Source organism: Pseudomonas sp. SP16.1, assembly GCF_052682975.1.
On the sequence record NZ_JBQYFZ010000001.1, the window covers coordinates 2,972,271 to 3,198,251 of the forward strand.

Here is a 225,981-nt window from a genome sequence, read left to right on the forward strand (position 1 = left end):
TGGAAGACAACGGCTACCCCCCTACCCGAGCTGAAATCGCCCAGGAGCTCGGCTTCAAATCGCCCAACGCCGCCGAAGAGCACCTCAAGGCCCTGGCTCGCAAGGGTGCCATCGAGATGACCCCCGGCGCATCGCGCGGCATTCGCATTCCCGGCTTCGAACCGAATAACGAGGACGAGGGCTTGCCCATCATCGGCCGGGTCGCCGCCGGCGCCCCGATTCTCGCCCAGCAGCACGTCGAGGAATCCTGCCAGATCAACCCATCCTTCTTCCAACCCAAGGCCGACTACCTGCTGCGCGTACGCGGCATGAGCATGAAGGACATCGGTATCTTCGACGGCGATCTGCTGGCAGTGCACACCACCCGCGAGGCGCGCAATGGCCAGGTCGTCGTGGCGCGCCTCGACGACGAAGTCACGGTCAAACGCTTCAAGCGCGAGGGCAACAAGGTCTGGCTGATCGCCGAGAATCCCGACTTCGCCCCGATCGAAGTGGACCTGGAGCACCAGGACCTGGTCATCGAAGGTTTGAGCGTCGGCGTGATCCGCCGCTAGAGGAGGCTCCATGCAAGTGCAGCAGTCATTCGAGCGCCCGCAACTTCCCCTGTTCGACGTCTTTCTGGCCGGCGCGTCCGTCGATACGCTGCTGGACACCAAGCCCTCGCCTCCCCCCGAAGACGATCGAGCCTTCAGCGAGCTTGCCCTGAGGGGCGCCGCCGGCCACTGCCTGCATCTGCTCGCGCCCATCCTGCGCGAACTGAGCGAGAGCCTCGATGCCCGCTGGCTGACCCTGGTGGCACCGCCAACCTGCCTGACCCAGACCTGGCTGCGCGAAGCCGGCTTGAACCGCGAGCGCATCCTGCTGCTGCACTCGCGTCGCGGCCAGAGCGCACTGGAACTGGCAGAGGAAGTACTGAAGCTCGGTCGCAGCCATACGGTGATCAGCTGGCTGCACCCCGTCGAGCGCAACACGCGCTGGCGCCTCGCCCATGCCGCCCGCAGCGGCGCGGCACAAAGCCTGAATATCAGCCTGGGCTGAAGGCACCAACGCAAACGGGGCTCCGATGGAGCCCCGTTTGCGTTGATTCATAGCAGAAAACTCAGTGCAGCACGCGCGGCCCTTCGTCCTCGCTGCTGAAATCGCCTTCGGCCATACGCCCGGCCATCTGCACCCCGACATTGAGCATGGCCTTGGCCACCTCGATGTGCTGGCCCTGCAGGAATGCCTTGGCATCGGCGGAGAAGTCCAGGGTCACCAGTGCCTCCTCGTCCTCTGCGCGACGCAGGGCGATACGCCCATCGGGCAGTTCGACGATTTCCAGAAAGGATGTAGGCATGGGTCAGGTTCTCCACGAAAGCTCGGCATTGTACCAGCCGGCCGGCATCATCCCCAGCCCACTTGTCCAGTTAAACGCACTCAGCACTCGCTGAGCGACTCACGAAAACGCAGCACCAACTCCTTGAGCTGCTGACGCCAGCCGTCCAGCTCGTCCGCCGTCAGCTCGGGCAATGCCTCGTCCACACTGACTGCGGTGATCAGCGGCAGGCCGGGATCGACCTTGGCCTTGCGCTTCTCCTGCGGCGGCCGAAACAGCTCGGCATAGGCCGTCAGCAACTGCGCCAGCCAGGTTTCCGGCTGCTGCGCCAGTTCGACCAGCTCGGCCAGTTCGGGACTGGGAGCGCTATCGAGCACGACCTGATCGAGAAAGGCCTCGGCGCGAGACGGTGCGCTGTCGGCCATGCGGTAGTAACCGGCGATCTCGTGGCACAGGCCAAGCAGCCCGCCATAGAGATGAAAGAGTGCGGCTTCGCGCTCGGCCTGCACCAGCGCCTGGGCATTGAAGGCAGCGGAAGCCTCGGCCTTGCGCCAGGCCTCCAGGGCCAGGCCGGCGAAGAAGATCTTCTGGTTGGTGCGGGTATAGAGTTCTTTGGCCATCGGGGCGATCTCCACTGCTGGTCGAGCCATGATACGCGCGCCGGCCGCAGCCGGCGCGCATCTCGTCAGAGCGCTGCGCTCAGCGCTTGTCCTCGACCTTCCACTTGCCACCGTCGAAGAAGGCACGCCAGCCAGTGGGCTTGCCGTCGACCTCGGACTGCACGTATTGCTCCTTGGTCTTGCGGCTGTAGCGAATCACCGCCGGACGGCCGTCCGGGTCCTTGGCCGGAGCGGCCAGCAGGAAGTGGTACTTGGGATCGATCTCGCTCTTGTGCGGGATCAGCTCCAGCACCAGCGGCGCACGGGTCTCGCGATTCTTCGGGAAGCCGCTGGCGGCGAGGAACAGGCCGGAGGCGCCGTCGCGCAGCACGTAGGTGTCATCCACCTTCTCGCACTTGAGTTCGGGCATCTTCACCGGGTCCATCTTCGGCGGCGCCGCCTCGCCGTTCTTCAACAGCTTGCGGGTGTTCTTGCAGCTGGCATTGGTGCAACCGAAGAACTTGCCGAAACGGCCGGTCTTGAGCTGCATCTGGCTGCCACACTTGTCGCACTCCAGGCTCGGTCCTTCGTAGCCCTTGATGCGGTACTGGCCCTGCTCGATCTCGTAGCCGGCACAATCGGGGTTGTTGCCGCAGATGTGCAGCTTGTGCGTCTCGTCCAGCAGATAGGCGTCCATCGCCGTGCTGCAGATCGGGCAGCGATGCTTGCCCAGCAGCACCAGGGATTCGGACTCGCCCTCGTCGTCCGCGGCGATCTCGTCACCCGGCACCAGGTTGATGGTCGCCTTGCAACGCTCCTTCGGCGGCAGGGCGTAGCCGGAGCAACCGAGGAACACGCCCGTGGAGGCGGTGCGGATCATCATCGGCCGGCCACACTCGCGGCATGGAATGTCGGTCAGCGTCGGCTGGTTGGCGCGCATGCCTCCCTCACCCGCCTCGGCCGCCTCGAGCTTCTTCTTGAAGTCGCCGTAGAACTCGTCGAGCAGGTGCTTCCACTCGCGCTCGCCCTGGGCCACGTCGTCCAGATGCTCTTCCATGGCGGCGGTGAAACCGTAATCCATCAGGTTGGCGAAGCTCTCGTCGAGACGCTCGGTGACGATGTCGCCCATCTTCTCGGCATAGAAACGGCGATTATGCACCGTGACGTAGCCACGATCCTGAATGGTGGAGATGATCGCCGCGTAGGTGGACGGCCGGCCGATGCCGCGCTTTTCCAGCTCCTTGACCAGACTGGCCTCGGAGTAGCGCGCCGGCGGCTTGGTGAAGTGCTGACTGGGGTCGAGCTGGATCAGCTTGAGGCCCTCGCCTTCCTTCATTTCCGGCAGGACGTCGTCCTCGCCCGGCTTGCTCTGCTGCGGCAGCACGCGGGTGTAACCGTCGAACTTGAGGATGCGACCCTTGGCACGCAGCTCGAAGGCGCCGGCGGCCACGGTGACGCTGGTGGACAGGTACTCGGCCGGCGGCATCTGGCAGGCGACGAACTGACGCCAGATCAGGTCGTACAGGCGCTCGGCATCACGCTCCATGCCGGACAGCTGGGTCGGGCGCAGATTGACGTCGGACGGACGAATCGCTTCGTGCGCCTCTTGGGCGCCTTCCTTGCTCGAATACAGGTTGGGCTTGCCCGGCAGGTACTTGTCGCCGTACTCGCTGCCGATAAAACCGCGCACCATCTCCACGGCGTCGGCCGAAAGGTTGGTCGAGTCGGTACGCATATAGGTGATGTAGCCGGCCTCGTAGAGACGCTGGGCCATCATCATGGTCTTCTTCACGCCGAAGCCCAGACGGTTGCTCGCCGCCTGCTGCAGGGTGGAGGTGATGAAGGGGGCCGACGGCTTGCTGCTGGTCGGGCGGTCTTCGCGCTTGACCACGCTATAGCTGGAGGCCTTGAGCTTTTCCAGCGCGGCCATGGCCTGTGCTTCGTTGACCGGCTTGAAGGCGGTGCCGTTCTCGCGCACCACCTCGAAACGCACCTGGGCGTTCTTCGCGGTGCCGAGATCGGCATGCACTTCCCAGTATTCTTCCGGGACGAAGGCGCGGATTTCCTTCTCGCGCGCCACCACCAGCTTCACCGCCACCGACTGCACACGGCCAGCGGACAGGCCGCGAGCGATCTTGGCCCACAGCAGCGGCGAGACCATATAGCCCACCACGCGGTCCAGAAAGCGCCGCGCCTGCTGGGCGTTGACGCGGTTGATGTCCAGTTCGCCGGGCTTGGAGAAGGCTTCCTGGATCGCCTTCTTGGTGATCTCGTTGAACACCACACGCTTGTAGCGGGCGTCGTCGCCGCCAATGGATTCGCGCAGGTGCCAGGCGATGGCCTCCCCTTCGCGATCCAAGTCGGTTGCGAGATAGATGGTGTCGGCGTCCTTGGCCAGGCGGCGCAGCTCTTCGATTACCTTTTCCTTGCCGGGCAGTATCTCGTACTTGGCCTTCCAGTCGTGCTCGGGGTCGACCCCCATGCGGGCGAACAACTGGCGCTTGGCCTTTTCCTTGGGCGACAGCGCTGGCGCTTCGCCGGCCGACTTGCCTCGCTTGGCCGGCTCCTTGGTGGCGCTTGCCGAACCGCTGGTAGGCAGGTCACGGATATGGCCGATGCTCGACTTCACCACGTACTGGCTGCCCAGGTACTTGTTGATGGTCTTGGCCTTGGCCGGGGATTCCACGATGACCAGCGATTTGCCCATGGATCAGAAGATTCCTGAATTGCGAAAGAGAATGGCGCCAGGCGCCTGGCCCGACACCCCTTGAAGGGGCGCCCGGCGCGGCACCGCTATATATAGTGGCGAGCGAGTGAAGGTCAAGCCGCGTGCTCAGACCCCATCGCCGCCGATGGAGCTGACTTCGGCCTGAATCAAAGCAAAGCGTGGAACGCTTTCCCCGTCCACCTCGACCTGCTCGCAGAACATGCTCAGCGGCCGCACCCACAGGCCGAACTCGCCGTACAGGGCCTGGTAGACCACCACTTCTTCCTCGGTCTCGGAATGACGCGCCACACCGAACACACGGTACTGCGGCCCCTTGTAATGACGGTAGAGTCCTGGCTGCAATTGCATGGCATGTTCCTGAATTAAAAGCCTTAAAAAGCAAAACCGGGGCACAGGGCCCCGGTTTCGTGTCCGCTGACGCTTAGATGCGCTCGAACACGGTGGTGATGCCTTGGCCAAGGCCCACGCACATGGTGGAGACACCGAAGGTGCCGCCGTTCTGCTTCATGACGTTGAGCAGGGTACCGGAGATACGGGCACCGGAACAACCGAAGGGATGCCCCAGGGCGATGGCGCCGCCGTGCAGGTTGACCTTCTCTTCCATCTTGTCGAGCAGCTTGAGGTCCTTCAGCACCGGCAGGGCCTGGGCGGCGAAGGCTTCGTTGAGTTCGACGAAGTCGATGTCGGCCATGCTCAGACCGGCACGCTTGAGCGCCTTCTGGGTGGACGGCACCGGGCCGTAACCCATGATCGCCGGATCGACGCCGGCCACGGCCATGGCGCGAACCACGGCCATCGGCTGGATACCGAGATCCTGGGCGCGCTGGGCGCTCATGACGATCATGCAGGAAGCGCCGTCGGTGATCTGCGAGGAAGTGCCCGCGGTCACGGTGCCGCCTTTCGGGTTGAACGCCGGCTTCAGCGCGGCCAGGCTTTCCAGGGTGGTTTCCGGGCGAATGGTTTCGTCGAAGTCGTACATCTTCAGGAAACCGTTCTCGTCGTAGCCCTGCATCGGGATGATTTCATCCTTGAACTTGCCTTCGACGGTGGCCTTGTGCGCCAGGCGGTGCGAACGCTCACCGAAGGCGTCCTGCTGCTCGCGGCTGATGCCGTGCATCTTGCCCAGCATCTCGGCGGTCAGGCCCATCATGCCCGAGGCCTTGGCGGCGTACAGCGACAGGTGCGGGTTCGGGTCGACGCCGTGCATCATGCCGACGTGGCCCATATGCTCCACGCCGCCGACGACGAACACGTCGCCGTTGCCGGTCTGGATCGCCTGCACGGCGGTGTGCAGCGCGCTCATGGACGAACCGCACAGACGGCTGACGGTCTGGCCAGCGCTGGTGTGCGGGATCTGGGTCATCAGCGACGCCATGCGCGCGATGTTCCAGCCCTGCTCCAGGGTCTGGTTGACGCAGCCCCAGATCACGTCCTCCACCTCGGCCGGATCGACCTTGGCGTTGCGCTCCAGCAGCTTGCTGATCAGGTGCGCGGACATGGTCTCGGCGCGGGTGTTGCGGTGCATGCCGCCCTTGGAACGACCCATCGGGGTACGACCGAAGTCGACGATCACTGCATCTCTAGGATTCAGGCTCATAAATTCACTCTCGCTCTAGTCGTTGCGCGCTTAACCGAAGAACTTCTGGCCCTTGGCGGCCATTTCGCGAAGCTTGGCGGTCGGGTGGTACAGCGCGCCAAGGTCGGCGTACTTGTCGGCCAGGGCGACGAACTCGGCCACACCGATCGAGTCGATGTAGCGCAGCGCACCGCCGCGGAAGGGAGGGAAGCCGATGCCGTAGATCAGCCCCATGTCGGCCTCGGCTGCGGTGTCGACGATGCCGTCTTCCAGGCAACGAACGGTTTCCAGGCACAGCGGGATCATCATGAAGTTGATGATGTCCTCGTCGGTGACTTCACGCTCTTCGACCACGATGGACTTGAGCAGCTCGTAGGCAGCCGGGTCGGAGACCTTCTTCGGCTTGCCACGCTTGTCGGTCTCGTAGGCATAGAAGCCCTTGCCATTCTTCTGGCCCAGACGATTGGCTTCGTACATCACGTCGACCGCAGTCTTGCCTTCCACAGCCATGCGGTCCGGGAAGCCTTCGGCCATCACGTCACGACCGTGGTGGCCGGTGTCGATGCCGACCACGTCGGAGAGATAAGCCGGGCCCATGGGCCAGCCGAACTTCTCCATGACCTTGTCGATGCGCACGAAGTCGACACCGAAGCCCAGCAGCTTGGAGAAGCCGCCGAAGTACGGGAACAGCACGCGATTGACCAGAAAGCCCGGGCAGTCGTTGACCACGATCGGGTTCTTGCCCATCTTCTTGGCGTAGGCCACGGTGGTGGCCACGGCCACTTCGCTGGACTTCTCGCCACGGATGACTTCGACCAGCGGCATCATGTGCACCGGGTTGAAGAAGTGCATGCCGACGAAGTTTTCCGGACGCTTGAGCGCCTGAGCCAGCAGGCTGATGGAGATGGTCGAGGTGTTGGAGGCGAGGATGGCGTCTTCACGCACCACGCCTTCCACCTCGGCCAGCACGATCTGCTTGACCTTGGGGTTCTCGACCACGGCTTCGACGACGATGTCGACGTTGCCGAAGTCGCCGTAGGACATGGTCGGACGGATGGCGTTGAGGGCCTCGGCCATCTTCGCCGGGGTCATGCGACCCTTCTCGACGCGCTTGCCGAGCAGCTTGGAAGCCTCGCTCAGGCCCATCTGGATACCCTCTTCGCGGATATCCTTCATCAGGATCGGGGTGCCCTTGGAGGCCGACTGGTAGGCGATGCCGCCGCCCATGATGCCGGCGCCGAGTACGGCAGCCAGTTTCACGTCGCGGGCGATTTCGTCGTGGTGCTTGGCCTTCTTCTTCAGCTCCTGATCGTTGAGGAACAGGCCGATCAGGCTCTCGGCGACCGAGGTCTTGGCCAGCTTGACGAAGCCGGCGGCCTCGACTTCCAGCGCCTTGTCACGGCCGAAGTTGGCGGCCTTCTGGATGGTCTTGATCGCCTCGACCGGGGCCGGGTAGTTCGGGCCGGCCTGGCCGGCAACGAAGCCCTTGGCGGTCTCGAAGCACATCATCTGCTCGATGGCGTTGAGTTTGAGCTTTTCCAGCTTGGGCTGACGCTTGGCCTTGTAGTCCAGCTCGCCGGAGATGGCGCGCTTGACCAGGTCCAGCGCGGCTTCCTTGAGCTTGGCGGGAGCGACCACGGCGTCGACGGCGCCTACCTTGAGGGCGTCGGCGGCGCGGTTTTCCTTGCCAGAGGCGATCCACTCGACGGCATTGTCGGTACCGATCACGCGCGGCAGGCGCACGGTGCCGCCGAAGCCCGGGTAGATGCCCAGTTTGACTTCCGGCAGGCCGATCTTGGCGGTCTCGCTCATCACCCGGTAGTCGCCGGCCAGGCACATCTCGAAACCGCCGCCCAGGGCGATGCCATTGATGGCGACCACGGTGGGCACGGCGAGGTCTTCGAAATCGCTGAAGATCTTGTTGGCTTCCAGGTTGCCAGCCACCAGCTCTGCGTCGGGCAGTTTGAAGTTGTCGACGAATTCGGTGATATCCGCACCGACGATGAACACGTCCTTGCCACTGGTGACAATCACGCCCTTGATCGAACCGTCGGCCTTGATCGCGTCGACGGCGGCGCGCAGGTCGTTGAGGGTAAGACGGTTGAATTTGTTGACGGACTCACCCTTGAGGTCGAAGTTCAATTCGACGATGCCGCTCTCAAGAGCCTTAACCGTGATGGCTTTACCTTCGTAAATCATCAACTGATCTCCACGGTATGGAAGCTGAACAGTACACATCGGAGCCGACCGGCGGGCTCTCCCGCGACGATGCCGTCGAGAATAGCCCCAATCAGCCTGGCACACCCGCCGACGCGATAATCGGGCTGCATAAGGAGGCGCCTTTCCAGGCAAACGCTCAATTCATACGCCCGTTTGATTTGGGTGTGCACACCATCGGGGATATGCCTGCGTTTGTCAATTGGCCTTCTCGTTCGGTTTCCCTCGCGACTTCCGCAACCCGGGCTCGACGCAGTGTCACCGCGCAGCGAATAAGCACCGTGGATGCAGCATCATTTCGCCACCTGCCGGGGCGATAGCGTCCAGCCAGCAGTGCCTAGCCAAATCATCATGCGCCGGGTACAGTCGTCCCAGTTTCGGCTGGCATCGCGCCAGCGGGATTAGACAGCACAACAAATCGAGCCCCTCGATGGGCCACACGGAGTCATCCATGTCGAGCCATCGCTCGCTTGCCTCTCCCCTGGGCGTCCTGGTCGCCTTGCTTCTCGGCATTGCCGCCTCCCCCCTGCTTGCCGCCGCGCCGGCCGATGACCTGTTGCGCCTGCATCAACTGCGCCTGGCGACGCAGAGAAGCCTGGGCGATTTCTATATGTACAACGGTATGGAAGGCGACCAGCGCTACGCGCGGACGATCGGCGAGTCGCTGCAGCAGGCGCAGAGCCGCCTGGATGAGCTCGACCAAATGCCGGGCGAAGGCTCCAAGACGCTGTACGCCGGGCTGCAGCGCGAATGGCAGAGCTACCGTGACGGCCTGCAGATGCTGCTGGAAGCCATGCGCAAGCAGGGCTACACCGACCTGCAGCCAGTCGCCGACCTGGCCGACCACAACCAGCGCCTGATGGCCATCAGTGCCGAGCTGTACCGCAAGATGCAGGAGGAAAGCGGCTATAGCGTGCCGCCAATGACTCAGCGCAGCCGCGAACAGAGCCTGCTGATGCAGGGCATCGCCCTGGACTACGCGTCGCGTAGCGCCTCGGTCGGCGGCAGCTTCTTCGGCGGCGGCGGCGAGCGAGCCATCGACGAACTGGCGGGAGAGTTCAACAGCGGACTCGACAAGCTCAACCGTGCACGGCAAAACACCCCAGAGATCACCTCAGATCTTCGCGCAATCACTACAAAATGGCGCTATATCGAGAAGTCGCTGCTCAACTACAACGAAAACACCGTGCCCTTTCTGGTCAACAAGTACGCCGACAGCATCATCGCGAGCCTGGAAGGCGTATCCGCCCAGTACGCCGCCAGCCAGCATTGATGGCGCCATGGTTTCCGGCCTGCCTGGCCCGATTCAGGCCCGGTGCTTGCACCGGGCCTTTCTTTGCCGGTGCCGCGCCGGCTCGACGAGCGCCCGCAGCCGGCGCAAAGGGGCCATACTTGATGCAGAGCCATCCCTACCTTAGCGAGGACTTCACCATGCCCTACCAGCATATTCTGGTCGCCGTCGACCTGACCGAGGAGTGCGACCCCGTCGTCGTTCGTGCACAGAAGCTGGCCAAGGCCAGTGGCGCCAAGATGTCTCTGGTGCATATCGTCGAACCCATGGCCATGGCCTTCGGCGGCGACGTGCCGATGGACCTGTCGATGCTGCAGCAACAGCAGTTCGAACAGGCACGCGAACGTCTGGACAGCTTCACCGGCAAGTACCCGGAGCTCACCGCCGATCAGCGCCACCTGGCCTATGGCCAGCCGCGTCAGGAAATCCATCGCCTGGCCGAAGAGCAGGGTTGCGACCTGATCGTGGTCGGCAGCCACGGCCGTCACGGCCTGGCGCTGCTGCTCGGCTCCACCGCCAACGACGTGCTGCACGGCGCGCCCTGCGACGTACTCGCGGTTCGCCTGAAGAAGGCGGAAAAAGGCGCCTGAGGCCCGGCACACCGCGCGCACCTCCAGCAGGTGCGCACGGCGCCCCCCCGGCAGAGATCGCCGATGCCTCAGTCGAACGATTCGCCCGCGCTCATCACCAGCGGGCGAATCTTCTGCAACTGGGTCTCCAGCGACACCGTCATGCTCGAGGACATCGAGAAGAAGGTGAGAAAGGCCTTGAGGTTGGAGTCGCCCTCGCAGGTGTCGTGGATGCGCTGCCAGAACGCCTGGTTGACCAGTTTGAGCTGCTGGAACAGACGCACCAGGCCCTTGAGTTCCCAGTCGGCCAGGCGCCCCTCGCGCATATTGAAGTACTGCCGCGACAGGTACAGCGATACCGCACGCAGGATGAACTCCTGATTGCTGGCAAACGGCAGGTGGTTGTGCGCCATCGGCCGCAGCCTGCCCAGTACCGGGCAGGCGCTGGTGGCCATGATCACCCCCAGCAGGGCCCGCAACCCCTCTTCCAGGCCGACCTGCTTGGTGTACTCGCGTTCCGGCGTGCGCACCCAGACGCTGACCTTCTTGAATGCCGGCAGGCCGCGGAAATCCTCGATCACCCGGTGCAGATCGACTGCCGCCGGGCAATGGCGGAACTGCTCGCGAGCGAGCGGGCAATTGCTGCACTGTTGATGCCCCAGCCGCGTCCAGGCCGGGGCCTGCTGCGCCTGCTCGGGATCATATTCACGGCTCAGCTCGATCCTGTAGCTGAACTGATGATTGTCGTCGAGCGTAATCCGATACTCGATGGCCATGCGCTTCTCCGCCTTCTCGCTCAGGCTTCCAGTTCTGCCCAACGCTCCAACAGTCCATCCAGCTCCTGCTGGAGACTGTCGAGGCGCGCCAATACCTCCGTGGTGGTCTGTACGGGCTGCTGGTAGAAGCCCGGTTCGGCGATCTGCTCCTGCAGAGCGGCCATCTGCGCCTCCAGGGCATCGATCTGCCCGGGAATCGCCTCCAACTCACGCTGTAACTTGTAGCTCAGTTTCTTTTTCGCCGGTTCGGCGCTCTCCTGCACTGGCGCGACCGGCGCCGGCGCTTCGACCACCGCGCTGGCCAGCTCGGCCTTGCCCGACTTGGTCTCACCGACGCCGAGCAGGCGCGGCGAACCGCCCTGGCGCAGCCAATCCTGGTAACCGCCGACGTACTCGCGCACCTTGCCCTCGCCCTCGAACACCAGGGTGCTGGTGACCACGTTGTCGAGGAAGGCCCGGTCGTGGCTAACCATCAGCACCGTGCCGGGGAAATTCAGCAGCACTTCCTCGAGCAGCTCCAGGGTTTCCACGTCCAGATCGTTGGTCGGTTCGTCGAGCACCAGCAGGTTGGCCGGCTTGCTGAACAGCTTGGCGAGCAACAGTCGTGCCCGTTCGCCGCCGGACAGCGCCTTGACTGGCGTGCGCGCCCGCTGCGGGCTGAACAGGAAATCGCCCAGGTAGCTCAGTACGTGGCGACTCTGGCCGTCGATGCTGATGAAGTCGCGCCCCTCGGCGACGTTGTCGATCACCGTCTTCTCCGGGTCGAGCTGGTGACGCAATTGGTCGAAATACGCCACTTCCAGTTTGGTGCCGATCTCGATGCTACCGCCGGTCGGCTGCAGATCGCCGAGCAGCAGCTTGAGCAGCGTGGTCTTGCCGGTGCCGTTGGCGCCGAGCAGGCCGATGCGGTCGCCGCGTTGCAGGACCATGGAGAAGTCCTTGACCAGCAGCGGCCCGCCGGCATGGGCGAAACTGACGTTCTCCGCCACCATCACCTGCTTGCCGGACTTGTCCGCGGTTTCCAGGGCGATGCTTGCCTTGCCCTGGCGCTCGCGCCGTTCGGCGCGTTCGGCGCGCATCGCCTTGAGCGCCCGCACGCGCCCCTCGTTGCGGGTGCGGCGGGCCTTGATGCCCTGGCGAATCCACACTTCCTCCTGGGCCAGGCGCTTGTCGAACAGCGCGTTGGCGGTCTCTTCTGCCGCCAGCTGCTGCTCCTTGTGTACCAGAAAGCTGGCGTAGTCGCCGTTCCAATCGATCAGCCCGCCACGGTCCAGTTCGAGGATGCGCGTGGCCAGGTTCTGCAGGAAGGAACGGTCGTGGGTGATGAACAGCACCGCGCCGCCGAAATCCTTCAGCGCCTCTTCCAGCCAGGCGATGGCGCCGATGTCCAGGTGGTTGGTCGGCTCGTCGAGCAGCAGCAGATCCGGCTCGGAAACCAGCGCCTGGGCCAGCAGCACGCGGCGGCGCCAGCCACCGGAGAGCTCGGCGAGGGTCTTGTCGGCCGGCAGTTGCAGGCGGCTCAGGGTGCTATCGACCAGTTGCTGCAGGCGCCAGCCATCCTTGGCTTCCAGCTCCTGCTGCACGTGCATCAGTTGCTCGAGATCGTCATCGCCGTGGATGTTCTGCGCCAGATGGTGATAGCGCGCCAGCAGCTCGCCGACGCCGGCCAGGCCCTCGGCCACCACGTCGAATACCGTGCGCTCGTCGGCGCGCGGCAACTCCTGCGGCAACTCGCCGATCTTCAGCCCCGGGGCACGCCAGATCTCGCCGTCGTCGGGCATTTGGTCGCCCTTGACCAGGCGCAGCATGCTCGACTTGCCGGTGCCGTTGCGCCCGATGATGCACACCCGCTCGCCCCGCGCGATCTGCCAGGACACCCCGTCGAGCAGGGGCGTGGCGCCATAGGCGAGGGATACGTCGGCGAACTTGAGCAGGGTCATGGGCATCTCCGGAAACAGGCGGCGCATTCTACCCGAGTTGCCGGGGCGCTGTGGCCGTTTCGACGAGCCGGCGACCTGGCCGAGAGCCGGTTGCTGGCGACGCCCATGAAAGGCTCCGGGCGTTCTTTGCCACATGTGTCCGCCGGGCGCGTCGGCATTCACCGCGCCCCGGCGAACAGCTAAGCTAAACCCATGCAACGGGATGGAAGCCGTTGCCCCTTCACCTGCTCGTTTCTGGAAGTGCCATGCGCAGTCGCCTTGTTTCCGTCGTTTCCTGCCTGATTCTCACCACCCTCTGCCTGGCCGATGCGCAAGCCGCCAATCTGGCGCAACAGCGCCAGTACTACGACGAGGCCAAGCGTGCCCTGGCCAAGGGCGACAGCGGCCCGTACCAGCGCTACGCGGCCGCCCTGCGCGACTATCCACTGACGCCCTACCTGGCCTACGACGAGCTGACCAACCGGTTGAAATCGGCGAGCAACGCCGAGATCGAGAAATTCCTCGCCGAGCATGGCGACCTGCCGCAGGCCAGCTGGATGAAGCTGCGCTGGCTGCGCTGGCTGGCCGAGCGCGGCGACTGGCAGCCGTTCCTCGCCCACTACGATCCGGCGCTCAACTTCACCGAGCTGGACTGCCTCTATGGCCAGTACCAGCTGAGCCACGGCCTGAGCGCCGAAGGCAACGCCACGGCGGAGAAGCTCTGGCTGGTGGGCAAGTCGCAGCCCAATGCCTGCGACCCGCTGTTCGCGCGCTGGGCCGCCGATGGCCAGCTCACCGAACAACGCCGCTGGCAGCGCGCCAAGCTGGCGGTGGAGGCCGGCAGCTACGGCCTGGCCAATCACCTGAGCAAGAGCATGCCTACCCTCGGCGCACGCGCCAGGCTGATGGTCGAGGTGGCGCAGAAACCGCATCTGCTCAAACAGCCCGAGCGTTTCGCCGCGACCGACGCGGCGATGGCCGATGTGGTCGGCCTCGGCCTGCGCCGCCTGGCCCGGCAGAGTCCCGAGGACGCCCTGAGCCTGCTGGACGGCTATGCCCGGCGCATGGAGTTCTCCCGGGACGAACAGGTGGCCATCGCCCGGCAGATCGGCCTGACCCTGGCCAAGCGCTTCGACATGCGCGGCCTGCAGGTGATGGCCAAGTACGACCCCGAACTGCGCGATAACACCGTCAGCGAGTGGCGCGCGCGCCTGCTGCTGCGCCATGGCCGCTGGGACGAGGCCCATCAGTTGACCCAGCGCATGCCGGCCGACCTGGCCAGCAGCAATCGCTGGCGCTACTGGAACGCACGCAGCCTGCAACTGGCGCAGCCCAATAGCCAACAACCGGTGGCCCTCTACCAGGCCCTGGCCAAGGAGCGCGACTTCTACGGCTTCATGGCCGCGGACCAGGTCAAGGCTCCCTATCAGCTCAACAACCAGCCGCTGGCGCTCGATCCCAGGGTGGTGCAGAAGGTGCGCAGCACGGCCGGCATTCGCCGCGCCCTGGAGTTCCACCATCGCGGCCAGATCGTCGATGGCCGTCGCGAGTGGTACCACGTCAGCCGCCTGTTCAGCCGCGACGAGCTGGTCGCCCAGGCGCGCCTGGCCTACGAGATGCAGTGGTACTTCCCGGCCATTCGCACCATCAGCCAGGCGCAGTACTGGGACGATCTGGACGTGCGCTTCCCCATGGCCCACCGCGACCAGCTGGTGCGCGAGGCCAAGCGCCGCGAGCTGCATTCGAGCTGGGTGTTCGCCATCACCCGCCAGGAAAGCGCGTTCATGGCCGATGCCCGCTCGCACGTCGGCGCCATGGGTCTGATGCAGCTGATGCCGGCCACCGCCAAGGAAACCGCGCGCAAGTTCGGCATTCGCCTGGCCTCGCCGCAGCAGGCGCTCAACCCGGACGTCAACATTCAGCTGGGTGCGGCCTACCTGAGCCAGGTCTACGGCCAGTTCAACGGCAACCGCATCCTCGCCTCGGCCGCCTACAACGCCGGTCCCGGCCGCGTGCGCCAGTGGCTGCGCGGCGCCGATCACCTGAGCTACGACGTTTGGGTGGAGAACATCCCGTTCGACGAGACCCGCCAGTACGTGCAGAACGTGCTGTCCTACTCGGTGATCTACGGCCAGAAACTGGGCGCGCCGCACCCGCTGGTGGCCTGGCACGAGCGCTATTTCGACGATCAGTGAAAGGCGGTCCCTCGGCAGGCTGCGCCCTGCGCAGCTGGCCGAGGGCTTGGTGCGACGCTACTCCAGCACCTCGACCGGCATCCCGAGCTGCAGCTCGCCGACGCCGCGCGGCAGCAGGTTCTGGCCGAAATACACCTGCCCCTCGCGCTCGCGGTAGGTCTTGAGCGTGGCCAGGGGTTCGCGGTCGGCGCTGCGCTCGCCGGTCTGCGGGTCCACCGTGGTGAGAATGCAGCGCGAGCAGCCCTTGGCCACCTCGAATTCCAGCTCGCCGATGCGGATGCGTTTCCAGCCGTCCTCGGCGTAGGCCGCGCTGCCGGCGACCACCAGGTTGGGGCGAAAACGCAGCATGGCGAGCGGCCGACCGACCCGCGCCGCCAGGTCGTCCAGCGACGCCTGGCCGATCAACAGCAGCGGAAAACCGTCGGCGAAAGCCACCCGGTCGCCCGGCTGGGCGTAGGCGGTGTCGACCTGCCGCGCCCGCTCCTGCGGCACCTGCACCAGGCGACAGGCACGCCCCAGCAGCTCGCTGAGCCAGGCCGCCGCCTCGTCGCCGGCATCCGGCACGCGCAGGTTGTCGCGCCACACCGTGACCCCACGCAGATTCTCCTCGGGTTCGGGCAGCGCCACACTCAGCTCCGCACGGCCCGGCGCGCTCAGGGTCAGGCCGCCGCGCGCGTCGTACAGGGCGCCGAGCTGGCTCATCTGCGGCAGAAGGCGCTGGGTGATGAAGCGGCCACTCTCGGCTTCGACCACCATCCAGCGGCGGTCGCCATGCAGGCCCAGGCCGTCGACCGCGCTGCGCTGCAGCGCCTCGCCTCGGCCGGACTTGAGCGGATAACGGTACAGCTCCGAGAGACTCAGCATGGGTCGGCTTCCTGTCGGCAAAACGCCCTTATACGAGCTGGCGGCGCGGCTCACAAGCGCCGCTGCCGCACTATTCCAGGAAGCGGGGCAGGATCAGCGCGGCTCGTCCAGCTCCAGACGCTGGCGAATCACGTCGACCAGCTTGTCCGGCTGGAACTTGGAGAGGAAGTTGTCGCAACCGACCTTCTTCACCATGGCCTCGTTGAAACTGCCCGACAGCGAGGTGTGCAGCACCACGTAAAGATCCTTCAGGCGAGGATCGTTGCGGATCTCGCTGGTCAGGCGGTAGCCGTCCATTTCCGGCATTTCCGCGTCGGTGAAGATCATCAGCAGCTTGTCGGTCATCACCTCGCCGCTGTCGGCCCATTTCTTCAATAGATTGAGGGCCTTGAGGCCGTCGCTGGCCATATGCATGCGCACGCCCAGCTGCGACAGGGTATCGCGCAGCTGGCTGAGGGCCACGCTGGAGTCGTCCACCAGCAGCACCTCGCGGCCACGGGCCTTCTCCAGCAGCGGGTCGGCGAGCTTTTCGGCGGAAACCCTGGTGCTCATCGGCACGATCTCGGCCAGCACCTTCTCCACGTCGATCACTTCGACGATCTGCTCCTCGACCTTGGTGATGGCGGTCAGGTAGTGCTGGCGGCCGGCGCCCCCGGGCGGCGGCTGGATCGATTCCCAGTTGAGGTTGAGGATGCGGTCGACGCTACCGACCAGGAAGGCCTGCACCGAGCGGTTGTACTCGGTGACGATGATGGTGCTGCGCTCGTCCGGCACCAGCGGGCGCATGCCGATGGCCTGCGACAGGTCGATCACCGGCAGGGTCTGGCCGCGCAGGGTGACCACGCCGCAGACGAATGGATGGCGCTGCGGCATCAGGGTCAGCCTGGGCAGCTGCAGCACCTCCTGCACCTTGAACACGTTGATCGCGAACAGCTGGCGCCCGGCCAGGCGGAACATGAGGATTTCCAGGCGGTTCTCACCAACCAGTTGGGTGCGCTGATCTACTGAATCGAGGATGCCGGCCATTGCGCGCTCCTGAAGTGTTAAGACGAGTCTGGCGTCAGGTTATCGGCCGCGCGCGCTGCCGCTGGAGCGCTGTTGGCGTGGCGCCATCATGCCTGAGCGTCCCTCAGCCGCCAAGCAAGGGCGAATCGGCCGGCAGGTGCATGCGCAACGCCGCCGCACGGGTCTCGAAGCGCAGCCGACTGCTCTGCGTCGGTTCGCCATCGAGGTTCAAGGCCAGGCCCTCCGGGGCCTCCAGTTCGACCAGCGGCAGCCGGGTGCGGATCGACACCGTCTCCAGGCCGAGCATGCCGCCCGACAGCAGGGTGCCCAGCGTCGCCGGAATGTCCTGCGGCGCCGGCACGATGCACAGATCCAGCATCCCGTCGTCCGCCAGCGCCTCCGGGCACAGCACATGCCCGCCGCCGGCCTGGCGACCGTTGCCGATGCCCATGGCGAGAAAATCCCCCTCCCACTCGAAACCCGGCCCGCGGAAGCGACCGTACGCCGAGCGCAACTCGGCGAAACGGCCGAGGCCGGTGAGCAGGTAGGCGGCGCCGCCGAAGACCTTCTTCAGCTCCTCCGAGGTATGCGCGGTGACGGTGGAGCCGAAGCCGCCGGTAGCCATATTGACGAATACGCGCCCGCCCGCCAGGCCCAGATCCACCGGGCGCGGCGCCTCCTCGAGCAGCGCGAGCGCCTCGGCCGCGACCAGCGGCACGCCGGCGGCGCGGGCGAAATCGTTGGCGGTGCCCAGCGGCAACATGGCCAGACTGGCGTCGGCCCGGGCCTCGAGCATGGCCTCGGCGACATCGCGCAACGTGCCGTCGCCGCCACCGCTGATCAGGATCGGATACGCCGCCGCCAGCCCCTCCTGCACCAGGCGCCGGGCATCGCCCGACTCCCAGGTCAGGCGCACCGCCAGCTGCCAACCGCGCTCGCGCAGTTCGGCCACCGCTGCCCGCACCTCCTCGTTCAGCGCCTGCTTGCCGTGCAGGATCAGCCAGGCCTTGCGCTTACCCATGATCGTCATCCTCCGATGGACGTAGATACCAGCCTGATGGCTCTGCGCCGGACAAGATATCTAAATATTAGATTGTTATGTCGAAATAATTGCGCTTTTAAATCGATAAATATAAACAGACTATAGCGCCATCGACTTGCCCGGGACTGAGCCCGCGGCATGACTGGAGGATTGACCATGATCGAAGTACGTCCGTTCGCCCAACTCGGTGGCGCCCATCACGGCTGGCTCAATGCCCGTCATCACTTCTCCTTCGCCGAGTACCACGACCCCGCGCGGATGAACTGGGGCCGCCTGCGGGTGTGGAACGACGACGAGATCGCCCCGCACTCGGGCTTCCCGCCGCATCCGCACCGCGACATGGAGATCATCACCTACGTGCGCCAGGGCGCGATCACTCATCAGGACAACCTGGGCAACCAGGGCCGTACCGAGGCCGGCGACGTGCAGGTGATGAGCGCCGGCACCGGCATCGCCCACAGCGAGTACAACCTGGAGGACGAGACCACCAGGATCTTCCAGATCTGGATCCAGCCGACCCAGGCCGGCCTGCCGCCGTCCTGGGGTGCCAAACCCTTCCCCAAGGGGGATCGTGCCGGTGCCTTCGTCACCCTGGCCAGCGGCTACGAGGAAGACGCCGACGCCCTGCGCATTCGTACCGATGCGCGTCTGGTGGCGGCCACGGTCAAGGCCGGGCAGAGCGCCGAGTATGTTCTGCAACCCGGGCGCAAGGCCTATCTGGTGGGCGCGACCGGCGCCTTCAGGGTCAACGGCGTGGCCGCCCAGGCGCGCGACGGCGTGGCCATCGCCGACGAGGCGCTGATCCGCATCGAGGCGCAGGAAGACAGCGAGATCGTGCTGGTGGATGTGGCCTGAAGCAGAACCAACCGCCCTCCGCTCCGGAGGGCGATCTTTTTGTAGGAGCCAGCTTGCTGGCGATCATCGATTAACGGCATCGCCAGCAAGCTGGCTCCTACGACATCTCCGACAACCTCAGGCCGGATAGCCGGTGATCTTGCGGATGCGCTGGTACAGCGGTTTGAGCTGGCGGTACATGCGCTGGTAGACCTGCCCGTACAGCTGCTGGTAGATGCGCTGCGCCGCCGGGTCGGGATGAAATACCCGGCCGACGCGGGTCATCGCGGCGATGGCGCTCGGGTAGTCAACATGCAGGCCCAGGCCCACTGCGCAGTTGATCGCCGCGCCCAGGCCGCTGGTTTCGTACAGGTGCGGGCGCTCGGCCGGCAGGCCGAAGATGTCGGCGGTCAGCTGCATCGCCGCATCGCTCTGCGAACCGCCGCCGGACACACGCAGGCGCTCGATACGGGTGCCCGAGCGTTTCTCGATGCGCTCCTTACCCTGGCGCAGGGCGTAGGCCAATCCCTCCAGAATCGCCCGGTACAGGTGGGCGCGGGTATGCACGTCGCCAAAGCCGATGATCGAGCCCTTGGCCTCCAGCCCCGGCTCGCGGATACCCGGCGTCCAGTACGGCTGCAGCATCAGGCCCATGGAGCCCGGCGGCACGGCGTTGACCAGCTCGTCGAACAGCGCCTCGGGTGGCACGCCCAGCGCCTCGGCACGCTGCATCTCGCGCAGGCCGAATTCGCGCTTGAACCAGCTGACCATCCAGAAGCCGCGGTAGATCATCACCTCGGTGTTGAAGTGATCCGGCAGCGCCGCCGGGTACGGCGGGATCAGCGCGATGGTTTCCAGATAGCGACTGCGTATGGTGTTGATGGTCGCCGTGGTGCCGTAGGACAGGCACGCGGTGCCGACCTCCAGCGCGCCGGAACCCAGCACCTCGCAGGCCTTGTCGGCGCCGGCGGCGATCAGCGGCAGGCCCTCGGGAATACCGGTATGGCGGCTGGCGGCGGCCGTGATGCTGCCCAGGCGCTCGCCCGGCTTGACCAGCTCGGGCAACTGCTCGGGGCGCACCTTCAGCGCCTGCCATTTCCAGTCGCCCGGCGCGGCCCAGCGCAGGCGCTTGTAGTCGAACGGCAGGTAGGCCACGCAGCTGCTGGTGGAGTCGACGAAACGGCCGCACAGGCGCTGGGTGAGAAACCCGGATAGCAGCAGCACCTTGTGCGTGCGCGCGGCGACATCCGGCTGATGCTGGGCGACCCAGTTGACCTCGGCCTGGGCGCGGAAGTGATCCACCGCCTCCTCGGCCCGCACCAGCTTGAACAGCCAGCCCCAGGGGCCCTTGATCCGCCCATGGACCTCGGCGCGGCGCTGGTCGAGCCAGAGCATCGCCGGGCGCAACGGCGCGCCCTGTTCATCGACATGGATGATGCTGCCGCGCTGGGTGGTGACGGCGACGCCCTTGATCAGACTGCGGTCGATATCCACCTGCTGCCACAGCAGGCGGCAGGCCTCGCCGAGGCTGGCCCAGTAGTATTCCGGGTTCTGCTCGGCCCAGCCGGGCTGGCTGGAAAAGTAGGGGTCGAGCTCCACCTTGCCCTTGGCCAGCAGGTTGCCCTGGGTATCGAACAGCAGCGCGCGCACGCTCTGGGTGCCGTTGTCGATGCTCAGCAGGTAGCTTGGTTCGCTCAAGGTGCGGTCCTTATCGTGCTCGTTCATTGGTGCGCACGGCGCACCTTACGGCAAGCTATAGCAGCGCCGCCACAGCGCCAGGTAATCCGTCTCTTCCTGCTGCCAGCGCGCATCGCTCCAGCCCAGGCGCGGCTGGCACAGCGCGCGGATGCGCGGCAGCTCGGCGCGACCGCCGCCTGCCAGCAGCAGGCCCAGGCGGGTGCGGCGCAGCAGCAGATCGTCCAGGTGCAGCACCAGCTCGCCCTCGGCGGCCCAGGCCAGCTCGGCCCACAGGGTGTCGGTACCCGCGACGCAATCGCCGCCCACCTCGTCGATCAGGCGCAGTACCTCGCCCAGCTGGCGGCCATGGCGCCCGGCCAGACGGCGCTGCTGCGCCGGAGTCAATGCCGGCATCGGCGTCGGCGTACTCGAAGCGAAGACCGCGCCGCCCTGATCGTCCACCGCTTTGCCGACGAAGCCCGCACAGGCGCGCAGCACCTCCAGCGCCAGCAGGCGAAAGGTGGTCAGCTTGCCGCCGGCCAGGGTCGCGCTGCCCGGCTCGATCCACAGCGCATGCTCGCGCTTCTCGTCCGAGGGCTTGAGCCCGGCGCTGCCATCGCCCACCACCGGGCGCACGCCGGCCCAGGTCGACAGCACATCGCCGCGCGTCACCTGGGCGGTCGGGAACTGCTGGGCGCAGGCGGCCAGCAGGTAGTCGACCTCCTCGGCGCTGATGGCGGCCTCGGTGTCCAGATCGCCGGCATGATCCAGATCGGTGGTGCCGATCACCGTCGCGCCCTCCCAGGGGAAGACGAATACCGGTCTCCCATCCGCGACGTGCATAAAACTGAAGGCATGCGCCACCGGCAGGCGCCAGCCGGGCAGCAGCAGATGGCTGCCGCGCAGCGGACGAATGCGGCCATTGCCCGGCTGGCGCAGGCGATCGGCCCAGGCACCGGTGGCCTGGGCCACGGCGCGGCTGCGCAGGCGGTAGCGGTTGCCCGTCTCGACATCCTCGGCGAGCACACCGACCACCCTGCCCGCCTCGCGCAGCAACTCGACCACGCGCATGCCGTTGAGCGCCTCGCCGCCCTCGCCGCGCGCCTCGCCCAGCACGCGCTGCACCAGGCGCGCATCATCGGTCACCGCATCGAAGAAGCGCGTGCCGCCGAGCAGGCCGTCCTCGCGGATGCCCGGCGCCAGGTAACGCAGTTGCTGCAGCGGGTAGAACAGATGGTTGCGCTTGCCGGCCAGGGCGTCGTACAGACTGAGCAGGCCACCGAAGACCTTCGGCCCGGGGAAGCCGCCGCGGTAGTGCGGCATGACGAAGCTCAGCGGCTCGACCAGCCCCGGCGCCTCGCCGAGCAGGCGCTGGCGTTCGCGCACCGAGTCGCGGGTCAGCCCCAGCTGGCCCTTGGCGACGTAGCGCAGGCCGCCATGGACCATCTTCGACGAGCGGCTGGAGGTGCCCCAGGCGAAATCGCGCTGCTCCAGCAACAGGCAGCGCCAGCCGCGCCGCGCGGCTTCGCGCAGGATGCCGGCGCCGCAGATGCCGCCGCCGATCACCAGCAGATCCCAGTCACGCGCGGCCAGCTCGGGCAGGGCGCGTTCGCGCCAGGTGGCGTTCCAGGGTTCCATCTTCAGTCCTGCAGCAGCACGCCGGGAGCCAGGCGCTGCTCCGGGTCGAAATGCGTGGCCAGGCTGCGCAGCGTGGCCATGCCCAGCTCGCCCTTCTCCGCCGCCAGGTAGGGCGCGTGGTCGCGGCCGACGCCATGCTGATGGCTGATGGTGCCGCGGTTCGCGGCGATGGTGCGGCTGGCCGCCGCCTTGAGGCGCTGCCAGCGCGCCATGGCCTCGGCGTAGTCGGCGCCGGGGCGGAATACGTATGTGGTGTAGATGCTCGATCCCTCGCCGTAGACGTGCGACAGGTGGGTGAATACGTGCACCCGCTCGCCGTCGCCGGCCAGCTCGTCGCGCAGGCTGGCTTCCACCAGGTTCAGCAGCTTGTCGACGTTCGACCAGTCGGTGGCGGTCTCCAGGGTGTCCACCAGGTAGCCGCGCTCCCACAGGCCGTGGCGCAGATAGGGGAAGCGGAAGCGGTTGTGTTCCCATTTCCTGCCCAGCAGGGTGCCGGTGAACACCCCGCCGAAGCCTTTCAGCAGGCGCCGCGCCTGCTTCAGCGAGGCGGCGTTCTGCAGGCGGTTACCGGTGAGGCCGAAGGTCAGCATGCACTTGCCGTCACGCGCGCCACGCAGGGCCAGGTACTTTTCCAGCCAGGCGATCTGCCGCGGGTGGCCGGCCAGGGCCAGCTGGGTGCGGGTTTCGATGGCGTTGGACAGGCGCAGCATGGACAGCGGCACGCGTGCCTGGGCCAGACTGCGGATGGCGCTCAGCGCCTGCTGCCAGCTGGGCAGGAACACCGCGTAGAAGCGCTCCTGTTCGGCCAGGCGGCTGATGCGCACGCGCACCTCGGAGATCACCCCGAAGCGCCCTTCCGAGCCCAGCACCAGCTCGCGCAGGTCGGGGCCGGCCGCCGAGGCCGGGAAGGTGGGAATCTCCAGAGTGCCGGCGAAGGTCTCCAGCTTGCCGCCGGCGAACAGCTGCTCGATACGCCCGTAGCGCAGCGACTGCTGACCGCTGGAGCGGCTGGCCACCCAGCCGCCCAGGGTCGACAGCTCCCAGGACTGCGGGAAGTGGCCCAGGGTGTAGCCGCGCGCGCGCAGCTGGCTCTCGACCTGCGGGCCGTTGGCGCCGGGGCCGAAGGTGGCGATCAGGCTGTCCTCGTCGATCTCCAGCAGGCGCGTCATGCGCTCCAGCGACAGGGTCAGCACCGGCCGCCCACCGGCCTGCGGGTTGATATGCCCGGCCACCGAGGTGCCGCCGCCATAGGGGATCAGGGTGACGTCGTGCTGCTGCGCCCAGGCCAGCAGCTCGCGGATCTGCGCGGCGCTTTCCGGGCAGGCGACGCCGTCGGGAAACTGGCCGAACTCGCCGGAGCGCATCGCCAGCCAGTCCGGCAGGCTCTGGCCGCGGGCATGGCGCACGCGCACCTCGGCATCCTGGCTGACCAGCGGGTGCGGGGCCAGGCGCGAGGCCGGCACGCGGGCCAACACCTCCTGCAGGCTGGCGTCGGCCAGGCGCTGGCCGGGGCCGATCAGCTCGGCGAGAAAGGCCTCGCCATGGGCCGGCAGCTCTACCTCGGTGGCCTCGTCACCCCAACCGTTCCAACGTCGCATCGCATCCCCCATTCCGATCGGCACTTATGGCTGCCTATACTAGCCAGCCGCCGCCGGCCGTCACTGTCGGATCGGGCCAGCGCCTGTCGCCAATCAAGACAGCAGAACAAGAAGAATCCATGGAAAACCTCGGCTACACCTCGGTTCCCGCCCTGCTCAAGTACCTGCGCCAGGCCGAACGGCTCGGCCTGGATATCGACCGTGCACTCGCCGCAGCCGGCATCGCCACGCAGGAGCTGGCCGACAACGGCAAACGCATCCCCAGCGAGGTGCACGAACGCCTGCTGGCGCATCTGCTGGAGGTCTCCGGCGACCCGCTGTTCGGCCTGCACGCGGCGCGTTTCGTCCAGCCCGGTTCCTGGAGCGTGCTCGGCTATATCGCCATGAACTGCGCCACCCTCGGCGAGGCCATGGGCCGTATCGTGCCCTACGAGAAACTGGTCGGCGACATGGGCACCAGCCGCCTGGAAATGGCCGACGACCATGTGCGGCTGATCTGGAGCTGCCGCCACCAGGCGCCGCAGGTGCGCAGGCACATGGTGGAGAACGTGCTCGCCTCCTGGCTGCTGTACGCGCGCTGGATCGCCGACTCCGAGCATTCACCGCGCGAGGTGTGGTTCGAACATTCGCAGCCGGCCGGCACCGACCTCGGCGAGTACCAGAGCCTGTTCGGCTGCCCGGTATTGTTCGAACAACCCTGCAACGCCCTGCTGGTGCCGCTGGACTACCTGGCCGTGCCGCTGCGCCAGGCCGATGCCAACCTGCTGCGCACCCTGGAGGAACACGCCCTGGCGCTGATGGCCGGGCTGGACGAGGACGAGCCGCTGCCGCGACGGGTGAAGAACGCCCTGCGCCTGCTGCTAAAAGACGGCCTGCCGCGCAAGGAACGGGTGGCGGAGAAGTTCGACATGACTGTGCGTACCCTGCAGCGTCACCTGCAGCAGGCCGGCACCAGCTACCAGCAGATCCTCGACGAACTGCGCCAGGAGCTGGCCGAGCACTACCTGCTGCGCAGCGACCTGGCGATCCAGGATATCGCCTGCTACCTCGGCTTTACCGAGGCACGCTCGTTCCACCGCAGCTTCAAGGGCTGGACCGGGCAGACGCCGGGGGAGTTTCGCGAGGCCAGGCGCAAGGACGGCGGTGTGCTCTGAGCGCACATTCCGTGGGAGGGTTTTTAGCCGCGACAGGTAGTCGCCGCTAAAGCGCCTCCCGCAGGTGCCTCAATGATTGACCGTATGCGCCAGCATCACCGACAGCTGACACAGCGGCCGGCCGCTCTCGGCGTGCCACTGGTTGAAGGCGGCCTGCACCGCGGCCAGCTCCTTCTGGCTGGTCGGGGTCTTGTCGACTATGCCCTGAGCCTTGAGCGCGGCGACCATGTCGTTGGTGGGAATGAAGGTGTCCTTGCCGACCATGCGCAGCAGACGCGGCGCCGACATGCCGCCGAGCTGGCTGCCGTGCTTGGCCAGGTACTTCCACAGGCCGACGATATCGCTCACTGGCCAGTCGGCGATCAAGGTACCGAAGCTGCCTTTTTCACGACGCACGTCGAGGATGAACTGGGCATTGCGCGGCACGCTTTTCAGCTTGCCCAGGTGACGGATCAGCCGCGCGTCCTGAATCAGGTTCTCCAGGCGCTCGCCGCCCATCAGCACCACCTTCTCCGGGTCGAAGCCGAAGAACACCTCCTCGAATGCCGGCCACTTGGCGTCCACCAGGCTGTGCTTGAGGCCGGCGCGGAAGATGCGCAGGCTGATCAAGGACAGGTAGCGGTCGTCGCTCAGCGCACGCAGCTCGGCGTCGCCGCGCGGCTGCGGCAGCATGGCCTCCAGCGCTTGCGCCGAGCCGAAGCGGTTGAGGCAGTATTCGTGCAGCCATTGGTAATCGCGCATGGGATCACACCGTCAACAAATCGAACGCCGAAGCCTGCACGCAGAGGCCGCATCCTCGCAAGCCCGTCGAACACCTATTCCGTAGGAGCCCCGCCCCGGGGCGAAGCGTCTGCAGTCATCCAGCCAGACCGACGGGGTAACCACCATTCGCCGCGAGGCGCGGCTCCTACAAGCGCGCGCCGCGCAACCGCTCGGCGGCCTGGCGCAGGGCGCTTTCGGTACCGCCCCAGCCCAGGCAGCCGTCGGTGATCGACACGCCGTAGCGCAGCTCGCCGGTCAGTGCCTGGCAGCCGTCGAACAGATGGCTTTCGAGCATCACCCCGCGCAGGCTGGTATCGCCGGCCAGGCGCTGCTCGATCACACTGGCCAGCACTTCCGGCTGGCGCTGCGGGTCCTTGCCGCTGTTGGCGTGGCTGCAGTCGACCATGATCCGCGCCGCGATGCCCTGGCGCTGCAGCGCCTCGCGCGCCGCCGCGACGCTGGCGGCGTCATGGTTCGGCGCGCCGTGGCCGCCGCGCAGCACCAGGTGGGTGTCCGGGTTGCCGGCGGTGTGCAGCAGCGCCGGATGGCCGAGGTCGTCGATGCCGAAGTGCTGGTGTGGATGCGCCGCTGAACGCATGGCGTCGCAGGCGATGCCGACGCTGCCGTCGGTGCCGTTCTTGAAGCCGACCGGCAGATCCAGGCCGCTGACCATCTCCCGGTGCACCTGCGACTCGCTGGTGCGCGCGCCGATCGCCGCCCAGCCGAGCAGGTCGTCGAAGTAGCCGGCAGCCAGCGGCTGCAGCAGCTCGGTCGCCAGCGGCAGGCCGCGGGCGAGGATGTCCAGCATCAGCTGGCGCGACAGGCGCAGGCCCTCGGCCATGTCGCCGCTGCCGTCCAGCCGCGGGTCGTACAGCAGGCCCTTCCAGCCCACGGTGGTGCGCGGCTTCTCCACATAGGCGCGCATCACCAGCAGCAGTTGGTCCTCGACCTGCGGCGCCAGTGCGGCCAGGCGCTCGGCGTACTCGAGGGCTGATTCGCGGTCGTGCAGGGAACAGGGGCCGACCACCACCAGCAGGCGCGAATCGCGGCCATCGAGTACGGCGCGGATGGCGGCGCGGTCGGCGGCGATACGGTCGGCAAGGGCGTTGGGCAACGGCAGGCGCTGGCGCAATACGGCGGGGCTGGGCAGCGGCTGGGCGCTGCGGCGGGCGATGGAGGTGACGCTGGAGGCGAGTTGAGCGGAGACGGATGCATTCATGATCTGGCGGTTCCTTGGCCGGCGCGGTCGATGCCGCAGCGGCGCTAGCTGAGTGTTCGTTGCAAAGGTGTCAGGGCGGTGGTGACGCTGCTAAATCGCCAGTCGTAGCGGTAGTTACGGTAATAACGGTTCATCTGTGCTTCCTCGATCTGTGGCCGTTTTCGGCCGGAAAAAACAAAACCCCCGGTCGGGTTGCCGACCGGGGGTTTGTGAAAACGTCTCTGGTGGCGACCCTGCTTGCTAGGGCGCCTGTGGGGTATCAGGCGCGCCTGTGGCTAAACCAATACCCAAAGTAATACGCGGCAGCGACCACCACCTGCGCACGCGCCAGCGCGGCGCGAGCGGCACCGGCGTGGAGCGAGGACAGGAGGTTGTGGCTGGACGACATGATGTTCTCCGATACGATGGCCGAACCTTACTCCAGGCCTTTGCGGCCTGGCAAGCGGGCCTTGGAAATGGGCGTCGCGGCTAAAGCGTCTCTGACAGATCGAGTCGCCTGGCGTAGGGTGGATCACGCTTCATCGATCCACCATGCATGGTGCTGGTGGATGTAAACAGCGACATCCACCCTACGTGCTACGGCGCTGCCCCGGATTGCATCCGGGCTGCGGCTGGGAGGGGCTTTAGCCGCGATGCCTTACAGGCTCATCACATCGACGAAGCGCGGCGTGGCGCTGTCGTCGATCTTCAGACTCTGGAAGTCGAACAGGTTGCGGTCGGCCAGTTGCGAGGGGTGCACGTTCTGCAGCGCGCGGAACATGATCTCGACCCGACCCGGGCTCTTGCGCTCCCACTCCTGCAGCATCTCCTTGACCACCTGACGCTGCAGGTTCTCCTGCGAGCCGCACAGGTTGCAGGGAATGATGGGGAACTCCTTGAGCTGGCTGTAGGCCTCGATATCGGCCTCGGCGCAGTAGGCCAGCGGGCGGATCACCACGTTGCGGCCATCGTCGGACAGCAGCTTGGGCGGCATGGCCTTGAGCGTGCCGCCGTAGAACATGTTGAGGAAGAAGGTCTCGAGGATGTCGTCGCGGTGGTGCCCCAGCGCCATCTTGGTCGCGCCGATCTCGTCGGCGTAGGTGTACAGCGTGCCGCGGCGCAGGCGCGAGCACAGCGAGCAGGTGGTCTTGCCCTCGGGAATCTTCTCCTTGACCACCGAGTAGGTGTCCTTCTCGATGATGTGGTACGCAACACCGATGGACTCCAGGTAGGCCGGCAGCACGTGCTCGGGAAAGCCCGGCTGCTTCTGGTCCATGTTCACCGCGACGATCTCGAACCTGATCGGCGCCACCTTCTGCAGGTACAGCAGCACGTCGAGCATGGTGTAGCTGTCCTTGCCGCCGGACAGGCAGACCATCACCTTGTCGCCATCCTCGATCATGTTGAAGTCGGTGATGGCCTCGCCGGCCAGGCGGCGAATGCGCTTCTGCAGTTTGTTCTGGTTGACCGAGAGGGTGCCCATGGTGCGTCGGAATCCGGGGGTAGGAACGAAAGCGCGACATTTTACGCATAATGACCCGCTCGCCCTACCCCAGCGGCGGCGAAATGCTAGGCTCGGCCGATGAATGACGACCTCGACCCCGCCCTGGACCTGGCCGACCAGGTGCTCGAACTGCTGCTCGCCGCACCCGAAGGCCTGGCCGAGTACCAGCTGATCCAGCAGCTCAAGCAGCGCCACAGCGGGCACATCCCCAACCTGCCGCTGACCGACAGGCTGGTGCTGTTTCGCACCCATTTCCTGCTGTTCAACGCCCTCTACCGCCTGCGCGAACGGCTCTGGCAGGAGCGCCGCCACCTGCTGCAGATCAGCCCGCTGTGCATCCGCCTGCAGCCCTACCGGGCCGGCAGCGCGGCACTCAGCGAGCGCGACGGGTTGCGCGACTATTACCTGGATCTGGACAACCTCAAGCACACCGACGAGCGCGATGTGGAGCGCCTGCTGGCCAGCTTCTGGACCCGCATGCAGGGCGGCGAGGAGAAACAGGCGGCGCTGGCGCTGTTCGAACTGGACGACGACAGCCCGCTCGACCTGTCGCGCATCAAGCATCGCTACCGCCAGCTGGTCAGCCAGCACCATCCGGATCGCGGCGGCAACACAGAGCGGCTGCAGTCGATCAACAAGGCCATGGAAATTCTAGAGCGCTATTACAGCTGACCCACAGAGAGCAATTCGCTCTAAAGCCAGACACCACGCGCCCTCCAGCTCCTGCCTATACTGCGACATACGGTCGCATAGGTTCGGCCTGGCACCCGGTGGCGCTGCATACGCGCGCCGGGCGCTCGCTGGGGGGCGACCGACATAAAAAGAGGAGGTGTCTGGCATGATCCACCACGTTTGGGGGCTCTTCACCCATCCCGACCAAGAATGGCAAGAAATCCGTGGCGAGGAAGAAACCATCAGCCACATGTACCTGACCCACGTGCTGATCCTCGCCGCGATTCCGGCGATCTCGGCCTTTATCGGCACCACCCAGGTGGGCTGGTCGATAGGCGACCGAGCACCGGTGATGCTGACCGAGGGCAGCGCATTGAGCATGACCATCATGTCCTACCTGGCGATGCTCGCCGGGGTGGCGGTGATGGGCGCCTTCATCCACTGGATGGCGCGCACCTACGACGCCAACCCGACCCTGACCCAGTGCGTGGTGTTCGCAGCCTACACCGCCACCCCGCTGTTCATCGGCGGCCTGGCGGCGCTCTACCCGCACCTGTGGCTGGCGATGGTGGTCGGCACGGTGGCCATCTGTTACACGGTCTATCTGCTCTACGTCGGCATCCCGACCTTCATGAACATCCCCGAGGACGAGGGTTTCATGTTCTCCAGCTCGGTGCTGGCGGTGGGTCTGGTGGTGCTGGTGGCGATGATCGCCAGTTCGGTGATCCTCTGGGGGCTTGGGGTCGGCCCGGTCTACACCAACTGACAAGCTGGACGACGTGACGCTCAGGCCGCCTTCGGGCGGCCTTTTCGTTGCGGCCCCGGCGGCATTTGGGTTGAACCACTGGAAAAACCGGCGGCTCCAAAAAAGGAGAAGGCGGCGCAACGGCCGCGTCGGTGACAGAGGGGTGCCCCCATGTATGCCAACCTTTATACCCTGCTCACCCGCCCGGACAGAGCCTGGACGGCCATTCGCCGGGACGAGGAGCGCAACAGCTGCAACTACCTGCCCTACCTGCTGCTGTTCAACCTGCTCCCCGCGGTATGCCTGTTCATAGGCACCCACTGGGTCGGCTGGAGCCTGGTGGAACGGGAACGGGTGCGCCTGGACCTGGTCAGCGCGCTGCAACTGAGCGTGCTGCTGTACCTGACGATCCTGATCGGCGTGTTCATCATGGGTTACTTCCTGCGCTACATGTCGCGCACCTTCGAGGCCAGGCCGACCTTCAACCAGTGCATCGGTTTCATCGCCTACACCTGCACCCCGTTCTTCCTGGCGGGCATCGCGGCGCTCTACCCCATGCGCTGGCTGGCCGTCCTGGTGCTGCTGCTCGCCTGCGCGCATTCCAGCTACCTGCTCTATGTCGGCCTGCCACGCTTCATGCGCATCGACCATCAGCAGAGCTTTCTCTATGCCTCCTCCATGGTCGGCGTGGCGCTACTGGTGCTGGTCACCATTCTGGTCAGCATGATCCTGTTCTGGTCCTACAGGCTTGAGCCGGACTACCAGCGCAGCGTGCCGCAGGACCAGAGCTACGGCACCGGGCAGCAACGTGCGCAGGAGCCGAGGCGCGAGTGACGCCTGCACGACGGCGGCGCTTGCGGCATAATCGCTCGTCCGCAACCCGCAGCGCCGTCCCATGCCCGAACAGCTCCACGCCCGCGTCGAGGCCTGCTACCAACTGGCCGAGGCCTTCTTCAAGCAACGCTTCGCCCGTCCGCAGATTAGCTTCAAGCTGCGCGGGCAGAAGGCCGGCGTGGCCCATCTGACGGAAAACAAGCTGCGCTTCAATCCGCAGCTGTACCGCGACAACCGCGAGGATTTCCTGCGCCAGACCGTGGCCCACGAAGTCGCGCACCTGATCGCCCACCAGTTGTTCGGCCCGCGCATCCAGCCGCATGGCGAGGAATGGCAACTGATCATGCGTGGGGTCTACGAACTGCCGGCCGATCGCTGCCACAGCTACGAAGTGCAGCGACGCAAGGTGAGCCGCTTCATCTACCGCTGCAGCTGCCCCGAGGGCGAATTCCCCTTCTCCGCCCAGCGCCACGCCCTGGTCGCCAAAGGCCGGCGCTACTATTGCCGGCGCTGCAAGGTGACGCTGCAGTTCACCGGTCAGCAGCGGGTGGAATAGTCGCGAGCCATCTGCTGTACGCCATACCGCCATTGGCGGGTTGCACCCGCCCTACGCCTGCCAAGCCCGTGCGCACCGCATTTCACCCGATATCCCACGATCGCCACCGAATCGCTGAGAGTTGGTGCGCACGGCGAACCCTACGGCAGCAGGTCCCGATAGCGCGCGAGATCGGCGGGAGAAAAGCAGCAGAACAGCACGCGTTCGATCGATGGAAGGTGCGCGATCTCCTCGCGTACCGTCGCCACCGCGATGTTGGCGGCCTGCTCCGGCGGATAGCCGTAGATGCCGGTGCTGATGGCCGGAAAGGCGATGCTGCGCAAGTCATGCCCGGCGGCCAGGCGCAGCGCATTGCGGTAGCAGCCGGCCAACAGCTGCGCCTCGCCCTGGTCGCCGCCGCGCCAGACCGCCCCCACCACATGGATCACATAACGCGCCGGCAGCGCGAAGCCCGGCGTCAGCCGCGCCTCGCCGGTAGGGCAACCGCCCAGGCGCCGACAGGCCTCCACCAGCCCCGGCCCGGCGGCACGGTGAATGGCGCCGTCGACCCCGCCGCCACCGAGCAGCGAGCTGTTGGCGGCGTTGACGACGGCGTCGACGTCCAGCGTGGTGATATCGGCCTGGATCGCTTCGAGTGTGGCAGTCATGGGTTGGCCCTCCCGCTTCAGCATAGCCACGGGCTCCGTAGGGTGCGCCGTGCGCACCGGGGATCAACCCAATGCCTTGACCGCCCTGAGCGCGGCGATCTGCTCGGCGTCATAACCCAGCTCGGCGAGCACCTGCTCGGTATGCGCGCCGACCGCCGCACCGACGTGCCGCGGCGCCGGCAGGCCGCTCGAGAACTTCAGCGGACAGGCCAGTTGTCGCTGCGCCGGCAGCCCATCGCGCGGCACCTCGGTGACCAGCGCGCGCGCCTTGATCTGCGGGTGCTCCACCGCTTCGGACAGCGGCAGCATCAGCTCGACGCAGGCATCCAGGGCGGCGAAGCGCTCGCGCCAGTCGGCAAAGTCGCGGCGCTCGAACTCGATCTCGATCTCGCGCTTGAGCGCGCGCTGCTCCTCGGGCTTCGGCGACAGGCCGCGCGCGGCCAGTTCGGGCCGGCCAATGGCCTGACAGAACTGCTGCATGAACTGCGGCTCCAGGCTGCCGACCGAGAACCAGCGGCCGTCGCGGGTGCGGTAGTAGTCGTAGAAGCTGCCGCCGTTGAGCGCCTGGTTCTCCATGTCCGGCTCCACTCCGGCGCCGAGGTAGCCGGCGCCGGCCATGCCGTGCAGGCTGAAGGCGCAGTCGGTCATGCTCACATCCACCTGCTGGCCCTGGCCGGTGGCCTGGCGCTGCACCACGGCGGCGAGCAGGCCGATCACCCCGTGCAGCGAGCCGCCGGCGATATCCGCCAGCTGCACCCCCAGCGGCAACGGCCCGCTGTCGCGACGACCGGTGTAGCTGGCGATGCCGGCCAGCGCCAGGTAGTTGATGTCGTGCCCGGCGCGATCCCTATACGGGCCGCTCTGGCCGTAGCCGGTGATCGACACGTAGATCAGCCGCGGGTTGATCGCCTTGAGCGCCTCGTAGCCGAGGCCCAGCTTGTCCATCACCCCGGGGCGGAACTGCTCGAGCAGGATGTCGTACTCGGCCACCAGCTTCTTCACCACCTCCACCGCCTCGGGGCGCTTGAGGTCGAGGGCGATGCTGCGCTTGTTGCGGTTCAGGTAGGCATGGCTGGTCGAGGTGCCGCCGTCATGCGGCGGCAGCACACGCACCAGGTCCATGCGCGATGGCGACTCCACGCGCAGCACCTCGGCGCCCATATCGGCCAGCAGCAGCGAGGCGAAGGGGCCGGGCAGCAGGGTGGAGAAATCGAGGATTTTCAGCGAAGACAGCGGGCCGGACATGGTGACTCCCGATCGGTTGTTGGGCGCAGGACGGATGCGAGCGGCCAGCTCGACGCTGGCGGATTGCGCCCACCCTGCGGAGTAGCGTTCGCGGACGATGCTGGCGTCGCCCGACAGGCGGGCGATCGCAGCCGCTCTCAGAGCTTCATGCCGCGGCTGATGATCTCCTTCATGATCTCCGAGGTGCCGGCGAAGATGCGCTGGATGCGCGCATTCGCATACATCCTGCAGATCGGGTACTCCCACATGTAGCCCCAGCCCCCGTGCAACTGCACGCCCTCGTCGACCACCCTGCCGAGCAGCTCGGTAGTGAACAGTTTGGCCTCTGCGGCGACTTCCGGGGTGAGTTTCTTCTGGTTGTGGTCCAGCACGCAGCGGTCGGTGAACACCTGCGCCACGTCGATCTGCGTGCGCATCTCGGCCAGCTTGAAGCGGGTGTTCTGGAAGTGCGCCACCGGGCGGCCGAAGGCCTGCCGCTCCCTCACGTAGTCGATGGTGGCCTGCAAGGCCGCCTCGGCGCCGGCCACCGCGCCGCAGGCGTTGGTCAGGCGTTCCTGGGCGAGCATGTTCATCAGGTAGAAGAAGCCGCCCTTGGCGTCGCCCAGGAGGTTCTCCTTGGGCACCCGGACCTCGTTGAAGAACAGCTCGGCGGTGTCCTGGCTGTGCATGCCGAGCTTCTTCAGCTTCTTGCCGCGCTCGAAGCCCGGCATCCCCCGCTCGACCAGGAACAGGCCCATGGCGTGCTTGTTGGCCGGGTCGGTCTTGGCCGCGACTATCACCAGGTCGGCCAGGTAGCCATTGGAGATGAACACCTTGGAGCCGTTGAGCAGCCAGTGGTCGCCCTTGTCCAGCGCGGTGGTGCGCATGCCGGCCAGGTCGGAGCCGGCGGACGGCTCGGTCATGGCCACGGCGAGGATGGTCTCGCCGCGGATGATCCCGGGCAGCCAGCGCGCCTTCTGCTGCGCGCTGCCGTACTCGGCGATATAGGGCCCGCACAGCGCCGAGTGCAGCGGGATCATGAAACCCGGCTCGTTGATCCGCGCCAGTTCCTCGCACATGATCTGCTCGTAGCGAAAGTCCTGGAGCCCGGCGCCGCCGTACTCCTCGTCCGCCCAGGGCAGCAGGAAGCCCATCTCGCCCGCCTTGACCCACACGCTGCGATCGACCACGCCGGCGGCTTCCCACTCCTCCTGATGCGGCACCACTTCCTTGTCCAGGAAAGCCGCGAAGGCGTGGCGAAACAGCTGGTGCTCGGTGTCGAAATGGTTGCGCTGCATGGGGCGGTTCCTCCGCAATCGTTGTGCCGCCGAGGGTAGGCGCCGCTCCCCCAGCCCCTCAATGACCCATGCGCTCGTTGCAATTGACCCAATCGACCAGCGCGCCGCGCCGTTGACCCCGAGCAAGCGTATGCTGGCACCGCGCTGTTATGCTGCCCGGCCACAGCCACCCGTCGTCAGGAAACGGAGTCCGCATGCCCGACCGCCCCCAGCCGCCCGCCGCGCCCCTGAACGGTCCCGCCCGTCTGCTCCTGGCGGCGCTGGCCCTGATGCTGCTGGTGGTCTGGCTGCTACCGGAGGGCGGCTGGCTCAAGCAGGGCGAACACTGGTTCCCCACCTGGCTGCACACCACCTGCGAGCTGCTGGCGGTGGTGGTCGCCGGCCTGGTGTTCAGCGTCACCTGGCACAGCTACCGCGACGGGCAGGCCGGCAACCTCACCCTGCTGGCCTGCGGTTTTCTCGCCGTGGGCCTGCTGGATACCGCGCACCTGCTGTCTTACCACGGCATGCCGGATTTCATTACCCCGTCCGGTGCGGAGAAGGCCATCGACTTCTGGCTGGCCGCGCGCCTGCTCGCCGCGCTATGCCTGCTCGGCGTCGCCATGCGGCCCTGGCGCCCGCTGCGCCACGCCGCCAGCCGTTACGGGCTGCTGAGCGCCAGCCTGGCGCTGGTGGCACTGATCGTCTATCTGCGCCTGTGGCAACCGGCGCTGTTCCCGCACACCTTTATCGAGGGCCAGGGCCTGACGCGGGTGAAGATCGCCGCCGAATGGCTGGTGATCGCCCTGCTCGTCGGCGCCGCGCTGGCGTTCTATCTGCGCCAGCGTCGCGGGCCGTTCGACGCCCAGGGCCTGCTGCTGGCAGTGGCCATTTCGATCCTCGCCGAGCTGTGCTTCACCGCCTATCGCAACGTGCACGACATCTATCAACTGCTCGGCCACCTGTACAAGGTGCTGGCCTACCTGATGGTGTATCGGGTGGTGTTCGTCTCCAGCGTGCAGCATCCCTACCAGCGCCTGAGCCAGGAGATCGCCGAGCGCCGTGCGGCCGAACAGCAGGTGCAGACCCTGGCCTTCTACGACAGCCTCACCGGCCTGCCCAACCGCGAACTGCTGCGCGACCGCACCGACCAGGCCCTGGCTGCCGGCCCGCGCAACCACGGCCACGTCGCCCTGCTGCTGCTGGACCTCGACGGCTTCAAGACGCTCAACGACTCGCTGGGCCACTCCCATGGCAACGCCCTGCTCTGCGCCGTGGCCGAACGCCTGCAGGGCCTGCTCGGCCACGGCGACACCCTGGGCCGCGCCGGCGGCGACGAGTTCATCGTACTGCTGCCCGAGGTCGAGAGCGCGGAGAGCGCAGGCCTGCAGGCCGAACGCATCCTGCACGGCCTGCAGCAGCCGTTCATGCTGCCCGGCCACAGCCTGCGCACCTCGGCCTCCCTCGGCGTGGCGCTGGCGCCGCACGATGGCGAGGACTTCGAGCACCTGCTGCGCAACGCGGAAACCGCCATGTACCAGGCCAAGAAGGAGGGCCGGCAGACCTGGCGCTACTTCGACAGCGCCATGAACAGCGAGGCGCTCGAGCACCTGACGCTGATCAACGACCTGCGCCAGGCCCTGGAGCGCCGGCAACTGCTGCTGCACTACCAGCCGCAGATCGACCTCGACAGCGGCCGCCTGCTCGGTGTCGAGGCGCTGCTGCGCTGGCAGCACCCGCAGCGCGGCCTGGTGTCGCCGGCGCAGTTCATCCCCCTCGCCGAGGAAAGCCGGCTGATCGTGCCGATCGGCGAGTGGGTGCTGCAGCAGGCCTGCCGACAGGCCGCGGCCTGGCGTCGCCAGGGCCTGGAGGTGCCGCAGGTGGCGGTGAACATCTCGGCCGTGCAGCTGCAGCAGGGCGACGTCGAAAAGCACGTGCTGCAGGCCCTGGCCGCCTCCGGCCTGCCGGCGCAGATGCTCGAACTGGAGATCACCGAGACCAGCCTGGTGGACCGCACCGACCAGGTACTCGACAGCCTCAGGCGCCTCAAGGCCATGGGCGTGCGCCTGTCGATCGACGACTTCGGCACCGGCTATTCCAGCCTGGCCTACCTGCGCACGCTGGCGGTGGACAAGCTGAAGATCGACCAGTCCTTCGTCCGCGACCTGCCGCACAGCCCCGACAGCCGCGCCATCGTCACCGCCATCGTGCAGATGGCCCGTTCGCTGGGCCTGGCGACCATCGCCGAAGGTGTGGAGGAAACGGCCATCGCCGACACCCTGCGCCGGCTCGACTGCCAGCAGGCGCAGGGTTACCTCTACGCCCGCCCGTTGCCCGCCGAGCAACTGCAGGCACTGATCCGCGACTGGCAACCGCAGCGCTGGGCGGCCAGCGCGCCGGCTTAGCGCGGCCTCGAAAAGCCCGCTGGCGGCGCTCCGAGGCCGCGCCGCGCAGCAGCCGATTGCCGGCGTTGCGCAGCCCCTTACAGCGTCCCCATCGGCAGTTGGCTTGTCCCGTCGACCTGCCCCGCTCTACCATCGCGCCACCCCGCCAGGAGCCAGCGCCCATGCGCGAACGCACCATCGCCAGCCACTTCGTCCGCGCCGCCCTGCGCGGCGCCCAGCGTCGGGGCCTGGCCTGCGAGCCGATCCTGCGCCAGGCCGGCATCCAGCCGGCGGTTCTCGAGGAGCCACGCGCGCGTATCGCCCCGGAACACTTCGCCCGCCTGATACAGCTGCTGTGGGAAGCGCTGGACGACGAGTACCTGGGCTTCGGCCGCCAGCCGAGTAAACGCGGCACCTTCGCCATGATGGGCCACGCCATCATCCACTGCCGCACGCTGGAGAAAGCGCTGAGCCGCGGCGCGCTGTTCTACGGCCTGTTCCCCGATGCGCCGAGCATTCGCCTGCAGCGCGAAGGCGACTGGGCGCGGCTGAGCGTGGACGACAGCAGCCTGTGGGACCCGGATCACTTCCTGGTGGAAAGCCTGCTGGTGATCTGGCACCGCCTCGGCAGCTGGCTGATCGGCCAGCGCATCCGTCTGGAGGAAGCCAGCTTCGCCTACCCCGAGCCGGAACATGCCGCCGAGTACGAACTGCTGTTTCCCTGCACCCGGCGCTTCTGCGCAGGCACCACCAGCCTGCTGTTCCACGCCCGTTACCTGGCCATGCCGCTGCTGCAGGACGAACGCACGCTCAAGCAGTTCCTCGAACACTCCCCCGCCGACCTGCTCGCCCGTCCCGACGGCGGCGACAGCCTGACCAGCCAGATCCGCCGCCTGCTCGGCCGCGACTGCCAGCAGTGGCCGGACCTGGAACGGGTCGCCCAGCAGCTGCATATCAGCCCGCAGACCCTGCGCCGCCACCTGCGCGAGGAAGGCACCAGCTTCCAGGAACTCAAGGACCACCTGCGCCGCGACCTCGCCATCTACCACCTGGGCCGCGACGAGCTGGCCATCCAGGACATCGCCGAACAGCTCGGCTTCTCCGAACCCTCGGCCTTCCATCGGGCGTTCAAGAAATGGACCGGGCTGACGCCGGGGGCCTACCGGGCGCAGGAAGGCTAAGGAAATTCTGAAGAAGCCATTTACCGTCACTCCCGCGAAGGCGGGAGCCCAGGCACTACGCAGGTTCTGGATTATTCCCCTTCGGGCCAGCGCAAGCGCTGTTCAGCGATAAAGCTGCTGTCCCACCTGCGCGGGAATGACGACTATTTCAGAGTTTCCCCAAGACGCACCGGTGGCGTCGCAGCCTCGGGATGCGACGTCGGTGAAAGCCCTTTGGCTTTGCGCATGGACAGAACCGGCAGTCATGCACTAGCTTCTGACCCAAGCCTGCTGGCATTGCGCCAGAGGCGACAAGCTTGCCGTTATCCCTGTCGCGTTTCTCCCCGAGTGCTGTCGCGTTTACCGCGACCACCTTCAAGGCGGACAAGGACTTACAGGACGACAAGGAAGGTTATGCGACAGCTGTCGCGTGGAAACGCGACAGCGATGTCGCCTAATTAATAGTTGGGCAAACGCTCGCAACACTTCAGAGAACGCAACAAGGACCCACCATGAGATTGATACTTAAACTTATTAGAGCCTTAATCCTATTTACATTGATAGCTTTTCCAGCTCTGCTTTTGACCATATCTTACTTCATGTTCAAAGACGGAGCATCAGGCGCAGATATTTTCTGGCTGAGCGGATCAATAGCACTTGTTTGTTTAATATCGTTCTGGGCACTAAAAAGAAGCCGGCTACTCTTAATAAGCAATAAAATCGACAAGAAAGCCATCACCATAACCAAAGAGGCCATCAACAACCAACTTGTCAAGCTGGATAAAAAAATAGAAGAATCTTCAAACAAAAGACAATTTATTGAGAAAATCTCAAAACAGTCAACATCTAAACCACTGACAATGGAAGTTCTTGGCGGGCACGGCTGGGATAAAGAAAAAGGAAACACCTTTCTCCTCTCCCTGAGCGGCATGGATATAATTCTGGCAAACCTTTCCAACATGACCACAAGTAGGCTTGCAATTTGTGATGTCATAGATATTGAAATTTCAGGCCCCGGAAAAGAAACATCAAATGCGGGAATAATTGGAGGAGGCTTTGGCGTAGAAGGAGCTATAAAAGGAATTGCCGCCGCCACAATAGTAAACATACTGACGACACGCAGCAGTGTCAGAACATTTATTCGTATTGCGACACGTGAAAGCGAAATCATCTTATTCACTTCCGAAATAGAACCAAATGACGCACGAATTTATCTATCGCAAGTTTATGCCAGCACCAGAAATCAAAAATCCAGCACAAGCAACACAGGTATCGCTGAGCAGCTGACTGCACTACAGAAGCTTAAAGAAGATGGCGTATTGAGCGATAATGAGTTCAATCAGGCAAAGATGAAAATCCTTTCCTGACCAAGGCGCAAAGTTAGCGTCAGCCCAACAATGCGCTCAAAGCGCTCACTTCGTTCGCTGGGACCGGCGAAGCCGGCCCCTTAGCTTAATCGTTATAAGGCAAGTCAATGAGAACGTGCCCCCGCTGTAGATGTGCAGGGATTTCAGAGGGAAAGTTGTACCTCTATGCGCTGACTAGACTCAACTGCGTTTCATGTGTCGAATGTCATGCAGTCGTCGGGTTCGAGAGACGAGAGAATTTGTTTGGAGGGTTTCCCGCCGCCCCAATATTTTCAGAACTAGTATTCTTCTTAGTGGCATTGGTCTTATTCCTGATCACGGGCAGTGTATTTTTCGTCTTTCTTGTATTCATCAGTCTAGCCCTTCTCAAAGCAATGATCATTTACAGAGAACCGCTAATAGAGACCCCGTAATGCCTTATAACAATACGCTCAACACCGCTCACTTCGTTCGCTGGACTCGCAAAAGCTGCGCTTTTGCTCGCCTGTTAGCTTAATCGTTAGGTGCAAACATGCGCTCACCAAGCCGTGCAACACTTCTCATCTGCACAGTCATTGTAGTTGGCATAATTACATACTTTGGTAATGGGCTTGAGTTAATGCTTGAGCCAGAGCAATATTCAATATCAAAACCGGTGTTCTGGCTTACAGTGGGCATCGTATTAGCCTTACCGCTTTGGGCTCCCGCCGTATTTCCATCCCGCTACCCCACAGGCTTAAAAATCTGCAGCTGGATCAGCATAGTTCTCTTACTCTACCCTTCATGGCACTTTGTGAAGGGCGTGATTGATATAACAAGCAGGAAATTATCCGGAGTAGAAACATTCCCTTTATTTTTAATGCCACTACTTGCAGTTAATTTTTGCTGTTTTATTTCTTTTATTACCCTCTTGGTTCCAAAATTGCGCTCTCGCTTACAAAGCACCTAACAATAGGTTCAAACCGTTCGCTTCGCTCACTGGGACGGGCTAAAGCCCGCCCCTTAACCAAACGTTAGGTGTAAATATGCCCCCAATATCTCGTGCAATTTTACTAATCTGCGCTGTAACTTTTATTGGCATGGTTACATATTTCGGCGGCGGAATATGGGTGACTCTAGGTTCAGAGCCGAACTCAGCACAGTCTTACATTCAGTGGTTTTTAGTTTCACTTCTACTGGCAGCACCACTTTGGGGGCCAGCCATACTTTCTTCTCGCCATCCAAGAGCACTGAAAACCTGCTGTTGGGTTAGCGCAGTATTATTGCTCTTACCTGCTTGGTTATTTCTGAAAGTCGCATTCGACATAACAAAACGGATGATGTCTGGCTTAGAGGCAGTTCCCTCTTTCATCTTTCCGCTACTCATCATAAGTTTATGCTACTTTATTTGTTTCTGTGTAATTTTACTTTCCGGTGTCCGCTCACGTCCGCAGAGCACCTAACAAAAGGTTCAAACCGTTCGCTTCGCTCACTGGGACGGGCTAAAGCCCGCCCCTTAACCAAACGTTATGTGCTTCTAAGGGCCGCATGATCCACGAATCCAGCTATTGGAAAGACGATCTTCTCAAGCTTGCAAGCAGGCTTGAGCGTAGGCTTATCCAAACACGCTGGGGCGAAAAAAATCTTTACACCCTAGAGAAAGAAATATTTATCGGATTCTACTCAATCAGAAAGCTAATAGAATCAAAGAAAGTTTCCGATAATGTATCCCGCAAAAAATACTCAATCCACGAGTATCCTTATCGCGGAAACCCCGTCTCTCTCGCAACGCACTTCAAAGATTCAGAGTACGATCTGAGCAAATCAAAAATCACTGAAATATCAGTATCAACGCTCTGCAATCAATTTATTCACAGCCATCATTTCCTGCCTTTTCTTCCAAATGGCAAAAACCTAATAGGCTTTTTCTTTTGCTCAGACCACAAAAGGACTACAGGGCTTTATCTGATAACCCTCTTTGACGTGGTTGAAATTTATCGCTCTGTGGGCAATAACTACCCGCACACCATACACATAAAGCAATTGCCCAATGGCAAATCCACCACAACCATCGAGTAGGCACATAACAATGCGCTCAACTGCCGCTCACTTCGTTCGCTGGACAGTCAAAAGCTGCGCTTTTGCCTGCCCGTTAGCTTAATCGTTAGGGTAATCATGAACCGAAAATCTGCAGCTACATTTATCTTTGCTGGAGCTTTCGCAGGTATTGCTCATGCAGCCCCAATGAAAGAGAACATATGTAGTTCTGCAACCAATGAAGTAGAGATGTATCAATGCCTCAAGCGTCAACTCAAAAAAGCTGATACCTCCTTAAATCAGTCATACAAGGTACTTGTTGCAAGATACAAAGATAACGGTGCTCCGCAGGCTCAGGGAGCAAAATCTCAAGACGGTTATCTTAAAGAAGCCCAAATTGCATGGATAAAGTTCCGAGATGAAAGCTGCGATTTTGAGACCTATGAGTCAATCACAGGAAGCGGCTTTGGGACAATCTACACTGCTTGCCTTCTAGAAAAGACACAAGAGCGAGTCAAGTATCTGCAATGGTACATCGAGCACCCCTAACAAATGGTTCAAGTCGCTCGCTTCGCTCACTCGGGACCGGCTAAAGCCGGCCCCTTAACCAAACGTTAGGGAGGTCGACATGTCTGACGATCCCAATAAATCTTTCCTAGAAACAATTAGGCTACCTGAGTCAGGGGACAAGTTATTCGCTGAAGGCGAAGACTGGTGGATGAATGCCTGCTTAAACTGGTATCACGACCCATCTGAACTTTACATAGGCGGGTATAAAGAGGCTGCTGACGCATTGATAAAGTGTGTTGCAAACCGCGAAGGAAGCGCAGACTCACTAATATTTCCCATTGTATTTTTGTATCGCCAATATATTGAGCTGAGGCTAAAGTCTCTACTTGAGGATGGACGAAGACTTCTTGATAGAGAGCACGAATCTAAAAATGAGCACAGGCTTTCTGCCCTATGGCCAGAGGTCTTATCCATGCTTATGGAAATATGGCCAGATGGTAACAATAAAGACCTAAGAATAATCGACGGACTTATTAAAGAATTTGAGCAGGTCGACCCTCGTTCGACGGCCTTCCGTTATCCAAAAAATCATTCTGGAAGCAAGTCGGTCAACTTGGAAAGCCCGAGAGTAAATCTAAGAAATCTCTCCGAAGTAATTGGTGCAATGGCAATAATTTTAGATGGCGCGGCGTCTGGAATTTCTGAGTACCAAAGCTATAAAGATGACATGAAGCATGAGTTCCGCCCCTAACAAATGGTTCAAGTCGCTCGCTTCGCTCACTCGGGACCGGCTAAAGCCGGCCCCTTAACCAAACGTTAGGTATTACATGGCCCTCTTTGATTTCCTCAGGAAGAAGCAAACACCACAAGATCGTTACGCGGGAAAGCCATTTCTCAAACTAGTTGATTCGTTTGTGTTGAAATGCATTGGTGAGCTTGATGCATCACAAGAAGATCTACTCCAACAAATGACTCCGAAGCTTCAGAAAACTTTTAGCCACTCAGGTTCGTGGGAGGAAATCGTCATGGATCAGTTGCATTTCGGAGCAGAGGTGCGCTCGGCCATCACAGAACTCTGGGAAAAAAACCAAGGTATTGCCAAACAAAATGGCACCACGCTGACGCCTATGCAGTTTGTGGAAATGTTTGTAGCTAACAATGTCACCAATACCTAACAATTGGTTCAAACCGTTCGCTGCGCTCACTGGGACGGGCTAAAGCCCGCCCCTTAACCAAACGTTATGCACACAAGGAAGAGGCCATGAGCAAACCTGACATCGCACTGATATATGAAGAAAGCCTTCCAGAAGATCTATTCCAAGATTTCAAAGAGGGACTAAGCAATGACAAAATTAAAGTGTCAGTCGAGTCTAGACCCCCAAGTGGGCCTCAAGCATGCCTAGAATGGTTCATCTTTCCACTTGTAGCCGCGTATATTTCAAAGCCATATTTCGAAGCTTTTTTCGGGGAAATGGGGAAAGATCATTACGCCATTCTCAAGAAAAAGCTTTCTGAAACCACGACAAAAGTTATGTCTCAACCAAAAATTGAGCCAGTGCTTTACGGCACAAAAGGGAAAATCAGTAAAAACAACCCTTACACCTTAGCCTTCGCAATATATGCAGAGGCTAACGACAACCACAGGTTCAAACTACTTATTCCAAAGCCAGCAGATGACAATAATTACAATGAAATTATTGAAATATTCCTAGAGTTTCTATCGGAGTACCATTCTGGTCTAAAAGAACTTAGCGCTATCGGTTTCGACGAAAATAGCAGACCTCCTAGTGGCTTGATTTTTGTATATGTAAACCCTGCCACAAAAACAATAGAGTGGCTTGACCACATGAAGAGCGCATAACAAATGGTTCAAACCGCTCGCTTCGCTCGCTGGGACGGGCTAAGTCCGGCCCCTTAGCTTAATAGTTGCGCCCCAAGCAGGAAGCACCGATGAAATCACACATTACTGTAATCACTCTTGGCGTCGATGATTTGGAGAGGGCTGTTCGCTTTTACCGCGACGGGCTTGGCTTCAAAACCGCAGGTATCATCGGAAAAGAGTTTGAACATGGCGCAGTTGCTTTCTTTGATTTACAGGCAGGTTTAAAACTAGCCGTTTGGCCGCGAAAAAGTCTTGCGCATGACTCTGGCATCCCGCTAGGTCATTCAAGCGCTACGGAATTAAGCCTCGGACACAACACCTCTTCAAGATCCGAGGTTGATGAAATCATGAAACAAGCAAGAAATGCAGGCGCCGTTATCGTCAAGCCAGCACAGGATACTTTTTGGGGTGGCTATTCAGGCTACTTCCAGGATCCAGATCAACATTTGTGGGAGGTTGTATGGAACCCACAACTGTTACCGCAGGATTGAGGCATGAAGATACGACGCTCCCAATATGTAGTCACCCCCGCTCTGGGTATAGAACGGTGGCGCGGGGAGAGTTCATTACGGCGTTCAAGCCGTTCGCTTCGCTCACTCGGAACCGGCTAAAGCCGGCCCCTTAACCAACCATTGGTCTCAACAAGGGTGTTCGTGCATTTCAAGGAGACAGATTTATTCTTGATAGTCTCTCCAGGCATTCCCCCTGCATCACGACGCCAGATCCGGAGGACTATCCCAATGTCCCAAACGCAAGAGACGTCCCGGTTCCAGACCACCCTGCTACGCCCTCGCCTGCCGGATGGCGAGTCGTCCTGGGCATTCGTGGTGCTGCCGCGAGAGGCGAGCGAGCAGCTGCCGAGACGCGGCAGGACCAGCGTGGACGGCCGGCTCAACGGGCGCCCCTTCCGGGCCAGGCTCGAGCCGGATGGTCAGTTGAGCCATTGGCTGCGCTTGGATAGCGACCTCCTGCAGGCGGCAGGCGCGGCTATCGGCGACGTGGTGACGCTGGAGATCGCCCCGGTCGCGCAGGAACCCGAGCCGGACGTGCCGGCGGATCTGGCCGCGGCCCTGGCCGCCGCTCCCGCGGCGCGCAGCGTCTGGGACGCTACGACGACTATCGCGCGGCTGGACTGGATTCACTGGATCGAGTCGGCCAAGCAGGCCAAGACCCGCGCCAAACGTGTCGCCGACGCCTGTGCCATGCTTGGCGAGGGGAAGAAGCGGGTCTGCTGTTTCGATCAGTCCGGCTACTACAGCAAGGCCTTTCGCGCCCCCGAAATGGCGGGTTGAGTACGCGCTGCGGCGTCCGCTGCAGCGATCCGGACGCCGTTCGCAGTGGAAGGCTTCGCGGCTCAAGCCCCTCTCAAAGGAGACAGGCCGCCAACCTCAGTCGTACAGGCGCACCCTGAAGCACGCCCCGCCCAGCGGCGAATCCTCCAGGCTCAGTTCGCCGTCGTAGCTGTCGATGATGTCCTGCACCACGGCGAGGCCGATGCCCTGCCCGGGGTTCTGCGCATCCAGCCGTTCGCCACGGCGCAGCACGCGGGCGCGCTGGTCGGCAGGCACCCCGGGGCCGTCGTCTTCGATGGTCAGGCGGCAGCCGTCGGGCAGCTCCTCCAGGCTCACACGCACGCGATGCAGGCACAGGCGGTAGGCATTTTCCAGCAGGTTGCCGAGCAGTTCCATCAGCGCGCCGCGTTCCATGCTGATCTGGCTCTGCTCGGCTACCCGCAACTCGGTCTGCACGCGCTTGTCGCGGTAGACCTTGTCCAGCGACAGGCACAGGCCGTCGAGCAGCGGCCACACGGCCTCGCGGTGGCGCACCAGGCCGCTGCGGCGCAGGCTGGCACGCTGCAGCTGGTAGCCGATCTGCTGGCTCATGCGCTCGATCTGCGCCTGCATCAGCTGCGCCTGGTCGCGGCTGGCCGACTGTTCGGCGAGTGTCTCGCCGAGCCCCTGGAGCACGCTGAGCGGAGTTTTCAGGCTGTGTGCCAGGTCTTCCAGGGAGTCGCGGTAGCGTTCGCGCTGGCGCCGCTCGCTATCGAGCAGGCGGTTGAGCGAGCCGGTCAGGCGCAGCAGCTCGCGCGGGTGCTGGTCGCTCAGTCGCTGGCGGGTGCCGGCCTCGACACCGTCCAGTTCGTCGCTCAGCCCGCGCAGGCTGCGAAAGCCCCAGGTCAGGCCGAACCAGAGCAGGCCCAGCAGCGCCAGCAGGGCGATGCCCAGCCACAGCTTGAGGCGCCAGACGAAGCCGTCGAACAGCTTCTGGTATTCGCGGGTGGGCTGCATGGTGACGATGCTGAAGGCCGCGGCGCTGCCGCGCAGCAGGTCGATCTCGATGTCGTAGAGGAAGAATTCCTCGCCATGCTCGTCGCGCACCCGGGCGAATTCGTGGCCGCGGCCGTCGTAGCGCGGCCGGTAGCTGACCACCTCGTCCTCGGAGGAGCGCGAGCGCCACAGCAGCTGGCCGTTGCGATCGAAGATCAGGCCGAGCAGGTGCGAGTCGAGGTTGTCGAACTCCTCGTCCGGCATCTTCTCCGGCATGCGCAGCTGGCCATCGCGGATACGCGCGGCGGAGATCAGCGCGGCGGCGTCGGAGGCCAGGCGTTTTTCCACCGTCTGCTCCAGGGCCGTGTTGAATACACCCTGCAGCACCGGCAGCAGTACCAGCATGAACAGCACCGCCAGCACGGCGGTGCCCAGCATCAGGCGCAGGCGCAGCGAACCCAGGCGTGCCCGCAGCCGGCGCAGGTAGGCGCGGCTGCGGCTCACTTGCAGCGCTCGTTGAACAGGTAGCCCTGGCCGCGCACGGTCTCGATCGGCCGGCCGCCGAGGGCCCCCTCCAGCTTGCGGCGCAGGCGCCCGACCAGCACTTCGATGACGTTGGGGTCGCGCTCCTCGTCGCCCGGGTAGAGCTGTTCCATCAGCCGCTCCTTGGCCACCACCTGCTGGTGATGGCGCATCAGGTACTCGAGGATGCGGTACTCGTAGGCGGTCAGCTGCAGCGGCCGACCGTCCGCCGCGGCTTGCTTGCGGTTGAGGTCGAGCACCAGCCTGCCGGCCTCGATGGTCGACTTGGTGAAGCCGGAGGAACGCCGCAGCAGGGCGTTCAGGCGCGCCTCCAGCTCCTCGAACTGGAACGGTTTGACCACGTAGTCGTCGGCACCGCAGGACAGCCCCTCGACCTTGTCCTGCCAGTTGCCGCGGGCAGTGAGGATCAGGATCGGAAAGTTCTTGTCCTGGCTGCGCAACTGGCGGATCAGGTCGATGCCGCTCATGCCGGGCAGGCCGAGGTCGATCAGGGCCAGGTCGTGGTTGTAGGACTCGGCCCGGTACAGCGCCTCCTCGGCCGTGCGCACGGCGTCGACGACGTGGCCCTGCTCGCTGAGACGGGTGAACAGATGGTGGCGCAGCAGCGCTTCGTCTTCCACCACCAACAACTTCATGAGACTTCCCCTATGGCTGGTGAGCCGGGCGACGTGCCCGGCGCGAATCGGTGGCGCGCACTCGGAACGCCTGACCGGCGCCGAGACAGACCGGCGAGCCGCCGTGCTGAACCAGCGAGCCGGCTCTGCCTCGTACGGCGCCAGTTCGGTGCTGGCATCGCCGCGCAGATAACGACAGCCGGCTTCGATCGAGGGACTGCGCTCGAGTTCCGGGAGGATACCGGCCTGCGCGCCGGCGGCGTAGCCGAGTCGCCGTCGCGCTGCTCCTTGCCTGCCCTGCTCCGGTTAGCCCCGGCCGCCGCATGCGGGAAGCCGGCAGCCAAGATGCCCAACAGGGATGGCCGGGGCGAGGCGCCGTGCAGTGAGTGCCAGCGGGGCGGCCTCGCGGATCGGTCGTTGAGCGAGTCGACGACGAGTCTAGCCGAGCACCTCTGAACCCCTGCTGAACCCTCGTTGAACCTCGACTGAACGATGGCCGGGCCGCCTACAAGCGCCGCACCAGCGCCGCGGCGAGCACGAACAGGGTCGCCAGCACGGTCAGCAGCGCCAGCCAGCCGGCGTGCTCCCAGACGTAGCCGCCGCCGTAGCCGACCAGGCTCGACCCCAGGTAGTAGGCGCACAGGTACAGCGCCGAGGCCTGCGCCTTGGCGCCCTGGGCATGGGCGCCGACCTGGCCGCTGGCCACCGCATGGGCGGCGAAGAAGCCCAGGGTGAACAGCGCCAGGCCGGCCACCGCGGCGCTCAGCCAGGGCGTCGCGCAGAGTGCCACACCCAGCAGCATCAGCGCGATGCCGCCTAGCAGCACGCGGCGCGCGCCGAAGCGCGGCACCAGCCGGCCAGCCCAGCCGGCGCTGAAGATGCCCAGCAGGTAGACGGTGAACAGCAGGCCGATCAGCGTGGCCGACAGGTTGAACGGCGCGGCGGCCAGGCGGAAGCCGACGTAGTTGAACAGGGCGACGAAACCGCCCATCAGCAGGAAGGCCAGGGCGAACAGCAGGCGCAGGCGCGGATTGCCTAGGTGCAGGGCGAAGTTGCCGAGCAGGCCGCGCAACGACAGCGGCTGGGCGCGAAAATGCCGCGACGGCGGCAGCAGCCAGAGAAACAGCGCCAGCGCCAGCAGGCCGAGGCCGGCGATGCCGCCGAGCGCCCAGGGCCAGCCGCCCAGGTCGCTGAGCAGGCCGGCCAGCAGGCGCCCGAGCAACCCACCCAGGGCGGTGCCGCCGATATACAGGCCCATGGCCGCGGGCAGCGAATCGGGGTCGAACTCCTCGCCGACGTAAGCCATGGCCAGCGCCGGCAGGCCGCTCAGGGCCAGGCCGAGCAAGGCGCGCAGCCACAGCAACTGGCTCCAGTCGTCGACCAGCGCGCAGGCGATGCCGAGCAGCGCGGCCAAACCCAGGGCGCCGGCCATCACCGGCTTGCGCCCCCAGCTCTCGGCCAAGGCGCCGGAGACCAGCAGGCACAGCGCCAGGCTCAGGGTGGTCAACGACAGCGCCAGGCTGCTGCTGGCCGCCGACACGCGAAAATGCGTGGCCAGCAGCGGCAGCAAGGGCTGCACGCAATAGAGCAGGGCGAAGGTGGCAAAACCGGCGCAGAACAGCGCCAGGGTGGCGCGCCGGTAGGCGGCGGTGCCGCGGGTGAGATGGCTAGCGGACATCGGACGGGCTCGGGAGACACGGGGAAAAGATTAGCACGCTACCTATCAAAGCGGCTTTGCCGAATCGGCACAAGCGCTGCGCGCCGACCGGTTAGCCGGGCGTCATCGCTGCCGCTCCGGTGCAACGGGTTTTGCTCCTACGCCCAGTAGGGTCTAGCCTGAACTCGACGCAAGAACGGAGTCGACCGCATGCGCAAGCCGGACGCCGAACCCACACCGAAGAGCAAGGAAACCCGCCTGTTCCTGTTCCTGGTCGTGTGCCTGTTTCCCCTGCTGTCCGTCGCCCTGGTCGGCGGCTACGGCTTCTTCATCTGGTTCATGCAGATGCTGCTGGGGCCGCCCGGCCCGCCGAGCTGAGCCGCCCCTCATACGCCCCGGAGCCACGGAACATGGCCGAAGCCCTGCACATCGCCAGCCTGCTGGTACACGTCCGCCCCGAATTGCTCGGCGCGGTGAAGGCCAACCTGCGCCGCCTGGACGGCCTCGAACTGCATCAGGAAAGCCCGCTGGGCAAGCTGGTGGTGGTGCTGGAGGCCGAGCACGAGCGGCAGATTCTCGAATGCATCGAGCAGATCAGCGCCCTGCCCGGCGTGCTCAACGCTGCCCTGGTCTATCACGAACTCCTCGCCGCCGAAGGAGATACCGAATGAAGCTAACCCGCCGTCAATTCGCCAAGGCCAATGCCGCCGCCATCGCCGCGGCCGCGGCCGGCCTGCCGCTCGCCAGCACGGCAAGCAACCTGGTCACCGAGGCGGACATGACCCGCCTGGACTGGAACAAGGCGCCCTGCCGCTTCTGCGGCACCGGCTGCAGCGTGATGGTGGCGACCAAGGACAACCGCGTGGTGGCCACCCACGGCGACGTCAAGGCCGAGGTCAACCGCGGCCTGAACTGCGTCAAGGGCTACTTCCTGTCGAAGATCATGTACGGCGTCGACCGCCTGACCCAGCCGCTGCTGCGCATGAAGGACGGCGCCTATCACAAGCAGGGCGAGTTCCAGCCGGTGAGCTGGGAGCAGGCCTTCGATATCCTGGCGCAGAAGACCAGGCAGGCGATCGCCGAACACGGCCCCGAGGCGGTCGGCATGTTCGGCTCAGGGCAGTGGACGGTGTGGGAAGGCTACGCCGCCAACAAGCTGATGAAGGCCGGCCTGCGCAGCAACAACATCGACCCCAACGCGCGCCACTGCATGGCCTCGGCGGTGATGGGCTTCATGCGCACCTTCGGCATGGACGAGCCGATGGGCTGCTACGACGACATCGAGGCGGCCGACGCCTTCGTCCTGTGGGGCTCGAACATGGCCGAGATGCACCCGATCCTGTGGAGCCGGGTCACCGACCGCCGCCTGAGCCATCCGCACGTGCAGGTGGCGGTGCTGTCGACCTTCGAGCACCGCAGCTTCGACCTGGCCGACATCCCCATGGTGTTCGCCCCGCAGAGCGACCTGCTGATCCTCAACTACATCGCCAATCACATCATCGAGTCCGGCGCGGTGAACCAGGACTTCGTCGCCAAGCACGCCAGGTTCGCCAAGGGCGCCGACGACATCGGCTACGGCCTGCGCGCCGACCATCCGCTGGAGATGCGGGCCAAGAACGCGGCCAAGGCCAACACCTGGAGCGACATGTCGTTCGAGGCCTTCGCCGCCTTCGTCAAGCCCTACACCTTGGAGCGCACCGCCAAGGAGAGCGGCGTGCCGGCCGAGCGGCTCAAGGCCCTGGCCGAGCTGTACGCCGACCCCAAGCGCAAGGTCATGTCGTTCTGGACCATGGGCTTCAACCAGCACACCCGCGGGGTGTGGGCCAACAACCTGATCTACAACCTCCACCTGCTCACCGGCAAGATCAGCGAGCCGGGCAACAGTCCCTTCTCGCTCACCGGCCAGCCCTCGGCCTGCGGCACCGCGCGCGAGGTAGGCACCTTCGCCCACCGCCTGCCCGCCGACATGCTGGTGGCCAACCCCAAGCACCGCGAAACAGCCGAAAAGATCTGGAAGCTGCCGCCCGGCACCATTCAGGAGAAGGTCGGCTTCCACGCCGTGGAGCAGAGCCGCAAGCTCAAGGACGGCGTGCTCAAGGTCTACTGGACCCAGGCCAGCAACAACATGCAGGCCGGGCCGAACATCATGCAGGAGGTGCTGCCGGGCTGGCGCAACCCGCAGGCCTTCGTCGTCGTCTCCGACGTCTACCCCACGGTTTCGGCCCAGGCCGCCGACCTGATCCTGCCCAGCGCCATGTGGGTGGAGAAGGAAGGCGCCTACGGCAACGCCGAGCGCCGCACGCAGTTCTGGCATCAGTTGGTCAAGGCGCCGGGCGAGGCCAGGTCCGACCTGTGGCAGTTGGTGGAATTCTCCAAGCGCCTGACCACCGACGAGGTCTGGCCCGCCGAGCTGCTGGCCAAGGCGCCGGCCTATAAAGGCAAGACTCTGTACCAGGTGCTGTTCGCCAACGGCCAGGTCGACCAGTTCCCGCGCGAGCAGATCGAGGCCGGCTACGCCAACGACGAGGCCGAGGCCTTCGGCTTCTACCTGCAGAAGGGCCTGTTCGAGGAGTACGCCCAGTTCGGCCGCGGCCACGCCCACGACCTGGCGCCGTTCGATACCTATCACGCCGAGCGCGGCCTGCGCTGGCCGGTGGTGGACGGCAAGGAGACGCGCTGGCGCTATCGCGAGGGCCTCGATCCCTATGTCGAGAAAGGCAGCGGCGTGCAGTTCTACGGTCACCCGGACAACAAGGCGATCATCTTCGCCCTGCCCTACGAGCCGCCAGCCGAGGCGCCGGACAGCGACTACCCGTTCTGGCTCAGCACCGGCCGGGTGCTGGAGCACTGGCACACCGGCAGCATGACCCAGCGCGTCGAGGAACTGCATCGCGCCGTGCCCGATGCCCTGGTCTATATGCACCCGGACGACGCCAAGGCGCTGGGCGCGCGGCGCGGCAGCGAGGTCAAGCTGGTCAGCCGGCGCGGCGAGATGCGTGCCCGGGTGGAAACCCGCGGGCGCAACAAACCGCCCCAGGGCCTGGTGTTCGTGCCCTTCTTCGACGCCAACAAGCTGATCAACAAGGTCACCCTGGACGCCACCGACCCGATCTCCAAGCAGACCGACTACAAGAAGTGCGCGGTGAAGATCGAACTGGTCAGCCTGGCCTGAGGAGCATCGTCATGAGCCTGCGTCATCTACCCCTGCTACTGCTCGCCGCCTTCGGCCTGGCCGTCGCCGCTGAGGTCGACTATCCCCTCGACGCCCCGGCACCGGACGGCCGCCGCCCCGGCGGCACCCTCAGCCAGACGCTACCGGCACCGGTGCTCGGCAACGAGGAGAACAAGGACCTCAAGCGCGAGCGCAACTATCCCGAGCAGCCGCCGACCATCCCCCACAGCATCCGCGGCTACCAGGTCGACGCCAACGGCAACAAGTGCCTGAGCTGCCACAGCCGCGCCAACAGCGCGCGCAGCCAGGCGCCGATGATCAGCATCACCCACTACATGGATCGCGACGGCCAGCCGCTGGCCTCGGTGTCGCCGCGCCGCTACTTCTGCACCCAGTGTCACGTATCGCAGCAGGAGGTGCAGCCGCTGGTGGGCAACAGCTTCGAGAACATCGACCGCCTGCTGCAAGACGAAGCGGCCGGCGCGGCGCAGCCCTGAGGAGGCTCCATGAAGTCATTACTGGCCCTGCTCAAGGACTACTGGGGCATCCTGCGCCGGCCGAGCGTGCATTACAGCCTGGGTTTTCTCAGCCTCGGCGGCTTCATCGCCGGGATCATCTTCTGGGGCGGCTTCAACACCGCGCTGGAGGCCACCAACACCGAGCAGTTCTGCATCTCCTGCCACGAGATGGAGAGCAACGTCTACGTCGAGCTGCAGGACACCATCCACTACAGCAACCGCTCCGGGGTGCGCGCCACCTGCCCGGACTGCCATGTACCGCACCAGTGGACGGACAAGATCGCGCGCAAGATGCAGGCGTCGAAGGAGGTCTGGGGCAAGATCTTCGGCACCATCAACACCCGCGACAAATTCCTCGCCATGCGCCGCGAACTGGCCGAGCACGAGTGGGCGCGACTCAAGGCCAACGACTCGCTGGAGTGCCGCAACTGCCACAACTTCGACTTCATGGACTTCACCAAGCAGAGCCCGCGCGCCCGGCAGATGCACTCCAGCGCCCTGGCCGAAGGAGCGGCCACCTGCATCGACTGCCACAAGGGCATCGCCCACCAGCTGCCGGACATGAGCGGGGTGCCGGGCTGGTGAGCAGTTAGACCGTAGGGTGTCGCGGGGCCGCCTAGGCTGTGTGCACCAGCTCCACACCCGAGCGGCCGCCGAGGCGTGCCCCCATCCGACGGATCATCGGTGCGCACGGCGCACCCTCCGACACTCTCCTCACGCCGCTGCCCCGGCGGCGCACCCTACCGCGCCCAGCCTACTCGCCGCGCAAACGCTCGAGGTGCGCCAGCAGGCCGGCGGCGGTCTGCTCGCCGACCAGGCGCTCGCGCAGCTTGCCGTCGGCGTCGACTATGTAGGTCACCGGCAGCACGTCGTTGCGCGGCAACTGGAAGCGCGGCGCCGGGTCGACCGCGAGCACGGTGAAGGCGATGCCGAAGGCCTCGGCGACCCGCTTCAGGTCCTCACCCGCAAGGCCGTCGAAATTGACCCCCAGCACCCGCGCCGAGCGCCCCTCGAGCTGCTCGGCGAGCGCGTTGAGCTCGGGAATCTCGGTGCGACAGGGCGCGCACCACTCGGCCCAGTAATTGATGAGCAACCACTGGCCATCGAGACTGCCAGCCGTTACCTTTCGTCCATGCTGGTCGGGGCCGAAGTCCTCGGCGCAGCCAGCCAGCAGCAGACCGGCGCAGATACCCATAACAGCCTTGCCGACCATCCGGAGCCGTAAGCCCATGTATTCGATCCTCGTCCACCCGGGGTTGAAATGACGCTGGATGCCCTGCGCCTGGAGGTACCCGACCTTCGCGACGACGGCATAGCACCGGCGCAGATCGCCGAACGGCTCGCCGGCGCCCGCGACCTGGAAGCCGGCGAGGGACTGCAGCAGGTGCTCGGTTTGTTGTTCAGGCTCAATCGCAGCGGCCTGACCTTACTGGAAAGGCAACGTGCGCTGCAAAACTTCGCTGACGAATACCGCCACTACGCGCGCCTCGAGATCACCCCGAACACGTTGTTCGTGCGCCTGTGCGGCGAACTGGCGGTCGGCTTCAAGCGCCTGCTGCTGCAGATTCTCCAGGGTCGCCAGCCGTCGCGCCCGCACCTGGCCTGGTGCCTGTACATGGCTCAGCATTTTCTCGCCCAGCAGTTGCTGCGCCATTACCAGCTGTACCAGGAGCCGCCGGCGGCGCTGTGGCGCGACAGCCATCTGCTGTACTGGATCGGCGAACACCAGCAGTGCCTCGACGAGCCGGTCGCCGCCGCCTTCCTGCCCAGGCCGGCCGCCACCCTGAGCGGCCTCTATCAGCAGATGCTGTTGCTGGCGCTGAGCAACCCCTTCCACCTGGCCGAAGGCGAATGCCTCACCCTGTTCGCCGCCCTCGCCCCGCTGGCGGGACTGGCGCGCCTGCAGCCGTGGGACGCGGAGGACGATATCGAGGGACCGCTGGTCGACCTCAGCGCGGCGCAGGGCTGCCTCGCGTTCGGCCAGCGGATCGAGGGCGAGAGCGTCTATCTGCGACGCTTCGAGCTGGGCGCCCTGCTGATCGCGCTGAACGAGCCGGCGCCGCTGCAGAGCCAGGCGGAACGCCAGTTGCTCGAACGGGTGCATCCGCACTGGCTCGGCCGCCAGCAACGTCGTCACGAGCGCGCCGAACTCGACGGCCAGTGCAACCTGGTGATCGGACTGCCGGCCATCCACGCCCAGTTGCTGGACCAGCTGCCGCCGCGCAGCGAGGCGCAGATCGTCGACGCCAGCGCCGGCGGGGCACGCCTGCTGTGCAATGCCGACGAGGGCGGGCAATTGCAGATCGGCCAGCTGGTGCTGCTGCTGACCCAAGGCACCCCGACCCTGGCCCTGGTCCGCTGGCGCCATCACGGCGGCCAGGGCCTGCACCTGGGCCTGCGCTATCTCAAGGGCCTGCCGCGTCCGACCTGGCTACGCCGCGCGCCCCATGCCCAGACCCATCCGGGCGTGCTGCAGAGCACCCCGACGCCCGGCGAAGGCTGGCATCACGGCCTGTGGTTGCCCCAAGGCCAGTTCGCCGAGGGCGAGCAGCTGTGGCTGCAGCTGGCCAATGCGCACAACCAGACCAGCCTGCCGCTGCCGCCGGGCAACCTGCAGACGCCTTTGGTAAGCCGCCACCTGCTACGGCTGGCCTAGCCCGGCACTGGCGGCCCCCTGGCCGGGGCAACCGGAATATCCACAAAAACTGCGAGGCCAGTCACGCGGCCAGCCTGCCAAGTGCACAGTTTCGCCGACGGCGGCCTGCTTATAATTTGTTTCACCTCATTCGCTCGCAGCCTGGAATCCCACCATGTCCCAAGCGCAAGACAAGCTGATCGGTTCCGTGCCTTCCCGCATCGTCGACGTCGCCCGCCTGTTGGTCACCCCTTACGAGGGACGGGTCGCCGAGTACAACGTCGCGACCTGGCTGCAGCTGCCGGGCCTGGCCAACCTGCCGGTGTCGCTGCTGGTCAGCTACCGCGATGGCGACAAGCGCCGGGAAATCCCGATCGACCATGGCAAGGTCAACGCCCAGGGCAAGATCCTGCTCTCGGGCATCGCCCGCATGCCGGTCAAGCAGAAAATCGAGGACATGCAGGTGCGCCTGCGCTCGGCGGTGCCGACGCAGAGCCTGGTGGTCGACGAGTTCTTCGTTCAGGCCGTCGAGCTGGCCAGCAGCGCGTCTCGCCAGGCCACGGCCTGATCCGCCGAGCCCGTGTCGAACCCCGCGCCCCGTCGCGGGGTTTTCGTTTCAGGCCGAAGACACTTCCGGGCTGAGCGGAGCCGGCTCCGGCGCTTCGTTGTCCTCCTGCACCTGGCTGTCCGGTTCGACATGCGCCAGCAGCGACTCCGGCCAGCGGGCGAAGCGCAACCCGGTGATGCGATTGAGCCGCGTCAGTGCCTCCTGCGGGTCACGCCGGTGGAGATGGATTACCCTGTTCTTGCGACCGCTCATTCCCGCCCAATCCTCAGCCGACCCCTGCCCTGCTGGCAGTTCGATAGCAACCTATCCCGCAACTGCCAGAAGCGTGCCAGTCGCGCCCTTCACGCCATTGCCCGGCGCCCGCCCCTTCAGGCGCCGGACGCCGCGGATGGGTGACGCCGTAATATGACGTTTTTTGTCACCTGCCATCCCTGGCGGTGACCCTTCGGGCCGTCGCTACGCGACGTCAAGCATTTCTCCCGGAGATGCTTTTGTCACCTGCCATCCCTGGCGGTGACCCTTCGGGCCGTCGCTACGCGACGTCAAGCATTTCTCCCGGAGATGCTTTTGTCACCTGCCATCCCTGGCGGTGACCCTTCAGGCCGTCGCTGCGCGACGTCAAGCATTTCTCCCGGAAATGCTTATCTCGCCTGCCATCTCAGCCAAGCACTAGTGAGACTCCGCTCCCGTCAGCCAGTCCGCCAGGCTGACACCGAACAGCTCCACGCGCTGCGCCTGCAGCCGCTCCAGTGCCTTGCGCAGCGCCGGGTACCAGGGCTCGTCGAGTTGCGCGGGCAGTTGCTCCAGGCTCGGCAGGGCCCAGGGGCTGCGCTCCAGCAACTGCTGCAGGCTGAAATGATGCAGATCGCGGCACATCACCCAACCACCACCGCCGGTCCGACAAGCCAGTTGCTCGCGCTCGAGAAACTCCATGACCTCGCTCCATTCATCGAGCGGCAGGCGCCAACCGATACGCTGCATATCTCGATAATGCAGCGCCTCGCCCTGCTGCTGACGCTGCAACAGCAGCCGCAGCACGCCGAGCAGCAGCAGCGTGCGCGGCAGCGGCCTGCGCCGCCAGTGGCGCGGCTGCGACAGGCCGTAGACCAGTTCGGCGCCGAGCAGCACGATCAGCCAGGACAGGTAGATCCACAGCAGGAACAGCGGCACCGTGGCGAAGGCGCCATAGATCAGCTGATAGCCGGGAAACAGGCTGACGTAGACGCCGAACAGCGCCTTGGCCACCTCGAACAGCACCGCGCTGAACAACCCGCCAAGCAGCGCATGACGCAGCGGCACGCGGGTATTGGGCACCGCCGCATAGAGCAGGGTGAAGGCCGCCACGCTGCTCGCCAGCGGCATGAAGCCGAGCAGGGTCTTGGCGCCGAGCAACGCATCCGGCCCGGAGATCAGCGACAGCGAGGCGACATAGGTGCTGACGGCGAAACCGGCACCGAGCAGCAACGGCCCCAGGCTGAGGATCGCCCAGTACAGCAGGAAGCTGGACATGCCGCGTCGCGGCTGGCGCACCCGCCAGATCAGGTTGAAGGTCTTCTCGATGGTCACCAGCATGAGGAAGGCGGTGACCGCCAGCAACCCCACGCCGAACCAGGTCAGCTGCCGCGCCTGGGCGGTGAACTCGCGCAGGTACTGCTGCACCGTCTCGCCGGTGGACGGCACGAAATTGCGGAAGATGAAGCCCTGGATGCCGTCGCCGACACCTTGGAAAGCCGGTATCGCCGAGAGCATGGCGAAGGTCACGGTCATCATCGGCACCACCGCGAACAGGGTGGTGTAGGTCAGGGCCGCGGCGCTGCTGACCCCGCGATCCTGAATGAAACGCCGTGACAGGGACAGCCAGAACTCCAGCCAGTCCCGTAGACGATGCTGCATGCCTTCTCCTTAGCGGCTAAACACTGCGGCTGCCGACCGACCCGGTTAGAATAGCCGCCACTTCAAGCCGGATGCGACCCACCATGACCGACCTGACCCTCTACCACAACCCGCGCTGCTCGAAATCCCGCGGCGCGCTGGAGCTGCTCGAGGCCCGCGGCCTGCAGCCGACCGTCGTGCGCTACCTGGAAACCCCGCCCAGCGCCGACCAGCTCAAGGCCCTGCTCGACAAGCTCGGCATCGCCGCCCGCGACCTGCTGCGCAGCGGCGAGGAGGAGTACAAGAGCCTGGGCCTGGCCGATGCCAGCCTGAGCGAGGCGCAACTGATCGAGGCCATGGTGCGCCATCCGAAACTGATCGAGCGGCCGATCCTGGTGGCCGGCGACAAGGCGGTGATCGGCCGTCCGCCGGAGAAGGTGCTGGAGCTGCTGGCATGAGCGCCCCCTATATCCTGGTGCTTTACTACAGCCGGCACGGCGCCACCGCGCAGATGGCCCGGCAGATCGCCCGCGGCGTGGAGCTGGCCGGCCTGGAGGCGCGCCTGCGCACGGTGCCGGCGGTCTCCAGCGAGTGCGAGGCGGTGGCCCCGGCCATCCCCGACGAGGGCGCACCCTACGCGACCCTGGACGACCTGAAGAACTGCGCCGGCCTGGCCCTGGGCAGCCCGACCCGTTTCGGTAACATGGCCGCGCCGCTGAAGTACTTCCTCGACGGCACCAGCAACCTGTGGCTGACCGGCGAACTGGTCGGCAAACCCGCCGGCGTGTTCACCTCCACCGCCAGCCTGCATGGCGGCCAGGAAACCACCCTGCTGTCGATGCTGCTGCCGCTGCTGCACCACGGCATGCTGCTGTGCGGCCTGCCCTACAGCGAGTCGGCGCTGCTCGACACCCGCGGCGGCGGCACGCCCTATGGCCCCAGCCACCATGCCGGCGGCGACGCCAAGCGACCGCTGGACGAACACGAGATCGCCCTGTGCCGCGCCCTCGGTCAACGCCTGGCGCACATCGCCGGCAAACTGGAGAACTGACGTGGCCCGCGCGAAGAAACCGCTGCCCAGCCTCGACTGGCTGCAACCGCGACTGAAGCTCAGTCGCGCCCTCAGCCTGCTGAGCTTCCTCGCCCTGCTGACCCTGCTGCTGGTCTGGAACCTGGCCTTCGCCGACCTGCATGGTGCGCGCATCGGCGTGGTCCTGGCGATCCAGCTGCTGCCGCTGGCCCTGCTCGCCCCCGGCCTGCTGCTGGGCAACGCCCGCGCTCACGCCTGGGCCTGCTTCGTGGTCAATGTCTACTTCATCCAGGGAGTGCTGGCCGCCATCGATCCGGCCCGCGCGCTGTTCGGCGCCCTGGAAGCGGTGATCAGCCTCGGCCTGTTCTGCAGCGCCCTGCTCTATACCCGCTGGCGCTTCCAGTACGACCGCAAGCTGGCCGGAGAATAGGCGCGGCACAAGGCGTAGCCCGGATGCAATCCGGGAATGACGGAGCCCTGGCCGCGGGTTGCGTCCGGGTCAGGCCGTCTACCAACCCAGGGTTTCCTTGAGGAAGGGAATGGTCAGCTTGCGCTGTGCCTGCAGCGAAGCCTGATCGAGGCGCTCGAGCAGCTCGAACAGTGCGCTCATGCTGCGCTCGCCACGGGTGAGGATGAAGCGTCCGACCTCGTCGCTCAGCTGCAAGCCACGGCGCGAAGCGCGCAACTGCAGGGCGCGCAGCTTGTCCTCGTCGGACAGTTCGTGGAGCTGGAACACCAGCGCCAGGGTCAGGCGCGATTTCAGGTCCGGCAGCTGGATCGGCAGCTCACGCGGCGACACGGTGCCGGCCAGCAACAGCCGTCGGCCGCTGTCGCGCAGGCGATTGAACAGGTGGAACAGGCCTTCCTCCCAGTCGCTGCGCCCGGCCACCGCGTCGAGGTCGTCGAGGCAGACCAGCTCGCACAGCTCCAGGTTGTCGAGCAGCTCCGGGCCGTACTGCACCACCTCGCTCAACGGCAAGTAGACCACCGCCTCGCCGCGCTGCTCGAAGCGCAGGCAGGCGGCCTGCAGCAGGTGGCTGCGGCCCACGCCCTGGGCGCCCCACAGGTAGATCAGGCTTTCCGTCCAGCCGGCATCGGCCTCGCACAGCCGCTCGACATAGCCCAGGGCCGCGGCGTTGGCGCCGGGGTAGTAGTTGGCGAAGGTAGCGTCGTCGCGCAGACGCACCCCCAGAGGCAGCTGGATTGGTTTCATGCAGGGCTCGGCGGCTCCTCGGAACCGCTGTTGGACTCACCGTAAAGGCCGGAAAGTTTATACAAATCATGAGCATGGCGCAGCAGCACCATGATTACTGCCGCCACCGGCAGGGCCAACAGTACGCCGGTGAAGCCGAACAACTGGCCGCCGGCGAGGATGGCGAAGATCACCGCAACCGGGTGCAGGCCGATGCGGTCGCCTACCAGCAACGGGGTCAGCAGCATGCCTTCGAGCATCTGGCCGACCATGAACACGGCGCCGATGCCCAGCAGCGGGTAGGGTTCCAGGCCGAACTGGAACAGCGCCGCGGTGAGTGCCGCGCCGATGCCGACGATAAAGCCCATGTAGGGCACGATGCTGGCCAGCCCGGCCAGCACGCCGATCAGCAGGCCCAGTTCCAGCCCCACCAGCATCAGCCCGGCGGCGTAGATGACGCTCAGCGCCAGCATCACCAGCAACTGACCGCGCAGGAAGGCGCCGAGCACCTCGTGGCACTCGCCCACCAGCTTGACCACCAGCGCCTCGCGCTGACGCGGCAGCAGGCGGCGCAGACGCTCGACCAGCAGGTCCCAGTCGCGCATCAGGTAGAAGCTCACCACCGGGATCAGCAGCAGGTTGCCCAGCCAGGCCAGCAACGCCAGGCCCGAGGAAGTAGCCTGGGCCAGCACGACCTTGAGCACGTCGGTGGTCTTGCCTAGATGCTCGGCGAAGGCCGCCTTGAGCTGGTCGAACTGCCAGAAGTCGTCGCTCAGCCCCAGTTGCGCCTGCGACCAGGGCAAGGCGGTGCCCTGCAGCCAGTCGAGCATCTGCGGCGCCAGTTGGTACAGGCGCGCCAGCTGGCGGCCGAACATCGGCACCACCACCAGCAGCGCCAGCAGCAACGCCAGGCCGAACAGGGCGAAGACCACCAGCACGCCGGCGCCGCGCGACAACCTCAGGCGCTCCAGACGGTCGACCAGCGGGTCGCCCAGGTATGCGAGGAGAATGCCGATCAGAAAGGGCGAAAGAATCGGATGCAGCAGGTACAGCAGCCAGCCGAGCAGGAACAGCCCGGCCATCCATAGCCAGCGGGTAGAGTAGGTCATGCTCGGTTCCTCGATTTGCAACGGCGCCTCGCGCGGCGCTGCCAGCAATGGTCTGGCGACGCGTCAGCGGCGCGCTGCAGTCTACCAGCGAAAGCGCAGCTCATCGGTGCGCGGCTGCACATGCGGCGCCTCGCCGGCGTCGGCAGACGCGCTGTCGATCGGCTCGCTGACTTCCTGCAGCTGCCCCAGAGCCAGCTGCGCGCGCAGCTGTTCGGGGCTGGCATTGACCTGGTAGGTCAGGCGCTGGCCGTCGACGGCCTGCAGGCGCGCGGCGAACGGCTCGAGCAGGCGCTCGAGCGCGGCGAAACGGCTCAGGTCGGCGCCCTCGATCACCAGGGTCAGGCTCTGCGCCGCCCCCGGCTGGACCAGGAAACGCGGCGCCAGGCGCTCGCTGACCGCCAGCAGCACGGCATCGGCCAGCGCCGCCGGATCGGCCGCCTCGGCCTTGCCCTGCTCGCGCTCGTCGCCCAGCCACAGGCGCCACTGCGCCTGCCAGCTGCCGTCCGCCTCGGCGGCCTGCACCGTCAGCAGGGCGTCGGCGGCGTAGCGCTCGGAGGCCTCACGTAGCGCCTGGGGGTCGTTACCGGCCAGCGCCTGCGGGGTGGCCAGCAGTTGTTCCTCGAGATCCGCCAGCGGCAGGCGCAGCGGCAGACCGCGATGCTGCGCGGCGTCACGCAACGGGGCGGCGTCGCCCTGGCTTTCACCGATCAACTGGATGCCATCGGTCGTCTCGCTCAGCCACCAGGTCAGGATCACCGGGCGGTTGGCGCCCCACAGGGCCAGCCCGGCCTGGCGCAACTGGCGCTCGGTGCTGGCCGGATCGAACTCCACCACCAGCACCTCGTCCTCGTAACCGTAGCGGCTGACGATCTGCTGCGGGTCCTGGCGCAGGCTCTCCAGGCTGGCGCCCTGCAGCGCCTTGGCATCGCCGGTCAGGCGCTGCACCAGGGTCTGCAGGGCCCGCTGCATGGCGGCGGCGCGGGTTTCCGGCTGCTGGTCGGCGACGCTCTCGCGCACCTGGTACAGGCCGCTGACCTGGGCGGCCCCGGCGGGCAGGCACAGCAGCGACAGGCAGAGGAACAGCAGGCGGATCGGCAGGCGCATGGCAGGCTCTCGAGAGGGATGGCGGCGCGCAGGAGGTGCGCAAAGGCGTATACCTTAAACAGCCGCTCCCGCCCCGGCAACCTGGCTCGCAGACCACGACGAAGCGCATGCGTGCGAGTGGCCGCTACCGGGCAAGCCTGATAAAATCGCGCGCCTTCGCCAGCCGGCGCATGCGCCGGGGTCCCGCACGGGCCCCACTGCGCCGGCGCCTACACGAACTCCCTCTCAAAGGCCCGGATCTATGAGCAAGCAACCCTCCATCAGCTACAAGGACGCAGGCGTCGACATCGATGCCGGCGAGGCCCTGGTCGAACGCATCAAAGGCGTGGCCAAGCGCACCGCGCGTCCGGAGGTCATGGGTGGCCTGGGTGGTTTCGGCGCCCTGTGCGAGATCCCGGCCGGTTACAAGCAGCCGGTGCTGGTGTCCGGCACCGACGGCGTCGGCACCAAGCTGCGCCTGGCACTGAACCTGAACAAGCACGACAGCATCGGCCAGGACCTGGTCGCCATGTGCGTCAACGACCTGGTGGTCTGCGGCGCCGAGCCGCTGTTCTTCCTCGACTACTACGCCACCGGCAAGCTCAACGTCGACGTCGCTGCCACCGTGGTCACCGGCATCGGCGCCGGCTGCGAACTGGCCGGCTGCTCCCTGGTCGGCGGCGAGACCGCCGAGATGCCCGGCATGTACGAGGGCGAGGACTACGACCTGGCCGGTTTCTGCGTCGGCGTAGTGGAGAAGAGCGAGATCATCGACGGCTCGCAAGTCGCCACCGGCGACGCGCTGATCGCCCTGCCCTCCTCCGGCCCGCACTCCAACGGCTACTCGCTGATCCGCAAGATCATCGAGGTCTCCGGCGCCGACATCGAGCAGGTACAACTCGACGGCAAGCCGCTGGCCGACCTGCTGATGGCGCCGACGCGCATCTACGTCAAGCCGCTGCTCAAGCTGATCAAGGACACCGGCGCGGTCAAGGCCATGGCCCATATCACCGGTGGTGGCCTGCTCGACAATATCCCCCGCGTGCTGCCCAAGGGCGCTCAGGCGGTGGTCGACGTGGCCAGCTGGACCCGTCCGGCGGTGTTCGACTGGCTGCAGCAGCAGGGCAACGTCGACGAGCACGAGATGCACCGCGTGCTCAACTGCGGCGTCGGCATGGTCATCTGCGTCGCCCAGGATCGGGTCGAAGCGGCGCTGGCCAGCCTGCGCGCCTCGGGTGAAGCCCCATGGGTGATCGGCCAGATCGCCGAGGCCGGCGAAGGCGCCGCCCAGGTCCAGCTGAACAACCTGAAAGCCCACTGATGGCGTGCAACGTCGTCGTCCTGATCTCCGGCTCGGGCAGCAATCTGCAGGCGCTGATCGACAGCGCCGCCGATGACGGCAACCCGGCGCGCATCGCCGCGGTCATCTCCAACCGCGCCGATGCCTATGGCCTGCAGCGCGCGCAGAATGCCGGGATCGCCACCGTGGTGCTCGATCACAAGCAGTTCGATAGCCGCGAGGCGTTCGATGCGGCGCTGATCCAGGCCATCGACGCCCACCGGCCGGACCTGGTGGTACTGGCCGGCTTTATGCGCATCCTCACTGGCGACTTCGTGCGTCACTATCAGGGTCGTCTGCTGAATATCCACCCCTCGCTGCTGCCCCGCTACAAGGGTCTGCACACCCATCAGCGGGCGCTGGAGGCGGGCGACGCCGAGCATGGCTGCAGCGTGCACTTCGTCACCGAGGAACTCGATGGTGGCCCTCTGGTCGTACAGGCTGTGCTGCCGGTGGCCGCGGGCGACACGATCGAGACGCTGGCGCAGCGCGTGCACGCCGAGGAACACCGGATCTATCCGCTGGCGGTGCGCTGGTTCGCCGAGGGCCGCTTGCGTCTCGGCGCACAAGGGGCAATGCTGGATGGCCAGCCGCTGCCCGCCAGTGGCCACCTGATTCGAACCTAGGAGACATCATGCGTCGCGCCCTGTTGTTCGCTCTGACTCTGCTGAGCCTACCCGCCCTCGCCACGGACGCCCTTACCCCCTTCTCCGCCAGCTACACCGCGGACTGGAAGCAACTGCCGGTCAGCGGCAGCGCCGAACGCAGCCTCAAGCGCGAAGGCGAGGATCGCTGGACGCTCAGCTTCCAGGCCTCGATGCTGGTCGCCAGCCTCAGCGAGGAGAGCGTCTTTCGCCTCGACAATGGCGCCCTCTTGCCGCTGAGCTACCGCTTCAACCGCAGCGGCCTGGGCAAGGGCAAGACGGTCGAGCAGGATTTCGACTGGGAGCAGAAGCAGGTACTCGGCAACGACCGCGGCGACGCGGTGCGCTTCCCGCTCAACCGCGGCCTGCTGGACAAGTCCACCTACCAGCTGGCGTTGCAGCAGGACGTCGCCACCGGCAAGCAGAGCATGAGCTACCAGGTGGTGGATGGTGACGAGATCGAGACCTACGACTTCCGCGTGCTCGGCGAGGAAGCCGTGCGCACCAAGGCCGGCCTGATCGACGCGATCAAGGTCGAGCGCGTGCGCGATCCGACGCAGAGCGCGCGCAGGACCGTGCTGTGGTTCGCCAAGGACTGGGGCCACCTGCTGGTGCGCCTGCACCAGGTGGAGAAGGACGGCAAGGAGTACCAGATCATGCTCAAGGAGGGCACGGTCGACGGCAAGCCGGTCGAAGGCCGCCGCGACTGACGCACCTCTTTCCATAAAAGCCGCGACACCCATCGGGATCGCGGCTTTTTTGTGCGTCCCTGAACGGTCGCGGAGCCATGTGCGGCAGCTGAGTGCGCACGGCGCACCCAGCTCATCAGGGTCGCGGATCAATCCAGGCTGACTGCACCGATCTTGTGCACCGACAGGTCGGCGCCGTTGAACTCCTCTTCCTGGCTCAGGCGAATGCCCAGCAGCGCCTTGAGCAGGCCATACACCGCAAAACCACCGGCCAGCGCCACCAGCACGCCCAGCGCGCTGCCGATCAGCTGACTGACCAGGCTCACCCCGCCCAGACCGCCGAGGGCCTCCAGGCCGAAGATGCCGCAGGCGATGCCGCCCCACACGCCGCACAGGCCGTGCAGCGGCCAGACGCCGAGCACGTCGTCGATCTTCCATTTCACCTGGGTCGCGGTGAAGGCCCAGACGAACAGGGCGCCGGCGATCGCGCCGGTGACCAGGGCGCCGACCGGATGCATCAGGTCGGAGCCGGCGCAGACCGCCACCAGGCCAGCCAGCGGGCCGTTATGCAGAAAGCCCGGGTCGTTGCGACCGACCAGCAGCGCCGTCACGGTGCCGCCAACCATCGCCATCAGCGAGTTGACCGCCACCAGGCCGCTGACGCCATCGAGGGTCTGCGCGCTCATCACGTTGAAGCCGAACCAGCCGATGATCAGGATCCACGAGCCGAGGGCGAGGAACGGGATGTTCGACGGCGCCATGGCCACCAGCTTGCCGTCGCGGTAGCGGCCGTTGCGGCGACCGAGCAGCAGCACCGCGCCGAACGCCAGCCAGCCACCCATGGCATGCACCACCACCGAGCCGGCGAAATCATGGAAGCCGGCGCCGAAACGCGCCTGGAGCCAGCCCTGCAGGCCATAGTTGCCGTTCCAGATCATGCCCTCGAAGAAGGGATAGACGAAGGCGACGATCAACGCCGTGGCGCACAGCTGCGGGCCGAACTTGGCGCGCTCGGCGATGCCGCCGGAGATGATCGCCGGGATGGCCGCGGCGAAGGTCAGCAGGAAGAAGAACTTCACCAGACCGTAGCCATGGTTCTCGGTCAGCGCCGCCGCCGGCTCGAGGAAGGTCACCCCGTAGGCGACCCAATAGCCGATGAAGAAATAGGCCAGGGCCGAGATGGCGAAGTCCGAGAGGATCTTCGACAGCGCATTGACCTGATTCTTCTGCCGCACGGTGCCCACTTCGAGGAAGGCGAAGCCGGCATGCATGGCCAGCACCATGATCGCGCCGAGCAGGATGAACAGGGTATTGGAGCCGTGGATCAGGGTTTCCACGGCGCTGTTGATGTTTTCCATCTGCGAAGAAAACTCCGGCGTTGGAGAAAAAGCACCAAACCAAGGCGCGAAGCTCGCTGCACGCACCAGAATGCAGCCAACAACCTCGCCATGCCCTCGAAAAGTGCCCGATGGAAGCCCCAAAATGGCGCCACCCGAATCCGGCACTTCGGCACTTATTTCTTATTTATTAGATAGTTAGGGTCGCGACCGGCCGTCCTGACCCAGCCCCGGAAAGCCCCATCAGGGCGCATCGCCGGACCTGCGCGCACCAACTCAATGCAAGCGCTATACCAGCGCCCGCCCCGTCATCTTGCGGTCGTTATTGTTGGAACCCTTTGCGCCGGGGCGCACTCGTAACTCATACACGCCGCAACCTAGAGGAAGCGCTTCATGTCCCGAGATATCCCGAGCAGCCAGGACGCCCTGATGGAAGAGTTCCAGGCCCTGGTCCGCGAAACCGAGAAACTCCTGCATCATTCGGCCAGCCTCGCCGGCGATCAGGCGGAGGCCCTGCGCGACGATATCCGCACCAGCCTCGACCGCGCCCGGGAGACGCTGCGCCACGCCGAAGCCAGCGTGCGCGAACAGGGCAAGATCGCCGTGGACGCCACCGAGGATTACGTGCACAAGCATCCCTGGCAGGCACTCGGGGTGTCCGCCGCGATCGGCGTGCTGTTCGGCCTGCTCATCAGTCGCTCCTGACGGGCCGCCATGACCAGCAATTCCACTCCCCGCAGCCTGGGGGCGGCCCTGCTCGGCCTGCTGCAGGGCCACGTCGCACTGCTCGGCCTGGAGCTGCAGGAGCAGCGCGACCAGGCCCTGCGCGCATTGCTGCTCGGCGGCCTGTGCCTGAGTTTTGCCCTGCTGCTGCTGATCGGCATCTCCGCGCTGCTGCTGATCCTGTACTGGGACAGTCACCGCCTGGCCGTGGTCATCGGTCTGTGCCTGTTCTATGGCTTGGCCCTGCTGGCCAGCGGCGCCAGCCTGGTGCTCGGTCTCAAGCGTGGCGAAGCGCCGTTCGGCGCCAGCGTCGAAGAACTGAAACGCGACCGCGAGCAATTGCTGCCATGAACCGTCCCACCTTCCCCAGCGGCGGAACCCGCCGGCAGATGCATAAGGCGGTGCTGCGCATGCGCCTGGAAATGCACCGCCAGGAGCTGCGCCACGAGATGCTGCAACTCACTCAGCCGCTGCGCCAGGTGCGCCAGTATGGCCAGCGGCTGCGCCAGGGCGCCGCACCGGTTTGGTTCGCCGGCGGGGCGCTGGCCCTGGTCGGCCTGCTCGGCGGCCGACGGCGCTGGCGCCGCTGGTTGCGCCTGGCCCTGATCGCCGTGCCGCTGCTCAGGCGTCGTCCTCCCGTTCCCCGGCGTGGCTGATCGATCGGCCACGCCGGGCTGGCTGCGATACAGCTTCTGGCGGTCGCCGCGCAGTGCCGATGGCAACGCCGATGCCGCGTCACCGGCGTGCAGCCGCGGAAAACCACGATGGAGGCACAGGCAGCCCGCCGCAGACTTGCAGGCAAAGGCGCGAACGCCGAAGCTAGGGCTCTGTTTCCCCTAGGCGAGGATCGGCCTTGGATTGGCATACCCTGCTCACCCGCGAACGTCTCGGCAAACCCGCTCCCGGCTCCGCCGAGCTGGGCCGCAGCCCTTTCCACAAGGACCACGACCGCATCATCTTCTCCGGCGCCTTCCGCCGCCTGGGGCGCAAGACCCAGGTGCATCCGGTCACCAGCAACGACCATATCCACACCCGCCTGACCCACTCGCTGGAGGTCAGCTGCGTCGGCCGCTCGCTGGCCATGCGCGTCGGCGAGATGCTGCGCGACGAGCTGCCGGACTGGTGCGCGCCGAGCGACCTGGGCATGGTCGTGCAGTCGGCCTGCCTGGCCCACGACATCGGCAACCCGCCGTTCGGCCATTCCGGCGAGGATGCCATCCGTCACTGGTTCCAGCAGGCCGCCGCACGCGGCTGGCTGGATGCGATGAGCGACACCGAGCGCGCCGACTTCCTCAGCTTCGAGGGCAACGCCCAGGGCTTTCGCGTGCTCACCCAGCTCGAATACCACCAGTTCGACGGCGGCACCCGGCTGACCTACGCGACCCTCGGCAGCTACCTCAAGTACCCCTGGACCGCGCGCCACGCCGAGGCCCAGGGCTACAAGAAGCACAAGTTCGGCTGCTACCAGAGCGAGCTGGCGCTGCTCGAGCAGATCGCCGCCAAGCTGGAGCTGCCGCAGCTCGAGGCGCAGCGCTGGGCGCGCCATCCGCTGGTGTACCTGATGGAGGCGGCCGACGACATCTGCTACGGCCTGATCGACCTGGAGGACGGCCTGGAAATGGAGCTGCTCGACTACGCCGAGGTCGAGGCGCTGCTGCTCGACCTGGTTGGCGACGATATTCCGGAAACCTACCGTCAACTCGGACCGCAGGACTCGCGCCGGCGCAAGCTGGCGATCCTGCGCGGCAAGGCCATCGAGCACCTGACCAATGCCGCCGCCGGCGCCTTCGTCGAACAGCAGCGCGACCTGCTGGCCGGCAGCCTGCAGGGCGATCTGGTCGAGCACATGCACGGTGCGGCCAAGCGCTGCGTGCAGAGCGCCAAGTCGCTGGCCCGCGAGAAGATCTTCCACGACAAGCGCAAGACCCTGCACGAGATCGGCGCCTACACCACGCTGGAAATACTCCTCAACGCCTTCTGCGGCGCTGCGCTGGAGCAGCACGGCGGGCGGGCGCCGTCGTTCAAGCACCAGCGCATCCTCGATCTGCTCGGCAACAATGCGCCCGAGCCGGACTGGCCGCTGTACCGCTCCTTCATGCGGGTGATCGACTTCATCGCCGGCATGACCGACAGCTACGCTACGGAAATGGCGAGGGAGATGACCGGACGTTCCAGCCCGGTGTAGCAGGCTATGAAGAATCTGATCCGCAGCAGTTTCACCTGGCATGCCGGGCCGCCGGCCTGGGGCCCGGCGCTGGTCGCCGGGTTCGGCTGCGCGCTGCCCCTGCTGCTCGGCCTGTTCACCGCCCACAGCGGCTTCCTCTGGGCCTCGGCCGGCGCCTTCCAGGCCGCCCAGGCCAACCCGCTGCACCGTTTCGGCATGCTGCGCATGCTGCTGCTCACCGGCCTCGGTGCCTGCAGCGCAGGCCTCGGCTTCTGGGCCGCCAGCCATCCGCTGGTCAGCCTCGCCATCTTCGCCGTCTACGGCCTGCTGCTGGCCTGGCTACAACGCTTCGGCAGCGAGGCCGGCAAGCTGGGCATCGGCCTGGCCATCTGCCTGTGCCTGGGCCAGGGCCAGTTCGGCATCGGCAACCTGCACAACCCCTATGCGGTGGCCATGCTGTTCGTCCTCGGCGGCCTCTGGGTGATGCTGCTGGCCTTCGGCCTGCGCGGCCTGCACGGCCTGCGCATGTGGCCGTACATGCCGCGCTTCATCAGCATCCTCAAGGTGCTCAGGCGCCACGCCCAACGCCTGCCGCGCCAGCAGTGGCGCCTCCACGCGCTGGCCTGCATGCTGGCCTTCGCCGCTTCCGGGCTGATCGTCAACCTGGCCGGGCTGTCGCGTGGCTACTGGCTGACCCTGACGGTGATCACCACCCTGCAGCTGGAGTTCCAGGGCAGCCTGGTGCGCGCCCTGCAGGCCAGCCTGGCCAGCCTGGCCGCCGCCGGCCTGCTGATCGTCTTCGGCCACAGCCTGCAGAACCCGCCGCTGATGGTGATGACCCTGCTGCCGCTGGTGGTACTCAGCCGCGCCCTGCAGGCCAACCACTACGGCCTGTTCGTGCTGCAGACCAGCCTGTGCTTCGTGCTGCTGTCCGAAAGCCTGGCGCAGGACTGGCACCTGGCCGAGGTGCGCCTGCTCAACGCGCTGATCGGCGTCGCCCTGGCCCTGACCGTGGCACTGCTGGTGCACGGCCTGCGCCTGCAGCTGGACAAGCCACGCCGTCTGCAGCAGCACCAGGAATCGTAACGACGCCGACTCGTAGGGTGTCACGGCGCACCCTACAGCCGCCGCGTCCTGGCGAGGCGCCTCCCCAAACCGAGGGTCGAGGCACGAGCGAGGACTGTTCACTATGCTTGCCCTGCCCGCAGCGCCACCCAAGGAGAGAAGTGCGATGCCCAAGACCGCCGTTGCCCGCGAGCGTCGCTTCCCGTTACACGTCCATATCAGCGCCCTGTTCACCCTCCTGTTGCTGCTCACCGGCGCAGTGCTGGGGTTGTTCAACTACCAGCAGACCAGCCAGATGATCGTCTCCGGCAGCGCCAAGCTGTTCGAGCGCATCCAGCACGACGTGCAGCAGGACCTGGACAGCACCTACCGGCCGATCCGCCACCTGCTCAGCCTGCTGGCGCTGGACCCGGCCACCCAGGCCGACGACCTGCAGGCCCGTCTGGCCCTGCTGCGCCCCTTCGTCCAGGCCCTGCGCGACAACCCCAAGCTCGGTTCGCTGTACCTGGGCTATGACGACGGCGATTTCTTCATGATCCGCCCGCTACGCAGCGACGCGCTCAAGCAGCGCTTCGACGCTCCACCCGGTGCCGCCTACCAGGTCTGGTCGATCGAGCGCAGCGCTACCGGCACCGAGGCCCACTACCTGTTCTACGACGGCTCGCTGAACCAGCTCGGCCGCCGCCAGCGCCTGAAGGAACGCTACGATCCGCGCGAACGCGACTGGTTCATGCGCGCCCGCGCCGACGGCGGACAGATCACCACCGCGCCCTATGTGTTCTTCTCCACCGAGGAGGTCGGCACCACCCTGGCCCGGCGCAGCGGCCTGACCGCCGTACTGGGTGCCGACCTGACCCTGGCCGATCTCTCCGCCACCCTCGCCGCGCATCGCGTCACGCCCAACAGCGACCTGGTGCTGGCCGATGCCGAGGGCAACGCGGTGGCGTACCCCGACAGCGGCCGGCTGATCCGCATCGACGAAACCGGCAAGCACCTGGTCAAGGTGCGCGAACTCAACCCGGCGCTCGGCGAGTTGCTCGCAGGCGAACTCAGCGAACAGGACCAGGGCACCGTGGAGCTGGCCCAACAGCGCTGGGCCATGGCCCACCGGCACCTCCAGGAAGGCGGTCCGCAGGGCCTGCACCTGGCGTTGCTGGTGCCCGAGCGCGAGCTGCTCGCCGATGCCTACCGCATCCGCTGGCAGGGCGCGCTGATCACCCTCACCACCCTGCTGCTGTGCCTGCCGCTGGGCTGGCTGGCCTCGCGCCTGGTGGTCAAGCCGCTGCGTGCATTGGTGCAGGAGGCGGAGGCAATCCGCCGCTTCGACTTCGACCACCCGGCCAGCGGTCGCTCGCCAATCCTCGAAGTCGATCAGCTGGCGGTGTCGATGGCACGGATGAAGGACACCCTCGCCCGCTTCCTCGACATCGCCGCCAGCCTCTCGGCGGAGACCCGCTTCGACGCCCTGCTGCGGCGGGTAATGGATGCCACGGTGGCGATCAGCGAGGCGCAGGGCGGGCTGATCTACCTGCTCGACGCCGACAGCAACCGCCTGGAACCTGCCAGTCTGCTCGTCGACGGCCAATTGCGGGCACTGGACGAGCTGGGCATCCAGGGTTTCGACCTGCTCGAGCCAGCCCTGCCCGATTGGCTACGCGGGCCGGCCAGCGGCGGCGCCAGCATCGCCCTGTCCATCGGTTTCGACCAGGCCGGCAGCTTTCGCGGCCTGCTCTCGGCGCTGGACAGCCCGCGCCTGCACCTGATCGCCGCCGGCCTGCACAATCGCCAGGGCGATACCATCGGCGTGCTGGTCCTGCTGCAACGCGATGCCGGCGACGGCAACGACAGCATGCTGCGCCCGGAACGGGTGGCCTTCGTCGACGCGGTGTCCGGCAGCGCCGCGCTGTGCATCGAGAGCCAGCGCCTGCTGGAGAAACAGAAAAAGCTGCTCGACGCCTTCATCCAGCTGATCGCCGGCGCCATCGACGCCAAGAGTCCCTATACCGGCGGCCACTGCCAGCGCGTGCCGGAAATCACCCTGATGCTCGCCCATGCCGCCGCGGAGAGCGACGAACCGGCCTTTCGCGCGTACCGGCCCAGCGACGAGGACTGGGAGGCGCTGCATATCGCCGCCTGGCTGCACGACTGCGGCAAGGTCACCACCCCGGAATACGTGGTGGACAAGGCGACCAAGCTGGAGACCCTGTACGACCGCATCCACGAGATCCGCATGCGCTTCGAGGTGCTCAAGCGCGACGCCTGGATCACCTACTGGAAAGGCCGCGCCGAGGGCGGCGACGACGGCACCCTGGCGACGCTGCGCGATGGGTTGCTGGCCGAGCTGGACGAGGAGTTCGCCTTTGTCGCGCGCACCAACCTCGGCGGCGAGGCCATGGCCGAGGCGGACCAGGTGCGCCTGCAGCGGATCGCCGAACGGCGCTGGCTGCGCACCCTCGACGACCGCCTGGGAGTGTCCTGGGAGGAAGCCAAGCGACTGGAACGGCGCCCGCCGGCCTGCCTGCCGGTGGAGGAGGCGCTGCTGGCGGACAGGCCCGAACACCTGATAGAGCGCCCGGCGCAGGAACTGATCGGCCCCGACAACCCCTGGGGCTTCCGGCTGGAAGTGCCGCAGCACAAGTTCAATCGCGGCGAGCTGCACAACCTGAGCATCGCCCGCGGCACCCTGACCGCCGAGGAACGCTACATCATCAATCACCACATCGTGCAGACCATCCTGATGCTCGAGCGGCTGCCCTTCCCCAAGCACCTGCGCAACGTCGCCGAGATCGCCGGCGGGCATCACGAGAAGATGGACGGCACGGGCTATCCCAAGCGTCTGACGCGTGAACAGATGAGCCTGCCGGCGCGAATGATGGCGATCGCCGATATCTTCGAGGCGCTGACCGCGGTGGACCGGCCGTACAAGAAGGGCAAGACCCTGTCGGAGGCGCTGAACATCATGGTCGGCATGTGCCAGGCTGCGCACATCGACCCGCCGCTGTTCGCCCTGTTCGTTCGCTCCGGCGTCTATCGACGCTACGCCGAACGCTTCATGCAGGCCGAGCAGATCGATGCGGTGGACGAGCAGGCGGTGCTGGAGAAGGCAGGACTGGCCTGACGGCCTTGGATCGGGCGAAAGACCGATCCGCGGATACGGCGCCGGAGAACCCGGCGCCGAATGCCGATCAAGCCTGGTTGATCGGGTTTTCCGGGTACCAGACATCCAGCAGCGGGCTGATCTCGAAGCCCTGCAGCTCGTCGCGGCCCTTCAGCCAGGCCTCCACGGCCGCACGCTGCTCTTCGTTGACCGAACCACGCTTGGCCAGGCAGACCAGACCGTAGTCCTCGCCGCCGACGTAATCCAGACCGTTGCCGGCGATGGCCTGGTCGAGGAACTGATCGATGAAGGCATCGACGGTCTTGTCGTTCAGGTCGGCCTTGAAGTTCAGGGTCAGCTCGAAGCCCAGCTCCTGGAATTCATCGACACAGAGCTTCTTGCGCAGACGGCGGGAACGGTTGGTCGCCATGAAACTATCCTCAGAGGTGATAACGCGCGGCACTCTAGCAGATCGGCCGACTTGCCGCTCGCTCGCGCGCTTGCTGCATAATTACGGCAACTTTTTCCGGTGGCGAACTGTCGTTAGGTTCTCGTACGAAACGGCGCCCGTTCGGCGACCCTGCGTACGGCAACCCGCTTCGCCCCTTTTGCTGTCGCCGCGCCAGCGCGCAAGGTTGTTCGTCATGATGCAACGGTTTCGCCAACTGGCACTGAGTGCCCTGCTCCTGCCTCTCGCCCTCTCCTGCCAGGCGGCGGGCAGCCCGCTGCCGGCCAAGGTCGAACAGGCGCTGAAGGCCAACAAGATTGCCGCCCGGTCGTTGTCGGTGGTGACCCTGCCGTTGGGCGGCCAGGGCGGCGGCCTGCAGTTCAACGCCGACGTCTCGGTCAATCCGGCCTCGACCATGAAGCTGGTGACTACCTATGCCGCGCTCGAACTGCTAGGCCCCAGCCACCAGTGGAAGACCGAGTTCTACGCCGACGGGCCGCTGACCAACGGCGTGCTGCAGGGCAACCTCTATCTCAAGGGCGGTGGCGACCCCAAGCTGAACATGGAAAAGCTCTGGCTGCTGCTGCGCGACCTGCGCCTCAATGGCGTGCGCCAGGTGCAGGGCGATCTGGTGCTCGATCGCAGCTTCTTCGTCGCACCGCAGCTGCCGGCCTTCAACGACGACGGCGGCGATGCCAACAAGCCCTTCCTGGTGGCCCCCGACTCGCTGCTGGTCAACCTCAAGGCGCAGCGTTTCATCACCCGTGCCGAGGGCGGCAAGGTACAGGTCGCCATGGACCCGCCGATCGCCGCGGTGCGCATCGACAACCAGGTCAAGCTGCTCAAGGCCGCACCCTGCCCGGCCTGGCCCGACGTGCGCTACAACGCCGTGGAGCAGTACGACGGCACCACCCTGGTCGTCACCGGTCGGCTGGCCGAAGGCTGCACCGCGCAGACCTACCTGTCGCTGCTCGACCACCCCAGCTACGCCGCCGGCGCGGTGCGCGGCATCTGGCAGGAGCTGGGCGGCAAGATACTCGGCAAGGATCGCCTCGCCCCGGTGCCGGACAAGGCCCGCCTGCTGGTGCGCGCCTATTCGCCGGATGTGGTGGAGATCGTCCGCGACATCAACAAGTACAGCAACAACACCATGGCCCAGCAGCTGTTTCTCAGCCTCGGTGCGCAGTTCCGCACCGAGGCCGACAGGGACGACGCCATGGCCGCGCAGCGGGTGATCCGCAGCTGGCTGGCGCGCAAGGGCATCACCGCGCCGCATCTGGTGATGGAGAATGGCTCCGGCCTGTCGCGCGCCGAGCGCATCAGCGCGCGGGAAATGGCGGCGATCCTGCAGGCGGCCTGGCGCAGCCCCTACGCGGCCGAGTTCCGCAGTTCGATGCCGCTGGTGGCGCTGGACGGCACCATGCGCAAGCGCCTGCGGCGCACCCCGCTGGTGGGCGAGGCGCATATCAAGACCGGCACCCTGAACAACGTGCGCGCCATCGCCGGCTACAGCCGCGACAGCAACGGCCAGGACTGGGCGGTGGTAGCGATCCTCAACGACCCCAAGCCCTGGGGCGCCACCTCGATCCTCGACCAGGTGCTGCTGGAGACCTACAAACAGCCGAAGCGCTGAATATCCGTGGAGGGGGCCCGACAACCTCGCGCTACCGCGCGCTGAAACGCCAGGCGCGGTGGATCTTCGGGTTGCGGGCGAAGTCCGGATCGAGGGTCTGCGCGCTGATTTCCTCGACCTGATAACGCGCCGCCAGGCCCTCGTCGAGCTGGAACTTGCGGAAGTTGTTGGAGAAGTACAACACCCCGCCGCGGGCCAGACGCGCCATGGCCAGGTCGAGCAGCTCGACGTGGTCGCGCTGCACATCGAACACCCCTTCCATGCGCTTGGAATTGGAGAAGGTCGGCGGATCGATGAAGATCAGCTCGTACTCGCAGCGATCCTCGGCCAGCCAAGCCATCACGTCGCCCTGTTCCAGGCGGTGCTTGTCGGAGAAGCCGTTGAGCGCCAGGTTGCGCCGCGCCCAGTCCAGGTAGGTCTTCGACAGGTCGACGCTGGTGGTACTGCGCGCGCCGCCCTTGGCCGCATGCACGGTGGCGGTGGCGGTGTAGCAGAACAGGTTGAGAAAGCGCTTGCCGGCGGCCTCGCGCTGGATGCGCAGGCGCAGCGGGCGGTGATCGAGGAACAGCCCGGTATCGAGGTAATCGGTGAGGTTGACCAGCAGCTTGACGCCGCCTTCGTTCACCTCCATGAACTGTCCCTGGGCCGCCTGGCGCTGGTACTGCTTGCTGCCGCTCTGCCGCTCGCGGCGCTTGATCACCACCCGGTTCTGCGCCACGCCGAGGGCCTGGGGAATCGCCGCCAGGGCGTCGAGCAGGCGCGCCTGGGCCTTGTCCGGATCGATCGAGCGCGGCGCCGCGTATTCCTGCACGTGCACCCAGTCGCGATACAGGTCCACCGCCAGGGCGTACTCGGGCATGTCGGCATCGTACAGGCGATAGCACTCCACGCCCTCGCGGCGCGCCCACTTGCCCAACTGCTTGAGGTTCTTCTGCAGGCGGTTGGCGAACATCTGCCCGCCTTCGGACAGACGTGCCTGCGGCGCCGCCTCGGCCGCCGGCTCGGCCTCTTCGCGGCCGCGTCGCTCGCCGGTGACGAACTGCTCGGTCTGAACCTGGATCAGCAGCAGCTTGCACGGCAATGCGCCGTTCCAGAAGGAATACTGCTTGTGGCTGCGCAGGCCCATGCGCTTGCCCAGCTCCGGCGCGCCGGTGAACACCGCAGCCTCCCAGCCCAGGCAGGCCTGGCGCAGTCGCTCGCCGAGATTCTGGTAGAGATACAGCAGGCTGGCTTCGTCGCCAAGGCGCTCGCCATAGGGCGGGTTGCTGATCACCAGGCCCTTCTGGTTCTGGTCCGGGCGCGGCTCGAAGCTGCCCAGCTCACCCTGGTAGATCTTCACCCAATCGGACAGGCCGGCGCGCTCGACGTTGTTGCGCCCGGGCTGGATCAGCCGCGGATCGGCCTCGTAGCCGCGAATCCACAGCGGCGGCTTGGCCAGGCCGGCGGCGGCGCGCTGCTCGGCCTCGGCATGCAGTTTCTTCCACAGCGCCGGCACATGGCCGAGCCAGTTGGAGAAGCCCCAGCGCTCGCGCTTGAGGTTGGGAGCGATATCGGCGGCCATCAACGCGGCCTCGATCAGGAAGGTACCGACGCCGCACATGGGGTCGGCCAGGGCTCCGCCCTCGGCGGCGATACGCGGCCAGCCGGCGCGGATCAGCACCGCGGCGGCGAGGTTTTCCTTGAGCGGCGCGGCGCCCTGCTGCAGGCGATAGCCGCGCTGGTGCAGGCTGTGCCCGGACAGATCCAGCGACAGCACGGCCTCGCCACGATCCAGGCGCAGATGCACGCGCAGGTCCGGATTGAGCTTGTCGATGCTGGGCCGTTCGCCGCTGCTGGTGCGCAGGCGGTCGACGATGGCGTCCTTGACCTTGAGCGCGCCGAAGTGGCTGTTGTCGATACCCGAGCCATGGCCGCTGAACTCCACCGCCAGGCTGCCGGCCGGCTCCAGGTGATCGCGCCAGTCCACTGCCTTGACGCCCTCGTAGAGGTCGTCGGCGTTGCTCATGGAGAAGCGCGCCAGCACCAGCAGTACGCGGTTGGCCAGGCGCGACCACAGGCACAGGCGGTAGGCGGTCTCCAGCTCGGCCTGGCCGCGCACCGCGGCGGTCTGCTCGCGCGCTTCCTCCAGCCCCAGCGCCTTGGCCTCTTCCAGCAACAGGCCTTCGAGCCCCTTGGGGCAGGTGAGAACGATCTCGTAACGATCCGACATGGACTTTCCAGTGCCTATGGCATTCAGGGAGGTGCGTTCTGTGCACCTCGACTCAAAATAAGTGACAAAGCGTCGCACCGCGACCCTTCGTCGGAACAAGCAAGCAGTCTCATTTGCACTAGCACAATGAGCTCACCGGCGGCCACGGCCAGTCCCTGCGGCGTTCGGCTGGGAACCGCTGGCCATCTGCCCAGCTCCCTTATGGCGTGACCCGCACTTAGGTTACGCCCTTATGACAAATCGATCATTCACAGGCCCCGGTGCATTCGTTAGAACACTACCTAAGGCTTTCGCTGCAACGGCGGGGGCACAGGAAGTTCGCCACGCCGGCAGCGAACTTCTGCAGGCAGAGCCTCTCTGCCCGGCCTTGCCACAAGGCCAACGGGACATAACAGTCAACAGTGAGGGCAGCACCCTATGAGAAGACTTAAGCGTGATCCGTTAGAACGAGCTTTTCTGCGCGGCTATCAGTACGGCATCAATGGGAAATCCCGCGAACTTTGCCCCTTTACCCTGCCTTCGGTACGTCAAGCCTGGCTCAATGGCTGGCGCGAGGGCCGTGGCGACAACTGGGACGGACTGACCGGCGCGGCCGGCATCCATCGCCTCAACGAACTTCACGCTGTCGGCTGATCAGGATCACACCCGACTTCACCATGCCGACCCCCTCCGGGCGGCGGGCGCAAGCCCAGGGGCTCCTTCGGGAGCCCTTTTTTATGGCGCCTCTATCGGCGCGTCGCAGCGATGGCGTCAACTGCCTCACGAATCAGCGCCGGCCCCTTGTAGATGAAGCCCGAGTAGATCTGCACCAGGCTCGCTCCGGCGGCGATCTTCTCCGCCGCATGCCGGCCCTCGGTGATACCGCCGACCGCGATGATCGGCAGACGCCCGCCCAGCTCGCCCGCCAGGACTCGTACGATATGGGTGCTCTTGTCGCGCACCGGCGCGCCGGACAGACCGCCGGCCTCGTCGGCGTGGGCAAGGCCTTCGACGCCTTCGCGGCCGAGGGTGGTGTTGGTGGCGATCACCGCATCCATCCCCGCCTCCACCAGCGCCGCCGCCACCAGCGCGGTTTCCTCGTCACTCATGTCCGGGGCGATCTTGATCGCCAGCGGCACGCGCTTGCCGTGCTGCTGGGCCAGATCCTCCTGACGCAGACGCAGCGCCTCGAGCAGCGCCTTGAGCGAATCGCCGAACTGCAGGCTGCGCAGCCCGGGGGTATTCGGCGAACTGACATTGACCGTGACGTAGCTGGCATGGGTATAGACCTTGTCCAGGCAGGCCAGGTAGTCGTCCACCGCATGCTCGACCGGGGTGTCGAAATTCTTGCCGATGTTGATCCCCAGCACGCCCTTGAACTTCGCCGCCTGCACGCGCTGCAGCAGGTGGTCGACACCGAGGTTGTTGAAGCCCATGCGGTTGATCACCGCCTCGGCTTCCGGCAGGCGGAACAGCCGCGGCTTGGGGTTGCCCGGCTGCGGCCTCGGGGTGACGGTGCCGATCTCGACGAAGCCGAAGCCCAGCTGGGCGAAGCCGTCGATGGCGTCGCCATTCTTGTCCAATCCGGCGGCCAGGCCGACCGGATTGGGAAACTGCAGGCCCATGACAGTCGTCGGTAGACTGGCCGGCGCCTTGCTCAGCAGGCCGTTGAGTCCCAGACGACCGCCGGCACCGATCAGATCGATAGATAGCTCGTGAGAGGTTTCCGGGGACAGTTTGAACAGCAGCTCGCGGGCCAGGGAGTACATGGGCAGGCTCAGCTCGATAGATGAAAGATGGCGGGTCGGCGATTATAGCCGTCCGCCGCGGCCCGGTGCGAGGCAAGCGCGCCAGATCAGGCTAAAGGGCGCAGGCTCAGCAGTTCGCCGGAGGCGCTGAAGTCCAGCACGAAGGCACCATAGATTCCTGCATGAGTCAGAAAGGGCCGCAGATGATGGACAGGTAAACTGACGCGGCGGCCGTCGCGGCTTTGCGCCATAATCCGGTTGGCATGGCCGCGATACACGCTCTGCAATCGTTCGGCCGATAACGCGATATCCAGTACCAAGCTGGGCATGGAGGCACCCTTCGCAAATGAATGCAGCTATTTTGCCACAGACCCGCCCGCGCGCCGGCGCCCTGGCTTCGCGCCGCGCCGCATGGGCAAGAGCCGTCGACCTCTGCCACACTGCGATGGACGTACCTGGAGCGACCCGCCGGCCATGAGCCTGTCCGAGCCATCAACCCTCAGTGCCCGTCTGACCGCTCTGGCGCACCGCCTGGGATTGATCGGTCGCGGCTCACGGCAGATCTTCGCCCGCGCCAGTGCGCTGCGCTTGCCATTTCGGCTGCCGCCGCCGGCCGGCACAAGTATCTGCTGGCACGAGGGCCCGCCGCTGCAGCGCCTGGTCGATCTGCCACGCGGCGCGCTTTCTGGTCCGGTGCAGGAAGACAAGGCTCTCGCCCATGCCGCCCTCACCCAGGTGGTGAAGAGCGAAACCCAGCAATTGCCGGCGTTCGACCTGCGCTCAATCGACGGTTTCGCCTGCAACGCACCAACTCAGCAAGGCTACGCCAGCTTCGAGGAGTATGCGGCGAGCGAGCACTGCAAGCAGGTTCGCATCATCAGCTACAAGGATTTCGTCAAGACCATCAGCCAGGCCTTGCCGCACTTTCTCGCCGGCGAGACGCTCGAGCTGCGCCAGGCCAGCTGGCGCGGTGCACGCGTTTTCTGGGCGGGGGAACAACAGGGCGAAGCCTTCGCCGGCGCCATCGTCTATGCTCGCCGGCGCGGCCTGGAGGCGCTACTGCCGGCCAACCTGATCCGCTATCGCCTGAGCGCCAGCGGGCTGGACAACCTGCAACTGCGCTATCACGTGCTGGCCATGCCTGGCGAAGCCTGGAGCGACCCAGGCTTCATGGGCCTGCTGCTGGACAACGGCCTACCCTATGCCCGTCTGTCCCTGCTGAAGGCCGCGGGCGCGCCGGAGTTTCTCCTGCTGCCCAAGGAGCATCCTGAGGCCACTGCCCTGGGCGAGGGCCTGCGCCTGGCCGGCGCTCCCGACGTGCTGGGCTATCTGCGCCAGCTGGCGCAGTAGGAGCCACGTACCGCCACCCTACGTTCTTGTGGCGACAATCGCGATGCGGCCCGATCGCCTAGGGTGCACTACGCGCACCGACCATACCGCCTGCTGGTGCACACACGACACGTCCTACTCGCTGCCGCTCCCGCGCAGGCTTGCCTGGAACACCCAAGCAACATCCGATAAGGCAGGAGTGCAACACACAGGCCCGCACACGCCCGGCGAACCGGGAGCATCTGGAGGCCAAACGAGCCACCGACTACTCGTCACAGCCCCGTAACAGGCGCCCGATCATTTCCAGGGAATAACCGCGATAGCTGAGAAAGCGCCCCTGCTGGGCACGCTCGCGGGCATCGCTCGGCAGCCGGCCGGCGTACTTGCGCCGCCAGGTCTCGTGCAACCGTTCGAACCAGTCGATACCGCTGTCGCGTAGCGCCTGATCGATATCGCCACGAGCCAGGCCACGCTGCGCCAGTTCTTCACGGATTCGTTGCGGGCCATAGCCGCCACGGGCGCGATAGGCGACGAAGCTTTCCAGATAACGCGCCTCCGACAACAACCCCTCTTCTGCCAGACGATCCAGGGCACCGTCGATCAGTTCATCCGGGGCGCCACGCTTGCGCAGCTTGCGGGTCAGCTCCACTCGCCCGTGTTCGCGTCGCGCCAGCAGATCCATGGCCGCCCGCCTCACGGCGAGCGGGTTATCCAGCACGACGGTCATACTCGGAGGGCTTAGAAGTCGACTTCGGCGTCGGCCAGCTCGTCCGCCGACGCTTTAGCCGGCGCACCACCGACCAGCAGCTTGTCACGAATCTGGCCTTCGATCTCGCGGGCCACGGCCGGGTTGTCCTCGAGAAACTTGGCGGCATTGGCCTTGCCCTGGCCGATCTTGTTGCCCTGGTAGCTATACCAGGCGCCGGATTTCTCCACCAGCCCCTGCTGCACGCCGAGGTCGATGATCTCGCCGTTGCGGTAGATGCCCTTGCCGTAGAGGATCTGGAACTCGGCTTGACGGAAAGGCGGAGCAACCTTGTTCTTGACGATCTTCACACGGGTTTCGCTGCCGACCACTTCCTCGCCTTCCTTCACCGCGCCGGTGCGGCGGATGTCCAGACGAACCGACGAGTAGAACTTCAGCGCATTACCGCCGGTGGTGGTTTCCGGGCTGCCGAACATCACGCCGATCTTCATGCGGATCTGGTTGATGAAGATCACCAGGCAGTTGGCATTCTTGATGTTGCCGGTGATCTTGCGCAGAGCCTGGCTCATCAGGCGGGCCTGCAGGCCGACGTGCATGTCGCCCATCTCGCCTTCGATCTCCGCCTTGGGCACCAGTGCGGCCACGGAGTCGACGATGATCACGTCGATGGCGTTGGAGCGCACCAGCATGTCGGTGATTTCCAGGGCCTGCTCGCCGGTGTCCGGCTGCGAAACCAGCAGGTCATCGACGTTGACGCCGAGCTTGCCGGCGTAGTCGGGGTCGAGCGCGTGCTCGGCGTCGACGAAGGCACAGGTGGCGCCGTGCTTCTGCGCCTCGGCGATCACCGACAGGGTCAGGGTGGTCTTGCCGGAGGATTCCGGCCCATAGATCTCGACGATACGGCCCTTCGGCAGGCCGCCGATGCCCAGGGCGATATCAAGGCCCAGCGAGCCGGTGGAGATGGCCGGGATGGCCTGGCGCTCGTGGTCGCCCATGCGCATCACCGCGCCCTTGCCGAACTGCTTCTCGATCTGGCCCAGGGCAGCCGCCAAGGCGCGCTTCTTGTTCTCGTCCATTTCTTTCCTCACGTGCTCAAGAGGGCCTTCGAGGCCGCCAACAACTGTATAAGTAGACAGTATTATTCCACAGGGCAAGTCGCCCGCCTACCCCGTAATCGGATTTTCCTCCGTCAGCAGGCTCAGAAGCCCCGCCAATGCAGCCTCGACCGTTTGTCGGCGCACCTCGTCGCGGCCGCCAGCGAACCGCTTGCGTACGCTGTGCAGTCGCTCGCCATCGCCCCAGGCCAGCCACACGGTGCCCACCGGTTTGTCCGGCGAGCCGCCGTCTGGTCCGGCCACGCCACTGACCGCCACAGCGTAGCGCGCCCCACTATGCGCCTGAGCGCCGCGCACCATGGCCTCGACTACCTCGCGGCTGACTGCGCCGGCCGAGCTGAACAATTCCGTTGGTACGCCGAGCTGCTTGCTCTTCTGTGCATTGGAATAGGTGACGTAGCCGGCCTCGAACCAGGCCGAACTGCCGGGAATACGGGTGATCGCCTCGGCGATGCCGCCGCCGGTACAGGACTCGGCGGTGCTGACTTGGGCGCCGACGGCTTGCAGTTGCCGGCCGAGTTGCGCGGCCAGGTGACTGATCGAATCCATGTGCTCTCCGGGATGAAACGGGCCAGGCCGATACCCTACACTACGCGCTTTTGCGATTTAAGCCGGACAGTCAAGACCATGACGGACCTCTCCCAGCACACCCCGATGATGCAACAGTACTGGAAGCTGAAGAACCAGCACCCGGACCAGCTGATGTTCTACCGCATGGGGGATTTCTACGAGATCTTCTACGAAGATGCGAAGAAAGCCGCGAAACTGCTGGATATCACCCTGACCGCCCGCGGCCAGTCCGCTGGCCAGTCGATCCCCATGTGCGGCATTCCCTTCCATTCGGTCGAAGGCTACCTGGCCAAGCTGGTCAAGCTCGGCGAGTCGGTGGTGATCTGCGAGCAGATCGGCGACCCGGCCACCAGCAAGGGCCCGGTGGAGCGCCAGGTGGTGCGCATCATCACCCCCGGCACCATCAGCGACGAGGCGCTGCTCGACGAACACCGCGACAACCTGCTGGCCGCCGTGCTCGGCGACGAGCGCCTGTTCGGCCTGGCGGTACTGGATATCACCAGCGGCCGCTTCAGCGTGCAGGAGATCAAGGGCTGGGAAAACCTGCTGGCCGAACTGGAGCGCCTGAACCCGGCAGAACTGCTGATCCCCGACGACTGGCCGCAGGGTCTGCCGGCGGAGAAGCGCAGAGGCTCGCGCCGCCGCGCGCCCTGGGACTTCGACCGTGACAGCGCCTTCAAGAGCCTGTGCCAGCAGTTCGGCACTCAGGATCTGAAGGGTTTCGGCTGCGAGAACCTGACCCTGGCCATCGGCGCCGCCGGCTGCCTGCTGGGGTACGCCAAGGAAACCCAGCGCACCGCCCTGCCCCACCTGCGCAGCCTGCGCCACGAACGCCTGGACGACACGGTGATCCTTGATGGCGCCAGCCGGCGCAACCTGGAGCTGGACATCAACCTCTCCGGCGGTCGCGACAACACCCTGCAGTCGGTGATGGACCGCTGCCAGACCGCCATGGCCAGCCGCCTGCTGGGGCGCTGGCTGAACCGTCCGCTGCGCGACCGCGCGGTACTGGAGGCACGCCAGGAGGCCATCGCCTGCCTGCTCGACGGCTACCGTTTCGAGACCCTGCAGCCCCAGCTCAAGGAGATCGGCGACCTGGAGCGCATTCTCGCCCGCATCGGCCTGCGCAACGCGCGCCCGCGCGACCTGGCGCGACTGCGTGACGCCCTGGCCGCCCTGCCCGATCTGCAGCAGGCGATGACCCGCCTGGACACCCCGCACCTGCAGCAACTGGCCAGCACCATCGCCACCTATCCGGAGCTGGCCGACCTGCTGGGGCGCGCCATCATCGACAACCCGCCGGCAGTGATCCGCGACGGCGGCGTGCTGAAGACCGGCTACGATGCCGAGCTGGACGAGTTGCAAGCAATGAGCGAGAACGCCGGCCAGTTCCTCATGGATCTCGAAGCCCGAGAGAAGGCCCGCACCGGCCTGGCCAACCTCAAGGTCGGCTACAACCGCGTGCACGGCTACTTCATCGAGCTGCCGACCAAGCAGGCCGAATCGGCGCCGGCCGACTACATCCGCCGACAGACCCTGAAAGGCGCCGAGCGTTTCATCACGCCGGAGCTGAAGGAGTTCGAGGACAAGGCGCTGTCGGCCAAGAGCCGCGCCCTGGCCCGCGAAAAGATGCTCTATGACGAGCTGCTCGAGCGCCTGATCGGCCACCTGGCGCCGCTGCTCGGCAGCGCCGCGGCCCTGGCCGAACTGGACGTGCTGAGCAATCTGGCCGAACGCGCACTGAACCTCGACCTCAATCGCCCGAGCTTCGTCGAGGAGCCGTGCATGCGCATCGACCAGGGTCGCCACCCCGTGGTCGAGCAGGTACTGACCACGCCGTTCGTGGCCAACGACCTGGACCTGGACGACAACCGCCGCATGCTGATCATCACCGGGCCGAACATGGGCGGTAAATCCACCTATATGCGCCAGACCGCGCTGATCGTGCTGCTGGCGCATATCGGCAGCTTCGTCCCGGCCGCGGCCTGCGAGCTGTCGCTGGTCGACCGCATCTTCACCCGTATCGGCTCCTCGGACGACCTGGCCGGCGGCCGCTCCACCTTCATGGTGGAGATGAGCGAGACCGCCAATATCCTGCACAACGCCAGCGAGCGCAGCCTGGTGTTGATGGACGAGGTGGGCCGCGGCACCAGCACCTTCGACGGCCTGTCCCTGGCCTGGTCGGCCGCCGAGCACCTGGCGCGCCTGCGCGCCTTCACCCTGTTCGCCACCCACTACTTCGAGCTGACGGTGCTGCCGGAAAGCGAGCCGGTGGTGGCCAACGTGCACCTCTCGGCCACCGAGCACAACGAGCGCATCGTCTTCCTCCACCACGTTCAGCCCGGGCCGGCCAGCCAGAGCTACGGCCTGGCGGTGGCGCAACTGGCTGGCGTGCCGGGCACGGTGATCAGCCGCGCGCGCGAGCACCTGGCGCGCCTAGAGGCCACCAGCCTGCCGCACGACCTGCCGCGCCAGGAGCCCGGCCAGCCCCAGGTGCCGATGCAGAGCGACCTGTTCGCCAGCGTGCCGCACCCGCTCTTGGAGGAATTGCAGAAGATCAATCCGGATGATCTGACTCCGCGCAAGGCGCTGGAGCTGTTATATACATGGAAAACGCGCATCTAGAGTCCGCTTCGGCGCGGACCGCGAATGAAGCGGAACAGCCCCTAACGCAGCCGCGCGCAAGCTGCTAGAATCGCGCGCAATTTTACGACTGCCCGGTTTACAGCCTGAGCCGCGACCACTGAACAGAGCGCCTGAGGATTCTTCGCAGAAAGAACCCAGGCCGCCGCCCGAGGAGAGAATCAGACATGACCTTCGTCGTTACCGACAACTGCGTCAAATGCAAATACACCGACTGCGTGGAAGTCTGCCCGGTTGACTGCTTCTACGAAGGCCCGAACTTCCTGGTGATCCACCCGGACGAGTGCATCGACTGCGCCCTGTGCGAGCCGGAGTGCCCCGCTCAGGCGATCTTCTCGGAAGACGAAGTGCCCGAGGACATGCAGGAATACATCGAGCTGAACGCCGACCTGGCGGAAGTCTGGCCGAACATCACCGAGAAGAAGGACGCGCTGCCGGACGCCGAAGAATGGGATGGCGTGAAGGACAAGCTGCAGTACCTGGAGCGCTAAGCGCAACCTGAAAACACCAAGACCCGCCAAGTGCGGGTCTTTTGCTGTTCACACCTAGGAAGAACTTTGGCGGGGCGACACCAACGCGGAGAGCGTTTGGCCCAGCCGTGCTGAACACAAAAAAAGGGGCGGCTTGCGCCGCCCACTCTTTTGTCCCTACTCCCTTTGTTTCCCAACCCATCGTCCTGATGAATCGCGTCTTGCGATGTTCCTGATCCTCGTCCTGAGAACCTGTGCTTGTCCCTGAGCACGTGAGTGATATTAGCCGTTACAGCGGCGCCCACAACCCCGCCCGAAGAAGCTGGAGCAAGCCAGGCCAGCCTCCCGCACTAATAGTAATTTCTTAAAAAATAGATAGTTACAGGGAAACCAGGATGACGACAGCGAGAAACCCGCGGCCTGTACGCCTAACGGCTGACAGCACCTGTAAGCGATGACTTACATCGACGGACAGAAAAAAACCCGGCCGGAGCCGGGTTGGGGATCGGAACGGGTCTTACTGGAACAGGGCGTCGCTGGACAGGCCGTTCTTCTCGAGGATCTCACGCAGGCGCTTGAGCGCCTCGACCTGGATCTGACGAACCCGCTCGCGGGTCAGACCTATCTCCTGGCCCACTTCCTCGAGCGTACAGCTCTCGTGGCCACGCAGGCCGAAACGACGCACCACCACTTCCCGTTGCTTGTCGGTAAGGTCCGACAACCATTGATCGATGCTCTGCGACAGATCGTCGTCCTGCAGCAACTCGCAGGGGTCGGTCGGTCGGTCGTCGGTAAGGGTATCGAGCAGGGTCTTGTCCGAATCCGGACCGAGCGAGACGTCCACCGAGGAGACCCGCTCGTTGAGGCCGAGCATGCGCTTGACCTCGCCCACCGGTTTTTCCAGCAGGTCGGCAATTTCTTCCGCAGACGGCTCATGGTCGAGCTTCTGGGTCAGCTCGCGCGCCGCACGCAAATAGACGTTGAGTTCCTTGACCACATGAATCGGCAGACGGATGGTGCGCGTCTGGTTCATGATGGCCCGCTCGATGGTCTGGCGAATCCACCAGGTCGCATAGGTGGAGAAACGGAACCCCCGCTCCGGATCGAATTTTTCCACCGCGCGGATCAGGCCCAGATTGCCCTCCTCGATCAGATCGAGCAGAGAAAGGCCGCGGTTGACGTAACGCCGGGCGATCTTCACCACCAGGCGCAGGTTGCTCTCGATCATGCGCTTGCGCCCGGCCGGATCGCCCTTCTGCGCCAGGCGCGCGAAGTGCACTTCCTCTTCGGGAGTGAGCAGGGGGGAGAAGCCGATTTCGTTGAGGTAAAGCTGAGTGGCGTCGAGCGCCCGCGTGTAGTCGATGTACTTGTGCTGCTTGGAGGGAGTGGCGTGCTTGGTCTTGGTGCGGGCGGTCGGCGCTTGCGCGTCATCGCTCGACACCTCGCCCAGAACGATCCCCGGCTCCATCAGGAGCAGTTCATCGTCGAGGTCAAACTCCGGCGCTTCTTTGTTGATGAGAGCCATTGTTGTTGTCCCTATCTGAGTTCGACAACAGACCCTGGCGGAACCGTCCTGGCACACCCGAGCCCGTCCCATCTACGTGATGGCACGGGTCGGCGACGGGTCAACGGCGTGGCAGATACTGCAGCGGATCGACTGGCTTACCCTGACGGCGAATCTCGAAGTGCAGCTTCACCCGGTCGGTTCCCGTGGACCCCATCTCGGCAATGTTCTGCCCGGCTTTGACCTGCTGCCCCTCCCGTACCAACAACCTGCGGTTATGACCGTAAGCACTTACGTAGGTATCGCTGTGCTTGATGATGATCAATTCGCCGTAGCCCCGTAAACCACTCCCGGCGTATACCACTGAACCATCAGACGCAGCTAAAACAGGCTGTCCTAATTCCCCGGCGATATCAATGCCTTTATTCAAACTGCCGTTTGAGGAAAAATTGCCGATCACTGGGCCCCGTGCCGGCCATGCCCAGCCCGCGGCAGAGCGTGTCACCGGGGTGACCGAAGTGGTGGCGACAGTCGGCCGAACCGGCGCCGGCTTGCTCGCCTGCGCCACCGGCGCGGTAGTCACCGGTGGGCTACTCGGAGCCGACTGACCGATCACCGGCGAGGTCGTTCGCGGTGGTGTAGCGGCCACCGCCCGGGCCGGCGTGGCACGATTGTCGAAACGGATGATCTGGCCGACCCGGATCAGGTAGGGGTCGCGCAGGCCGTTATGAGCGGCGAGCGCCTTCCAGTCCCAGCCGAAACGAAAGGCTATGGAATACAGGGTGTCGCCGCGCTGTACCACGTAGTGGCCGCTGCGTACCGGCTGGCGCTGGATCACCGCGGCATGGCCCTGGTTGTGGCCACGATCGACCACCTGCACGCCACCGGGCGGCGAGCTGGTGCAGCCGGCCAGAATACCGGTACAGAGCAGAGCGAAGGACAGGCGCAGGCCAGCGATCCTATGAACTTGCGCGTGTGCGGCGGTGCGATTCACCCATCTGCTCCCTGAACGATCTCGAGTACGGCGGCTATTGTGCCGGATTTATTCGGCGCGGCCAGCTTCTCTGGGCTGACGGCCGGCAAGCCATTCCAACCCGAGCACCAGCGCGATGCCGCCGAGCGCCAACAGCAGCGCCAGCAGCAGTTGCGGGTCCTGGCCGCTGAGCTCGGCGAAGTGTCCCGGGAGCAGATTGCTCTGCTGCAGCGGTACCTGCTCGCCCTTGCTGTCGACACGCCAGCTCAGGGTCTCCTTCCAAGGCCAGACCTTGTTCAGCGAGCCGAGCATCAAGCCGGTGAGGAAGGCCAGGCTGAGGTCGCGCCAGCGCGCCAGCAACCAGCTGAGCAGGCGGGCAAAGCTGAGGATGCCGACCAGGCAGCCAGCGGCGAACACTGCCAGCACGCCGATGTCGAAGCTCTTCAGTGCGCCCAGCACCACCGGATAGAGCCCCAGCAGCAGCAGGATGAAGCTGCCGGAGATGCCGGGCAGAATCATCGCGCAGATGGCGATGGCGCCGGCGAAGAACAGGTTCAGCGGGTCGCTGCCCCACTGCACCGGCGCGGCCACCGTGATCCAGTAGGCGAACGCCAGGCCGAGCAGGAAACTCAGCGCGCGGCTCCAGTTCCAGCGCCGGATCTCGCGACCGACCATATAGGCGGAGACCAGGATCAGGCCGAAGAAGAACGACCATATCGGGACCGGATGGTGCGCCAGCAGATAGCTGATCAGTCGCGCCAGGGTCAGCACGCTGGTGAGGATGCCGCCGAGCAGGATCAGCAGAAAGGTCGCGTTGGCCATGCGCCAGGCATCCGCTACTCGCCCGCGCAGAAGCAGCACGGCGGCTTCGGGCAGGCTGGCGATGGAACGCAGCAGCTCGTCGTAGATACCGCTGATAAAGGCGATGGTACCGCCGGACACCCCCGGCACCACATCGGCGGCGCCCATGGCCATGCCCTTGGCGTAGAGCAGAATATGTCTTTTCATGGATCTTTCCGGGATGATGCAGCGCTCAGGCCAGCGGCCCGTTGAGTAGCGGCACGAAACGCACCGCGTCCAGCACATGACGGGAGAAACCCTGCTCCTCGCGCACGATCAGCAGCAGCTGCTGCACGTCACCTGCGCCAACCGGGATCACCAGGCGTCCACCCGGCGCCAGTTGGTCGAGCAGCGCCTGCGGCACTTCGGCGGCGGCGGCGGTGACGATGATGCCGTTGTATGGCCCCAGGGCGTTCCAGCCCTCCCAGCCATCGCCCCAGCGAAAGACCACGTTGCGCAGGCTGAGTTCGGCCAGGCGCTCCTTGGCGCGCTCCTGCAGGACCTGGATGCGCTCGACGGAGAACACCCGCTCCACCAGTTGCGCCAGCACGGCGGTCTGGTAACCGGACCCGGTACCGATCTCCATGACCTTGTCCAGGGGGCCGGCGGCCAGCAGCAACTCGGTCATGCGCCCGACCATGTAGGGCTGGGAGATGGTCTGGTTGTGGCCGATGGGCAGCGCGGTGTCCTCGTAGGCACGGTGCGCCAGCGCCTCGTCGACGAACAGATGACGCGGCGTGCGGCGGATCACCTCGAGCACGCGCGCATTCGACAGGCCCTCTTCGTAGAGGCGCTGGATCAGTCTTTCACGGGTGCGCTGGGAGGTCATGCCGATCCCGCGGCGGTGCATATCGTCCTGTCCGCGCATCAGAAGATGCCCTCCAGCCAGCCATGCATCCTGTCGAACGCCTCGCCAAAGGTGCGGTCGAGTTGCAGCGGAGTGATGGACACGTAGCCCTGCATGACCGCGTGGAAATCGGTACCCGGGCTGCCGTCTTCGACATCGCCAGCCGCAGCGATCCAGTAACCTTCCTTGCCGCGCGGGTTGACCACCTTGACCGGCGCCGCGGCGCGGGCGCGGTGACCCAGACGGGTCAGCTGCACGCCACGAACATGCTCCAGCGGCAGGTTGGGCACGTTGACGTTGAGTACGGTGCGCGGCGGCAGGTCCAGGCTGCCATGGGCCTCGACCAGCTTGCGGGCGAAATAGGCGGCGGTCGGCAGGTTGTCGACCTGGCGCGACAAGAGCGAGAAGGCGAACGCCGGCTTGGCCAGGAAACGCCCCTCCAGCGCAGCCGCGACCGTGCCGGAATAGAGCACGTCATCGCCCAGGTTGGCGCCCAGGTTGATGCCGGAGACGACCATGTCCGGCAACTGCTCGACCAGTCCGTTGAGACCCAGGTGCACGCAATCGGTGGGTGTGCCGTTAAGGCTGATGTAGCCGTTGGGCAGGGCCACCGGGTGCAGCGGACGGTCGAGGGTCAGCGAGCTGCTGGCGCCACTGCGGTCCTCGGCAGGGGCGATCACCAGGCACTCGGCATAATCGGCCAGCGCCTGGTGCAACGCGGCGATCCCGGGCGCGTTCACCCCGTCGTCGTTGGAAATCAGAATTCGCATGGAGTATCCGTCTGCCCTGCTGGCACCAGATCGACGAGTTCGCGCACCACGACGGTGGCGAAACACCCGGCCGGCAGGACGAATGCAAGTTGCAGAATATCGGGTTCCGGATAATGCCACGTCAGGCCGGCGATGGGGAGGCGCAGAATGCGCCGTTCGTGCGCCATGCCCGCCTTTGCCAGCCAGTCCACCAGCGCCTGCTCGCCCGTGCCGACGGCCTGCTCGCAACGCAGCACCTCGGCGCTCGTCGGCAAGGCCCCCTCGCCCCACAACGGGCCGGTGGGATGCAGGTCGAGAATCGCCAGACGCGGATCGTCGCACTCGGCCTCGCCGGCCGCAAAGAAGCTGCGACTGTTGGTGAAGGCCAGCAGATCGCCGACCCTCGCCTGGTCCCAGCTGCCGGCGGCGACCCGCTGGGCCAGCACTCGATTGAACAGATAGCTGCGCGCCGCCGACAGCAGCCGCGAACGCAGGTTGCGCTGCACCGGCAGTTCCTGGCGCGCCGCATACTGCCTGGCCTCCTCGACGTTGCCGCCGGCGAAGCCGAAACGCTGCAGGCCGAAGTAGTTGGGCACGCCCTGCTCGGCGATACGCTGCAGGCGCTGCTCCAGCGCCGCGCGATCGGCGTCCAGGGCGGTCAGGCGCAGGGTGAAGCCGTTGGCGGCATGGGCACCGCGCTGCAGCTTGCGGTTGTGCCGCTGACGCTGGAGGATCGCCAGCGTCGGCCCCTCGGCCGCGGCCAGATCGGGGTCGGCCTTGCCCGGCAGATGCAGGCTGAACCATTGCCGGGTCAGCGCCTGGCGATCCTTGAGACCGGCGTAGCTCACCGCCTTGAGCGGCAGGCCGGCAGCGCGGGCGATGCGCCGGGCGGCGTCCTCGGTGTTCAGGCCGCGCTTTTCCACCCACAGCCACAGATGCTCGCCCTGGCCGGTGAGCGGGATGTCCAACACCTCATCGACCTGGAAGTCTTCGGCGGTGGCCTTGAGCACGGCGCACCCGCAGGCCTCGCCATGGGCGCGCGGCCCGAGCAGTTGCAACTCGTTCATGCCTTGACCAGCAGCGCCACGGCATGCACCGCGATGCCTTCCTCGCGCCCGGTGAAACCGAGCTTCTCGGTGGTGGTGGCCTTGACGTTGACCTGATCCGGCTCCACGCCGAGATCCTCGGCGATGCGCTCGCGCATGGCCAGGATGTGCGGTGCCATCTTCGGCGCCTGGGCGACGATGGTGGCGTCGACGTTGCCGACCACGAAGCCCTTGGCCTGCACCAGCGCGACCACGTGACGCAGCAGCGCGCGGCTGTCGGCGCCCTTGAAGCGCGGGTCGGTGTCGGGGAAGTGCTTGCCGATATCGCCCAGCGCTACCGCCCCGAGCAGGGCGTCGCTCAGGGCATGCAGTAGCACGTCGCCGTCGGAGTGGGCGACGAGGCCGAACTGGTGGGGGATGCGCACGCCGCCCAGGGTGATGAAATCGCCCTCGCCGAAGCGGTGTACGTCGTAGCCATGACCGATACGCATAAAGAACAACGCCCTGAAAAAGTCAGGGCGTGATTCTACATGCAGCGGGCCCACGTCGGGGGGCGCCATGCGCACCGTGAACCCGCTGGTGCGCGCAGCGCACCCTACGCCAGCGCTGCCGCGTGATGACGCAGATGGTCGTCGATAAAGCTGGCGATGAAGTAGTAGCTGTGGTCGTAGCCCGGTTGCATGCGCAGGGTCAGCGGATGCTCGGCGGCCTTGGCCGCGGCCTGCAGCGCCTGGGGCTTGAGCTGGCCTTCGAGGAAATCGTCGCGATCGCCCTGGTCGATAAGGATCGGCAGCTTCTCGCCGGCCTCGGCGAGCAGCACGCTGGCGTCCCATTCGCGCCAGCGCGAACGCTCCTCGCCCAAGTACAGCGAGAACGCCTTCTCGCCCCAGGGACAGTTCATCGGGTTGGCGATCGGCGCGAAGGCCGACACCGACTGATAACGTCCCGGGTTCTTCAGCGCGCAGATCAGCGCGCCATGGCCGCCCATGGAGTGGCCGGCGATGCCGCGCCTGTCCGATACCGGAAAGTTGGCCTCGATCAGCGCAGGCAGTTCCTGCACCACGTAGTCGTACATGCGGTAGTGCCGTGCGAATGGCTCCTGAGTGGCATTGACATAGAAGCCGGCGCCGAGGCCGAAGTCGTAGGCGCCATCGGCATCGTCGGCCACGCCTTCGCCGCGTGGGCTGGTGTCCGGCGCGACGATGATCAGACCGAGCTCGGCCGCCAGGCGCTGGGCACCGGCCTTCTGCATGAAGTTCTCGTCGGTGCAGGTCAATCCGCTCAGCCAGTACAGTACCGGCAGCTTGGCACCCTGCTCGGCCTGCGGCGGCAGGTAGACGGCGAACACCATCTCGCAATTGAGGCTGCTGGAACGATGCTTGTAGCGCTTGTGCCAACCGCCGAAGCTCTTGTTGCTGGAAACGATTTCGAGGGTCATGAGCACTCCGTAGGGTGCGCCGGGCGCACCAATGGTTGCGGTGCGCACGGCGCACCCCATGAGAATCCCGCACGGCCCGAGGGCCGCGCGGTTTTGCCTCAGAAATGGATGACGGTGCGAATGCTCTTGCCTTCGTGCATCAGGTCGAACGCCTCGTTGATCTGCTCCAGCCCCATGTTGTGGGTGATGAAGGTATCCAGCGGGATCTCGCCCTTCTGCGACTTCTCGACATAGCCCGGCAGCTCGCTGCGGCCCTTCACGCCACCGAAGGCGCTGCCGCGCCAGACGCGACCGGTCACCAGCTGGAACGGACGGGTGCTGATCTCGGCGCCGGCCGGCGCCACGCCGATGATGGTCGATTCGCCCCAGCCCTTGTGGCAGCACTCCAGCGCCGCGCGCATCAGCTGCACGTTGCCGACGCACTCGAAGCTGTAGTCGACGCCGCCGTCGGTCATCTCGATGATCACGTCCTGGATCGGCTTGTCGTGCTCCTTCGGGTTGACGAAGTCGGTGGCGCCCAGCTCGCGGGCCACGGCCTCCTTGGCCGGATTGATGTCGATGGCGATGATGCGCGAGGCGTTGGCCATCTTCGCGCCGATGATGGCGGCCAGACCGATGCCACCCAGGCCGAAGATGGCGACGGTGGCGCCCGCTTCCACCTTGGCGGTGTTGAGCACCGCACCGATGCCGGTGGTCACGCCGCAGCCGAGCAGGCAGACCTTGTCCAGTGGCGCCTCCTTGGGGATCACCGCCACCGACACCTCCGGCAGCACCGTGTACTCGGAGAAGGTCGAGCAGCCCATGTAGTGGTAGACCGGCTGCCCCTGGTAGGAGAAGCGGCTGGTGCCATCCGGCATCAGGCCCTTGCCCTGGGTGGCGCGAACCGAGCTGCACAGGTTGGTCTTGTTGGACTTGCAGAACTTGCACTGGCCGCATTCGGCGGTATACAGCGGGATCACGTGATCACCCACCTCCACCGAGGTCACGCCCTCGCCCACCGCCTCGACCACGCCGCCACCTTCGTGACCCAGGATGCACGGGAACACGCCCTCGGAATCCTGGCCGGACAGGGTATAGGCGTCGGTGTGGCAGACGCCGGTGGCGACGATGCGCACCAGCACCTCGCCGGCCTTCGGCGGCGCCACGTCCACCTCGACGATCTTCAGCGGTTCGTTGGGGGCGAAAGCAACGGCGGCGCGGGACTTGATCATGACGGCGGCTCCTGGAGGAAAACCAGAAGTGTAATTCACTCACCCGGAGGGATAATCTGCCAGGCGTAAATTGATTATTGCTGCAGAGGGTTAATCTATGGATGCACGAGGCTGGGACGGGCTGGATGAATTCGTCGCCGTCGCCGAACTGGCCAGCTTCCAGCGCGCCGCCGAACGACTGCGCGTGTCCTCGTCGCATGTCAGCCGGCAGGTCGCCCGCCTGGAGGAGCGCCTGCAGGCGCGGCTGTTCTATCGCACCACTCGGCGGGTCTCGCTGACCGAGGCCGGACAGACCTTCTTCGCCCGCTGCCAGCGCCTGATCGAGGAGCGCGACGAGGCCTTCCTCGCGGTCGGCGATCTGCAACGCGACCCGGTCGGCCTGCTGCGCATGACCGCCGCGGTGGCCTATGGCGAGCGCTTCATCGTGCCGCTGGTCAACCAGTTCATGGCGCAACACCCGCGGTTGCGCGTGGAGATCGAGCTGACCAACCGCACCCTGGACCTGGTTCAGGAGGGTTACGACCTGGCCATCCGTCTCGGCCGCCTGAGCGACTCGAACCTGGTCGCTACCCGCATCGCCCCGCGGGCGATGTACCTCTGCGCCGCGCCCGATTATCTGGAACGCTACGGCCGTCCGCACAGTCTCTCGGAACTGTCGCGCCACAACTGCCTGATCGGCACCGGCGATACCTGGACCTTTCAGCAACAGGGCCGCGAGCACCCGTTCAAGCCCCGCGGCAACTGGCGCTGCAACAGCGGCCAGGCGGTACTGGACGCGGCCCTGCGCGGCTTCGGCCTGTGCCAGCTGCCGGACTACTACGTGCTGGAGCCGCTGCGCCGTGGCCAGCTGATCTCGCTGTTGGAGCAGAACCGCCCACCCAACACCGCGGTCTGGGCCGTCTATCCGCAGCGGCGCTACCTCTCGCCCAAGGTCGGCCGGCTGGTCGAAGCCCTGAAGAAGGGCCTCGCCCAATCTCCGGAATACCGCCAAACCTGATCCGGACGGCCCCTCGTCCAGCCCGCCGGCGAATGCTCCGCTCGATCGAGACAGTCTTCGACGGTTGCTGGCGCACCGCCAAGATCCCGGTTTTTCCCGCCGCGCAGCGGGGCGGCGGCGATCCACCGCCTGCAGCGCGCCAACGCTCAGTCGCTGCGCCAGCGCTGGCGCAGCCACAGCAGGTCTTCCGGGCGGGTGACCTTGAGGTTGTCCGCCCGCCCCTCGACCAGGCGTGGCGCCTGCCCGGCCCATTCCAGCGCCGAGGCTTCGTCGGTGACTTGCGCGCCCGCCGCCAGCGCACCGGCAAGGGCGCGATGCAGCGCCGCAAGACGGAACATCTGCGGCGTATAGGCCTGCCAGATCACCGCGCGGTCGACGGTCTCGGCGACTCGTCCGTCGGCGTCGGCGCGCTTGAGGGTATCGCGCGCCGGCACCGCCAGCAGACCGCCGACCGGATCCTCGGCCAGGATGCTCAGCAGGCGATCGAGGTCTTCGCGCGCCAGGTTGGGCCGCGCCGCATCGTGTACCAGTACCCAGCCGTCCGCAGCGGCGCCGCCGGCCAGCAGCAGATCGAGACCGGCCAGCACCGAGTCGGCGCGCTCGCGCCCGCCCGGTGCGCGACGCACGCGCGGATCGCCGGCCACGGCGAGCTGCGGCCAGTAGGGATCGTCCGCGGCCAGGCAGACCACGGCGCCGAGCAGGCCGGGGTGGTCGAGAAAGCAGTGCAGGCTATGTTCGAGAATGCAGCGCCCGGCAACCTGCAGGTACTGCTTGGGGCGGTCGGCAGCCATCCGCGCACCGACGCCGGCGGCGGGAATCACCAACCAGAATTTCGTGGTCATTCGGTCAACAGGTAGAGGGTCTCGCCCTCTTTGAGCATGCCGAGTTCCTGACGGGCCCGCTCTTCCACGGTTTCCATGCCGCGCTTGAGCTCCATCACCTCGGCCTCGAGGATGCGATTGCGTTCGAGCAGACGCTCGTTCTCGCCCTGCTGCTCGGCGATCTGCTGCTGCAGGCGACTGACCTGAGCCAGGCTGCCCTCGCCGATCCACAGACGATATTGCAGGCCGACCAGGAGCAGGACCAGGACGATGACCAACCAGTAGGGACTACGCATGGAGCGGCTCGCAGATTGAGTCATCGGCATGGTAGGGGCTGCGTTCACGCTTGAAAAGAAGTCGTCTGATGGTTGACATGGGTTTTCAGTACCTGCATCCGTGCAATGGTTCCCAGGGATCGACGAAGCGTCCACGAAAAAGGGCGACTTCCGTCGCCCTTTTCTACCGCGCTGCGGTTAGCCGCGGAACTCGGCACGGCCCTTGTAAGGCGCCTTGCCGGCCAGTTGCTCCTCGATGCGCAGCAGCTGGTTGTACTTCGACACGCGGTCGGAGCGGCACAGCGAACCGGTCTTGATCTGACCGGCGGCGGTGCCCACGGCCAGGTCGGCGATGGTGCTGTCCTCGGTTTCGCCGCTGCGGTGCGAGATCACCGCGGTGAAGCCGGCGGCCTTGGCCATCTGGATGGCTTCCAGGGTCTCGGTCAGCGAGCCGATCTGGTTGAACTTGATCAGGATCGAGTTGCCGATCTGCTCGTCGATACCGCGCTTGAGGATCTTGGTATTGGTGACGAACAGGTCGTCGCCGACCAGCTGTACCTTGGCGCCGATCTTGTCGGTCAGCACCTTCCAGCCGGCCCAGTCGGACTCGTCCATGCCGTCTTCGATGGAGATGATCGGGTAGCGCTGGGTCAGGCCGGCCAGGTAATCGGCGAAACCTTCGGCGCTGAATACCTTGCCTTCGCCGGCCAGGTCGTACTGACCGTCCTTGTAGAATTCGCTGGAGGCGCAGTCCAGGGCCAGGGTGACGTCCTCGCCCAGCTTGTAGCCGGCGTTGGCCACGGCTTCGGCGATGGCGGCCAGGGCGTCTTCGTTGGAGGCCAGGTTCGGCGCGAAGCCACCTTCGTCGCCCACGGCGGTGTTCAGGCCACGGGCCTTCAGCACGGCCTTGAGGTGATGGAAAATCTCGGCGCCCATGCGCAGGGCTTCGGCAAAGCTCGATGCGCCGACCGGCTGCACCATGAACTCCTGGATGTCGACGTTGTTGTCGGCGTGCTCGCCGCCGTTGATGATGTTCATCATCGGCACAGGCATGGAGTAGACGCCCGGAGTGCCGTTCAGGTCGGCAATGTGCGCGTACAGCGGCACGCCCTTGGCCTGGGCAGCAGCCTTGGCCGCGGCCAGGGACACGGCGAGGATGGCGTTGGCGCCCAGCTTGGCCTTGTTCTCGGTACCGTCGAGTTCGATCATGGCGCGGTCCAGCGCCTGCTGATCGATCGCATCCTTGCCCAGCAGCAGGTCGCGGATCGGGCCGTTGATGTTGGCGACGGCCTTGAGTACGCCCTTGCCCAGGTAGCGGCTCTTGTCGCCGTCACGCAGCTCCAGCGCCTCGCGCGAGCCGGTGGAGGCACCGGACGGCGCGCAGGCGCTGCCGACAATGCCGCCTTCCAGAATTACATCGGCTTCCACGGTGGGGTTGCCGCGGGAGTCGAGAACCTCACGACCCTTGATGTCGACGATCTTTGCCATTGTTGTTTGCACTCCAAGGTTTGACGATAAGACTGCAGCAGCGGGCTGCGCGGGGCCGCCGCTGCCCTGTCGGGCAGGCCGGCGGCACAGTCTGACTCACGGGTCAGGGGGATTTTTTCCGGGGCGCAACTTTACCGGATCGCGACGGCTTCAGGCAGTCTCGATCGGCGGAAAACTCTTGATCAGGTCGTCCAGTTGCTTGAGCTGGGCGAGGAAGGGCTCCAGCTTGTCCAGGCGCAGGGCGCAGGGGCCGTCGCACTTGGCGTTCTCCGGATCCGGATGCGCCTCGAGGAACAGGCCGGCCAGGCCCTGGCTCATGCCGGCCTTGGCCAGGTCGGTGACCTGGGCGCGGCGGCCGCCGGCGGAATCGGAGCGCCCGCCCGGCATCTGCAGGGCATGGGTCACGTCGAAGAACACCGGGTACTCGAAGGACTTCATGATGCCGAAGCCGAGCATGTCGACCACCAGGTTGTTGTAACCGAAGCTGGAGCCGCGCTCGCAGAGGATCAGCTGATCGTTGCCGGCCTCCTCGCACTTGCGCAGGATGTGCTTCATCTCCTGCGGGGCGAGGAACTGCGCCTTCTTGATATTGATCACCGCGCCGGTCTTGGCCATCGCCACCACCAGGTCGGTCTGCCGCGAGAGGAAGGCCGGCAACTGGATGATGTCGCAGACCTCGGCCACCGCGGCGGCCTGATGCGGCTCGTGGACGTCGGTGATCACCGGCACGCCGAAGGTCTTCTTCACTTCCTCGAAGATCTTCATGCCCTCTTCCAGGCCCGGGCCGCGGAAGGAGGTGATGGAGGAACGGTTGGCCTTGTCGAAGCTGGCCTTGAACACGTAGGGGATGCCGAGCTTGCCGGTCACCCGCACGTATTCCTCGCAGGCCCGCATGGCCAGGTCGCGCGACTCCAGTACGTTGATGCCACCGAACAATACGAACGGCTTGTCGTTGGCGATCTCGATGTCGCGAACCTTGATGATCTTCTGTGCCATGCCTTAAGCCTTCTTCGCTTTCTGTGCCAACGCGGCGTTGACGAAACCGCTGAACAGCGGGTGGCCGTCGCGCGGCGTGGAGGTGAACTCGGGATGGAACTGGCAGGCGACGAACCAGGGATGATCCGGCGCCTCGACCACTTCGACCAGCGCGCCATCGCCGGAGCGACCGGTGACCTTGAGACCAGCTTCGGTCAGCTTGGGCAGCAGGTTGTTGTTCACCTCGTAACGGTGGCGGTGGCGCTCGACGATCACGTCCTTGCCATAGCAGGCATGTACCAGCGAACCGGCCTGCAGTTGGCAGTCCTGGGCGCCGAGGCGCATGGTGCCGCCAAGGTCGGAGCTTTCGCTACGGGTTTCCACGCTGCCGGCGGCGTCCTGCCATTCGGTGATCAGGCCGACCACCGGGTGCTGGCTGGCGGTGTCGAACTCGGTGGAGTTGGCATCGCTCCAGCCGACCACGTTACGCGCATACTCGATCACCGCGACCTGCATGCCAAGGCAGATGCCGAGGTAGGGAATCTTGTTCTCGCGGGCGTACTGCACGGTCTTGATCTTGCCTTCCACGCCGCGCAAGCCGAAACCGCCCGGCACCAGGATGGCGTCGACGCCTTCGAGCAACGCGGTACCCTGGTTCTCGATGTCTTCGGAGTCGATGTAGCGCAGGTTGACCTTGGTGCGGTTCTGGATGCCGGCGTGGCTCATGGCCTCGATCAGCGACTTGTAGGCGTCGAGCAGCTCCATGTACTTGCCGACCATGGCGATGTTGACTTCCTTTTCCGGATTCAGCTTGGCATCGACCACGCGATCCCATTCGGACAGGTCGGCCGGGCCGCACTGCAGGCCGAAGCGCTCGACGACGAAGTCGTCCAGGCCCTGGGCATGCAGCACGCCGGGAATCTTGTAGATGGTGTCGACGTCTTCCAGGCTGATCACCGCGCGCTCTTCGACGTTGGTGAACAGGGCGATCTTGCGCCGCGAGGAGACGTCGATCGGATGATCGGAGCGGCATACCAGCACGTCCGGCTGCAGGCCGATGGAACGCAGTTCCTTGACCGAATGCTGGGTCGGCTTGGTCTTGGTCTCGCCGGCGGTGGCGATATAGGGCACCAGGGTCAGGTGCATGAGCATGGCGCGCTTGGCGCCGACTTCGACGCGCAGCTGGCGGATCGCTTCGAGGAACGGCTGCGACTCGATGTCGCCGACGGTGCCGCCGATCTCCACCAGGGCCACGTCGGCGTCGCCGGCACCCTTGATGATGCGCCGCTTGATCTCGTCGGTGATGTGCGGGATGACCTGGATGGTCGCCCCCAGGTAGTCACCACGGCGTTCCTTGCGCAGCACGTCCTCGTACACGCGGCCGGTGGTGAAGTTGTTGTTCTGGGTCATGGTGGTGCGGATGAACCGCTCGTAGTGGCCCAGGTCGAGGTCGGTCTCGGCGCCGTCGTGGGTGACGAAGACTTCGCCGTGCTGGAACGGGCTCATGGTGCCCGGATCGACGTTGATGTAAGGGTCCAGCTTGAGCATGGTGACCTTCAGGCCCCGCGCCTCCAGGATGGCCGCCAGTGAAGCCGAGGCGATGCCTTTCCCCAATGAAGAAACAACACCACCCGTGACGAAGATGTAGCGCGTCATGAAAAACCCTAGAAGTCTGCGTTTAAGCGGTCAGTGCCGCCGGGGAAAGCGAAGGAGCGCCATCAGTAGCAACAATGGCAAGCCGGCCAAGCTCCCTGAGGAAGTCGGCAAAAGCTGTAGTAAGACGGGAGCGTAGTCTACCGGAAAGGCCTTACCAGCTCAAACCTCGATCACCGATCGGCGGCGACCAGTACAGGCGCAACTCGTCAGGCCCCAGACGCGGCGATTGCACCAGATTGGCCACCGCCACCAGCTCGTCGCCGTCGAATAGCAAGGGCAGGCGCGGGCGCACGAACGCCGGCACGCGTAGCTCGTTGAGCAGGCGCTTGAGGTCGCGCCGACCGCGACCCGGCAGTTGCAGCGATTCGCCGCCGCGGCGATAGCGCAGGTGCCAGCGCCCCGCCGGCAGCTCGCCGATGACTCGCACAGCGCCGTTGCCGGGCAATTCGAGGCCCTCCTGCGCCGAACCGCAAGCTAGATCGACAGCCGTAAGTGGCTGCAACCAGTCGCCGCTGAGCCACCAAAGCCGCCCATCGGCGCGCTGCAGCTCGCCATCGGCCAGCTTCCAGATCGGCGTCGCATCCAGGCCTGCGTCACGCAGATCGCTCCAGCCGGCCCAGTGATCGCTGTCCGGCAGCCGGGTCAGCGGCGCCAGCCAATGGCGCAGCAGATTGCGCTGGCGCGCCTCGCTCAGCCCGCACACCGCCTGCAAGTCCAGCGACGGCAGCGCCAGCCAGGACAACGGCGCCCTGCCCCGCGCGGCGAGCAGATCCAGCTCGGCCAACTCACCCAGCAGCTGCTGCGCCTCGCCCAGATGGGCGGCGCTGCGCGCCAGGCTGGCGGCCGCCTGCGGCCAGCGCTCGGCGAGCAACGGCAGCACGCGGCGGCGCAGGAAATTGCGGCTGAAGCGCTCGTCGGCATTGCTCGGGTCTTCCACCCAGCTCAGGCCATGGGCCTCGGCATAGGCCAGCAACTCGGCACGAGGAACGTCCAGCAGTGGCCGAACCAGACTGCCGCGCCCCAACGCCCGGCCTGTCGGCATGGCTGCCAGCCCGCGCACGCCGGCGCCGCGCAGCAGGCGAAACAACAGGGTTTCGGCCTGGTCGTCGCGGTGCTGGGCGCTCAGCAGCACCTCGCCTTCGCCCAGTCGCTCGGCGAACGCCGCATAGCGCGCTCGGCGCGCGGCCTGCTCGAGGCTGGCGCCGGGCGAGACCTGCACGGCAACGACCTCCAGGGGAATGCCCTGGTGCGCGCAGAGGCGCGCGCAATGCTCGGGCCAGCCCTCGGCCGCCGGCTGCAGGCCGTGATGGACATGGATGGCGGACAGCGGCGGCAGCACCTCGCGCCGCGCGAGGCTGGCGAGCAGGTGCAGCAGCACGCTGGAGTCCAGGCCACCGGACAGGGCGATGCGCCAGGCCGACGCCTGCCTCCAGGGTTGCAGCATCGCGAGCAGACGATAATCGAGAGCAGTCATCAGCCAAGCCTAAACCGTTACACGACCTGTAGGAACGAACGGTCGGCGTTGCGCTTTATTCGCGAAGCTTATGGAACGATTGCGAACAAGCTCGCACCTGCCACCAGGTCGAAGTACCCAAAGGCGAGCCAAACAACAACGGGCCCGAAGGCCCGTCGTGATCCATGCCGAGCCGACTCAGGCGATGCCGTAGCTCATCAGGCGCTCGTAACGACGCTTGAGCAGCGCAGCGGTATCGTGCTTCTGCAGGCTGGCCAGCTGCTTGCTCAGCTCCTGGCGGATCGACTCGGAAGCGGCGGCCGGATCGCGGTGGGCACCACCCAGCGGCTCGGCGATCACCTGGTCGACGATACCCAGGTCCTTCAGGCGCTCGGCGGTGATGCCCATGGCTTCGGCGGCATCCGGCGCCTTTTCGGCGGTGCGCCAGAGAATTGAGGCGCAACCTTCCGGCGAGATCACCGAGTAGGTGGAGTACTGCAGCATGTTCAGCTGGTCGCAGACGCCGATGGCCAGCGCGCCGCCGGAGCCGCCCTCGCCGATCACGGTGGCGATGATCGGGGTCTTCAGGCGTGCCATGACGCGCAGGTTCCAGGCGATGGCCTCGCTCTGCCCACGCTCCTCGGCATCGATGCCCGGGTAGGCGCCGGGGGTATCGATGAAGGTGAGGATCGGCATCTTGAAGCGCTCGGCCATTTCCATCAGACGGCAGGCCTTGCGGTAGCCCTCGGGGCGCGGCATGCCGAAATTGCGGCGTACCTTCTCGCGCACTTCGCGACCCTTCTGGTGCCCGATGACCATCACCGGCTGCTCGCCGAGACGGGCCACGCCTCCGACGATCGCGGCGTCGTCGGAGAAGTGACGGTCGCCGTGCAATTCGTCGAACTCGGTGAAGATGTGCTGGATGTAGTCCAGGGTGTAGGGGCGGCGCGGATGGCGCGCCAACTGGGCGATCTGCCAGCTGGTCAGGTTGCCGAAGATGCTTTCGGTCAGGGCGCTGCTCTTGTCCTGCAGGCGGGCGATCTCGTCGCCGATGTTCAGCGCGTTGTCATTGCCAACCAGGCGCAGCTCTTCGATCTTGGCTTGCAGGTCGGCGATCGGCTGTTCGAAATCGAGAAAATTCGGGTTCATAGTCATCCGTCTTGCGTCGACGGCCAAGTGGCCGGGGAGCTGTATCCATAAGGCGCCCTACCTTAAGGGATAGGACGCAACGGGTCGACACCCGCAGGTGCCTTTGCCGGCACGGGGGGCTTTCACCCCCTCGCGTCAGCGGTAGTGCAAAAAGACGTTGTCGCGTCCGAACTGGTCACGCAATGCCTGAATCAAAGTGTCGGCCGGGTCGATGCGCCAGGCTTCGCCGAACTGAAGCAAGGCGCGTGCCTCATCGCCCTTGTAGTCCAGGGTGATCGGACAGGCCCCCTTGTGCTTGCTGCACAGCTCGGCCAGCCAGCGCAGGCGATCGCCCTTGAGCGCCTCGCTGGCGACCTTCAGGCGCAGGCTGTCGGCCAGACCGGTGCGCGCCTCCTCCAGGCTCATCACGCGCTTGGCACGCAGGCGCAGGCCGCCGGAGAAATCGTCGTTGCTCACCTCGCCCTCGACCACCACCAGCGCGTCGTTCTGCAGCAGCGCCTGGTTGCTGGCGAAGGCATCGGCGAACAGCGAGGCCTCGATCCGTCCCGAGCGGTCGTCGAGGGTGATGAAACCCATCTTGTCGCCCTTCTTGTTCTTCATCACCCGCAGGTTGACGATCATCCCGGCGATGGTCTGGGTGTCGCGCGCCGGCTTGAGCTCGACGATGCGCTGGCGGGCGAAACGGCGGATCTCGCCTTCGTATTCGTCGATGGGGTGACCGGACAGGTAGATGCCCAGGGTGTCCTTCTCGCCCTTGAGGCGCTCCTTGATCGGCAGCTCGCGGGCCTTGCGGTGGTTGGCGTAGACGTCCGCCTCGGGCTCGGCGAACAGACCGCCGAACAGGTCCATATGGCCGCTTTCTGCGCTGCGCGCGGTCTGCTCGGCCGACTGCACGGCCTCCTCCATCGACGCCAGCAGCACTGCGCGGTTCTTGTCGACGCTGGCCTGGTAGGCCTTGAGTTCGTCCTGGTAGTAGGGGCCGAGACGATCCAGCGCGCCGCTGCGGATCAGCGCCTCCAGGGTGCGCTTGTTGATGCGCTTGAGGTCGACGCGATTGCAGAAGTCGAACAGGTCCTTGAACGGCCCGCCCTCAGCGCGGCATTCGACGATGGCCTCCACCGGCCCCTCGCCCACGCCCTTGACCGCACCGAGGCCGTAGACGATGCGGCCGTCGTCGTTGACGGTGAACTTGAACTCGGAGACGTTCACGTCCGGCGGATCGATGCGCAACTTCATGTTGCGGCACTCTTCGACCAGAATCACCACCTTGTCGGTGTTGTGCATATCCGCCGAGAGCACCGCGGCCATGAACGGCGCCGGGTAATGCGCCTTGAGCCAGGCAGTCTGGTAGGAGACCAGGCCGTAGGCGGCGGAGTGCGACTTGTTGAAGCCGTAACCGGCGAATTTTTCCACCAGGTCGAAGATGTTGCCGGCCAGGTCGGCATCGATGCCGTTGTTGGCACAACCTTCGATAAAGCCGCCACGCTGCTTGGCCATCTCCTCGGGCTTCTTCTTGCCCATGGCGCGGCGCAGCATGTCTGCACCACCGAGGGTATAGCCGGCCATCACCTGAGCGATCTGCATCACCTGTTCCTGGTACAGGATGACGCCATAGGTGGGCTTGAGCACCGGCTCCAGGCCGGCGTACTGGTAGTCCGGGTGCGGGTAGGACAGTTCGGCGCGACCGTGCTTGCGGTTGATGAAGTCGTCCACCATGCCCGACTGCAGCGGGCCGGGGCGGAACAGCGCCACCAGGGCGATCATGTCTTCCAGGCAGTCGGGCTTGAGCTTCTTGATCAGCTCCTTCATGCCGCGCGATTCGAGCTGGAAGACCGCGGTGGTCTCCGCCTTCTGCAGCATGTCGTAAGTCTTCTTGTCATCCAGCGGGATGAAGTCGATGTTGACCAGCTCCTCGTCCGCGGCGCCGTCGCGCTTCTGGATGCGGTGGATGGTCTCCATCGCCCACTTGATGATGGTCAGGGTGCGCAGGCCGAGGAAGTCGAACTTGACCAGCCCGGCCTGCTCGACGTCGTCCTTGTCGAACTGGGTCACCAGGCCGCCGCCCTCCTCGTCGCAGGCGATCGGCGAGAAGTCGGTGAGCTTGGTCGGCGCGATCACCACGCCACCGGCGTGCTTGCCGGTGCCGCGCACCACGCCTTCGAGCTTGAGCGACATGTCCCAGATTTCCCGGGCATCCTCGTCGTTCTTGAGGAAGTCGCGCAGCGGCTCTTCCATCTCGTAGGCCTTCTCCAGGGTCATGCCCACTTCGAAGGGAATCATCTTCGACAGGCGATCGGCCAGGCCGTAGGACTTGCCCTGGGCGCGCGCCACGTCGCGCACCACCGCCTTGGCAGCCATCGAGCCGAAGGTGATGATCTGGCTCACCGCGTTGCGCCCGTACTTGTCGGCCACGTAGTCGATCACCCGGTCGCGGCCGTCCATGCAGAAGTCGACGTCGAAGTCGGGCATGGACACCCGCTCGGGGTTGAGGAAGCGCTCGAACAGCAGGTCGTAGGCCAACGGATCGAGGTCGGTGATCTTCAGCACGTAGGCCACCAGCGAACCGGCACCCGACCCCCGGCCCGGGCCGACCGGCACGCCGTTGCTCTTGGCCCACTGGATGAAATCCATCACGATCAGGAAATAACCGGGGAAGCCCATCTGGATGATGATATCCAGCTCGAAGTTGAGGCGGTCGATATAGACCTGCTTCTTCGCCTGGTAATCCGGCGTGTCCTTGGGCAGCAGCACCTCCAGGCGCTCTTCCAGGCCCTCGAAGGAGGCATGCCGCAGGTAGTCGTCGATGCCCATGCCATTGGGCGTGGGGAAGTCGGGGAGGAAGTACTTGCCCAGCTGCACCTCGATATTGCAGCGCTTGGCGATTTCGACGGTGTTCTCCAGCGCCTCGGGCAGGTCGGAGAACAGCTCGTACATCTCCGCCGGGGTTTTCAGGTACTGCTGGTCGGAGTAGTTCCGCGGCCGCCGCGGGTCGTCCAGCGAACGGCCCTCGCCGATGCACACGCGGGTCTCGTGGGCCTCGAAGTCGTCCTGCTTGATGAAGCGCACGTCGTTGGTCGCCACCAGCGGCGCCTCGACCCGGTCGGCCAGGGCCACGGCGGCGTGCAGGTATTCCTCGTCGCCGACGCGGCTGGTGCGCTGCACCTCGAGATAGAAGCGCTCGGGGAACACCGTCATCCACTCGCGCAGCAGCGCTTCGGCGGCGGCCTCGTCGCCGGCCAGCAAGGCCTGGCCCACCTCGCCCTCGCGCGCGCCGGACAGGGCGATCAGACCCTCGGCGGCGTCCTTGACCCAGTCGCGCTGGATGATCACCAAGTCGTTGCTCTGCCCTTCGCTCCAGCCACGCGAGATCAGCTCGGTGAGGTTGCGATAGCCCCTGGCGTTCATCGCCAGCAGGGTTAGGCGCGACAACGGGCCGTCCTCGGCGACGCTGGCCAGCCAGATGTCGGCCCCGCAGATCGGCTTGATGCCGGCGCCCATCGCGGCCTTGTAGAACTTCACCAGCGAACACATGTTGCTCATGTCGGTGACCGCCACCGCCGGCATGCCGGCCCCGGCCACTGCCTTGATCAGCGGCTTGACCCGTACCAGACCGTCGACCAGGGAGTATTCGGTGTGCAGACGCAGATGGACGAAGGGTTGGGTCATGGGCGGCCTTGCTGGTTAAACGACAAAGCGCGGATTGTAGCCTAAGAGGGTCCGGCATAGGGCGCACCGGATCGCCGGCCGCCCGCCGCGAAGCGAACGGTCCGTGGCCCGATACGCTGCGGCGACCATCGCCCTCAAACGCCCAAGGGCGCTACACCGGAGAGACCTTCCAGCAGCGCCCGGACCGGCGCGAAGGAGCGCCGGTGGATCGGCGTCGGGCCGAGACGCTGCAATGCCTCGAGGTGCGCGGGCGTGGGATAGCCCTTGTGCCCGGCGATGCCGTAGCCGGGGTACAGCAGGTCCAGCTCGGCCATCTCGCGGTCGCGGCTGACCTTGGCCAGGATCGAGGCCGCGGCGATCGCCGGCACCCTGGCGTCGCCGCCGATCACCGGTGCGCTGGGCACCTCCAGCCTGGGGCAGCGGTTGCCGTCGATCAGCGCCAGCTTCGGTGTCACGCCGAGCCCGGCGACCGCGCGCTGCATGGCCAGCATGGTGGCGTGGAGGATGTTCAGGCGGTCGATCTCCTCCACCTCGGCGCGGGCGATGCACCAGGCCAGGGCCTTCTCGCGAATCTCGTCGAACAGCTTGTCGCGGCGCGCCTGGGACAGCTTCTTGGAGTCGTTGAGCCCCTGGATCGGCCGCGCCGGATCGAGAATCACCGCGGCGGTGACCACCGCGCCGCACAGCGGGCCGCGACCGACTTCGTCGACCCCGGCCACCAGCTCCTCGACCAGGGTGAAATCCAGTCCCAGCTGCATCAGCGGCAGGCCAGCCCGAGCACCGCCTCGGCCGCCTGCTGCGAGGCGTCGCGGCGCAATGCGCGATGAATCACGTCGAAGCCTTCGGTCTGTACCTGGCCGCCGTCGATCAGGGGCGCCACCGCCTGGGCCAACGCCTCTGCGGTCGCCGCATCCTGGATCAACTCCGGCACCAGCAGGCGCTCGGCCAGCAGGTTGGGCAGCGAGATGTACGGGCTCTTCACCAGGCGCTTGAGAATGCGATAGGTCAACGGCGCCACGCGGTAGGCCACCACCATCGGCCGCTTGTACAGCAAGGCTTCCAAGGTCGCAGTGCCGGAGGCGATCAGCACCGCGTCGCAGGCCGCCAGCGCCTCGTGCGAGCGGCCGTCGAGCAGGGTCAGCGGCAGATCGCGGCTGGCCAGCATCTGCTCCAGCTGCGCCCGTCGCTCCGGCGTGGCGCAGGGCAGCAGGAAGCGGATGCCGGGGCGCAGGGCGCGCAGGCGAATCGCCGCATCGAGAAACAACTCGCCCAGCCGCGCCACCTCGCCGCCACGACTACCGGGCAGCAGGGCCACCACCGCCCCGTCCTGCGGCAGGTCCAGCGCCTCGCGCGCCGCGCCGCGGTCGGCCTGCGCCGGTATGGCGTCGGCCAGCGGGTGGCCGACGAAGCGCACCGGCACCTGGTGCGCGTCGTAGAACTGCGCCTCGAAGGGGAACAGCGTCAGCATCAGGTCGCAGGCATCGCGAATCTTCAGCACGCGCTTCTGCCGCCAGGCCCACACCGAGGGGCTGACATAGTGCACGGTTCTGATCCCGGCGCGGCGCAGCTTGAGCTCCAGGCCCAGATTGAAGTCCGGTGCATCGATGCCGATGAACACATCCGGCTTGGCGGCGATCAGTTCGCGCGCCAGCTGGCGACGACGGCCGAGCAGCTCGAACAGGCGGCCGAGCACCTCGACCAGGCCCATCACCGCCAGGCGCTCCATGGGAAAGGAGGATTGCAGGCCCTCGGCCTCCATGCGCGCACCGCCGACGCCGATGAACTCGGCGTCCGGGTGTTGGGTCTTGATAGCCTGCATCAGGCCGGCGCCGAGAATGTCGCCGGATGCCTCACCGGCCACCAGCGCAATACGCAACGGCCTGTCCATCAGCGGGTGATGCCGCGGGTGGATGCCTGGATGGAGTCGCGAAACACCGCCACTTCCGGGTACTGCACGGACAGCTCGGCCAGCTCGGCCAGCGCCTGCTCGACGGTCAGTCCCTGACGGTAGACCAGCTTGTAGGCCTTGCGCAGGGCGGCGATGGCCTCGGTGGAGAAACCACGCCGGCGCATGCCCTCGAAGTTCATGCTGCGCGCTTCGGCCGGGTTGCCGAACACGGTGACGTAGGCCGGCACGTCCTTGCCGATGGCGGTGCCCATGCCGGAGAAGCTGTGCGCGCCGATGCGGCAGAACTGATGGACCAGGGTGTAGCCGGAGAGGATCGCCCAGTCGTCGACCCAGACATGCCCGGCCAGCGCGGTGTTGTTGACCAGGATGCAGTGGTTGCCGATCACGCTGTCATGGCCGATATGGGCGTAGGCCATGATCAGGTTGTGGTCGCCGATGGTGGTTTCGCTGCGATCCTGCACGGTGCCGCGATGAATGGTGACGCCTTCGCGGATCACGTTGTGATCGCCGATCACCAGGCGGGTGGGCTCGCCCTTGTACTTCAGGTCGGGCGTGTCCTCGCCCACCGAGGAGAACTGGTAGATGCGGTTGTGCTTGCCGATGACGGTCGGGCCCTTGAGGACCACGTGGGGACCGATCACCGTACCCTCGCCGATCTCCACATCGGGTCCAACGATCGACCAGGGGCCGACCTGGACGCCATCCGCCAGCTTCGCCGACGGATCGATAATGGCGCGAGGGTCAATCAAACTCATAGCTTGCGTTCCGCACAGATGATTTCGGCCGAGCAGACTTCCTTGCCATCGACGCTGGCGCGGCACTCGAATTTCCAGATGCTGCGGCGGTCGCTCAGGTACTTGGCTTCCAGGATCAGCTGGTCGCCCGGCAGTACCGGCGAGCGAAAACGCAGCTTGTCCGAACCGACGAAATAATAGAGGGTGCCGTCGGCCGGCTTCACGCCCATCATCTTGAAGCCGAGGATGCCGGCCGCCTGGGCCATCGCCTCGATGATCAGCACGCCCGGCATGATCGGGTGCTCGGGGAAGTGCCCGTTGAAGAACGGCTCGTTGATGCTCACATTCTTATAGGCGCGAATGCACTTGCCCTCGACGTCCAGGTCAGCCACGCGATCCACCAGCAGGAAGGGATAGCGGTGCGGCAAGTATTCGCGAATTTCGTTGATGTCCATCATGTCCAGATAAGCCTGTAAGAAAAGGAAGGAGCGCGGGCAGAGCCGGCCTAGGCCTCATCAGATGAGTCGTTCGCGCTCGGGGTCACGGCGGCCAGCTGTTTTTCCAGCTCACGCAGACGCCTGGCCATCTCGTCGAGCTGACGAATGCGCGCCGCGCTCTTCTTCCACTCCCCCGCCGGCTGCATGGCAGTACCGGAAGAATAGGCGCCTGGCTCGGTAATCGAGCGGGTGACCATGGTCATACCAGTGACGAACACGTTGTCGCAGACCTCGATGTGCCCGACCATGCCGACGCCACCGGCGATCATGCAGTTGCGGCCGATCTTGGTGCTGCCGGAAATGCCGCAGCAACCGGCCATGGCGGTGTTGTCGCCGATCTGCACGTTGTGCGCGATCATGATCTGGTTATCCAGCTTGACGCCATTACCGATCAGGGTATCGGACAGCGCACCGCGATCGACGGTGGTGTTGGCACCGATCTCGACGTCGTCGCCGATGGTCACCCCGCCGATCTGGGCGATCTTCTGCCAGACGCCCTTTTCGTTGGCGAAGCCGAAGCCCTCGCCGCCGATCACCGCGCCGGACTGGATCACCACCCGCTTGCCGATGTGCACGTCGTGGTAAAGCGTCACCCGCGGCGCCAGCCAGCCGCCTTCGCCGATCACGCTACGCGCACCGACCAGGCAGTGCGCACCGATGCGGACACCTGCGCCGATCCGCGCACCGGCCTCGATCACCGCATAGGCACCGATACTGGCGCTCGGATCGATCTGGGCGTCGGCCGCCACCACGGCGCTCGGGTGTACCCCGGCAGGCGCTAGCGGCTTGGGGTCGAACAGGTGCGAGAGCCGGGCATAGGCGAGATAGGGGTTGGCGACGATCAGCGCGTCGCCGGCATAGCCTTCGGCGTCGGCGGCGGTCAGCAGCAGCGCTCCGGCGCGGGTCTGCGCCAGGTATTTGCGGTACTGGGCGTTGGCAAGAAAGCTCAGCTGCTCGGGCCCGGCCTCCTGCAAGGTGGCCAGGCCGCTGATGCGCTTGCCTTCGGCGCCACGCAGGGTTGCGCCGAGGCGCTCGGCCAGCTGGCCGAGGGTAAAGACTGTTGCCGTCATGATCAGCGCATCTGGTTCATGCGCTCGATGACCTGGCGGGTGATGTCGTACTGGGGTTTGACATCGATCACCGCACCGCGCTCGAGCACCAGGTCGAAGTTACCCTTCTTGATCACCTCTTCCACCGCCTTGTCCAGGTTCGGCTTGAGCTTGGCCAGCATCTCGCGGTCGGCGATGGCCTTGGCCTCGTTCAGCTCCTTGGACTGGAACTGGAAGTCGCGGGCCTTCTGCTTGAACTCCAGCTCGAGGCGCTCGCGCTCGGCCTGCTGCATCTTCTCGCCGTCCTTGACCATGCGGTCCTGGATGCGCTTGGCGTCGCTTTCCAGGGTCTTGAGCTTGTTCAGCTGCGGGCCGAACTTCTTCTCGGCATCGACCGCGTAGCGCTTGGCCGCATCGGACTCGAGCAGGGCCATCTGATAGTTCAGCACGGCCACCTTCATCTCGGCGAACGCCGGAGTGGCGATCAGGGCGGCGGTGAACAGAACCAGTTGAGTCAACTTACGCACAATGCACTCCTGCAACAAAACTGTTGGCTTTCGGTGAATAGGTTTAGAAGGTCTGACCCAGGGAGAACTGGAACACCTGGGTATCGGCATCATCGGGCTTCATTACCGGCATGGCCAGGCTGAAGCTCAGCGGACCGAGCGCGGTGATCCAGGTCAGGCCGACGCCCACGGAACTGGCCATATTGCCGAAATCGATATCGCAGGTATCGCTGAGCTGCTTCTGGCTGGAGGTGCAGTTGGTGTCGAAGACGTTGCCCACATCCCAGAACAGTGCGGTACGCAGCGAGCGCTGGTCCTTGACGAAGGGCATGGGGAACAGCAGTTCGACGCCACCCTGCACCAGCACGTTGCCGCCGAACGGCAAGGGATCCTGATCCGGATCGAGCTCGGTGCCCGGATTGCTGCCGTCGCTCGGCGTGCTGCGCGGGCCCAGGCTGCTGTCTTCGAAGCCGCGCACGGAGTTGAAACCGCCGGCGTAGTAGTGTTCGTAGAATGGCAGTTCGGCGGTGGAGCCGTAGCTGTCGCCGTAACCCAGCTGGGTATGGAAGCGCAGGGTGTAGTTGTTGGTCAGCGGGGTGAAGACCTGGCCACGGTAATCGAGCTTATAGAACGACAGATCGCTGCCCGGAATGGTGGTTTCCAGGACCAGGCTCTGAGAATGGCCTCGATTGGCCAGCACGCCGCGGTTCAGGGTTGAGTCGGACCAGCCGATGGAGCCCTTGAAGTTCAGGTAGCGATCGCCTTCCTGCTCAATGAAGTCGAAGATCTCGTCGACGGTATAGAGGCCGGTGTCGATGCTGTCCTGCTGCACGGTCAGGCCGTAGGTCAGGCGCGAAGTCTCGCTGATCGGGTAGCCGATGCTGAGGCCGGCACCCAGGCTGTCGACCGAGTAGCTGGAGACGTCGACGTCGAGCTCGTCGTAGTCAGTGGTGCGGTAGAAGGCGTTGTAGCCCAGGCTGACGCCATCCACCGTCCAGTAGGGATCGACGAAGCCGAAGCTGTAGCGGGTCTGGTACTCGCTGCGGGTGAGGCCGACGCTGACCTTGTTGCCGGTACCGAGGAAGTTGTTCTGGCTGATCGAACCACCAAGGATCAGACCGGCGTTCTGGGCGAAGCCGACGCTGGCGGTGATCGAACCCGAGGGTTGTTCCTCGACGCTGTAGTTGACGTCGATCTGATCGTCGGTGCCAGGCACCTGCGGGGTCTCGACGTTGACTTCCTTGAAGAAGCCCAGACGCTCGAGGCGGGTCTTGGACTGGTCGATCAGGTAGGTCGAGGCCCAGCCGCCTTCCATCTGACGCATCTCGCGACGCAGCACTTCGTCCTCGGACTTGGTGTTGCCGCGGAAGTTGATGCGGTTGACGTAGGCGCGCTTGCCCGGATCGACGAAGAAAGTGATAGAGACGGTGTTGTCCTCGTCATGCGCTTCCGGCACGCCGTTGACGTTGGCGAAGGTGTAGCCCTCGTTACCCAGGCGACGGGTGATCAATTCGCTGGTGGTGGTCATCACCTTGCGCGAGAAAACCTGCCCTTCCTTGACCAACAGCAGCGTACGCACGTCCTCTTCCGGCACCTTGAGGTCGCCGGACAGCTTGACCTCGCGAACGCTGTACTTCTCGCCCTCATCGACGTTGACGGTGATGTAGACGTGCTTCTTGTCCGGGGTGATCGACACCTGGGTCGAGCTAATGTCCATATTGATGTAGCCGCGATCCAGGTAGTAGGAACGCAGGCGCTCCAGGTCACCGGAGAGTTTCTCGCGGGCGTATTTGTCGTCGTTCTTGAAGAACGACAGCCAGTTCGAGGTCTTCAGCTCGAACAGGTCGATCAGGTCTTCATCGGAGAATACGGTGTTGCCGACCACGTTGATGTGCTGGATCGCGGCGACCGTGCCTTCGTTGATGGTGATCTTCAGCGCCACGCGGTTGCGCGGCTGGGGAATCACCTCGGCCTCGATCTCGGCCGAGTAGCGCCCCTGGGCCACGTACTGGCGCTGCAGCTCGTTGCGCACGCCCTCGAGGGTAGCGCGCTGGAAGATCTCGCCCTCGGCCAGGCCGGACTGGTTCAGACCCTTGAGCAGGTCCTCGGTGCTGATGGCCTTGTTGCCCTCGATCTCGATACCGGAAATCGACGGACGCTCGACCACGGTGATGACCAGCACGTCGCCATCGCGGCCAAGCTGGATGTCCTGGAAGAAACCGGTCTTGAACAGGGCGCGAGTGGCATCGACCAGCTGACGGTCGTCGATCTGTTCGCCGACGTTCAGCGGCAGCGCACCGAACACGCTACCGGCGGAGACCCGTTGCAGGCCATTGACGCGTATATCGGAGATGGTGAAGGACTCGGCGTGAACTTCGGCGATCATCAATGCGGACAGCACCGCAGGTAGCAGCAGACGTTTCATGAAGTCCTTTCTTATTCCAACTGGCGATAAAAAATCTGCCGCACGAGGCGACAGATTTGTAATTCAGCAATGGCTACAGACGGCTGAGGTCGTTGACCAAGGCCAGCAGCATGACGCCGATGACCAGACTGATACCGATCTGCATCCCCCAACCCTGAACCCGCTCCGACAAGGGGCGACCACGCACCCACTCGACCAGATAAAACAGCAGATGCCCACCGTCCAGCACGGGGATGGGCAGCAGATTGAGAACCCCCAGGCTAATGCTCAGATATGCAAGGAATTTCAGGAAATCCCCGAGCCCTGACTCAGCCGAAGCGCCCGCCACTTTAGCAATGGTTATCGGCCCGCTCAAGTTTTTTACCGAGAGCTCCCCGAACAGCATTTTCTTCAACGAATCGAGGGTCAACAGGCTCATCGCCCAGGTCTGACGCACCCCTTCGGCCACCCCTTCGAGCGGTCCGTAACGCACTTCGCGAAGCATTTCCGGCGGCCATTCGACACCCCGTACGCCGGCGCCGAGGTAGCCGCTGCGCGCCTCGCCCTCGCCGCGCGCGGCCAGTGTCAGCGCGATGTCCTGGACCTGCCCGGCGCGCTCGATGCGCAAAGTGATCGCCTTGCCGGGCAGCGCTCGCACGCGATCGACCAGCTCCTGCCAGTCGTCCAGCGGCTCGCCGTCGAGCGCCAGCAGGCGGTCGCCGGCCTGCAGCCCGGCAGCCTGCGCCGGCCCCTTGGGATCGAGCTCGGCCAGCACCGGTTCGAGCGCTGGCCGCCAGGGCCGCACCCCCAGAGAACCGATCGGGTCCGGCTCGTCGACGCCACGCAACCAATTGTCCAGCCGCACCTGCTTGGGCGTCTCGGCGGTGGAACCGGGTTCGATCACCCGAATATCGAGTACGCCGCTCTCACCGAGGCGCCGTACCAACTGCAGATTGACCGCCGCCCAGCCACTGGTGGGCTCGCCGTTCACCGCGACGATCTCCTGGCCCACCTGCAGCCCGGCCACCTCCGCCAGGCTGCCTTCCTGCACCGCGCCGATCACCGGTCGCACCTGCTGACTGCCGAGCATGGCGACGAACCAGAAGAACAGCAGCGCCAGGAGGAAGTTGGCCAGCGGGCCGGCCGCGACTATGGCGATGCGCTGGCGTACGCTCTTGCGGTTGAAGGACTGCTCGAGCAGCGCCGCCGGCACCTCGCCCTCGCGCTCGTCGAGCATCTTGACGTAGCCGCCCAGGGGGATGGCGGCGATGACGAACTCGGTACCCTGGCGGTCATGCCAGCGCAGCAGCGGCGTGCCGAAGCCCACGGAGAAGCGCAGCACCTTGACCCCGCAACGCCGCGCCACCCAGAAGTGCCCGTACTCGTGGAAGGTCACCAGCACACCCAGGGCGATCAGGGTGCCGACCAGCATATACAGCCCGCTCATCTATTCTCTCCGGCCCGTCAACGACGGGCGAGCCACTCGACAGCCAGGGCGCGCGCCTGGCGATCGACCTCGAACACCGCATCGAGCGATTCGACCGCCTGCACCGGCTGCGCGTTCAACACCGTCTCGATCATACGCGCGATATCGCCGAAACGGATGCGCCGCTGCAGGAATGCCTCGACCGCCACCTCATTGAGCGCATTGAGCATGGCCGGCGCACTGCCACCGGCCTGAGCCGCCTCGCGCGCCAGACGCAGGCAGGGGAAGCGCTGCGCATCGGGCCGCTCGAAATCCAGGCGACCGACAGCGAACAGATCCAGCGGCGCAACCCCCGAATCGATGCGTTCCGGCCAGGCCAGCGCATGGGCGATCGGCGTGCGCATATCCGGGTTGCCCAGTTGCGCCAGCACCGAGCCGTCGACGTAGTCAACCAGCGAATGGATCACGCTCTGCCGGTGGATCACCACCTCGATCTGCTCGGGCCGCGCGTCGAACAACCAGCAGGCCTCGATCAGCTCCAGCCCCTTGTTCATCATGCTCGCCGAGTCGACCGAGATCTTGCGCCCCATCGACCAGTTGGGATGGGCGCAAGCCTGTTCGGGCGTGACGTGCTCCAGCTCGGCCAGCGGCGTCTCGCGGAACGGCCCGCCGGAGGCAGTGAGCAGAACCCGGCGCACGCCGACCGCCTGCAGGCCGCGAGCATAGTCGCCGGGCAGGCACTGGAAGATGGCATTGTGCTCGCTATCGATCGGCAGCAGGGTGGCACCGCTATGGCGCACCGCCTGCATGAACAGGGCGCCGGACATCACCAGCGCCTCCTTGTTGGCCAGCAGCACCTTCTTGCCGGCTCGCACCGCGGCCAGCGTCGGCCTGAGCCCGGCGGCACCGACGATGGCGGCCATCACGCAGTCAACCTCGTCGTGGGCCGCCACCACGCACAAGCCCTCCTCGCCTACCAACACCTCGGTCGCCAGGTCGGCGCCGCGCAGGCGCTCCTGCAACTCGAGCGCCGCGTCAGCGTCGGGCACCACTGCATATCGCGGGCGATGCCGCACGCACAGGGCCGCCAGCTCGGCGAGCCGGCTGTGGCCGCTCAAGGCGAAGGTGCTGTAGCGCTCCGGATGGCGCGCGATCACGTCCAGGGTACTCAAGCCGATGGAGCCGGTCGCCCCCAGCACGGTGATCCGCTGCATCGCGCTCACAACGCCCCCCAGCCGGCCAGCCAGAGCAGCACGGCGAACAGCGGAATGGCCGCAGTCAGGCTGTCGATGCGGTCGAGCACGCCGCCATGGCCGGGCAGCAGGTTGCTGCTGTCCTTGATCCCGGACTGGCGCTTGAACATGCTCTCGGTCAGATCGCCGACCACCGAGACCAGCACCACCAGCGCCGCACCGCCGAGCGCCAGCAGCAGACCGCCAGCGCTCCAGCCCTGCTGCAAGCCGACCGCCAGGGTGATCAACAGGCTGGCAGCGAGGCCACCGTAAAGCCCTTCCCAGCTCTTGCCGGGGCTGACCCGCGGTGCCAGCTTGCGCTTGCCGAAGGTCTTGCCGGCGAAGTAGGCGCCGATATCGGCGCCCCACACCAGCACCATCACCGCGACGATCAGCGCATTGGCCTGCGGCCACTGCTTGAGCAGCACCAGCCCCTGCCAGGCCGGCAGCAGAATCAGCAAGCCGATCAGCAGACTGCCGGGCAGGCCGCCCCAGTAGCGGCTGCTGTCGGGATAGTTCAGCACCAGCAGCGTGGCCAGCGCCCACCAGAGCACTGCAGCGAGCAGCAACAGCGGCGCCAGCGCCGGCAGCAGATACAGGGCGAACAGCAGCACCGCCACCGCCGCCGCATAGGCGACACGCTGGGGCTGGGCGGCGAGGCCGGCCAGGCGCGCCCACTCCCAGCCACCGAGAACGACCACCGCGCCGATGAACAGGGCGAACGCCGCCCCGTCGAGCAGGAAGAACCCGACCAGGGCGATGGGCAGCAATACCAGCGCCGTGATGATTCGCTGTTTCAACATTAGGAGCGCGCCTCGGCTTCCACCTGCTCGCTGGTCTTGCCGAAGCGACGCTGACGGGTAGCGAAATCGGCCAGCGCCTTGCGCATGGCGTCGTGCTTGAAATCCGGCCAGTAGAGGTCGGAGAAGTACAGTTCGCTGTACGCCAACTGCCAGAGCAGGAAGTTGCTGATGCGGTGCTCGCCGCCGGTACGGATGCACAAGTCCGGCAGCGGCAGGTCGCCCGTGGCCAGGCAGCCCTGGAGCAGGCCCGGGGTGATGTCCTCGGGCTGCAGATGGCCGGCCTGTACCTCACGTGCCAGGCGCTGGGCGGCCTGGGCGATATCCCACTGACCGCCGTAGTTGGCGGCGATCTGCAGGATGAAGCGGCGATTGCCGGCAGTCAGCGCCTCGGCCTCGCGCATCGCCGCCTGCAACTCTGGATGAAAGCGCGAACGATCACCGATGATGCGCAGGCCGATGTCGTTGTCCTGCAGCTTCTTCGCCTCGCGCCGCAGCGCAGCGAGGAACAGCTCCATCAGCGCGCCGACCTCCTCGGCCGGACGCTGCCAGTTCTCGCTGGAGAAGGCGAACAGCGTCAGCACCTCGACCCCCGCCTCGGCACAGACCTCGATCACCGCGCGCACCGCGTCGACCCCGGCCTTGTGCCCTGCCACTCCCGGCAACAGGCGCTTGCGGGCCCAGCGGTTGTTGCCATCCATGATGATGGCGACGTGCCGTGGCACCGCGCCCTGCTTGCTCTTGTCCATGTCGCTGTCCTGGCCGTCAGACGGCCATCAGATCCGCTTCCTTGGCCTCCAGGGCCTTGTCCACATCGCCGACGAACTTGTCGGTGATCTTCTGCAACTCGTCGGCGGCGCGACGCTCTTCGTCTTCGCTGATTTCCTTGGCCTTGGACAGCTTCTTCAGCTCGGCCAGGGCGTCGCGACGCACGTTGCGCACGGCAACCTTGGCATCTTCGGCCACGCCGCGCGCCTGCTTGGTGTAACCCTTGCGGGTCTCCTCGGTCAGGGCGGGCATCGGCACACGAATGGTGGTGCCGGCGCTGCTCGGGTTCAGGCCCAGGTCCGAGGTCAGGATGGCCTTCTCGATGGCGGCGCTGAGGCTCTTGTCGTGGGCGACGATCTTCAGCGTACGCGCGTCCTCGACGGTGATCGCGGCCACCTGGTTCAGCGGCATGTCGCTGCCCCAGGCCGGCACCTTGATGCTGTCCAGGATGCTCGGGTGGGCGCGGCCGGTACGGATGGAGGCCAGGTTACGGTCCATCGCCTCCAGCGACTTGCTCATGCGCACCTGGGCGTCTTTCTTGATGTCGTCGATCATTGTGCATCCTCCTCGATCAGGGTTCCTTCGGCGCCGCCGACCACTACATTGAGCAGGGCGCCCGGCTTGTTCATGTTGAAGACCCGCAGCGGCATCTTGTGGTCGCGGCACAGGCAGATGGCGGTCAGGTCCATCACGCCCAGCTTGCGATCGAGTACCTCGTCATAGGTCAGGTGCTCGAACTTCTCGGCATGCGGGTCCTTGAACGGGTCGGCAGTGTACACGCCATCGACCTTGGTCGCCTTCAGTACCACGTCGGCATCGATCTCGATGGCGCGCAGGCAGGCAGCGGAATCGGTGGTGAAGAAGGGGTTGCCGGTGCCGGCGGCGAAGATCACTACCTCGCCGCCCTTCAGGTGGCGCATGGCCTTGCGCCGGTCGTAGTGATCGGTGACGCCGACCATGGAGATTGCCGACATGACGATGGCGGGGATGTTCGAGCGCTCCAGCGCGTCGCGCATGGCCAGGGCGTTCATCACTGTAGCCAGCATGCCCATGTGGTCACCGGTGACCCGGTCCATGCCGGCGGCGCTCAGGGCGGCGCCGCGGAACAGGTTGCCGCCGCCGATCACCAGGCCGACCTGCACGCCGATACCCACCAACTGCCCCACTTCCAGGGCCATGCGGTCGAGCACCTTGGGATCGATGCCGAAATCTTCCGAGCCCATCAGGGCCTCGCCGCTGAGTTTGAGCAGAATGCGTTTGTAGCGAGGTTGGCGACCAGTCGTCTGCTGAGCCATTGCAAGTCTCTCCTGCGGCGATATGAATTCTGTGGCGACGCCTGAGCATCGCGATTATCCGGCACTTCGAGCGTGCCGACGACCGTTAGTTGCACGGCCGCCACTGCATTTGTCGCCCCTTATTCGGCAAAGAGGCTGCACGCGCAAGCGGGCAGCCTCTCAGGGACAACTGGCCGAACTGCCGTTTACTGCTTGCTGGCAGCAACCTGGGCAGCGACTTCGGCAGCGAAGTCGGTCTCGGCCTTCTCGATGCCTTCGCCCACTTCGTAACGGACGAAGGAAACGACTTCGGCACCGGCCTTCTTCACCAGGTCACCGACCTTGACTTCCGGGTCCATGATGAAGGCCTGCTCGACCAGGCTGGCTTCGGCGAGGAACTTGGCGATACGGCCCTTGACCATGTTCTCGACGATGTTTTCCGGCTTGCCGGCGATCTTCTCGGCGTTCAGCTGCAGGAAGATTTCCTTTTCCTTGGCAACCAGTTCCTCGGATACCTGGTCAGGGGAAACCACGGCCGGGTTGGAAGCAGCAACGTGCATGGCGACGTGCTTGGCCAGCTCGTCGTTGCCGCCTTTCAGGACGACCAGCACGCCGATGCGGTGGCCGTGCAGGTAGGCACCGACGGTCTCGCCGGAAACGGCGGTCAGACGACGGATATTGACGTTCTCGCCGCACTTGGCGACCAGGGCTTCGCGAGCCGACTCACGGGAGGCGATCAGCGGAGCGGCGTCGGTCAGGTTCTGGGTGAAGGCTTCGTCGATGCTTTCTTTCACGAAAGCCTTGAAGTCGTCCTGCAGAGCCAGGAAGTCGGTCTGCGAGTTGACTTCGATGATCACGCCACGGCCGCCTTCGACGCGAACGGCGATGGAGCCTTCGGCAGCGATGTTGCCGGCCTTCTTGGCGGCCTTGATGGCGCCGGAAGCGCGCATGTCGTCAATCGCCTTCTCGATGTCGCCGCCGGCGGCGACCAGGGCCTTCTTGCACTCCATCATGCCTTGGCCGGTACGCTCGCGCAGTTCTTTGACCAGGGCTGCAGTAATCTCTGCCATTTGAAAATCCTCTCGGTAGGTCTTCAACCAATACGCCCGCTACAGGGGCGAGCAAATCTTTGAGTGGCAAAAAGGGGGCCTAGCCCCCTTCTTGCACAGCGCATAACGCTAGATGCTCGGCGTTACCGCTCAGCCTTCGCTGGCTTCGGCCGCCGGGGCTTCCTCGACGAACTCGTCGGTGCCACCGCCAGCGTTGCTGCGGCCACGGATCACGGCGTCGGCCATGGCACCCATGTACAGCTGAATGGCGCGGATGGCGTCGTCGTTACCCGGGATGATGTAGTCAACGCCTTCCGGGCTGCTGTTGGTATCGACGATGCCGATAACCGGAATGCCCAGCTTGTTGGCTTCGGTGATGGCGATGCGCTCGTGGTCGACGTCGATCACGAACAGCGCGTCCGGCAGACCGCCCATGTCCTTGATACCGCCCAGGCTGCGATCCAGTTTTTCCAGATCGCGGGTGCGCATCAGGGCTTCTTTCTTGGTCAGCTTGGCGAAGGTGCCGTCCTGGGACTGGGTTTCCAGCTCGCGCAGGCGCTTGATCGAAGCACGGATGGTCTTGTAGTTGGTCAGCATGCCGCCCAACCAGCGATGATCGACGAACGGCGAGCCGCAACGAGCGGCTTCTTCGCGAACGATCTTGCCAGCGGAACGCTTGGTGCCGACGAACAGGATCTTGTTCTTGCCAGCGGCCAGCTTCTCAACGAACGACAGGGCGTCGTTGAACATCGGCAGGGTTTTTTCGAGGTTGATGATGTGAATCTTGTTACGCGCGCCGAAAATGTACTTGCCCATTTTCGGGTTCCAGTAACGGGTCTGGTGGCCGAAGTGCACACCGGCCTTCAGCATATCGCGCATGTTGACTTGGGACATGATAGTTCCTTGATAAGTCGGGTTAGGCCTCCACGCATCCCAGCTTCCAACCCTTGCGGGCACCCAGGAAACCGTGTCGATACGTGTGTGGGTTAAAGGCTTTCGGGCATGCTGCCCGTAAAGCGGCGCGTTTTATACCACAAAGGGCGGACGCAAGCTACAAGCTTCGAGCCACAAGCCACAAGCCACAAGCCACGTAACGACTACCGACACCTCTTCGCCCGCAAGGCTTGCGGCCGCCTTTGGGGCTTGCGACTCGTAGCTGCTAAGATACGGCTCTTTTCCGTTCGCGCCCGAGAGCTTCATATGACCGTCACCATCAAATCCCCCGACGAAATCGAGAAAATGCGCGTGGCCGGCCGCCTGGCCGCCGAGGTGCTGGAGATGATCGGCGACCACGTCAAGCCCGGGGTCACCACCGACGAGCTGGATCGCATCTGCCACGACTATATCGTCAACGTGCAGCAGGCCATTCCCGCCCCGCTCAACTACAAGGGCTTCCCCAAGTCGATCTGCACCTCGATCAACCACGTGGTGTGCCATGGCATCCCCAACGACAAGCCGCTCAAGGACGGCGACGTGCTGAACATCGACGTCACCGTGATCAAGGACGGCTACCACGGCGACACCAGCAAGATGTTCATGGTCGGCAAGGTCGCCGAGTGGGCCGAGCGCCTGGCCAAGGTCACCCAGGAATGCATGTATAAAGGCATCGAACTGGTCAAGCCGGGCGCGCGCCTGGGCGATATCGGCGAGGTGATCCAGAAGCATGCCGAGAAGAACGGCTTTTCCGTGGTGCGCGAATACTGCGGCCACGGCATCGGCGCGGTGTTCCACGAGGAGCCGCAGGTGCTGCACTACGGCCGTGCCGGCACCGGCATGGAACTCAAGGAAGGCATGACCTTCACCATCGAGCCGATGATCAACCAGGGACGCCCGGAAACCCGCCTGCTCGGCGACGGCTGGACCGCCATTACCAAGGACCGCAAGCTGTCGGCGCAGTGGGAGCACACCGTGCTGGTCACCGCCAGCGGCTACGAGATCCTGACCCTGCGCAGCGACGACACCCTGCCGCGCACGTCCGCCTGAAGCTGTGCCACGCGCACCACGAACCGTAACGGTGCGCACGGCGCACCCTACAGAGGAAGGCACCTGCATGCCGCAGATGGACCCCGAACTGTTTGACCGCGGTCAGTTCCAGGCCGAGTTGGCGCTCAAGTCCAGCCCCATCGCCGCGTTCAAGAAGGCCATCCGCCATGCCCGCGAGGTGCTCGACGCGCGCTTCGCAGGCGGCCGCGACATTCGCCGCCTGGTCGAGGATCGGGCCTGGTTCGTCGACCAGATATTGCAGGAGGCCTGGAAGCGCTTCGCCTGGAGCGAGGACGCCGACATCGCCCTGCTCGCCGTCGGCGGCTACGGCCGCGGCGAACTGCACCCCTACTCCGATATCGACCTGCTGATCCTGCTCGACAGCAGCGATCACGAGATTTTTCGCGAACCCATCGAGGGCTTTCTGACCCTGCTCTGGGACATCGGCCTGGAGGTGGGGCAGAGCGTGCGCTCGGTCGACGAGTGCGCCGAGGAAGCGCGCGCCGACCTCACGGTGATCACCAACCTGATGGAAAGCCGCACCATCGCCGGCCCCGAGCACCTGCGCCAGCGCATGCAGGCGGTGACCAGCAGCGAGCGGATGTGGCCGAGCCAGCAGTTCTTCCTGGCCAAGCGCGACGAGCGCAGGGCGCGCCACGCCAAGTACAACGACACCGAATACAACCTCGAACCCAACGTCAAGGGCTCGCCCGGCGGCCTGCGCGACATCCAGACCGTGCTCTGGGTCGCCCGCCGGCAGTTCGACACCTTGAATTTGCACGCCATGGTCGGCCAGGGCTTCCTGCTGGAGAGCGAGTACGCCCTGCTCTCCTCCAGCCAGGAATTCCTGTGGAAGGTGCGCTACGCCCTGCACATGCTCGCCGGGCGCGCCGAGGATCGCCTGCTGTTCGACTACCAGGCCAGGATCGCCGCGCTGTTCGGCTACCAGGACGGCGACGGCCGGCGCAGCATCGAGCACTTCATGCAGAAGTACTACCGCGTGGTGATGGGCATCTCCGAGCTGTCGGACCTGATCAACCAGCACTTCGAGGAAGTCATCCTGCGCGCCGGCGAAAGTACCCCGGCCACGCCGCTGAACAGCCGCTTCCAGGTGCGCGACGGCTATATCGAGGTGACCCACCCGAACGTGTTCAAGCGCACCCCCTTCGCCATCCTCGAAGTCTTCGTGCTGATGGCCCAGCACCCGGAGATCAAGGGTGTGCGCGCCGACAGCATCCGCCTGCTGCGCGACAGCCGCCACCTGATCGACGACGAGTTCCGCAAGGACATCCGCAACACCAGCCTGTTCATCGAGCTGTTCAAGTGCCGCGAAGGCATCCACCGCAACCTGCGGCGGATGAACCGCTACGGCATCCTCGGCCGCTACCTGCCGGAGTTCGGTCATATCGTCGGGCAGATGCAGCACGACCTGTTCCACATCTATACGGTCGATGCGCACACCCTCAACCTGATCAAGCACCTGCGCAAGTTCCGCTGGCCGGAGCTGGCGGAGAAGTTTCCGCTGGCCAGCAAGCTGATCGAAAGGCTGCCCAAGCCCGAGCTGATCTACCTCGCCGGGCTCTACCACGACATCGGCAAGGGCCGCGGCGGCGACCACTCGGAGCTCGGCGCGGTGGATGCCGAGGCCTTCGCCCGCCGCCACAACCTGCCGACCTGGGACAGCGCGCTGATCGTCTGGCTGGTGCAGCACCACCTGGTGATGTCCACCACCGCGCAGCGCAAGGATCTGTCCGACCCGCAGGTGATCCACGACTTCGCCCAGTTCGTCGGCGACCAGACCCACCTCGACTACCTCTACGTGCTGACCGTGGCCGATATCAACGCCACCAACCCCAGCCTGTGGAACTCCTGGCGCGCCAGCCTGCTGCGCCAGCTCTACACCGAGACCAAGCGCGCCCTGCGCCGCGGCCTGGAGAACCCGCTGGATCGCGAGGAGCAGATCCGCCAGACGCAGAGCGCGGCGCTGGACACCCTGGTGCGCGGCGGCACCGACCCGGACGACGCCGAGCAGCTGTGGAGCCAGCTCGGCGACGACTACTTCCTGCGCCACACCGCCAGCGACGTGGCCTGGCACACCGAGGCGATCCTCCAGCACCCGGCCGACGCCGGCCCGCTGGTGCTGATCAAGGAAACCACCCAGCGCGAGTTCGAGGGCGGCACGCAGATCTTCATCTACGCGCCGGACCAGCACGACTTCTTCGCCGTGACCGTGGCGGCGATGAGCCAGCTCAACCTGAACATCCACGATGCGCGGATCATCACCTCGACCAGCCAGTTCACCCTCGACACCTACGTGGTGCTCGATGCCGATGGCGGCTCGATCGGCGACAATCCGGCGCGCATCCAACAGATTCGCCAGGGCCTGATCGAGGCGCTGAAGAACCCGGACGAGTACCCGACCATCATCCAGCGCCGCGTGCCGCGCCAGCTCAAGCACTTCGCCTTCGCCCCGCAGGTGACCATCCACAACGACGCGCAGCGCCCGGTGACCGTGCTCGAGCTGACCGCGCCGGATCGCCCCGGCCTGCTGGCGCGTATCGGACGGATCTTCCTCGAGTTCGACCTGTCGCTGCAGAACGCCAAGATCGCCACCCTCGGCGAGCGGGTCGAGGACGTGTTCTTCGTCACCGACGCGAACAACCAGCCGCTGTCCGATCCCGAGCTCTGCGCGCGACTGCAGGAAACCATCGTCCGCCGCCTGTCCGAGCCCAGCGCCCAGCCCACGCAATTTTCCATCTGATTTTCCGGAAGCCCCGATGAACCCAGCCCTCGACCAGCTCCAGCCCTACCCCTTCGAGAAACTGCGCGCCCTGCTCGGCGGCGTGCAGCCGGCCGCCGACAAGCGCGCCATCGCCCTGTCCATCGGCGAGCCCAAGCACAAGTCGCCGGACTTCGTCGCCCAGGCGCTGACCGCGAGCCTCGACAAGCTGGCGGTCTACCCCACCACCCTGGGCCTGCCCGAGTTGCGCCAGAGCATCGCCAGCTGGTGCGAACGGCGCTTCGGCGTACCGGCCGGCTGGCTGGACGCGGCGCGCCACGTGCTGCCGGTCAACGGCACCCGCGAGGCGCTGTTCGCCTTCACCCAGGCGGTGGTCGACCGCAGCCGGAACGGCTTGGTGGTCAGCCCCAACCCCTTCTACCAGATCTACGAAGGCGCGGCCCTGCTCGCCGGCGCCGCGCCGCACTACCTGCCGTGCCTGGAGGCGCAGGGCTTCAACCCGGACTTCGACGCGGTGCCGGCCGAGGTCTGGCAGCGCTGCCAGATCCTCTTCCTGTGCTCGCCGGGCAACCCCACCGGCGCGCTGATCCCGCTGGCAACCCTGAAGAAGCTGATCGCCCTGGCCGACCAGTACGACTTCGTCATCGCCGCCGACGAGTGCTACAGCGAGCTGTACTTCGACGAGGCCAACCCGCCGGCAGGCCTGCTCAGCGCCTGCGCCGAACTGGGCCGCTCGGACTTCAAGCGCTGCGTGGTGTTCCACAGCCTGTCCAAGCGCTCCAACCTGCCGGGCCTGCGCTCGGGCTTCGTCGCCGGCGACGCCGAGATCCTCAAAGCCTTTTTGCTGTACCGCACCTACCACGGCTGTGCCATGCCGGTGCAGACCCAGCTGGCCAGCGTGGCCGCCTGGAACGACGAAGACCACGTGCGCGCCAACCGCGACCTGTACCGCGAGAAGTTCTCCGCCGTGCTGGATATCCTCGCCCCGGTGATGGACGTGCAGCGCCCCGACGGCGGCTTCTACCTGTGGGCGCGCACGCCGGGCGACGACGCGGAGTTCACCCGCGAGCTATTCGCCGCCGAACACGTCACCGTGGTGCCGGGCTCCTACCTGTCGCGCGAGGTGGACGGCGTCAATCCCGGCGCCGGGCGCGTGCGCATGGCGCTGGTCGCGCCGCTGGCCGAATGCATCGAAGCAGCCCAGCGCATCCGCCGCTTTATCGAACGCATCCGATAGCAGTGCAGGCGGGCGCTACGCCCGCCCCCGGCAGGACTCAGGCGAAAAGACCACCGCCCCCCGGTTCCTGACGCTCACGGTCACTGTCGTAATGGCTGCGGCTGGTTCGTGCGTGACGGTTGCGCGTGCCACCGTTGCATTCGGAGCACGACAGCACGAGGTTCCAGGGCGTGCCGTCGTCGTTCTCGAATGCCTGGGCATCGCGAAACAGCCTGCGCACCTCCGACGAACTCGAGGCCTCCATGCGCTGCGCGGCGACATGGTCGCCCTGTACACCCGCCGAGGTGATCAGGCGCTTGCACCAGAAGCACTCGAAGAAGATCACCTGACGCCCCCTGAGGTTCTCCACACAGAACTGGCTATTGGCGTAGGCGTTGTTGATCACGGTTGCCTTGTAGGAGTTGCCGGGCCAATCCTCGATGTTCCATTGCCGGCCGTCTGCATCGGTGTATTGCGGCATATCCATACCTCCATCCCTAGGATTGCGAGAAGCTCCAACGCCGCGCGCCAGAGTCTTCCACTGATAGACGAGCACGCCCGCTGGTGCCATGAAAGAGGTATATCGATCGGCTCTAGTCGCTATCGCCATGCGGCAGATCGAGCAAAGGGTGATCGCCGCCGCGACGCCGGAAGTGTCAAGCGGATCAACGTGGCATAATTGCCGCCGGCATTAATTGGGATGGCTCGCGCCGCCGACAGGATCATTCGGGTAGACCATGAGCAAGACCCTCTACGGCATCAAAGCCTGTGACACCATGAAAAAGGCCCGCACTTGGCTCGACGAGCAGGGGGTGGCCTACGACTTCCACGATTACAAGACGGCCGGCATCGACCGTGCGAGCCTACAGAAGTGGTGCGACGAGCACGGCTGGGAAACCATCCTCAACCGCGCCGGCACCACCTTCCGCAAGCTCGCCGACGAGCAGAAGGCCGACCTCGACCAGGCCAAGGCCATCGAGCTGATGCTGGCCCAGCCCTCGATGATCAAGCGCCCGGTGCTCGATCTCGGTGATCGCACCCTGGTCGGTTTCAAGCCGGACAACTACCAAGCCGCATTGGCCTGACCAGGAACGACTCATGAGCATCGCCTGGACCTTGTTCGTACCTGCCTGTTTCGCCTTGAATCTGGCGCCGGGGCCGAACAACCTTCTGTCATTGAACAATGCCGCGCGGCATGGCTTCGCCATCGCCACGCTGGCTGGTGGCGGACGTCTGTTGGCGTTCGTAGGCATGCTCGCCTTGGCGGCCTCAGGTTTGGCTCTGGTGCTGCATACTTCCGCCTGGTCGTTTCTGGCGATCAAGCTGCTCGGTGCCGGTTACCTGCTGTGGCTGGCCCTCCAGCTATGGCGAGCCGATGCACCGTCACTGCTCACGGATCCAAGACCATCGCGCCCCAGCCTCTGGCGACTGAGTCGTCAGGAGTTTCTGGTAGCGGCGGGTAATCCCAAAGCAATCCTGATTTTTACTGCCTTTCTGCCGCAGTTTGTCGAACCGGGCCAGCCATTGGCCGCCCAGTTCGCCCAACTAGGTGCAGCCTTCCTGCTGCTCGAATGGCTCGCTATCGCTCTTTACTCCTATGCCGGGCTGCGCCTCGGCCGGCTTCTAGCCGGTCAGCGAGCACGGCGTCTGTTCAACCGTGGTTGCGCCGCACTGCTTGGCAGTGCGGGGCTGGGCCTACTGCTCAGCCGTCGCCCAGCCTGACCATTCAACTTTTTCAAGGAAAAGCCCATGTCTCAATCCCTCTTCAGCATCGCCTTCGGCGTCGGCACCCAGAACCGTCAGGGCACCTGGCTGGAAGTCTTCTACGCCCAGCCCCTGCTCAATCCGGCAGTGGAACTGAGCGACAAGGCCGCGGCCATCCTGGGCTACCAGGGCGGCAACCAGGCCATCGCCTTCACCAGCGCCCAGGCCGGCGAACTGGCCGATGCGCTCAAAGGCATCGACGCCGCCCAGGCCGCCCTGCTCACCCGTCTGGCCGAGAGCCACAACCCGCTGGTGGCCAGCTTCCTCGCCGAAGATAGCGCGCCGACCAGCACTCCCGAGGCCTACCTCAAGCTGCACCTGCTGTCGCACCGCCTGGTCAAGCCGCACGGCCTGAACCTCAGCGGCATCTTCCCGCTGCTGCCCAACGTGGCCTGGACCAGCCAGGGCGCGGTCGATCTGGCCGAGCTGGCCGAGCGCCAGCTGGAGGCGCGCCTGAAGGGCGAGCTGCTGGAAGTGTTCTCGGTGGACAAGTTCCCGAAGATGACCGACTACGTGGTGCCGAGTGGCGTGCGTATCGCCGACAGTGCGCGCATCCGCCTGGGCGCCTATATCGGCGAGGGCACCACGGTGATGCACGAAGGCTTCGTCAACTTCAACGCCGGCACCGCAGGCCCGGGCATGATCGAAGGCCGCGTCTCGGCTGGCGTATTCGTCGGCAAGGGCTCGGACCTGGGCGGCGGCTGCTCGACCATGGGCACCCTGTCCGGCGGCGGCAACATCGTCATCTCGGTGGGCGAAGGCTGCCTGATCGGCGCCAACGCCGGCATCGGCATCCCGCTGGGCGACCGCAACACCGTGGAGTCGGGCCTGTACGTCACCGCCGGCACCAAGGTCGCGCTGCTCGACGACAAGGGCGAGCTGGTCAAGCTGGTCAAGGCGCGCGACCTGGCCGGCCAGCCGGACCTGCTGTTCCGCCGCAACTCGCAGACCGGCGCGGTGGAGTGCAAGACCCACAAGTCGGCCATCGAGCTGAACGAAGCCCTGCACGCCCACAACTGAAAAGTTGGTTTAACGCTGCTGCGCTAGCCCATACTGCGTTGCAATAAGGCTCGGATCGGTCATTCAGATCAGTAAAGTCGCCCGCGACTCCGACCGTTCCTCGCCTTATTGCGCCTTGTCTGACCGTCGCTCGCGACACGTTAAACCCAACTTTTAACCGCCAGATGATCTCTGGAAGCATCCATGTCACTGATTTCCCCCTGGCGCGCCGACTTCCCCGGCATCCTCGCCCTCGCAGCCGAGGGCCAGACCTATCTGGACAGCGCCGCCACCGCGCAGAAGCCGCAGGCGGTGCTGGACGCCCTGCTCGGCTACCTCGCCGGCGGCGCCGCCAACGTGCACCGCGCCCAGCATTTGCCAGGCGAGCGCGCCACCCGCGCGTTCGAGGCCACGCGGGACAAGGCGGCGGCCTGGCTGAATGCCGCCAGCCGCGATGAGATCCTCTTCACCCGCGGCAGCACCGAGGCGCTGAACCTGCTGGCCTACGGCCTGGAGCATCTGCTGCAGCCCGGCGACGAGCTGCTCGTCAGCGCCCTGGAGCACCACGCCAACCTGCTGCCTTGGCAGCAGCTGGCCCTGCGCCGCGGCGTGCGGCTGGTGGTGGTGCCGCTGGACACCGCGGGCGCCATCGACCTGACCCGCGCCGCCGAGCTGATCGGTCCGCGCACGCGCCTTGTCGCGGTGTCGCAGCTGTCGAACGTGCTCGGCCGCTGGCTACCGCTCCCCGAGCTGCTGACCCTGGCCCGTGCCCATGGCGCCATCACGGTGGTCGATGGCGCCCAGGGCGCGGTGCATGGCCGCCACGACCTGCAGGCGCTGGGTTGCGACTTCTACGTCTGCTCGGCGCACAAGCTCTACGGCCCGGACGGCGTCGGCCTGCTCTACGGCCGCGGTGCGGCGCTGGCGCAGCTGCGCCACTGGCAGTACGGCGGCGAGATGGTGCTGGAGGCCGATTACCAGAGCGCGCGCTTTCGCCCGGCGCCGCTGGGCTTCGAGGCCGGCACCCCGCCGGTATCGGGCGTGATCGCCCTGGGCGCGGCGCTGGACTGGCTGGCCGGCCTCGATCAGGCCGCGGTGACGCACCACGAGGCGGCGCTGCATGCCGAGCTGCTGGCCGGCCTGACGGCGCGCGACGGCGTGCGCCTGCTCGGCGCGCCGCAGCTGGCACTGGCCAGTTTCTGCGTCGACGGCGTGCACAACGCCGACTTGGCCCATCTGCTCAGCGAACAGGGGATCGCCGTGCGCGCCGGGCATCACTGCGCCATGCCGCTGATGAAGGGGCTGGGGCTGTCCGGCGCGATCCGCGTCTCACTCGGCCTGTACAACGACGGCGACGATCTGCAGCGCTTGTTCGCCGCGCTGGACAACGCGCTGGAGCTGCTGCGATGACCAAGCCCGCTCCTGCGGAACCATTGCATCCATGAACGTGCCGACTGCAGCCCAGGACGCCTTGGAGGCCTTCGCCGCCTGTCCCGGCTGGGAACAGCGCGCGCGCCTGCTGATGCAATGGGGCGAACGCCTGGCGCCGCTGAGCGAGGCCGAGCGCTGCGAGGCCAATCGCGTGCACGGCTGCGAAAGCCTGGTCTGGCTGGTGGCAGAACAACAGGACGGCGCCTGGCAGTTTCGCGCCGGCAGCGACGCCCGCCTGCTGCGCGGTCTGCTGGCCGTGCTGCTGGCCCGCGTCGACGGCCTGAGGGGCGAGGAACTGGCCGCGCTCGACCTGGCCGACTGGTTCGATCAGCTCGGCCTGGCCCGCCAGCTCTCGCCCTCGCGCAGCAACGGCCTGCATGCCGTGCTGCAGCGCATGCGCGAACTGGCTGGCTAGTCGGCACGGCGCCCCCAGGCTTGGCACAATGGCGGTGCGCAGGGCCGATCGCACCATTGACCGGCGCAAACGGACCAAGGTTGAGTATCGACCCCAGCGCAAGGAACCCGCCTAGTCCCGCTCCGGCCAGCATTTCATGGCCTTGCTCGCTGCCCTCGCCTGCGGTTTCACCGCCGCCGCGGCCGCCGATCCGCTGATCGCCGGGCTGGTCAACGGCAACCATGCCTATCTGCTGCAGGGCGCATGCTGATCGCTCTGCTCACGCTGAGCGTGGACAGCCTGTGCGGCGCCCTGGCCGCCCCTGCCGCGGACACCGTGGGATGACCGCCCGAGGGCACCGCGCGCCCCTGCCAGCGCGCACCAGCGGACGGCCGGCGCTGCCCTGCTGCGGTGCAATTGGCTGTCGGATAGCCGCGACGCTTTTTCGTCGATTTTATTTTCTATTTAAAATCAACACGTTACGAACTAAGCGAAGGACATCTGGCCCGTTCTCTGCTTGCACCCCAAGGAATACTGGCCTAGGGTAGCTCGCCATGTGGTCCCTGATTGCCCCCATCGGCTCGTTGCTGAGCGGGGTCGCGTTACTCCTGCTCGGCAATGGCCTGCTCAACACCCTCCTGACCCTGCGTGGCGTCGCCGAAGGCTACTCCACCACGATGCTCGGCCTGATCATGTCCGGGTACTTCGTCGGGTTTCTCCTCGGCACCTGGCTGGCGGCTCCGCTGGTCCGACGCATCGGGCATATCCGCGCGTTCGCCTGTTGCGCCGCGCTCGCCGCCATCGCCGCCCTGCTCCACCTGCTGCTGGTCGACCCCTGGGTCTGGCTCGGTCTGCGCGTGCTCTACGGCCTGGCCCTGGTGACCCTGTACATGGTGGTCGAGAGCTGGCTCAACGCCCAGGCGCCCGGCGAGCAGCGCGGCCGGGTGTTCGCCATCTACATGGCGGTCAACCTCGGCGCCCTGGCCCTGGCCCAGCAGCTGCTACACCTGGCCGCCCCGGTGCAGTTCACCCTGTTCGCCCTCGCCGCCATTCTCATCAGCGCGGCGCTGATGCCCATCACCCTGACCCGCCAGGCCCAGCCGAGCCTGCCGGAAGCGCCGCGCAGCAATCTGCTGCAGCTGTGGCGCATCGCCCCGCTGGCCATAGCCGCCGCCGGCCTGGCGGGCCTGGCGCTCGGCGGCTTCTGGGGCATGGCCCCGGTGTACGCCAGCCTGGCCGGCTTCGATGCCTCCGGCGTGGGCCTGCTGATGACCGCCACCATTCTCGGCGGCGCCCTGCTGCAGTGGCCCATCGGCCTCTATTCCGACAGCCACGACCGGCGCAAGGTACTGCTCTGGGTCGTGGCACTGGCCGCCGGCATGGCCCTGCTGCTCAGCCTGCTGCCGGCCGGCAACGCGCTGCTGGCGGCGATCTTCGTCTGGGGCGGGCTGGCCTTCGCCATCTACCCCATCGCCGTGGCGCAGCTGATCGACCAGCTGCACAAGGACGAGATCCTCGCCGGTTCCAGCGGCCTGCTGATGATCAACGGCATCGGCGCGGTGTGCGGCCCGCTGCTCGCCGGCCTGCTGATGGAGCGCCTGGGCGCGACGGCACTGCCGCTGTACTTCGCCGTCACCCTCGGCCTGCTGGCGGCCTACTGCCTGTACCGCCTGCGCCACGTCAGCGACCTGGTCAGCGGCGACGCCGCGCACTTCGTGCCGATGCTGCGCACCAGCCCCACGGTGCTGGAGCTGATGCCGGACGCGCCGCCACCCGACCACTCCGATACGGAGGAAACCCCGACTCACGCATCCTGAGGATGCACCGCCGGCTGCTTCGGCAAGGCCCCGAGCCTATCCCAAGCAGCCAGAACACCGGCGCCCGCCGCCGCTTCTGGAGAAACCACCATGCTACTGGCCACCGACCTGGATGGAACCTTCCTTGCCGGCGATCCCGAAGATCGCCTGAGCCTCTATCAGACCATCGCCGCCCACCCCGAGATTCAGCTCGCCTACGTCACCGGACGCAGCCTGGAGGCGGTGCTGCCGCTGCTGGCCGACCCGACGCTGCCGCAGCCGGACTTCATCATCGCCGACGTCGGCGCGACCCTGGTCCACGGCGATAGCCTGCAGCCGATCCAGCCGCTGCAGAGCGCGGTGGACGCCCGCTGGCCCGGCGAAAGCCAGGTGGCCGGCGCCATCGAGGCGCTCGGCCTGGAGCGCCAGGACGTACCGCAGGCACGCCGCTGCTCCTATTTCTGCAAGCCCGAGCAGGCGGCCAACCCGGCGCTGCGCGAGATCGCCGACGAGCTGGGCTGCGACCTGCTGTACTCGGCCGAGCTGTACCTCGACTTCCTGCCCAAGGGCGTGAACAAAGGCAGCAGCCTGCGCGCCCTGGCCGACTGGCTGGAGCTGGATCACGACCAGGTGCTGGCGGCCGGCGACACCCTCAACGATCTGTCGATGCTCAGCGCCAGTTTCCATGGCGTCTGCGTCGGCCGCTCCGAGACCGGCCTGCTGGAGGCCACCGCCAACCACTCGCGCACCCTGCATGCCGAGCGCCCCGGTTGCGGCGGCATCCTCGAGGCCTTCGCCCACTTCGGTTTCCTCGGCGAACACGGCATCGCCGCCGAGCGCCGCCAGGCCGCACAGCCGGGCAAGGCCGAGCTGGTGATGGTCTACCACCGCCTGCCCTACGAAGAGCATCGCGGCGCGGACGGCAAGCTGCAGCGGCGCCGGCCCAGCTCGCCCAACGGCATCATCCCCACTCTGCTGAGCTTCTTCGGCGACGGCCGCCCCGGCTCCTGGGTCGCCTGGGCGGTGCACGAGGACGGCGACGAGCCGTTCGACAGCCACACCACGGTGGATGCCGAACGCTACCCCAAACTCACCGCGGCGCGGGTCAGGTTGAGCAAGGCGCAGGTCGACACCTTCTACAAGCGCTTCTCCAAGGAGGCCTTCTGGCCGACCCTGCATACCTTCTGGGAGCGTGCCAGCTTCAACGAGGACGACTGGCAGGTGTTCCTCGAGGTCAACCGCGCCTTCGCCGCCCGCACCGCGCTGGAGGCCGCCGAGGGCGCCATCGTCTGGCTGCACGACTACAACCTGTGGATGGTGCCGGCCTACCTGCGCGAGCTGCGCCCGGACCTGCGCATCGCCTTCTTCCACCACACCTACTTCCCCTCGGCGGACGTGTTCAACGTGCTGCCCTGGCGCCGGCAGATCGTCGGCAGCCTGCTGCAGTGCGACTACATCGGCTTCCATATCCCGCGCCAGGTGGAGAACTTCGTCGATGTCGCCCGCGGCGTGTTCCCGCTCAAGACCCTGAGCTGGCAGAACTGCGCGCCGCGCTTCATCACCTACGGCTGCGCCGTCGGCCTGGAGCGCATGACCACCGCGCTGGACACCGGCAGCCGCCAGGTCAGGCTCGGCGCCCACCCGGTGGGCCTGGATATCGAACGAGTGCGCAGCGCCCTGGAGGCGCCGAAGATTCGCCAGCTGATGGCGCGCCTGCGCGAGGAGATGCAGGGGGTCAAGCTGATCCTCGCGGTGGAGCGGCTCGACTACACCAAGGGCATCCTGGAGAAACTCAACGCCTACGAACGCCTGCTGGCCGACAACCCCGAGCTGCTCGGCAAGGTCACCCTGGTCACCGTCTGCGTGCCGGCGGCCAGCGAGATGACCATCTACGACGAGCTGCAGACGCAGATCGAACAGGCCGTGGGCCGCATCAACGGGCGCTTCGCCCGCATCGGCTGGACGCCCTTGCAGTTCTTCTTCCGCAGCCTGCCGTTCGAGGAGGTCAGCGCCTGGTATGCCATGGCCGACGTGATGTGGATCACCCCGCTGCGCGACGGCCTGAACCTGGTGGCCAAGGAGTTCGTCGCAGCGCAAGGCCTGCTCGGCGGGCGCGGCGTGCTGGTGCTGTCGGAATTCGCCGGCGCCGCCGCCGAGCTCAAGGGCGCGCTGCTGACCAATCCGCACGATCCGGCCGACCTGGCGCAGACCTGCTACCTGGCGCTGAACATGCCCGCAAGCGAAGCCCAGGCGCGCCTGCGCGAGCTGTTCGACATCGTCTGCTACAACGACATCCGCCGCTGGGGCGAGGAGTTTCTCGCCGGCGTCGAACCGGTGCAGCACGACGAGGTGCTGGAACTGGCCGGTTAAGTCCGTTGCTGCGCACGGGGCACCCTATTGGCCTGCCGCGTCCGTAGGGTGCGCCGTGTTGCCTTGTCCGTTGGTGCGCACGGCCTAGGCGGCCCCGCGTCCCCCTACAAAAGCCCGCGCGCGCCGAATCTTGCGCCGGCAAACATTCCTAGCTAGCCGGCTCAATACCCCCCGCCGCCAGGCCCGCGCCCCGGTTTGCCGTACTTCTTGTTCAGGCCGGGCGGCACGCCTTTCGGCCCCTTGGCCCAGGGGCCGTCGTGGCGGTCGGAGGAATACCAGTGGTTGTCGTGCCAGCGGTAATAGATGCGGTCGCGGTAGTACAGATGTGGCCAGCCGAGCACCACGTAGGCGTCGATCCCCGGGTCCCAGCGCCATTCGACCTGGGGTGGCGGTGCGTAGTACGGATGCGGACGCCCGCCGACATGCACGCTGCAGGCCGTCAGCACCACCGCCAGGCCTACCAGCAGCAGATATCGTTTCATCGCGAAGCCCTCTTGCCGGACCTGTGTTCAGGTTAGACCTCGGCCGCTTCGCTCGGTTTTACCACGACCAGCGGGCCGGACCGGCGGAGCGGCCCGCACAGGGGCGAGCCAACACCGCCAGGGCCGTGCGTGCGCCTCAGCCCATCTGGCTGTCGACCATGCAGTTGATCATCCACGGCACGCCGAAACGATCGGTGAGCATGGCGAAGCGGGTCGCCCAGAAGGTGGTCTGCAGCTCCATCTGCACCGAACCGCCCTCCGACAGCGCCTCGTACAGGCGCTCTGCCTCCGGCACGTTGTCCACCTGCAGGGTCACCGAGCAGCCCTTGATGCCCTCATGGGGCGGCCCGCAATCGGGAGCGGTGTCGGACGCCATCAGCAGCTGGTCGCCGACCATCAGGCACACGTGCATGACGCGCTGCTTGTACTCGTCGGCAACCGGCATGTCCTCCGGGCTGTCGGCGTAGCGCATCATCTCCAGCTGGCCGCCGAAAATTTCCGCGTAGCGGTTGAAGGCGGCCTCGCACTGGCCGTCGAACATCAGATAGGCATGGATCTTCATCGCAACTCTCCTTAGTTTTTGCTGCTGATGCGCGCGCGAATGCGTTCTTCCTGCTCGCGCAATTCGGGGGTGAACTCGGCGCCGAAATCCTCGGCCTCGAAGATCTGGCGGATCTCGATCTCGGAGTCGCCGGGCATGGGATTGGGGCAGCGCTTGACCCACTCGATACATTCGGCGAGCGAGGCCACCTGGAAGATCCAGAAGCCGGCGATCAGCTCCTTGGTCTCCGCGAAGGGGCCATCGATCACCGTGCGCTGCTTGCCGGAAAAGCGCACCCGCGCGCCCTTGGCGCTGGGCTGCAGGCCCTCGCCGGCCTGCATCACGCCGGCCTCCACCAACTCCTCGTTGTAGCGGCCCATCGCCGCCAGCAGCTCCTCGCTGGGCATCACGCCGGCTTCGGAATCCGCGGTGGCCTTGACTATCACCATGAAACGCATCGCCTTTCTCCTTGTTCGAGTCGAAGTAGCGCAGGGGTCTCCCTACGGCTGACACTGAACCCATGGCTGGGGTTCTGAAGACTAGTCGAGCAGGCGACGGACGATTCGACAGCGGTCGGAAAAAATACTTCAGGCCAGCTGCAAGGCGCGCCTGACGGCGATGAGAAAGGCCTGCGGGCGCTCCAGCATCGGCAGATGGCCGCTACCTTCGATCAGCGTCTGGCTGGCGGCGGCCTGTTCGGCCCAGCCCGGCACGTGCCAGCCGGCGCGCGAACGGGCGCCGGCCAGCAGATGCACGGGATGAGTCGAGAAGACCCGGCGCAGGCCGGCCCGATAGCTTTCCGTGGCTGTCAGCGCCACCACCGAGCGGGCCATGGCTTGCAGCGTGCCGGCCGGCTGCTGGGCGAGCCAGCGCTCGGCGATGTTCAGGCTGCGGACATCGACCTCCACCCCGGCGCGCGCCAGCCAGGCGGCCGGGTCGGCGCGAAAGTCATCGAGCATGGCGCTGGCTTCGGCCGTCGACATGTGCGCCACCGCTGCCGACCAGAAGGCGTCGTCCAGGCTGAAATTGCCCTCGACGCTGACCAGGCTGCGCACCCGCTCGCCATGGGCCTGGGCGAACAGCATGGCGACCGCCCCGCCGACCGAATGCCCGACCAGATGCACTGCCTCGCCGGGAAACTGCTCCTCGATCACCCGCTGCAGATACTCGACCTGCGCCGGCAGATCGATGGCCTCGGCCGGCACCTGGCGCTGCGCGCCGTAGCCGAGCAGATCGGGCGCCAGGGCCCGCCCCGGGGCGAAGGCCGCGCTCAGCTCAGGAAGCTGCAGGCTGCCGATCAGACCATGGATAAAGACGACGGGGGCATGCATGAGGAAATCCTTTCCGGAACGTGGAACGAAGCGTCGAGCATAGCTTCGTAACGGGCGCAGCGCGCACCGGTGCGTTGCCTAACGAGAGGCTGGCCGAAGGGGCCGAACCGCTACGGAACGACCGCTTGAGAGCGGCGGAAACCGGTAGAAATCGGCCAGGAGCGGCCAAAAGCGTACTGATTGGTACCAAGTTGAGCGAGCCCGCTAGAGATATAGAGGCTCTAAGAAAAGCGTGGCTATTCATTCATCCTGCAAACTTGCAGGATCAAATCTCGAAGCCATCGATGAGCAGGATCTGCGCTGAATCGTGGATGCCAAAGCAATGAAACGGTGAACTCCGACGTACGAAAAGGAAGCGGAAAGCTATACATGCCCTCGCGCAAACTCGCGGTATGGCGCTCGGGAACGGTGGCGATCAAGTCTGAGCCCCGGGCCAGCCCCAGCGCGGTCGAAAAGCCACCAACGATGGTGACTATTTTTCGCTGCAATCCGTGAGGCAGCAGCGCGTCATCTAAGGAGCCTTTTTCTAACCCTTCCCGTGACACGGAGATATGCATGCCCGTCGCATACTTTTCCGGGGTAATTGTGCCGTGGCTCAATGGATGCCTGGCTCGCACCACGCCAATGTAATTATCCCTGAACAACGCCTGACCTCTCAGCTCGGGGGCAGCGGACAGATCGATGACACCGGTTTCCAGATCCACGACTCCATCGCGCAATGGCTTGCTGTCTTTATCCGGCTTCTGCATAAAAAACAGTCGAACCCCAGGGGCCTGCTGCGCAACACGTGTGATAAGCGCCGGGCCAAAATTCTCAGCAAAACCCTCACTGGTCCTGATTGCGAAGGTCCGTTCGAGTTTTTCCAGCTCAAGAAGCTCGACTGGACGCAAAACTGCCTGTGCATCGCGCACAAGCTGAGCCACGCGATCACGAAGTTCGATCGCCCTGGGAGTCGGCACGAGCCCCCGGCCTGCCCTAACTAAAAGCGGATCTCCCGTGACTTCTCTAAGCCGCGCAAGTGCCCGACTCATGGCCGAAGGGCTGAGCCGGAGGCGTTTGGCCGCACGCGCGACACTGCCTTCAGCAAGCACTGCATCGAGGGTAATGAGCAGATTAAGGTCTGGATTCGACATGGCCTGATCTTAGCCCAACCAGACTGTCATATAGCGTCCAGCGCAACTATAAAGTGCAAACGTTGCGTCTTCCGCCATATTTTTACGCTGAATACAGTTCTCTCCATCGGCACAGTCGTACCGAAGTGGATGAGGAGAGGATGTATGAACTCGTTGAACAGATTTGTTGAAAATGTCCAAGCAATCTGGGGGCCGATCAGTTCTGCAGTGGTCGCAGGCTGCAGGCAGCAGCTGGATGAACTCCTGAAGACGCCTGTCACCGAGCCCTGGCTGGCTGATCTGCACCAGCAAGCACTGGCTCAACAAGAGATGCACCGAGACCCGGAAAACGGATTTGTGCTGCTGGCGCACACCGAGCCTGAAGGGCTCTACCGGCCGCCTCATGAACATGGTCGGAGCTGGGTCATTTACGCGGTGCAGACTGGTGAGATCGAGATGGGCACCTATACCAAGATGCAGGATCCGAATGGCCAGGTGAAACTAGTAAAGCGCGGCTCTACTAAGGTGAGCGCCGGTCAAACGCTGGTCTTCCTGCCAGGTGATATCCACGATACGAAGTGCATCAGTGGGCCTGCTTTGCTCTATCGCTTCACTGAGCGGGACTTGAAGAAGGAAGACCAAGAGGCTCGCAAGCTAACACGGTACGTCGAGCAGGATGGTGATTGGGTCCCGGCGAGCCAGTGCACACCTGGGTGGTTGAAGTCATGAGGCGCGACCCTGCTCCCGAAATCGGCCGCCTCAGCACACAACCTGACCCGGCAGCCGCATCGGGGCATACTGTGGACGAGCTATCAGTGCGCGCACAACCGAGGCACCTGGCTGCCGTCAGCTCAGTGCTGGCTGCCATGGTGCTGGTGGTGCTCAACACGGCGATAGCCAACATGGCCCTGCCAACGATTGCCCAGTCGCTGCTAGTGCCTCCCGCGCTGTCCATCTGGATCCTCACGGCCAACCAGGTGGCGCTCCTGATGGCGTTGCTGCCCTGCGCAGCGCTGGGTGAAAGTCTTGGCTACCGTCGGGTATTTCGCTGGGGCGTGGCGCTCTTTCTGGCTGCCACGCTGATGTGCGCACTGGCCCCGACGCTGTATTGGCTGATTGCAGCTCGGTTGCTGCAGGGGCTTGGAGGCGCGGCAGTCATGGCGCTCGCCATAGCACTGCTGCGCCAAGTGGTGCCGAGCCAGCAACTGGGCGCCGCCATAGGCTGGAATGCGCTTGCGGTTGCTCTGTCATCAGCAGCAGGCCCCGCAATGGGGGCAGCGATTCTCAGCGTGGCGGACTGGCCATGGCTGTTTGCAGTGCTGCTCCCCTTCGGGCTCTGGGTGATCCTAGCGGCAAGCGCGCTACCAGCAGTGGACGGTACCGCGCGCAAAGCCGATCTGTTGAGCATGGCATTGAATGCCGGGACCTTTGCATCACTGGTCATAGCCTTTGGCGTCATCACCGACCACCCTGCGCTGACTACAGCATTACTGGCCATTTCTGCCATCCAACTGGCGCTATTGGTTAAGCGGGAAAGGCAGAAGGAAGCGCCACTGATTCCGCTGGATCTGCTGAGATCCACCTCATTCCGTATTTCAGTGATTGCCTCGATGCTCTGCTTTGCTGGACAAACGGCAGGCTTGGTGGCGCTGCCCTTCTACCTTCAGCACAGCCTCGGACAAGAGGTGCTGATGACGGGCCTCTACATGATTCCCTGGCCTTTAACAGTCGCGCTGATCGCTCCTCTGGCTGGGTGTCTATCAAACCGATGGTCGGCTGCCTGGCTTTGCTCGGCGGGTGGCATTTGTCTTGCCGCAGGATTAGCAGGGGCTGCGCTTTGGCCTCTGCGGGAAAATCTCATGACGCTGGTGCCACTGACCATGCTGTGCGGCCTCGGCTTCAGCCTCTTCAACGTGGCCAATAACCGCAACATGTTCCTCGCGGCGCCGCTGAGTCGGAGTGGTGCGGCTGGGGGCATGCAGGGTACCGCTCGCCTGCTCGGTCAAACGGCTGGCGCAGTCATCATGACACTGCTCTTTAACCAGCTCTCCACCGACTCTGCACCTCAGTTTGCTCTTTGCGCGGGAGCCTTATTGAACTTACTCGCGGCCCTTGTAAGCACGCTGCAAAGCATGCCTAAAGCACCAGATTGAAAGCATCGTCATTGGCCGAGAGATGTAGTTGCAGTGCGGATAATTATTCGCCGTGAGTAATATTCTTATCAGAGAGCTTTAGGACCCTGACCCTACAGACCAGCATTACTGGCTTTCACCGCTGATCAGCCCTACGGAACCGCATGGTCATGCGTTAGGGCAGCATGACTTCATCTGGCTACTTCTGGCCGCTTTCTGCCTGTTCGCCCAGCCAACCTCGGGCGAGCACAAGCAGCACCAACCAGCCCCTAAGCCGCCTGCCGGCGCTCCTATCGATCAACGTCCTTGGCGCGCGGCATATCAGACCGAAACGCTGCAGGTCCCCAGCCCATGCGGCGCCGCGCGAAAGGGGGCCAGGCGTTCGGCGCGTTCCGAGAGCTCGGCCAGTGCCGGATAGCGCGCCGGGTCGATCAGCTCGGGCAGCATCTGCACGGCGAACTGCCAGGCCACCGCGGTGCTGACAGCGGCCTGGTTGATGCTCGCCTCGCTCAGCTGCGGCACCCGCCCTGCCCACTCGTCCTGCAGCGCCTGCAGGGCCGCGTGCAGCTGGCCGGTCACCCGCTCCAGCCAGGGCTGGTGCAGCTTCTCGCGCGGCCTGAGGTTGAGCTCGTAGACCACCTGTACGCTCTTCTCGCAGGCGGCCAGGGCCAGGCCGACGCGGCGCAGCGCCTGGGTGCGTTGCGCCAGCGCGCTCGGCATCAGGCTGCGCGGCGCGGCCAGGGTCTCGGCGTAGTCGAGGATCAGCCCGGAGTCGATCAGCACGCTGCCGTCGTCGCAGATCAGGGTCGGCGCCTTGACCAGCGGGTTGATCCGCTGGAATTCCTCGAAGGTGCTGAACACCGACAGGGCGCGGTGCTCGAAGCGCAGCCCGAGCAGCTGCAGGGAGATCGCCACGCGGCGAACGTAGGGTGAGTCGAGCATTCCGATCAGTTGCATGGCGGCTCCTTGCGCGCAGGATGGTGAGTGGTGCAACCAACCCCTAGGGTCGATGACGCTCTTTCATCCAGCAGATAGTGCCACGGTCGATGGGTGAAGCATCATCCCCCGGCAAACCAGCGCAACCTGTAGGAGCCCCGCCCCGGGGGCGAAAACGGGTTTGCGCGTTGCCTGAACCTGCCGCCATTCGCCGCGGGGCGCGGCTCCTACAGAGAAGCTGCGCGGTGAGCCACGCAGATTCAGCCGTAGATCGCCGGCTCGCGGTAATGCCGCGGGCAGGCCTGGCCGTCGGCGCGGAACAGGTGGCACTTGTTGGCCATCAGCCCGGCGGCGAAGGTCTCGCCCACCGCAACGCGGCGGTCGCCGTCGCTGCGCAGGGTGATGATGTCCTCCACCCCCTCCAGGCTCAGGTAGATCAAATTGTGATCGCCCAGCCGCTCGGCCACGCTGATCTGCCCGTAGAAGGCGAAGTCGGCCTGCTCACTGGCAACGAAGTGCTCCGGGCGCACGCCCAGGGTCAGCTGCTCGCCGGGTTCGACGCCCGTGCCGTCGACCAGCACGCGCATGCGGTAGCCGCCGGGCATCTCGATCTCCACCGCCTCGCTGCTGGCGCTGAGCGCGCGCACCTGGAGGAAGTTCATCTGCGGCGAGCCGAGGAAGCCGGCGACGAAGCGGTTGCGCGGGTAGTGGTAGAGCTCCAGCGGTGCGCCGACCTGGGCGATGCGTCCGGCCTCGAGCACGACGATCTTGTCGGCCATGGTCATGGCCTCGACCTGGTCGTGGGTGACGTAGACCATGGTCGACTTGAGACGCTGGTGCAGGCGCGAGATCTCGATGCGCATCTGCACGCGCAGGAAGGCGTCGAGGTTCGACAGCGGCTCGTCGAACAGGAACACCTTGGGCTCGCGCACCAGGGTACGGCCGATGGCCACGCGCTGGCGCTGGCCGCCGGAGAGGTCCTTGGGCTTGCGTTCGAGCAGCGCATCGAGCTGCAGGATGCGCGAGACCTCCTCCACCTTGCGCTGGATCTGCGCCTTGTTGGTCTTGGCCAGCTTGAGGCCGAAGGCCATGTTCTCCGCCACCGTCATGTGCGGGTAGAGGGCGTAGGACTGGAACACCATGCCCACCGAGCGCTCCATCGGCGGCAGGTCGTTGACCCGCTGGCCGTCGATCAGCAGGTCGCCGGAGCTGATCTCCTCCAGCCCGGCGATCAGCCGCAGCAGGGTGGACTTGCCGCAGCCGGACGGGCCGACGAAGACCACGAACTCGCCGTCCTCGATGTCCAGGTCGATGTTGCGGGTGATGGCGGTGCCGTCGTAGTGCTTGCAGATGTTGCGCAGGGTAAGGCTGGCCATGGTGCAGTCTCTGAATCGGGGCCGGTCGCGCCGGCGGTGAACCTTGAGGAAGCCGCAGGGCCGGCGCACCGGCCCCGCATGGGATCGCCCTAGCCCAGCAGGCGGGCGAAGCCGAACCCGTGGGCCGGCAAGTGTACCCAGCTGCCGAGGAACTCGGCTGTGCTGGAGGGCACGCCCTCCAGCGGCTCGACCATCAGCGGCAGGTCGTAGCGCCGCTCGCGAACGCCGAGGTTGAACAGGCACAGCCAGGCCTGCTCGCCCAGGCGACGTTCGAACACCAGCAGGTCGTCGTCGTGGTAGCGCACCTGGATATCGCCGTCGATCAGCAGCGGCTGCTCCTGGCGCCAGGCGAGAAAGCGCCGGTAGCTGTTGAGCATGGACGCGCTGTCGTCCTCCTGCACGTCCACGGCCAGGGCGCGGTGGCGCTCGTCCAGCGGCAGCCAGGGCTGCTGGCTGGAGAAGCCGGCGTGGACGCCGTCGCGGCTCCAGGGCATCGGCGTACGGCAGCCGTCGCGGCCCTTGAACTCGGGCCAGAAGGTGATGCCGTAGGGGTCGACCAGGTCCTCGAAGGCCAGTTCGGCCTCGGGCAGGCCCAGCTCCTCGCCCTGGTACAGGCAGACGCTGCCGCGCAGCGACAGCAGCAGCGACATCAGCAGGCGGCCACGCTCCGGGCTGGCCTCGCCGTCGTGCGCCCAGCGGCTCATCACCCGCACCACGTCGTGGTTGCCCACCGACCAGCAGGGCCAGCCGTCGCCCAGCTCGCCCTCGATGGCTTCGATGGTGCGGCGGATATAGGCCGGGCTGCACTGGGCGGTGAGCAGGTCGAAGGAATAGGCCATGTGCAAGGTGTCGCCACCGCTGGTGTAGGCGGCCATGGTGCGCAGCGAGTCGTCGCAGCCGATCTCTGCCACCGAGGCGGTGCCGGGATAGCGCTCCAGCAGCGCACGCAGGCGACGCAGGAAGTCGAGGTTCTGCGGCTGGGTCTTGTCGTACAGGTGGCGCTGGTAGGCGTAGGGGTTGTCGACCCGCACGCCGATGCCACCCTCGCGGACGTCCGGGTTCGGCGGGTTGTTGCGCAGCGCCTGGTCGTGGAAATAGAAGTTGGCGGCGTCCAGGCGGAAGCCGTCGACACCCAGTTCGAGCCAAAACTCCATGTCCTCGAGCAGCTGCTGCTGCACCGCCTCGCAGTGGAAGTTGAGGTCGGGCTGGCTGGCCAGGAAATTGTGCAGGTAGTACTGCTTGCGCCGGCCCTCCCAGGTCCAGGCCGAGCCGCCGAACACCGACAGCCAGTTGTTCGGCGGCGTGCCGTCCGGGTTGGGGTCGGCCCAGACGAACCAGTCCGCCTTGGCGTTGTTGCGGCTGCTGCGGCTCTCCTCGAACCAGGGATGCTGGTCGGAGCAGTGATTGAGCACCTGGTCGATGACGATGCGCAGGCCGCGCTCGTGGGCGGCCGCGACCAGCGCGCGGAAGTCGTCGAGGGTGCCGAACAGCGGGTCGACGCCGCGGTAGTCGGAGACGTCGTAGCCGAAATCCTTCATCGGCGAGGTGAAGAAGGGCGACAGCCAGATGGCGTCGACGTTGAGGCTGGCGATGTAGTCGAGCCTGGCGAGCACGCCGGGCAGGTCGCCGACGCCGTCGTCGTTGCTGTCGAGGAAACTGCGCGGATAGACCTGGTAGATGACGCCGCCGCGCCACCAGTCCTTACGGATAACAGCCATACAGCAAAGCCTTTTGTTGTTCGTGATGACACCTCCACTCTAGGCAAGGAGGCAAGGCGTCACATCCTCCCCGGCGGGGTTTTCGCCGGCGTAGCCGGCGGCCGGTTAGGGGGAGGAGTTTTGGGGATGGAGACCGTGCACGGTGCACCCTTGGACGAAACCTGTGGGAGCCCCGCCCCGGGGCGAAGCTTCGGGCTTTGCACTGCCGGATCGATCCCATTCGCCGCGGGGCGCGGCTCCCACACGGGCGTAATGAGCGCGCCTGTAGGCTGTGCGCACCAATCCGCGCCTATCGAAACGACAACACATCAGACGGACACCCCGACCCCGCAGCGGTGCGCACGGCGCACCCTGCGGTTGGGTATCCCCCTACTCGCCCTGAATCTTGCTCAGCAGGCTGCGCGCCAGCTGCACCGCCTCGCTGCGCTGGGTGATGGCGAGCTTCTGGTAGAGGCTGCGGATATGGGTCTTGATGGTGGTCGGGGCGACGTTGAGGTGTTCGGAGATCTGCTCGTTGGACAGCCCGGCGTGGATCAGGCTGAGCACCTGCCATTCGCGCCGGGTCAGCGGCGAGTGGCGGATCAGCTCGGGCACGTCGGGGCGGTTGATGATGTCCTGGATCACCGCCTCGTCCAGGGTGATGCGGATCGCCCGGCTGAAGTCGCGCTGCTGCTGGGCCAGCTGGATCAGGCGTTCGGCGCGCTGCTGCTCCAGCTCGTCGAGCCGGCGCTCGAGCTGCAGCGCCTTGAGCATGGCGATCAGCGGCTTGCCCAGGCTGAGAAAGCTGCCGATGGCGCCGGTGCCGCTGGCCAGGGTCAGCGCCTGGTGCAGGTGGTCGAGGCTGCTCTGGCGCTCCTCGCGTTGCCAGTGCGCCAGCGCCTGGAGGATATGGTTGCGGTTCTGGTCCATCACCAGCTGATGGCGCTCGGCGTCTAGCTGCAACTGGCGCAGGATCGGCAGCGCACGCTCGCCCTGATTCAATGCCAGGTAGGCGCGCACGTGGTTGCGCGCGTTGCCCTGGGCGAAGTGGTTGGCCCCGGGCTTGAGCGGCGGCGCGGTGGAAAGCCACTGGCGGATGCTGTCCTTGTCCTGGGTCGAGTCCCAGTAGGCGAGCATCGCCGCGTGGGCGTTGGCCTGCCAGTCGATGTGGTAGTCGTCGCCGGCCAGCAGGCTCTTCAGCCGGCCGATGTAGTCGGCGCACTGGCTCTGCTGGCCCCGCGCGTGGGCGACGCGGGCGAGCAGCACGTAGCACTGCAGGAACCAGTGGTCGCCCACCGTATCGAGTATCTCCAGGCCCTGCAGGGCGCACTGCTCGGCCGCATCCAGGTGGTGCCATTCGAGCAGCACCTGGCCGCGCACGCGGTGGATGAATTCCATGATCGGGGTGATCGGCAACTGCTCCTGCTCGATGTACTGCAGCGCCCGCTCCTGCAGGTTGTAGGCCTTCTGCAGGTGGCCCTGGGCCACGGCGATCTCCGACAGCTGGCCGAGGCTCCACAGCACCGGGTGCGAGGCGTTGATCTGCTGCGCACGGCGCACGGTCTCCTCGTGCTGCTGCTGGGCCTTGGCCAGCTCGCCCTGGACGAAGTGCGCCTCGGCCAGCACCGACATCGCCGCCACCTTGGAGGTGCGCATGGTCAGCGGCTCGAAGGCCAGCGCCTGGCGGGCGAAGGCCATGGCGCGCTGCTGGTCGCCCTGGTTGATCGCCACCTGAGCGCGTACCGCCTGGTAGTCGGCCTCGATGCGCTGCCACTGTTCGGCGCTGAACTGCTCGCGTTGCACCGCCTCGCCGGCCTGCAGCCAGCGCTCGACCTGATCGCTCTGATACTGGTTCTGCGAGGCCCAGGCCTGCAGCAGGGTGAACAGCGGGGATTCGGCCACGCGGCTCTCCGGCAGCACGGCCAGGCAGCGCTGCAGCAGTTCCAGGCGGCCCTGGCGGTAGAAATGCCGGCCATGGGCCTCGAGGATCTGCGCCACCCGCTGCGGGTCGCGCGCCAGCAATGCATGGCGCGCGGCCTCCTCGGCCATCTTCTCCTCCAGCAGCGCCTCGGCGGCGCGCAGGTGCAGTTCGGCGACGCGCTGCGGCTGGTGGGTGGACAGCTCGTTGCGCAGGAAGCTGGCGAACAGCGGGTGGTAGGCGAACCACTGGCGCAGCGGGTCCACCGCCTGGATAAACAGGCCGCTACGTTCGAGGTTTTCGAGCATCTCGTGGCCGTTGCAGCTGTCGGTCAGACGGTCGGCCAGCGCCGCACTGAAGCGCTCCAGCAGGCAGGTGGACTGGAGGAAATCCTGGGTGGCGCCGTCCAGGCCATAGAGCACCTGCTCGCGGAAATAGTCGCGGATATAGGGGTGACCGAGCTGCAGCGCCTCGAGGAACAGGTCCATGCCGCGACCGGTCTGTACCTCCTGCAGGGTCAGCTGCAGCGCGCAGGGCCAACCGCCGATGCGCCGGTTGAGGCGCTCGACCTGCTCGCGGTTAACCTCGATCGGCAGGCCCAGCTCCAGCAGCGCCTGTACCTCGTCCAGCTCGAAGGCCAGCTGGCCGGCATCCAGCGCCAGCAGCTGGCGCTTGACGCGCAACTCGGCGACGCCGAGGTCCGGCAGGCCGCGGCTGCACACCAGCAGGGTCAGCCAGTCGGGGGCGTTGCGCAGGAAGAAGCGCAGCGCGGCGATCACCTCGCGGTTGCGCAGCACCTCGAACTCGTCGAGCACCAGCAGCAGCGGCGCATGCTCGGCCGGCAGCTCGGCGAGCAGGCGAGTGAGCAGGCCGTCGAGGCCGTCGTCGCCCTGCTCGGCGCGGCCGACGCACTGCGGGCAGCCGCCGTCGAGCTGGCGATGCAGGGCGTTGAGCAGATAGCGGCCGAACTGCCGCGGGGTGTTGTCGTTGCCGTCGAGGTTGAGCCAGGCCACGGCGCCGGCAAAGGCCGCCGCCCACTGGCTGGCCAGCACGGTCTTGCCGAAGCCGCTGGGCGCCTGCAGCACGGCCAGGCGCACCTGCGGCAGGCGCTGCAGCCACTCGTCGAAGCGCGGCCGCGGCAGCAGGCCGGGATGCAGCGCCGGCGCAGCGAGCTTGGCCGGTATCAGGGGCAGGGGCGGACGGGCCGCTGTGGTCATGATCCTCTCCCGTTATTTATCGTTGTCCGGGTTTAGGCAAAGCTTACATCGGTATCGGGGCGGCAGGCTTCACCCGCCTTGCCCTCGGTACGCCATGCGCACCAACGACGGTAGATCGGTGCGCACAAACGTAGGGCGGGTGAAACCCGCCAAGTCGGCAGCGGCGGGTTTCACCCGCCCTACCCTTTTACCCCTCCCGCAGTCAGCCCACCGACTATCCACTTCTGGCAATAGAGAAATACCGCGGTAATCGGCAGACCGGAGAGCACGGCGGCGGCGGCGAAGTCGCCCCACAGGTAGTTCTGCTCATACAGGTACTGCTGGGCGCCGACCGACAGGGTCAGCTTGTCCACGTCCAGCAGCAGCACCGAGGCGATGGGGTATTCGGTGATGCTGGTGATAAAGGCGAGGATGAACACCACGGCGAGGATCGGCACGCTCATCGGCAGCAGGATGTGCACGAAGGCCTGCCAGGTGGTGGCGCCGTCGACTATGGCGGCCTCCTCCAGCGAGGCATCGATGCTTTCGAAGTAGCCCTTGATGGTCCAGATATGCAGGGCCATGCCGCCGAGCGAGGCGACTATCACCGCGCCGTGGCTGTTCACCCCGAGCCAGCCGGCGTGCTTGCCGAGCTGGTCGAACAGGGCGTAGATGGCCACCAGCGACAGCACCGGCGGGAACATCTGGAAGATCAGCATGCCCTTGAGGATCGGCCCCTTGCCGGCGAAGCGCAGGCGGGCGAAGGCGTAGGCGCTGGTGGTCGACAGCAGCAGGATCAGCGCCGAGCTGATGAAGGCGATCTTCACCGAGTTCCACAGCCAGGTCAGCACCGGGAACGGCGGCTGGGTCAGCGTGCCGTCGGCATGCTGGTAGGGAATGCCGAGGGCCAGCGACCAGTGCTCCAGGGTCGGGTTGTCCGGCAGCAGGCTGCCGGTGGCGAAGTTGCCGTCGCGGAAGCTGATCGACACCACCATCAGCAGCGGGAAGACGATCAGCGCGATGAAGCCGAGCAGACCGGCATGGGTCAGCCACAGGCGGTATTTCACGGATTTCGGTTGCACCATCGCCATGGCGGGTTCCTCAGACTTTGACTTTCGACAGTTTCAGGTTGAGCCAGGCCAGCGCGCCCACCACCAGGAAGATCAGCGTGGCGATGGCCGCCGCCAGGGCGAAGTTCTGCCCGGAATCCTGGAAGGCGATGCGGTAGGTGTAGCTCACCAGCAGATCGGTGGTACCCGCCGGGGTGGTGGCGCCGATGATGTCCGGGCCACCGCGGGTCAGCAGGGTGATCAGCACGAAGTTGTTGAAGTTGAAGGCGAAGCTGGCGATCAGCAGCGGCGCCAGCGGCTTGATCAACAGCGGCAGGGTGATCTTCAGCAGGTTGTCCAGGGGCGTCGCGCCATCCATCGCGGAGGCCTCGTAGAGGTCGCGCGGGATGGCCTGCAGCAGGCCCATGCACAGCAGCAGCATGTAGGGGTAGCCGAGCCAGGTGTTGACCATCAGGATCATCGAACGGGCCAGGGTCGGGTCGCTGAACCAGTCCGGACGCATGCCGAACAGGCCATTGAGCAACAGGTTGATCTCGCCGAAGTTCTGGTTGAACAGGCCGCGGAATACCAGGATGGAAATGAACGCCGGCACCGCGTAGGGCAGGATCAGCATCAGCCGGTAGAACGCCTTGCCGCGCACCAGGTCCCACTGCAGCAGGCTGGCCAGCACCAGGCCGACGGCCAGGGTGAAGAGCACGGTGAGGCCGGCGAAGGCCAGGGTCCAGACGAAGATCTCCAGGAACGGCCCGCGAATGCTCGGGTCGGTCAGCACCCGGGCGAAGTTGCTCGCCCCGGCGAATACGGTGAAGCCCGGCGCCACCTTGTTGCCGTGGCTGTCGACGTAGAAGCCGGTGGAGTGGTCGGCCTCCAGGCGTTCATTGCTGCGGGTGTTGAGCAGGTCGCCGCCCTCCAGCAGACGGTACAGCGGCTTGACCGCCGCCACCTCGCGCAGGCCGTACAGGCGCAGCAGCTCGCCGTCGGTGCTGCGCAGCACCCACTGCTCCAGCTCGGCGCGGCGCTGGATCACCTCGCGCAGGGCCAGCGCCTCACCCAGCTCGCCGACCTCGCCCTCGGCCTTGAGCGCCAGCGGCTCGCCGGCCGCATCGCCGACCAGGGGCGGCGAGACGAACGCGCCGCGTTCGCCCTTGTCGACGCGCAGGCGCAGCTCGCCGTCCTCGCCCCGATGCAGGCTGAAACCGTAGCGCTCGCCGGCCAGGTAGGTCTGGCGCAGGTGGTAGCGCTGCACCTGCTCGAAGCTGAGCAGGTTGCTGCCGCTGTAGTTGGTGAAGCCGATGCCCACGGTGTACAGCAGCGGGAAGATGACGAACACCAGCATGCCCGCCAGCGCCGGGTAGATGTAGCGATGGGCGTAGGCCCGGCGGCTGATGAACACGTAGCTGGCGATGCCGGTGACCACCAGTCCGAGCAGGGCGAAGGCCAGCTGCTGCTGGGCGTAGAGCGCCAACACCAGGTACAGCGCCAGGGCGTTGAACAGGCCCCACAGGCCCCAGCGCAGGCCGGCATGCAGGGACGGCAGGGAAAACAGCTTCATGGGCATACTGGCAGTGGCAGGTAGGTTCACAACGGACATCTGAGTTATAGCCTCGCAGCGGGGCCGCCGCCGGCGCCAGGCGCCGGCCGGCGGCCGGATTTCACTTGGCGATGCGCTTGGCGGCATCGTCCAGCGCAGCGTCCACGGTCTGGCGACCGGAGGTGATGTTGGTCAGCGCCGGAGCCATGGCCGACCAGAAGGCGCCCATTTCCGGCACGTTGGGCATCGGCCGGCCCAGCTGGGCGTTGTCGAAGGTGGCCTTGATCAGCGGGTCGCTGGCCAGCTCGGCCATGTACGCCTTGTTCGGCACCGCGCCGAGCGGCACGTCGGCGCTCATGGTCTTGAGCCCTTCGACCTGCAGCAGGTAGTTCTCGAGGAACTCCACGGCCAGCGCCTGGTTGGGGCTGGCGGCGTTCAGCGCGGCAGCCATCACCCCGCTGAAGGGCCGGCTGGGCGCGTCGCCGACGGCGGGAATCGGCGCCACGCCGAAGTCGATGCCGCTCTTCTTGGCGTTGGCCCAGGCCCAGGGCCCGCTGATGAACATGGCCGACTCGCCCTTGTTGAAGGCGGCCTCGGCGACGCTGTAGTCGGCGCCCTTGGGCATGACTCCGGCGTCGATCAGCGCCTTGAGGGTCTGCGCGCCCTGTTTGGCGCCGGCATTGTTGACCCCGGTGCGGGCGGTGTCGTAGCCGCCTTCGGTGTCGGCGAACACGTAGCCGCCGTTGGCGGCCAGCAGCGGCCAGCTGAAGTAGGTGTTGTTGTAGTCCCAGAGAATGGCGCGCTTGCCGGACTTGGCCAGCTCGGCGTTGAGCGCCAGCACCTCGTCGAAGCTCGCCGGCGGGGTCGGCACCAGCGCCTTGTTGTAGAGCAGGCCGATGGCCTCGACCGCCATGGGGTAGCCCCACAGCTTGCCACCGTAGGTCACCGCCTCCCAGGCGAAGTCCTCGATCTCGCCCTGGGTCTTGGCGCTGGGGGTGATCGGCGAGATCAGCCCGCTCTGCGCCCATTCGCCGAGGCGGTCGTGGGCCCAGATGAAGATGTCCGGGCCGTTGCCGGTGGCGGCGGCCTGCTGGAACTTGTCGGTGGCACTGTCCGGGTGGGCCACCTCGACGGCGATGCCGGTGTCGGCGGTGAAGCGCTCGCCAACCTTGGCCAGGCCCTTGTAGCCCTTGTCGCCGTTGATCCAGATGACCAGCTTGCCTTCCTCGATGGCGGCCTGGGCCGGCAGGGAATGGCTCAGGGTGGCCGCAAGGCCGATGGCGACTGCGCTGAGCAGCGTCTTGTTCATGTCTTGTTGTCCTCGTGGCTTCTTGTTTTTGATCCACAACCGCGGCGAGCCGGTGAGCGCTCTGCCAGCTCGGTCATCCTCGGCCAGAACGGCAAGCGCCACATCCTCCCCGGCCGCGCCGCCGAGGGCGTAGAAGCGGGGGCGTAGTCTGCCTGCGCCCCGGCAAAAAAAGTATGCGCCCCTGCCCCCTCTGCGCCTGTTGCAGGCGGCGCGGTCCGGGTGTACTGGGGGCTCGCCAGTTCAGGGAGAACCCCATGCGCCGCACCACGTTGTCGACTCCGCTCACCGCCCTGGCCTGCGCGCTGCTGTGCCAGTTTGCCAGCGCCGAACCGCAGCTGCAGGCCTGGCTGGATCAGCGGCCGCTGCCGCTGCAATGGAGCAGCCCGGCGCCGCAGCGCTACAGCGTCGAGCTGGACCTGGCGCCCGGCCAGCTGCGCCTGCAGGCGCCCAATGCGGCCGGCAGCGCCCAACCGCTCGCGCTGTATCAGCGTCAGGACTGGCACCAAGACAGCCAGCTCAACCTGCAGATCAGCGAACCCGGACGTTATCGCCTGCTGTTCCAGGAAGACGGCCAGCCCCACCTGCGCCTGCTGCCGCTGCCCCGGCAAGCCTCGCGCGGCAGTTGCCAGGCCTGGACGGGCGAATCCCTGAGCGTCGATGTCAGCCAGGTGTTCGCCGACGGCGAAGTGCTACGCGACGCCTACAGTGGCCAGCGGGCGACGGTTGCGAACGGCCGGGTGCAGCTGACCCCGGCGGCGCACAGCGACGGCCTGCTGCTGCTCGAGCCGGCCGAGACGAGCGCCACCGCCGCGCACGACTGGCGCAACGCCACGGTGTATTTCGTCCTGACCGACCGCTTCGCCAATGGCGATCCGAGCAACGACCGCAGCTACGGCCGCCAGCCCGATGGCGAGCAGGAGATCGGCACTTTCCACGGCGGCGACCTGCGCGGCCTGACCGGCAAGCTCGACTACCTGCAGCAACTGGGTGTCAACGCGTTGTGGATCAGCGTGCCCTTCGAGCAGATCCACGGCTGGGTCGGCGGCGGCGACAAGGGCGATTTCCGCCACTACGGCTACCACGGCTACTACCCCATGGACTTCACCCGCCTGGACGCCAACATGGGCAGCGACGACGACCTGCGCGAGCTGATCGCCCAGGCCCACGCCCGCGGCATCCGCGTGCTGTTCGACGTGGTGCTCAACCATGCCGGCTATTCGACCCTGGCCGACATGCAGGGGCTCGGCTTCGGCGCGCTGCGCAGCGGCATGGCCCAGTACCTGCCGCCGCGCTGGAGCGACTGGCGGCCGGAGGGCTTCGAGAACCTGCACGCCTACCACAACCTGATCGACTACCAGCACGACGCCTGGCGCAACTGGTGGGGCAAGGACTGGGTGCGCGCCGGCATCGCCGACTACGACGCCCCGCCCAGCGTGCTGGTCGATCCGGTAAAGGGCTCGCTGGCGTTCCTGCCCGACTTCAAGACCGAAAACCCGCAGCCGGTGACGCTGCCGCCCTTCCTGCAGCGCAAGGCCGACACCCGCGCGGTGCCGCGCGAGGGCTACCGGGTGCGCGACTACCTGGTGGAATGGCTGACCTTCTGGGTGCGCGAGTTCGGCGTCGACGGCTTCCGTGGCGATACGGTCAAGCATGTCGAACTGGAAAGCTGGGCGGCGCTGCGCCAGGCGGCCGACAAGGCGCGCGCCGAGTGGTCGGCGGCCAACCCCGATGATCCCATGAGCGGCAGCCCGTTCTGGATGGTCGGCGAGGTGTTCGGCCATGGTCCGCAGGTCAACGTCTATCAGGACAACGGCTTCGACGCGCTGATCAACTTCGCCTTCCAGGGCGAGCTCGCCGCCAAGGGCAGCGAGTGCCTGCGCCAGGCCGAGGACGGCTACCGCGACTATGCCGAGCTGCTGGCCAAGAATGCCGGACACAACTTCATGAGCTACGCCTCGTCCCACGACACCTCGCTGTTCTTCGCCGAACAGGGCGAGCAGCTGGCGCGCCAGCGCGGCCTCGCCGGCGCCCTGCTGCTGGCCCCCGGCGCGGTGCAGATCTACTACGGCGACGAGAGCGCCCGCCCGCTCGGCCCCGGCGGCTCCGACCCGCAACAGGGCACGCGCTCGCCGATGAACTGGGCAGCCCAGCAGCAGGGGCCGATCGCCGAGTTGCTGGCGCACTGGCGCCTGCTCGGCCAGTTCCGCGCGCGCCACCCGGCCATCGGTGCCGGCCGCCACCAGCAGCTATCCACCCTGCCCTACGCCTTCGCCCGCACCCTCGGCGCAGACCGCGTGGTGATCGTCCAGGGTCGTTGAAATCTCCCGGCGCGCGACGTTCGCAGGGTAGGTCGCGCGCACCACCTGCCCTGCCCGGTACCGCCATGACTCCAGAACAGCAACGCCGCCAAAGCCAGCTGGCCTTCGCCTCCAGCCGCGCCGAACTCGAAGTGGGCTCGCTCGCCGACTGCCCGCTGCCCCTCGACCAATTGCTGGCCACCGGCCCGGGCAGCCCCTGGGTACGCCGCCATTTCGCCGGAGGACTGACCGCCGAGGTCTACCAGATCGAGGCGGGGGGCCAGCTATGGACACTCAAGCGCGCACGCAACCCGTGCAAGGTGCAGAACCCCGACGGCCAGACCTCCTTTCTCAACGAAGTGCAGCGCCGCAGCGAACTGCAGGCGCTCAAGCGCCAGGCGGACTGGCACGCCCCCCTGGCCGGCATCGTCGAGACTCGCTACGCCAGCTACCGCCACGGCCTGCTGCTATCGCCCTGGATCGCCGGCAAGGCGATAGACGAATGGGACGAGCGGCGCCTGCTGCAGCTGTTCGACAGCCTGCTGGCGCTGCTCCAGCTGGGCTTCTTCGAGTGGGACCTGTGCCCCGGCAACCTGCTCGACGACGGCCGCATCCGCCTGTTCGACTTCGGCTACATGTACCGCTTCGACCCGCTGCGCGCGTGCAACAGCAACGGCCTGCTGACCCCGCAGCACCACGGCGCCGAGCGCTTCGAGACGCGCTGCTACTACGCCCACCTGCTGCGCCTGGAGCGCGAATGCGGGCAGAGCGCCGCCCTGGCCGCACTGGAGCTGGAAAAGCGCATCGCCCTGGAGTGCTACCAGCGCCTGCGCAGCCAGCTGATCAAGCGCGGCGCCAGCGGCTCGGTGCTGGGCTGGCTGGGCGGCATCATCGGCCAATGGCGCACGGCGCTGGACGGCGGCCTGGAGGGCCTGTACCTGCGCGAGGCCTGGCGCTCGCACCTGAGCGATCTGGAGGACGACCTCGGCGGCCAGACCTGCACGCCGCTGACCCTGCAGCGCATCGACTGGCTGCAGCAATGCCTGCACGAGTGCGGCGCCCAGCTGCAGCGCCTGGAACTGCTCGCCGGGCGCACCCCGGACGCCTGGCGCGCCGAGCTGGAACAGGCGCTGCAGCAGGCGCATGAGTGGCAGGTTGGTGAATAGGCAGAGGGTTGGTGCGCACAACCTAGGCGGCCCCGCGCGCCCCCTACAAAAGCCTGCCGTGCTCTTAGGGTGCGCCGCGGCGCACCGCGGCCTCGGTGGCTCTTTCTGCATACCCCATCCAGCGGCGACAACCCGACCGGATCGGGAATAGGCGCCGGCCTGGCAGATCGGCGTTTATCCCTGGTGCGCACGGCGCACCCTAGGGCTCGCCGCACCATATCCGCAGACCTACATATCGGCGTATCAGCACCATCGGGTGCGCCGTGCGCACCGAGCTTGCGCGGTCACTCGCCGAACGCCCCCTCATCCTCCGCCACCCCTCCCCAATCCGCCGGGTACACGCCTTCGCGCACCAGGCGGTGGAAGCTCGACCAGGGCCAATCCGCCACCTGCCGCACCAGGCCATGGCGCACCGGATTCCAGTGCAGGTAATCCAGGTGCCTACTGAGGTCCTGCTCGTCGCGGATGCGGTGTTCCCAGAAGCGCCTTTGCCACAGCCCCGCCTCGCGGCGCAGACGCCGGCTCAGGCTGACACCATCGGCTTGCGGCAGGGCCTGGCTGGTCAGGCGCTTGATCATCGACCAGCGCAGGGCAAAGTCGGCATCGCCCGGTGGCAGTTGCCACAGGCAGTGCAGGTGATCGGGCAGCAGCACCCAGCCGTGAATGGCAAAGGGATAACGCTGGCGCACCTGCTCGATGGCCCCGCGCAAGGCCGCGCGCAGCGGCGCCTCGGTGAGCAGCGGCCGGCGCTGGTGGCTGACCTGGGTGAGGAAATAGCAGGCGCCCTGCTCCCGGGCGCGGTGGTAGTCGGACATTCCCTGTCTCCTGGCGCTGATTGCCTGTACAGGATAGCCTCCGGTGCGCGCAGCGCCGCCTACCGGGACCGCCACGCTCGGCACGCTGCTGCATTTCGTAGGGTGCACCGTGCGCACCGCGGCTTGCGCGGTCAGTCACCGAACCCGCCCTTATCCTTGTCCACGGCACCGCCCCAATCCGCCGGATACACGCCTTCGCGCAGCAGGCACCGATCGCTCAGGTCAGGTAGCGGGCGCACAGCGCCTGCTGCTCGGCCACCATGGCCGCCTGGCGCTCGCTGCTCTCGGTGATACCGACGATGCGCTGCATGTTGTCCTCGGCCACCGCGTGGATGTCGTGCATGCTGCGCGTCACATCTTCGGCGGCCAGGCGCTGCTGGGCGGTGGCCTGGCTGATCTGCCGCGACATGCCGGCGATGGCGCCGACCTGCTCGTGGATCCGCTGCATCGCCTGATCGGCCTCGCCGACCTGGGCCAGGTTGGCCTGCATGTGCTGGCGGCTCAGCTCCAGCGACTGTACCGCCGCCTGGATGCCCTGCAGCAGACCGTCGATATGCGACTGGATCTCGCCGGTGGAGCTGGCCGTGCGCAAGGCCAGGCTGCGCACCTCGTCGGCGACCACGGCGAAGCCGCGGCCCTGCTCGCCGGCACGCGCCGCCTCGATGGCCGCGTTGAGGGCCAGCAGGTTGGTCTGCTCGGCGATGCTGCGGATCACCGCGAGGATCTGGCCGATGCGCTGCCCGCCGGCCTCGACCTCGGCGATCTCGGCCACGCTGCCCTGCAGTTGCTGCGCCAGCGCCTGGGTGCTGCGGATGGTGCCGGCCATGATCTGGCTGCCGCTGTCGACGCTGGCGCCGACGCTGTCGACCCGCCGCGCGGTCTGCTCGGCATGCACCGCCACCTCGGCGAAGCTCGATTCCATCTGGGTCAGGCTGGCGGCCAGCGCGCCGATGCTCGAGCGCTGCCGATCCAGGCCCTGGCGCGCGTCGGCGCAGGAATCGGCATTGCCACGGGCGATGGCGTCCTGCTGGTCGGCGGCGCGGCCCAGCTGCGCCAAGGCGTCGCGCAGGTTGCCGGCGACCCGATTGACGTCCGCCGCGACCCGGCCGAACTCGTCTTCCCGCTGGTAATCGCAGCGGCCGCGCAGATCGCCCTCGGCCAACCGGTTCAGCGCGCCGGACACCGCGCCCAGCGCCCGGCGCATGGTGCGGCTGAGCCAAACGCCCATGCTCAGGGCGATGCCGAGCGACAGCGCGGCCAGCCACAGCAGGCGATCGAAGCCGCGCCGATAGGTCAGGCGCGCCTGTTCGAGCTGCGCCCGGGCGTCGCGCTCGCTCGCCTCGATCAGTTGCCCGACCTGCTCGCCCACCTGCGCCTGCAACGCCTGCAGCTGGCGCTTGCGCTCCTGGTTAGCCTGCTTGTCGGCGAGCCAGCCGGCGTACTGGGCCAGCGCGCCCTGGCCGTCGAGCAGCAGGTTGCGCTCGATCTCGGCGAACTCACCCCGATAGGTATGCACATAGTCGGTGCGACTGTCCTGGTGGGGCAGTAGGTCGTCCAGCACCCGCCCCAGCTTGTCATGTAGATTGGGCAGGCGTTCCCTGACCTTGGCCTCGGCCTGCTGCAGGCGCTGCGGCGAGGCGCTGCCGACCGCGTCGAAGACCAGTGCCTCGACCTGCTCCAGCGGAATGATGAACTGCTTGAGCGAGTAGGCGACGTAGTCGTCCTTGGTGACCGCCTGCACCCTGAGCAGGTCCTGCTTGAAGCGCGACAGTTGCAGCTGCAGGTTGCGCAGCGTCACCGCGGTGCGCTCGACCCGCGCCAGCACCTGGCGCTGCGCCTCCAGCAGCTCGCGGCTCTGCGCGTCCAGCTGCGGCAGCAACTGCCCCAGCCGCACCAGCTCGGCCTGTTCGGCGCCGTTCCCCAGGGTCCGCATGACGTCCAGGCGGGCGTCGACCCGTTCGGCATGCTGCCCATGCGCGGTGGCGAAGGCCTCGAGCTCCTCGGCGCGTTCGGCGCCGAGGGCATCGGACAGGTTCTGGGTCAGGCCCTGCAGGGCACTGAAGAAGCTCTGGCTGGCCTGCAGCCGCGCGGCGCTGTGGGCGATGCGTTCGCCCGAGCCCTGCAGCTCGCCGATGGCGCTCAGGCTGCTGCCGCCGAGCAGCACCAGCAGCAGGGCCAGCGCCGCGATCAGCAGGTACAGCCGCGGCAGGAAGCCGACCTTGAAGGCGGTCAGCCGGTTTACAAGAGGGGACAACATCGATCTCTCCTGTCGATAGAGACCGGGCCGCCGGGAACGGCGCGGCGGCCCGGCAGACTCAGAAGCCGCCGCTGGTGGTGGCCCCGGCCGTAACCGTCAGGCTATTGTTGCCTCCCGGCTGCCAGGTCTTGACCTGGGTCGGGTCGCTCTCGTTACGGATGATGCATTTCCACTCCACCTGCTGGCCGGCCGGCAGGGCGATGCTGCCCTTCCAGGTCGGGTAGGCGCTGGTGTCGCTCAGGCGCACCGCGCTGGCCGCGCTCCAGTTGCCCAGCTGGGCGACGTTACCCACCGCATAGACGCTGTCGCCCCACTGGGTCACGCCGTTGTCGCAGCGGAAGTTGACGCTGACCAGGTCGCCCTGCTCTTCATCGTCACCCTGGCCGCTGCGCCAGATACGGATCGCACCGTTGTCGGCGTTGAGCGCCTGGGTGAAGTCGCCGCTGGCCACCTGGCCGGGCGAGGACAGGTTGGAGTCCAGGGCGATCAGCAGCTGCTGCTGGCTGCCGCTGACCGTCGCCACCAGGCCGGAGAAGCCCTCATGGAACTGGATCGCCGAGGCGGCCTTGACCCCGGCCGCGCGGCGAATCTGGATCAGCTGGCGGATGAAGTCGCCATGGCCCCAGTCGTACATGTGCGGCCAGTACACCACCGGCGTGCCGGGGCTGCTGAGGATGTAGGCGTAGGCCTGCTTGAGGCGATGATCCGGCAGCGGCCAGTGGTGCTGGCCACCGTTGGGGCCGGGCGAGTAGCCGGTGTCGTGGTTGTCGACGAAGGTCACCGCCACCTCGCGCCAGCGCGCATCGGGATTGCCGTTGAGGCCGTGGCGCCAGTCGGCTATGCCGCCGTTCTGCATGCGCTCCTTGAGGGCGAAGTCGAAGATGGTGCACTTGGCCCGATCCGACCAGTCCTTGAGGATCTGCTGCCAGCTGGCGCCGTTGCGCCAGTCCCAGCTCGGGTATTCGCCCGGCGCCTTCCACAGCTCGCCGAGGCAGAAGCCGTTGTCGTGGGCATCGCTCATCCAGCCGTCGACCCGCTCGCCGGCATAGCCGCGGACGAAGTCGAAGCGAAAACCGCCGGCGCCGTACTGGCTGCGCAGGTTGGCGAACTCGTCGCGGAACATCGCCTGGTTCTGCGGGTGGCCGGTATTGAGGTCGGCGTCGCCGCCCATGAAGCGGTCGCCGTCGTCGCAGTCGTTGGCGTAGTTGCCCGGGTCATTGCAGTCGTGGCGCCACAGCCCCTGGCCGGCCGGCAGGTTGATTTCCTTGTCCGGATAGCCGCGGTTCATGTGGTTGGGCACCACGTCGTAGATCGGCTTGACCCCGGCGGCGTTCAGCGCATTGGCGGCCTGCTTGAGCAGGCTGTCGCTGCCGTAGCGGCCGTTCTTGTTGAAGTCGTGCCAGAAGTAGCCTTCGCCGCCGCCCGAGGTGCCGTTGTTGGGGTCGCTCCAGCTGGAGAAGTCGCGCCAGGGCACCGGCATCCAGATCGCGCTGAAACCATCGGCGGCCAGGGTCGGCGCCATGCTGGACAGGGTCGCGTACCAGTTGCTGGAGGTGGTACGCACCGTGTTCCAGTGAAAGCCCTGGAGGATGATTTCGTCACCGCCGTGGTAGCGCACGCCGCTGGCGCTCTTGCCCGGCGCGTCCGCCGCCCTGACCAGGTTGCCCCAGGGGTAGGCGAGCGGGGCCATGGCCAGCACCAGGCCGGCCATTCGCAGGTATCGGTTCATCTTGAAGCTCCGTTCTTGTCATTGTTGTGAGCATCCGACTACGGGGGAAAGCCCCCGGATGGACTGATCGGAGCACCGCGCGGGCGACCCGATCACGGCAGCCTGCCGCGCCTGGCCGCACCACCAAACCTCCCCCGCGCACTTTCTGCAGGCGTAGGGCACAGGCGTAGAAATTCCGCCTGCCCGCCATACCCCCCGCCGCTTCGCTACGCCCTGCCGCTCCGCCTCGAAAAAAGCGCCCCGGGGAGGATGTGGTGGCGCCTTGCCTTGCCCGACTCTTGCCCGCAGCGCCACCGGGCCGACTGCCTGCCCTGTCGCGCCCAGTCAGTCCGACACCGAATCCAACAAGAAAGAAGGACCCACGATGAACACCAAGCAACCCGCCCAGCTGCTGCGTCCCAGCGCCCTGTTCGCCGCCATGCTGCTGGCCACCCCGGCCCTGGCCGTGGACTTCCATGGCTACATGCGCTCCGGCATCGGCGCCACCGCCGGCGGCGGCGACCAGGCCTGCTTCCAGGCCGCCGGCGCGCCGGCCAAGTATCGCCTCGGCAACGAGTGCGAGACCTATGCCGAGATCGGTCTCGGTCACGAGGCGTGGAAGGAAGGCGATCAAAGCTTCTATATCGACAGCATGATCGCCTACAAGTCGGATCAGGCGAACGACTGGGAAGCCACCGACAGCGACGGCAACCCCTACGCCAACGGCACCAGCTCGATCCGCCAGTTCAACGTGCAGGCCAAGAACTTCCTGCCCGCCCTGCCCGGCGCCACCCTGTGGGCCGGCAAGCGCTACTACAAGCGCAACGACGTGCACATCAACGACTACTACTACTGGGACGTTTCCGGCCCCGGCGCCGGCATCGAGGACATCGACCTGGGCTTCGCCAAGGCGCACGTGGCCTGGATGCGCAACACCGATGGCGAGTGGGTCTACAACGGCACCGGCACTGGCACCAACGTGGCCAACGACACCCTCGACCTGCGCCTGACCGATATCGACTTCAACACCGACGGCAAGCTGGAATTCGGCTACGACTACGGCAAGGCCAACCTCACCGAGGAGCAGAAGGACGATCCCGGCTACACCGACCAGAAGGGTCATCTGCTCACCGCGCAACACATCCAGGGCAACTGGTTCGGCGGCTTCAACAAGCTCGCCCTGCAGTACGGCACCGACGGCATCATCGGCAGCACCGGGCGCAACAGCACCGGCAACAGCGACGGCAAGATGTTCCGCCTGGTCAACCAGGGCGTGGTCGGCCTGACCGACGACATCGAGATGATGTACGTGCAGATCTACGAAGATAAGGACTTCGACAACGACTCCGGGCAGACCTGGGCGTCGTTCGGCGTGCGCCCGGTGTACAAGTGGAGCAACACCATGAGCACCGCGCTGGAGTTCGGCTACGACCATATCGACCCGCAGGCCGATGGCGAGGAATCCCGCGATCTGAAGAAGATCACCCTGGCCCAGCAATGGTCGGCCGGCCGCAGCTTCTGGGCACGCCCGCAGATCCGCGTGTTCGCCACCTACGCCATGTGGGACGGCGGCAAGTACAACGCCGCCAGCGAATCCATCGATGCCGGCGACGACGACGGCCTCACCTTTGGCGTCCAGGCCGAAGCCTGGTGGTAAGCGCTCAGTCATCCGTTGCATCCGGATGACTGGCAAATTCCGTAACGCTGCTCCTGTGGTCCTTGCCCCGGTTCTGCAATAGGCCGGGGCCTTTTACCAAGCGTGCCCGCTGCCCTCATCCGGCGCTTCGCGCCACCTTCTCCCAGGGGGAGAAGGGCATCAAGGAGGGCGTCGCTGCGCGACTTCCAGACTAATAAGAGGAATAACCCATGCCACCGTTCAAGATCGCCAGCCTCGCGCTGCTCACCCTGCTATTGACCGGCTGCGCCAGCGAACCGCTGCGGCGCATCGACGCCCTGAGCGCCAGCCCCGCCCCCCTGCAGACCTCGGCCGGCAACGCCGAACAGGCCCTGGCCGCCGCCCCGTCCTGCTGCACCTCGCTGCGCGAGCTGCCCTACCAGCCGATCCCGGTGAACTTCAGCGGCGAGGTGCGCATCGACACTGGCGCGCCCGCCTTCGCCTTCGACAGCGGCAAGAGCTATTTCCGCGCCTTCCAGCTGCCAGCTGCCAGCAAGTCGTTCGAGATCCGCCTGTACAGCCAGGCCGGCGACACGGTGCTGGCGCCCAACGCCATGCTGCTCGACAGCCAGTTCCGCGTCACCCGCCTGCTCGGCGCCGAGGATTTCGTCTACGCCCCGGCGTCCGGCCTCAAGGGCGACAGCCTGGACGCGCGCCTGCGCGTCGACCGCCTGTACCCGGACAACCCGGGCAACGAACATTACCTGGTGCTCTACACCAGCGAGGCGCAGATGCGCGGCCGGACCGTCATCGAACACCCGGCCAAGGCCTATGCCCGTGCCCTCGGTAACGAGGCGCCGAACATCCCCGACCCGGTGGCCAAGCATGCGCCGGTGGGTGTGATCAAGATGGTGCTGATTGAGGACAAGGTCGCCGGCCAGCAGGCCAACAGCTACGTGCCGCCGTTCAGCATCGGCCGCGAGATGGGCAACCAGCTGCCCAGCGTGCCGGCCCCGGCGGTACTGCCCGAGACCCAGGCCTACTACCGCCAGGCCATCGACGCCTCCCTCGCCAGCAAGGACCTCGAACGTGCCCTGCGCCTGGCCGACGAGGCCGCGCGGGTCGGCGACGACAGCGCCAAGGCCTATCTGCTCGAACGTATCCAGATCCGCTGAAACGATCGTCCCGGGGTGACCTGGCCGGCGCCACCGCCGCAGCCGTAGGAACCCCGCCCCGGGGCGAAGCTGTGCTGGCTCCGGGTTGCCGTCCCGCGCATTCGCCGCGGGGCGCGGCTCCTACAGAGGCGGGCAGGCTTGACGACCGACCGCCCAACCAGAGGTCGAGATGAGAACAACAATAAGGCTCGCGACACTGATTCTGCTGTGCACCACCCCCTGGCCAGCTCTGGCCTTCGAGAAGAACGTGCTGACCGTCTGGATCGGCCAGGACAAGGGCTTCAACGGCCTCGCCGAGATCGGCCAGCGCTACACCGCCGACAGCGGCATGCCGGTCAAGGTCGCCACCCCGGATGACCTGCCCGGCCAGTACGACAGGCTCGCCGCCACCGCCAAGGGTCCGGATATCGTCATCTTCGCCCACGACCGCTTCGGTTCCTGGATCAACAACGGCCTGCTCGCGCCGGTGCAGCCCAGCGCAGAAGCCCTGCAGCGCGCCCCCGGCTTCGCCTGGGAAGCGCTGACCGTGGGCGCGCAGCGTTTCGGCTACCCCCTGGCCACCGAGGTGGTCAGCCTGATCTACAACCGCAGCCTGCTGGCCAGCCCACCGCGCACCCTCGCCGAAGTCGCCACGCTGGACAGGCGCCTGCGCGCCCAGGGCAAGCGCGCCATCGCCTGGGACTACAACAACCTGTACTTCTCCTGGCCGATCATCGCCGGCGCCGGCGGCTACAGCCTGCGCAAGCAGGGCGGCATCTACGACCTGGCCGATGTCGGCGTCGCCACCCCCGGCGCCATCGCCGGCGTGGAGGCGCTCAAGCAACTGCTCGATCAAGGGGTGCTGGAGCCCGGCGACGATTACGCCAGCGCCCTGGACGGCTTCAAGCAGGGCCGCATCGCCATGATCGTCAACGGTCCCTGGGTGTGGAACGAGCTGCGCGACGCCGGCCTCGACTTCGCCGTCGGCCACGTGCCGGGCATCGACGAAACGCGCCAAGGCCGGCCCTTCGTCGGCATCCTCGCCGCAGCGATCAACGCCAACAGCCCGCACAAGGCGCAGGCCCGACGCTTTGTCGAGGACTACCTGAGCAGCGCCGAGGGCCTGCGCAGCCTCAACGCCGACAAGCCGCTGGGGGCGGTGGCTAACCTCGAGGTCATGGCCCAGCTGCGCCACGACCCGCTGATCGAACACACCTACGAGTCCGCCGCCAGCGGCGAGATCATGCCGGACATCCCGGAGATGAAGCGCTTCTGGGTGCTGTTCGCCTCGCGCCTGGGCGCCATGCTCAAGGGCGAGAAGCCGATCGCCGCCACCCTGGAACAGATCGCCCAGCGCCTGCGCGCCGCCGGCGAGGTGCAGGCCTGGCGCCGTCGTCACTACCCGCTCGCCGACTCCACGGCGGGGGCGCCCTGAGCGCCCCCACTCCCCATCCCCTCCAGGGAAATTCGGGCGGCCTCGGCCGCTCTTTTTTTCCGCCGGTGCCCAACGCAGGGGGCCGCGTACGGCGCTGCCGGTGACCTGCACTCCGTCCCGTGAAACGCGGTCGTCGCGACATGGGCGAGACGTACAGGATGCATCCGCTTAAATACGGATTGACGAATATCTCCTGGCAGGAAAATCCACCAGCCGCCGAGCACTCCCCTAAATTAGCGGCACAACCTGCAGGCGATTGGTGACTTTACATATACGAATAAACAAATATTATCGACGCACATCCATACTGCCGCGGACGCCGACATGGCCGAACTGCTCACCCCCACCACCGTCTTCAAGTGCCTGGCCGACGACACCCGGGTGCGCCTGATGCTGCTGATCGCCCGCGAGGAGGAGCTGTGCGTCTGCGAGCTGACCTGCGCCCTCGGCGAAAGCCAGCCAAAGGTCTCGCGCCACCTGGCGCAACTGCGCAGCTGCGGCCTGCTGGCCGACCGCCGCCAGGGCCAGTGGGTCTACTACCGCCTGCACCCGCACCTGCCGGACTGGGTGATCGCCGTGCTCGACGCCACGCTGGCGGCCAACCGCCACTGGCTGAGCCCGGACAGCAGGCGCCTGGCCGCCATGGGCGAGCGCCCGCAACGCATCGCCGTGTGCTGCTGACTCCCTCGCTACAGGAAATCCGCATGACCACCCCCGACCTCCCCCAACTCGATGCCGACCTGGCCGAACTACCCAGCGCCGAGCGTCTCGGCGTCGCCCGGCAGTTTGCCCACAAGCCGCGCATCCTGCTGCTGTACGGCTCCAACCGCGAGCGCTCGTTCAGCCGCCTGCTGACCGAGGAAGCCGCGCGCCTGCTCCAGCGCTTCGGCGCCGAGACGCGCATCTTCCACCCCGCCGGCCTGCCGCTGCCGGACGACGCGCCGGACAGCCACCCCAAGGTGCAGGAGCTGCGCGAGCTGATGCAGTGGTCGGAAGGCCAGGTGTGGTGCTCGCCGGAGCGTCACGGGGCGATGACCGCGGTGTTCAAGGCGCAGATCGACTGGGTGCCGCTGGCCATGGGCGCGGTGCGCCCGACCCAGGGCAAGACCCTGGCGGTGATGCAGGTGTGCGGCGGCTCGCAGTCATTCAACGTGGTCAACCAGCTGCGCGTGCTCGGGCGCTGGATGCGCATGTTCACCATCCCCAACCAGTCCTCGGTGCCCAAGGCCTTCCTCGAATTCGACGGGCAGGGGCGGATGAAAGCCTCGTCCTACTACGACCGCCTGGTGGACGTGATGGAGGAACTGGTCAAGTTCACCCTGCTGCTGCGCGAGCGCACCGACTACCTGGTCGACCGCTACTCCGAGCGCAAGGAATCCGCCGAACAACTGTCCGCGCGGGTCAACCAGCGCGCCATCTGAATAAAGGAAGCCTGCATGAGCCATCCCTACGACCTGCTGAGCATTCCCGGCTGCGCCGGCCAGCTGATCTTCACCCCCTGCCCCGGCACCCGGGGCTGCTCGCTCGACGAGGCCCTGGCTACCCTGCAGCAGGCCGGCGCCAGCGCGGTGATCAGCCTGATGCCGCACAGCGAACTGGCCGCCAATGCGGTCGAGGCCGTCGACGCGCGCTGCCAGGCCCTGGGCCTGGCCTGGTTCCACCTGCCGGTGGCCGACGAACAGCTGCCACTGGACGACTTCGCCGCGGCCTGGCAGCAGTCCAGCGCCGCCATCCTGGCACGCCTGCGCGCCGGGCAGCGCCTGGCCCTGCACTGCAAGGGTGGCTCCGGACGCACCGGGCTGATCGCCGCGCGCCTGCTGATCGAGGCCGGCGTAGCGCGCAGCGAGGCCATCGCCCTGGTCCAGGCGCTGCGCCCCAAGGCCATCCAACACCCGGCGCACGTCGACTGGATCAACCAGTTCGACGCCACTCACTGACCCCAGCGGAGACCAACACATGAGCATCAAAGTCGGTATCAACGGATTCGGCCGCATCGGCCGCCTGGCCCTGCGCGCCGCCTGGGACTGGCCGGAACTCGAGTTCGTACGGATCAACGACCCGGCCGGCGACGCCGCCACCCACGCCCACCTGCTGAATTTCGACTCGGTGCACGGCCGCTGGCAGCACGAGGCGGGCAGCGACGGCGACTGCGTGGTGGTGGGCGGCCGGCGCATCCAGGTGACGGCCAACAAGGCCATCGCCGACACCGACTGGAGCGGCTGCGACCTGGTGCTCGAGGCCAGCGGCAAGATGAAGACGGTCGAGGTGCTGCAGGCTTATCTGGACCAGGGCGTGAAGCGCGTGGTGGTCTGCGCGCCGGTCAAGCAGGCCGGTGCGCTCAACGTGGTGATGGGGGTCAACCAGCAGCTGTTCGACCCGGCGCGGCACCGCATCGTCACCGCCGCCTCCTGCACCACCAACTGCCTGGCGCCGGTGGTCAAGGTGATCCACGAGGCACTGGGCATCCGTCACGGCTCGATCACCACCATCCACGACCTGACCAATACCCAGAGCATCCTCGACACGCCGCACAAGGACCTGCGCCGGGCGCGCGCCTCCGGCATGAGCCTGATCCCCACCACCACCGGCTCGGCCACGGCGATCGCCGAGATCTTCCCCGAGCTGCGCGGCAAGCTCAACGGCCACGCGGTGCGCGTGCCGCTGGCCAACGCCTCGCTGACCGACTGCGTGTTCGAGGTCGAGCGTGCCACCACCGCCGAGGAGGTCAACGCACTGCTCAAGGCCGCCGCCGAAGGGCCGCTCAAGGGCCTCCTCGGTTACGAGGAACGCCCGCTGGTGTCCATCGACTACCGCAGCGATCCGCGCTCCTCCATCGTCGACGCGTTGTCGACCCTGGTGGTGGCTGGCACCCAGGTGAAGATCTACGCCTGGTACGACAACGAATGGGGCTACGCCAACCGCGCGGTGGAGCTGGCGCGGATCGTCGGCCAGGCCGACTGATCCGTAGGGTGGATGACGCCTTTTTCATCCGCCTTGATTTGGTGGATGGATAAAGCGCCATCCACCCTACGGCCCATGCCGTTGATAGACAGGATTCTTCCATGCACGCTCTGTCCCGCCTGGCCCCCGAAGTGCGCCAGTACCTGCTGGTCACCGGCAACTACTGGGCCTTCACCCTCACCGACGGCGCGCTGCGCATGCTGGTGGTGCTGCATTTCCACAGCCTGGGCTACACGCCGCTGCAGATCGCCGCGCTGTTTCTGTTCTACGAGATATTCGGCGTGGTCACCAACCTGGTGGGCGGCTGGCTGGGTGCGCGCATCGGCCTGAACCGCACCATGAACCTGGGCCTGGCGCTGCAGGTGCTGGCCCTGCTGATGCTCAGCGTGCCGGCGGCCATGCTCACGGTATCCTGGGTGATGGGCGCGCAGGCGCTGTCGGGCATCGCCAAGGATCTCAACAAGATGAGCGCCAAGAGCTCGATCAAGCTCTTGGTGCCCGGCGAGCAACAGGCCACCCTGTACGCCTGGGTCGCGCGCCTGACCGGCTCGAAGAACGCACTCAAGGGCGTCGGCTTCTTCCTCGGCGGCGCCCTGCTCAGCCTGCTCGGCTTCGCCGGCGCGGTGCTGGCCATGGCCCTGGCGCTCGGCGCCATCTGGCTGGCCAGCCTGGCGCTGCTGAAGAAGGACCTGGGCAAGGCCAAGGCCAAACCCAAGTTCCGCGACCTGCTGTCCAAGAGCCGGGCGATCAATATCCTCTCGGCCGCCCGCCTGTTTCTGTTCGGCGCGCGCGACGTGTGGTTCGTGGTGGCCCTGCCGGTGTACCTGGCCACTGTGTTCGGCTGGGACTTCTGGTGGGTCGGCGGCTTCCTCGCCGTCTGGATCATCGGCTATGGCATCGTCCAGAGCCTGGCCCCGGCGATCACCGGCAAGCGCAGCGGCCAGGTGCCGGACGGCCGCGCCGCTTTCGTCTGGGCCGCACTGCTGGCCGGCCTGCCGGCGGCCATCGCCCTCGGCCTGGGCAGCGCGCTACCGGCGCAGGCCGTGCTGCTCGGCGGCCTGCTGGCGTTCGGCGTGCTGTTCGCGGTCAACTCCTCGCTGCACAGCTACCTGATCGTCAGCTACGCCCAGGAAGACGGCGTGTCGCTGGACGTCGGCTTCTACTACATGTCCAACGCCCTCGGCCGGTTGCTCGGCACCCTGCTCTCCGGCTGGGTGTTCCAGAGCTGGGGCCTGGCGGCCTGCCTGTGGGTGTCGAGCGCCTTCGTGCTGGCCGCCGCGCTGATCTCGCTGGGGCTGCCGCGACACCGGCCGGTCTGATCAGCTACAGCCCTCGGCGGCCCCCGGGTAGACCGGCGCGAAGCCGCCGCCGGGGGTGCGGAAGTTGGTGGTCTGGCCCTGGTACAGGCGCGCCGCCAGCCACTGCACCTGGCCCTGGTAGACGTAGGCGCGCAGATCGTACTTGAGCGCCGGCGCCGCCTCCGACAGTGCGCGCTGCCCCGGCAGCACCAGGGCCTGGGCCACGTAGTCGCCGGCCAGGATCTCCTGCCAGACCCGCTGGGTCAGCTTGTCGCCGCGGTAGGCAGCGCGGCTGCCATAGCCCGCGCAGGGCTTGAAGAACAGCTGCTTGCGCTGGCGCCACAGGCGCTCGGCGTTGCCCGGACCCACCGCCTCGGTGGCCGGGATCGCCGCCTGCAGCAGGGCGCAGGTGGCCGGTGGCACGCCGAGCCGTTGCAGCTCGCGGGCGTCGCCGAGCAGTGCCAGGTTGTGCTTGTCGGCGTACAGCGCATGGGCGCGCGGATGCGGGGTGAGCAGCACCGCGCCGTCCAGATAGGCCTGGCGCAAGGTGCCAAGCTCCGGCGCCTGCAGGGCGAAGTCGGTCAGCCGGTTGTAGACCAGGTCGATGGCCTGCTCGCCGTGCCACAGCTGGCCATCGCGCAGCTGCAGGTCGCCCGGGTCACTGATCACCGCCTGCAGACCATGGCGTTGAAACAGTTGCTGGAACAGCAGGAACTCCGGATAGAGGTACTGCTGCTCGGGCGCTTGGTCGACTATCGCGATGCTGCGCAGCGGGCGCGACTGCCCGGCCAGGGTCCATTCCTCGCGGAACATGGCGATGATCGCCTGCTCCAGCGCCTCTGCCTGGCGCGCCGGCGGCAGCAGGCGTTCCAGGGCCGGGCAGCAGGCGCGCTGCGCACGCGCCAGCAGCGCGTTGAGCATGGCGCCGCCGGCGTTGCTGTTGATCTCGATCAGACCGAAGCCGGTCTCGGTGACATGGAAGTCGTAGCCGAAGAACACGCCCCGCGCGCCGGGATCGTGCCGGGCGATGGCCGGCGCCCGCGCCAGCACCCGCTCGCGGTAGGCCGGCAGCGCCACCACCGCCTCGATGGCGGCGATCACCGCGGCCATGCGCTGCAGCTGAGCGGGGGCGACGAACACCGGCTGGGCGGCGAACAGGTAGGGACAGCGCTCGCGCAGCAGGCGGTACAGCTCCGGCCGGCCCAGGTTGCTTTCCAGCGCGGTGCGCAGCGCCTCGTCATCGAGACTGATGCAGAAGCAGCGGCTGTTCAGCGTCTCGACGCTCAGCCCGGCCAGCGAAGCCAGCTGCGCCAGCGGCGCCTCGGATAGACTCTCGCGCATTGCTCGACTCCCGCCCGCTCAGCCGAGCAGCGTCTGGATCTCGTCGCTGCTCGGCACCTTGCCCTCGACCAGGATCTCGTCGTCCACCGCCAGCGCCGGGGTACGCATGGCCCCGGCGTCGATGATGGCGTTCAGCTCGGTGACCTTCTCCACCTCGAACGCGAGGCCCAGCCGGCGCGCAGCCGCCTCGGCGTTGGCGGTCAGTTGCTGGCACTTGGCGCAGCCGGAACCATAGATCGTCAGTTTCATCCTCTGCCTCACATCAGTTGGCCATAGAGATAGCCGCTGAGGGTGGCCATCACCACCACCAGCGCGCAGTACACCAGGGTCTTCTCGGTCCCCAGCACGGTGCGGATCACCAGCATGTTGGGCAGCGACAGCGCCGGCCCGGCGAGCAGGATGGCCAGCGCCGGGCCCTTGCCCATCCCCGCCCCGAGCAGGCCCTCGACTATCGGCACCTCGGTCAGGGTGGAGAAGTACATGAAGGCGCCCAGCAGCGCCGCCAGCAGGGTCGAGGCCAGGCTGTTGTCGCCCACCGCCGCCACCACCCAGCTTGCGGGGATCAGCCCTTCATGGCCGGGGCGGCCGAGCAGCAGGCCGGCGATCAGTACGCCGCCGAGCAGCAGCGGCATGATCTGCTTGGTGAAGTCCCAGCTCTGCCCGACCCACTCGCGGCCCGCGTCATTCTCGCGGCTGGCCTGCAGCATCAGCCCGGCGATGCCGATGACCATGGCCAGCTCGGGCCAGGCGGGGGTGGCCACCGCCACCAGCGCGATCAGCGCCGCAATCAGCAATAGCGGGCGTGGCGACCAATGCCAGCGAAGCACCAGCAGCCAGCCGAGCAGCGCCGCCAGCAGCGCGGTGACCGGCCATTTCCAGGCATGGATCAGCATCCATGCGCCACTGTCGGCAGGCGCCCAGTTGGCGAACACCAGGATGCCCAGCATCAGGCCGAACAGGGCCACCACGTCGCCCAGCGGATGGCCGTCATCCGTCTCGCCGAAGCCCCGCGCGTCCCTGGTCGCCCGCGCCGCTTCCTCGCGGCGGTAGAGCAGGTGCATCGCCGCGCCGATCACCAGGGCGAAGCCGATCGCCCCCAGCGCCCGGGCGATGCCCAGCTCGGCCCCCAGCACCTTGGCGGTGACCACTATGGCCATGACGTTGATCGCCGGCCCCGCATAGAGAAAGGCGATGGCCGCGCCCAGGCCGGCGCCGCGGCGGTAGATGCCGCCGAACAGCGGCAGCACGGTGCAGGAACAGACCGCCAGCAGGGTGCCGGCCACCGAGGCGACGGTGAAGGCCAGCGGCTTCGGCGCCTGCGGCCCGAGGTGCTTCATCACCGCGCCCTGACTGATGTAGACGGCCATGGCACCGGCGATGACGAAGGCCGGCAGCAGGCACAGGATCACGTGCTCGCGGGCGTACCAGCGCACCAGGCTCAGCCCCTCGAGCACCGCGTTGTCGAAACGCGGCTGGCCCACCGGCAGGAAGAAGATCAGCAGAAACAGCGCGCACATGCCCAGCGCCAGACGCGCCTCGCCAGGCTGCGCGCGCCAGAAGGCCAGCAGGTGCTGGCCCAGGCCGGATGGTGCGGGAGGGTTGGGCGTCATGGCGCAGCCTCGCGGACGGAGTGTTTCCAGCTTAGTCCGCTAGGAGCCAGGTCCGGATGACCGGGATCAACGCTCCGCTTCGGGCGCCAGGCAGGCGAGGATCTCCTCTACCGTGCTGCGCGCGGTACGCGCGACGCCGATCAGCGTCGCCGAGGCCGCGCCGGTCCATTCGCCGTAGCCCACCAGCCACAGCGCCGGCTCCCGCTGCGCACGGGTACCGCTGACATCCACCCTGCCCTCCTCGTTGAGCACGCCGAGCGGCGCGAGGTGGCCGAGCGCCGGGCGAAAGCCGGTGCACCAGATCACAGCATCCACCGCCGACTCGCTGCCGTCGACCCAGACCACGCCGTGCTCGGTGAACCGCACGAACGGCCGCACCGCGTGCAGCATGCCGCGTTCGCGCGCCTCGCGCACCGGCGGCACCATCACCACGTCGCCCAGGCCACCCACCGGCTGCTCGATCACCCGCCCCTGCTGCTGCGCCTTCCAACGCTCGGTGGCGCGCTCGAACAGCACCCGGCCGTCGACATCGTCGGGCAAGAACAGCGGCTCGCTCGGCGTCACCCAGGTGGTCTCGGCCACCTTCGACAGCTCGGCGAGGATCTGCGCCCCGGAGTTGCCGCCGCCCACCACCAGCACCCGCTGGCCGGCGAAGGCCTGTGGCTCGACATAATCCGCCGAATGCAGCTGGCGCCCGGCGAACAGCTCGGCGCCGGGGTACTCGGGGACATAGGGGGAACGCCAGGTGCCGGTGGCGCTGACCACCGCCCGCGCCCGCCATTGCCGGCCATCGGCGGCGCGTGCCAACAGCCGGTCGCCGTCGCGCGAGAGCGCCTCGACCCACACCGGGCGTTGCACCGGCAGCCGGTAGCGCCGCTCGTACTCGGCCAGGTAGCTCAGCACGTGGTCGCGGCCGGGGTAGGTATCGGCCACCGGCGGCATCATCCAGCCGGCGATGGAGCTCCAGGTTGCCGGGGAGAACAGCCGCAGCGAATCCCAGCCATGGCGCCAGGCGCCACCAGGCCCCTGCTCGGCGTCGAGGATCAGGAACGACAGCGGCGTGCGCCGCAGGAAATAGGCGACCGACAGGGCGGCCTGGCCGCCGCCGACGATCAGCACATCGACTGTAGGGTTGGAGGGCATGCCCGGCTTCCCGAACTGAAGGAGCCGACAGCATAGGCGACTCGCGGCGGCCGGGTCATGATCTGCGGCAACTGCGGATATGTCTGGCGTCAGGGCGCCCTGACGCCGCGCGCCGCCTCGGCCAGATGGAACCAGGTCGGTGCGTCCAGCTGCAGCTCGGCGCCGGCCAGGGCCTCCTCGATCCGCGCCTCGCGCAGGCTGCCCAAGATCGGCAGCGGCCGTCCCGGCAGGCGGCGCAGCCAGGCCAGGGCGACTTGCATCGGCGTCGCCTGCAGCGCCGCGGCAACCGCCTCCAGCGCCTGCTGCAGCGCCGGGGCGAAGCGGCCGCCGGCCAGCGGCGACCAGGCCAGCACCTGCAACCCATCGGTCTGCAGCGCCTGCAGGCGACCATCCCAGGCGGCCTGCTGGGCGGCCAGCGACAGCTCGATCTGGTTGCAGCGCAGCGGCAACTCGCGCCCCAGCACCTGCCAGTGCAGCGGCTCGGCATTGGACAGCCCGATCCAGCCGACCTTGCCGGCCTCGACCAACGCCTGCAGTGCCCGCGCCACCTCCTCGACCTGCAGCAGCGGATCGGGGCGATGCAGCAAAAAGCCGTGCAGCTGCTCGACGCCCAGGCGCTGCAGCGAGGCCTCCACTGCCCGGGTCAGGTAGCCGGCGCTGCTGTCGTAGTGCTTGACCCGCCAGCGCGAAACGTCCTGCGCCGCCGGCACGATATCGGCCTTGCCGATCAGCTGCAGCTGCGCGCGCAACTGCGGACGCAGACGCAGCGCCGCGCCGAAGCGCACCTCGCATTCGCCCAGGCCGTAGATATCGGCATGGTCGAAGCCGTTCAGGCCGCGCTCCACACAGCGTTCGATAAAGCCCAGCAGCGCCTGCGGGGTATCCAGCTCGGCGCATTCGAGCAGGCGCATCATGCCCAGCAGCAGCGGCTGCTGCAGCGGAAATGCGGTCATAGGAGGATTCCAGGTAATCAGTGGTGCGCACGACGCACCCTACAGAGTCGGTGGCGGCGCGTGGCGATTGACCGTTGCCCGGTCGAGTCTGCGCCGCCGCCCTATCAACCCAACAACTGCAACGCCTCGGTGCTGCACTGCTGGATGCGCGCCCAATCTCCGCGTTCGACCCATTCGCGCTGGAACATCCAGGTGCCGCCGACGCACATCACGTTGGGCTGCGCCATGTAGCGCTGCAGGTTGTCCGGCGTGATGCCGCCGGTGGGGCAGAAACGCACGCCGCCAAAGGGGCCGGAAAGCGCCTTGAGCGCGGCGACACCGCCGCACACCTCGGCCGGGAACAGCTTGAAGCGGCGATAGCCGAGGGCGTAGCCGACCATCAGTTCGGAGGCGCTGCTCACCCCCGGCAACAGCGGCACCGGGCTGTCCAGGGCGGCCAGCAGCAGCTCGCGGGTGCTGCCCGGGGTGACGATGAACTGCGCGCCGGCATCGATGGCGGCGGCCAGCATCTGCTCGTCGAGCACGGTGCCGGCGCCGACGCACAGCTCCGGGCGCTCGGCGCGCAGGCGGCGGATTGCCTCCAGGCCGTGCTCGGAACGCAGGGTCACCTCGAGCACACGCAGACCGCCGGCGGCCAGGGCGTCGGCCAGCGGCAGGATGTCCGCCTCGCGGGCGATGGTGATCACCGGCATGATCCGCGCCTGGGCGCAGATGCGGTCGATCTCGGCGATGTGTTCGGCCATGCGCGCGCGCTGGCCTGGATTGGGGCTGGTCATGTCAGGGGCACCAGTAGATTTCGAGAGGGGAATGCAGGAAGGCGCGGATCGGCAGGCTGGCCACCTCGCCCGGCGCCAACGCCTCGGCCAGGGTGGCCAGCTTGGCCTGGCCCTGGATCGCCAGCAGCGGCAGGCGCGCGCCGGCCAGCAGCGGCAGGGTCAGGGTCAGGCGCTGCGCCGGCTGGCTCGGCGCCTGCATCGGCAGCACCCGGCGCGGGCAATCGGGGCGCAGCGCCAGGTCGAGATTGGGGTTGCCCGGGAACAGCGAGGCGGTGTGGCCGTCGTCGCCCATGCCGAGCACCAGCACGTCGATCGGCGGCAGTTCGGCGAAGGCCGCGTCGGCCAGCTCGGCGGCCTGCTCCAGGTTGCCGGCGACCCGGTACAGACCGAGGAACTGCGCCTCGGCGGCCGGCCCGCGCAGCAGGTGACGGCGCACCAGCGCCTCGTTGCTGCTGGCATGGTTGACCGGCACCCAGCGCTCGTCGGCCAGGCTCACCAGCACCTGGCGCCAGTGCAGCGGCTGCTGCGCCAGGGCCTCGAAGAAGGCCACCGGGCTGCGCCCGCCGGACACCACCAGGGTGGCGCTGCCGCGGCTGTCGATGGCCTGGCGCAGCGCCTCGGCCACGCGCAGGGCCTGGGCATCGGCCAGGCTCTCGGCCGTGGCGTGGCTGCGGGCGGTGACGCCCGTGGGCAGCTCGAGATCAGAGATCGCCATACCAACTCCTGCCGTCGCGAGTGATCAGCGCCACCGAGGCCATCGGCCCCCAGCTGCCCGCGGTATAGGGTTTCGGCGCCTCGCCGAGTTGCTTCCAGCCGGCGATCAGCTGGTCGCACCACTGCCAGGCGTATTCGATTTCGTCCTTGCGCACGAACAGGTTCTGGTTGCCGCGCATCACCTCCAGCAGCAGACGTTCGTAGGCATCGGGGATGCGTGCGCTGCGGTAGGTGTCGGAGAAACTCAGCTGCAGCGGACCACTGCGCAGCTGCATGCCCTTGTCCAGCCCCTGGTCCTTGGTCAGCACCTGCAGGGCGATGCCCTCGTCCGGCTGCAGGCGGATGATCAGCTTGTTGCCGATCAGCTGGCGCTGCTCCGGGGCGAATATGTAGTGCGGCGGCGCCTTGAAGTGGATGACGATCTGCGACAGCTTCTGCGGCATGCGCTTGCCGGTGCGCAGGTAGAAGGGCACGCCGGCCCAGCGCCAGTTGCGGATGTCGGCGCGCAGGGCGACGAAGGTCTCGGTATCGCTGCGGGTATTGGAGTTCTCCTCCTCCAGGTAGCCCGGCACCGGCCGGCCGTCGGCGCTGCCGGCGACGTACTGGCCGCGCACCACGCGCTGGCCGAGGTGCTCGGCGCTGATCGGCTCCAGGGCCTTGAGCACCTTGACCTTCTCGTCGCGGATGCTGTCGGCGGAGAGGTCGCTGGGCGGGTCCATGGCGATCAGGCAGAGCAGCTGCAGCAGGTGGTTCTGGATCATGTCGCGCAGCTGCCCGGCCTGGTCGAAGTAGCCCCAGCGCCCTTCGATGCCGACCTTCTCGGCCACGGTGATTTCCACGTGGGAGATGTGGTTCTGGTTCCACTGGGTCTCGAACAGGCTGTTGGCGAAGCGCAGGGCGATCAGGTTCTGCACCGTCTCCTTGCCCAGGTAGTGGTCGATGCGATAGACGCGGTTCTCCGGGAACACCTGCGCCACCGCGTCGTTGACCGCGCGCGAGGAGGCCAGGTCGTGGCCGATCGGCTTCTCCAGCACCACCCGGGCGCGCTCGGCCAGGCCCACCGCCGCCAGGTTGGCGCAGATGCCGCCGTATACCGAGGCCGGGGTGGCGAAGTAGGCGATCAGCTGGTCCTGGCTGCCGGCCAGCTCGGCCAGCGCCAGGTAGTCCTCGGCCTGGAGGAAATCCATGGTCAGGTAGTGCAGGCGCGCCTGGAAGCGCGCCAGCACGCCCTCCTCCAGCTCCTTGGCCGGCACGTGCAGGCGCAGGGCCTGTTCGATGGCGGCCAGGTGGCGCTGCGGCTCGCCGGCTTCGCGGGCCAGGGCGAGGATGCGGCTGTCGTCATGGAGCAATCCGGCGCGATCGAGCTGGTACAGCGCAGGGAACAGCTTGCGCAGAGCCAGGTCGCCGAGGGCGCCGAACAGGGCAAAGGTGCAGGATTCGAGTTTTATCGCGGCCATGATGTTTGTTCTTCTATCAAGATGCACTAGAAATACCGGGTAGCAGCGGTTAAAGCAAGAACAAATGTTGTAATAACAACAACATTTTTCCATTATGCGGATAAGCAGTGGTGGCCACCGGGCCTCATCAGTAGGATAGGCCAGCCATTTTTCCGCCCGTCGCCAGCGCCTGCCGCGACGGCGCCAAGCCTGTTAGGAGCCCCTATGGACCGCGTGCGCAACCTGCTGGAACAGATCCAGAGCCGCCTCGACGACCTGAACAAGGCCGAACGCAAGGTGGCCGAGGTGATCCTGCACGACCCGCAGCAGGCCACCCGCCTGAGCATCGCCGCCCTGGCCCAGGCCGCCCAGGTCAGCGAGCCGACGGTCAATCGCTTCTGCCGCTCGTTCGGCGTCAACGGCTACCCCGAGCTGAAGATGCAGCTGGCGCAGAGCCTGGCCAGCGGCGCCGCCTACGTCAGCCAGGCGGTATCGGCCGACGATGGCCCCGAGGCCTATACCCGCAAGATCTTCGGTAGCGCCATCACCTCGCTGGACAGCGCCTGCCAGTCGCTCGACCCGCAGCTGATCAGCCGCGCCGTCGACCTGCTGATCCAGGCACGGCAGATCCACTTCTTCGGCCTCGGCGCCTCGGCCTCGGTGGCGCTGGACGCGCAGCACAAGTTCTTCCGCTTCAATCTGGCGGTGTCGGCGCACTCCGACGTGCTGATGCAGCGCATGATCGCCTCGGTGGCGCACACCGGCGACCTGTTCGTGATCATCTCCTACACCGGGCGCACCCGCGAGCTGGTGGAGGTGGCGCGCCTGGCGCGGGAGAACGGCGCCTCGGTGCTCGGTCTGACCGCCGCCGGCTCGCCGCTGGCGCAGATCAGCACCCTCAGCCTGGACATCCCGCTGCCGGAAGACACCGACATCTACATGCCGATGACCTCGCGCATCATCCAGCTCACCGTACTCGACGTGCTCGCCACCGGCGTGACCCTGCGCCGCGGCGTGGACTTCCAGCCGCACCTGCGCAAGATCAAGGAAAGCCTCACCGCCAGCCGTTATCCGGCGGGCGAGGAACCGCTCTAGCGATCCAGCGACGGCGGGGCGGTGCGCATGACGCCCCTCCCGCCACGGGCCGACAGGCTCTTAACCGCTCATCAGCAACGACTGCCCATCCATCTCCGCCGGCACCGGCAGGTCCATCAGCTCCAGCAAGGTCGGCGCGATGTCGCACAACCGGCCATCGCTGAGGGCGAACTGCCCGGCCCGCCCGCTGACCAGGATCAGCGGCACCGGATTGAGGGTGTGCGCGGTATGCGCCTGGCCCGATTCGGCGTCGCACATCTGCTCGACATTGCCGTGGTCGGCGCTGATCAGGCACTCGCCACCGGCCGCCAGGGTCGCCTCGACCACCTCGGCCAGACAGGCGTCCAGCGCCTCCACGGCGCGCACCGCCGCATCGAAGCTACCGGTATGGCCGACCATGTCACCGTTGGCGTAGTTGCACACGATCAGGTCGAAGCGCCGCTCCCGGATCGCCTCGACCAGCCGCGCGGTCAGCTCGGGCGCGCTCATCTGCGGCTGCAGGTCATAGGAGGCGACGTCCGGCGACGGGATCAGGATGCGCTCCTCACCGGCGAACGGCTGCTCGCGCCCGCCGTTGAAGAAGAAGGTGACGTGCGCGTACTTCTCCGTCTCGGCGATGCGCAGCTGGGTCTTGCCCAGCCCGGCCAGGTATTCGCCGAGGCTGTTGTCGAGCGCCTGCGGGGCGAAGGCGCAGGGCCCGTCCAGCTGCTGCGAGTAACGGGTCAGGGTCAGCAGCCGGCGCTTGTCGACCAGGCGCGAGCGGGCGAAACCGACGAAGGCCGGATCGACCAGCGCCTGACACAACTGCCGCGCGCGGTCGGGACGGAAGTTCATGAAGATCAGCGCATCCTCCGCCGCCAGCGCGACCGGCTCGCCGATGCCGGTAGCCTTGACGAACTCGTCCGACTCGCCGCGGCCATAGGCCTGCTGCAGGCCGGCCTCGGCCGTGGCCGCCCGGAACTCGGCGCCCCCCTCGACGATCAGCCGGTGGGCCGCCTCGATCCGCTCCCAGCGGTTGTCGCGATCCATCGCATAGTAGCGGCCGATCAGCGAGGCAATGCGCCCCTTGCCCAGCGCATCCAGCTCGGCCTGCAGCTGCGCGATGAAGGGCCCGGCGCTCTGCGGCGGGGTATCGCGGCCATCGAGGAAGGCATGCACGTAGAAGCGCTCTATGCCGCGCTCGGCCAGCACCCGGCAAGCGGCGATGATCTGCTCGGTGTGGCTGTGCACCCCGCCCGGTGACAGCAGGCCGAGCAGGTGCACCGCACCGCCGCGGCGCCGCGCACCGTCGAGCAGTTCGACCAGCGCCGGATTGGCGGCAAACTCGCCATCGGCGATGGCCCGGTTGATCCGCGTGAAGCTCTGGTACACCACCCGCCCGGCGCCGAGGTTCATATGGCCGACCTCGGAATTGCCCATCTGCCCCTCGGGCAGGCCGACGGCCAGGCCCGAGGTGGCGATGCGGCTGTGCGGGTAGCGGGCGAACAGTGCGTCCAGGGTCGGCGTGCGCGCCGCGGCCAGGGCATTGGCCTCGGCCTCCTGGCGCAGGCCGATGCCGTCGAGAATGATCAGGGTTCGGGTGGCCATCGGCGCCCTCTCAGAAGATGTAGTCGGTGGTCAGGAAGCTCGATTCGCGGTTGCGGATGATCTCGCTGACCAGTTCCTTGTTGCTGGCCTGGAACCTGGTCGCCACCAGGGTACGGATGGAGAACACGCGCAGCGCGTCGTGCACCGACAGCGTGCCCTCGGCCGAGTTCTTGCGGCCGTTGAACGGGAAGCTGTCCGGCCCGCGCTGACACTGGGCGTTGATGTTGATCCGCCCCACCTGGTTGGCGAAGGCGTCGACCAGCCGGCCGACCTGGGCCGAGTCGCTGCCGAAGATGCTCAGCTGCTGGCCGTAGTCGGACTCCAGCACGTAGTCGATCACCGTCTGCAGGTCGCGGTAAGGCACCACCGGCACCAGCGGACCGAACTGCTCCTCCTGGTACAGGCGCATGTCGGCGCGCACCGGGTAGAGCAGCGCCGGATAGAAGAACGACTGGCGCGACTCACCGCCGCCGGCATTGACCACCCGCGCGCCCTTGGCCACGGCGTCGGCCAGCAGGGCCCGCAGGTACTCGCTCTTGCCCGGCTCGGGCAGCGGCGTCAGGGCCACACCGGGCTCCCAGGGCATGCCCGGCTTGAGCGCGGCCAGCCCGGCGCTGAACTTGTCGAGAAAGCTGTCGACCACATCCTCGTGCACGAAGAGGATCTTCAGCGCCGTGCAGCGCTGGCCGTTGAACGACAGCGCCCCGGTCAGCGCCTCGCTCACGGCGTTATCCAGATCGACCTCGGGCAGCACGATGCCCGGGTTCTTCGCATCCAGGCCCAGCGCCGCACGCAGGCGGTGCGGACGCGGGTGCAGCCGTTTCAGATCGCTGGCGCCCTTGTGCGTGCCGATGAAGGCGAACACGTCGACCTTGCCGCTGGCCATCAGTGCGCTGACGGTCTCCCGGCCGCTGCCGTAGATGACGTTGATCACCCCGGCCGGGAAGCTGTCGCGGAACGCCTCGAGCAGCGGGCGGATCAGCAGCACGCCGAACTTGGCCGGTTTGAACACCACGGTATTGCCCATGATCAGCGCCGGGATCAGGGTGGTGAAGGTCTCGTTCAGCGGGTAGTTGTAGGGCCCCATGCACAGGGTCACGCCCAGCGGCACCCGGCGGATCTGGCCGAGCGTGTCCTGCTCCAGCTCGAAGCGGCTGGAGCGCCGGTCCAGTTCCTTGAGCGCCTCGATGGTGTCGACTATGTAGTCGCAGGTGCGGTCGAACTCCTTCTGCGAGTCCTTGAGGTTCTTGCCGATCTCCCACATCAGCAGCTTGACCACCGCCTCGCGCTGCTCGCGCATGCGCGCGAGGAACGCCTCGACATGGCGGATGCGCTCGGCCACGCGCAGGGTTGGCCAGGCGCCCTGGCCGTTGGCGTAGGCGCGCACCGCCGCGTCCAGGGCGGCCAGCGCCGCCTCGGCATCGAGCAGCGGCGTGCTGCCGAGGATCACCTGCTCATCGCCCTGCGCGGTGACCAGGAATACCGGGCTGCGCACCGGCGCCAGCGGGCCGTTCCAGGTACGCAGTTGGCCATCGACCAGGTAGTCGCGCTGCTCGATGGGCGCGCCGGGACGGTACTGCTCGGGAATCTCGTCCAGGGTCGGGAACAGGCGATCGAGACGGTTGGCGGTGCTCACGGCGTCAGCTCCTCCGGGGGAAGATCGAAGCGCTGCGGTAGGCGGCGCGGCCTTGCAGCGCCTGCTCGATGCGCAGCAGCTGGTTGTACTTGCCGACCCGGTCGGTGCGACACAGCGAACCGGTCTTGATCTGCCCGGCGCTGGTGGCCACCGCCAGGTCGGCGATGGTGGTGTCCTCGGTCTCGCCGGAGCGGTGCGAGATCACCGCGGTGTACCCGGCATCCTGGGCCATGCGGATGGCGTCGAGGGTCTCGCTGAGGCTGCCGATCTGGTTGAACTTGATCAGGATCGAGTTGCCGATGCCGCGCGCGATGCCCTCCTTGAGAATCTGGCTGTTGGTGACGAACAGGTCGTCGCCGACCAGTTGCACGCGCTTGCCCAGTTTCTCGGTCAGGTAGGCCCAGCCGTCCCAGTCGCTCTCATCCATGCCGTCCTCGATCGAGGCGATCGGGTAACGCTCGCACAGCCCGGCCAGGTAGTCGGCGAAGCCGGCGGAATCGAAGCTCTTGCCCTCGCCGGACAGCACGTAGCGACCGTCGCGGTAGAACTCGGAGGCGGCGCAGTCCAGCGCCAGACTGATGTCCTTGCCCAGCTCGTAGCCGGCGCGCACCACCGCCTGCTGGATGACCACCAGCGCCTCCTCGTTGCTGGCCAGCGAGGGCGCGAAGCCGCCTTCGTCACCCACCGCGGTGCTCAGGCCGCGCTCGCCGAGCACCTGCTTGAGCGCATGGAAGACCTCCGCGCCCATGCGCAGCGCCTCGGCGAAGGAGCCGGCGCCAATCGGCTGGATCATGAACTCCTGGATGTCGACGTTGTTGTCGGCATGTTCGCCGCCATTGATGATGTTCATCATCGGTACCGGCAAGCTGAACCGCTCCGGCTGGCCGTACAGCGCCGCCAGGTGCTCGTACAGCGGCATGTCCTGCGCCGCGGCGGCGGCCTTGGCACTGGCCAGCGACACCGCGAGGATGGCATTGGCGCCCAGCACGCTTTTGCTCTCGCTGCCGTCCAGGGCGATCATCGCCGCGTCCAGCTCGCGCTGGTTCAGCGCATCCAGGCCGAGCACGCGCTCGCGGATCGCCCCCTTGACGTTGGCCACCGCGCGCTGCACGCCCTTGCCCAGGTAGCGCTCGCCACCGTCGCGCAGCTCCAGCGCCTCGCGGCTGCCGGTGGAAGCGCCGGACGGCACGCTGGCGACGCCGACCGCGCCACCGGCCAAGGTCACCACGGCTTCGACGGTCGGGTTGCCGCGCGAGTCGAGGATCTCGCGGGCGGTCACTTGCTGGATACGGGTATCAGTCATTGCCTTCGCTCTCGGTGGAAACAGCTGCAGTGGTTGGATCGACGGGCGCAGCGGCGAGCAGTTCGCGCTGCTCGGCATAGGCTTCGCGAAAATCGAAGTCGCGCGGCCAGTCGGATTCGCCGGCCGGTACGCGGCCAGCGGACTGGATCGGGGTATTCATGGGGCCTCCTAACAAACGTTGTCGCCGACGCGGATCACCCGCAGGCAATTGGTGCCGCCCTGGGCATTGGCATGGTCGCCGCGCGAGATCAGCACGTGATCGCCGGCGGCCACCACGCCGCGGCGCAGCAGCTCGTCGACCGCGCGGGCGTTGACCTCGGCCAAGGGAAAACCGTCGCTGTCGAATGGGATGGTCTGCACCCCGCGGAACAGGGCGACCCGGTTCTGGGTGCGCGGGTTGCGCGAGAAGGCGTAGATCGGCAGGTGCGAGCGGATCCGCGACATCAGCCGCGGCGTGTCGCCGCTCTCGGTCATGCAGATGATCGCCTTGACCCCGTGCAGGTGGTTGGCCGCGTACATCGCCGCCATGGCGATCGACTCGTCGATCTTGTGGAACACCTCGTCCATGCGATGGCGCGAGCGATGCGCCAGCGGGTGCTTCTCCGCCCCGACCACGACCCGGCACATGGCCTCGACCGTCTCGATCGGGTAGGCGCCGGCCGCGGTCTCGGCCGAGAGCATCACCGCATCGGTGCCATCGAGCACGGCGTTGGCCACGTCGAACACCTCGGCACGGGTCGGCAGCGGCTGGCTGATCATCGACTCCATCATCTGCGTCGCGGTGATCACCACCCGGTTGAGGCTGCGGGCGCGCTCGATGATCAGCTTCTGTACCGCCACCAGCTCGGCATCGCCGATCTCCACACCAAGGTCGCCGCGCGCCACCATCACCCCGTCGGAGGCCTCGATGATCGCCTCCAGCACCTGCAGGTCGTTGACCGTCTCGGCCCGCTCGATCTTGGCGATCAGTCCGGCCTCGCCGCCCGCCTCGCGCAACAGGCGGCGCGCCAGCTGGATGTCGGCGGCATCGCGCGGGAAGGACACCGCCAGGTAGTCGACCTGCATCTCGGCGGCGGTGAGGATGTCCTCGCGGTCCTTGTCGGTCAGCGCCGCCGCCGACAGACCGCCGCCCTTGCGGTTGATGCCCTTGTTGTTCGACAGCGCCCCGCCGACCAGCACCTCGCAGAGCAGCCGAGTCGCCTCGACACGCTTGACCTCGAGCTCGATGCGCCCGTCGTCGAGCAGCAGGATGTCGCCGGGACGGCTGTCGCCGATCAGCTCCTCGTAGTCGATACCCACCGCTTGCTCGTCACCGGCCTGCTTGTCCAGCGCGGCATCGAGGGCGAAGGCCTGGCCCTTGCGCAACTGCACCCGGCCCTGGGCGAAACGCGCAATGCGGATCTTCGGCCCCTGCAGATCGCCCAGCACGGCGACGAAACGCCCGTGCTTGCGCGCCATCTCGCGCACCAGGCGGGCCCGGGCGATGTGTTCGGCGGCGCTGCCGTGGGAGAAGTTCAGGCGCACCACGTCGACACCGGCTAGCACCAGCCCCTCGATCGCCTCGGGGCTCTCGGTGGCCGGGCCCAGGGTGGCCACTATTTTTGTTCTTCGTTGCACAGTTCAAACCCTCGTAAAGACCTGTTTTCCGCACAGGACAGGGACCGCCATCGGCCTACCCACGCCCCGCCCGCGCGACAGCCGGCACAACCGCCCGACAGTCCCTGCATGGCGAACACCTCTCGACCTCGCACGCCGGATCGAAACCCGGAAATTGCCGTGCGCAAAGAAGAAAAGTTGTTTTAGTAAAAATATCAGCTATTGATACTCCTAAAAATTCGAGCGATCAAGGGATTATGTAGTAATAAAACAACATTTGTTCGGACATGCTCCAAGGTCGCCCCCGGCGGGTCACCGCGCCGGCAATGACCGCACACGAGCTCGAGGCGCTTGCGGGCCGGCACCGGCACAGCGTGAAATGGCGGCGACCCCGTCATGGCCGAGACTGCGCGGGTGCGGGAAGCCCACGAGCGGCGGACCGCAGGCTCCATAGGCCAGGAGCGCTATCGATCCGATCTTTCAGGAAGAGGGGGAGCGGCGCGAGCGCCTGTTGCGGTTCCGTCGCGAGACGCCTTGCTGCGAACCAGTGTCGCGCCACGCATAATCTGCCGCTATCGGTGGGACCGGCCGGGTGGCGCTGCGCTGGGCGGCACTCCGCCTGCGCAAGATCAAGGAGAGCCTGACCGCCAGCCGTTGTCCGGCGGATGAGGAGCCGACTCAGGGCACGCTGGAGAGTTGGCGCGCGCAGCGCACCCTAGGGTTTCGGCGCTCCGCCGGTAAACGGATGTCTGGTGCGCATAGCGGTCGGCGCAGCCCAGGCTGCGCCGTGCGCACCGCCGATACCCGGGCCCACGGTGGTTAACGGGCCAACCCCGCGCGCAGGCTCAACTCGCCCTCCTCCCCTGGCCGCAGGCATAAACTATCGGGCCCGCAGCTGGCGGCCTCGACGCAGAGAAACCCCAGGCTCTCGTTCCAGCCGACCTCGGTCAGCGGCCGGCTGCCGGGATGCCAGACCACGCTGTTGGCGCCGCCGCGGGTGTCGATGGCCAGGCGCCGCTGCCAGGGCAGGTCCTGCAGTTGCAGCACGCCGGTGTGGCGGAAGATGCGGTGGCAACCGTCCTCGATGCGCAGCTCGCCTTCCTGGCAGCAGTCGGCGCGGGCCAGCAGGTCATGGCCGGCGGCGCCGTCGAGGCCTAGCAGCGCCACCCGCGATACGTCGCTGATGCGCCAGTAGGCATGCAGCGCGTGGCTGAGCCGGCACGGCTCGCTGTCCTGATGACGGGTCACCAGGCGCAGCGCCAGGGTCTCGCCCAGCTCGGCCTCGAGGCGCAGCGTCCAGTCGCACAGCTCGAGCTGCCAGGCCAGCTGCACGCTCTGCTCGCCCCAGTCGCAGGCCAGCAGCTGCCAGTCCTCGCTCAACCGCGCCCAGCCATGGGACGGCCAGCCGCTCTCGCTGGGATGGCGACCAAACCAGGGCCAGCAGATCGGCACCCCGCCGCGAATCGCCGCGCCCTGCGGCCAGTGCCCGGCGCACCACAGCCAGGGCCGCTGGCCGCGCGGCTGAAAGTGCAGCAACTGCGCGCCCTGGCGGCTGAACGCCGCCTGGAACAGGCGGTGTTCGAGCAGCAGCAACTCGCGCCCCTGGCGCACCGTCCAGCGCTGGCGCGCCAGACCGGGCTCGGCAAAGAGCCCGGCCAGCGGGTGCAGCTCGGCGCCGCCACTGGCGGCGCCGAAGGGGCGCGAGGCGCTTACCACCAGTGCTCCACCTGCACGCCGAAGTTGTAGCCGTGGCGCGCATTGTCGAAGGCGCCGCTGTCGGACAGCGCCGAGCCGGCCGCCAACTGGCTGGCCGCCTGCTGCGCCGCGCGGTTCCAGCTGGCGTAGGTGTAGTACAGGCGAAACTCCGGGCGCGCCCAGAAACCGGGGCCGGCCGGCGACCAGGTGGGGGCGATGGTGAACTTGGTCAGCTTGCGCGTGCCGTCGGTGGCATCGACCTGATCGTGGCCCAGCTCACCGACCAGCTTGAACTGCTCGGTGAAGGCGTAGCTGGTGCGCCCGCCCACCGACAGCCAGTCCTGGTCGTCGCCGTCGGGCCGGGTGTCCTTCTGGTAGACGAACTGCACCTGGCCGCCGAGACGCGGCGTGGACTGCCAGTCGAAGAACTCCACCAGGCGCCAGCTCTTGTTGTCGCGATCCAGGGTGACGTCGCCGGTATAGCCCAGGCCGGTGCCGGGGCCGCGGCCGTACTGCAGGGCGAAGGTGTTGGTGCCGCCGAGGAAATCGCTCTGCTTGTGCTGCGCGGTGACCGCCCAGCCGCTGTTGGCGCCGGTGCTGTCGGGCTTGTCGATATAGCTGACGCCGAACTCCAGTTCGCCGCCCGGGTTGACCTTGAAGCCGCCGACGTTGAAGTCGTGGCGGTTGATGTAGGGCTCCTGAAAATAGCTGTCCTTGCGCGAGAAGGCGTAGCTGTACTTCAGCCCGCCGTACTCGAAGTCCTCGATGCCGGCGCCGGTGGCGCTCTGGTTCCAGTAGTAGAAGTCGCTGATATGGATGTCGTTACGCTTGTAGAAGCGGCGTCCGGCCCACAGCGAACCGCCGTTCAGCGCCGGCACCTTGCTCCATTCGGCGTACATCTGGTTCATCCGCGCGAAGCCATGCTCGCCGGTGAACTCCGGGGTGTGGCCGTACTGGTTGTACAGCTGGGCCATGCCCTCGACGCTCAGCACCGAGCCGTCGTCGAGGGTCAGCAGGTCCTGGCGCAGGTCCAGCTCGATGTACTGCTCGCACTCGTTGCCGAGGCGGTACTTGGACTGCGCGCCGGGCAGCTGGAAGCAGGACTGGGTGCCGCCGTTCTCCGAGCCGCCGGCGCCGCTGCGCATATAGCCGCTGAACTCCAGGGCCTGCACCTGTGGCGCGGCCAATGCCAAGGCCAGTAGAAAGGGTGTCGCGGGGCCGCCCAGGCCGAGCGAGTGGAAGGCAGCTTGCTGTGTGGTCTTCATCGTTGCTCCTGATTGTTTTTATTTTTTACGGATGCTGCGGAATAGCCGCCGCAGCGTCGGCTTTTTCCATTGCCTGGGTGCGCACCCTACGGGATAAGGCGCGCCGATACCGCGGCGTGGCTCAACCTCTCTTCAACTGCGCCACCTTGCCCTCAGCGGCCTGACGCTTTCCCGGACGCAGGCGCTCGCCGCTGCCGGCGTCGAACAGCAGCACGCGGGCCGGATCGAACTGCAGATCGAGGCTGGCGCCGGCCTGCGGCGCGGCGTCCGGCGCCAGGCGGCAACACACCTTGGTCTGGTTGAGGCTGACGAATACCAGGGTGTCCGGGCCGGTCGGCTCGACCACCTCGACCTCGGCGCGCAGGCTCGGCAGCGTCGAGCCGGCGCCGGCCAGCTGGATCTGCTCGGGGCGCACGCCGAGGATCAGCTCGCGCCCTTCCAGCTCCGCCGCCGCGCCCAGGGCCAGCTCGCAGCGCGCCTGCCCGGATTCAAGCACGGCGAAACACTGGCCGTCGCGCAGCTGCAGGCGCAGCGGGATGAAGTTCATCGGCGGCGAACCGATGAAACTGGCGACGAACTGGTTGGCCGGGTCGTTGTAGATCTCCTGCGGGGTGCCGAACTGCTGGATGATGCCGTCCTTCATCACCGCCACCTTGTCGCCCAGGGTCATGGCTTCGATCTGGTCGTGAGTGACGTACACCGTGGTGGTCTTCAGGCGCTGGTGCATCAGCTTGATCTCGGTGCGCATCTCCACCCGCAGCTTGGCGTCGAGGTTCGACAGCGGTTCGTCGAACAGGTAGATCTTCGGCCGCCGCGCCAGCGCCCGGCCCATGGCCACGCGCTGCTGCTGGCCGCCGGAGAGCTGGCCGGGCTTGCGGCCCAGCAGATGCTCGATCTGCAGCAGCTTGGCCACGCGCGCCACCTCGGCCTCGATCTCGGCCGGCGGCAGCTTGCGCATCTTCAGGCCGAAAGCGATGTTGTCCTTCACCGTCATGGTCGGGTACAGCGCGTAGGACTGGAACACCATGGCGATGTCGCGATCCTTCGGGCTCATGCCGCTGATGTCGGCGCCGTCCACCAGGATCGCCCCGCCGCTGATGTCCTCCAGGCCGGCGATGCAGTTCATCAGGGTGGATTTGCCGCAGCCGGAGGGGCCGACCAGGATCAGGAACTCGCCGGAGTCGATGGCCAGTTCGATGTTCTTCAGGGTGTCCGCCAGGCCGCTGCCGTAGGACTTGTTGACGTTGCGCAGTTCGAGGGTAGCCATGGTTATTACCTCAACCTTTGACGGCGCCGGCCGTCAGGCCGCGCAGGAAATATTTACCGGCCAGGATGTAGACCAGCAGGGTGGGCAGCCCGGCGATCATCGCCGCGGCCATGTCGACGTTGTATTCCTTGGCCCCGGTGCTGGTGTTGACCAGGTTGTTCAGCGCCACGGTGATCGGCTGGGTGTCGCCGCTGGCGAACACCACACCGAACAGGAAGTCGTTCCAGATCTGGGTGAACTGCCAGATCAGGCAGACCATGATGGTCGGCACCGACATCGGCAGCAGGATGCGCGCGAAGATGGTGAAGAACCCCGCGCCGTCGAGGCGCGCGGCGCGCACCAGCGCCTCGGGAATGCTCACGTAGAAGTTGCGGAAGAACAGCGTGGTGAAGGCCAGGCCGTAGACCACGTGCACCAGCACCAGGCCTTCGGTGGTGTTGGCCAGGCCGAGCTGGCCGAGGGTGAAGGAGGCCGGCAGCAGGATCACCTGGAACGGCAGGAAGCAGCCGAACAGCAGCAGGCCGAAGAACAGCTGCGAGCCGCGAAAGCGCCACATGGCCAGCACGTAGCCGTTCAGCGCGCCGAGCAGGGTGGAGATCAGCACCGCCGGGATGGTGATCTTCACCGAGTTCCAGAAGTAGCCGCCGACGCCGTCCCAGGCCTTGACCCAGCCGATGACAGTGAACACGTCCGGGATCGACAGCAGGTTGCCGCTGCGGATGTCGTCGGGGGTCTTGAAGCTGGTCAGCAGCATCACCAGCAGCGGCACCAGGTACACCGCGCAGGCCAGGATCAGGGTGGCGTGGATGGCCAAGCGGCTGAGGCTGAAGGCCCTCACCCGGGGTACGGGGCGCGGCGCCAGGCGCGCATCGAGCACGGAATCAGTCATGGCGTTTGCCTCGCAGTTCGGAATACAGGTAGGGCACCAGGATCGCCAGCACCGCGCCGAGCATCAGCATCGCGCTGGCGGCGCCGAGGCCCATCTGGCCGCGGGTGAAGGTGTGGGCGTACATGAACATCGCCGGCAGGTCGGAGGCGTAGCCGGGGCCGCCGGCGGTCATCGAGGCGACCAGGTCGAAGCTCTTGATGGCGATATGGGCGAGGATCATCAGCGCGCTGAAGAACACCGGGCCCAGGCTCGGCAGCACGATGCGCAGGTAGATGCTCGGCAGGCTGGCGCCGTCGACCTGGGCGGCGCGGATGATCGACTGATCGACGCTGCGCAAGCCGGCGAGAAACAGCGCCATGACGAAGCCCGAGGACTGCCACACCGCGGCCATCACCAGGCAGTAGACGACGCGCTCCGGGTCCACCAGCCAGTCGAAGCGAAAGCCCTCCCAGCCCCAGTCACGCAGCAGCTTGTCCAGGCCCAGGCCGGGGTTGAGCAGCCACTTCCAGGCGGTGCCGGTGACGATCATCGACAGCGCCATGGGATAGAGGAAGATGGTGCGGATAAAACCTTCGCGGCGGATGCGCTGGTCCAGCAGCACCGCCAGCAGCACGCCGATGACCAGGCTGATGGCGATGAACAGGCCGCCATAGGCCAGCAGGTTCTGGCTCGCCACCCACCAGCGGTCGTTGTCCCACAGCCGCGCGTACTGCTGCAGCCCGACGAAGTTGTAGCTGGGCATGAAGCGCGAGTTGGTGAACGACAGCAGGAAGGTCCAGCCGATGTAGCCGTAGAAGCCCACCAGCACGATGACCATGCTCGGCGCCAGCACCAGCTTGGGCAGCCAGCGTTGCAGGGCGTCCAGCGGTGAGGCTTTGGCGAAGACTGCGTTTGAACTCATGGATCACTCCGTTGTTGCGGGTTGCACGGCCGGCCCCATTGCCCCTGAAGGAGGGAAACGCGGCGCGGCCGATCCCGTGGCGCAGGCCTACGGGCATGCGCCTGGGATCACAGGCTTGAAACCGGCGGGTTACACCCGCCCTGGGGGAAGGGCCGCCTAGGCGGCCCGAGTGCTCACTGCACCGCCTGAATCGCCGCCGCCAGTTGCTGGGCAGCCTTCTGCGGGTCGGCCTTGGGGTCGTTGAAGAAGTTGGTCACCACGTCGAACACCGCGCCCTGCACGTAGCTGGAGGCGGCCATGCCGTGGGCCAGGCTCGGCTGCAGACCACCGCCGGCGGCGGCCTCCTTGAAGTCGGCCATGGATTTCTGCGCGCAGGCGTCGAAGCTGCTCATGTCCTGATCCATGCGCACCGGGATCGAGCCCTTGTTCTGGTTGAAGAACTCCTGGAACTCGGTGCCCATCACCGTGCGCGCCAGGTCTTCCTGGGCCTTGCGGTTGTCGGCGTCGCTCAGCTTGAACATCGCCAGCGAGTCGATGTTGAAGGCGAAGCTGCCCTGGGTGCCGGGGAAGGCCAGGCACTGGTAGTCCTTGCCGGCGACCTTGCCGGCGGCGGTCCATTCGCTCTTGGCCCAGTCGCCCATGATCTGCATGCCGGCCTTGCCGTCGATCACCAGGCCGGTGGCGCTATTCCAGTCGCGCCCGGCGGCGTCGGCGTCGATATAGCCGCGCAGCTTCTGCAGGGCGGCGAACACCTCGACCATCTTGGCCCCGGTCAGGGTGGCGCGGTCCTGCTCGACGAAGGCCTTGCGAAAGCCCTCGGCGCCGAGAATGCTGAACGCCAGGTCCTCGAACACGGTGCCGTCCTGCCAGGGCTGGCCGCCATGGGCGATGGCGATGAAGCCGGCGGCCTTGAGCTTGTCGGCGGCAGCGAAGAATTCGTCGAGGGTGGTCGGCGGCGTGGCGCCGGCCTTGGCGAACACTTGCGGGTTGATCCACAGCCAGTTGACCCGGTGCACGTTGACCGGCACCGCCACGTAGTCGCCCTGGTACTTCATCACCTCCACCACCTGCGGCGGCAGCAGGCCGTCCCAGTTCTGCTCGGCGGCGACGCCGTTGAGATCGGCGAGCAGGCCCAGCTCGCCCCACTCCTGGATATCCGGGCCCTTGATCTGCGCGGCGGCGGGCGGGTTGCCGGACACGGCGCGGGTCTTCAGCACGGTCATGGCCGCTTCGCCACCGCCACCGGCGACGGCGAAGTCCTTCCAGCTGTGGCCCTGGGCTTCGACCAGTTTCTGCAGGGTATCGGCGGCGCGCTTTTCGCCACCGGAGGTCCACCAGTGCAGCACTTCGACTTCGCCGGCGGAGGCGGACAGGGGCAACAGGGCAGCGAGGGAGATGGCACAGGTCAGGCGAGAGATCGCTTTCATGGGATAAGGCACCTTGTTGTTGTTATTCGCGGGCAAGTCGTGGTGCTTGCACTGGAATCGAGTCTAACCACGGTCTGCGCCGCGGCGGGTAACGAAGGGATGGATAAAGGTCACGAGATGGTTACATAAGCCGTGGCTCGGGTCAGATCCGCGCTCGCCGCAGGAGCGCCCGTTCCGGCGCAGCGCCGCATGCCGCGCTGCCGGCCATGCACTATCGTCTGTTGAGTCAGGATTCAGACAAAAGCTCAAGCCGAATCAAAAGCTTCCATCGATCCGGGCCGGCTTGCCCCGGGCTCGAAGATGTGCAGAATAGCGCACGACGCGAGGACGACCTCCGCATCGCCCAGCGGGCGATGACCCACCCGGGGACGGCCCCTTCGGTAGCCACTGGAGGTCGCCATGTCCTGGATAATTCTGCTGCTCGCCGGCCTGTTCGAGGTCGGCTGGGCCGTCGGCCTGAAATACACCGACGGCTTCACCCGCCCGTTGCCCACCCTGCTCACCGTCTGCGCCATGCTGGTCAGCCTCGGCCTGCTCGGCCTGGCCATGAAGGAACTGCCGCTGGGCACCGCCTATGCCATCTGGACCGGGGTCGGCGCGCTGGGCACGGTGATCGCCGGCATCATCCTGTTCGGCGAGTCGATGGCGCTGCTGCGCCTGGCCAGCGTGGCGCTGATTCTCTGCGGGCTGATCGGGCTCAAGTTGAGCCACTGATAAGGCTGGTGCGCACAGCGCACCCTACGGGCTGGGCTGACCCGCGCCGTTCTCAGACAGCCCCCGTCTCCCAGGGTGGGCTGCAGTCTGTAGGGTGGGCCGGGCGGTGATCCGCTTCAGCCCACCAGCGACGGCCGACAAGAGCTAGCTAGGCCGTGCGCACCACTATCACCGCCAATCGCCGCGCAGCTCGGCCACCTGCGCCTGCAGCGCCTCGCGCCGCGCCAGCTCTGGCGCCAGCGGCGCACCGGCCACCAGCCCGACCCGCGACCAGAAGCGCTTGAACAGCCCCTTGTGCGGATCGCGGCTGAAGAAGCTGCCCCACAGGCCGCGCAGCGCCATGGGAATCACCGGCACCGGGTTCTCCTCGATGATGCGTTCGATACCGGCCTTGAACTCATTGATCTCGCCGTCGCCGGTCAGCTTGCCCTCGGGGAAGATGCACACCAGCTCGCCGTTGCGCAGGTACTCGGCGATCTTCTTGAACGCCGCGTCGTAGATCAGCAGGTCCTCGTTGCGCCCGGCGATCGGCACGGTGCCGGCGGTGCGGAAGATGAAGTTGAGCACCGGCAGGTCGTAGATCTTGTAGTACATGACGAAACGCACCGGCCGCCGCACCGCGCCGCCGATCAGCAGCGCATCGACGAAGGACACGTGGTTGCACACCAGCACCGCCGCGCCCTCGTCGGGAATGGCCTCGAGCCCCTCGTGGCGCACCCGGTACATCGAGTGCCCCAGCAGCCAGATGAGAAAGCGCATGCTGAACTCGGGGACGATCTTGAAGATGTAGCTGTTGACCGCGACGTTCATCAGCGAGATCGCCAGGAACAGCTGCGGGATCGACAGCCCGGCGACGCTGAGAAAGAGGATCGCGACTATGGCCGAGGCGACCATGAACAGCGCGTTGAGGATATTGTTGGCGGCGATCACCCGCGCCCGCTCGTGTTCGACGGTGCGCGACTGGATCAGCGCGTACAGCGGCACGATATAGAAGCCGCCGAACAGGCCGATGCCGAGGATGCAGCCGAGAATCCACCAGGCCTGGCCAAAGCCGAGCAGCGCCTGCCAGTCGTGCGCCACCGCCCCTTGCGGGAAGCCGCCGGAGAACCACCACAGCAGCATGCCGAACAGGGTCAGGCCGATGGAGCCGAACGGCACCAGGCCGATCTCCACCTTGTGCCCGCTCATGCGCTCGCAGAGCATCGAACCCAGGCCGATACCGAGGGAGAACACGGTGAGGATCAGGGTTACCACGCTCTCGTCGCCATACAGCCACTCCTTGGCGTAGGCCGGAATCTGCGTCAGGTAGATGGCGCCGAGGAACCAGAACCAGGAGTTGCCCACCAGCGAGCGCGACACCGCCGGGCGCTGGCCGAGGCCGAGCTTCATGATCGCCCAGGACTGGCGCAGGATGTTCCAGTCCAGCGCCAGAGTGGGCATCGCCGCCGCCGCGCGCGGGATGCCGTGGCTGGCCAGGTAGCCGAGCAGCGCCACGCTCACTACCGAACCTGCCACCAGCTGGGCGTAGCCACTGCTGGCCATCATGATTCCGGCGCCGATGGTGCCGGCGAGAATGGCCAGGAAGGTGCCCATTTCCACCAGGGCGTTGCCGCCCACCAGCTCCTCCTCCTTGAGGTGCTGCGGCAGGATCGAATACTTCACCGGACCGAACAGCGCCGACTGGGTACCCATGGCGAACAGCACGGCGAGCATCAGCGGCAGGCTGTCGAGCAGCACCCCGGCGGCGCCGGCGAGCATGATGAACACCTCGGCCAGCTTGATCTTGCGGATCAGCGCGTCCTTGGCGAACTTCTCGCCGAACTGCCCGCCGAGGGCGGAGAATAAAAAGAACGGCAGGATGAACAGCAGCGCGCAGAGGTTGACCAGCAGGTCGCGGTCGGCGCCGGTGCTGAGCTTGAACAGGATGGCGAGAATCAGCGACTGCTTGAAGATGTTGTCGTTGAAGGCGCCGAGCAATTGCGTCACGAAAAACGGCAGGAAGCGCTGCTTGCCGAGCAGGGCGAATTGCGATTGTTGGGTCATCGTCCATGGTCCTCGCGGGGTCGGGTTTGCCCGCACAGGCATTTGACTGCAATTGCCCCAGCGAAAGCCACAGGGCAGATGCGATGGCGACAACCAGGTCGTAGGGTGCGCTGTGCGCACCATGATCACACTAGGGTTACCGGTGCGCACGGCGCACCCTGCGCGGCGCCAAAAACGGCAGGCCGTAGGGTGGATGTCGCTTTTTACATCCACCAGAGCGGTGGATCGGTGAAGCGTGATCCACCCTGCGCGGCGCAAAAAAACATCCGGGAGAGGTTTCTGACGTCGCCTGCGACGGCCCGGAGGGTTGCCGCCATGGATGGCAGGCAACAAAAAAAACGGCAGCCCGATCGGGCTACCGTTCTCGAAATCGGAGAAAACGCCAGTGCCAGGCACTGACTACAACCTCACCTGCATTCCCTGGGGAATGCGTGGCCAGTCTGACAAAAGCCCCGGGCAGCGTCCGTTTAGCTTTGTTACCTGCCTGCAAAGAAATGTAAACGGCGGATGACTGGGCGGTCCGCGCCGCGGCACAATCGCGCCCATGAACACCTACCACCCCGCCTGCTGCAGCCCCCTCGACGACCACGACCCGCTGCCCCGCCCGCTGCCCGGCACACGGCTGATCAGCACCCGTTTCGACCCGGCGCGCCTGGCCACGGACGACTTCGCCCGCTGCGATATCGCCCCGGTGCGCGGCGTGGCCAAGCGCCAGAGCGAATACCTGGCCGGCCGCCTGTGCGCCCGCGAGGCGCTGCGGCGCCTGACCGGCATCGCCTGCGTGCCGGCCGTCGGCAGCGATCGCGCGCCGCAATGGCCGGGCGGCGTGGCCGGCTCCATCACCCACGGCGACGGCTGGGCCGCGGCGCTGGTCGGTCATGCCCGGCAGTGGCGCGGCATAGGCCTGGACGTGGAGCAGCAACTGCCCATCGAGCGCGCCCTGCGCCTGCAGGGCGAGATCCTCACCCCTGCGGAGCTGGAACGCCTCGACGGCCTGGACGACGCCGCGCGTGCCCGGCGCATCGGCCTGACCTTCTCGCTCAAGGAAAGCCTGTTCAAGGCGCTCTACCCGCTGACCCTGACCCGCTTCTATTTCCAGGATGCCGAGCTGCTCGGCGCGGATCAGGGCGGCGCGCGCCTGCGCCTGCTGCTCGAGCTCAGCCCGGACTGGCGCGCCGGCGCCGAGCTGGACGGCCAGTTCGCTCTGTTCGACGACAAGGTATTGAGCCTGGTGGCGGTGGCAGCCCCGGCGTAAGGATGCGCCAATCCGTAGGGTGCGCACCAAGCCCGACACTACCTCGCGCCCTACTCCCCCTGACGCCGTGGCCACACCAAGCTGAAGCGCGCACCGCCGAGGCCCTCGCTGCGGCCGATCTGCGCGCGGCCGCCATGCCAGTAGATGATCCTGCGCACGATGGACAGGCCCAGGCCGTGGCCGCCGGAGGCGCGGGTACGGCTGTCGTCCAGGCGCAGGAAGGGGCTGAACAGGCGCTCCCAGGCCTCCTCCGGCACGCCAGGGCCGTCGTCCTCGACATCGATGCGACAGCGCCTGTGGCCCACCTGACAGCTGATCAGCACCCTGGCTTCGGCATAGCGCATGGCGTTGCTCACCAGGTTCTGCAGCGCCCGGTGCAGGTAGCGCGGCTCGGCTTCGACCCAGCAGGCGCCGTCTTCCGCCACGCTGAGGGTCGCCCCGCGCTCGACCCGCACGCCGCCGCGCAGCGGCGCCAGCTCCTCGATCACCTGGTCGATCAACGCCTGCAGCTCGACCCGCTGGAAACTCAGCGCCGGCGAGCCCTGCTCCAGGCGCGCGTAGGTGAGCATCTCGTCGACCAGCTTGTCGAGGTCCTGGATATCGCTGTCCATGCCGTCCATGTACTTGCGCCGCGCCGTCTCGTCCGGCGCATCGGCGATCATCTCCAGGCCGAAGCGCAGCCGCGCCACCGGCGTGCGCAGCTCGTGGGACACCGCGCGCACCAGCTCGCGCTGGGTGTTCAGCGAGCCCTGCAGGTGCTCGGCCATGGCGTTGAAGCTGCTGGCCAGGCGCCCCACCGAGTCGGCGCCGCGGGCCGGCACGCGGGCATCCAGGCGGCCGCTGGCGATGCGCGTGGCGGCGGCCTCCAGGCCGCGCAGGCGCTGCTCCAGCGAGCGCACCAGGAGGTAGACGATCAGGCCGATCAGGCTCAGGCCGAGGGCGCCGATCAGCACCAGCAGCTGCGGCGGGTAGGGGTTCATCTGGTACAGCGGGCCGATCTCCAGCACCCAGGGCGTGTCGACTATGCCGGAGAACACGTGGATGGAATCGCCGCCCTTGCCGAGGGCCATCACCGTGTCGCCCTCGTCGATACGGCGGCGCTGGTCGAGGTCGAGGCCGGCGTCCCGCAGGCGCACCAGGCGCAGGTCGAAACCGAACTGCTTGGCCGCCTTCAGCTCGGCCAGGCGCCTGGGCTGCTCGTCCACCGGATGGCGGACCAGCTCGTCGATCAGCAGGTAGTTGGTGGCGCGCGCCAGCTGCTCGCTGATCTGCTGGATCTCGCCGGTCAAAAGCAGCGCCTCGTCCTCGCTGAGCAGACCGTAAACCCTGGCCGCATGCGGCCCGGTCTGCTGCACCAGGATCTGCCCGCGCTGCAGGCGGTTGCGCGCGCCGCTGTCGAGCCCCGCCTGCTCCAGGCGCTGCAGCTTGAGCGGGATGCCGAGCAGGCGCGACCACACCGCCAGGGCGCGCTTGCGCTCCACCGTGTTCATCGGCGCCAGGTTGTCGGCCATCAGCCGGAAGGTGCCGCGTGCCAGGCCCTCGCGGTACTGGTCCCCGCGCACCTCGTTGACCAGGTGCAGGGCGCCGACGCCGAGCAGCGCCACCAGCACCAGGGCGGCCAGCATGCCGCCGTAGATGCGCAGGAAGATGGAGTTCACGTGCGCGCCTGCGCCGCTTCGGCAACGAACAGGTAGCCCTTGCTGCGCACCGTCTTGATCAGCCGCGGGTGCATCGGGTCGTCGCCGATCTTCGGCCGGATACGCGAGATGCGCACGTCGATGGAGCGGTCCTGGCCGTCGTACTCGATGCCGCGCAGGGCATTGAAGATCTCCTCGCGCGAGAGGATGCGCCCGGCGTTGACCGCCAGCAGCCAGAGCAGGTCGAACTCGGCGCTGGTCAGCTCGATGCCCTGCTCGCCCAGCCAGGCCTCGCGCATGGCGTTGTCGATGGCCAGCGGGCCGAATTGCAGGCGCCGCGGCTCACCCTCGTCGCGCTCGCTCTCGATGCCTTCGCGGCGCCGCAACAGGGCGCGGATGCGCGCCAGCAGCACGCGCGGGCGCACCGGCTTGCACACGTAATCGTCGGCGCCCATCTCCAGGCCCAGTACCTGATCCATGTCGTCGGTGCGCGCGGTCAGCATGAGGATCGGCCCCGGGTAGCCGGCGCGTACCTTGCGGCAGATGCTCAGGCCGTCCTCTCCGGGCAGCATCAGGTCGAGGATCACCAGGTCCGGCTGCTCGGCGAGAATCCGCGCCGCCGCCCTGGCGCCGTCGGCCTCGACGGCCACGCGCAGGCCGTTGCCCTCCAGGTACTCGCGGGTCAACTGCGCCAGGCGCTGGTCGTCCTCGACAATCAGGATCTGCCACGCTTCTTGTTCCACGCCCTCACCCTCTCTCGACTGCCGCGACCGGAAAACCCGGGCATTGTAAGAGCCTGGCGCCGATACCGCGAGACAGCGACGTGCCTGAGGCGAACGCGCGTGGGGTGTCGCGGGGCCGCCTAGGCCGCGCGCACCGGCGCCCATGATGATCGGGTCAGAAGGGCCGCTTGGAGCGTCGAAAAAGCTGGTGCGCACGGCGCACCCTACGAGGCCATGGAGTGCAGCGGCAAGTATCCACCAGCATCTACATCTAGTGGTAAGCTGCGACACCTTCGGCAGTACCGCGAAACCCCGTTCAGCCACGACGAACGGTCGGAGCCAGGCGCCATGGGGGCTTGCCCCAGCGCCGCGCGATTCACCCACAAAACACCCACAAGTTATCCACAGGATGTTCTCGGCCAACCTCCTTGCAATGCCGCAAACAGCGCACTATCTTGTATCCCCATCGCTCAGCACCCACCAGATATTGGGTTAAGACGGGCCACCGAACACAAGAAGAACGACTCGCGCAAGCCCCCTTCCCAGGCTTGTCCCGGTGTGTCGACCAGCTGTTTTTACGCGTGCCAGGCGTTGCCGGGCGCGCAGCCACGGAGCCGCATTCGAGCGTCTCCGGGCAGCGGTCAGGGCGCGGCCAACGCCGCGAGCCGACCACTATATCTAGTAGGCGGAGTGTCTCACTGCTCCGCCGGATTTCGCGCCAGGACGGCATTTCCAGTCATGCCACCTGCCCGCTTCGCCAGTCACCCGTACCCGGCCGTGCCGAGTGCGGGACAGTTGTTGAATGGAATGAACGGTGGACATGGCACAGGCATCCAATGCCTGAGGCGTCCAACTAAACGAATTACAGAACACGGAGATCTCCATGCATACCGACACCTCTCGCGAGAACTCGCCGGCCAGCGTGCCGCAGGGCGCCGATTCCAGCCAGGATCTGGCCGCCACCGCACCCGGCCAGCTGCGCGTGATCAAGCGCAACGGCACCGTCGTCCCCTACACCGACGACAAGATCACCGTGGCCATCACCAAGGCGTTCCTCGCAGTGGAAGGCGGCACCGCCGCCGCCTCGTCGCGTATCCATGACACCGTCGCGCGCCTGACCGAGCAGGTCACCGCCACCTTCAAGCGCCGCATGCCGTCCGGCGGCACCATCCATATCGAAGAGATCCAGGACCAGGTCGAACTGGCCCTGATGCGCGCTGGCGAGCAGAAGGTCGCCCGCGACTACGTGATCTACCGCGAAGCCCAGGCCGCCAAGCGCAAGGCCGGCGCCAGCGAAATCGCCCAGCCGCACCCGAGCATCCGCATCACCGCTGCAGGCGGCGAGCTGCAGCCGCTGGACATGGGCCGCCTGCAGACCATCATCCGCGAGGCATGCGAAGGCCTGGCCGAGGTCGACGGCGCGCTGATCGAGCGTGAAACCCTGAAGAACCTCTACGACGGCGTCGCCGAGAAGGACGTCAACACCGCCCTGGTGATGACCGCCCGCACCCTGGTCGAGCGCGAGCCGAACTACAGCTACGTCACCGCCCGCCTGCTGATGGACAACATCCGCGCCGAAGGCCTGGGCTTCCTCGGCGTGGCCAGCAGCGCCACCCACCACGAGATGGCCGAGCTGTACGCCAAGGCGCTGCCCGCCTACGTGGAAAAGGGCGTGGAATTCGAGCTGATCGATCCCAAGCTCAAGGACTACGACCTGGCCAAGCTGGGCGCCGCGATCAACCACGAGCGCGACCAGCAGTTCACCTACCTGGGCCTGCAGACCCTGTACGACCGCTACTTCATCCACAAGGACGGCGTGCGTTTCGAACTGCCGCAGATCTTCTTTATGCGCGTGGCGATGGGGCTCGCGATTGAAGAACCGCAAAAAGAAGAACGCGCCATCGAGTTCTACAACCTGCTGTCCTCGTTCGACTACATGGCGTCCACACCGACCCTGTTCAACGCCGGCACTCTGCGTCCGCAACTCTCCAGCTGCTATCTGACCACCGTGCCGGACGACCTGTCGGGCATCTACAGCGCCATCCACGACAACGCCATGCTGAGCAAATTCGCCGGCGGCCTGGGCAACGACTGGACCCCGGTGCGCGCGCTGGGCTCCTACATCAAGGGCACCAACGGCAAGAGCCAGGGCGTCGTGCCCTTCCTCAAGGTGGTCAACGACACCGCCGTGGCGGTCAACCAGGGCGGCAAGCGCAAGGGCGCGGTCTGCGCCTACCTGGAAACCTGGCACATGGACATCGAGGAATTCCTCGAGCTGCGCAAGAACACCGGTGACGACCGTCGCCGCACCCACGACATGAACACCGCGAACTGGATTCCGGACCTGTTCATGAAGCGCGTGTTCGAAGACGGCAAGTGGACCCTGTTCAGCCCGAGCGAAGTGCCGGACCTGCACGACCTGACCGGCAAGGCCTTCGAGGAGCGCTACGAGTACTACGAGGCCCTGATCGAGTACGGCAAGATCAAGCTGTACAAGACCATCGCCGCCAAGGACCTGTGGCGCAAGATGCTCTCGATGCTGTTCGAGACCGGCCACCCCTGGCTGACCTTCAAGGACCCGTGCAACCTGCGCAGCCCGCAGCAGCACGTCGGCGTCGTGCACAGCTCCAACCTGTGCACCGAGATCACCCTGAACACCAACGCCGACGAGATCGCCGTGTGCAACCTGGGTTCGGTCAACCTGGTCAACCACATCGTCGACGGCAAGCTGGACACCGCCAAGCTGGAGAAGACCGTCAAGACTGCCGTGCGCATGCTCGATAACGTCATCGACATCAACTACTACAGCGTGCCGCAGGCGAAGAACTCCAACCTCAAGCACCGTCCGGTCGGCCTGGGCATCATGGGCTTCCAGGATGCGCTGTACCTGCAGCACATCCCCTATGGCTCGGATGCCGCGGTGGAGTTCGCCGACAAGTCCATGGAAGCGGTCAGCTACTTCGCCATCGCCGCCTCCTGCGACCTGGCCGACGAGCGCGGCAGCTACAGCACCTTCGACGGTTCGCTGTGGAGCAAGGGCATCCTGCCGCTGGACTCGCAGCAGATCCTGATCGAGCAGCGCGGGCAGAAGTACATCGACGTCGACCTGTCCGAAAGCCTGGACTGGGCGCCGCTGCGCGAGCGCGTGCAGAAAGGCATCCGCAACTCCAACATCATGGCCATCGCGCCGACCGCCACCATCGCCAACATCACCGGCGTGTCGCAGTCGATCGAGCCGACCTACCAGAACCTCTACGTGAAGTCGAACCTCTCCGGCGAGTTCACCGTGATCAACCCCTACCTGGTGCGCGACCTGAAGAACCGCGGCCTGTGGGACCCGGTCATGGTCAACGACCTGAAGTACTACGACGGCTCCGTGCAGCAAATCGAGCGCATCCCGCAGGATCTGAAAGACCTGTACGCCACCGCCTTCGAGGTGGAGACCAAGTGGATCGTCGACGCCGCCAGCCGCCGCCAGAAGTGGATCGACCAGGCCCAGTCGCTGAACCTGTACATCGCCGGCGCCAGCGGCAAGAAGCTGGACGTGACCTACCGCATGGCCTGGTACCGTGGCCTGAAGACCACCTACTACCTCCGTGCCCTGGCCGCCACCAGCACCGAGAAGTCCACCATCAACACCGGCAAGCTCAACGCGGTGTCCAGTGGTGGCGACAGCGGCCTGTCCGCCGCCCCGGCCAAGGCCCCGGAGCAAGCCGCCCCGGCGCCGGCTCCGGTACCCAAGGCGTGCGCCATCGACGAGCCGGACTGCGAAGCGTGCCAGTAAGCGCACGCATCTGAGCGGCGCGCGCGTCGTTGCCCGGCAGGTCGGACCCCATCACGTACATGCGTACGCTCAGGGGTTCCGACCGACCAGGCGCCTAGCGCTCACTCGCTCAGCTACGCGCTCGACCGTCGAGCTAAGAGCTAAGGCAAAAGCCAAAGAGCCAAGCGCAGTTCTAAAGCAACACACGGTCAATCCCCTCTCCCCTCCGGGGAGAGGGCTAGGGTGAGGGGAAGCCTTTCGCAGATCTCCTGCAAGGGCAGCGAGCAACATTGCCCTCCCCAACCAATTACCTGCCCTCGCCGTTATCGACGAGGCACCGGCCCGAGCCGGCAGGCCACCCGCCGCCGCCCGGACCAGCGGTACCCGTTTCACCTTGCGCGCAGTTCGCAACGGAACATAATCAGAAAATCTGTATATCCATACAGGCCGGCTCGTTAGCCGGCCCTCACGCAGGAGCCAAGCCATGCTGAGCTGGGATGAATTCGACAAGGAAGACGGCGCCGAAGCAGCCGCCGTCAGCAAGACCACCGCGCAGGTCGCGGACATGAGCCTCGACAAGCTCGACCAGGCCGGCGACGCCGCCGCCCACGAAGCCCGCGCCGTCGCCGCCGACGACAGCGCCGCGGTCGCCCGCGCCAAGGCCGCGCTGGACCAGCTCGACATCCAGGAAGGCCTGGACGAACTGGAAGGCTCCGCCGCCCGCGTACAGGTCGACCAGAAGCGCATGATCAACGCCCGCGCCGACCTCAACCAGCTCGTACCCTTCAAGTACGACTGGGCCTGGCAGAAGTATCTGGATGGTTGCGCCAACCACTGGATGCCGCAGGAAGTGAACATGAACGCCGACATCGCCCTGTGGAAGAGCGCCGACGGCCTCACCGAGGACGAGCGCCGCATCGTCATGCGCAACCTCGGCTTCTTCTCCACCGCCGACTCCCTGGTGGCCAACAACCTGGCCCTGGCCGTGTACCGCCTGATCACCAACCCCGAGTGCCGCCAGTACATCCTGCGCCAGGCCTTCGAAGAGGCGATCCACACCCACGCCTACCAGTACTGCATCGAATCGCTGGGCATGGACGAAGGCGAGATCTTCAACATGTACCACGAGATCCCGAGCGTGGCGAAGAAGGCCAGCTGGGGCCTGAAATACACCCGCGCCATCTCCGACCCGCAGTTCAACACCGGCACCGTCGAGACCGACAAGGAACTGCTGCGCAACCTGATCGCCTACTACTGCGTGTTGGAAGGCATCTTCTTCTACTGCGGCTTCACCCAGATCCTCTCCATGGGCCGCCGCAACAAGATGACCGGCGTCGCCGAGCAGTTCCAATACATCCTGCGCGACGAATCCATGCACCTGAACTTCGGCATCGACGTGATCAACCAGATCAAGATCGAGAACCCGCACCTGTGGGATGCCCAGATGAAGGACGAAGCGACCCAGATGATCCTGCAGGGCACCCAGCTCGAGATCGAATACGCGCGTGACACCATGCCGCGCGGCGTACTGGGCATGAACGCCGCGATGATGGAGGACTACCTCAAGTTCATCGCCAACCGCCGCCTGACCCAGATCGGCCTGAAGGAAGAGTACCCGGGCACCACCAACCCCTTCCCGTGGATGAGCGAGATCATGGACCTGAAGAAGGAGAAGAACTTCTTCGAGACCCGTGTGATCGAGTATCAGACTGGTGGGGCGTTGAGCTGGGATTGATTCCGATAACGAAAGAAATATCTTGGGCGACTTAGAAGGTCGCCCTCTTATTTTCAGTAGTATGGCTTCGAATGGAGAATAACATGGCAGAGGAAAATTCCACGTACCCAGGCGGCTCAAAATCCCGCGTAAACAGAGCTGGAGCACGAGTTCGCAGTGGCGAGGCAAATATTGAAGACCTCTTAACCATTGAGACATGGCGTGCCGCGCATCGCCCGGTCCTAAATACCTTCCAAGCCATCCTAAGAAACCGCACTCGCGGAACTAAAATAGCAGTAGCACAACGACACAAACGTCGAAATACAATTTTTGGAAAGTTACTCAGACTCCCCAGGATGGAGCTATCCCGCATGGACGATATTGCAGGCTGCCGCCTGATCTTTCCCTCCTGCGAGGAACTCTACGAATTTCGAAAACTCTTCCACAGCGCACGTTTCAAACACAAGCGCAGAAACGAAACAGACAAATACGACTACATAAAAAGCCCTAAGCAGACTGGCTACAGGGGAATTCATGACGTCTATGAGTACGATGTAAATTCCAATGCAGGAAACCATTTACGCGGGCTATATGTTGAAATCCAGTATAGGACTCACATTCAGCACGCATGGGCAACTGCCGTCGAAGTAATCGGCTTCATTACAGAAAGCCAGCCTAAGTTCCAAGAGGGCGATGATCGATATCAACGCGCAATGGCATTAGCAAGCGAGATCCTGGCAAGAGCACACGAAAACAGAAAAGGGCCTCTACCTGAACTTACCGATCATGACCTCGTTAACAAATTCGTTGAGCTAGACAAGAGCCTTGCCCTAATGAATATGCTTCGAGGGCTCAATGCCGCAGACAAAGATGTAAAAAGCAATCGCAATACAATCTTGCTATTCTCAAAAACCGGCAACCTCCAAGTCAAGACATATCGAGACGCAACAGAAGCTCTCAGAGAGCTATTTGAACTAGAAAAATCCTTCCCCGAATATGACATCGTTCTGGTTCGAGCAGATTCAAGCGAAGAAGTAAAATTTGCGTATAAAAATTACTTCTCAGACGCCCGAGACTTCATCACCTTAATGGAGAATGGGCTTCAAAAGCTTTCCGGAAAAAGAATAATAAAAAACAGAAAGCTAATTGGCCTCGAAGGCTAATAAAGGAACTAGGACGAAAAGGGGGACAGATTTATTTTCTCCGTCACCCTCCTCTACTGGTTTCGCCCTTACGGCGAGTCACTTTCTCTTTGCTCGCGCGAAAGAGAAAGTAACCAAAGAGAAAGCGCGCCCGGCATCCGGGTTTCGCTGCGCGAAACTCCCCTCGCTCCGGCGCTGTTCCGAGGGTCGTCGCGAAGGGCCATCCCTGGCCCATCGCTCCTCGTTTGGCATCCATGCCAAACGCCCCTCTCCACAGCACCTCCATTAAGGTTCTCGACGAACATGATCGACGAGTGAAAGAGGAAGGTGGAGATAGTCGGCCCAGCCGCAAGGGAGGAAACCAGTCCTTTCGCTACATACCGCTCAGAACTATGCTCATTAGGCATATCATCGCCGACGAGCGAACAACGCAACAGGCCGCCCACGGGTGAGTCTTCGGGTTTGAAAATATTCAGAAGATCGGCATCAGCGGTAAAGCTGACCTGATAGAGATTGGTGCTCTGTCTGGAAAGCCCGAGATAACCCAGCTCGGCGGGTGGAATGTGATGATCTTTGGCGCAGCCCAGAAAGAATGGCACCACGGCCAGCAATAGATGTCTGGCCATGACAGCCATCTTAGCGATCACTGAATACCCACTTCCCGAAAAATATCCAATACCGGTATCCGCATAGTTGCCGAGCGATACGCCTTGAATCCAAACGCTGTCGCCGTATACACGCAAGGCACCGATTGCTTGCCCTGCAGAATGCGCCGCAACTCGTCGGCCCTCAGCATACGACTGCTACGGCCCTCGTTGAGGTTCTCATCAAGCATCAATGCAGCGGAGTAAATGAAAACCTCGTTCTCCCGTAGCGGCTGCTCGACTGAGACCAAGCCCTCAGCTATATATTGATCAGCATCACGACCAACTGAAACTTCATCGAGCCCAAGCGAGCAACGGAGCATACTGCTTATGGGCTTCTTGCCTTTTTCGAAAATATTCAAGAAATCAATATTCGACGAAAATCTCACTTCATAAAGTTCAGCACCCTGCTCCCGAGCGAGCTCAAGATAATCAATATCTGCAACAGGGGCATTATGACCCTTTGCACACCCGAAAAATAACGGCACGACGATCAACCACAGATATCTAGGCACTACAGCCACCGTCAATATAACTAATGATGGATTCAAAAAGGATATCAGAGGCCGATGCACTACCACGCACTGGACTTATAAACATATCCAGGGCATAGGCATGATTCACATCCATATGAGTATTGATATCCGGCCCACTGTCCACTCGCCACTGCTCACCAAAATTGGCTACTGCGTCAGAAGCATCAGGACGCTTGGGAGCAGCCTTAACATTTATCCAATACCCACTTACTGGTTCAGGCTTGCTGAAATAAATGTCAGAGCCCAGCCACACCAAAGCCCCCTCTCCAACGGGATCAAGGGTAATCAACATTTCAACCTTATACCCTTTCTTGCTCAGAATCTTGGAAAGATGAGCCCCGTTCCATCCCCCGAGACTATGCCCGACAATATAGACAGGGGTTGATTTATCTGGAACCCCCTTATAAATATACTTATCAATATCCCAACCACCCCGCACATCGCTATAACTTAGATAATGCGCTTGGTAAAACTGGGTACGACCAGCCTGCCGAATAAGCCTGGCAAAATGCCTATGAACCTCCAGAATATTGTTATAGGCGCCAGCAAAGTAATACGACTCCTTGTCCCCCGCCCCTCCAATAAAGAACACCACCACCCTACAGTTGCTGGCCTCAACGACTTTGGGCGCTTGATTGTCCGAAGGGGTCAGCGTGGGCGACGCTGCCAGGGTTGCCTCTTTTCCGTTTGGCAGTATGATTTTTTGAGCTTCCATGCTCAGTCCTCTATGTAGATTTCAATAGCTTCAGCACGAACAGAATGAGTGACCAGTTTGGTAAATCCGTTTTCGTCTGATTGCCCGTATTCGAAGCGCCCGTCTTCACGCTTGATCGCATAGTTCCGGTAGGTCAGTGGTCTGCCGCTACGTTTATCGACCAGCTGAAAACGATCATTGAACGCAGCTTGAATATTCAACGGCGCAACCGGGGTAAACGGCGCGCCACCACCGCTATTGCCAATGATGACGCTGCCCGAGCCACCAATGATGGTATTGCCATGTCCGCCGACACTACCCAGCGTCGCGGCATTCAGGCCATTGATGAAAACTGTCGGGGAGACATTCGCGGAGATGGGGCTGCCGCAAGCCGATGTGTCGCTCATTCGAGCGGCGCTGAGGCCGTCGAACAGCACATCACCAGAGCCGGTAACGATAGGGTTGGTGCCATGCCCTGGGATTGGGCAAGCGGTGGGGTCGCTGACGCGCGCAGCAGGTTTGCCGCTCATCTGTAACTCCTTGGTCCGAGACCTTCGATGAAAAACCGTTTCACTCCATGGCGGCATTCTATCGACACGGCGTCCGCCGGTGTTGAACCGACGCACAAGTCCAAGCGGATAGCTCGAAAGCATCGCGAAGCTTCCGGTCTCCCCTCTCCGAAGAGGGGACTGATCGCGCTCGACTGGTGTTTAAGCGAGTAGCCCGGATAACCGCTGATGGTGGATGAAAGAAGCGTCATCCACCCTACGGTCTGGACGCCCAACCACGGGGTTGTGGCCCTGTAGGGTGGACAACGCGAAGCTTGTCCACCATGAGAGCCAGAACACCTTCCGCGATAACTGCTTCATTCGGCTTTTGCTTTTCCTTCCACAATCTCGCAGACGACGCCAAGCGCCCCATCAGGAGGCCGAGCGGAATCGTTGTGCAGGGGGTGAGCCGCATGGATGCGGCGAAAGGCGTAAAGGGCCAGGGACGGCCCTTGTACGCCGACCCCGGAGCAACGATGGAGCGAGGGAAGTCTGGCGCAGCCAGACCCGGATGGCGGGGCTAGACTTTTTGGTTACTTTTGGGGCAATGCCAAAAGTAACCCGCCGTAAGGGCGGAACCGTTACCCGAGAACGACACAGCAGCGGCGTATGTACGCAAAATCAGTGAGTACCCCGGACATCAATGGTGGAATACGCTTCGCGGTTTTCCACCCTACGCGCCACCAGCGGCATGCTCTTCTTTGTCACTTGAGCGGAAAACTCAAGATGCGATCCGCGCCACAAACTCCGACGCTTCCTGGCGGGTGAAGAAACACCCAAGACGGACGAATCCAGAAATTACAGTGGCTTTGATCTCAACAACTTCTCCCGCCAGATCCCTATTGGTTATCCATTCATCAGGCAATCCATCGATCAAATGGAATGGTGCGGGACGGCCGTCTCGATATCGGGATATTTCTACCTGTCCGGTATCAGAGTCCTTGAACGCAGGAACGAAGCGAGCCTGGGCATTGTTTTCGCTCACGCCTCCGGTGCCAGCATACTGTTGGTTCTCTTTCTCCAAAAATGACGGACGTTGTTGGATTAACATCGTGGCCACCTTTCTAAACAGCTCGGCTCCAGACTCCTTACCTGTAGCTAAAACATTCGGTTCCGTTACGTCTTTAACTTACCGCGCCTACGGCTTTACTGAACTATTCAAATAGATGAAGCAAAACGTCTTTTCGGACTAATACCAATGGAGTAGACATTTTGCCGAGCGGGTAGCCCGGATAACCGCCACTCAAAAAAATGGTGGATGAAAAAAGCGTCATCCACCCCAGGGTCCGGACGCCCGAAGTCTGGAGGTACGGTCCTGTAGGGTGGACAACGCGAAGCTTGTCCACCGGCTGGTCCAACGGAAAAGGAGGCGGACTCATCTACCAAACCGCCCCCTTCTCGCCTGTCGCCATTCTCAGGGGCACTCGGCCGGTTCAGCCTCGTGGGCCTCGTGCAGCAGCTCGATAAAGGGGCTGGCCTCGTCCATTGCATGGGAGCCAATGGCGGTGACCGGAACCCCCGGCGTCCAGGAGTTCATCAGCGCCGCGCCGGAGAGTTCCCGCAGCCGCTCAAGCGTGATGAACTCCCGGCGCTGCGGCACCTCGAGGCGTTCAAGTTGCCGCTGAACCATGCCCATCATGGTGCCTTTCAACATCTCGGCCCTCGGCCAGATCACTGCGTCACCATCCCAGAACACCAGATTCCATATCGTGGCCTCGCTCAGACAGCCGCGTTCATCGACGAAAGCCGCATCGTCAAAGCCCTGCCGTATGGCCTGGTGCAGGTAGTAGGTCTTACCGACTTCCCCGACATGCTTGATGGCGGCCAGAGGCCTCTGATGTTCGATAGCCGCCAATCGCAAGGGGCCTTTCGGCCCATCGGATGGGGCTGCTGTACGAACCAGCACGGCGGGCTCTACATCCATGCTATCGGCCGTGAACTCGCCATGGGGGGAGAAGACGGTGACCGTCAGCGACTGATCGCTCGCCCCCTCCTGCATCGCCATCCGAATCTGTGAGCGCAGCAGTTCATCGGACGGCGCCCGGCCGAAGAACTCCAGGGAGGCATTGCGCAGACGGTCGAGGTGAAGATCCAGCCCCTTCATCCTGGCGTTTCTCACCTGCATCGCCGTGAAGTGGGCGAATCCCGCGAAAGCCAGGGGGTTCAACTGCGAAGCGGTAGCCGGATGGCCATTGATATAGGACGGGTAGGTGTGCGGATGGATCGCCATGAAGTGGCTCCTGATGGTGCTCGGTTGATCGAGCCCCTATCATCGACTCTGACAGCGCTGTCAGAGTCAAGGCGAAACACGCGATGAAAATAGGCGAGTTATCCAAGCGTTCAGGCGTGAGCATCAGAATGCTCCGTTATTACGAAACCGAAGGACTGCTGAAGCCCAAGCGCACCGCAAGCGGGTATCGCGATTACGCACCGGAAGAATTGCGAACCGTCGAGCGCATCCAACTGCTTGGCGCGGCCGGCATGACCCTGGCGACCATCCTGAAGTTCCTGCCGTGCGTGCGAGGTGAAGGTCTCGCGTTCGAGCCATGCGATGAGCTGCGCAGCGTCCTGCACGAGCAGATCCGCCTTACCGAGCAGAAAGCGGCGGAGCTGGCCCAAAGTCGCGAGGTTCTGCAGAGTTTCCTGCACGAAGTTGAGCGAGGCTGAGGATCAATTGGATCGCTGCCACGCGCCCATGTAGCCGAATGCTCACGCCGCAACGGTGGATGAAAAAAAGCGTCATCCACCCTACGCCGCTACAGCGTGCACAGCCCTCCCGGCACGGCCATGACCCAATCCCGGACGGCCCGGATGGCCGGATCGTTCCTGCGGCTTTCCGGGTACACCAGAAAGAACGGCTTGCCTTCCAGCTCCGGACCGAAGGGCTGGACCAGGCGCCCTTCGCGCAGCTCGTCCTCGATCAGCTGACGGCTCATCAGTGCCACGCCCTGGGCGCCGATGGCGGCCGACACGGCGTGGGTCTCGTCGGAGAACACCAGCCCGGCGCTGACGTCCAGCCCCGGCACCTGGGCCTGCTTCTGCCACAGGGCCCAGTCCAGCGGCGAGGAAACGGCGGCCTGGTTGCGGAAGTGGATCAGCGAGTGTTTCGGCAGATCGGCGGCATCGTGCAGGCCGAGGTGCGGGCTGCAAGCCGGGATGAAGCTGTTGTCGAACAGCTTCTCCGCCACCAGCCCCGGCCAGCGGCCGTCGCCGTAGCGGATGGCGATGTCGGCGGTGACGCCATCCAGCGCCACCGGTTCGTGCGAGGCGTGGATGCGCAGGTCGATGTCCGGGTGGGCGTCGCGCAGCAGGCAGACCCAGGACAGCAGCCAGCGCACCGCCACCGCGGGTGTGGTGCTGAGGGTGACGGCCTGGCGACAGGGCACCGCGCTGAGCCGCTCGACCGTGGCGCCGATGCTGTCGAACGCGGTTTCCAGCACCTGCTGCAGCTCGCGGCCCTGGGCGGTCAGTTCCAGCCGTCTGGGTTTGCGCAGGAACAGGGCGATGCCGAGCGACTCCTCCAGCGCGCGAATCTGGTGGCTGACCGCCGTGGCGGTCACCGAGAGTTCTTCCGCGGCCTGCTTGGCGCTCTCATGGCGGGCGGCCGCCTCGAAGGCACGCAGGGCGGAAAGCGAAGGTAGCCAGCGCCTGCTCATGGATGAGTTTCTCTCAGCCGTATCGAAAAATAATCATCGTTTGTCGCCCTAGCGGGCTGAAACTAGCCTGAGTCTGCTGCCAATGACAGATGAATTCAACTTCAAGCAGGAGACTCGCTATGCCACACCTACTGCACCTCGACGCCAGCGCCCGCCCCGGTCTCGCCGGCAAGGACCTGCACGGCTCACACAGTCGCAACCTCAGCCAGCGCTTCGTCAGCCAGTGGCAGGCCCGCCGCGCGCAGGACAGCGTCACCTACCGCGATATCGGCCAGAACCCGCCATCGATCATCGACCACGACTGGATCGCCGCCTCCTTCACCCCCGAGCCGCAGCGCGAGCCCTGGATGCGCGAGACGCTGGCCGAGAGCGATCGGCTGGTCGACGAGCTGGTGGCGGCGGACGTGCTGGTGATCGGCGCGCCGCTGTACAACTTCGGCATGCCGGCCGCGCTCAAGGCGTGGATCGACCAGGTGGTGCGCCCCGGCAGGACGGTGGACGTCGACGAGAGCAACCCGCTCGATCCCTACGTGCCGCTGCTGGCCGACCGGCCGCGGCATGCGGTGATCCTCAGCGCCCGCGGCGGCATCGGCTTCGACCCCGGCGGCCCGATGGCGCATATGAACCATCTGGAGCCGAACCTGATCACCGCCCTCGGTTTCATCGGCATCACCCGCGTGCACCAGATCGCCATCGAGGGTCAGGAAGTGGGCGGCGAGCTGCTGGCCACCTCGGTGGCGCAGGCGCTGAGTCAGGTCGACGCGCTGGTGGCGGAGCTGCAACGGGCGTTGCAGGCGCAGCACACGCCAGAGCCGGCCTGATGCTTTAAGGAAACCCTGAAATAGCCGTCATTCCCGCGCAGGCGGGAATCCAGCCCCTCCGTAGTACCTGGGCTCCCGCCTTCGCGGGAGTGACGGTAAATGGCTTTTTCAGAACCTCCTTAAGCGCCACGTGAGGCGGAGACGGGCCAGGCTATGCAGATAGCCAGTAGCCACGGACGTCGAGGTATCGATCTCCCCACGCACGCCCCCCCCTGCCGGAGTTAGAGAAACGCAGCATTCACGGCTAGGCTCCAGGAGAGCACAACGACGCGGCTGCAACCGTAGTCATGGCGCGCAGACAGGGCAAGGTAGCGGGAGGGTTGGCATGGTCCAGCAGATCGATCTGGTGATCAGAGGGGATTACCTGCAAGCATTCGCCGCCGATCACAAGCCCAAGCTATGTCCCGAACTGCTGGACTACCTGCTGGACGAGGCGAGCTACCACTCGCAACTGAGCCTGCAGATCCACTGCCCGGAAGCAGAGCGAGAGCGCCTGCCCAGGGCCATCGGCAATAGCTGCAGCCACAGGATCGGCCAGCTGAAACGGGACATCCGGGCCTGGCGCCTGCTGGCTCTGCTGCTGATGGCCCTGGCCGTGGGCCTGGTAATACTGGCCACCTGGCTGGAAGTGGAGGGCACCATCCCCCTGGGCATCATCACCGTCACGGCGTGGATGCTGGTGTGGCGCACCTCGGAGATCCTGCTGCTGGATATCCGCGGCGGCTATCGAGACATACGCAGGTATCAGCGCCTGATCGACGCGCCGAAGCAGTTTCTCTAGGGAAATTCTGACAAAGCCATTTACCGTCACTCCCGCGAAGGCAGGAGCCCAGATGCTACGGAGTATTCCCCTTCGGGCCAGCGCAAGCGCTGTTCAGCGATAAAGCCGCGGTCCCGCTTGCGCCCGACTATTTCAGAGTTTCTCTAGCGGATAGCGCCCCCTGGATGGCCACCGTCCCAGGGTGGATACAAAGAGCGTCATCCAACAGATGGGGTTGCGCTTGTGGTAATAGGCGCCCGCCCAACTGCCGATCGATCCCGAGCACGCGCCCTCTCCTGCTTCGGCTACCGTTTCCCTATGCCCTTGCCGCACCGGTGAGCCTCGTGCCGGCGGGCAAGCCTGGCCCCGGCCGAATCGCCTGCCCGAGGAGAGTCATCATGTCGGTCTTGCACTCCTTTCACTCCTGGCTACGCCGCCACCTGCTGGCGAGCTTCTTGCTGATGACCGCGAGCTTCCTGGCCTTCGGCTACTTCACCATCGACCTGGTGCAGTTGCTCAGCAGCAACGCGTCCTTTCTCGTCAGGCACGGTTGGCTGGCGGTGATGAGCGGCGGCCTGCTGCAGCTCGGCGAGCTGACGCTGTCCGCGCTGCTGGCGATGGCCTTCTACCTGGTATTCAAGTTGTGCGAGCAGGCATTGCTGCAGCGCCTGTCGAGCGAGCGGCGCGTGGTCGATTAGCAAGTGGCCCGGATAACATATGCCAATGGTGGATGAAAAGAGCGTCATCCACCCTACGTCGGCATGCAGAGGTTGTATGTAGGGTGGACAACGCGAAGCTTGTCCACCATGGTTTCAACACCCCACCGCTCAAGGATGAGCCGCCATGCCCGACTATCGCCGCACCCGTGCTCCCGGTGCCACCTACTTCTTCACCGTCAATCTGCGCGATCGCTGCAGTGATCTGCTGATCCGTGAAATCGATCTGCTACGCGAGACGGTACGCGCCACGCGAGCACGTCATCCCTTTCATATCGATGCCTGGGTGGTGCTGCCCGAGCATATGCATTGCCTATGGACGCTGCCGCCCGGCGATGCCGATTTCGCTCTGCGCTGGAAAGTGATCAAGTTCGCCTTCGCCAAACGCCTGCCGGCCACCGAAGCCACCACCGAGACGCAGCGCAAACGTGGCGAACGCGGTATCTGGCAGCGGCGTTATTGGGAGCACTTGATCCGGGACGAAGGGGATTACCAGCGTCACTTCGATTACATCCACTACAACCCGCTGAAACATGGCCACGTCGCGCGCCTGGCGGACTGGCCCTATTCGAGTTTTCACCGGGCGGTGGCGATGGGGATTTATGGCAGGGATTGGTGCGCAGGCCCCTCGCCTGAGCATGAGGTTTTTGGGGAATGAAGGGTTGTGGTGGAAAACGCTGCGCGGTTTTCCACCCTACCGGGCTCCAGCCTTTTTTGATGACGGGCCCCGATAAGCGTCGCCCCTAAAAAGCGTCATCCACCCTACGCGCTTCCGGAGCCACTGGCCGGCGCATTAAAGCCCCGCCGCCCTGGCCCGCGCCGCGTGCAGCTTCTTGTAGCTGTCGATCAGGCGCAGGTGCTTGTCGAGGCCTTCCAGCTGCATGCTGGTCGGGGTCAGGCCATAGAAACGCACGCTGCCGTCGACCGAACCGATGGCCGCGTCCATCCGCTGGTTGCCGAACATGCGGCGGAAGTTGGCTTCGAAGTCGGCCATGTCCAGCTCGTCGTCCAGCTGCACTTCCAGCACCACGTTGAGCGCCTGGTAGAACAGGCCACGCTCGACCGTGTTGTCGTTGTACTGGAGGAAGGCCTCGGTCAGTTCCTTGGCCTCGTCGAACTTGTTCAGGGCCAGGTAGATCAGCAGCTTCAATTCGAGGATGGTCAGCTGGCCCCACACGGTGTTGTCGTCGAACTCGACGCCGATCAGGGTGGTGATGTCGGTGTAGTCGTCGACCTCGCACTGCTCCAGGCTCTTGAGCAGGCTCTTCAGGCGCATGTCGCTCAGGCTGTGCAGGTTGAGGATGTCGGAGCGGAAGATCAGCGCCTTGTTGGTGTTGTCCCAGATCAGGTCCTCGACCGGGTAGATCTCCGAGTAGCCCGGCACCAGGATGCGGCAGGCGTTGGCGCCAAGGTCGTCGTACACGGCCATGTACACCTCCTTGCCCATGTCTTCGAGGATGCCGAACAGGGTCGCGGCCTCCTGGACATTGGAATCCTCGCCGTGTCCGGAGAAGTCCCACTCGACGAATTCGTAGTCGGCCTTGGCGCTGAAGAAGCGCCAGGACACCACGCCGCTGGAGTCGATGAAGTGCTCGACGAAGTTGTTCGGCTCGGTCAGCGCCTGGCTCTCGAAAGTCGGCTGCGGCAGGTCGTTGAGGCCCTCGAAGCTGCGCCCCTGGAGCAGTTCGGTGAGACTGCGCTCCAGCGCCACCTCGAAGCTAGGGTGGGCGCCGAACGAGGCGAACACACCGCCGGTGCGCGGGTTCATCAGGGTCACGCACATCACCGGGAACTGGCCGCCGAGCGAGGCGTCCTTGACCAGCACCGGAAAGCCCTGCTCCTCCAGGCCGCGGATGCCGGCGAGGATATCGGGGTACTTGGCCAGCACCTCCTGCGGCACGTCCGGCAGGGCCAGCTCGTTCTCCAGGATCTCGCGCTTGACCGCGCGCTCGAAGATCTCCGACAGGCACTGCACCTGCGCCTCGGCCAGGGTGTTACCGGCGCTCATGCCGTTGGACAGATAGAGGTTCTCGATCAGGTTGCTGGGGAAGTACACCACCTCGCCGTCGGACTGGCGCACGAAGGGCAGCGAGCAGATACCGCGCGCCTTGTTGCCCGAGTTGGTGTCATACAGGTGCGAGCCGCGCAGCTCGCCGTCCGGGTTGTAGATGGCCAGGCAATGCTCGTCGAGGATCTCTTCCGGCAGCGCATCCTTCGGTCCCGGCTTGAACCAGCGCTCGTTGGGGTAATGGACGAAGTCGGCGCCCGCGATCTCCTCGCCCCAGAACTGGTCGTTGTAGAAGAAGTTGCAGTTCAGTCGCTCGATGAACTCGCCCAGCGCCGAGGCCAGCGCCGCCTCCTTGGTCGCGCCCTTGCCGTTGGTGAAGCACAGCGGCGACTGCGCGTCGCGGATATGCAGCGACCAAACGTTGGGCACTATGTTGCGCCAGGAGGCGATCTCGATCTTCATCCCCAGCTCGGCGAGGATGCCCGACATATTGGCGATGGTCTGTTCCAGCGGCAGGTCCTTGCCGAGGATGCGCGTGCCCGGGCCTGCGGTCAGCGCCGGCATCAGCAGGGCCTGGGCGTCGGCGTCGAGGTTGGCCACCTGCTCGATGACGAACTCGGGGCCGGCCTGCACCACCTTCTTCACCGTGCAGCGGTCGATGGAGCGCAGGATGCCCTGGCGGTCCTTGTCGGAGATGTCCGCGGGCAGCTCGACCTGGATCTTGAATATCTGCTGGTAGCGGTTTTCCGGGTCGACGATGTTGTTCTGCGACAGGCGGATGTTGTCGGTGGGAATGCCCCGCGTCTGGCAGTACAGCTTGACGAAGTAGGCCGCGCACAGCGCCGAGGAGGCCAGGAAATAGTCGAACGGCCCCGGCGCCGAGCCATCGCCCTTGTAGCGGATGGGCTGGTCGGCAATCACCGTGAAGTCATCGAACTTGGCTTCGAGACGGAGGTTGTCGAGAAAGTTGACCTTGATTTCCATGCGGGGGTACCAGACAGCAGCGAGACGAAAGGCGGCCATTATCCGGCTTTTGCGCGGGAAGTCTTGTCTTGCCGAGGGACGGCGTGACACGCCGGTGGAAACGCAGCGCGGCCTCAGCGTCTGACGCAGGCGAACAGCGCATTGCCGGACGCGCCGTCCCAGGGCAGCAGCTTCTGGTAGTCGTGCTCCAGCACTTGCACCTCGAAGTAAGGTGCCAGCAGCGCCTGCAGTTCGGCGAAGCTCACCGCCACCATGGGGTGTTCGTCGTCCCAGACCTGGGTGTCGTCTGCGACCGTTCGTTCAATGCGCAGCCGGAGCGTCTGCCGCTCGCCCTCGCCCTGGTAGTGCCAACCGGAGCTGAAACGCAGCAGGTCGTCGCCATGGCGGGCGCCGTGGGAGACGAACGAGGCGTTGTCGATTTTGTGCTTGTCCACCGCGTTGAAGCAGAACAGGCCACCGGCGGCCAGGGCCCCGTGCACGCTGGCGATGCAGGCCTGCAATCGTTCGAGGCTGGCGCTGTAGTGGAGCGAGTAGAGGAAGCAGGTGATCAGGTCCTGCGGCTCGTCCAGGGCGAAGCCGCACATGTCCCGCCGGGCAAAGCGCGCCTCCGGGCAGCGCAGTGCGGCTCTATCGAGCATCGGCTGGTTGATATCGAGGCCGCCGCTGGCATAGCCGGCATCGAGGAAATGCCGCACATGCGGGCCGGTGCCGCAGGCCAGGTCGAGATGGCGCTTGCCGCCGTTGCCGAACAGCTGCTGCAGACGATGCACGCAGTGACTCTGCGCCCGATAGTCGATATCGGCGCACAGCAGGTCGTAGTAACCCGACAGGTCGGTATAGAGGGCGTTGCCGGGCATGCGGACCTGGGCTGTTAGGCGGCGTTCGAGGGGGCGCGCATTCTATCCCAAGCCGGCTCGCCCGACGCGGAATTCGCCCCCCGGCTAAAGATTGATCTGGGTCAATGGTTGCCGCAGATCACCCCGCCTCCCGGCCCTGCCTGTCATGAAATGCGAAACCCCTGTCGCCGATTGCGAGGTTGGCGCGGGGGGACGTCCCTAGATTCACCTCAGGGCCTGCCACCGGGCGGGCGCGACCCACTTCGCTGCCTGAGGAGAACAACAAGATGCGCGTGGAACAACTGACCTGCAGTATCGGCGCCGAGCTGGTCGGCGTGAACCTGGCCGACGCGGTGCGCGACCAGGGCCTGTTCGAGGAAGTCCAGAGCCTGCTGCTCACCCACAAGGTGCTGTTCCTGCGCGACCAGGACATCTCCCGCCAGGACCACGTGGCCTTCGCCGCCAAGCTGGGCGAGCTGGAAAGCCACCCGATGGCGCCGAGCCATCCGGACGCCCCCGGCCTGGTGCAGATCTACAAGCGCCCGGACCAGCCGATCGACCGCTACGAGAACGCCTGGCACACCGACGGCACCTGGCGCGAGACCCCGGCCATGGGTTGCGTGCTGCGCTGCGTGGAGTGCCCGCCGGTCGGCGGCGACACCATGTGGGCGAACATGGCGCTGGCCTACGAGCGCCTGCCGCAGTCGATCAAGCAGCAGATCGAGGATCTGCGCGCCAACCACAGTTTCGAGTCGTCCTTCGCCGCCGCCATGCCGATCGACAAGCGCCTGGCGATGAAGGCGCAGTACCCGGACGCCGAGCACCCGGTAGTGCGCACCCACCCGGTCACCGGCGAGAAGATCCTCTTCGTCAACGCCTTCACCACCCACTTCACCAACTACCACACCGCGACGCGGGTGCGCTTCGGCCAGGACGCCAACCCCGGCGCCGCCGACCTGCTGCGCTTTCTGGTCAGCCAGGCGTTCGTTCCCGAGTACCAGGTGCGCTGGCGCTGGCAGCCCAACAGCATGGCCATCTGGGACAATCGCAGCACCCAGCACTACGCCGTCATGGACTACCCGGCCTGCCATCGCAAGATGGAGCGCGCGGCCATAGTCGGCGACAAGCCCTTCTGATCAACACAACAACATCACTCCCGAGGAGTAAGCCATGAACTTCATCGATGGTTCCCTGTTCGTCGAAAACATGCAGAAGCTGGTCATCACCGCCGCGCCCTACGGCCCGGAATGGATGCCGTCGGACTTCCCCGAAGACATCCCGGTGAGCATGCAGGCGCAGATCCAGAAGGCGGTCGACTGCTACAACGCCGGCGCCACCGTGCTCCACGTGCATGTGCGCGAAGAGGACGGCAAGGGCTCCAAGCGCCTGTCCAAGTTCAACGAACTGCTGGCCGGCATCCGCGAGGCCTGCCCGGGCATGATCCTGCAGGTCGGCGGCTCGATCTCCTTCGCCCCGGAGAACGAGGGCGATACCGCCAAGTGGCTGTCCGACGACACCCGCCACATGCTGGCCGAGCTCAAGCCGACCCCGGACCAGGTGACCATCGCCATCAACACCAACCAGATGAACGTCTGCGAGCAGATGACCGCCGCCGACATCCGCGGCACCTCGCTGGCCGATCCGGCGATGCTCGCGGCCTACCAGGAAATGACCATCCCGGCCGGCCCGGCCTGGGTCGAGGAGCATATCCGCAGGCTGTCGGCGAACAGGATCCAGACCCACTTCCAGCTGGCCAACATCACCCAGCTCAACACCGTCGAGCGCATGATGCGCCGCGGCGTGTGCAACGTGCCGCTGATCCTCACCTGGGTGGCCATCGGCGGCGGCTTCGACTCGCCCAACCCTTACGATCTGGCCAACTTCGTGCGCGCCTGCCCGGACGGCTCGGTGCTGACCCTGGAAACCAGCATGCGCAACGTGCTGCCGCTGAACATGATGGCCATCGCCCTCGGCCTGCACGTGCGCTGCGGCATCGAGGACAACATCTGGAACCAGCGCCAGACCGCCAAGATGAGCACGGTCGAGCAGATCGAGCAGCTGGTGCGCCTGTCCCGTGAGTTCGGCCGCGAGGTGGCCAACGGCCAGGAGGCCCGCGAGATCTACCGCATCGGCACCTTCTACGAGAGCGCCGAGGAAACCCTGGCCAGGAACGGCTTCGCGCCGAATCGCAGGCCGGGTCAGGTGGGTTTCACCCAGCACGCCTGAGCAGGCTGCGCCAAGAGGAGGCCGCGCCGCAGCGAGCGGGCCTCCGCTTGCCCTGGCGGCCCTGCCGCCTGCTGAGCGGCTACCGGTCCCGATGGCCGCCCCTTCCCGCCCCGACTCGCTGCCCCCCCTCGGGCCGGCCGACACCTGAACCTTCGCGGCGCCCGCCCGCACGGGACAGACGCGCCCGATAGCTGCAATCCGCGCCAGGGCGAACGACCTGCGCGGCCGGCTTAGGAAGTTTTTAGGATTTGCCTAGGGTCTATTTCGCAACGCCGCGCGGCGTGCGCCCCTAGCATGGGGTTGCCCGTCAACCGCCGAGGAGTTTCCGATGAGTCCCGTTTCGCGTCGCTGGATCTATGTTGCCGTCGTCTATTTCTGCCTGGCCGTTGGCCTGGGCGTCTTCATGGGGATCAGCGGCGACCACCGCATGATGAGCGTGCATGCCCATCTCAACCTGCTGGGCTGGGTCACCCTGAGCCTGGTCGGCATCATCTATCACTACTTTCCCAAGGCCGCCGCCAGCCGCCTGGCCAGCCTGCAGTTCTGGCTGCACAACCTGGCGCTGCCGGTGATGATGGTCGCCCTGGCCCTGCTGATCAGCGGCAAGCCCGAGGCCGGCCCGGTGCTCGGCAGCGGCGCACTGGCGATGTTGCTGGCGGTGCTGCTGTTCGCCGGCAACCTGCTGTGGCGCCGCGCCTGAACCGCCTCAGCCGGTCGCGATCTGCTGCAGCAGTACCGGCCGCCGCAGCAGCAGGCGCAGCCGCCCGCGCCCGCACTTCTCCAGAAGGATGTCGCGGCTGCGCTCGGCCAGGCGCCGCTGCAGCAGGATCAGCCGCGCCTCCAGGTTGTCGTCCAGTTCCGGCAGTTTCAACGCCGGGTCGATGCGCAGCTCGCGGTTGCTGAACTCGCAGCGCCGCTGCTCCTGATGCAGGCCGAGCAGGCGCCAGAAGATGGCCCCGGCAACGCCCTTGATCAGGTAGTCGTCGCCGAGAAACACGCTACTGTTCACCGGGTAGTAGCGCACCAGTAGCGGCGGCCCCGGCAACGGCTCGCTGCGCGGCGCCTCGCCTTCCTCCTCGCCCGCCTCCTCGGCGCCCTGCTGCAGCGCCAGGATCGAGGCGCCGAGCAGGCTGGCCAGGCCCATCAGGCAGTCCTCCTCGTCGTAGCCGAAGCGGTGCGGCTGGGCGCTCTCCACGTGCAGCACGCCGAGCAGCCGTCCGGCCGCGAGGATTGGCACCGACAGCTGGCTGTGCGCCTCGGCCAGGCCGGGGAAGGCGATCTCGGTCTCCAGCCGGTCGGCCGCCGCCGCCTCGGCCAGGTGTTCGTGGATGGCCCGGCTGTAGGCGTACTCCGAGGCCAGGTGGGCGATGCGGATCGGCGCGCGAAACTGCGCCGCGACGCCAATGATGCCGCGCCCGAGGGGAAACTCCGAACCTATCCCGGACAGCGGATAGCCATGGCTGGCCACGGTATAGAGCTTCTGCCGCGGACCGTCGAGCAGCAGCACCATGGCCTGGGGCATGTCCAGCTCGTCGGCCAGGCCCTGCAGGCACTGCTCGAGCAGGCCGGCCAACTCGGCGCAGGCAGCCAGGCGCTGGCTCAGCCGACGCAGGCTGGCGATATGGCAGGGCGCGCACTGCTCCGGCGGCACCTCCTCGCCCGCTACGTATTCGACTTCCAGCACCTGGTAAATGTCGGCGCCCTGCAGGCGGAACACCTCGCTCATGCCGGCGCTGGAGGCGATGCCGGCGAGCTTGGCCTTCATGCTCTCGAACAGCGGGCCGGCGGTTTCCGTGCGCCGATAGAGCAGCGCCAGGCGGTAGCGCGCGCTGGTCTGCGGGTGCAGGAGGAACACCGTGGCCTGGGGATTGGCCAGGATGTTCTCGCGGGTCTTGTTGAAGAACTGGAAGGACAGCGCCACATGGCCGGCGTCGACGTAATGCACCTGGGACACCTGGGTGACGTTGGGCGTGCCGTCCGCGCTGCAGGTGGCGATGACCGCCGGCACCGCGCCCTCCAGGCAGGGGCGGATACTGTCCAGGCTCGGCCGCCGGTTCACCGCCCCGGCTCCAGGCGCGCGCCGGCATGGGGACCCGGGGTCTGGTCGAACAGGTCGCTCAGGGTGAAGCACAGCGCGCGCAGCTGCTCGGCCTGGAAGCCCTGGGTGGCGCGGGCGAACGGCAGCGCGTAGCCCAGCGGCACCAGATCCGCGGCGAAGGCATCGACGTGCCGCATCGCCAGCTCGAGATCGCCCGGCTGCAACGCCGCTTCCTGTGCATCGCGCCCCTTGAGCTGCAGGGTGCGATGGGTGCTGGGCTGGCAGAAGGTCGCCGCCAGCGCGCCGCAGCTGGCGACGTCGCGCAGCAGCGTGTGGGACTGACCGGCATCGAGCAGCACGCAGACCCGCCGTCGATCCGCCGCCACCCGGCAGGCCACCGCCTTGCTCACCGAGGGCACCCGGCGCACGTCGCGCGAGGCCAGGCTGATGGACACGCCGCCCTGGATGAAATCGATCTGCTCGTCGCTCAAGCTCATGTCCATCGGCCGCCCTCCTCGACGCTTCCCCGCCCCTAGAATCCCCTGCCCAGTACGATGTCGAACACCCCGCGCCGCCCCTGGCCATCCGCCTCCAACGCGATCACGTTGTCCGGGTGCTGGCTGGCCCAGGGATCCTCGGCGATATAAGGGTCGCCGGCGAAGTACAGCTGCAGGGTCACCGGCACGTGCAGAGACTCGATCACCCGGAAGTGAATATGCGCCGGCCGGGTAATCCCAGCGTACTGCTCCAGCCCAGGCAGGTTGGGCGGCACAGGGTAGCGGCCGGGCATCACGGTGTCGATCCGGTAGCGGCCCTCGGCGTCGCTATAGAGCATGCCGCGCAAATGGAACCGGCCCTTGTCGGTGAAGTTGCCGGGGGTCTGGGTGTCGTACAGGCCGGAGCTGTTGGCCTGCCAGACCTCGATCAGCGCATTGGCCACCGGTGTACGGCAGTCGGCGCTCAGTACCCTGCCGCTGACCGCCAGCCGCTCGCCCGCCTCGTCCGGCCCGGCCAGCTTCGCCAGGAACGGGGCGCCGAAGCGGTAGTAGGGACCGAGGATGTCGCCCGGCGTGAGCCGACAGGCCTGTTGCGCCAGCGCCGGCGCAGCCAGCAGGTCGCCGCCGAGCATCGCACCGGCATAGAGGAAGTGACGCCGGGTGAGACCGGCGCCTGGCCTTTGCCGCTTGTTCATCTCCGCCTCCTGGCCGGGCGCGCCCCGGCATGCCAGGCGCCGCGTTGCATAAGCGCCCGCCCCGTAACGATCAGTCTAGCGAGAAAAGCCGCACGGACCGCCTGGACTCGGCCGTTTGCCAAAGGCAGGAACTTCACCTATCCAGAAGGGTCTGTGCTGCGCCGCCGCCCCGGCGGTTTTCCCTCAACGGACGGCCCACAAGGCCGGTGAAGCAAGGACTCTTATGAACGCAAGCAAACTGCCGCTGATCGCCCTCGCCTGCGCCCTGCCGCTGGCTGCCTGTGCCGCCACGCCCGAGGCACTCAAGCCCTACCCGGCCGCCGCCGACGGCTACGCCCGCCATGTCATCGAGCTGCCGGCGCAGGCCAACGAAGCCGAGCACAGGGTGGAACTGATCGCCGGCAAGACCCTGGAGGTGGACTGCAACCAGCAGCGCCTCGGCGGCCAGTGGCAGGAGAAGACGGTCGAGGGCTGGGGCTACAACTACTACCAGCTGGGCCAGGTCGGCCCGGCGGTCAGCACCCTGATGGCCTGCCCCGACGGCAGCCGCAAGCAGGCCTTCGTCCGGGTCGGTGGCGAGCCCCTGCTGGTGCGCTACAACAGCAAGCTGCCGCTGGTGATCTACGCCCCGGTAGACGTGGAAGTGCGCTACCGCCTCTGGTCGGCCGCAGCCGCCACCAGCCCGGCGCCGCGCCAGTAGCGGCTTCGGCGCCCGCTCGCCGCCAGAGCGGGCGCCGCCACCCGGCAGCTCGGCGTGCCCTGCGCCCGGCAGGCGGCTACAATGCGCGCCTTGCCCGTGCGCCTAGCCTGATAAAGAAAACGCCATGTCCCTGCCCAAACACCACCTGGAACTGCTCAGCCCTGCCCGCGACGTGACCATCGCCCGCGAGGCCATCCTGCATGGCGCCGACGCCATCTATATCGGCGGGCCGAGCTTCGGCGCGCGGCACAACGCCTGCAACGAGGTGAGCGAGATCGCCGAGCTGGTGGAATTCGCCCGCCGCTATCACGCGCGCGTGTTCACCACGATCAACACCATTCTCCACGACGACGAGCTGGAGCCGGCGCGCAAGCTGATCCACCAGCTGTACGACGCCGGCGTCGATGCGCTGATCGTGCAGGACATGGGGGTGATGGAGCTGGATATTCCGCCGATCGAGCTGCACGCCAGCACCCAGACCGATATCCGCACCCTGGAACGGGCCAGGTTCCTCGACCAGGCCGGCTTCTCCCAGCTGGTGCTGGCACGCGAGCTGAACCTGCAGGAAATTCGCGCCATCGCCGATGCCACCGACGCGGCCATCGAGTTCTTCATCCACGGCGCGCTGTGCGTGGCCTTCTCCGGCCAGTGCAACATCTCCCACGCGCAGACCGGGCGCAGCGCCAACCGCGGCGACTGCTCGCAGGCCTGCCGCCTGCCCTACACCCTCAAGGATGAAAAAGGCGGGGTGATCGCCTACGAAAAGCACCTGCTGTCGATGAAGGACAACAACCAGAGCGCCAACCTGCGCGCCCTGGTCGAGGCCGGCGTGCGCTCGTTCAAGATCGAGGGGCGCTACAAGGACATGGGCTACGTGAAGAACATCACCGCTCATTACCGCAAGGAACTCGACGCCATCCTCGAGGATCGCCCGGACCTGGCCCGCGCCTCCAGCGGGCGCACCGCGCACTTCTTCCTGCCCGATCCGGACAAGACCTTCCACCGCGGCAGCACCGACTACTTCGTCACCGAGCGCAAGGTCGACATCGGCGCCTTCGACTCGCCGACCTTTACCGGGCTCTCCGTTGGCCATGTCGAGAAGGTGGGCAAGCGCGACCTGATCGCCGTCACCCATGAGCCGCTGTCCAACGGCGACGGCCTCAACGTGCTGGTCAAGCGCGAGGTGGTGGGTTTTCGCGCCAATATCGCCGAACTAAAAGGCGAGTTCGAGGAAGACGGCGAGAAGCGCTACCGCTACCGCGTCGAGCCCAACGAAATGCCCGAGGGGCTTTTCCGCTTGCGCCCCAACCACCCGTTGAGCCGCAATCTCGACCACAACTGGCAGCAGGCGCTGCAACGCACCAGTGCCGAGCGCCGCATCGGCGTGAGCTGGAAGGCCGTGCTGCGTGAGGACGCCCTCAAGCTCAACGCCACCAGCGAGGAAGACATCAGCGTCGAGGTCGCCCTGCCCGGCCCGTTCGGTCCGGCCAACAAACCGGAACAGGCGCTGGACGGCCTGCGCGATTTGCTGACCCAGCTCGGCACCACCATCTACCACGCCCAGGGCGTGACCCTGGACGCGCCGCAGGCCTTCTTCGTGCCCAACTCGCAGCTCAAGGCGCTACGCCGCGAGGCCATCGAGGCGCTGACCGAGGCGCGCGTCGCCGCCCACCCGCGCGGCAGTCGCAAGGCCGAAGCGATTCCTGCGCCGGTGTATCCGGAGGCGCATTTGAGCTTCCTCTACAACGTCTACAACCAGAAGGCCCGCAATTTCTACCATCGTCATGGCGTGCAGTTGATCGATGCGGCCTACGAGGCACACGAGGAAAGTGGCGAAGTGCCCGTGATGATCACCAAGCACTGCCTGCGCTTCTCCTTCAACCTGTGCCCGAAACAGGCCAAGGGCGTGACCGGCGTGAAAACCCGCGTCGCGCCGATGCAGCTGGTACACGGCGACGAGGTGCTGACCCTGAAGTTCGACTGCAAGCCGTGCGAGATGCACGTGATCGGCAAGATGAAGGGGCATATCCTCGGCCTGCCACAGCCGGGCAGCGCCGCGACCCAGGTGGTCGGCCAGATCAGCCCGGACGATCTGCTCAAGACCATCCGCCAGAAGCCGGGCTATAGCCACTGAGTCCGGTACTACCGGTTGCCGATAACCTAGCCCGGATGCAATCCGGGCTAGCACAGCGATCGCCAGCAGGCTGGCTCCTACAGATCGCGAACTAGGCCCGAGCTGCAGCCGCCGGGCTAAGCATCTCGATCTGGCGAACCTCGAAATCGCGACGCAGGTAATCCATGCGCTTCTCGTGGAATGCGCGCATATGCGGCAGCGCCGTGTGCTCGGCGAACGCCTCCGGCGACGCCCAGACCTCGTAGAAGATAAACAGCGTGGGGTCCTGCGCGTCGCGCAGCATGTGGTACTCGATGCAGCCGGGCTCGGCGCGGCTGGGCTCGACATGGGCGCGGAACAGGCGCTCGAAGGCCTCGGCCTGCTCCGATCTGGTGTGGGCGTGAAGGATAAAGGCGTGCATGCAAGAGCTCCTGCAAAAAGCGCTGTTTGCCGCACTCTAGCGCAGGATAAATCCGTGCATTCGTGCCTTTCACTCAACAATCATTTGCCTGACCCGCTCTGTTTCCCGCGCAGGCGCGCCGCTAACCTGCCGCCATTCTTTTGCGGAGTCAGTCATGAAAAACATCCTTCTGCTCGACGGCGGCAAGCAGTTCGCCCACTCCAACGGCCAGTACAACGCCACCCTGCACGAGGCCGCCGCAGCCTTCTTCGATCGCGCCGGGTTCGATATCAGGACCACCTTTATCGACGGCGGCTACGACATCGAGGAAGAGGTGGAGAAGTTCCTCTGGGCCGACGTGGTGATCTACCAGATGCCCGGCTGGTGGATGGGCGCGCCCTGGACGGTGAAGAAGTACCTCGACGAGGTGTTCACCGCCGGCCACGGCAGCCTCTACGCCAACGACGGCCGCACCCGCTCCGACGCCTCGCAGAAGTACGGCAGCGGCGGCCTGATCCAGGGCAAGCGGTACCTGCTGTCGCTGACCTGGAACGCCCCGCAGCAGGCCTTCGACGACCCCAGCGACTTCTTCGAGGGCAAGGGCGTGGACGCGGTGTACTTGCCCTTCCACAAGGCCAACCAGTTCCTCGGCATGACTGCCCTGCCGACCTTCCTCAGCACCGACGTGATGAAGCAGCCGAATATCGAGCGCGACGTGGCGCGCTACCAGCAGCACCTGGCCGAGGTGTTCGGCGTCGAGCAGGCAGCCGCCCTTCAGTGACCGCCGAACAGCGCCGTCCAGTAGATCCCCGCGTCGCTCTGCGGGTCGCTGGCATA

At 65.9% G+C, this 225,981-nt stretch carries 207 protein-coding genes and 1 pseudogene (2 of these 208 running past the window's edge); 86 read left to right on the plus strand and 122 right to left on the minus strand.

Annotation, left to right across the window (positions count from 1 at the left end):
* Positions 1-554: the 3' portion of a transcriptional repressor LexA gene (lexA, locus tag ACUTAF_RS14205; RefSeq protein ID WP_445580552.1), read on the plus strand. It extends 55 nt beyond the left edge of the window; only the last 554 of its 609 coding nucleotides appear in the window; its start codon lies beyond the left edge, outside the window; it ends in the stop codon at positions 552-554.
* Positions 555-564: 10 nt separating this feature from the next.
* Positions 565-1,038 carry an SOS-induced cell division inhibitor SulA gene (gene sulA / locus ACUTAF_RS14210; RefSeq protein ID WP_445580553.1) on the plus strand — a complete coding sequence of 158 codons (474 nt, stop codon included), beginning with the start codon at positions 565-567 and terminating at the stop codon, positions 1,036-1,038.
* 61 nt (positions 1,039-1,099) lie between these two features.
* Here sulA and ACUTAF_RS14215 read toward each other — a convergent pair whose 3' ends face one another.
* The 6 genes from ACUTAF_RS14215 to fadB form a co-directional block, all read right to left on the minus strand.
* Positions 1,100-1,336, minus strand: coding sequence for a hypothetical protein (locus tag ACUTAF_RS14215; RefSeq protein WP_445580554.1), 237 nt, complete (start codon positions 1,334-1,336; stop codon positions 1,100-1,102).
* 80 nt (positions 1,337-1,416) lie between these two features.
* Positions 1,417-1,935, minus strand: coding sequence for a DUF6586 family protein (locus ACUTAF_RS14220; RefSeq protein ID WP_445580555.1), 519 nt, complete (start codon positions 1,933-1,935; stop codon positions 1,417-1,419).
* A 79-nt stretch (positions 1,936-2,014) separates the two neighbouring features.
* Positions 2,015-4,621 (minus strand): type I DNA topoisomerase, encoded by a 2,607-nt coding sequence (gene topA, locus ACUTAF_RS14225; RefSeq protein ID WP_445580556.1) that lies wholly within the window; start codon positions 4,619-4,621, stop codon positions 2,015-2,017.
* A 126-nt stretch (positions 4,622-4,747) separates the two neighbouring features.
* A complete protein-coding gene (locus ACUTAF_RS14230) occupies positions 4,748-4,990 on the minus strand; it encodes a DUF1653 domain-containing protein (RefSeq protein WP_445580557.1) in 243 nt (80 codons plus the stop codon).
* Positions 4,991-5,063: 73 nt separating this feature from the next.
* Positions 5,064-6,239, minus strand: coding sequence for an acetyl-CoA C-acyltransferase FadA (gene fadA, locus ACUTAF_RS14235; protein WP_106736371.1), 1,176 nt, complete (start codon positions 6,237-6,239; stop codon positions 5,064-5,066).
* A 30-nt stretch (positions 6,240-6,269) separates the two neighbouring features.
* The gene (fadB, locus tag ACUTAF_RS14240; protein ID WP_445580558.1) at positions 6,270-8,417 is read right to left on the minus strand and encodes a fatty acid oxidation complex subunit alpha FadB; all 2,148 of its coding nucleotides are present in this window, start codon (positions 8,415-8,417) and stop codon (positions 6,270-6,272) included.
* A 469-nt stretch (positions 8,418-8,886) separates the two neighbouring features.
* On the opposite strand from fadB, the gene ACUTAF_RS14245 reads away from it, so the two are divergent.
* Together ACUTAF_RS14245 and ACUTAF_RS14250 are read left to right on the plus strand one after the other, a co-directional pair.
* Positions 8,887-9,708 (plus strand): hypothetical protein, encoded by an 822-nt coding sequence (locus ACUTAF_RS14245; RefSeq protein WP_445580559.1) that lies wholly within the window; start codon positions 8,887-8,889, stop codon positions 9,706-9,708.
* 158 nt (positions 9,709-9,866) lie between these two features.
* On the plus strand, positions 9,867-10,316 hold the full coding sequence (locus tag ACUTAF_RS14250) for a universal stress protein (RefSeq protein ID WP_445582453.1): 450 nt from the start codon (positions 9,867-9,869) through the stop codon (positions 10,314-10,316).
* 68 nt (positions 10,317-10,384) lie between these two features.
* Here ACUTAF_RS14250 and ACUTAF_RS14255 read toward each other — a convergent pair whose 3' ends face one another.
* Together ACUTAF_RS14255 and ACUTAF_RS14260 are read right to left on the minus strand one after the other, a co-directional pair.
* Positions 10,385-11,071, minus strand: coding sequence for a DUF6901 family protein (locus ACUTAF_RS14255; RefSeq protein ID WP_445580560.1), 687 nt, complete (start codon positions 11,069-11,071; stop codon positions 10,385-10,387).
* 20 nt (positions 11,072-11,091) lie between these two features.
* A complete protein-coding gene (locus tag ACUTAF_RS14260) occupies positions 11,092-13,011 on the minus strand; it encodes an ATP-binding cassette domain-containing protein (RefSeq protein WP_445580561.1) in 1,920 nt (639 codons plus the stop codon).
* 245 nt (positions 13,012-13,256) lie between these two features.
* Here ACUTAF_RS14260 and ACUTAF_RS14265 point away from each other — a divergent pair, with 245 nt between their 5' ends.
* Positions 13,257-15,185 carry a transglycosylase SLT domain-containing protein gene (locus ACUTAF_RS14265; RefSeq protein WP_445580562.1) on the plus strand — a complete coding sequence of 643 codons (1,929 nt, stop codon included), beginning with the start codon at positions 13,257-13,259 and terminating at the stop codon, positions 15,183-15,185.
* Between the two features lie 57 nt (positions 15,186-15,242).
* On the opposite strand, the gene ACUTAF_RS14270 is transcribed toward ACUTAF_RS14265, so the two are convergent.
* The 3 genes from ACUTAF_RS14270 to yegS form a co-directional block, all read right to left on the minus strand.
* On the minus strand, positions 15,243-16,049 hold the full coding sequence (locus tag ACUTAF_RS14270; RefSeq protein ID WP_445580563.1) for an MOSC domain-containing protein: 807 nt from the start codon (positions 16,047-16,049) through the stop codon (positions 15,243-15,245).
* Between the two features lie 93 nt (positions 16,050-16,142).
* The gene (locus ACUTAF_RS14275; RefSeq protein WP_445580564.1) at positions 16,143-17,075 is read right to left on the minus strand and encodes a chemotaxis protein CheV; all 933 of its coding nucleotides are present in this window, start codon (positions 17,073-17,075) and stop codon (positions 16,143-16,145) included.
* A gap of 103 nt (positions 17,076-17,178) precedes the next feature.
* On the minus strand, positions 17,179-18,075 hold the full coding sequence (gene yegS / locus ACUTAF_RS14280) for a lipid kinase YegS (RefSeq protein ID WP_445580565.1): 897 nt from the start codon (positions 18,073-18,075) through the stop codon (positions 17,179-17,181).
* Positions 18,076-18,252: 177 nt separating this feature from the next.
* On the opposite strand from yegS, the gene ACUTAF_RS14285 reads away from it, so the two are divergent.
* Positions 18,253-18,951: a pirin family protein gene (locus ACUTAF_RS14285; protein ID WP_445580566.1), complete on the plus strand. Its 699-nt coding sequence runs from the start codon at positions 18,253-18,255 to the stop codon at positions 18,949-18,951.
* Between the two features lie 117 nt (positions 18,952-19,068).
* Here the strand turns inward: ACUTAF_RS14285 and ACUTAF_RS14290 are convergent, their stop codons facing one another.
* From ACUTAF_RS14290 to ACUTAF_RS14300, 3 genes are read right to left on the minus strand one after another with little or no spacing between them, the layout of a single operon-like run.
* Positions 19,069-20,655, minus strand: a complete 1,587-nt coding sequence (locus ACUTAF_RS14290; protein WP_445580567.1) for an FGGY-family carbohydrate kinase — start codon at positions 20,653-20,655, stop codon at positions 19,069-19,071.
* A gap of 18 nt (positions 20,656-20,673) precedes the next feature.
* Complete coding sequence (locus ACUTAF_RS14295; RefSeq protein WP_445580568.1) at positions 20,674-22,245, minus strand: glycerol-3-phosphate dehydrogenase/oxidase; 1,572 nt, start codon at positions 22,243-22,245, stop codon at positions 20,674-20,676.
* A 2-nt stretch (positions 22,246-22,247) separates the two neighbouring features.
* The gene (locus ACUTAF_RS14300; RefSeq protein ID WP_445580569.1) at positions 22,248-23,843 is read right to left on the minus strand and encodes an FAD-binding oxidoreductase; all 1,596 of its coding nucleotides are present in this window, start codon (positions 23,841-23,843) and stop codon (positions 22,248-22,250) included.
* A gap of 119 nt (positions 23,844-23,962) precedes the next feature.
* On the opposite strand from ACUTAF_RS14300, the gene gliR reads away from it, so the two are divergent.
* Positions 23,963-24,997: an AraC family transcriptional regulator GliR gene (gene gliR, locus ACUTAF_RS14305; protein WP_445580570.1), complete on the plus strand. Its 1,035-nt coding sequence runs from the start codon at positions 23,963-23,965 to the stop codon at positions 24,995-24,997.
* A 69-nt stretch (positions 24,998-25,066) separates the two neighbouring features.
* Here gliR and ACUTAF_RS14310 read toward each other — a convergent pair whose 3' ends face one another.
* The 3 genes from ACUTAF_RS14310 to ttcA form a co-directional block, all read right to left on the minus strand.
* Positions 25,067-25,738, minus strand: a complete 672-nt coding sequence (locus tag ACUTAF_RS14310; protein ID WP_445580571.1) for a DNA-3-methyladenine glycosylase I — start codon at positions 25,736-25,738, stop codon at positions 25,067-25,069.
* Positions 25,739-25,904: 166 nt separating this feature from the next.
* Entirely contained in the window at positions 25,905-26,978 is a 1,074-nt protein-coding gene (locus ACUTAF_RS14315; RefSeq protein ID WP_445580572.1) for a 3-deoxy-7-phosphoheptulonate synthase, read from the minus strand.
* 637 nt (positions 26,979-27,615) lie between these two features.
* A complete protein-coding gene (ttcA, locus tag ACUTAF_RS14320; protein ID WP_445580573.1) occupies positions 27,616-28,440 on the minus strand; it encodes a tRNA 2-thiocytidine(32) synthetase TtcA in 825 nt (274 codons plus the stop codon).
* A 99-nt stretch (positions 28,441-28,539) separates the two neighbouring features.
* Here ttcA and ACUTAF_RS14325 point away from each other — a divergent pair, with 99 nt between their 5' ends.
* The 4 genes from ACUTAF_RS14325 to ACUTAF_RS14340 all read left to right on the plus strand — a co-directional run bounded on the left by ACUTAF_RS14325 (position 28,540) and on the right by ACUTAF_RS14340 (position 31,268).
* Positions 28,540-29,133: a DNA-J related domain-containing protein gene (locus ACUTAF_RS14325; RefSeq protein WP_445580574.1), complete on the plus strand. Its 594-nt coding sequence runs from the start codon at positions 28,540-28,542 to the stop codon at positions 29,131-29,133.
* 166 nt (positions 29,134-29,299) lie between these two features.
* Positions 29,300-29,899, plus strand: coding sequence for a Yip1 family protein (locus ACUTAF_RS14330; RefSeq protein WP_445580575.1), 600 nt, complete (start codon positions 29,300-29,302; stop codon positions 29,897-29,899).
* Positions 29,900-30,049: 150 nt separating this feature from the next.
* Complete coding sequence (locus ACUTAF_RS14335) at positions 30,050-30,712, plus strand: Yip1 family protein (protein WP_445580576.1); 663 nt, start codon at positions 30,050-30,052, stop codon at positions 30,710-30,712.
* A 61-nt stretch (positions 30,713-30,773) separates the two neighbouring features.
* Positions 30,774-31,268 carry a SprT family zinc-dependent metalloprotease gene (locus tag ACUTAF_RS14340; RefSeq protein ID WP_445580577.1) on the plus strand — a complete coding sequence of 165 codons (495 nt, stop codon included), beginning with the start codon at positions 30,774-30,776 and terminating at the stop codon, positions 31,266-31,268.
* 140 nt (positions 31,269-31,408) lie between these two features.
* Here ACUTAF_RS14340 and ACUTAF_RS14345 read toward each other — a convergent pair whose 3' ends face one another.
* The 3 genes from ACUTAF_RS14345 to ACUTAF_RS14355 all read right to left on the minus strand — a co-directional run bounded on the left by ACUTAF_RS14345 (position 31,409) and on the right by ACUTAF_RS14355 (position 34,437).
* The gene (locus ACUTAF_RS14345) at positions 31,409-31,915 is read right to left on the minus strand and encodes an O-acetyl-ADP-ribose deacetylase (protein ID WP_445580578.1); all 507 of its coding nucleotides are present in this window, start codon (positions 31,913-31,915) and stop codon (positions 31,409-31,411) included.
* 63 nt (positions 31,916-31,978) lie between these two features.
* The gene (locus tag ACUTAF_RS14350) at positions 31,979-33,160 is read right to left on the minus strand and encodes a CaiB/BaiF CoA transferase family protein (protein ID WP_445580579.1); all 1,182 of its coding nucleotides are present in this window, start codon (positions 33,158-33,160) and stop codon (positions 31,979-31,981) included.
* Positions 33,161-33,297: 137 nt separating this feature from the next.
* Positions 33,298-34,437, minus strand: a complete 1,140-nt coding sequence (locus ACUTAF_RS14355; protein WP_445580580.1) for an acyl-CoA dehydrogenase family protein — start codon at positions 34,435-34,437, stop codon at positions 33,298-33,300.
* A gap of 194 nt (positions 34,438-34,631) precedes the next feature.
* On the opposite strand from ACUTAF_RS14355, the gene ACUTAF_RS14360 reads away from it, so the two are divergent.
* The 11 genes from ACUTAF_RS14360 (at position 34,632) to ACUTAF_RS14410 (ending at position 45,006) form a co-directional block, all read left to right on the plus strand.
* The gene (locus ACUTAF_RS14360) at positions 34,632-36,821 is read left to right on the plus strand and encodes a putative bifunctional diguanylate cyclase/phosphodiesterase (protein ID WP_445580581.1); all 2,190 of its coding nucleotides are present in this window, start codon (positions 34,632-34,634) and stop codon (positions 36,819-36,821) included.
* 161 nt (positions 36,822-36,982) lie between these two features.
* Positions 36,983-37,981, plus strand: coding sequence for an AraC family transcriptional regulator (locus tag ACUTAF_RS14365; protein WP_445580582.1), 999 nt, complete (start codon positions 36,983-36,985; stop codon positions 37,979-37,981).
* Positions 37,982-38,472: 491 nt separating this feature from the next.
* Positions 38,473-39,327: an SHOCT domain-containing protein gene (locus tag ACUTAF_RS14370; protein ID WP_445580583.1), complete on the plus strand. Its 855-nt coding sequence runs from the start codon at positions 38,473-38,475 to the stop codon at positions 39,325-39,327.
* Between the two features lie 511 nt (positions 39,328-39,838).
* Positions 39,839-40,255 (plus strand): hypothetical protein, encoded by a 417-nt coding sequence (locus ACUTAF_RS14375; protein ID WP_445580584.1) that lies wholly within the window; start codon positions 39,839-39,841, stop codon positions 40,253-40,255.
* Between the two features lie 578 nt (positions 40,256-40,833).
* Entirely contained in the window at positions 40,834-41,364 is a 531-nt protein-coding gene (locus ACUTAF_RS14380; RefSeq protein WP_445580585.1) for a hypothetical protein, read from the plus strand.
* A 96-nt stretch (positions 41,365-41,460) separates the two neighbouring features.
* Entirely contained in the window at positions 41,461-41,871 is a 411-nt protein-coding gene (locus ACUTAF_RS14385) for a lysozyme inhibitor LprI family protein (RefSeq protein WP_445578715.1), read from the plus strand.
* 79 nt (positions 41,872-41,950) lie between these two features.
* Complete coding sequence (locus ACUTAF_RS14390) at positions 41,951-42,583, plus strand: hypothetical protein (protein WP_445580586.1); 633 nt, start codon at positions 41,951-41,953, stop codon at positions 42,581-42,583.
* 76 nt (positions 42,584-42,659) lie between these two features.
* On the plus strand, positions 42,660-43,007 hold the full coding sequence (locus ACUTAF_RS14395) for a hypothetical protein (protein ID WP_445580587.1): 348 nt from the start codon (positions 42,660-42,662) through the stop codon (positions 43,005-43,007).
* Positions 43,008-43,093: 86 nt separating this feature from the next.
* Positions 43,094-43,693, plus strand: a complete 600-nt coding sequence (locus ACUTAF_RS14400) for a hypothetical protein (protein WP_445578714.1) — start codon at positions 43,094-43,096, stop codon at positions 43,691-43,693.
* A gap of 89 nt (positions 43,694-43,782) precedes the next feature.
* Positions 43,783-44,205 carry a VOC family protein gene (locus ACUTAF_RS14405; RefSeq protein WP_445580588.1) on the plus strand — a complete coding sequence of 141 codons (423 nt, stop codon included), beginning with the start codon at positions 43,783-43,785 and terminating at the stop codon, positions 44,203-44,205.
* A gap of 249 nt (positions 44,206-44,454) precedes the next feature.
* A complete protein-coding gene (locus ACUTAF_RS14410) occupies positions 44,455-45,006 on the plus strand; it encodes a YdeI/OmpD-associated family protein (protein ID WP_445580589.1) in 552 nt (183 codons plus the stop codon).
* Between the two features lie 96 nt (positions 45,007-45,102).
* Here ACUTAF_RS14410 and ACUTAF_RS14415 read toward each other — a convergent pair whose 3' ends face one another.
* The 3 genes from ACUTAF_RS14415 to ACUTAF_RS14425 form a co-directional block, all read right to left on the minus strand.
* Complete coding sequence (locus tag ACUTAF_RS14415; protein ID WP_445580590.1) at positions 45,103-46,485, minus strand: ATP-binding protein; 1,383 nt, start codon at positions 46,483-46,485, stop codon at positions 45,103-45,105.
* Complete coding sequence (locus tag ACUTAF_RS14420; protein ID WP_445580591.1) at positions 46,482-47,159, minus strand: response regulator; 678 nt, start codon at positions 47,157-47,159, stop codon at positions 46,482-46,484. The genes ACUTAF_RS14415 and ACUTAF_RS14420 overlap by 4 nt, the downstream gene beginning before the upstream one ends.
* A 484-nt stretch (positions 47,160-47,643) precedes the next feature.
* Positions 47,644-48,816, minus strand: a complete 1,173-nt coding sequence (locus tag ACUTAF_RS14425) for an MFS transporter (RefSeq protein WP_445580592.1) — start codon at positions 48,814-48,816, stop codon at positions 47,644-47,646.
* Positions 48,817-49,005: 189 nt separating this feature from the next.
* On the opposite strand from ACUTAF_RS14425, the gene napE reads away from it, so the two are divergent.
* From napE to ACUTAF_RS14450, 5 genes are read left to right on the plus strand one after another with little or no spacing between them, the layout of a single operon-like run.
* Positions 49,006-49,173, plus strand: coding sequence for a periplasmic nitrate reductase, NapE protein (napE, locus tag ACUTAF_RS14430; RefSeq protein ID WP_445580593.1), 168 nt, complete (start codon positions 49,006-49,008; stop codon positions 49,171-49,173).
* Positions 49,174-49,205: 32 nt separating this feature from the next.
* On the plus strand, positions 49,206-49,466 hold the full coding sequence (locus tag ACUTAF_RS14435) for a chaperone NapD (protein ID WP_445580594.1): 261 nt from the start codon (positions 49,206-49,208) through the stop codon (positions 49,464-49,466).
* On the plus strand, positions 49,463-51,967 hold the full coding sequence (napA, locus tag ACUTAF_RS14440) for a nitrate reductase catalytic subunit NapA (protein ID WP_445580595.1): 2,505 nt from the start codon (positions 49,463-49,465) through the stop codon (positions 51,965-51,967). The genes ACUTAF_RS14435 and napA overlap by 4 nt, the downstream gene beginning before the upstream one ends.
* 11 nt (positions 51,968-51,978) lie before the next feature.
* Positions 51,979-52,464, plus strand: a complete 486-nt coding sequence (locus ACUTAF_RS14445) for a nitrate reductase cytochrome c-type subunit (RefSeq protein WP_445580596.1) — start codon at positions 51,979-51,981, stop codon at positions 52,462-52,464.
* 9 nt (positions 52,465-52,473) lie between these two features.
* Positions 52,474-53,070, plus strand: a complete 597-nt coding sequence (locus tag ACUTAF_RS14450; protein ID WP_445580597.1) for a cytochrome c3 family protein — start codon at positions 52,474-52,476, stop codon at positions 53,068-53,070.
* A 169-nt stretch (positions 53,071-53,239) separates the two neighbouring features.
* Here ACUTAF_RS14450 and ACUTAF_RS14455 read toward each other — a convergent pair whose 3' ends face one another.
* Complete coding sequence (locus ACUTAF_RS14455; protein ID WP_445582454.1) at positions 53,240-53,698, minus strand: TlpA disulfide reductase family protein; 459 nt, start codon at positions 53,696-53,698, stop codon at positions 53,240-53,242.
* 48 nt (positions 53,699-53,746) lie between these two features.
* Between ACUTAF_RS14455 and ACUTAF_RS14460 the strand changes: the two genes are divergently transcribed.
* Both ACUTAF_RS14460 and ACUTAF_RS14465 read left to right on the plus strand, forming a co-directional pair.
* Positions 53,747-55,141, plus strand: a complete 1,395-nt coding sequence (locus tag ACUTAF_RS14460) for a PilZ domain-containing protein (RefSeq protein ID WP_445580598.1) — start codon at positions 53,747-53,749, stop codon at positions 55,139-55,141.
* Positions 55,142-55,295: 154 nt separating this feature from the next.
* Positions 55,296-55,688, plus strand: a complete 393-nt coding sequence (locus ACUTAF_RS14465) for a hypothetical protein (RefSeq protein ID WP_445580599.1) — start codon at positions 55,296-55,298, stop codon at positions 55,686-55,688.
* A 48-nt stretch (positions 55,689-55,736) separates the two neighbouring features.
* On the opposite strand, the gene ACUTAF_RS14470 is transcribed toward ACUTAF_RS14465, so the two are convergent.
* Together ACUTAF_RS14470 and ACUTAF_RS14475 are read right to left on the minus strand one after the other, a co-directional pair.
* Positions 55,737-55,940, minus strand: coding sequence for a hypothetical protein (locus ACUTAF_RS14470; protein ID WP_445580600.1), 204 nt, complete (start codon positions 55,938-55,940; stop codon positions 55,737-55,739).
* Positions 55,941-56,357: 417 nt separating this feature from the next.
* Positions 56,358-57,581 (minus strand): YihY family inner membrane protein, encoded by a 1,224-nt coding sequence (locus ACUTAF_RS14475; RefSeq protein WP_445580601.1) that lies wholly within the window; start codon positions 57,579-57,581, stop codon positions 56,358-56,360.
* An 83-nt stretch (positions 57,582-57,664) separates the two neighbouring features.
* On the opposite strand from ACUTAF_RS14475, the gene arsC reads away from it, so the two are divergent.
* Genes arsC through ACUTAF_RS14490 form a run of 3 tightly spaced genes read left to right on the plus strand, consistent with a single transcriptional unit; the run spans position 57,665 to position 59,020 of the window.
* Positions 57,665-58,018: an arsenate reductase (glutaredoxin) gene (gene arsC, locus ACUTAF_RS14480; RefSeq protein WP_445580602.1), complete on the plus strand. Its 354-nt coding sequence runs from the start codon at positions 57,665-57,667 to the stop codon at positions 58,016-58,018.
* Complete coding sequence (gene wrbA, locus ACUTAF_RS14485; RefSeq protein WP_445580603.1) at positions 58,015-58,611, plus strand: NAD(P)H:quinone oxidoreductase; 597 nt, start codon at positions 58,015-58,017, stop codon at positions 58,609-58,611. Before arsC ends, wrbA begins: the two co-directional genes overlap by 4 nt.
* Position 58,612: 1 nt before the next feature.
* Entirely contained in the window at positions 58,613-59,020 is a 408-nt protein-coding gene (locus ACUTAF_RS14490; protein ID WP_445580604.1) for a DUF2069 domain-containing protein, read from the plus strand.
* Positions 59,021-59,098: 78 nt separating this feature from the next.
* On the opposite strand, the gene hda is transcribed toward ACUTAF_RS14490, so the two are convergent.
* The 3 genes from hda to ACUTAF_RS14505 form a co-directional block, all read right to left on the minus strand.
* A complete protein-coding gene (gene hda / locus ACUTAF_RS14495; RefSeq protein ID WP_445580605.1) occupies positions 59,099-59,803 on the minus strand; it encodes a DnaA regulatory inactivator Hda in 705 nt (234 codons plus the stop codon).
* Entirely contained in the window at positions 59,800-60,891 is a 1,092-nt protein-coding gene (locus tag ACUTAF_RS14500; protein WP_445580606.1) for an AI-2E family transporter, read from the minus strand. The genes hda and ACUTAF_RS14500 overlap by 4 nt, the downstream gene beginning before the upstream one ends.
* A gap of 81 nt (positions 60,892-60,972) precedes the next feature.
* On the minus strand, positions 60,973-61,995 hold the full coding sequence (locus ACUTAF_RS14505; protein ID WP_445580607.1) for a DUF2066 domain-containing protein: 1,023 nt from the start codon (positions 61,993-61,995) through the stop codon (positions 60,973-60,975).
* Between the two features lie 241 nt (positions 61,996-62,236).
* Here ACUTAF_RS14505 and purM point away from each other — a divergent pair, with 241 nt between their 5' ends.
* Genes purM through ACUTAF_RS14520 form a run of 3 tightly spaced genes read left to right on the plus strand, consistent with a single transcriptional unit; the run spans position 62,237 to position 64,667 of the window.
* Entirely contained in the window at positions 62,237-63,295 is a 1,059-nt protein-coding gene (gene purM, locus ACUTAF_RS14510; RefSeq protein ID WP_445580608.1) for a phosphoribosylformylglycinamidine cyclo-ligase, read from the plus strand.
* Positions 63,295-63,939 carry a phosphoribosylglycinamide formyltransferase gene (gene purN / locus ACUTAF_RS14515; RefSeq protein WP_445580609.1) on the plus strand — a complete coding sequence of 215 codons (645 nt, stop codon included), beginning with the start codon at positions 63,295-63,297 and terminating at the stop codon, positions 63,937-63,939. Before purM ends, purN begins: the two co-directional genes overlap by 1 nt.
* An 8-nt stretch (positions 63,940-63,947) precedes the next feature.
* On the plus strand, positions 63,948-64,667 hold the full coding sequence (locus tag ACUTAF_RS14520; RefSeq protein ID WP_445580610.1) for a DUF3108 domain-containing protein: 720 nt from the start codon (positions 63,948-63,950) through the stop codon (positions 64,665-64,667).
* A 128-nt stretch (positions 64,668-64,795) separates the two neighbouring features.
* Here ACUTAF_RS14520 and ACUTAF_RS14525 read toward each other — a convergent pair whose 3' ends face one another.
* Positions 64,796-66,004: an ammonium transporter gene (locus ACUTAF_RS14525; protein ID WP_445580611.1), complete on the minus strand. Its 1,209-nt coding sequence runs from the start codon at positions 66,002-66,004 to the stop codon at positions 64,796-64,798.
* Between the two features lie 372 nt (positions 66,005-66,376).
* Between ACUTAF_RS14525 and ACUTAF_RS14530 the strand changes: the two genes are divergently transcribed.
* The 6 genes from ACUTAF_RS14530 (at position 66,377) to ACUTAF_RS14555 (ending at position 73,053) form a co-directional block, all read left to right on the plus strand.
* Positions 66,377-66,688 carry an ElaB/YgaM/YqjD family protein gene (locus tag ACUTAF_RS14530; RefSeq protein ID WP_445580612.1) on the plus strand — a complete coding sequence of 104 codons (312 nt, stop codon included), beginning with the start codon at positions 66,377-66,379 and terminating at the stop codon, positions 66,686-66,688.
* Between the two features lie 9 nt (positions 66,689-66,697).
* Positions 66,698-67,057: a phage holin family protein gene (locus ACUTAF_RS14535; RefSeq protein ID WP_445580613.1), complete on the plus strand. Its 360-nt coding sequence runs from the start codon at positions 66,698-66,700 to the stop codon at positions 67,055-67,057.
* Positions 67,054-67,362 (plus strand): hypothetical protein, encoded by a 309-nt coding sequence (locus ACUTAF_RS14540; protein WP_445580614.1) that lies wholly within the window; start codon positions 67,054-67,056, stop codon positions 67,360-67,362. The genes ACUTAF_RS14535 and ACUTAF_RS14540 overlap by 4 nt, the downstream gene beginning before the upstream one ends.
* A gap of 197 nt (positions 67,363-67,559) precedes the next feature.
* A complete protein-coding gene (locus ACUTAF_RS14545; protein ID WP_445580615.1) occupies positions 67,560-68,891 on the plus strand; it encodes a deoxyguanosinetriphosphate triphosphohydrolase in 1,332 nt (443 codons plus the stop codon).
* Positions 68,892-68,897: 6 nt separating this feature from the next.
* On the plus strand, positions 68,898-69,956 hold the full coding sequence (locus ACUTAF_RS14550) for an FUSC family protein (RefSeq protein WP_445580616.1): 1,059 nt from the start codon (positions 68,898-68,900) through the stop codon (positions 69,954-69,956).
* 145 nt (positions 69,957-70,101) lie between these two features.
* Positions 70,102-73,053, plus strand: coding sequence for an HD domain-containing phosphohydrolase (locus tag ACUTAF_RS14555; RefSeq protein ID WP_445580617.1), 2,952 nt, complete (start codon positions 70,102-70,104; stop codon positions 73,051-73,053).
* 67 nt (positions 73,054-73,120) lie between these two features.
* On the opposite strand, the gene ACUTAF_RS14560 is transcribed toward ACUTAF_RS14555, so the two are convergent.
* Positions 73,121-73,462 carry a YggL family protein gene (locus ACUTAF_RS14560; RefSeq protein ID WP_445580618.1) on the minus strand — a complete coding sequence of 114 codons (342 nt, stop codon included), beginning with the start codon at positions 73,460-73,462 and terminating at the stop codon, positions 73,121-73,123.
* Positions 73,463-73,676: 214 nt separating this feature from the next.
* Here ACUTAF_RS14560 and dacB point away from each other — a divergent pair, with 214 nt between their 5' ends.
* Entirely contained in the window at positions 73,677-75,113 is a 1,437-nt protein-coding gene (dacB, locus tag ACUTAF_RS14565) for a D-alanyl-D-alanine carboxypeptidase/D-alanyl-D-alanine endopeptidase (RefSeq protein ID WP_445580619.1), read from the plus strand.
* Between the two features lie 31 nt (positions 75,114-75,144).
* Here dacB and rlmKL read toward each other — a convergent pair whose 3' ends face one another.
* Entirely contained in the window at positions 75,145-77,322 is a 2,178-nt protein-coding gene (rlmKL, locus tag ACUTAF_RS14570) for a bifunctional 23S rRNA (guanine(2069)-N(7))-methyltransferase RlmK/23S rRNA (guanine(2445)-N(2))-methyltransferase RlmL (protein ID WP_445580620.1), read from the minus strand.
* 417 nt (positions 77,323-77,739) lie between these two features.
* Here rlmKL and rmf point away from each other — a divergent pair, with 417 nt between their 5' ends.
* A complete protein-coding gene (gene rmf / locus ACUTAF_RS14575) occupies positions 77,740-77,955 on the plus strand; it encodes a ribosome modulation factor (protein ID WP_080756998.1) in 216 nt (71 codons plus the stop codon).
* Positions 77,956-78,047: 92 nt separating this feature from the next.
* Here rmf and ACUTAF_RS14580 read toward each other — a convergent pair whose 3' ends face one another.
* Positions 78,048-79,070 carry a quinone-dependent dihydroorotate dehydrogenase gene (locus ACUTAF_RS14580; protein ID WP_445580621.1) on the minus strand — a complete coding sequence of 341 codons (1,023 nt, stop codon included), beginning with the start codon at positions 79,068-79,070 and terminating at the stop codon, positions 78,048-78,050.
* 86 nt (positions 79,071-79,156) lie between these two features.
* Positions 79,157-79,378 (minus strand): DUF2835 domain-containing protein, encoded by a 222-nt coding sequence (locus tag ACUTAF_RS14585; RefSeq protein ID WP_445580622.1) that lies wholly within the window; start codon positions 79,376-79,378, stop codon positions 79,157-79,159.
* Positions 79,379-79,523: 145 nt separating this feature from the next.
* Here ACUTAF_RS14585 and ACUTAF_RS14590 point away from each other — a divergent pair, with 145 nt between their 5' ends.
* Positions 79,524-80,399 (plus strand): DUF6685 family protein, encoded by an 876-nt coding sequence (locus ACUTAF_RS14590; protein WP_445580623.1) that lies wholly within the window; start codon positions 79,524-79,526, stop codon positions 80,397-80,399.
* Positions 80,400-80,643: 244 nt separating this feature from the next.
* On the opposite strand, the gene recX is transcribed toward ACUTAF_RS14590, so the two are convergent.
* From recX to ACUTAF_RS14605, 3 genes are all read right to left on the minus strand, one after another.
* A complete protein-coding gene (gene recX / locus ACUTAF_RS14595; protein ID WP_445580624.1) occupies positions 80,644-81,105 on the minus strand; it encodes a recombination regulator RecX in 462 nt (153 codons plus the stop codon).
* An 11-nt stretch (positions 81,106-81,116) separates the two neighbouring features.
* Positions 81,117-82,160, minus strand: coding sequence for a recombinase RecA (recA, locus tag ACUTAF_RS14600; RefSeq protein ID WP_445580625.1), 1,044 nt, complete (start codon positions 82,158-82,160; stop codon positions 81,117-81,119).
* An 87-nt stretch (positions 82,161-82,247) separates the two neighbouring features.
* Positions 82,248-82,748 carry a CinA family protein gene (locus ACUTAF_RS14605; RefSeq protein ID WP_445580626.1) on the minus strand — a complete coding sequence of 167 codons (501 nt, stop codon included), beginning with the start codon at positions 82,746-82,748 and terminating at the stop codon, positions 82,248-82,250.
* Between the two features lie 78 nt (positions 82,749-82,826).
* Between ACUTAF_RS14605 and mutS the strand changes: the two genes are divergently transcribed.
* The gene (gene mutS, locus ACUTAF_RS14610) at positions 82,827-85,394 is read left to right on the plus strand and encodes a DNA mismatch repair protein MutS (RefSeq protein WP_445580627.1); all 2,568 of its coding nucleotides are present in this window, start codon (positions 82,827-82,829) and stop codon (positions 85,392-85,394) included.
* 185 nt (positions 85,395-85,579) lie between these two features.
* Positions 85,580-85,903, plus strand: coding sequence for a ferredoxin FdxA (gene fdxA, locus ACUTAF_RS14615; protein ID WP_264148079.1), 324 nt, complete (start codon positions 85,580-85,582; stop codon positions 85,901-85,903).
* A 496-nt stretch (positions 85,904-86,399) separates the two neighbouring features.
* On the opposite strand, the gene rpoS is transcribed toward fdxA, so the two are convergent.
* The 9 genes from rpoS to ACUTAF_RS14660 all read right to left on the minus strand — a co-directional run bounded on the left by rpoS (position 86,400) and on the right by ACUTAF_RS14660 (position 94,490).
* The gene (gene rpoS, locus ACUTAF_RS14620; RefSeq protein WP_445580628.1) at positions 86,400-87,407 is read right to left on the minus strand and encodes an RNA polymerase sigma factor RpoS; all 1,008 of its coding nucleotides are present in this window, start codon (positions 87,405-87,407) and stop codon (positions 86,400-86,402) included.
* 100 nt (positions 87,408-87,507) lie between these two features.
* Positions 87,508-88,380 (minus strand): peptidoglycan DD-metalloendopeptidase family protein, encoded by an 873-nt coding sequence (locus ACUTAF_RS14625; protein WP_445580629.1) that lies wholly within the window; start codon positions 88,378-88,380, stop codon positions 87,508-87,510.
* 48 nt (positions 88,381-88,428) lie between these two features.
* On the minus strand, positions 88,429-89,367 hold the full coding sequence (locus ACUTAF_RS14630) for a polyprenyl-phosphate transporter (RefSeq protein WP_445580630.1): 939 nt from the start codon (positions 89,365-89,367) through the stop codon (positions 88,429-88,431).
* A 25-nt stretch (positions 89,368-89,392) separates the two neighbouring features.
* On the minus strand, positions 89,393-90,028 hold the full coding sequence (locus ACUTAF_RS14635; RefSeq protein WP_445582455.1) for a protein-L-isoaspartate(D-aspartate) O-methyltransferase: 636 nt from the start codon (positions 90,026-90,028) through the stop codon (positions 89,393-89,395).
* 38 nt (positions 90,029-90,066) lie between these two features.
* Positions 90,067-90,816 (minus strand): 5'/3'-nucleotidase SurE, encoded by a 750-nt coding sequence (gene surE / locus ACUTAF_RS14640; protein ID WP_445580631.1) that lies wholly within the window; start codon positions 90,814-90,816, stop codon positions 90,067-90,069.
* Positions 90,804-91,862: a tRNA pseudouridine(13) synthase TruD gene (gene truD, locus ACUTAF_RS14645; RefSeq protein ID WP_445580632.1), complete on the minus strand. Its 1,059-nt coding sequence runs from the start codon at positions 91,860-91,862 to the stop codon at positions 90,804-90,806. The genes surE and truD overlap by 13 nt, the downstream gene beginning before the upstream one ends.
* Positions 91,859-92,332 carry a 2-C-methyl-D-erythritol 2,4-cyclodiphosphate synthase gene (ispF, locus tag ACUTAF_RS14650; protein WP_445580633.1) on the minus strand — a complete coding sequence of 158 codons (474 nt, stop codon included), beginning with the start codon at positions 92,330-92,332 and terminating at the stop codon, positions 91,859-91,861. The genes truD and ispF overlap by 4 nt, the downstream gene beginning before the upstream one ends.
* A gap of 104 nt (positions 92,333-92,436) precedes the next feature.
* Positions 92,437-93,279, minus strand: coding sequence for an S-formylglutathione hydrolase (gene fghA, locus ACUTAF_RS14655; RefSeq protein WP_445580634.1), 843 nt, complete (start codon positions 93,277-93,279; stop codon positions 92,437-92,439).
* A 98-nt stretch (positions 93,280-93,377) separates the two neighbouring features.
* Complete coding sequence (locus ACUTAF_RS14660; protein ID WP_445580635.1) at positions 93,378-94,490, minus strand: S-(hydroxymethyl)glutathione dehydrogenase/class III alcohol dehydrogenase; 1,113 nt, start codon at positions 94,488-94,490, stop codon at positions 93,378-93,380.
* A gap of 97 nt (positions 94,491-94,587) precedes the next feature.
* Here ACUTAF_RS14660 and ACUTAF_RS14665 point away from each other — a divergent pair, with 97 nt between their 5' ends.
* The gene (locus ACUTAF_RS14665; RefSeq protein WP_445580636.1) at positions 94,588-95,487 is read left to right on the plus strand and encodes a LysR substrate-binding domain-containing protein; all 900 of its coding nucleotides are present in this window, start codon (positions 94,588-94,590) and stop codon (positions 95,485-95,487) included.
* 146 nt (positions 95,488-95,633) lie between these two features.
* Here the strand turns inward: ACUTAF_RS14665 and ispD are convergent, their stop codons facing one another.
* The 23 genes from ispD to rpsB all read right to left on the minus strand — a co-directional run bounded on the left by ispD (position 95,634) and on the right by rpsB (position 121,512).
* Positions 95,634-96,329: a 2-C-methyl-D-erythritol 4-phosphate cytidylyltransferase gene (ispD, locus tag ACUTAF_RS14670; RefSeq protein WP_445580637.1), complete on the minus strand. Its 696-nt coding sequence runs from the start codon at positions 96,327-96,329 to the stop codon at positions 95,634-95,636.
* Positions 96,326-96,604, minus strand: coding sequence for a cell division protein FtsB (gene ftsB / locus ACUTAF_RS14675; protein ID WP_445580638.1), 279 nt, complete (start codon positions 96,602-96,604; stop codon positions 96,326-96,328). The genes ispD and ftsB overlap by 4 nt, the downstream gene beginning before the upstream one ends.
* 177 nt (positions 96,605-96,781) lie before the next feature.
* Complete coding sequence (gene eno, locus ACUTAF_RS14680; protein ID WP_445580639.1) at positions 96,782-98,071, minus strand: phosphopyruvate hydratase; 1,290 nt, start codon at positions 98,069-98,071, stop codon at positions 96,782-96,784.
* Positions 98,072-98,221: 150 nt separating this feature from the next.
* A complete protein-coding gene (kdsA, locus tag ACUTAF_RS14685) occupies positions 98,222-99,067 on the minus strand; it encodes a 3-deoxy-8-phosphooctulonate synthase (RefSeq protein ID WP_445580640.1) in 846 nt (281 codons plus the stop codon).
* Between the two features lie 3 nt (positions 99,068-99,070).
* Positions 99,071-100,702, minus strand: coding sequence for a CTP synthase (locus ACUTAF_RS14690; protein WP_445580641.1), 1,632 nt, complete (start codon positions 100,700-100,702; stop codon positions 99,071-99,073).
* 151 nt (positions 100,703-100,853) lie between these two features.
* Positions 100,854-102,176: a tRNA lysidine(34) synthetase TilS gene (tilS, locus tag ACUTAF_RS14695; protein WP_445580642.1), complete on the minus strand. Its 1,323-nt coding sequence runs from the start codon at positions 102,174-102,176 to the stop codon at positions 100,854-100,856.
* A 177-nt stretch (positions 102,177-102,353) separates the two neighbouring features.
* Positions 102,354-103,304, minus strand: a complete 951-nt coding sequence (locus ACUTAF_RS14700) for an acetyl-CoA carboxylase carboxyltransferase subunit alpha (protein ID WP_445580643.1) — start codon at positions 103,302-103,304, stop codon at positions 102,354-102,356.
* A 135-nt stretch (positions 103,305-103,439) separates the two neighbouring features.
* Positions 103,440-106,970, minus strand: a complete 3,531-nt coding sequence (dnaE, locus tag ACUTAF_RS14705; RefSeq protein ID WP_445580644.1) for a DNA polymerase III subunit alpha — start codon at positions 106,968-106,970, stop codon at positions 103,440-103,442.
* A gap of 134 nt (positions 106,971-107,104) precedes the next feature.
* Positions 107,105-107,728, minus strand: a complete 624-nt coding sequence (gene rnhB, locus ACUTAF_RS14710; protein ID WP_445580645.1) for a ribonuclease HII — start codon at positions 107,726-107,728, stop codon at positions 107,105-107,107.
* Entirely contained in the window at positions 107,728-108,858 is a 1,131-nt protein-coding gene (gene lpxB, locus ACUTAF_RS14715; protein ID WP_445580646.1) for a lipid-A-disaccharide synthase, read from the minus strand. Before lpxB ends, rnhB begins: the two co-directional genes overlap by 1 nt.
* Complete coding sequence (gene lpxA, locus ACUTAF_RS14720; RefSeq protein WP_445580647.1) at positions 108,858-109,634, minus strand: acyl-ACP--UDP-N-acetylglucosamine O-acyltransferase; 777 nt, start codon at positions 109,632-109,634, stop codon at positions 108,858-108,860. Before lpxA ends, lpxB begins: the two co-directional genes overlap by 1 nt.
* Positions 109,631-110,071 (minus strand): 3-hydroxyacyl-ACP dehydratase FabZ, encoded by a 441-nt coding sequence (fabZ, locus tag ACUTAF_RS14725; protein ID WP_445580648.1) that lies wholly within the window; start codon positions 110,069-110,071, stop codon positions 109,631-109,633. Before fabZ ends, lpxA begins: the two co-directional genes overlap by 4 nt.
* Before the next feature lie 47 nt (positions 110,072-110,118).
* Positions 110,119-111,180, minus strand: coding sequence for a UDP-3-O-(3-hydroxymyristoyl)glucosamine N-acyltransferase (gene lpxD / locus ACUTAF_RS14730; protein ID WP_445580649.1), 1,062 nt, complete (start codon positions 111,178-111,180; stop codon positions 110,119-110,121).
* Between the two features lie 2 nt (positions 111,181-111,182).
* Positions 111,183-111,686, minus strand: coding sequence for an OmpH/Skp family outer membrane protein (locus ACUTAF_RS14735; RefSeq protein ID WP_445580650.1), 504 nt, complete (start codon positions 111,684-111,686; stop codon positions 111,183-111,185).
* A 43-nt stretch (positions 111,687-111,729) separates the two neighbouring features.
* Complete coding sequence (gene bamA / locus ACUTAF_RS14740) at positions 111,730-114,090, minus strand: outer membrane protein assembly factor BamA (protein ID WP_445580651.1); 2,361 nt, start codon at positions 114,088-114,090, stop codon at positions 111,730-111,732.
* A gap of 73 nt (positions 114,091-114,163) precedes the next feature.
* Positions 114,164-115,516 carry a sigma E protease regulator RseP gene (gene rseP, locus ACUTAF_RS14745; protein ID WP_445580652.1) on the minus strand — a complete coding sequence of 451 codons (1,353 nt, stop codon included), beginning with the start codon at positions 115,514-115,516 and terminating at the stop codon, positions 114,164-114,166.
* Between the two features lie 17 nt (positions 115,517-115,533).
* Positions 115,534-116,718, minus strand: a complete 1,185-nt coding sequence (ispC, locus tag ACUTAF_RS14750; protein ID WP_445580653.1) for a 1-deoxy-D-xylulose-5-phosphate reductoisomerase — start codon at positions 116,716-116,718, stop codon at positions 115,534-115,536.
* Positions 116,715-117,530 carry a phosphatidate cytidylyltransferase gene (locus tag ACUTAF_RS14755; RefSeq protein WP_445580654.1) on the minus strand — a complete coding sequence of 272 codons (816 nt, stop codon included), beginning with the start codon at positions 117,528-117,530 and terminating at the stop codon, positions 116,715-116,717. The genes ispC and ACUTAF_RS14755 overlap by 4 nt, the downstream gene beginning before the upstream one ends.
* Positions 117,530-118,276, minus strand: a complete 747-nt coding sequence (uppS, locus tag ACUTAF_RS14760) for a polyprenyl diphosphate synthase (RefSeq protein ID WP_445580655.1) — start codon at positions 118,274-118,276, stop codon at positions 117,530-117,532. Before uppS ends, ACUTAF_RS14755 begins: the two co-directional genes overlap by 1 nt.
* A gap of 16 nt (positions 118,277-118,292) precedes the next feature.
* Positions 118,293-118,850 (minus strand): ribosome recycling factor, encoded by a 558-nt coding sequence (frr, locus tag ACUTAF_RS14765; RefSeq protein ID WP_445580656.1) that lies wholly within the window; start codon positions 118,848-118,850, stop codon positions 118,293-118,295.
* Positions 118,847-119,590 carry a UMP kinase gene (gene pyrH / locus ACUTAF_RS14770; RefSeq protein WP_445580657.1) on the minus strand — a complete coding sequence of 248 codons (744 nt, stop codon included), beginning with the start codon at positions 119,588-119,590 and terminating at the stop codon, positions 118,847-118,849. Before pyrH ends, frr begins: the two co-directional genes overlap by 4 nt.
* 185 nt (positions 119,591-119,775) lie before the next feature.
* Positions 119,776-120,639, minus strand: coding sequence for a translation elongation factor Ts (gene tsf / locus ACUTAF_RS14775; RefSeq protein WP_445580658.1), 864 nt, complete (start codon positions 120,637-120,639; stop codon positions 119,776-119,778).
* Between the two features lie 129 nt (positions 120,640-120,768).
* Complete coding sequence (gene rpsB, locus ACUTAF_RS14780) at positions 120,769-121,512, minus strand: 30S ribosomal protein S2 (RefSeq protein WP_445580659.1); 744 nt, start codon at positions 121,510-121,512, stop codon at positions 120,769-120,771.
* A 306-nt stretch (positions 121,513-121,818) separates the two neighbouring features.
* On the opposite strand from rpsB, the gene map reads away from it, so the two are divergent.
* The 3 genes from map to dapC all read left to right on the plus strand — a co-directional run bounded on the left by map (position 121,819) and on the right by dapC (position 126,578).
* On the plus strand, positions 121,819-122,601 hold the full coding sequence (gene map, locus ACUTAF_RS14785) for a type I methionyl aminopeptidase (protein ID WP_445580660.1): 783 nt from the start codon (positions 121,819-121,821) through the stop codon (positions 122,599-122,601).
* Between the two features lie 67 nt (positions 122,602-122,668).
* Positions 122,669-125,362 (plus strand): [protein-PII] uridylyltransferase, encoded by a 2,694-nt coding sequence (locus tag ACUTAF_RS14790; protein ID WP_445580661.1) that lies wholly within the window; start codon positions 122,669-122,671, stop codon positions 125,360-125,362.
* A gap of 16 nt (positions 125,363-125,378) precedes the next feature.
* Entirely contained in the window at positions 125,379-126,578 is a 1,200-nt protein-coding gene (dapC, locus tag ACUTAF_RS14795; RefSeq protein ID WP_445580662.1) for a succinyldiaminopimelate transaminase, read from the plus strand.
* A gap of 37 nt (positions 126,579-126,615) precedes the next feature.
* Here the strand turns inward: dapC and ACUTAF_RS14800 are convergent, their stop codons facing one another.
* Positions 126,616-127,044 (minus strand): hypothetical protein, encoded by a 429-nt coding sequence (locus ACUTAF_RS14800; protein WP_445580663.1) that lies wholly within the window; start codon positions 127,042-127,044, stop codon positions 126,616-126,618.
* Positions 127,045-127,294: 250 nt separating this feature from the next.
* On the opposite strand from ACUTAF_RS14800, the gene ACUTAF_RS14805 reads away from it, so the two are divergent.
* The 7 genes from ACUTAF_RS14805 to ggpS all read left to right on the plus strand — a co-directional run bounded on the left by ACUTAF_RS14805 (position 127,295) and on the right by ggpS (position 135,311).
* A complete protein-coding gene (locus ACUTAF_RS14805; RefSeq protein ID WP_445580664.1) occupies positions 127,295-127,642 on the plus strand; it encodes an ArsC family reductase in 348 nt (115 codons plus the stop codon).
* A 13-nt stretch (positions 127,643-127,655) separates the two neighbouring features.
* Positions 127,656-128,279 (plus strand): LysE family translocator, encoded by a 624-nt coding sequence (locus ACUTAF_RS14810; RefSeq protein ID WP_445580665.1) that lies wholly within the window; start codon positions 127,656-127,658, stop codon positions 128,277-128,279.
* 27 nt (positions 128,280-128,306) lie between these two features.
* A complete protein-coding gene (dapD, locus tag ACUTAF_RS14815) occupies positions 128,307-129,341 on the plus strand; it encodes a 2,3,4,5-tetrahydropyridine-2,6-dicarboxylate N-succinyltransferase (protein ID WP_445580666.1) in 1,035 nt (344 codons plus the stop codon).
* Between the two features lie 183 nt (positions 129,342-129,524).
* Positions 129,525-130,730: an aminotransferase class V-fold PLP-dependent enzyme gene (locus ACUTAF_RS14820; RefSeq protein ID WP_445580667.1), complete on the plus strand. Its 1,206-nt coding sequence runs from the start codon at positions 129,525-129,527 to the stop codon at positions 130,728-130,730.
* Positions 130,731-130,761: 31 nt separating this feature from the next.
* Positions 130,762-131,166 carry a SufE family protein gene (locus ACUTAF_RS14825; protein ID WP_445580668.1) on the plus strand — a complete coding sequence of 135 codons (405 nt, stop codon included), beginning with the start codon at positions 130,762-130,764 and terminating at the stop codon, positions 131,164-131,166.
* A 533-nt stretch (positions 131,167-131,699) separates the two neighbouring features.
* Positions 131,700-132,962 carry an MFS transporter gene (locus ACUTAF_RS14830; protein WP_445580669.1) on the plus strand — a complete coding sequence of 421 codons (1,263 nt, stop codon included), beginning with the start codon at positions 131,700-131,702 and terminating at the stop codon, positions 132,960-132,962.
* Between the two features lie 90 nt (positions 132,963-133,052).
* Positions 133,053-135,311, plus strand: a complete 2,259-nt coding sequence (gene ggpS, locus ACUTAF_RS14835) for a glucosylglycerol-phosphate synthase (RefSeq protein WP_445580670.1) — start codon at positions 133,053-133,055, stop codon at positions 135,309-135,311.
* A 161-nt stretch (positions 135,312-135,472) separates the two neighbouring features.
* Here the strand turns inward: ggpS and ACUTAF_RS14840 are convergent, their stop codons facing one another.
* From ACUTAF_RS14840 to ACUTAF_RS14860, 5 genes are all read right to left on the minus strand, one after another.
* Complete coding sequence (locus tag ACUTAF_RS14840) at positions 135,473-135,793, minus strand: lipoprotein (RefSeq protein ID WP_445580671.1); 321 nt, start codon at positions 135,791-135,793, stop codon at positions 135,473-135,475.
* A 136-nt stretch (positions 135,794-135,929) separates the two neighbouring features.
* Complete coding sequence (locus ACUTAF_RS14845) at positions 135,930-136,355, minus strand: VOC family protein (protein ID WP_445580672.1); 426 nt, start codon at positions 136,353-136,355, stop codon at positions 135,930-135,932.
* 11 nt (positions 136,356-136,366) lie between these two features.
* Complete coding sequence (locus ACUTAF_RS14850) at positions 136,367-136,792, minus strand: YciI family protein (protein WP_445580673.1); 426 nt, start codon at positions 136,790-136,792, stop codon at positions 136,367-136,369.
* Between the two features lie 129 nt (positions 136,793-136,921).
* Entirely contained in the window at positions 136,922-137,665 is a 744-nt protein-coding gene (locus ACUTAF_RS14855; RefSeq protein ID WP_445580674.1) for an alpha/beta fold hydrolase, read from the minus strand.
* Between the two features lie 236 nt (positions 137,666-137,901).
* Positions 137,902-138,798: a LysR family transcriptional regulator gene (locus tag ACUTAF_RS14860; protein ID WP_445580675.1), complete on the minus strand. Its 897-nt coding sequence runs from the start codon at positions 138,796-138,798 to the stop codon at positions 137,902-137,904.
* Between the two features lie 144 nt (positions 138,799-138,942).
* Here ACUTAF_RS14860 and ACUTAF_RS14865 point away from each other — a divergent pair, with 144 nt between their 5' ends.
* Both ACUTAF_RS14865 and ACUTAF_RS14870 read left to right on the plus strand, forming a co-directional pair.
* A complete protein-coding gene (locus tag ACUTAF_RS14865; protein ID WP_445580676.1) occupies positions 138,943-139,506 on the plus strand; it encodes a cupin domain-containing protein in 564 nt (187 codons plus the stop codon).
* A gap of 86 nt (positions 139,507-139,592) precedes the next feature.
* The gene (locus ACUTAF_RS14870; protein WP_445580677.1) at positions 139,593-140,930 is read left to right on the plus strand and encodes an MFS transporter; all 1,338 of its coding nucleotides are present in this window, start codon (positions 139,593-139,595) and stop codon (positions 140,928-140,930) included.
* A gap of 300 nt (positions 140,931-141,230) precedes the next feature.
* On the opposite strand, the gene ACUTAF_RS14875 is transcribed toward ACUTAF_RS14870, so the two are convergent.
* From ACUTAF_RS14875 to malE (ACUTAF_RS14905), 7 genes are all read right to left on the minus strand, one after another.
* The gene (locus ACUTAF_RS14875) at positions 141,231-141,866 is read right to left on the minus strand and encodes a glutathione S-transferase (RefSeq protein WP_445580678.1); all 636 of its coding nucleotides are present in this window, start codon (positions 141,864-141,866) and stop codon (positions 141,231-141,233) included.
* Between the two features lie 239 nt (positions 141,867-142,105).
* Positions 142,106-143,221 carry a maltose/maltodextrin ABC transporter ATP-binding protein MalK gene (gene malK, locus ACUTAF_RS14880; protein WP_445580679.1) on the minus strand — a complete coding sequence of 372 codons (1,116 nt, stop codon included), beginning with the start codon at positions 143,219-143,221 and terminating at the stop codon, positions 142,106-142,108.
* Positions 143,222-143,310: 89 nt separating this feature from the next.
* Positions 143,311-144,939, minus strand: a complete 1,629-nt coding sequence (locus ACUTAF_RS14885) for an alpha-glucosidase (protein ID WP_445580680.1) — start codon at positions 144,937-144,939, stop codon at positions 143,311-143,313.
* A gap of 369 nt (positions 144,940-145,308) precedes the next feature.
* Positions 145,309-148,053, minus strand: coding sequence for an HTH-type transcriptional regulator MalT (gene malT / locus ACUTAF_RS14890; RefSeq protein ID WP_445580681.1), 2,745 nt, complete (start codon positions 148,051-148,053; stop codon positions 145,309-145,311).
* Positions 148,054-148,232: 179 nt separating this feature from the next.
* Positions 148,233-149,123 (minus strand): maltose ABC transporter permease MalG, encoded by an 891-nt coding sequence (malG, locus tag ACUTAF_RS14895; RefSeq protein ID WP_445580682.1) that lies wholly within the window; start codon positions 149,121-149,123, stop codon positions 148,233-148,235.
* A gap of 10 nt (positions 149,124-149,133) precedes the next feature.
* Positions 149,134-150,693, minus strand: coding sequence for a maltose ABC transporter permease MalF (gene malF / locus ACUTAF_RS14900; protein WP_445580683.1), 1,560 nt, complete (start codon positions 150,691-150,693; stop codon positions 149,134-149,136).
* 61 nt (positions 150,694-150,754) lie between these two features.
* A complete protein-coding gene (gene malE / locus ACUTAF_RS14905) occupies positions 150,755-151,942 on the minus strand; it encodes a maltose/maltodextrin ABC transporter substrate-binding protein MalE (protein ID WP_445580684.1) in 1,188 nt (395 codons plus the stop codon).
* A gap of 254 nt (positions 151,943-152,196) precedes the next feature.
* Here malE (ACUTAF_RS14905) and ACUTAF_RS14910 point away from each other — a divergent pair, with 254 nt between their 5' ends.
* Both ACUTAF_RS14910 and ACUTAF_RS14915 read left to right on the plus strand, forming a co-directional pair.
* Positions 152,197-154,260 (plus strand): alpha-amylase, encoded by a 2,064-nt coding sequence (locus ACUTAF_RS14910; RefSeq protein ID WP_445580685.1) that lies wholly within the window; start codon positions 152,197-152,199, stop codon positions 154,258-154,260.
* 65 nt (positions 154,261-154,325) lie between these two features.
* Positions 154,326-155,405, plus strand: coding sequence for a protein kinase family protein (locus ACUTAF_RS14915; RefSeq protein WP_445580686.1), 1,080 nt, complete (start codon positions 154,326-154,328; stop codon positions 155,403-155,405).
* Between the two features lie 284 nt (positions 155,406-155,689).
* Here the strand turns inward: ACUTAF_RS14915 and ACUTAF_RS14920 are convergent, their stop codons facing one another.
* The 4 genes and pseudogenes from ACUTAF_RS14920 to ACUTAF_RS14935 all read right to left on the minus strand — a co-directional run bounded on the left by ACUTAF_RS14920 (position 155,690) and on the right by ACUTAF_RS14935 (position 160,206).
* Entirely contained in the window at positions 155,690-156,220 is a 531-nt protein-coding gene (locus ACUTAF_RS14920; protein WP_445580687.1) for an REP-associated tyrosine transposase, read from the minus strand.
* A 217-nt stretch (positions 156,221-156,437) separates the two neighbouring features.
* Positions 156,438-157,142 carry a methyl-accepting chemotaxis protein gene (locus tag ACUTAF_RS14925; RefSeq protein WP_445582456.1) on the minus strand — a complete coding sequence of 235 codons (705 nt, stop codon included), beginning with the start codon at positions 157,140-157,142 and terminating at the stop codon, positions 156,438-156,440.
* Between the two features lie 150 nt (positions 157,143-157,292).
* Positions 157,293-158,477, minus strand: a pseudogene (locus ACUTAF_RS14930) (HAMP domain-containing protein); the annotation flags it as partial.
* A gap of 58 nt (positions 158,478-158,535) precedes the next feature.
* Positions 158,536-160,206, minus strand: coding sequence for a glucan 1,4-alpha-maltotetraohydrolase domain-containing protein (locus ACUTAF_RS14935; RefSeq protein ID WP_445580688.1), 1,671 nt, complete (start codon positions 160,204-160,206; stop codon positions 158,536-158,538).
* 364 nt (positions 160,207-160,570) lie between these two features.
* On the opposite strand from ACUTAF_RS14935, the gene ACUTAF_RS14940 reads away from it, so the two are divergent.
* The 8 genes from ACUTAF_RS14940 (at position 160,571) to arsJ (ending at position 168,669) form a co-directional block, all read left to right on the plus strand.
* Positions 160,571-161,842 carry a maltoporin gene (locus ACUTAF_RS14940; protein ID WP_397496498.1) on the plus strand — a complete coding sequence of 424 codons (1,272 nt, stop codon included), beginning with the start codon at positions 160,571-160,573 and terminating at the stop codon, positions 161,840-161,842.
* 209 nt (positions 161,843-162,051) lie between these two features.
* Complete coding sequence (locus ACUTAF_RS14945) at positions 162,052-162,975, plus strand: MalM family protein (protein WP_445580689.1); 924 nt, start codon at positions 162,052-162,054, stop codon at positions 162,973-162,975.
* Positions 162,976-163,144: 169 nt separating this feature from the next.
* Entirely contained in the window at positions 163,145-164,389 is a 1,245-nt protein-coding gene (gene malE, locus ACUTAF_RS14950; RefSeq protein WP_397496496.1) for a maltose/maltodextrin ABC transporter substrate-binding protein MalE, read from the plus strand.
* Between the two features lie 324 nt (positions 164,390-164,713).
* Complete coding sequence (locus ACUTAF_RS14955; RefSeq protein ID WP_445580690.1) at positions 164,714-165,070, plus strand: metalloregulator ArsR/SmtB family transcription factor; 357 nt, start codon at positions 164,714-164,716, stop codon at positions 165,068-165,070.
* 23 nt (positions 165,071-165,093) lie between these two features.
* Positions 165,094-165,810, plus strand: coding sequence for an arsenical resistance protein ArsH (gene arsH, locus ACUTAF_RS14960; protein WP_445580691.1), 717 nt, complete (start codon positions 165,094-165,096; stop codon positions 165,808-165,810).
* 15 nt (positions 165,811-165,825) lie between these two features.
* Positions 165,826-166,326: a phosphatase domain-containing putative toxin gene (locus ACUTAF_RS14965; RefSeq protein ID WP_445580692.1), complete on the plus strand. Its 501-nt coding sequence runs from the start codon at positions 165,826-165,828 to the stop codon at positions 166,324-166,326.
* A gap of 19 nt (positions 166,327-166,345) precedes the next feature.
* The gene (locus ACUTAF_RS14970) at positions 166,346-167,350 is read left to right on the plus strand and encodes an ArsJ-associated glyceraldehyde-3-phosphate dehydrogenase (RefSeq protein WP_445580693.1); all 1,005 of its coding nucleotides are present in this window, start codon (positions 166,346-166,348) and stop codon (positions 167,348-167,350) included.
* A 101-nt stretch (positions 167,351-167,451) separates the two neighbouring features.
* Entirely contained in the window at positions 167,452-168,669 is a 1,218-nt protein-coding gene (gene arsJ, locus ACUTAF_RS14975) for an organoarsenical effux MFS transporter ArsJ (RefSeq protein WP_445580694.1), read from the plus strand.
* On the opposite strand, the gene ACUTAF_RS14980 is transcribed toward arsJ, so the two are convergent.
* The 8 genes from ACUTAF_RS14980 to zwf form a co-directional block, all read right to left on the minus strand.
* On the minus strand, positions 168,670-169,989 hold the full coding sequence (locus tag ACUTAF_RS14980; RefSeq protein WP_445580695.1) for a hypothetical protein: 1,320 nt from the start codon (positions 169,987-169,989) through the stop codon (positions 168,670-168,672).
* 18 nt (positions 169,990-170,007) lie between these two features.
* Positions 170,008-170,238, minus strand: a complete 231-nt coding sequence (locus ACUTAF_RS14985) for a thioredoxin family protein (RefSeq protein WP_445580696.1) — start codon at positions 170,236-170,238, stop codon at positions 170,008-170,010.
* An 8-nt stretch (positions 170,239-170,246) separates the two neighbouring features.
* Positions 170,247-171,599, minus strand: a complete 1,353-nt coding sequence (locus ACUTAF_RS14990) for a permease (protein WP_445580697.1) — start codon at positions 171,597-171,599, stop codon at positions 170,247-170,249.
* A gap of 66 nt (positions 171,600-171,665) precedes the next feature.
* Positions 171,666-172,742: an ArsO family NAD(P)H-dependent flavin-containing monooxygenase gene (locus ACUTAF_RS14995; RefSeq protein ID WP_445580698.1), complete on the minus strand. Its 1,077-nt coding sequence runs from the start codon at positions 172,740-172,742 to the stop codon at positions 171,666-171,668.
* 89 nt (positions 172,743-172,831) lie between these two features.
* The gene (locus tag ACUTAF_RS15000; protein WP_445580699.1) at positions 172,832-173,695 is read right to left on the minus strand and encodes an aldo/keto reductase; all 864 of its coding nucleotides are present in this window, start codon (positions 173,693-173,695) and stop codon (positions 172,832-172,834) included.
* 104 nt (positions 173,696-173,799) lie between these two features.
* Positions 173,800-174,471 (minus strand): bifunctional 4-hydroxy-2-oxoglutarate aldolase/2-dehydro-3-deoxy-phosphogluconate aldolase, encoded by a 672-nt coding sequence (locus tag ACUTAF_RS15005; protein WP_445580700.1) that lies wholly within the window; start codon positions 174,469-174,471, stop codon positions 173,800-173,802.
* 1 nt (position 174,472) lies between these two features.
* The gene (gene pgl / locus ACUTAF_RS15010; protein WP_445580701.1) at positions 174,473-175,186 is read right to left on the minus strand and encodes a 6-phosphogluconolactonase; all 714 of its coding nucleotides are present in this window, start codon (positions 175,184-175,186) and stop codon (positions 174,473-174,475) included.
* Positions 175,173-176,642, minus strand: a complete 1,470-nt coding sequence (zwf, locus tag ACUTAF_RS15015; protein ID WP_445580702.1) for a glucose-6-phosphate dehydrogenase — start codon at positions 176,640-176,642, stop codon at positions 175,173-175,175. The genes pgl and zwf overlap by 14 nt, the downstream gene beginning before the upstream one ends.
* 213 nt (positions 176,643-176,855) lie before the next feature.
* On the opposite strand from zwf, the gene ACUTAF_RS15020 reads away from it, so the two are divergent.
* The gene (locus ACUTAF_RS15020) at positions 176,856-177,716 is read left to right on the plus strand and encodes a MurR/RpiR family transcriptional regulator (protein WP_397496632.1); all 861 of its coding nucleotides are present in this window, start codon (positions 176,856-176,858) and stop codon (positions 177,714-177,716) included.
* 60 nt (positions 177,717-177,776) lie between these two features.
* Here the strand turns inward: ACUTAF_RS15020 and gpmI are convergent, their stop codons facing one another.
* The 11 genes from gpmI to ACUTAF_RS15075 form a co-directional block, all read right to left on the minus strand.
* The gene (gpmI, locus tag ACUTAF_RS15025) at positions 177,777-179,303 is read right to left on the minus strand and encodes a 2,3-bisphosphoglycerate-independent phosphoglycerate mutase (protein WP_445580703.1); all 1,527 of its coding nucleotides are present in this window, start codon (positions 179,301-179,303) and stop codon (positions 177,777-177,779) included.
* A 10-nt stretch (positions 179,304-179,313) separates the two neighbouring features.
* Positions 179,314-180,939 (minus strand): NADP-dependent glyceraldehyde-3-phosphate dehydrogenase, encoded by a 1,626-nt coding sequence (locus ACUTAF_RS15030; RefSeq protein WP_445580704.1) that lies wholly within the window; start codon positions 180,937-180,939, stop codon positions 179,314-179,316.
* A gap of 4 nt (positions 180,940-180,943) precedes the next feature.
* Entirely contained in the window at positions 180,944-182,242 is a 1,299-nt protein-coding gene (gene eno, locus ACUTAF_RS15035) for a phosphopyruvate hydratase (RefSeq protein WP_445580705.1), read from the minus strand.
* Complete coding sequence (locus tag ACUTAF_RS15040) at positions 182,235-182,402, minus strand: hypothetical protein (RefSeq protein ID WP_445580706.1); 168 nt, start codon at positions 182,400-182,402, stop codon at positions 182,235-182,237. The genes eno (ACUTAF_RS15035) and ACUTAF_RS15040 overlap by 8 nt, the downstream gene beginning before the upstream one ends.
* 8 nt (positions 182,403-182,410) lie before the next feature.
* A complete protein-coding gene (pyk, locus tag ACUTAF_RS15045) occupies positions 182,411-183,859 on the minus strand; it encodes a pyruvate kinase (RefSeq protein ID WP_445580707.1) in 1,449 nt (482 codons plus the stop codon).
* Between the two features lie 798 nt (positions 183,860-184,657).
* Positions 184,658-185,554 carry a D-hexose-6-phosphate mutarotase gene (locus tag ACUTAF_RS15050; protein WP_445580708.1) on the minus strand — a complete coding sequence of 299 codons (897 nt, stop codon included), beginning with the start codon at positions 185,552-185,554 and terminating at the stop codon, positions 184,658-184,660.
* Positions 185,548-186,798 (minus strand): maltoporin, encoded by a 1,251-nt coding sequence (locus ACUTAF_RS15055; RefSeq protein ID WP_397496472.1) that lies wholly within the window; start codon positions 186,796-186,798, stop codon positions 185,548-185,550. The genes ACUTAF_RS15050 and ACUTAF_RS15055 overlap by 7 nt, the downstream gene beginning before the upstream one ends.
* Positions 186,799-186,919: 121 nt before the next feature.
* Positions 186,920-188,065, minus strand: a complete 1,146-nt coding sequence (locus ACUTAF_RS15060) for an ABC transporter ATP-binding protein (RefSeq protein WP_445580709.1) — start codon at positions 188,063-188,065, stop codon at positions 186,920-186,922.
* 10 nt (positions 188,066-188,075) lie between these two features.
* Positions 188,076-188,942 carry a carbohydrate ABC transporter permease gene (locus tag ACUTAF_RS15065; protein WP_445582457.1) on the minus strand — a complete coding sequence of 289 codons (867 nt, stop codon included), beginning with the start codon at positions 188,940-188,942 and terminating at the stop codon, positions 188,076-188,078.
* 4 nt (positions 188,943-188,946) lie between these two features.
* Positions 188,947-189,855 (minus strand): carbohydrate ABC transporter permease, encoded by a 909-nt coding sequence (locus tag ACUTAF_RS15070; RefSeq protein WP_445580710.1) that lies wholly within the window; start codon positions 189,853-189,855, stop codon positions 188,947-188,949.
* 173 nt (positions 189,856-190,028) lie between these two features.
* Positions 190,029-191,282 (minus strand): ABC transporter substrate-binding protein, encoded by a 1,254-nt coding sequence (locus ACUTAF_RS15075; RefSeq protein WP_397496468.1) that lies wholly within the window; start codon positions 191,280-191,282, stop codon positions 190,029-190,031.
* A gap of 399 nt (positions 191,283-191,681) precedes the next feature.
* Here ACUTAF_RS15075 and sugE point away from each other — a divergent pair, with 399 nt between their 5' ends.
* A complete protein-coding gene (gene sugE / locus ACUTAF_RS15080) occupies positions 191,682-191,996 on the plus strand; it encodes a quaternary ammonium compound efflux SMR transporter SugE (RefSeq protein WP_445580711.1) in 315 nt (104 codons plus the stop codon).
* A 168-nt stretch (positions 191,997-192,164) separates the two neighbouring features.
* Here the strand turns inward: sugE and ACUTAF_RS15085 are convergent, their stop codons facing one another.
* Entirely contained in the window at positions 192,165-194,039 is a 1,875-nt protein-coding gene (locus tag ACUTAF_RS15085) for an MFS transporter (RefSeq protein ID WP_445580712.1), read from the minus strand.
* A 544-nt stretch (positions 194,040-194,583) separates the two neighbouring features.
* Here ACUTAF_RS15085 and ACUTAF_RS15090 point away from each other — a divergent pair.
* Positions 194,584-195,294 carry a 4'-phosphopantetheinyl transferase family protein gene (locus ACUTAF_RS15090; RefSeq protein WP_445580713.1) on the plus strand — a complete coding sequence of 237 codons (711 nt, stop codon included), beginning with the start codon at positions 194,584-194,586 and terminating at the stop codon, positions 195,292-195,294.
* Positions 195,295-195,344: 50 nt separating this feature from the next.
* On the opposite strand, the gene ACUTAF_RS15095 is transcribed toward ACUTAF_RS15090, so the two are convergent.
* On the minus strand, positions 195,345-196,952 hold the full coding sequence (locus ACUTAF_RS15095) for an ATP-binding protein (protein ID WP_445580714.1): 1,608 nt from the start codon (positions 196,950-196,952) through the stop codon (positions 195,345-195,347).
* Complete coding sequence (locus ACUTAF_RS15100) at positions 196,949-197,674, minus strand: response regulator (RefSeq protein WP_445580715.1); 726 nt, start codon at positions 197,672-197,674, stop codon at positions 196,949-196,951. Before ACUTAF_RS15100 ends, ACUTAF_RS15095 begins: the two co-directional genes overlap by 4 nt.
* An 862-nt stretch (positions 197,675-198,536) precedes the next feature.
* Between ACUTAF_RS15100 and ACUTAF_RS15105 the strand changes: the two genes are divergently transcribed.
* The 3 genes from ACUTAF_RS15105 to ACUTAF_RS15115 all read left to right on the plus strand — a co-directional run bounded on the left by ACUTAF_RS15105 (position 198,537) and on the right by ACUTAF_RS15115 (position 204,293).
* Positions 198,537-201,437 carry a ribonucleoside-diphosphate reductase subunit alpha gene (locus ACUTAF_RS15105; protein ID WP_445580716.1) on the plus strand — a complete coding sequence of 967 codons (2,901 nt, stop codon included), beginning with the start codon at positions 198,537-198,539 and terminating at the stop codon, positions 201,435-201,437.
* A 463-nt stretch (positions 201,438-201,900) separates the two neighbouring features.
* A complete protein-coding gene (locus ACUTAF_RS15110) occupies positions 201,901-203,151 on the plus strand; it encodes a ribonucleotide-diphosphate reductase subunit beta (protein WP_445580717.1) in 1,251 nt (416 codons plus the stop codon).
* 83 nt (positions 203,152-203,234) lie between these two features.
* Positions 203,235-204,293 (plus strand): RelA/SpoT domain-containing protein, encoded by a 1,059-nt coding sequence (locus ACUTAF_RS15115; protein ID WP_445580718.1) that lies wholly within the window; start codon positions 203,235-203,237, stop codon positions 204,291-204,293.
* Between the two features lie 68 nt (positions 204,294-204,361).
* Here ACUTAF_RS15115 and ACUTAF_RS15120 read toward each other — a convergent pair whose 3' ends face one another.
* The 6 genes from ACUTAF_RS15120 to ACUTAF_RS15145 all read right to left on the minus strand — a co-directional run bounded on the left by ACUTAF_RS15120 (position 204,362) and on the right by ACUTAF_RS15145 (position 208,924).
* Positions 204,362-204,898, minus strand: a complete 537-nt coding sequence (locus tag ACUTAF_RS15120; RefSeq protein ID WP_445580719.1) for a hypothetical protein — start codon at positions 204,896-204,898, stop codon at positions 204,362-204,364.
* A gap of 17 nt (positions 204,899-204,915) precedes the next feature.
* Positions 204,916-205,431 (minus strand): hypothetical protein, encoded by a 516-nt coding sequence (locus ACUTAF_RS15125; RefSeq protein WP_445580720.1) that lies wholly within the window; start codon positions 205,429-205,431, stop codon positions 204,916-204,918.
* The gene (locus tag ACUTAF_RS15130) at positions 205,424-206,167 is read right to left on the minus strand and encodes an alpha/beta hydrolase (protein ID WP_445580721.1); all 744 of its coding nucleotides are present in this window, start codon (positions 206,165-206,167) and stop codon (positions 205,424-205,426) included. Before ACUTAF_RS15130 ends, ACUTAF_RS15125 begins: the two co-directional genes overlap by 8 nt.
* A 2-nt stretch (positions 206,168-206,169) precedes the next feature.
* Complete coding sequence (locus tag ACUTAF_RS15135) at positions 206,170-206,676, minus strand: PAAR domain-containing protein (protein ID WP_445580722.1); 507 nt, start codon at positions 206,674-206,676, stop codon at positions 206,170-206,172.
* A gap of 739 nt (positions 206,677-207,415) precedes the next feature.
* Positions 207,416-207,745: a hypothetical protein gene (locus tag ACUTAF_RS15140; RefSeq protein ID WP_445580723.1), complete on the minus strand. Its 330-nt coding sequence runs from the start codon at positions 207,743-207,745 to the stop codon at positions 207,416-207,418.
* 363 nt (positions 207,746-208,108) lie between these two features.
* Positions 208,109-208,924, minus strand: a complete 816-nt coding sequence (locus tag ACUTAF_RS15145) for an aminotransferase class IV family protein (RefSeq protein WP_445580724.1) — start codon at positions 208,922-208,924, stop codon at positions 208,109-208,111.
* A gap of 83 nt (positions 208,925-209,007) precedes the next feature.
* Between ACUTAF_RS15145 and ACUTAF_RS15150 the strand changes: the two genes are divergently transcribed.
* The gene (locus ACUTAF_RS15150; protein WP_445580725.1) at positions 209,008-209,361 is read left to right on the plus strand and encodes a MerR family transcriptional regulator; all 354 of its coding nucleotides are present in this window, start codon (positions 209,008-209,010) and stop codon (positions 209,359-209,361) included.
* An 89-nt stretch (positions 209,362-209,450) separates the two neighbouring features.
* Here ACUTAF_RS15150 and ACUTAF_RS15155 read toward each other — a convergent pair whose 3' ends face one another.
* A complete protein-coding gene (locus ACUTAF_RS15155) occupies positions 209,451-210,350 on the minus strand; it encodes a LysR substrate-binding domain-containing protein (protein ID WP_445580726.1) in 900 nt (299 codons plus the stop codon).
* Positions 210,351-210,469: 119 nt separating this feature from the next.
* Here ACUTAF_RS15155 and ACUTAF_RS15160 point away from each other — a divergent pair, with 119 nt between their 5' ends.
* The 4 genes from ACUTAF_RS15160 to ACUTAF_RS15175 all read left to right on the plus strand — a co-directional run bounded on the left by ACUTAF_RS15160 (position 210,470) and on the right by ACUTAF_RS15175 (position 213,305).
* Positions 210,470-211,171 (plus strand): FMN-dependent NADH-azoreductase, encoded by a 702-nt coding sequence (locus ACUTAF_RS15160; protein WP_445580727.1) that lies wholly within the window; start codon positions 210,470-210,472, stop codon positions 211,169-211,171.
* 325 nt (positions 211,172-211,496) lie between these two features.
* A complete protein-coding gene (locus ACUTAF_RS15165; protein ID WP_445580728.1) occupies positions 211,497-211,952 on the plus strand; it encodes a hypothetical protein in 456 nt (151 codons plus the stop codon).
* A 377-nt stretch (positions 211,953-212,329) separates the two neighbouring features.
* A complete protein-coding gene (locus ACUTAF_RS15170; RefSeq protein ID WP_445580729.1) occupies positions 212,330-212,629 on the plus strand; it encodes a hypothetical protein in 300 nt (99 codons plus the stop codon).
* Between the two features lie 145 nt (positions 212,630-212,774).
* On the plus strand, positions 212,775-213,305 hold the full coding sequence (locus ACUTAF_RS15175) for an REP-associated tyrosine transposase (protein ID WP_445580730.1): 531 nt from the start codon (positions 212,775-212,777) through the stop codon (positions 213,303-213,305).
* A gap of 135 nt (positions 213,306-213,440) precedes the next feature.
* Here the strand turns inward: ACUTAF_RS15175 and ACUTAF_RS15180 are convergent, their stop codons facing one another.
* Together ACUTAF_RS15180 and ACUTAF_RS15185 are read right to left on the minus strand one after the other, a co-directional pair.
* The gene (locus tag ACUTAF_RS15180; RefSeq protein ID WP_445580731.1) at positions 213,441-215,639 is read right to left on the minus strand and encodes an OsmC domain/YcaO domain-containing protein; all 2,199 of its coding nucleotides are present in this window, start codon (positions 215,637-215,639) and stop codon (positions 213,441-213,443) included.
* A gap of 113 nt (positions 215,640-215,752) precedes the next feature.
* Positions 215,753-216,496, minus strand: coding sequence for a class I SAM-dependent DNA methyltransferase (locus tag ACUTAF_RS15185; RefSeq protein ID WP_445580732.1), 744 nt, complete (start codon positions 216,494-216,496; stop codon positions 215,753-215,755).
* A gap of 266 nt (positions 216,497-216,762) precedes the next feature.
* Here ACUTAF_RS15185 and ACUTAF_RS15190 point away from each other — a divergent pair, with 266 nt between their 5' ends.
* The 3 genes from ACUTAF_RS15190 to ACUTAF_RS15200 all read left to right on the plus strand — a co-directional run bounded on the left by ACUTAF_RS15190 (position 216,763) and on the right by ACUTAF_RS15200 (position 219,401).
* Positions 216,763-217,611: a TauD/TfdA dioxygenase family protein gene (locus ACUTAF_RS15190; RefSeq protein ID WP_445580733.1), complete on the plus strand. Its 849-nt coding sequence runs from the start codon at positions 216,763-216,765 to the stop codon at positions 217,609-217,611.
* 34 nt (positions 217,612-217,645) lie between these two features.
* Positions 217,646-218,701: a beta-keto acid cleavage family enzyme gene (locus ACUTAF_RS15195; RefSeq protein WP_445580734.1), complete on the plus strand. Its 1,056-nt coding sequence runs from the start codon at positions 217,646-217,648 to the stop codon at positions 218,699-218,701.
* Between the two features lie 328 nt (positions 218,702-219,029).
* Entirely contained in the window at positions 219,030-219,401 is a 372-nt protein-coding gene (locus ACUTAF_RS15200; protein ID WP_445580735.1) for a hypothetical protein, read from the plus strand.
* Positions 219,402-219,407: 6 nt separating this feature from the next.
* Here ACUTAF_RS15200 and ACUTAF_RS15205 read toward each other — a convergent pair whose 3' ends face one another.
* The 3 genes from ACUTAF_RS15205 to ACUTAF_RS15215 are packed head-to-tail and all read right to left on the minus strand — an operon-like array spanning position 219,408 to position 221,931.
* Positions 219,408-220,760, minus strand: a complete 1,353-nt coding sequence (locus tag ACUTAF_RS15205) for a GAF domain-containing protein (protein ID WP_445580736.1) — start codon at positions 220,758-220,760, stop codon at positions 219,408-219,410.
* A complete protein-coding gene (locus tag ACUTAF_RS15210; RefSeq protein WP_445580737.1) occupies positions 220,757-221,242 on the minus strand; it encodes a hypothetical protein in 486 nt (161 codons plus the stop codon). Before ACUTAF_RS15210 ends, ACUTAF_RS15205 begins: the two co-directional genes overlap by 4 nt.
* Positions 221,243-221,271: 29 nt before the next feature.
* Complete coding sequence (locus tag ACUTAF_RS15215; protein WP_445580738.1) at positions 221,272-221,931, minus strand: dioxygenase family protein; 660 nt, start codon at positions 221,929-221,931, stop codon at positions 221,272-221,274.
* Positions 221,932-222,154: 223 nt separating this feature from the next.
* Between ACUTAF_RS15215 and eco the strand changes: the two genes are divergently transcribed.
* Both eco and ACUTAF_RS15225 read left to right on the plus strand, forming a co-directional pair.
* Positions 222,155-222,631, plus strand: a complete 477-nt coding sequence (gene eco, locus ACUTAF_RS15220) for a serine protease inhibitor ecotin (RefSeq protein ID WP_445580739.1) — start codon at positions 222,155-222,157, stop codon at positions 222,629-222,631.
* 124 nt (positions 222,632-222,755) lie between these two features.
* The gene (locus ACUTAF_RS15225; protein WP_445580740.1) at positions 222,756-224,765 is read left to right on the plus strand and encodes a peptidase U32 family protein; all 2,010 of its coding nucleotides are present in this window, start codon (positions 222,756-222,758) and stop codon (positions 224,763-224,765) included.
* 91 nt (positions 224,766-224,856) lie between these two features.
* On the opposite strand, the gene ACUTAF_RS15230 is transcribed toward ACUTAF_RS15225, so the two are convergent.
* On the minus strand, positions 224,857-225,165 hold the full coding sequence (locus ACUTAF_RS15230; protein WP_445580741.1) for a putative quinol monooxygenase: 309 nt from the start codon (positions 225,163-225,165) through the stop codon (positions 224,857-224,859).
* Between the two features lie 154 nt (positions 225,166-225,319).
* Here ACUTAF_RS15230 and ACUTAF_RS15235 point away from each other — a divergent pair, with 154 nt between their 5' ends.
* A complete protein-coding gene (locus tag ACUTAF_RS15235; RefSeq protein WP_445580742.1) occupies positions 225,320-225,925 on the plus strand; it encodes an NADPH:quinone oxidoreductase MdaB in 606 nt (201 codons plus the stop codon).
* Here ACUTAF_RS15235 and ACUTAF_RS15240 read toward each other — a convergent pair.
* Positions 225,919-225,981, minus strand: partial view of a CAP domain-containing protein gene (locus ACUTAF_RS15240; protein ID WP_445580743.1) — the final stretch only. Its footprint extends 777 nt past the window's final position; the window shows 63 of its 840 coding nt (coding positions 778-840); its start codon lies beyond the right edge, outside the window; the stop codon is at positions 225,919-225,921. The two genes, ACUTAF_RS15235 and ACUTAF_RS15240, sit on opposite strands and share 7 nt — an antisense overlap.

Coding starts and splice junctions, on each gene's coding strand:
- ACUTAF_RS15140 (WP_445580723.1), bottom strand. CDS start 207,745: ATGTTAATCCAACAACGTCCGTCATTTTTGGAGAAAGAGAACCAACAG.
- recX (WP_445580624.1), bottom strand. CDS start 81,105: ATGACCGTCGTGCTGGATAACCCGCTCGCCGTGAGGCGGGCGGCCATG.
- frr (WP_445580656.1), bottom strand. CDS start 118,850: ATGATCGACGACATCAAGAAAGACGCCCAGGTGCGCATGAGCAAGTCG.
- rnhB (WP_445580645.1), bottom strand. CDS start 107,728: ATGCAGCTGGGACTGGATTTCACCCTGGTCGAGGAGCTGGTGGCCGGG.
- ACUTAF_RS15110 (WP_445580717.1), top strand. CDS start 201,901: ATGCTGAGCTGGGATGAATTCGACAAGGAAGACGGCGCCGAAGCAGCC.
- tsf (WP_445580658.1), bottom strand. CDS start 120,639: ATGGCAGAGATTACTGCAGCCCTGGTCAAAGAACTGCGCGAGCGTACC.
- ACUTAF_RS14800 (WP_445580663.1), bottom strand. CDS start 127,044: ATGGATATGCCGCAATACACCGATGCAGACGGCCGGCAATGGAACATC.
- ACUTAF_RS14840 (WP_445580671.1), bottom strand. CDS start 135,793: ATGAAACGATATCTGCTGCTGGTAGGCCTGGCGGTGGTGCTGACGGCC.
- ACUTAF_RS14455 (WP_445582454.1), bottom strand. CDS start 53,698: ATGGTCGGCAAGGCTGTTATGGGTATCTGCGCCGGTCTGCTGCTGGCT.
- ACUTAF_RS14310 (WP_445580571.1), bottom strand. CDS start 25,738: ATGCGCGATTACCAATGGCTGCACGAATACTGCCTCAACCGCTTCGGC.
- arsH (WP_445580691.1), top strand. CDS start 165,094: ATGACCACCCCCGACCTCCCCCAACTCGATGCCGACCTGGCCGAACTA.
- ACUTAF_RS15195 (WP_445580734.1), top strand. CDS start 217,646: ATGAACTTCATCGATGGTTCCCTGTTCGTCGAAAACATGCAGAAGCTG.
- ACUTAF_RS14405 (WP_445580588.1), top strand. CDS start 43,783: ATGAAATCACACATTACTGTAATCACTCTTGGCGTCGATGATTTGGAG.
- kdsA (WP_445580640.1), bottom strand. CDS start 99,067: ATGGCACAGAAGATCATCAAGGTTCGCGACATCGAGATCGCCAACGAC.
- ACUTAF_RS15230 (WP_445580741.1), bottom strand. CDS start 225,165: ATGCACGCCTTTATCCTTCACGCCCACACCAGATCGGAGCAGGCCGAG.
- dnaE (WP_445580644.1), bottom strand. CDS start 106,970: ATGACCCAACCCTTCGTCCATCTGCGTCTGCACACCGAATACTCCCTG.
- arsC (WP_445580602.1), top strand. CDS start 57,665: ATGACCGACCTGACCCTCTACCACAACCCGCGCTGCTCGAAATCCCGC.
- ACUTAF_RS14690 (WP_445580641.1), bottom strand. CDS start 100,702: ATGACGCGCTACATCTTCGTCACGGGTGGTGTTGTTTCTTCATTGGGG.
- ispF (WP_445580633.1), bottom strand. CDS start 92,332: ATGCGTATCGGTCATGGCTACGACGTACACCGCTTCGGCGAGGGCGAT.
- yegS (WP_445580565.1), bottom strand. CDS start 18,075: ATGGGTAAGCGCAAGGCCTGGCTGATCCTGCACGGCAAGCAGGCGCTG.
- uppS (WP_445580655.1), bottom strand. CDS start 118,276: ATGGACAAGAGCAAGCAGGGCGCGGTGCCACGGCACGTCGCCATCATC.
- ACUTAF_RS14460 (WP_445580598.1), top strand. CDS start 53,747: ATGACGCTGGATGCCCTGCGCCTGGAGGTACCCGACCTTCGCGACGAC.
- rpoS (WP_445580628.1), bottom strand. CDS start 87,407: ATGGCTCTCATCAACAAAGAAGCGCCGGAGTTTGACCTCGACGATGAA.
- ACUTAF_RS14475 (WP_445580601.1), bottom strand. CDS start 57,581: ATGCAGCATCGTCTACGGGACTGGCTGGAGTTCTGGCTGTCCCTGTCA.
- ACUTAF_RS14830 (WP_445580669.1), top strand. CDS start 131,700: ATGTGGTCCCTGATTGCCCCCATCGGCTCGTTGCTGAGCGGGGTCGCG.
- malK (WP_445580679.1), bottom strand. CDS start 143,221: ATGGCCAGCCTTACCCTGCGCAACATCTGCAAGCACTACGACGGCACC.
- dapD (WP_445580666.1), top strand. CDS start 128,307: ATGTCTCAATCCCTCTTCAGCATCGCCTTCGGCGTCGGCACCCAGAAC.
- ACUTAF_RS14520 (WP_445580610.1), top strand. CDS start 63,948: ATGCGTCGCGCCCTGTTGTTCGCTCTGACTCTGCTGAGCCTACCCGCC.
- ACUTAF_RS15160 (WP_445580727.1), top strand. CDS start 210,470: ATGCCACACCTACTGCACCTCGACGCCAGCGCCCGCCCCGGTCTCGCC.
- ACUTAF_RS14665 (WP_445580636.1), top strand. CDS start 94,588: ATGGATGCACGAGGCTGGGACGGGCTGGATGAATTCGTCGCCGTCGCC.
- ACUTAF_RS15085 (WP_445580712.1), bottom strand. CDS start 194,039: ATGACCCAACAATCGCAATTCGCCCTGCTCGGCAAGCAGCGCTTCCTG.
- ACUTAF_RS14825 (WP_445580668.1), top strand. CDS start 130,762: ATGAACGTGCCGACTGCAGCCCAGGACGCCTTGGAGGCCTTCGCCGCC.
- ACUTAF_RS14385 (WP_445578715.1), top strand. CDS start 41,461: ATGAACCGAAAATCTGCAGCTACATTTATCTTTGCTGGAGCTTTCGCA.
- ACUTAF_RS14215 (WP_445580554.1), bottom strand. CDS start 1,336: ATGCCTACATCCTTTCTGGAAATCGTCGAACTGCCCGATGGGCGTATC.
- ACUTAF_RS15225 (WP_445580740.1), top strand. CDS start 222,756: ATGTCCCTGCCCAAACACCACCTGGAACTGCTCAGCCCTGCCCGCGAC.
- eco (WP_445580739.1), top strand. CDS start 222,155: ATGAACGCAAGCAAACTGCCGCTGATCGCCCTCGCCTGCGCCCTGCCG.
- ACUTAF_RS14285 (WP_445580566.1), top strand. CDS start 18,253: ATGATCGAAGTACGTCCGTTCGCCCAACTCGGTGGCGCCCATCACGGC.
- ACUTAF_RS15200 (WP_445580735.1), top strand. CDS start 219,030: ATGAGTCCCGTTTCGCGTCGCTGGATCTATGTTGCCGTCGTCTATTTC.
- gliR (WP_445580570.1), top strand. CDS start 23,963: ATGGAAAACCTCGGCTACACCTCGGTTCCCGCCCTGCTCAAGTACCTG.
- ACUTAF_RS15170 (WP_445580729.1), top strand. CDS start 212,330: ATGTCGGTCTTGCACTCCTTTCACTCCTGGCTACGCCGCCACCTGCTG.
- ACUTAF_RS14985 (WP_445580696.1), bottom strand. CDS start 170,238: ATGAAACTGACGATCTATGGTTCCGGCTGCGCCAAGTGCCAGCAACTG.
- ACUTAF_RS14550 (WP_445580616.1), top strand. CDS start 68,898: ATGAAGAATCTGATCCGCAGCAGTTTCACCTGGCATGCCGGGCCGCCG.
- ACUTAF_RS14850 (WP_445580673.1), bottom strand. CDS start 136,792: ATGCGTTTCATGGTGATAGTCAAGGCCACCGCGGATTCCGAAGCCGGC.
- ACUTAF_RS15090 (WP_445580713.1), top strand. CDS start 194,584: ATGAACACCTACCACCCCGCCTGCTGCAGCCCCCTCGACGACCACGAC.
- ACUTAF_RS14525 (WP_445580611.1), bottom strand. CDS start 66,004: ATGGAAAACATCAACAGCGCCGTGGAAACCCTGATCCACGGCTCCAAT.
- ACUTAF_RS14810 (WP_445580665.1), top strand. CDS start 127,656: ATGAGCATCGCCTGGACCTTGTTCGTACCTGCCTGTTTCGCCTTGAAT.
- ACUTAF_RS14875 (WP_445580678.1), bottom strand. CDS start 141,866: ATGCAACTGATCGGAATGCTCGACTCACCCTACGTTCGCCGCGTGGCG.
- rpsB (WP_445580659.1), bottom strand. CDS start 121,512: ATGTCCCAAGTCAACATGCGCGATATGCTGAAGGCCGGTGTGCACTTC.
- tilS (WP_445580642.1), bottom strand. CDS start 102,176: ATGACTGCTCTCGATTATCGTCTGCTCGCGATGCTGCAACCCTGGAGG.
- ACUTAF_RS14920 (WP_445580687.1), bottom strand. CDS start 156,220: ATGTCCGACTACCACCGCGCCCGGGAGCAGGGCGCCTGCTATTTCCTC.
- ACUTAF_RS14925 (WP_445582456.1), bottom strand. CDS start 157,142: ATGGAATCGAGCTTCGCCGAGGTGGCGGTGCATGCCGAGCAGACCGCG.
- ACUTAF_RS14915 (WP_445580686.1), top strand. CDS start 154,326: ATGACTCCAGAACAGCAACGCCGCCAAAGCCAGCTGGCCTTCGCCTCC.
- ACUTAF_RS15070 (WP_445580710.1), bottom strand. CDS start 189,855: ATGAGTTCAAACGCAGTCTTCGCCAAAGCCTCACCGCTGGACGCCCTG.
- ACUTAF_RS14400 (WP_445578714.1), top strand. CDS start 43,094: ATGAGCAAACCTGACATCGCACTGATATATGAAGAAAGCCTTCCAGAA.
- ACUTAF_RS15115 (WP_445580718.1), top strand. CDS start 203,235: ATGGCAGAGGAAAATTCCACGTACCCAGGCGGCTCAAAATCCCGCGTA.
- purN (WP_445580609.1), top strand. CDS start 63,295: ATGGCGTGCAACGTCGTCGTCCTGATCTCCGGCTCGGGCAGCAATCTG.
- lpxB (WP_445580646.1), bottom strand. CDS start 108,858: ATGGACAGGCCGTTGCGTATTGCGCTGGTGGCCGGTGAGGCATCCGGC.
- ACUTAF_RS14630 (WP_445580630.1), bottom strand. CDS start 89,367: ATGAAAAGACATATTCTGCTCTACGCCAAGGGCATGGCCATGGGCGCC.
- ACUTAF_RS14805 (WP_445580664.1), top strand. CDS start 127,295: ATGAGCAAGACCCTCTACGGCATCAAAGCCTGTGACACCATGAAAAAG.
- ACUTAF_RS14955 (WP_445580690.1), top strand. CDS start 164,714: ATGGCCGAACTGCTCACCCCCACCACCGTCTTCAAGTGCCTGGCCGAC.
- ACUTAF_RS15120 (WP_445580719.1), bottom strand. CDS start 204,898: ATGGCCAGACATCTATTGCTGGCCGTGGTGCCATTCTTTCTGGGCTGC.
- ACUTAF_RS14350 (WP_445580579.1), bottom strand. CDS start 33,160: ATGTCCGGCCCGCTGTCTTCGCTGAAAATCCTCGATTTCTCCACCCTG.
- napA (WP_445580595.1), top strand. CDS start 49,463: ATGAAGCTAACCCGCCGTCAATTCGCCAAGGCCAATGCCGCCGCCATC.
- ACUTAF_RS14990 (WP_445580697.1), bottom strand. CDS start 171,599: ATGACGCCCAACCCTCCCGCACCATCCGGCCTGGGCCAGCACCTGCTG.
- ACUTAF_RS15135 (WP_445580722.1), bottom strand. CDS start 206,676: ATGAGCGGCAAACCTGCTGCGCGCGTCAGCGACCCCACCGCTTGCCCA.
- recA (WP_445580625.1), bottom strand. CDS start 82,160: ATGGACGAGAACAAGAAGCGCGCCTTGGCGGCTGCCCTGGGCCAGATC.
- ACUTAF_RS14755 (WP_445580654.1), bottom strand. CDS start 117,530: ATGTTGAAACAGCGAATCATCACGGCGCTGGTATTGCTGCCCATCGCC.
- malE (WP_397496496.1), top strand. CDS start 163,145: ATGAGAACAACAATAAGGCTCGCGACACTGATTCTGCTGTGCACCACC.
- ACUTAF_RS15040 (WP_445580706.1), bottom strand. CDS start 182,402: ATGAATACCCCGATCCAGTCCGCTGGCCGCGTACCGGCCGGCGAATCC.
- ACUTAF_RS14435 (WP_445580594.1), top strand. CDS start 49,206: ATGGCCGAAGCCCTGCACATCGCCAGCCTGCTGGTACACGTCCGCCCC.
- arsJ (WP_445580694.1), top strand. CDS start 167,452: ATGCACGCTCTGTCCCGCCTGGCCCCCGAAGTGCGCCAGTACCTGCTG.
- ACUTAF_RS14865 (WP_445580676.1), top strand. CDS start 138,943: ATGAACTCGTTGAACAGATTTGTTGAAAATGTCCAAGCAATCTGGGGG.
- ACUTAF_RS15060 (WP_445580709.1), bottom strand. CDS start 188,065: ATGGCTACCCTCGAACTGCGCAACGTCAACAAGTCCTACGGCAGCGGC.
- ACUTAF_RS14345 (WP_445580578.1), bottom strand. CDS start 31,915: ATGACTGCCACACTCGAAGCGATCCAGGCCGATATCACCACGCTGGAC.
- ACUTAF_RS15150 (WP_445580725.1), top strand. CDS start 209,008: ATGAAAATAGGCGAGTTATCCAAGCGTTCAGGCGTGAGCATCAGAATG.
- ACUTAF_RS15155 (WP_445580726.1), bottom strand. CDS start 210,350: ATGAGCAGGCGCTGGCTACCTTCGCTTTCCGCCCTGCGTGCCTTCGAG.
- eno (WP_445580705.1), bottom strand. CDS start 182,242: ATGACTGATACCCGTATCCAGCAAGTGACCGCCCGCGAGATCCTCGAC.
- ACUTAF_RS14290 (WP_445580567.1), bottom strand. CDS start 20,655: ATGAACGAGCACGATAAGGACCGCACCTTGAGCGAACCAAGCTACCTG.
- fghA (WP_445580634.1), bottom strand. CDS start 93,279: ATGACCCTCGAAATCGTTTCCAGCAACAAGAGCTTCGGCGGTTGGCAC.
- ACUTAF_RS14260 (WP_445580561.1), bottom strand. CDS start 13,011: ATGACCCTGCTCAAGTTCGCCGACGTATCCCTCGCCTATGGCGCCACG.
- malG (WP_445580682.1), bottom strand. CDS start 149,123: ATGGCGATGGTGCAACCGAAATCCGTGAAATACCGCCTGTGGCTGACC.
- ACUTAF_RS15165 (WP_445580728.1), top strand. CDS start 211,497: ATGGTCCAGCAGATCGATCTGGTGATCAGAGGGGATTACCTGCAAGCA.
- ACUTAF_RS14340 (WP_445580577.1), top strand. CDS start 30,774: ATGCCCGAACAGCTCCACGCCCGCGTCGAGGCCTGCTACCAACTGGCC.
- fadA (WP_106736371.1), bottom strand. CDS start 6,239: ATGAGCCTGAATCCTAGAGATGCAGTGATCGTCGACTTCGGTCGTACC.
- topA (WP_445580556.1), bottom strand. CDS start 4,621: ATGGGCAAATCGCTGGTCATCGTGGAATCCCCGGCCAAGGCCAAGACC.
- ACUTAF_RS15180 (WP_445580731.1), bottom strand. CDS start 215,639: ATGGAAATCAAGGTCAACTTTCTCGACAACCTCCGTCTCGAAGCCAAG.
- ACUTAF_RS14465 (WP_445580599.1), top strand. CDS start 55,296: ATGTCCCAAGCGCAAGACAAGCTGATCGGTTCCGTGCCTTCCCGCATC.
- ACUTAF_RS15055 (WP_397496472.1), bottom strand. CDS start 186,798: ATGAAGACCACACAGCAAGCTGCCTTCCACTCGCTCGGCCTGGGCGGC.
- wrbA (WP_445580603.1), top strand. CDS start 58,015: ATGAGCGCCCCCTATATCCTGGTGCTTTACTACAGCCGGCACGGCGCC.
- ACUTAF_RS14420 (WP_445580591.1), bottom strand. CDS start 47,159: ATGAAGTTGTTGGTGGTGGAAGACGAAGCGCTGCTGCGCCACCATCTG.
- ACUTAF_RS14660 (WP_445580635.1), bottom strand. CDS start 94,490: ATGATCAAGTCCCGCGCCGCCGTTGCTTTCGCCCCCAACGAACCGCTG.
- ACUTAF_RS14820 (WP_445580667.1), top strand. CDS start 129,525: ATGTCACTGATTTCCCCCTGGCGCGCCGACTTCCCCGGCATCCTCGCC.
- malF (WP_445580683.1), bottom strand. CDS start 150,693: ATGTCCGTTGTGAACCTACCTGCCACTGCCAGTATGCCCATGAAGCTG.
- ACUTAF_RS14230 (WP_445580557.1), bottom strand. CDS start 4,990: ATGCAATTGCAGCCAGGACTCTACCGTCATTACAAGGGGCCGCAGTAC.
- ACUTAF_RS14860 (WP_445580675.1), bottom strand. CDS start 138,798: ATGTCGAATCCAGACCTTAATCTGCTCATTACCCTCGATGCAGTGCTT.
- ACUTAF_RS15105 (WP_445580716.1), top strand. CDS start 198,537: ATGCATACCGACACCTCTCGCGAGAACTCGCCGGCCAGCGTGCCGCAG.
- ACUTAF_RS14360 (WP_445580581.1), top strand. CDS start 34,632: ATGCCCGACCGCCCCCAGCCGCCCGCCGCGCCCCTGAACGGTCCCGCC.
- ACUTAF_RS15190 (WP_445580733.1), top strand. CDS start 216,763: ATGCGCGTGGAACAACTGACCTGCAGTATCGGCGCCGAGCTGGTCGGC.
- ACUTAF_RS15175 (WP_445580730.1), top strand. CDS start 212,775: ATGCCCGACTATCGCCGCACCCGTGCTCCCGGTGCCACCTACTTCTTC.
- ispD (WP_445580637.1), bottom strand. CDS start 96,329: ATGACCACGAAATTCTGGTTGGTGATTCCCGCCGCCGGCGTCGGTGCG.
- ACUTAF_RS14505 (WP_445580607.1), bottom strand. CDS start 61,995: ATGCGCCTGCCGATCCGCCTGCTGTTCCTCTGCCTGTCGCTGCTGTGC.
- bamA (WP_445580651.1), bottom strand. CDS start 114,090: ATGAAACGTCTGCTGCTACCTGCGGTGCTGTCCGCATTGATGATCGCC.
- ACUTAF_RS14375 (WP_445580584.1), top strand. CDS start 39,839: ATGCGCTCACCAAGCCGTGCAACACTTCTCATCTGCACAGTCATTGTA.
- ACUTAF_RS14300 (WP_445580569.1), bottom strand. CDS start 23,843: ATGCGACGTTGGAACGGTTGGGGTGACGAGGCCACCGAGGTAGAGCTG.
- ACUTAF_RS15005 (WP_445580700.1), bottom strand. CDS start 174,471: ATGACCAGCCCCAATCCAGGCCAGCGCGCGCGCATGGCCGAACACATC.
- ACUTAF_RS15075 (WP_397496468.1), bottom strand. CDS start 191,282: ATGAAAGCGATCTCTCGCCTGACCTGTGCCATCTCCCTCGCTGCCCTG.
- ACUTAF_RS15210 (WP_445580737.1), bottom strand. CDS start 221,242: ATGGACATGAGCTTGAGCGACGAGCAGATCGATTTCATCCAGGGCGGC.
- ACUTAF_RS14295 (WP_445580568.1), bottom strand. CDS start 22,245: ATGGAACCCTGGAACGCCACCTGGCGCGAACGCGCCCTGCCCGAGCTG.
- rmf (WP_080756998.1), top strand. CDS start 77,740: ATGAGAAGACTTAAGCGTGATCCGTTAGAACGAGCTTTTCTGCGCGGC.
- ACUTAF_RS14325 (WP_445580574.1), top strand. CDS start 28,540: ATGAATGACGACCTCGACCCCGCCCTGGACCTGGCCGACCAGGTGCTC.
- ACUTAF_RS14470 (WP_445580600.1), bottom strand. CDS start 55,940: ATGAGCGGTCGCAAGAACAGGGTAATCCATCTCCACCGGCGTGACCCG.
- ggpS (WP_445580670.1), top strand. CDS start 133,053: ATGCTACTGGCCACCGACCTGGATGGAACCTTCCTTGCCGGCGATCCC.
- ACUTAF_RS14555 (WP_445580617.1), top strand. CDS start 70,102: ATGCCCAAGACCGCCGTTGCCCGCGAGCGTCGCTTCCCGTTACACGTC.
- hda (WP_445580605.1), bottom strand. CDS start 59,803: ATGAAACCAATCCAGCTGCCTCTGGGGGTGCGTCTGCGCGACGACGCT.
- ACUTAF_RS14255 (WP_445580560.1), bottom strand. CDS start 11,071: ATGGCCATCGAGTATCGGATTACGCTCGACGACAATCATCAGTTCAGC.
- ACUTAF_RS14335 (WP_445580576.1), top strand. CDS start 30,050: ATGTATGCCAACCTTTATACCCTGCTCACCCGCCCGGACAGAGCCTGG.
- sulA (WP_445580553.1), top strand. CDS start 565: ATGCAAGTGCAGCAGTCATTCGAGCGCCCGCAACTTCCCCTGTTCGAC.
- ACUTAF_RS15130 (WP_445580721.1), bottom strand. CDS start 206,167: ATGGAAGCTCAAAAAATCATACTGCCAAACGGAAAAGAGGCAACCCTG.
- ACUTAF_RS14220 (WP_445580555.1), bottom strand. CDS start 1,935: ATGGCCAAAGAACTCTATACCCGCACCAACCAGAAGATCTTCTTCGCC.
- ftsB (WP_445580638.1), bottom strand. CDS start 96,604: ATGCGTAGTCCCTACTGGTTGGTCATCGTCCTGGTCCTGCTCCTGGTC.
- ACUTAF_RS14425 (WP_445580592.1), bottom strand. CDS start 48,816: ATGTCCGCTAGCCATCTCACCCGCGGCACCGCCGCCTACCGGCGCGCC.
- ACUTAF_RS14380 (WP_445580585.1), top strand. CDS start 40,834: ATGATCCACGAATCCAGCTATTGGAAAGACGATCTTCTCAAGCTTGCA.
- rseP (WP_445580652.1), bottom strand. CDS start 115,516: ATGAGCGGGCTGTATATGCTGGTCGGCACCCTGATCGCCCTGGGTGTG.
- ACUTAF_RS14355 (WP_445580580.1), bottom strand. CDS start 34,437: ATGCAGCGCAACCATTTCGACACCGAGCACCAGCTGTTTCGCCACGCC.
- ACUTAF_RS14535 (WP_445580613.1), top strand. CDS start 66,698: ATGACCAGCAATTCCACTCCCCGCAGCCTGGGGGCGGCCCTGCTCGGC.
- ACUTAF_RS14635 (WP_445582455.1), bottom strand. CDS start 90,028: ATGACCTCCCAGCGCACCCGTGAAAGACTGATCCAGCGCCTCTACGAA.
- ACUTAF_RS14245 (WP_445580559.1), top strand. CDS start 8,887: ATGTCGAGCCATCGCTCGCTTGCCTCTCCCCTGGGCGTCCTGGTCGCC.
- dacB (WP_445580619.1), top strand. CDS start 73,677: ATGATGCAACGGTTTCGCCAACTGGCACTGAGTGCCCTGCTCCTGCCT.
- ACUTAF_RS14410 (WP_445580589.1), top strand. CDS start 44,455: ATGTCCCAAACGCAAGAGACGTCCCGGTTCCAGACCACCCTGCTACGC.
- ACUTAF_RS14940 (WP_397496498.1), top strand. CDS start 160,571: ATGAACACCAAGCAACCCGCCCAGCTGCTGCGTCCCAGCGCCCTGTTC.
- ACUTAF_RS14855 (WP_445580674.1), bottom strand. CDS start 137,665: ATGCATGCCCCCGTCGTCTTTATCCATGGTCTGATCGGCAGCCTGCAG.
- pyrH (WP_445580657.1), bottom strand. CDS start 119,590: ATGGCTCAGCAGACGACTGGTCGCCAACCTCGCTACAAACGCATTCTG.
- pgl (WP_445580701.1), bottom strand. CDS start 175,186: ATGGCGATCTCTGATCTCGAGCTGCCCACGGGCGTCACCGCCCGCAGC.
- ACUTAF_RS14395 (WP_445580587.1), top strand. CDS start 42,660: ATGGCCCTCTTTGATTTCCTCAGGAAGAAGCAAACACCACAAGATCGT.
- surE (WP_445580631.1), bottom strand. CDS start 90,816: ATGCGAATTCTGATTTCCAACGACGACGGGGTGAACGCGCCCGGGATC.
- ACUTAF_RS15235 (WP_445580742.1), top strand. CDS start 225,320: ATGAAAAACATCCTTCTGCTCGACGGCGGCAAGCAGTTCGCCCACTCC.
- ACUTAF_RS14560 (WP_445580618.1), bottom strand. CDS start 73,462: ATGGCGACCAACCGTTCCCGCCGTCTGCGCAAGAAGCTCTGTGTCGAT.
- ACUTAF_RS14365 (WP_445580582.1), top strand. CDS start 36,983: ATGCGCGAACGCACCATCGCCAGCCACTTCGTCCGCGCCGCCCTGCGC.
- ACUTAF_RS14540 (WP_445580614.1), top strand. CDS start 67,054: ATGAACCGTCCCACCTTCCCCAGCGGCGGAACCCGCCGGCAGATGCAT.
- eno (WP_445580639.1), bottom strand. CDS start 98,071: ATGGCAAAGATCGTCGACATCAAGGGTCGTGAGGTTCTCGACTCCCGC.
- ACUTAF_RS14970 (WP_445580693.1), top strand. CDS start 166,346: ATGAGCATCAAAGTCGGTATCAACGGATTCGGCCGCATCGGCCGCCTG.
- ACUTAF_RS14980 (WP_445580695.1), bottom strand. CDS start 169,989: ATGCGCGAGAGTCTATCCGAGGCGCCGCTGGCGCAGCTGGCTTCGCTG.
- ACUTAF_RS15215 (WP_445580738.1), bottom strand. CDS start 221,931: ATGAACAAGCGGCAAAGGCCAGGCGCCGGTCTCACCCGGCGTCACTTC.
- rlmKL (WP_445580620.1), bottom strand. CDS start 77,322: ATGTCGGATCGTTACGAGATCGTTCTCACCTGCCCCAAGGGGCTCGAA.
- napE (WP_445580593.1), top strand. CDS start 49,006: ATGCGCAAGCCGGACGCCGAACCCACACCGAAGAGCAAGGAAACCCGC.
- ACUTAF_RS14265 (WP_445580562.1), top strand. CDS start 13,257: ATGCGCAGTCGCCTTGTTTCCGTCGTTTCCTGCCTGATTCTCACCACC.
- malE (WP_445580684.1), bottom strand. CDS start 151,942: ATGAACAAGACGCTGCTCAGCGCAGTCGCCATCGGCCTTGCGGCCACC.
- ACUTAF_RS14275 (WP_445580564.1), bottom strand. CDS start 17,075: ATGGCCGGCATCCTCGATTCAGTAGATCAGCGCACCCAACTGGTTGGT.
- ACUTAF_RS14270 (WP_445580563.1), bottom strand. CDS start 16,049: ATGCTGAGTCTCTCGGAGCTGTACCGTTATCCGCTCAAGTCCGGCCGA.
- ACUTAF_RS15000 (WP_445580699.1), bottom strand. CDS start 173,695: ATGACCGCATTTCCGCTGCAGCAGCCGCTGCTGCTGGGCATGATGCGC.
- ACUTAF_RS14580 (WP_445580621.1), bottom strand. CDS start 79,070: ATGTACTCCCTGGCCCGCGAGCTGCTGTTCAAACTGTCCCCGGAAACC.
- ACUTAF_RS14500 (WP_445580606.1), bottom strand. CDS start 60,891: ATGACCTACTCTACCCGCTGGCTATGGATGGCCGGGCTGTTCCTGCTC.
- ACUTAF_RS14995 (WP_445580698.1), bottom strand. CDS start 172,742: ATGCCCTCCAACCCTACAGTCGATGTGCTGATCGTCGGCGGCGGCCAG.
- truD (WP_445580632.1), bottom strand. CDS start 91,862: ATGAACGAGTTGCAACTGCTCGGGCCGCGCGCCCATGGCGAGGCCTGC.
- ACUTAF_RS14845 (WP_445580672.1), bottom strand. CDS start 136,355: ATGAAGATCCATGCCTATCTGATGTTCGACGGCCAGTGCGAGGCCGCC.
- ACUTAF_RS14530 (WP_445580612.1), top strand. CDS start 66,377: ATGTCCCGAGATATCCCGAGCAGCCAGGACGCCCTGATGGAAGAGTTC.
- purM (WP_445580608.1), top strand. CDS start 62,237: ATGAGCAAGCAACCCTCCATCAGCTACAAGGACGCAGGCGTCGACATC.
- fdxA (WP_264148079.1), top strand. CDS start 85,580: ATGACCTTCGTCGTTACCGACAACTGCGTCAAATGCAAATACACCGAC.
- ACUTAF_RS14910 (WP_445580685.1), top strand. CDS start 152,197: ATGCGCCGCACCACGTTGTCGACTCCGCTCACCGCCCTGGCCTGCGCG.
- ACUTAF_RS14965 (WP_445580692.1), top strand. CDS start 165,826: ATGAGCCATCCCTACGACCTGCTGAGCATTCCCGGCTGCGCCGGCCAG.
- ttcA (WP_445580573.1), bottom strand. CDS start 28,440: ATGGGCACCCTCTCGGTCAACCAGAACAAACTGCAGAAGCGCATTCGC.
- ACUTAF_RS14315 (WP_445580572.1), bottom strand. CDS start 26,978: ATGAATGCATCCGTCTCCGCTCAACTCGCCTCCAGCGTCACCTCCATC.
- ACUTAF_RS14885 (WP_445580680.1), bottom strand. CDS start 144,939: ATGGCTGTTATCCGTAAGGACTGGTGGCGCGGCGGCGTCATCTACCAG.
- ACUTAF_RS14330 (WP_445580575.1), top strand. CDS start 29,300: ATGATCCACCACGTTTGGGGGCTCTTCACCCATCCCGACCAAGAATGG.
- ACUTAF_RS14935 (WP_445580688.1), bottom strand. CDS start 160,206: ATGAACCGATACCTGCGAATGGCCGGCCTGGTGCTGGCCATGGCCCCG.
- ACUTAF_RS14445 (WP_445580596.1), top strand. CDS start 51,979: ATGAGCCTGCGTCATCTACCCCTGCTACTGCTCGCCGCCTTCGGCCTG.
- ACUTAF_RS14605 (WP_445580626.1), bottom strand. CDS start 82,748: ATGGATTCGATCAGTCACCTGGCCGCGCAACTCGGCCGGCAACTGCAA.
- dapC (WP_445580662.1), top strand. CDS start 125,379: ATGAACCCAGCCCTCGACCAGCTCCAGCCCTACCCCTTCGAGAAACTG.
- lpxD (WP_445580649.1), bottom strand. CDS start 111,180: ATGACGGCAACAGTCTTTACCCTCGGCCAGCTGGCCGAGCGCCTCGGC.
- ACUTAF_RS14585 (WP_445580622.1), bottom strand. CDS start 79,378: ATGCCCAGCTTGGTACTGGATATCGCGTTATCGGCCGAACGATTGCAG.
- zwf (WP_445580702.1), bottom strand. CDS start 176,642: ATGGCCGCGATAAAACTCGAATCCTGCACCTTTGCCCTGTTCGGCGCC.
- malT (WP_445580681.1), bottom strand. CDS start 148,053: ATGACCACAGCGGCCCGTCCGCCCCTGCCCCTGATACCGGCCAAGCTC.
- ACUTAF_RS14390 (WP_445580586.1), top strand. CDS start 41,951: ATGTCTGACGATCCCAATAAATCTTTCCTAGAAACAATTAGGCTACCT.
- ACUTAF_RS14370 (WP_445580583.1), top strand. CDS start 38,473: ATGAGATTGATACTTAAACTTATTAGAGCCTTAATCCTATTTACATTG.
- ACUTAF_RS15145 (WP_445580724.1), bottom strand. CDS start 208,924: ATGGCGATCCATCCGCACACCTACCCGTCCTATATCAATGGCCATCCG.
- lpxA (WP_445580647.1), bottom strand. CDS start 109,634: ATGAGTTTGATTGACCCTCGCGCCATTATCGATCCGTCGGCGAAGCTG.
- ACUTAF_RS14790 (WP_445580661.1), top strand. CDS start 122,669: ATGCCGCAGATGGACCCCGAACTGTTTGACCGCGGTCAGTTCCAGGCC.
- mutS (WP_445580627.1), top strand. CDS start 82,827: ATGACGGACCTCTCCCAGCACACCCCGATGATGCAACAGTACTGGAAG.
- map (WP_445580660.1), top strand. CDS start 121,819: ATGACCGTCACCATCAAATCCCCCGACGAAATCGAGAAAATGCGCGTG.
- sugE (WP_445580711.1), top strand. CDS start 191,682: ATGTCCTGGATAATTCTGCTGCTCGCCGGCCTGTTCGAGGTCGGCTGG.
- ACUTAF_RS14250 (WP_445582453.1), top strand. CDS start 9,867: ATGCCCTACCAGCATATTCTGGTCGCCGTCGACCTGACCGAGGAGTGC.
- gpmI (WP_445580703.1), bottom strand. CDS start 179,303: ATGGCCACCCGAACCCTGATCATTCTCGACGGCATCGGCCTGCGCCAG.
- ACUTAF_RS14700 (WP_445580643.1), bottom strand. CDS start 103,304: ATGAACCCGAATTTTCTCGATTTCGAACAGCCGATCGCCGACCTGCAA.
- ACUTAF_RS14590 (WP_445580623.1), top strand. CDS start 79,524: ATGAGCCTGTCCGAGCCATCAACCCTCAGTGCCCGTCTGACCGCTCTG.
- ACUTAF_RS15185 (WP_445580732.1), bottom strand. CDS start 216,496: ATGCCCGGCAACGCCCTCTATACCGACCTGTCGGGTTACTACGACCTG.
- ACUTAF_RS14945 (WP_445580689.1), top strand. CDS start 162,052: ATGCCACCGTTCAAGATCGCCAGCCTCGCGCTGCTCACCCTGCTATTG.
- ACUTAF_RS14450 (WP_445580597.1), top strand. CDS start 52,474: ATGAAGTCATTACTGGCCCTGCTCAAGGACTACTGGGGCATCCTGCGC.
- fadB (WP_445580558.1), bottom strand. CDS start 8,417: ATGATTTACGAAGGTAAAGCCATCACGGTTAAGGCTCTTGAGAGCGGC.
- fabZ (WP_445580648.1), bottom strand. CDS start 110,071: ATGATGGACATCAACGAAATTCGCGAATACTTGCCGCACCGCTATCCC.